We start from the raw sequence: 229,288 nt of genomic DNA, 5'->3' as shown, positions 1-229,288 counted from the left end.
CATACGCGCGGGTCGCCTCGGCGGCTCCCTGGACCGACTCGGCGGTGCGGCGGGCCATGAACGCCAGTTTCTGCTGCCGTTCGGAGAGGTACTGCGCGAGCGCCGCCGCCACCGGTCCGGTCGGGACCCGTGACCGGCCCGGCGCCACCGGTCCGACCAGCGGACCGCTGAACTGCCCGCCCGGGACGACGGTGCCCGCCGAACTCGCCGCGCTCATCAGATCGTTCAGGAGAGTGGTGGCCGCCCGGTCCAGGTCGCCACCCGCCTCACCGGTCGTCGTGAGGGCCGCCTGCACGCCCACAGGACTGATGTCCCACCCCGTCATCCCCGAGCCCCCGCTCCCTGCGCTGATACGTTTCGCCAGGCACCTTTGTATCAACCGAGATGGGTACAATTCCATCCGAAACAGGCCGAGTCACGGCACAGCGGTACAACGGCACGGCGGCGCGCCGGGCGGACGGATCGCCGACCGAAGTCCTCCGGCGCACACAGGAACGCGTGCACGCCGGTACGCGGGGAACACGGGGCCAGGGGAGAGTGGCCCGGCCTCAGAACTTGAGGCTGCCGATCATCCCCGCGATGTTCGTGGTCAGTTCGCTGATCGTGGGAGCGACTGTCGAAGAGGCCAGGTAGAAGCCCAGGAGGACGCACACGACCGCATGGCCTCCCTTCAACCCTGACTTCTTGATCAGCAAGAAGACGACGATCGCCAGCAGCACCACCGCCGAAATCGAGAGTGCCACGGCGGCTCACCTCCAAAGATCCCAGGACGCGGGGGGTGTCGGGGGGTCGGACTATGGGGGCAGATAAATCCACACAACAGGCAGCAGGTTCATACCCACTATGCGCTAACGATCATAACTATCCGCACGCGCGCATCGGTCGGCGCACGGCCGCACAAGGGGGCGCATGGCCAATATGGTCTTTCCATGACGACCGAGCCTGACTCCTTCCCCCGACAGCACGCGCGCACCCAGCGGTTCACGCTCGGCGCGCCGCGTGCCTTCACCGTCGCTCCCGACGCCTCACGTGTGGTTTTCCTGCGCTCCGACTCCGGTACGGACCGCGCCAGTTCGCTGCGGGTCCTGGACCTGGACGGGTCCGGCGAGCGCGTGGCCGCCGACCCCCGCGCCCTCCTCGGCGGCGCCCTGGAGCACCTCTCGCCCGAGGAGCGCGCACGCCGTGAGCGCACCCGCGAGGGCGGCGCCGGCATCGTCGGATATGCCACCGACAAGGCCGTGGAGCTGGCCTCCTTCGCCCTGTCGGGACGGCTGTTCACCGCCGGGCTGCGCACGGGCTCGGTGCGTGAACTGACCGTTCCGGGACCGGTGATCGACCCCCGACCCGCCCCGGACGGACGGCGCGTCGCCTACGTCGCCGGGGGCGCGCTGCGCGTGGTGGGCGCCGGGGGCGAGGACGACCGGGCGCTCGCCGAGCCCGAGTCGGAGACGGTGACCTACGGCCTGGCGGAGTTCGCCGCGGCCGAGGAGATGGGCCGCCACCGGGGCTTCTGGTGGTCCCCGGAGTCGGACCGGCTGCTGGTGGCACGCGCCGACGACGCGCCGGTGCAGCAGTGGTGGATCTCCGACCCGGCCCACCCCGGCCGGGAGCCCGCCCGGGTGCGCTACCCCGCGGCGGGCACCCCCAACGCTGACGTACGGTTGTTCGTGATCACCCTGGACAGGTCCCGCACGGAGATCTCCTGGGACCGCTCCCGCTACCCGTACCTGGCACGTGTGCACTGGTCAGCGGCGGGAGCGCCGCTGCTGCTCGTGCAGGCGCGGGACCAGCGCGGTCAGGTGTATCTGGCCGTCGACCCGGAGTCCGGCTCGACCCGGATGGTGCACGCGGACGAGGACCCAAGTTGGCTTGATCTTTTCCCCGGTGTGCCGTGCTGGAGCCCGTCCGGGCAGCTCGTGCGGATCGCGGACGAAGGGGGCGCGCGGGTGCTCGCGGTCGGCGAACGCCCGCTCACCGGGCCTCAGTTGCACGTACGTGCGGTTCTCGACGTCACCGCGGACGAGGTGCTCGTCTCCGCCTCGGCGGGCGAGGAGGCCGCCGAGCCGGAGATCGGCGAGACCCATGTCTACCGGGTCAACGAGCTGGGCCTGGAGCGTGTCAGCCGGGAGCCCGGCGTGCACACGGCCGTGCGCTCGGGGGACGTGACCGTGCTGGTGTCGGCGGAGCTGCGCCGGCCGGGTTCGCGGGTCCGGGTGCTGCGGGACGGCGAACAGGTCGCCGAGATCGCCTCGTACGCCGAGACGCCCGGTATCTCCCCGCGCGTGACCCTCACCGAGGGGGGCGCACGCCGAATTCCGTGCGCCGTGCTTATGCCTACGGACTACCCCCGTGACACTGCCGCGGCCGCCCCCCTGCCCGTCCTCCTCGACCCCTACGGCGGCCCGCACGGGCAGCGAGTGATGGCGGCGCACAACGCGTACCTCACCTCCCAGTGGTTCGCCGACCAGGGTTTCGCTGTGGTCGTCGCCGACGGCCGCGGCACCCCCGGCCGCTCCCCCGGCTGGGAGAAGGCGATCCACCACGACTTCACCGTCACCCTGGACGACCAGATCGAGGCCCTCCAGGACCTCGCGAAGACCCATCCGCTCGACCTGGACCGGGTGGCCGTCCGCGGCTGGTCCTACGGCGGCTACCTCTCCGCGCTGGCCGTGCTGCGCCGCCCGGACGTCTTCCACGCGGGCATCGCGGGCGCCCCGGTCACCGACTGGCGCCTCTACGACACCCACTACACCGAGCGGTACCTCGGCGACCCGGCCGCGGACCCGGCGCCGTACGCGCACTCGTCCCTCGTCTCCGACGACGGCCTGACCGCGCCCGCCGAGCAGCACCGGCCGCTGATGATCGTGCACGGCCTCGCCGACGACAACGTGGTGGTCGCCCACGCCCTGCGGCTCTCCTCCGCCCTGCTCGCCGCCGGCCGCCCGCACGAGGTGCTGCCGCTGTCCGGGGTCACCCACATGACTCCGCAGGAACAGGTCGCGGAGAACCTGCTGCTGCTCCAGGTCGACTTCCTCAAGCGGTCGCTCGGCCTGGACTGACCGGCAAGGCGGCGGGCCGGGCGCGCCTCCCCCGCAGGGGACGGTGCACCCGGCCCGCCCACGGCACCCGCACGGCCGTACCCCGGCAGCCTCCCGCACCCGTGTGTCGCCCCCGGGTCGGCGGTGTTGCCGCCGCATCAACGCCCCCGCCGCTCACCCCGTCACCCCCTGCCGCTCCGCCGCGAAGTGGCACGCCGAGTCGTGGGCGGCCGGGCCGGGGGTGTGGCGGAACTCGGCGGGGACCGCGAGCAGCGGGACCTCCAGGGCGCAGCGCTCCCGTGCCTTGAAGCAGCGGGTGCGGAAGCGGCAGCCGGAGGGGACGGCCGCCGGGGACGGCACGTCGCCGGTGAGGATGATCCGCTCGCGGCGCTCGCGGGCCTCCGGGTCGGGCACCGGGACCGCCGACAGCAGCGCCTGGGTGTACGGGTGGGTCGCGTGGTCGTAGATCTGCTCGTCCGTGCCGGTCTCCACGATCCGGCCCAGGTACATGACCCCGACCCGGTCGGAGATGTGCCGGACGATGGACAGGTCGTGCGCGATGAAGACGTAGGAGAGGTCGAACTCCGACTGGAGGCGTTCCAGCAGGTTGATCACCTGGGCCTGCACGGAGACGTCCAGCGCGGAGACCGGTTCGTCGGCGACGATGACCTCCGGGCGCAGGGCCAGGCCGCGGGCGATGCCGATGCGCTGGCGCTGACCGCCGGAGAACTGGTGCGGATAGCGGTTGATGTACTCCGGGTTGAGCCCGACGACGTCCAGCAGCTCCTGCACCTTGCGGCGCCGGTCCCCCTTCGGGGCCACCTCGGGGTGGATGTCGTACGGCTCGCCGATGATGTCACCGACCGTCATCCGCGGGTTCAGCGAGGTGTACGGGTCCTGGAACACCATCTGGATGTTCCGGCGCACCGCCTTCAGCGCACGCCCGGACAGCCTGGTGATGTCCTCGCCCCGGTAGCGGATCGCCCCGGCCGTGGGCCGCTCCAGCTGGCACAGCAGCTTGGCCACGGTCGACTTGCCGCAGCCGGACTCCCCCACGATGCCCAGCGTCTCGCCCCGGCCGAGGGCGAAGTCGACGCCGTCGACGGCCTTGACCGCGCCGACCTGCTTCCTGAACAGGATCCCCTGGGTGAGCGGGTAGTGCTTGACCAGCCCGGCGACCTCCAGCAGCGGCTCAGGCATCCAGGCACTCCCTCCAGAAGTGGCAGGCGGACCCGCGCCGGGCGTCGACCTCGTAGAGCGGCGGTACGTCGGTGCGGCACACGTCCCGGGCCATCGGGCAGCGCGGGTGGAAGGCGCAACCGGCGGGGATCCGCGTGAGGTTGGGCGGCAGGCCCTTGATCGCGTACAGCTCGCGGCCCTTCTGGTCCAGGCGCGGGATCGACTCCAGCAGACCCCGCGTGTACGGGTGCGCGGGCCGCTTGTACAGCTCGTGCACGGGCGCCCGCTCCACGATCCGCCCGGCGTACATGACCGCGATCTCGTCCGCGACGTCCGCCACCACCCCGAGGTCGTGGGTGATCAGGATGAGGCCCATGTCGAACTCGCGCCGCAGCTCCGCGAGCAGGTCCATGACCTGGGCCTGGACCGTCACGTCGAGCGCGGTGGTCGGCTCGTCCGCGATGATCAGGTCCGGCTCCAGGGCCAGCGCCATCGCGATCATGATGCGCTGGCGCATACCGCCCGAGAACTGGTGCGGATAGTCGCGTACGCGCTGCGCGGGGGCCGGGATGCGCACCCGGTCCATCAGCTCCACCGCCTTGGCCCGCGCCTGCCTGCGGGACAGGCCCCGGTGCACGGTGAACATCTCGGCGAGCTGGTCGCCCACGGTGAGCACCGGGTTCAGCGAGGACAGCGCGTCCTGGAAGATCATCGCGATCTTGGCGCCGCGGACCGCGCGCCGCTCCTCCTCCGGGAGCTTCAGCAGGTCGCGGCCCTGGAAGAGGATCTCGCCGCCGGTGATGCGGCCGGGCGGCATGTCGAGGATGCCCATGATCGCCTGCGCGGTCACCGACTTGCCGGAGCCGGACTCGCCGAGCACGGCCAGGGTCCGGCCCGCGTCCACCTCGTAGCTGACGCCGTTGACGGCGTGCGCGATCCCGTCCCGGGTGCGGAACTCCACGTGCAGATCGCGGACTTCGAGCAGCATGGCGGCCGTCACCTCAGCTTCGGGTCGAGGGCGTCGCGGACGGCGTCGCCGAGCATGATGAACGCCAGGACGGTCACGGCCAGCGCGCCGGCGGGCCACAGCAGGGCGTGCGGGGCGTTGCGGACGTAGGGGGAGGCGGCGGAGATCTCGATGCCCCAGGACACGCTGGGCGGTTTCAGGCCGACGCCCAGGTAGGACAGGGTGGCCTCCAGGGCGATGTACGTGCCCAGCGCGATGGTGGCGACCACGATCACCGGGGCGACGGCGTTGGGCACGATGTGCCGCAGCAGGATCCGCGTGTCGGAGGCGCCCAGCGCGCGGGCGGCCTGCACGTAGTCGTGCTGTTTGGCGGTGATGACGGAGCCGCGGGCGATGCGGTAGATCTGCGGCCAGCCCAGCAGCACGATGAAGCCGACGACCGGCCAGACGGTGTTGCTGGTGACCACGGACAGCAGGACCAGGCCGCCGAGCACGACCGGGATGGCGAAGAAGATGTCGGTGACGCGGGAGAGCACCGCGTCCCAGGCACCGCCGAAGTAGCCGCCGAGGGCGCCGAGCACCGAGCCGAGCAGGGCGACGCCGAGGGTGGCGCAGACACCGACGGTGACGGAGGCGCGGGCGCCGTGCACGGTGCGCGTGTAGACGTCGCAGCCCTGGCCGTCGAAGCCGAAGGGGTGCCCGGCCGAGGGGCCGTCCTGGGCCTTGGCCAGATCGCAGACGAGGGGGTTGCCGGGGGCGATCAGCGAGGGCCACACCGCGATGAGGGCCAGGAAGCAGATCACCAGCGCGGAGACCAGGAAGACCGGGTTGCGGCGCAGGTCGCGCCAGGCGTCGGACCACAGCGAGCGGGGCCGCTCCGTCGGTCCGGCGCCGTCCGCGCCGCCGTCCGGGCCCGGCGCCAGGGTGGCCGCCTCGCTCGCCGCGAGGTCCATCCCGCCGCCCATGCCGGTCCCCGCGACGGCGCCCTCGGGCTCGAACGGCTGCGGCTGCGGCGGCTGCTCAGGCATAGCGGATCCTCGGGTCGAGTACGGCGTACAGCAGGTCCACGAGCAGGTTGGCGGCCAGGAAGACCAGGACCAGGACGGTGACGAAGCCGACCACGGTCTGGGTGTTCTGCCGCAGGATGCCCTGGTAGAGCTGGTAGCCCACGCCGTGGATGTTGAAGATCCGCTCGGTGACGATGGCGCCGCCCATCAGCGCCCCGATGTCGGTGCCGATGAAGGTGACCACGGGGATCAGGGAGTTGCGCAGCAGGTGCCGTACGACGACGCGGCGGCGGGGCAGGCCCTTGGCGACGGCGGTGCGGACGTAGTCGGCGCGGCGGTTCTCGGCGATGGAGGTGCGGGTCAGCCGGGTGACGTAGGCCAGCGAGACGGAGGCCAGGACCAGGCCGGGCACGATCAGTTCGTCGAAGGACGCCTCGGGCGGCACGGACGGCCGGATCCAGCCCCACTTGACGCCGAGCAGCAGTTGCAGGAGCAGACCGGTGACGAAGGTCGGCACGGAGATCACGACGAGGGTGAGCAGCAGCACGCCGGTGTCGACGGGCCGGCCGCGCCGCAGCCCGGTGACCACGCCCAGGGAGATGCCGATGACGATCTCGAAGACGATGGCGACGATCGTCAGACGGATCGTCACGGGAAAGGCGGCGCCCATCAGTTCGGTGACGGGCTGGCCGTTGAAGGCGGTGCCGAAGTCGCCGGTGAAGACGTTGCCCATGTAGGTCGCGTACTGCTGCCACAGCGGCTTGTCGAGGCCGAACTCCCGCTTGAGCTGGGCGGCCGTGGCGGTGTCGCAGGCGCGTTCGCCGCACAGTCCGGCGACCGGGTCGCCCATCACGTTGACCATGAGGAAGATCAGCAGGGTGGCCCCGATGAAGACGGGGATCATCTGGAGCAGGCGTCTGACGACATAGCGTCCCATGGCGGGTCAGCCGACCTTGATCTCGTTGTAGACGGGCACGCTGAACGGGTTGAGCGCCACGTCGTGCAGCCGCTCCGAGTAGCCGGCGCTGCCGTTCTGGTACCACAGCGGGATGGCGGCCATGTTGTCCCGGACGACGCCCTCGGCCTGCTGGAAGAGCTTGATCGCGGCGCCCTTGCCGCTCTCCGCGTTGGCCCGGTCGACGAGTCGGTCGAACTCCTTGTTCGACCACTTCCCGTCGTTGGAGGAGGCGTCGGTGTAGTACAGCGGCTGGAGGAAGTTCTGGATGAGCGGGTAGTCCATCTGCCAGCCGGCCCGGAAGGGGCCCGGCATCCGGTGCTGGGAGATCTGGTTGCGGAAGTCGGCGAAGGTGCCGACCGGGTTGCCGACGCACGCGCGGTCGTTGCCGAGCGCGTTGTTGATGGAGTTGCACACGGCGTCCACCCATTCCTTGTGCGAGCCCGTGTCCGCGTTGTACGTGATGCGCACCTGGCCGCCGGGCAGTCCGCCGCCCTCCTTGACCAGCCTGCGGGCCGTGGCCGGGTCGTACGCGCACGCCCGGCCGCACAGCCCCGCCTGGAAGCCGCCGTCGGTGCCGAGCACCGGTGAGGTCCAGTCGGTGGCGGGGGTGCGGGTGCCGCGGAAGAGGGTCTTGGTGATCTGCGCGCGGTCGATGGCCATGGACAGGCCGGTGCGGACCTTGCGGGCGCCCTCGGTGTTCCACGCCTTGTCGTAGAAGGGGAAGGCGAGGGTCTGGATGATGCCGGCCGGGGTGTTGATGTAGCGGCCGTCCAGGTCCTTGGTGACGTTCTTGAGCTGGCTGGCGGGGATGTCGTCGACCAGGTCGAGGTTGCCGGCCAGCACATCGGTGTACGCGGTGTTGTTGTCGGTGTAGACGAGCAGCGTCACACCCTCGTTCAGCGCCTTGTCGGGCCCCGGGTAGGCGGCCCACTTCTTCAGGTACATCTGCGCGCCCTTGGTGTAGGACGCGATGGTGTACGGGCCGTTGCCGACGGGCTTGGCGAGCCAGCCCTTGTGGTCGGTGAAGAAGGTGCGGGGCAGCGGGGCGAAGGCGGCGTAGCCGAGGGTGTCGGGGAAGGTGGAGAACTTCTGGTTGAGGCGCACGGTGAAGGTCCGCGGCCCGGTCACCTTCAGCCCGGACAGGGTGTCGGCGCGCTGGCCGCCGCTGTCGGGGTGGACCTGGTCGTAGCCGTCGATGTAGCCGAAGAAGTACGCGTTCTTCTGGTTGTTGCGCAGGCTCGCGCCGTAGTTCCAGGCGTCGACGAAGGAGCGGGCGGTGACCGGCTCGCCGTCGCTGAACGTCCAGCCGGGCCTGACGGTGACCGTGTAGTTCTGCGAGTCGGTGGTCTCGATCCGCTCGGCGAGCATGTTCTCGGCCTTGCCGGTGCGCGGGTTGTACCGCTTCAGCCCGCGGAAGACCATGTCGAGGACCTTGCCGCCCTGCACCTCGTTGGTGTTGGCGGGCTCCAGCGGGTTCTGCGGGTCGCCCCAGGAGGAGCTGAGCACCCCGGCCCCGGCGCCCGTCGTGCTGCCGCACCCGGCGGCCAGCGGCAGGGCGGCCGCCGCCAGCGCCGCACCGGCCCACCGCACACGGGTGCCTGCACGCATGGGCGCCTCCTCGGGTACGGGACACGGCTCGGTCCGGCCGACGACTCGGCACACATATCAGCACATAAGCCGCATATATCCGGGATGCCTCACCGCGAGCGGCCCGACTCCAGCCGGATGCACGCCCGTCGAAGCGCGGAAACGCCGGATCCCGGCACCCTGGAGGGGGTACCGGGATCCGGTGGTGGTGCCGTGGTGGGAGCTACGCCGCGTGGACGATGTCCTTCTCCTCGGCGAAGTGGCAGGCCGACTCGTGGGCCGCCTGGCTGTCCGTGCCCTTGAAACGCTCGGGGATCGCCAGCAGCGGGACCTCCTCGGCGCACTTGTCCTGGGCCTTCCAGCAGCGGGTGCGGAAGCGGCAGCCCGAGGGCGGGTTGGCCGGGGACGGCACGTCGCCGGTGAGGATGATCCGCTCGCGGTGCTCACGGGCGTCCGGGTCCGGGACGGGGACCGCCGACAGCAGCGCCTGCGTGTACGGGTGCGTCGGGTGGTCGTAGATCTGCTCGTCCGAGCCGATCTCGGCCATCTTGCCCAGGTACATCACGCCCACGCGGTCCGAGATGTGCCGGACGATGGACAGGTCGTGCGCGATGAAGATGTAGGACAGGTTGAACTCGTCCTGGAGGCGCTCCATCAGGTTGATGACCTGCGCCTGCACCGACACGTCCAGCGCCGAGACGGGCTCGTCGCAGATGATGACCTCGGGGTTGAGCGCGAGGCCGCGGGCGATGCCGATGCGCTGGCGCTGACCGCCGGAGAACTGGTGCGGGTACCGGTTGATGTACTCCGGGTTGAGACCCACGACGTCCAGCAGCTCCTGCACCTTGCGGCGCCGGTCGCCCTTCGGGGCCACCTCGGGATGGATGTCGAAGGGCTCGCCGATGATGTCACCGACCGTCATCCGCGGGTTCAGCGAGGTGTACGGGTCCTGGAACACCATCTGGATGTTCCGGCGGACCGCCTTCAGCGCGCGCCCGGACAGCTTGGTGATGTCCTGGCCCTTGTAGAAGATCTCGCCCGCGGTCGCCCGCTCCAGGTTCATCAGGAGCTTGGCCACGGTCGACTTGCCGCAGCCGGACTCGCCCACGATGCCCAGGGTCTCGCCCTGGTACAGGTCGAAGGAGATGCCGTCGACGGCCTTGACCGCGCCGACCTGCTTCTTGAACAGGATGCCCTGGGTGAGCGGGAAGTGCTTCACCAGGTTGCGCACCTGGAGGATCGGCTCGCCGTGCTGGACCGGCGCCTCGATGGCGTCGACCGCCTCGTCCTCGCTGCGGGCCGCGACGACGTCCACCTCGGAGACGTTCGGCGTGGCGTCCGGCTGCCCGTCGTTCTTGCTCAGCTCAGCCATGGATCGTCTCCTTCCAGAAGTGGCAGGCCGAGGCACGGCCCGGCAGCTCGCCGCCGTCGCGCTCGGTGACCGCCAGCAGCTCCGGGACATCCGTACGGCAGATGTCCTGGGCCTTGGGGCAGCGCGGGTTGAAGGCGCAGCCGGTCGGTACGCGCAGCAGGTTGGGCGGCAGGCCCTTGATCGCGTACAGCTCCTGGCCCTTCTGGTCCAGGCGCGGGATCGAGTCCAGCAGACCTCGCGTGTACGGGTGCGCGGGCCGCTTGTACAGCTCGCGCACCGGCGCCTGCTCGACGATCCGGCCCGCGTACATCACCGCGATCTTGTCCGCGACGTCGGCGACCACGCCGAGGTCGTGGGTGATCAGGATGAGGCCCATGTTGTACTCGCGCTGGAGTTCCGCGAGCAGGTCCATGACCTGGGCCTGGACCGTCACGTCGAGCGCGGTGGTCGGCTCGTCCGCGATGATCAGGTCCGGCTCCAGGGCCAGCGCCATCGCGATCATGATGCGCTGGCGCATACCGCCCGAGAACTGGTGCGGATAGTCGTTGACGCGCGCCGCGGCGGCCGGGATCTTCACCCGGTCCATCAGCTCGATGGCCTTGGCCTTGGCGTCCTTCTTGGACAGGCCCTGGTGGACGCGGAACATCTCGCCGAGCTGGTAGCCGACGGTCAGCACCGGGTTCAGCGAGGACAGCGCGTCCTGGAAGATCATCGCGATCCGGCGGCCGCGGATCTTGCGGCGCTCCTCGGCGCCCATGGTCAGCATGTCCTGGCCGCGGAAGCGGATCTCGCCCTGCGGGATCTTCGCCGGCGGCATGTCCAGGATGCCCATGATCGCCTGCGCGGTCACCGACTTGCCGGAACCGGACTCGCCGAGCACGGCCAGCGTCTCACCGGCGCTCACGCTGTAGTTGACGCCGTTGACGGCCCGCACGACACCCTCACGGGTGTGGAACTCGACGTGCAGGTCGCGCACGTCGAGCAGTGGCCCGCCGTCCGCCCCGCCGTCGCGTGGCGACGGCACCGGGGTGACTTCTTCGATGGTGGTCACGTACGCCTCCCTCAGCGTGTCTTCGGGTCGAGGGCGTTGCGGACGGCCTCACCGAGCATGATGAACGCCAGCACCGTGATGCTGAGCAGGATCGACGGGTAGAGCATGATCCACTGGGCCACGCGGATCGAGTTGCCGCCGTCGGAGATGTCGTTGCCCCACGAGGCGCCGTTCAGGCCGAGGCCCAGGAACGACAGCGTGGCCTCGGCGCCGATGTAGACACCGAGCGAGATGGTGGCGACGACGATCACCGGAGCCACCGCGTTGGGCAGCACATGGCGGAAGAGGATGCGGTTGGTCCCGGCGCCGAGCGCCTTGGCCGCCTGCACGTAGTCCGTCGACTTGACCGTGATGACCGCACCGCGCATCACACGGGCCGTCTGTGTCCAGCCGAGGAAGGCCAGCGCCAGGATGACGACCGGGATGGTGCGGTCGGTGAAGGCGTTCAGCAGGACGAGCGCGCCGAGCAGGAACGGGATGCCCATGAACATGTCGGTGACCCGGGACAGCACCGCGTCGACCCAGCCGCCGAAGTAACCGGCGATCATGCCGATCAGACCGCCGAGCAGGGTCACCGCGAGGGTGGTGCCGCCGCCGACCAGCAGCGAGGCGCGGGCGCCGTAGATGGCGCGGGCGTAGACGCTGCGGCCCTGGGCGTCGTAGCCCAGCCAGTCGGCCGAGAAGACCTTCCCGTACTGCGGGTGCGCCAGGTAGTGCCCGGCCAGGTCCTTGTTGTTCGGGTCGCCGTCGGTGAACAGCCCCGGCCAGGCGGCCATCAGGAGCAGCAGCAGGATCAGCAGGGCCGAGACGATGAACACCCAGTTGGTGCGCAGGTCCTGCCAGGCGTCGCCCCACAGGCTGCGGGTCTTCTCCCCCTTGGGCTGCGGCAGTTCGCCGCCCGCGGCTGCGGTCGCGGTGGCGCCGGGGGCTTCGTCCGCGGACTTGGTCAGCTCAGGCATAACGGATCCTCGGGTCCAGAACCGCGTAGAGCAGGTCGACGATCAGGCTGCAGAAGAGGTACACGAGGACCAGGATGGTGACCAGTCCGACGAGCGTGGTGCCCTCTCGGCGCACGATCGAGTCGTAGATGGTGCCGCCCACGCCGTGGATGTTGAAAATGCCCTCCGTGACGATCGCGCCGCCCATCAGGGCACCGAGGTCGGTGCCGAGGAAGGTGACGACCGGGATGAGCGAGTTGCGCATCAGGTGCACGCCGATGACCCGGCGCTTGGGCAGGCCCTTGGCGACGGCGGTGCGCATGTAGTCGGCGCGCAGGTTCTCCGCGACCGACGTGCGGCTCAGCCGTGCCACATAGGCGAGCGAGGCGCTGGCCAGCACGATGGCGGGCAGGATGAACTGGTTGAGGTCGGTCTCGTCGGTGACCGATGGTTCCAGCCAGCCCAGGTTGATCGCGAACACCGTCTGGAGGATGTAGCCGAGCACGAAGACCGGCACCGAGATCAGCAGCAGCGTCACGAAGAGGATGACGGTGTCGGCGGCCTTGCCCGCGCGCATGCCGGCGATGACGCCGAGCACGATGCCGACGACGGCCTCGATGGCGAAGGCGAGACCGGCCAGCCGCAGCGTCACCGGGAACGCCTCACCGAGGATGTCGGTGACCGGGCGGCCGCTGGCGATCTGGTCACCGAAGTCGGCGTGCAGGACGATGCCCCGCATGTAGTCCCAGTACTGGACCAGGACCGGCTTGTCGAGGCCGTACTCGTGCCGCAGCGAGTTGATCACCTGCGGCGTGGTGGCCTTGTCCCCGAAGAGCCCGCGCACGGGGTCGCCGGGCAGAGCGTAGACCATCAGGAAGATCAGCAGGGTTGTCCCGATGAAGACCGGGATCATCTGGAGCAGTCGTCGTGCGACATAGCGCCCCATGGTGCCTCCATGTCAGTCACAGCGGCAGGCCCTTTTCGCCCCATACGAGCGGTTCCCCGAGGAATTCCGTACGTACGCGGTGAAAAGGGCCCCCCGGCCGTTCGTCGGCCGCTGCCGTGCCGCACCCGGCTGAAGGGTGCGGCACGGCACACGCTGTTGTCGTCAGCGGTTACTTCTTGACCTCAACGCCAGTCACGATGGGGTCACCCTGCTGGTCGTACTTGACGTTCTCGACCTTCTCGGAGTAGCCCGCGTTGACCTTGTAGTACCAGAGCGGGATGCTCGGCATGTAGTTCGGGAGCTGCTTCTCGACCTGCTGGTAGAGCTTCTCCGACTCGTCCAGCGTCTTGGCGGCGTCGGCCTTGGCGATCAGGTCGTCGACCTCCTTGCTCGCGAAGCCACCCTGGTTGCCGTCGGCCTTGGAGCCGAACAGGTCGCGGATGAAGTTCGAGATGAAGGGGTAGTCGAGCACCCAGCCGGAGCGGTAGAGCGACTTGACCTGCTTGTTGTCACGCGCGTTGGTGTCGGCCTGGAAGTCGGCCTTCGAGTCGCCCGTGCACGCCACGCCGGTGGCCTTGGTGATGGAGCCGCAGACGGCCTCCACCCACTCCTTGTGACCGCCGTCCGCGTTGTACTGGATGGAGATCTTGTTGCCCGGGACGCCGCCACCCTCCTGGATGAGCTGCTTCGCCTTGGCCGGGTCGTACTTGGTGATGTCACCGACGGCGTTCGGCTGGTAGCCCAGGACGCCCTTGGCGACCCAGCCGGTGGCCGGCTCACGGGTGCCCTGCAGGACGGTCTTGGTGATGGTGTCGCGGTCGATCGCCATCGACAGGCCCTGGAGGACCTTCACGTTGACGTTCTTCCACTGCGGCGCGTAGAAGGCCACGGCGATGGTCTGGATCGCCGAGTACGACTGGTCCACCGCGCGGTCGCCGAGGTCCTGCTTGTAGACCGGGAGGTCACGCGGGGCGACCTGGCGCATCACGTCGAGGTTGCCGGACTTGAGGTCCTGGTAGGCGGTCTCGAGCTTGGCGTAGTTCTTGAAGACCACACCGCCGTTCTTCGCGGCGTTCGGACCCTTGTAGTCGTCGTACTTGGCGACCTCGATCGACTGCTTGTGGCGCCAGCTCACGAACTTGTAGGGGCCGTTGCCGATCGGGTGCTCGCCGGCCGCCTTCGGGTCCTTGTAGAAGGACTCCGGCAGCGGGTCGAAGACCTCGTAGCCGAGCTTGTACGTGTAGTACGGGATCGGCTTCGACAGAGTGATCGTGAAGGTGTTGTCGTCGACGACCTTCAGACCGGACATCTGCTCGGCCTTCGGCTTGCCGCTGGCCGGGGCGACGTCGTCGTAACCCTGGATGTCGGCGAACCACGCGCTGTTGGTCTGCTTGTTGGCCGGGTTGGCGGCCCAGTTCCACGCCTTGACGTAGGACGTGGAGGTGACGGGGGTGCCGTCGTGGAACTTCCAGCCCGGCTTCAGCTTGACCGTGAAGGTCTTGTTGTCCGTGGTGTCCACCGACTGGGCGTTCACCATGACGATCTTGCCGCTGGAGTCGTAGTCGACGAGCCCGGAGAAGATGGACTTGATGACGATGCTGCCGTTGGACTCCATGGTGTTCGCGGGCTGCAGCGGGTGCTGCGGCTCGCCCACCTCGACGGAGAACTTCCCGTTGGGGTCGGCCGCGGCCTTGCTGTCGCCGCCCTTGTCACCACCGCCGCCACAGGCCGTCGCGCCCAGCGCCACAACCGCGGCTATCGCAACCCACTTGGCGCTCTTGGCACCACGCATGGGGCTCCTCCTCATGAGTCCATTGGTTCACCGCATGGAGGGGCACTTGACGCATCACCGTTACCGGTGCCTGAAATGCTCAGGTGCCCCCTGGCTCGTGAGTCGGCGCCTCCATCAGCGCGTGACCCGTTGATCCGAGCTCTACGCGCCTAACTATCTGCCATCCGAACCGTACCGAACCACACCTTCCAGGTCTCGGTTCGATCACACCTGCCGTGTACTTCTTCCAAAATCCGGACAAAGGGTTTGGTGAAAGATCCCTGCGAAACGGACTTGTTACACAACTATCGGGCGAGACTGTCCGCATAGCGGACAAGGTGTGGTGGAAAACCGGTTGCACCGGAGGGCGGGGCGAGCACGCCCGCGGCCCGGCCCGACCGGGGGCCGAGGACAGACCGGCGCGATGACTCGGCAAGCCGTAGATTCCGGTCACTCTAACAATGGCGCGAACCGCCGTAGGCGACACCGGAAAGACCGGCCCCGGTTGTAGGGAAAACCCTGTACGGACCTGACACGCCGGCCCCGGTACCGGCCCGTGGAACGGCCCTCGGGAGTGCCCCCGCGCCGAACGCGGCGGGCCCGCCCGGCGTGCTGCCGGGCGGGCCCTGGGTGCCATGGGCGGCCGGCCGCCGGGGGCCGGCCGCGGCTCAGCCGTGCTTGGCCCGGCTGGCGGCGCGGGCGCGGTCGCGCGCGTCCAGGCTCACCTTGCGGATGCGGACCGCCTCCGGGGTCACCTCGACGCACTCGTCGTCGCGGCAGAACTCCAGGGACTGCTCCAGGGAGAGCTTGCGCGGCGGGACGATGGACTCGGTCACATCGGCGGTCGAGGACCGCATGTTGGTGAGCTTCTTCTCCTTGGTGATGTTGACGTCCATGTCGTCGGCGCGGGAGTTCTCACCGACGATCATGCCCTCGTACACCTCGGTGCCCGGCTCCACGAAGAGCACACCGCGCTCCTGGAGGTTGGTCATCGCGAAGGCGGTGACGGCACCGGAGCGGTCGGCGACCAGCGAACCGTTGTTGCGGGTGGTCAGCGTGCCGAACCAGGGCTCGAAGCCCTCGTGGATGGAGTGGCCGATGCCGGTGCCGCGGGTCTGGGTCAGGAACTCGGTACGGAAACCGATCAGACCGCGCGAGGGCACCACGAACTCCATGCGGACCCAGCCAGAGCCGTGGTTGGACATGTTGTCCATCCGGCCCTTGCGCACACCCATGAGCTGCGTGACCGCGCCCATGTGCTCCTCGGGCACGTCGACCGTCATGCGCTCGACCGGCTCGTACGTCTTGCCGTCGACGTCCTTGGTGACGACCTGCGGCTTGCCGACGGTCAGCTCGTAGCCCTCGCGGCGCATGGTCTCCACCAGGATGGCCAGCGCCAGCTCACCGCGGCCCTGCACCTCCCAGGCGTCCGGGCGCTCGGTCTCCAGCACGCGCAGCGAGACGTTGCCGATCAGTTCGCGGTCCAGGCGGTCCTTGACCTGGCGGGCGGTGACCTTGCGGTCCTTGACGGCCGCCTTCGCGTCGGCGCCCTTGCCGGTGCCGCCGCGGCCGACCAGCGGCGAGGTGTTGGTGCCGATGGTCATGGAGATCGCCGGCTCGTCGACCGTGATCAGTGGCAGCGGGACCGGGTTCTCCGGGTCCGCCAGCGTCTCGCCGATCATGATGTCGGGGATACCGGCGACGGCGCAGATGTCACCGGGGCCCGCCTTCTCGGCGGGCTTGCGGGTGAGCGCCTCGGTCATCATCAGCTCGGAGATGCGCACGTTCTGCACGGAGCCGTCGCGCTTGATCCACGCGACCGTCTGGCCCTTGCGCAGCTCGCCCTGCTCCACGCGCAGCAGCGCGATACGGCCGAGGAAGTTGTCCGCGTCCAGGTTGGTGACGTGCGCCTGGAGCGGCAGCTCCTCGTCGTAGGTGGGGGCCGGGATGTGCTCCAGGATGGTGGAGAAGAACGGCTCCAGGCTGTCGGAGTCGCCCGGGACCGTGCCGTCGGCCGGCTTGGTCAGCGAGGCGATGCCGTCACGGCCGCAGGCGTAGACGATCGGGAACTCGATCTGCTCCTCGTCGGCGTCCAGGTCGAGGAAGAGGTCGTACGTCTCGTTGACGACCTCGTCGATCCGGGAGTCCGGGCGGTCCGTCTTGTTGATGCACAGGATGACGGGCAGGCGCTGCTGGAGCGCCTTGCGCAGCACGAAGCGGGTCTGCGGCAGCGGGCCCTCGGAGGCGTCGACGAGCAGCACGACACCGTCGACCATCGACAGACCGCGCTCGACCTCGCCGCCGAAGTCGGCGTGGCCGGGGGTGTCGATGATGTTGATCGTGATGGGGTCCCCGCCGTCCTTGGGGTGATACTTCACCGCCGTGTTCTTGGCGAGGATCGTGATGCCCTTCTCACGCTCCAGGTCGTTCGAGTCCATCATGCGGTCGTCGACGGAGTCGAGCTGATGGGCGGCGAAGGCACCGGCCTGCTTCAGCATGCCGTCGACGATGGTCGTCTTGCCGTGGTCGACGTGGGCGACGATGGCGACGTTTCGAATGTCGTGACGTGTTGCGGACACGGCCATAGTGAGGCGTACTCCCGGAGTGTGCGGACGGCTGCGCGTACGTCCTCGGTACACGCGCCCTGCCGGGCTGAACACGCCACGGCCTCACCCCATCGTACGGGTGCGCCGCCCCGGGGGCCTGCGCGGCCGGGTGCGGGACGCTCCCGGCCCGCACCCGCACGCCGCTACGAGGACGCTCCGGACGGCCCCTTCGCGCCCTTCCTCAGGTAGCCCATGTCCTCGTAGACCGGGGTCTGGAAGCCGAAGGCGCCCACGTTGGCCAGGGTGTCGCGGACCGCGACGAGCTGGGGCCGCTGGTAGAGCGGGATGGACCCGGCGCTCGCCCAGATCCGGGCGTCGGCCTTGCGCACCAGGTCGCGCTCCCGCCCCTCGTCCAGGGTGGCCAGGGCCTGGTCGAAGAGCTGGTCGACCTGGTCGGTGCCGACCCGGGTGTAGTTCTGCTGCACGTTCAGGGAGCCGTCGGCGGCCGGGACGGGTTTGGCGTACACCGGGCGGGCGTCGGTGGCCGGGTAGGCGGAGGCCGGCCAGGAGTACAGGGCCAGGTCGTACTGGCCGGCGGCGATGTGGTCGCGGAAGTAGCTCTCGTCCGGGACCTTCGTCACGTCCGTGGCGATGCCCACCTTCTCCAGCATGGCCGTGATCCGGTCGGCGACCTTGCGCAGCGTCTCCGAGCCCGGCCCGGAGGGCAGGACGAAGCGGAGCGTGAGCGGCTTGCCGTCCTTGGCCAGCGGCCCGGCCACCGTGCCGGCCGGGGCGGCGGTGCCCCGGGGTGCGTACGCGCCGGGGGCGCCGTCCTGGGCGAGCTGGCGCGTCCTGGCACCGTTCTCGGCGCTCTCCTCGTCGCGGGGCCTGCCCTTGCCGTCGCCGTTGTGCTCGATGTCGTCGTTCACCCCGACGATGTACGTACCGTCGCCGTCCCCGCCGCCCGCGTCCTCGTGCCCCTGGGCGCCGGCCGCCTTCTCGCCCTTCTTCTGCTTGTCCTGCTCCTTGCCCGTCCCGGCCACCCAGCCGGCGTCGGCGAGCAGCGCCTTGGCCTGGGCGGTGTCCTGGCCGCCGAGCGCGTCGCTGCTGTCGGCGTAGGCGGCCTGCCCGGACAGGGCGAGGTGGCTGCCGACCGGGGTGGCGGGCAGGCCGAGCGGCTTGAGGACGATCTCGGCGAGCTCCTTGCGGTCCAGGGCGTGCGCCACGGCGTGCCGGACGCGCTCGTCGGCGAGCGGGCCGCCGGCGCCGTTCAGCGCGAGCTGGGTGAAGGCGGGCTCCAGGGACTTGCGCACCTTCACCCCGCGCAGCGCGTCCTGCTGGCGGAGATAGGTGGTGAGCGTGCCGCGGCCCGCGGCCAGGGCGCGGCGCTCGCGCCCGGCGGCCTTCTCGTCGGAGCCGTGCACCAGCGCCCAGGAGCGCAGCGCCTTGGCGGCGGTGCGCCCGCCGGCCGGGCCCTGGAAGGGCGAGCTGCCCCGGGCGCCGTCGGCGAGGGTGATCCGGTCGGCGTCGGCCGGGTCGATGTCGGCCACGTCCACGGTGCCGTCGGCGAGCGCGGCGGCCCGTTTGTCGCGCGCCACCTGGTGCAGCACGATCTCGTTCAGCTTGGCCGGGTGGCCCCACCAGCGCGGGCTGCGGGCGAGGACCACCTCCTTCTCCGCGGTGTCGATCTTCTGCACGGCGAAGGGCCCGGCGCTGACCTTGAGCTTCTTGCGCGCCCCGTCGTTGAAGTCGTTGGCGGTGCCGGTGACGTCCTTGGGGTACAGCGGCGAGAACAGCGACTTCCAGTCCGCGTAGGGCCGGGCGAAGGTGACCCGGATCTCCAGGTCGTTGGCGCCGCGCTCGACCTTCTCGATGCGGTCGTAGCCGGCGTTGCGCGCGGTCCAGTACGCGGAGTCCTTGCCGGACAGGGCGCGCCACTGGGCGGCGAAGTCGGCGGCGCCGATCTCCCGGCCGTCGCTCCAGACGGCCTGCTGGTTCAGCCGGTAGACGACGACCTGCCTGGGCTCGGTCTCGACCACCCGCGCGGAGTCGAGGTAGTCCGCGTCGCGCTGCGGCCGGCCGCCGGCGTCGAGGCGGAACATGGCCGGCAGGACCGCCTGGGCGATCCGGGTGGTGCTCGCGTCGGCGTCCGCCTGGAAGGTGTTCAGCGTCTCCGGCATCGTGTCCACCGCCCAGCGCAGCGTGCCGCCGTCGGTGACCTGGGCGCGGGCCGCGGGGGCGATGTCCTGCCCGGCCAGCGGTCTGCTGCCCTCGTCGTCCGAGCCGCAGCCCGCCAGCAGGGGCACCGCCAGGGCGCCCGCGGTCAGGCAGGCGACCGAGCGCAGGACCGCGCGGGGCCCGACACCGTCGTACGACATCTGTGCTACCTCCGGGGAGCCGCTCCCGCCGGTGGGCACGGGCCGCGTGCTGCTCGTGCCCGGTGAGGCCCTGTCCTGCTGGCCCTGTCCTGCTTGTGCGCATTCGGCGGTATAGGTGGCGTAGGGCATATTTGGAACTGATCAGATCTATGGCCCCACTGAAGAGGAAAGCGTCCGCCCCCGGGCGGCGACACGGCGGAAGGCGGGGGAAGGTCACTCGGGTGGAGCAGTGCGGGCCCAGCCCTCGCGGTAGGCGGTCCAGTCCGCCTCCGTCGCCGCGAAGTCGACGTACAGCGCGACACCGAAGCGGAGGCGGTCCGCGTCCGTACGGGACAGGCCGAGGCGGACGCCCCGGACGGCGGCGGGCACGGTCTCGGCGTGGTCCCAGTGGCCGAACCGGTTCTCGTGGAAGAAGGGCAGGCCCATCAGCAGATCGGTGGTGGGCGGGGTGGCCTCCAGGGCGAGCGAGGTCTGCTGGGCGACATAGCCGCCGTACAGGCTCTGCGACGGCTGCATGGTGTCGTACGACATCACCGCGATCTGGTCGACCCGGCGCGCGACCTCGCCGAAGTACGCCTGCGACCACCACTTGGGGTGGCCGGTGAGGGTGCCCCACACGGAGTGGAAGGCCGGGAGCGGGTCGATCTGGTGCGCGGCCACCGACAGGACGGCGCCGCGCGCGTGGGTGAGGGCGCGCAGGTCGTCGAGGAGGCCGAGGTAGTCGCGGTCGCCGGAGTGCAGCGGCTCCAGATCGAAGTGGGCGCCCTCGAAACCGGCCGCCAGCACCGCCCGGGTCGACTCGACCACCGCCGCGCGCGTCGCCGCCCGCTCCAGCCGCAGCCCGTCCGGGCTCTCGGTGGCCAGCACGTCCCCCAGCCACGCCTGCACCCGCACCCCGGGCAGCGCCCGGTGCACGGCCGGTATCAGGCGGCCCGCGTCCCGGTACGCCGACGCGGGCAGCGTCCCGTCGTGCTCCAGCGGGCCCGCGTGCACGTACAGGTCGCGGATGCCGGTCCCGCGCAGCCGCGCGGCCAGCGCCTCGATGTCGGCGTCCTTCTTCCGCCCGTCCACCCAGGCGTGCCCCAGCCAGATCGCGTCCTGGCCCCGGGTGCGGGTGCCCTCGGCCGGGTCGCCCGTGTAGTTCACCCGCAGGGCGGCCTCGGCGGCGAGGAGCGGGAGGAGGAGGACGAGGACGAGGGCGAGGAAGGTGCGGCGGGCGCGGCGGATGCGGCGGAGGGAGCGGGGGGTGCGGGAGCGGGAGCGGGGGGTTTGCTTGTGGGGGGACTTCTTGTCGGGGGTGGGCTCATGGGGGGTGGGCTCGTCGGGGGCGAGGGCGAGGGCGGGAGTGTCCGTGGCGGTCTCCGTCGTGTTCTCCGGCCGGGCGGCCGTCCTGCTGCCGCTGTCGTCTCTGCCGCCGTCGCTGTCGCCGTCTCTGCCGCCGTCGCTGTCGCCCGTGGTGTGGCCTGTGCTGTTCTCCATGGCGCTGTTCCGACCCCTTCCGCGTTGCCGTGTCCGCCCGCCCGTATCCGTCCCCGCCGGTGCCGCGGCCCCGGTCGCGGGCCCGCGCCGGCGGTCATACGCTCCCGAACGTGACGTCATCCCCGGCCCGCGGGGTCCTGCCCCGCCGCGCGATCCCGCACCGGTGCGTGCGGGCGGCGCGGGCCGTGCTGGGCGGCACGGCGGGGCTGATGTGGCTGGCGCTTCCGGTGATGACGATCAACAACGGCACCGCGGTTGCGGCGGCACCGCGCTCCGGGCCCGGCCCGGCGGCGGCTCCCACCGCCGCCGCACCCGGGCAGGACGAGACGTCGGGCGCCGACCTCGTCCTGCCGCTCGCCGCGGTGGGCGCGGTCGCGGTGGGCGCCGGGTACGGGTACGTACGGCGCACCCGGCGGGCCCGGACCCGTACGACACCGGGCGGCGGCCACGACGAACCCGCCGAGGCCCGCGGACTCGACGAACCCCTCGAAGCCGAGGAGCGGGCGCGGCGGTCACTCGTCGTGGCCGACGACTGCGTACGCACGAGCCGTGAGGAACTCGCCTTCGCCGAGGCGCGGTTCGGCGGCGCGGCCGTGGCGCCGTTCGCCGCGGCCGTGCGGGAGGCCGGGACGGAGCTGGCGGCGGCCTTCGCCGTGCGACTGGTGAGCGGCGACCGGACCGCTCCGGCCGCTCCGGCCGCTCCGACCGCTCCGACCGCTCCGACGGACCCGGACGGGCTGCGGCAGGCGCGGGCCGGGGTGATCGGACGCTGCGAGGAGGCCGGCCGGGTGCTGGACGCGGCGGCGGGCGACTTCGACGCGCTGCGGGGCCTGGACCGGGGGGTCGGCGGGGCGGTGCGGGTCGCCGAGACCCGTTTCCGCGCGCTGACGAGCCGCACGGCGGCGGCGGAGTCGGTACTGGCCGGTCTCGCACGCCGCTACGCCCCCTCCGCGTCGGACCAGGTGACGGGCCACGCCGAACAGGCCAGGGACCGCCTGATGTTCGCCACCGTCCACCTCAACCAGGCACGCCAGTCCGCCGATCGGGACGAACGCGACGCCGCCATCGCCCATCTGCGCGCCGCCGAGGGCGCGGTGGCGCAGGCGGCGGTGTTCCTCGACGGCATCGAACGTCTCGCCGCCGCGCTGGACGAGGCAGCGGCCCTGGTCCCGGCCGCGCTGAGCGGGGCGGAGGCGGAACGGGCGGCGGCGCGGACCGGCCCGGCGGACGTACCGGCGGACGTACCGGCCGGTGAGACGCGCTCCCGCGTGCTGCACCTGGATGGCGTACTGGCCTCGGTGCGGCAGGAGTTGGCGTCCGGGCGGCCGTACGATCCGCTGGACGCCCTGCGCCGGATCGTCGCGGCGGCGACTCCGCTGGGGGCGGGGCGTACAGGCGTCCTGTCGGCCGCCGCGCTGCTCGTGGCCCGCAGCACCGTCGCCGGGGCGGCAGACTTCGTCACGACACACCGGGGCGCGGTGGGCCCGGAGGCCCGTACGACGCTGGCCGAGGCGGAACGCCTGCTCGCCGTCTCCGGAGCCACCGCCGACCTGCTGTCCGCCGACACCCTCGCCCGCGCGGCACGCGAACGCGCCGAACAGGACGTCCGCGTCCACGGAAATCCCTGCGCCGACGCGGACGTTGACGCCATCGGCAGCCCCACAGGCGGTCCCGGCTTCTCCGGTACTCCCGGCGCCGCCGGTGCCGTCCTCGGCGGCATCCTGCTCGGGCCCTCCCCCACGGCCCCGCCCGCGAGTTTCGGCGGGCCACGTACACGGGCGCGTCACGTCGGCGGCCGCAGCTCCTGACACGCCGTGACCCTTATTTGTATGATGATGAGATCTTGACGCGAGTCGGCCTGCTTGGACGGGGCCGACGAACGGGGGGCAGTGCATCGTGATCAAGCCTGAGGAGATTCCGCAGTTCACGGGTGATCTGGAACTGCTGGAGAAGGCGTACGGGAACCTGAAGACGGACGCGGGCCACATCCGCTCGACCGGTCAGGACGTCCATACCAGGTTCCAGGGGTTGTCGGCGTATTACAGGGCTCCGGAGGCGGAGCAGTTGTTCGCGTCGACGAAGCCGGTGAAGGATCGTGCGGACACGTTCGCGACCGGGCTGGAGTCGGTGTCGGGGGCGTTGTCGGGGTATGCGACGGAGATCCGTCCGCTGGTGAAGAAGCTGGAGGATCTGAAGGACGAGGCGACGACGTTCGTCGATTCGGTGAAGGACGATGACGACTGGCAGTACGACGGTGACAAGGTCGGCCGGCACAACCGGATCCGGGACGAGATCACGCGGACGGTGGCGGCGTTCTGGGCGGCGGAGCGTACCTGTCACAACAAGATCACCGCGTTGTTCCACGGTACGCAGATGGTCGCGGGGGACGGTTCGGACCGGAAGGACCAGTACGGGTTCGACGCGGATGATCTGAAGAACGCGAAGCTTCCCTGGGGTGACCCGGTGGAGGAGAAGCATCATGTGTGGGAGGTGGGTCACTGGGTCAAGTCGTTCGTGTGGGACGGCCTGATCGTGGACGGTGTGTGGGGCACGATCAAGGGCCTGGGGACGCTGGTCGGTTTCGGTGGCTGGGAGGCGATGGGCCAGGCGTGGAAGGGCCTCGCGCAGCTGGCGACGGGTCTGGTCCTGACCTCCATGCCGGGTCTGGGCACGCTGTTCTGGGCGCTGCCGGACGACAAGCTGCCGTCCTGGATCCGTGATTCGCGCACGGCGATGAAGGAGACGGGGAAGGCGCTGGTGGCGTGGGACGAGTGGGGCAAGAACCCCGCCCGCGCGGCCGGAGCGGTCACGTTCAACGTGCTGACCACGGTGTTCACGGGTGGTGCGGGGGGTGCGGCGTCGGGTGCGGGCAAGGCCGGCGCGGTCGCGAAGGCACTGTCGGTGGCGGGCAAGGCGGGCAGGGTCATCGACCCGATGACGTATGTGGCCAAGGGTGCGGGTGCGGGCCTGTCGAAGATCGGGGACATCACCAAGGCCCTGAAGGGCATCGGCAAGATCGACATCCCGGCCCTCCCCGAGAACGCGATCACCCTCCCCAAGGACGCCCTCAGACTCCCCGACGGCAGCTTCCACCTCCCCGAGGGCACCCCCATCCCGGAGGGAGCCACGAAACTGCCGAACGGCACCTTCAAGCTCCCCGACGACGTCCCCGTCGTCCACGACGGCGCCCACCCCCTGCCCGCCCCCGAGGACACCGGCCCGCTCTACGGACACCCCGACGGCCACATCGTCGACGGCAACGGCAAGATCCTCATCCACGCCGACGAACTCCACAAACCCCCCGCCACCGGAGCGGGTACGGGCCCGGCGGGCTCCGACCTGCCCCACACCCCCAGCCCCGCCCGGGAACCCGCCCTCGTCGGCGCCGCCCCCCACACCGCAACAGAGACCGCCGCCCACACCGGCGAACACCTCCACCTCGGCAACAGCCTCGACACCGACCTCGGCGACCTCGGCCGCACCGGCGACCACACACCCACCACGCCCGCCATCCACGCCGGCAGCGACCACCTCCCGGTGGTCAGCAACAGCGTCGATCATCTGCCGAGCACTTATCCGGGCGACGGTGTGCACGCTCCGGGTCACGACCTTCCGCGAGGTCACCACCAGGAAACCGTTCATCCGCAGTCGCACGACGGCCCTGTGGGAGGGAAGCAGGAGGCTCCCCCCTTCCGCTCGGAGCGCCCCGGAGAGCCGGCGAGCGGCGACCACTCTCCCGCAGGCGACGATCACACCCCTCCCGGCGAGCACGGCACGCACGAGCCCCGTCACGAGGGGCAGGAGCACCCGAACGGCCACGGGGACGAGCACGGACACGGGCAGGAGGGCGACGATCCCGCCGCCGGTTCCCCGGACGAACCCGTACACGACGCCGACGATCACACTCCCGCGCATGAGTCCGCTCATGAAAAGGACGGGAACCCCTACTCCGGGCACGAGCCGGATTACTCACGACCTGCTCTTCTGTCGGGCGACGGCCCTCTTACGCTGCGCGATGTCCGCAACGAACGCGTGGTACGCAATCGATGGGAAATGGGCGAGGAATACCACCGGCAATTGTGGCACGGCGACCCCGAACGCCATTACCCGGTTCCCACGAACACCGATCCGAAGTATCCCGTGACCGCCACCGGCGGACGCAAGGTGGACGTTCCGGTCGATTTGCCCGACGGGCGCACCGTCGCCGTCGAGGTGAAGACGTACGGGCAGTACCGGACCATCACGTTGAAGGACGGCACACACGAGACGATAAAGAACGAAGTGCCGCTCAGTAAGCACATCAAGGAGCAGATCCACAAGGATGTCGCGCTCCGTCGTATGAATCCTGGATATGATCCCCGGTGGTCCTTCACCCACGCCGGCCCTTCCGACGAACTGAGGAACTACCTCAAAAAGGCGAAGATCATATTCCTGGAATACGGTCCGGCACCCAAAAAGGACCAGTGGGACCTGCCGGCCAAGAAGAAGTAGACTGCTCGCTGGCCGATCGAAGGGTTGAGGACGATGCAGAACCAGACGCCGGATGGGTCGGCTTCCGAAGTGGAAGCCTGGGCCGAAGGCGCCCACCGCAATGCTTCGGGGCTCGCGTCCAGCCTCGGAGTGAGCCCGGACCGCTACGCAGAGGATCCCTTGCTGACCGTGCCCGGCCTCCAGAGCTACGTCGAGCGACTTCCGCTGAACGAATTCGAGCAGTCCGACTGGATCGGGCTGCACACGGACCTGACGTCGTTCCTGGGTGACCTGCTCGTCCGCCGGTACCCCGCGCGCTGGGTGAAGACCGAGGACCCGAACTCACCCATGGGCTACCGGTACATGGTGGAGGCGAAAGGTCTGGACGGCAGGAACTACCGGGTCGAGCCGTACGACGTGGTGATGGAGGAGTTCCACCACCTTCCCATCGAAATCGTGCGGATGATCGCGAACGCCGAAGCGGTGCTGCGTCTGACGCCGACGGTGGACGAACTGGCAGTCTCCGAGATGTCTTTGGAGGAGCTCATGGGAGAGACCAAGGACTCCGACTGAGAGACCGAGCCGAGTACGGAACCCGCGTCTAACTGATCGTTTCGCGGTGGGGTCCGTGAGAGACGGGATGCCGGGACGCCCGGCTTCGTCCGTAGGATCACTCCATGCCTGCTGACAAACGCGTAACCCGGTCCACGTTCTCCGGTCGTATCCAGCCCATAGCGGCTCCTCAGCCGATGCCGGAGCTGCCTCAGCGGATCTGGTCAGATGACGACTGGAAGCGGATCCAGCTCGGCTATGCGTCGCGGGACATGGACGAGAAGTGGGACGTCTTCACGGAAGGCAAGGTCGTCTTCCTGCACCGAAGCTGGACGGGTATCGGAACCTTCGCGGCGACCTTCGCGCCTGTCGATGGCGGTGGATGGCGGATCAGCAGTGCCGTAGTTGAACGGGACGCCGAACGCTACCGAGGAACGGACGATGCCTACGACTGCGTCATGCTTGAGCTGGTGATCAGCGCCATCGTGCTTGGAGAGTCGGCGACAGACCTCCGTACGAAGCTGGTCGAGTTGACGCGTCGGAAGTCGAGTTCCGATGCTCCGGGCTGATTCAGCACAGCGCCCTGGGGCTGCGCTCGGATTCCTGGCCGAGCGTTCTGGGACTGCTGGATAGACGTCGGATGCAGATCAGGCTGCAGGCAGTTCGAGCAAACCCCGGAACAGCCAACGGTCTCTGTGGGGACATCGCGCCACGCGACACCGGTCCGCAGCACATACATGACGCCGGCGAGCGCCACTCGGTCGGGAAAGCGCAGCCGTCCCGGGTGGCGATGGCGCCGTTCGGGGGCGGCCGGCAGCAGCGGGGCCACCCGCTCTCACAGCTGGTCAGGAACAAGATCAGCACGCACCCGGACACCCTGCCGACCAAGATCGTCGGACACAAGACCCGCAGCTCAACTCATTCTGAAACGATCAGTTACTCCTACTGGACAGCCGGAGTTGTCGGTGTGCCCGGCGGGGCTCGCCTGCGATGCACGCGCTTGGCTGGCCAACTACGACAGAGCCGCTCAGGCATTGTTCTTACGGAAGACCAGCAACACGTATGAGTTCATTCCAAGGCCTTGGCCGTAGGCGTTTACGTGATCGAGCCGCCAGCCTTCCCGTTCAACTATCTGGATCGCGTCTGCCACCTCATTTCCATAGGTGACAACGGAGTGGACGGTGTGGCCCGTTACGCGCCGTTCTCGCGCGTCTTCGCCGTAACTCAGCATTCGCCCAGCCGCAGCACGTGGATCGGTCATTTAGCGCTCCTCTCCCTTCGAGCGACTTTAGCCTCGATCTTGCATGACGGTCCGCCGACGGAGTCGGTGGACCGTTTCGCTTTCGATGGCTGATGGCGGGCACTGCGAGGGCCCGTGTGTCGTCTCGGGTGGACGCCGGGTTCCACTGCTCCGGTCTGTGGCGGCTCTCTCGTAGGGACGGGAAGGGTGCTGGTCAGCCGGGGTTCGGCAGGAGTGCAAGCCGTTCGAGGGCGCCTGTGACCTCACCGGTCCAGGGCCAGTGGCGGGCGAGACGGAGGATGCGGCGCCGGCCGGTGGTGATGAGCTGGGCGGCGGTGGGGAGCAGGCGGAACCGCAGGCGGCGGGGCTCCCAGAGACGGGCCTGGCCGGTCAGGGCGAGCATGGGCATCCAGGCCAGCAGGTCGAGCGCGATCTGGACGATCTCCAGCCAGACCTTGTTCTGTGCGGTGTGGTGAAGGGGCAGGTTGCGCAGGCCGGTGGACCGGGCGGCCCGGATCCGGTCCTCGGCGCGGGCCCGCAGCCGGTGCCGGAGCTCGAGTTCGGCGATGGGACGGTCCGGGGTGTTGGTCGCGAAGCACGTGATCCGCATGCCGTCCGCGTCGGTAAATCCGCAACTGGGCCCCGGGATGCGGCCGTTCCTTGCGGACGATCAGTCGCATGCCCTTCGGCCAGCCGTCCAGCAGGCTGCCGGTGAGCTCGGCGACCCAGGCCCCGTCACGGACCGTGCCGTCGGCCTCGACGGCCGGGGTCCAGGTCAGGGCCGAGATCTTCAGCACATGCTGGTGGATGGTCTCGGTGATCACCATGCCGACCGAGTAGGACAGCCATCGGCCTCGCTTCGCGAGCCAGGACACGAAGTCGTGGGTGCCGCCGGCGGAGTCCGTGCGGATCAGCGTCTGCCGTCCCCGCCGGTGGTTCTTCGGCAGCTGTGCCAGGGCGAGCCGTGCGGTGGTGATGTGGTCGGCGGCTGTGTTGGAGCCCGCGTTGCCCGGCCGGAGAAGAGCGGCGACGGGCTCGCCGGTTCCGCCCGGTCCGTGGTCGACGAAGGCCGTCAGTGGGTGATGGCCGTAGGTCTTCTTCCAGGTCGCGGCCGCATCCTGCTTGTCGGAGTGCGCAATCAGCAGGACGCCGTCGAGGTCGACGGTGACCTGGCCATCGGAGTCCGGGGCGTTCTCACCGGCCAACGACCAGGCACGATCACGGACTTCTGACCGCGCGTTTCGGACGGCTCGCAGGGCTTTCTCGCCGGAGGCGGCAAGGGTGTCGATCAGGCGGGAGACGGTCGGATCGGAGGCGACCGGGCCGAAGACGGCCGGCTCGCACCGCAGCATGCGACGTCCGCGAGGCAGTCCCCGCCCAATGCGACCGCCAGAGCGAGATCCAGGAGGATCTTGCCGGGATCATGAACGGCCCGCGGCTTCCGCCACGGCGCCAGAGCTGCGGATACCGCCTGGTCAAGACCCGTCTTGCGGACCGTCTCCAGCAGCAGGACCGCACCGGCCTGCGAGACCACCTGCCGACCGTCTCCCTGGACACGGACACGTGGGTACGACGAGATAGGCTCTCTCACCTGGGAAGTGCTCTTTTCCTTGCAGCCAACAGGACCCTCAGCAAGTCCCATCGTTGCAGGTCAAGGGCACTTTCCGTGTTTCTGATCAATGCTTGGACAGCCCAACTCGTGAAAGCGCGAGGTTAAGCCGCGGTGGAGAGTTCGCACCAGACGACCTTCCCCCGGTTGCCCTCCCTAGCCAGAGGCTGCCAGCCCCACAGGTCGGCGCACGCCTTGACCAGGGCGAGGCCGCGACCGCCCTCCAGGTCTGTCACCCGGTCCGGTGGCAGGGGAGGCTCCGGGGGCGCGGGGTCGGTGTCCCACGCGCTGATCCGCAGTACGCCCACCGCCCAGCGCAGGCGCAGCGCCGCCGGGCCCTTCGTGTGCCGTACGGCGTTCGAGACCAGCTCTGCGGCGAGGAGTTCGGCGGTGTCCACAAGCTGGATCAGGCCGTGCAGGGTGAGGGCCAGGCGCAGGGTGCGGCGGCTGACTGTGACCGCGCGCGGGTCGTTGGGGATGTAGAGGCAGTACTCCCAGGGAGTGGTGGCTGCCGTGATGTCGGTTCCGGTTTCGGGCATGGGGCGACTCCGTGAGGGGATGGGGTTCTGTGCGGTCGGCGGGCGGTGGCCTGTCGCAGCCGTCGCGGCAGGACGGAGCGGTGCGCTTCCGGTAACCCGGGGTTCCGCAGCGTGTGCGTCGCATCACCGACGGTAGAGATTAGTTTTAACCTGAGGCAAGCCGATCGCGTAACCTGACACCCGAAGGAGTCGCGATTCCCGGCAGGTTGGGCGAGGAGCAGGTCGATGGGAACCAGGCGTGAACCGACGGCGCGCCAACTACGTCTGGCGACGGAGTTGCGCCGACTCCGGGACGCGGCCGGCCTCAGCTCGCGCCAGGCCGCGAAGCTGCTAGGCGTCAACTCCGTACAGATCAGCCAGATCGAGGCGGGCACCACCGGCGTGAGCGAGGAGCGCTTGCGGCGCCTCGCCGCCCACTACGCGTGCACGGACCAGGCACTCGTCGACGCGTTGGCCGCCTTCGCGACCGACCGGACGCGCGGCTGGTGGGAGGAGTACCGCGGGCGTCTGCCCACCTCGTTCCTGGACCTGTCCGAGCTGGAGCACCACGCCACCTTCCGGTGGGACGTGGACTTCCTGCACGTACCAGGGCTTCTCCAGACGGAGGACTACGCGCGGGCGCTCTTCGCCTGCCGGGTCCCACAACCGCCTGGCGAGGAGGTGGAGTTGCGTGTGGAACACCGAATGCGGCGCCGCGTCATCATCGAGGAACCATCGCCCGTCCCGTATGACGTACTGGTCCATGAGGCGGCGTTGCGCATCAAGGTCGGCGGCCGGGCAGCCTCGCGCGTCCAACTCGCCCGCATCCTTGAGCTCTCGGAGGCGGACCACGTCAGTGTGCGGGTGATTCCTTTCGAACTGGACGACTTCGCCGACGTCACCGCCGCCATGGTGTACGCGGGCGGTGTGGTGCCACGCTTGGACACTGTCGTACGGGATGGTCCGCACGGCGCGCTCTTCATCGACTCCGAGGCCCAACTTGCCGTCTTCCGAGCGCTTTTCCGTAGGGTGGAGACCGTCTCACTCGGCCCGGAGCGGTCGCGTGACCTCATCCACAGGCTGGCTAAGGAGCTGTGAGGCGATTCTGATGGGACCTGTCGAGAACTGGCGCAAGTCCACCCACTCCGGTAGCGGCGACGGCAACGCCTGCGTGGAGATCTCCCCCCGCCCCGCCCGCACAGCCGTCCGCGACTCCAAAACCCCCGGCGGAGCCGTCCTCAGCTTCCCCTCCACCGCGTTCGCCGCGTTCGTCGGTGGCCTCAGGGCGGCGAGCGGGCGGCCGGGGGAGGCGGAGGTTTGGGGATGACGTCCGGAGCCGTCCGTGTCGACCGCCATGAGTTCCGTACCGACAACGCGGCGGAACTCATCGCACCGATCATCAAGAACACCGCGGACATCCTCGACGGCATCGAGACCTCCGAGGACGACCGCTACGACGCCCTGCCGAGCACCCTCACCCTCGCGAAGTGGCGGTGCCTGACCGATCCGCGGGCCGCCGAGTTCCCGAGCTGGGAGGCGTGGGTCACCGCGATGCAGGTCGGCAGCGCGCTGTTCGCCTCCGGTACGGCGGCGGAGGGGCCCGTGCCGTGCCGGATCGGCAGCAGGGACGAGGTCAAGCAGCTCCCCGCGACCGGGCCGCAGGACCAGCTGCACGCCGGGAACTGGCTGACCGCCTTCTACCTCGCGGTGATCTGCCGGGAGAACGGCCGGGTCGACCGGCTTGCCCGGGTACCGGTCTCCTTCCTGCGCGCGTCGGGCGCGGAGTTCGACGAGTACGTCTATGCCTGGGTGGAGACCCTCCAGCACCTCTGGTTCGGTCGCCCGGCCGTCTGGGACACCCTCGTCACCGCGATCGACGGGACGGACCCGCGACGGGCCCCGATCGCCGGTCCCGAGCTGATGCTGAAGATCCTCCACCCGCCGCTCGACCTGTTCCAGCGCTATCTGCGCCGCGAACCCGGGCAGTTCAACACGGCGCTGGCCGACGCCCTGACCCGGCACAAGGAGTACTGGACGGCCAACGAGGCCCGTTCCCTGAGCGGCGAAGGGCTCGTGGCCCTCGCCCCGCTCGCCGTCGCCTGCATGGCCCACGACGCCGACATGCCCGTCGAGGTCGAGTCCGAGTACCTGCCCCGGGCCCTGCTGAGGCGGTCCTGAGTCGGCGAGTACGACACCTGAGCCGCGAGAGGCCGAGAACCGAGATGCGCACGCGCGCCGCCCACGTCGACCGGCACGAGTACCCGACCGGCGATGTGCCGGACACCCTCGAAGCGCTCGGTGAGACCGCGGACTGGATCGTCGACGAGTTCGCCGGCTCGCCCGTGCTGCGTCCGCAGGCACTGAGCACCACACTCGCCTTGGCGCAGCAGCGCTGTGCGCTCGATCCGCGGGCCGCGGAGTTCGCGACCTGGGAGGCGTGGGTCACCGCCATGCAGACCGGGTCCGCGCTCTTCGCCGCGGCGACCGCGCCCGCGGGCGGCAGCGTCACCTGCCGGATCAAGGACCGGGAACGGGTCGTCCCCGCCACGGGTCCCGAGGCCCATCTGAACGCGGGGACCTGGGTCACCGCGTTCTACCTGGCGATGGTCTGCCGCGCCAACGACCGCCTCCGCCGCCTGGCCGAGGTGCCCGTCTCCCTGCTGCGCGGGTCCGGCGCAGTCTTCGACGAGTACGTCTACGCGTGAGTGGGCGCGTTGCAGAGCTTCTGGCTCGGCCGCCGGGACCTGGGCGACCGGCTCGTCGCCGCGGTCGACGAGACCGCCCCGGAGGTACGGCGGCACACGGACGCGGACGCGGACCTGGTGTCGCAGCTCCTCTATCCGCCGATGATGCTGCTCTACCGCGTCGTCCGCCACGACAGCGCCGCGTTCGGCACGGCGCTCACCGACGCGCTGCGCCGGCACAGGGCCTACTGGACCGCCGACGAGGGCCGCGCCACCAGCGCCGACGGCCTCGTCGCCCTCGGCCCCCTGGCCATGGCCTGCCTCGCCCACGACCAGGGCCTCACCGTGGAGGTCGAGTCCGATTACCTCCCCCGGGCCCTGCTGGACCGGTCCTGGGTCGGGGAGTACGACACCTGAGCCGTCTGTGTCGGTGATTCGGATTCAGCCGCGCCGCCGGGTGCGGGTCGCTCCCGCTGTCCCCGCCGCCAGAGACGCCATGGCCGCCAGAGACGCCGTGCAGCCGCCCAGCAGCATGAGCGTGGAGGCGGAGGTGCGGTCGAGGGTGGCTCCGCCGGTCAGGGCGCCCAGGGAGAGCGTCGCCTGGAAGGAGGCGGTGAAGAGGACCGATGCCGCCTCCGGCGTGTCCGGGGCGGCATCGGCGAAGCAGGTCCGGGAGGCGACGGGGACGGCTCCGTAGGCGATGCCCCAGGTCAGGAGGAGGAGCACGGCGCCCGTTTCGCCGTGGCCCAGGAGCGGCAGCAGGAGGGTCGACGCGGCGATCAGGGCGGCCGCGGCCCCGAGGACGGCACGGGGGTGCCGGGGTGCCCATGCGCCGCCGAGGAAGTTGCCGAGGATGCCGGCGGCCCCGTAGAGCAGCAGGAACGCGGTGACCGTGCCGTCGGCGGCGTGGGTGACCTGGTGCAGGAACGGGGTCACGTAGGTGTAGGCGCCGAAGTGGGCGAGTACGACGAGGAAGGTCAGCAGGAGTGCGCGGCGGGTGCCGGGGGCGCGGAACAGGCCGCCGAGGACGCGCAGCCGGGTGGCCCCGGCCGGGGGGAGCGGCGGCAGGAGCAGGAGCAGCATCAGCAGGACGCCGCCGGACAGGACGCCCAGGGCCGTGAAGGCCGTCCGCCATCCGAAGAGGTCTCCGACGAGGGTGCCCAGGGGCACGCCGAGGACGGATCCCAGCGGGACGGCGGAGAAGATCACGGCGGTCGCCCTGCCCGCCGAGGCGGGCGGCACGAGCCGTTCCGCCAGTCCCGCCCCGATCGACCAGAAGCCGCCGATCGTGATCCCGACCATGATCCGGGAGACCAGCACGAGCCAGTAGTCGGGCGCCGCGGCGGCGAGGAAGTTCGCCAGGGCCAGCAGGAGCATGAGGGCGCAGAGCATCAGCCGCCGGTCGAGGCGTGCCGTGGCCGCGGTGACCAGCGGGGCGGCGAGCGCCGCCAGGAAGCCGGGCATGGTCATCGTCAGCCCGGCCATGCCGTCCGAGACGGTGAAACCGGATCCGATCGAGGTCAGCAGGCCGATCGGCAGGATCTCGGTGGTGACGACGGCGAAGAGGCCGAGCGTCACCGCGATCACGGCCGGCCACCCCGGCAGCGGGGATCCGGGGGCCGCGGGGCGGCTGGCGGCCGGGGTGGTGGTGGTTGCCGGCATGGTGGGTGTCCCGTCCTGTGGAGGCAGCGTGATACGCCATCAGTCCAGCAGTGCTCGGGAAGGGGTGCTGGCAGCTCTGCGACAGCACCGTCCCCCTCACCCCGTCCCCCTCGTCGTCGCTGTCGCGTTCCTGCCCGACGCCGGACACATGGCGTGGGTCAGGGCTGCCAGGAGTCCGCGGGCGGGGCCGACGGGACCGCCGGGGCGGGGGTGTACGTGTCCCGGTCCGCGGGGCGGGCGAAAGGCCCGGCGTGTTCGTGCATGAGCAGCAGCACCACACCGGCGACGAGCAGCGAGAGGACGATCAGTGCCATGCCGACAGGGTTGTCCGGGTTGTACTCGTAGCGGTTCGTGCCGAACTTGCTCCGCCTGAACACGGGTTCGTCGTCGTCGAAAGGCATCGTCGGACCCTACCCCGGCCGTCTCACACCCGGGGCACTCCCGCCGCCCGCCTCGGCGCCGTGTGGGAAAGTGTTCTGCGCCCGTGCCCTGCTGAGAGCCATGGGCGCCGTCGCGGTCACGCCAAGGGGGGTGTCGGCCGGGGCGGGAGACGGCCGGGCGGGGGCCCGGCCGCAGGACGGCCGGAAAGGGCTGCCATGAGCGACGAGATCTACTTCAGCAACAACTACCGCGACCTGTGTGAGGAGCGCGGCACGGGCGCAGGATTCCAGTTCGAGTTCAGCTGCCAGCGCTGCTACGACACCTGGCGCTCGCCCTTCGAGGCCTACGCGGGCGGCAGAGCGGCCAGTTGGGTCGACAAGGGTGTCAGTGCCGCGTGGGGGCTGGTGGGACGTACCGGAAGCAGCGTGTCCAGCGCGGTCGAGGGGCTGGCGGGCGCCGGTTACGGCAAGTCGCGCGACGCCGCGTTCCAGCGGGCGATATCCACCGCCCAGGACCACTTCAACCGGTGTCCGCGCTGTACGCACTACGTCTGCGACCGCTGCTGGAACGCCGGACAGGGCATCTGCCTCCAGTGCGCCCCCGACACGGCCGCCGAGGCGCTCGCCGCGCAGCGGCGCGGGCTCAACGACGCGGTCAGCGACCGTGCGTACGCCGCCGGTCAGCAGGCGGGTCAGCGCTTCGACGTGAACACGCCCCGGCAACTGGTGTGTCCGCAGTGCCGTACCGAGACCCACGGCAGCCCGTTCTGCCCAGGCTGCGGCCTGCGCATGGCGCAGCCTGACACCTGCGGCTCGTGCAGCGGCGAGCTGCCCGCGTCGGCGGCCTTCTGTCCCACCTGCGGCACCCGGCGCTGACCGGCACGTCTCCGGCCGGGCGCGCGGTGCCGCGCCCGGCCACCGGACCGGGCCCGCTCAGAGGAGGACCAGAGGAGAACCAGAAGAGGGTCCGAAGAGGTCCGACGAGGTCCGAAGAGGTCCGAAGAGGTCCGAAGAGGTCCGAAGAGGTCCGAAGAGCATCAGAAGAGGCTCAGCAGCGCTTCCGCCGGATCGGTGAGGGGCGTGTCGCCGTCCGGGAGCGGGAGTTCGAACCAGACGGTCTTGCCGCGGGGGGTGCGGCGGGAGCCCCAGGCCGCGCTGAGCAGGCCGACGAGCTGAAGGCCGCGGCCCCCCTCGTCGGTGTCGCGGGCGCGGCGGCGGCGCGGCTGGACGAGGCCGGAGTCCCAGACCTCGCAGACCAGCGTGCGGTCCAGCAGCAGCCGCAGCCGGATCTCGCCCTCGCCGTACCGGAGCGCGTTGGTGACCAGTTCGCTGACCAGCAGCTCGGTGGTGTCGACCAGCGGCTCCAGGTCCCAGGCGAGAAGCTGGGTGCGGGCGTACTCGCGGGCGCGGCCGACACTGCGCGGCTCGCGGGGCAGCGTCCAGTCGCCCACGGACTCGGCGGGCAGGCCCTGGACGCGGGCCATGAGCAGGGCGATGTCGTCCTCGCCGTGATGGCTGCCGAGCGTGTGGAGGACGTGGTCGCAGACGTCCTCCAGGGGGAGGTTCGGGTCGGTGAGCGCGCCGACGAACGCCTGGAGGCCCTCGTCCAGCGGGTGGTCGCGGGACTCGACCAGGCCGTCCGTGTAGAGGGCCAGCAGGGCGCCCTCGGGCAGTTCGACCTCCACCTCCTCGAAGGGCTCGCCGCCGACGCCGAGCGGCAGGCCGGGCGGTACGTCGAGCATGAGCGCCTGCTCACCCGGTTCGACCAGAACCGGCGGCAGATGGCCCGCGTTGGCGAACGTGCAGCGGCGCGTGACGGAGTCGTAGACCGCGTAGACGCAGGTGGCCAGGTAGACCTCGGAGAGGTCGGCCTCGCGGGGGCGGCGGGCCGCGCGGGTGGCCTGCTGGATCCCGCCGGGTGCGCCGAGGCCGCGGGCGATCTCGTCGAGCTGGGAGAGCACCTCGGCCGGTTCGAGGTCGAGCAGGGCCAGGGTGCGTACGGCGGTGCGCAGTTCGCCCATGGCGACGGCGGCGCGCAGCCCGCGGCCCATCACGTCGCCGACGACGAGCGCGGTGCGGTGGCCGGGCAGTTCGATGACGTCGAACCAGTCGCCGCCGACCTCGCTGGGCCGGCCGGTGGCCGCGTTGCCGGGCAGATAGCGGCAGGCGATGTCCAGGCCGGACGCCTCCGGGTCGCCGGGCGGCAGCAGGGAGCGCTGGAGTATGAGCGCGCGTTCGTGCTCGCGCCGGTAGAGGCGGGCGTTGTCGATACAGACGGCGGCGCGCGCGGCGAGTTCCACGGCGAGGTCGCGGTCGCGGTCCCCGAACGGCTCGCTGCCCTTGGTCCGGGAGAACTGCGCGAGTCCTACGACGGTGTCGTGGGCGACCATCGGGACGGCCAGCGTGGAGTGCACCAGGCCGCCGTCCTCGCCGGGCACCACCTGGGGGCGGGCCGTGCGCAGGGCGTGCGCGCAGCGCGAGTTGAAGGCGTAGTGGTGGACGGCGCCCAGTTCGACGGGGGCGCCGGTGGCGGACAGGGGGGCGCCGGACACCGCGCTGGCGAACGCGACCCGGCGCAGTTCGGCGCTGCCGTCGGCGAGTCCGGACGGGGTCTCGTCACCGGCCAGCAGGCCCTGGTACAGGTCGACGGTGGCGAGGTCGCAGAAGCCGGGGACGACGACGTCGAGGAGTTCGCGGGCGGTGGTCTCCAGGTCGAGGGAGTTGCCGATGCGGGCGCCGGCCTCGTTGAGGAGGGCGAGGTTGCGCCGGGCCGCGGCGGCCTCGCGGGCGGCGGCCCGGCGGGCGGTGATGTCGGTGCCGAGCCAGGCGATGCCGATGGGGCGTCCGCTGCCGCTGTGCACGCGGTAGAGGTTGATGGACCAGTGGCGGCGCTGGTCCGAGCCGGGGACGAAGCCGGTGACGTGCATGTCCGTGATGGACTCGCCGCTCGCCAGGACCCGGCGCAGGGTGGCGGAGACGCGGTCGGCCTCGGCCCGGGGCAGATAGTCGTGGACGCCCTTGCCGCGGTGGTCGTCGGGGCTGCCGCCGAAGGTGGCGGCGAACCGCTGGTTGGCGCGGCGGATCCGCAGATCGGGGTCGAGCAGCAGGAAACCGAACGGGGATTGGCCGAAAATCGCCTGCGAGGCGGCGAGGTCGGTCTCGATGCTGCGCAGGGTGCGGACGTCCACGACGATACAGACGGCGGCCTTGTCGCCCTCGGCGGTGCGGGTCGGCATGACGTACACCTCGGCGAGGCCGCGCGTGACACGCGGCCGGTGCGCGCCGCGTGCGCCGCTCGCACCGCTCGCGCCGGGCGCGGCAGCCGGGGTGCTGCCTGAGCCGGGCGCGGAGCCTGCGCCGTTCGCGGTGCTTGCGCCGGGCGCGATGCCCGCAGCGGTCGCGGTGTTCACGCCGCTCGCGCCGCTCGCGCCGTTCACGCCGTTCGCACCGGGCGCTCCGCCGGTGCCGCGTGCGCCGTCGGCGCCGCCCGTCCCGCGTGCGCCGCGCGCGCCCCCGGTCCCCGTCCCGGCCGCGTCCTCGGTCCCGGTGAGCGCGCCGTGTTCCGTACGGGAGCGGGGCTCGTCGTCGTCCGGTTCGGGCAGGCGGAACGGGACGACCCCGGTCCACTCCCGACCGTCGAGGATCTCGGCCATCTTGCGCTGGCCCTGCTCGCGCAGATCGGAGTCGATGAACGCCTCGATGGGGTCCATTCCCACGGCGCGTTCGGCCGGGATGCCGAACAACTGCTCGGCGCGCAGGCTCCACTGGTCGACGTGCCCGTCGGGGCCGATGGAGAAGGACGCCACCTTGATGTAGTCGTAGATGGAGCCGGGCGGACTGCTCTGCCACATCGCGTCCACGGGCGGCGCGCCCTCGACCCCCGCGGGTCCCGCGACGGCCCCGCCGCCCGCGGTCCCCGTCCTCGCGCCGTCCGACGGGTCCTCGGACTCCGTGGCCTTCGCTGGTATCTCGCTCACGCGAACCGTCCCCTCCAGCTCACCGCGTCCGGCACCGGTCACCGGGGGCGGCTGCCCGCAGTATCCAGCACTACGGCGCCGCACAACACGGTGTTCACGATCACAGGAGCATCCCGATGCGTTTTGGTCCGGCCCGATCCGTCCTGTGACAACACAACCTGTCTTCTAACCAGGCAACACCCCGTCGAACCCCTCTGCGGACAACCGCCGCGGACGAGTGCCGGCGAGGGGCACCCCGGATGACCCGCTCCGCATCCGTCGTCACCCTTCGTCACGGGCGACCGGCACCGGGCCGTTCGGACCGCCGGAGCGACTGGAGCGACTGGTGTGACCCGAGCGGTCCGAGCGGTCCGAGCGGCCGGAGCGGCCGGAGCGGTCCGAGCCGTTCCGCTCCGGCGAGACGCCGTCGCCGGTCGGTGCGGCCGGGTTGTGCGCCTGCACCGCCAGTTCGAACCACACCGTCTTGCCCGACCGGTCCGGCCGGGTGCCCCAGCGGCGGGAGGAGGCCGCGACCAGTTGCAGACCGCGCCCGCCCTCGTCGTCGGGGTGGGCGCGGCGTTCGCGGGGCGGGTCCGGAAGCGGGTCGGAGACCTCGACCAGCAGCACGTGCGGCAGCCCTGCCGGACGCACCAGCCGCAGCCCGATGGGGCCGTGCGCGTGCCGCAGCGAGTTGGTGACCAGTTCGCTCACCAGCAGGGCCGCGGTGTCGCCGACACTGTCCAGCGCCCAGGTGCGCAGCTGGCCGCGGACGGCGGCACGGGCCGTGCGCACCGCGCCGGGCTCCGCGGAGAAGGTCCACTCGGCGCAGTCGCCTTCGGAGTCGGTCACGCCGATCACTTCCCGGGCCAGCGAACTCCCATGTCCGGTTTCATGGGGTTAATGGGCACATACCCGGTATCCAGCGGCCAGTACCGCACTTCCGGGAGCGGTACCGCCCGGCCGCCCGGAATCCCGCCCGGTCTTCCGGCCCGAAGTCCGGCCGGGCGAGGGAAGGCCCGCGCCCCGTCCCGGCCCATCCCGCCCCGCTTCTCCCCGCCTCGCCGGGTGGTACCGGCTCACCTCAATTCGCCACCGGCCCTGAGGTCGTCGAAGAGCAGTTGGTCGACCGGCGGGACCAGCGGCCGGTCCGCGTACGAGAACCAGGCCATCTCCTCGATCTCGCTGCTCACCGCCAACCTCCCCTGATACTCGGCGGTGTAGCAGCTCATCCGCACCACGGCACCGCCCGGCAGTTCGGGCACCTCGGCCTCGTACGTGCCCACGTGCAGCGCACTGTCCGGGTCGAGGAGCACGGTCAGCTCCTCCTCGATCTCACGGAGCAGGGTCTCCAGATCACTCTCCGCGCCCTCCCGCTTGCCGCCGGGGATGTAGAAGACGTCCTTCCCCCGGGGCCTGGCGCACAGAATCCTGCCGTTCTCCACGCGCACCCACGCCACCGTGTCGATCAGGACCGTCATCACTCCGCCTTCGCCGTCCGGAACCCGCGTCAGGCAGGACCTTACGAGACCGGTGCGGGCGACGGGAGCGGCGCCCGTCCGGCGGACCGGCGAGGGGACCGGCGCCCGTCCGGCGGGCCGGCGACGGGAGCGGCGCCCGTCCGGCGGGCCGGCGACGGGAGCGGCGCCTGCCCGGCGGACCGGCCTCAGCCCTCCAGGGCCTCGATCGACTCAGCCCTCCAGCGCCTCGATCGCCTCGGCCAGCCAGCGCTTCTCCTCGGTACCGGTGGCGCGGGCGATGCGCAGCATGCCCTGCCGGAAGAGGTCCGGCGCCTCCTCGGCCCGCACCGGCTCGCCGTCGCGGTAGAAGAAGCTCGCCGGAGTGTCGAGGAAGGCCTGCCGGCGGCGGAGGACGGCGGCCTGCTCCGCCCGGTCGGGGAGGTGCCGCAGGAACGCGAGCAGCGTGAAGAAGCGCTGTCCGTCGGTGATTTCGGCGTCCTTGGGGTGGCGGAGCCGGGCCCGCAGGTCGGCGCGTCCCGCCTCGGTGAGGGAGAGGATCCGCCGGGGCGCCGCACCGCTTCCGGGCCCGGTGCGCTGCTCGACCAGCCCCGCCTTCACCAGCCGGGTGATGGCCGGGTAGAGCGCGCCGTCGCTGACCGGGCGGATGTGGCCGCTGAGGCCCTGGATGCGGCTCTTCAGCTCGTAACCGTGCAGGGGCTCCTCGTGGAGGAATCCCAGAATCGACAGCTCCAGCACGCGCCGTCCCCGTTCTCTCGCCCATGCGAACGCTCGCCCTTGCCCGCCCCGTGCGGTCATGTTATCTCTTTTCGCTGTACCTCGATTCGAGGTACAGCGAAAAGGGGGAGGCATGCCCATGAGGGCGGACGCGGTCGTGACGGCGGCAGAGCACCGGCGCACGCTGGTGTCGCTGGCGTTCCCGGTCTACTTCGAGCTGCTCGCGGGCGTCACCGCCGGGATCATCAACATGGTCTGGGTGGCGAGGCTCGGCGGGGAGGCCGTCGCCGCGGTGGCCGTCGCCACCAATCTGGAGAACCTGCTGCTCGGCGTCATCCTCGTCGCCGGGTCGGGCACGACCGTGCTGGTCGCACGGGCCCGCGGCGCACAGGATCCGGCGGCGCTGCGCTCCGCCGTGCGCGGCGGCTGGGCACTGTGGGCGATCATCACGCCCTGCGTCGCCCTGGGCGGGTTCCTGTGCCGCGAACCGCTCGCCCGGCTCGTGCTCGGGGGCGGCGAGGACGGCTCGCTGCCCCTCACCACCGGCTACTTCTCGATCGCGCTGCCGGGGATCGCGGTGTTCTTCGCGACCAACGTCGTGGACGGCATCCTCAAGGGGGCGGGCGACACCCGCACCCCGATGCGACTCGCCGTGCTCGCCAACGGGCTGATCCTCGTGCTGGACCCCCTGCTCATCCTCGGGTGCGGGCTCGGTGTCCGCGGGGCGGCGACCGCCACGGTGCTGGGCCGGACCGCCGCGCTGGTCTGCGGATTCCTCGCACTGCGCCGCAATGCCGTGCTGCGCCGGGCCGCCGGGGCGTGGTCGGACGGGACGGGGTCACTCGGCTCCGATGCCCGTACGGTCGCCGCGACGGGGCTGCCGATGTCGGCCGACTTCGTCACCCGGATGGCGGGCGCGCTCGCCCTCGTCGCCCTCGTGGCCCGGATCGGTGTCGCCGAGGTCGCCGCCTACGGCATCGCGACCAAGGCGATGTACGTCGCGACCATGGCTTTCTACTCGGTCCGCCAGGCCGCCGCCATCCGCACCGCCCATCTGCTCGGCACCGGGCACGACGCGCGACGGGCCGTCGGGCGGCAGGCGCTGCTCCTCGCCGGGGCACTGGGGCTGACGGCCCTGCTGGCACTGCTCACCGCCGCGCCGTGGATCACGCGGGCGTTCGGCGGTGCGGGCGCGGTGGCCGAGGCCGGCACGCTCTATCTGCGGTGCGTGGGGCCGTACCTGGTGCTGCTCGCCTGTTTCATCGCGCTGGGCGGGGTGTTCGAAGGCAGCGGCGGAAGTCCCGCCCTCGCGCGGATCACGCTGTGCGGGGTGCTGCTTCAACTGGCGCTCGCGTACGGGCTGTCGGGCTCGGGGCTGCCCGGCATCTGCGCGGCCATGGCGGCGTCCATGGCCGCGCAGTGCGCGGCCGTCGTCAGGATGTACCGGCGCGCCGCGCTCCCGGCGGCCACCGGCCGGCCCGAGGACGAGGCGGCGGCGGAGGAAGCGGGAGGCGTCGAGGAAGACGCGGGGGAAGTCAAGGAGGAAAGGAGAGGGTGAGAGAGGCAAGGGGGAAGGAGAGGGCGAGAGAGGTGAGAGAGGAAAGGGAAGGAACGGACGGGAGGGAGGAGAGAAGTGCGATGCGGGCCTGTGCGCCGGGGCACGCCGGGGCGTGCTCTTCACCGCCACCCGCTCCGGAGCCGCCCGCCGCGGCATCCCGGGCCGCCCCCGCTTCGCCTCAGCGCTCTTCGAGGCACTCGACCCAGTAGAGCTGCTTGTGGCCGTGGCTCTGCAGGCTGCCGACGGTCTCCTCGGCCTCGTCGCGAGTGGCGTATCTGCCCACGCGGTAGCGGTTGCCGTTGTCGTCCTGCCGGACGACCAGCCAGGGAAGAGTGACCGTACTGTCGTTCATCCCGCCCCCACTGCTCCTTTCCGCCCGGCGCGTGCTCCGCGCGCGCCCGGCCGCGTCCGGCTTGCGGCCTTCTGCCGTGTCTCCGCCTGCCGCGGAAACCGCAGCTCGCATATGCCCGAGCCTACGCCCAACCTTCACTCAGCGGATACGGGTTTTCACAAAGAGGTATGCAACCGGCCAATCCGCAGGGGGCGCACAGGGATGAACGCGCCGCACGCGGACATGAGGGGCGCACGGTCGCAAGCCCCGCGCCGTCGGCCGGTGCGCGCGGCGGCGACCTGCGAGGACGGCCGGAATCCAGCGCAGTGGGAACGGGGCGCGCGCCCTGCGGACAGGCCGGGACGGAGCCATGCACCGGCCGAACCGCACCAGGAACCGCACCAGGGGGCGCGCACTACCCGGCCCGCGCCGCGCCGCACGCCGGTGACATGAGCGCACCGGTGATACCGCGGAGGCGGCGGGCGGTACCGCCGAGGCCGCGCGGGTCCTGCTGCGGAGGCGGCGGGTGGCTACTTCACGGGCAAGTGGTACGCCACCCGGTAGCGGTCGGCGGGGATCACCACGTCGGCCGTCTCCACGGCGCGGCCGGAGGCATAGAAGGTGCGCTGGACGACCACGACGACATGGCCGGGGACGCCGCCGAGGGTGAGCAGTTCCTCGGCGAGGCCGGGGCGGGCGCCGACCTCCTCGGTGACGTTGTCGACGACGATGTCGATGGCGCGCATGCGCTCGACGACGCCCATGCCGCCGAGCGGGCCCTCCTCCGGGAGCATGACCGGAGTGCGGCCGGTGAGGGCGAGCGGTTCCCAGGAGGTGGAGAGCATCATCGGCTCGCCCGCGTCCCGGAACACGTACCTGGTGCGCATCACGCGGTCGCCGGGCTTGATGCCGAGCCGGTCGGCGATCGCGCCGCCCGCCTCGGTCTGCGCGCTGCGCGACTCCCAGGTGCCGCGCGCGTCGGCGGCCGCCTGCTCCTGCCGGAACGGCGTGGCGCCGCCGACCGGGCGGTAGCCGGAGCGGGCGACCCGGCGCGGCGCGGGCCGCTCGCGCACATACGTCCCCGAGCCGGAGCGGCCCTCGACCAGGCCCTCGGCCATCAGCACCTTGCGGGCTTCCAGGGCGACCGTGTCCGAGACGCCGTACTCCTCGCGGATCCTGGCCTGGGAGGGCAGCCGGGTGTGCGGGGGCAGCGAACCGTCGACGATCTTCTTGCGGAGGTCGCCCGCGACGCGCAGATACGCCGGCTGCTCACCGAAAGTCACTGGCCACTCCCATCAGGTTGCACAGACAGCAACAGGGTGGCAACCGTAGGTTGTGACTTGCAAGTCGAGGCCAAGGAATCACTCGAAGTGATGAGTTGTGGTGTCGGGGGGCTTTACCCAGGCACTTTCTCCCCGGTAAGGGAACCGCCGCACGTGGGCCCCGCCCCGCACGTCACAGCCGTCTCCCGGGCCGTACGCCGGTCTTCGACGGCGTACCCGGCGGCCGCGGCCCAGAGCTTCGCGCCCCGTGACAGCCACCGGGTGCGGAGCGGAGAAGGAGAACACGGCAGCCGGGTCGCCGGGGGCATCGGGTGCATCGGGTGCATTGAGCGGAGTGGAATCCGCGCTCGGGTCGTGCACCCGGCGCACACCGGAGCCGCGCGCGCCGGGCCTCGGGAAGAGGACGACCGGCGGACGGGCCCCGGCAGATCCCGGCGGCTTCCCGCGGCTTCCCGCGGCTTCCCGCGGCTTCCGGCGGATCCCCCGGCCCGCCCGGATCCCGGCCGATCGGCCGCACAGGCCCTAACCTGCCCCCATGAGCCCTCTGCCGGACCGCTACTGCCCCACCGACGGCGTCCGGGTGCCCAGTGACTCGCTCGCCTGGTGCTGCCCGTCCTGCCACGGCCCGCTGGATCTCGACTTCGCGCCCACCCCGGCGCCGCTGAAGTCGCTGAGCGGCCGGGTGAACTCGCTGTGGCGGTACGCGGAGACGCTGCCGCTGGCCCAGCCGACGGTGTCCCTGGGCGAGGGCCGCACACCGCTGGTGACGCTGACGGACGAGGTGTCGGCGAAGCTGGACTACCTGATGCCCACGCTGTCCTTCAAGGACCGGGGCGCGGTGCTGCTGGCCCAGCTGGCGCAGCGCGTCGGACCGACCCGGGTGGTCGCGGACAGCAGCGGCAACGCGGGCACGTCGATCGCCGCGTACTGCGCCCGCGCACGTCTGCCCTGCACGGTGTACGTCCCGCTGGGCACGTCCGCGAAGAAGCTGGAGCAGATCGAGGCGCACGGCGCCCGCCCGGAGGTGGTCGACGGCGACCGGGAGGCGGCGGGCGCGGCGGCCCGGCGGGCGGCGGACGAGCCGGGCACCTTCTACGCCTCGCACGTCTACAACCCGTACTTCCTGCACGGCACCAAGACCTACGTCCACGAGCTGTGGGAGGACCTGGGCGGCCGGCTGCCCGATGTGCTCGTCCTGCCCGTGGGCAACGGCACCCTGCTGCTGGGCGCGGCGCTGGCGATCGCCGAGCTGTACGGGGCGGGCCTGCTGGACCGGCGTCCGGCGCTCTGGGCGGTGCAGGCGGCGGCGGTGGCGCCGCTCGCGCACGCCTGGCAGGAGGGCGCGGACGAACTCGTCGGCGACACCACCCTCTCCCCCACCCACGCCGAGGGCATCGCCATCCCCCGCCCGCCGCGCGCCCGGCAGATCCTGCGCGCGGTACGCGGTTCGGGCGGCACCTTCCTGACCGTCTCGGAGGACCGGATCCGGCACGCGCAGCTCGACCTGGCCTCGCAGGGGCTGTATGTCGAGTCGACGAGCGCGGTGTGCTGGGCGGCCGTACGCGAGGGCGCGCTCGGCGGCAGGTCGGCGGTGGTGCCGCTGTGCGGGGCGGGCCTGAAGTCGGGCCTGGCGCGGGCCTGAAGTCGGGCCTGGAGTCGGGTCTGACGCGGGCCTGAGTTCCGGGCTCCGTCCGGGCGGGATCCGGTGGAGTCCGCGGGTCCGGGCGGGACCCGGCGTGACTCGCCGGTCCGGGCGCTCAGTCGTCGAAGGCGGTGGCGCGGGTGCGAGTGCGCTTCTCCCAGGCCGTGATGTCGTCGCGCACCCGGCCGAGATGGCCGAGGAGGGCGGTGACGGCATCGTCGCCCAGCGGCAGCCTGAGCGGGGCGCCGTCCGACTCCAGCGCGGCGAGGATCGGCGCCGCCGCCTTGGCCGGGTCGCCGGGCTGGGTGCCGTCGCCGGCCGCCACGGCGTCCCGGGTCCCGCGCACACCGGCGTACACGCCGCTGTCCGGGCTGAGTCCGGCATTCCCGGTGCCGAAGAGCGACGTACGGAAGGCGCCCGGCTCGACGATCAGCGCCTTGATCCCGTATCGGCGGCCTCGTCCGCGAGTGCCTCCGACATGCCCTCCAGGGCGAACTTCGTCCCGCTGTAGGCGCGGGTGAGCGCGGCCGGGCCGAAGGCGTGCACGTCGAACAGGTCCCGCAGCTCCTGCTCGGTGGTCTTCTCCAGGGCGCCAGCACGTCCCGTACGGCGGCCTCGGCGGCGGCCGTGTCGGCGACGTCCAGGGCCGGCGCTCGGTGAGCGCCCGTCCGAAGCCGCTGCTCGCGCCGGTGGCCAGCCGCACCTTGTTCATGGTTCCCCCTGGTTCACGGTTCCCTCTGGTACACGGTTCCTCCTGGGCTCTCGTCCTCGGACACCGGACTCGTCCGCCGGACGGCTCTGTGTCTCCCAGCCCGCGCTGAGCAAGCAGATCCGCGCTGGAGGGGCAGTTGGGCACCGAGCTGTTCACGCGCCGGGCGCAGGGCGTGGCCCTCACCCCGGCCGGTGCGGCGCCGCGCCGCGCGCCCGGCGGGTGCTGGAGGAGTGGGCGCGGGGCGCGGACGCCGTGGAGGCGGCGCGGGCGGCGGCCCGCAGCACGCTGGTGCTGGGCATGAGCACCAGTCCGGGGCGCGGCGGTCTGCTGCCCGCGATCCGCTCGCGGTTCACCGCGGCACGGCCCGAGGCGCTGCTGCGGCTGCGCCGGGCGAGCTGGGAAAATCCGACGGCGGGCCTGGCGGACGGGACCGTGGACGTGGCCTTCGTCTGGCTGCCGCTGCCCGCCGCCGAGCGGTACGCGTGGACGGTCGTCGCCGAGAAACCGCGGCTGGTCGCGTTGCCGGAATGGCATCCGCCGGCCGCCCGCGCGGAGATCGACTTCGCGGACCTGGCCGGACTGCCGTTCCTGGCCCTGCCCGCGGCGGCCGGCCGCCGCGGATCGGCGCCGAGGTGGCGAGCACCGAGGAGACGTACGAGGCGCTCGTCGCCGGTCTCGGCGTCTGCCTGGTCGCGGCGGGCAACGCCCCGCTCTCATCACGCTCGGCCAGGTGACCACCCGCCCGGTGCGCGGCGGGCGGCACCGGTCCATGCGTCCGTATGCACTCACGCCACGAGGGCCGTACGTACGCCACGAGGGCCCGGTGCGACCCGGCCGGACGGCGGGAATCGTACCGGGCCCTCGGGCCCGCGGGGTGCCGACGGGCGGCTCAGAACTCGTCGGCGCCGTTGCGCAGTTCTTCGGTCCAGTAGCCGGTCTTGGCGACCGCCTCGTCGACCGCGAGGCCGCCGGACGGGGCGTGCACGACGATGCTGCCCTCGGCGGGGCCGTCGGCGGCGAAGAAGTTCACGTCGAACTCCTTGACGACCTTGTTGTCCTCGTGCGCGCCGCCGTTCGCGACCCGGACGTTGGCGTACGCCGGCTGGCCGGGCGCCAGCACGACCGGCGCCCCCGGCTTGCTCTTCGCGACGGCCGGGACGTCCTTGGCGGTCTGGATGGGACCGAAGGCGAGCAGCGGGTACTTCAGCAGGCGGCAGGAGTGGGAGGACTTGTTGGTCGCGGTCAGCACGATGTGCTCGGTGGGCGTCTCGTCGGCCTTCTCCATCGTGACCTTCATGTCGCTGAAGGTGCAGGCGGGAGCGTTCGCGCCGGACTTGCCAGAACCAGAACCAGAACCGGAACCGGAGTCCGAACCGGCGCCGGCACCGGTGCCCGAGCCGCCCTTGTTCTTCTTGGCGGCGGCATCGGCGGCGGTCCCGGAGTTCGCGGAGCCGGACTTGCCGGAGCCGGCGGCCGAGGCGGACGAGCCGGCGGTCCCGGCGGTGCCGGTCGTCGCGGCGGCGGTGGCGGAGTCCGTGGCCTGCTGCGAGGTCGTGGCCTGTCCCTCGTCCCTGGTGCCGTCGCCGCTGCCGCAGGCGGTCAGGCCCAGGGAGAGGGCGGCGAAGGCGGCGACGGCCAGGACGGTGTGCTTGCGGTGGTTGCGCATGGTGGGTTCTCCCCCGAGGCGGTGTGAAGCTGAGATGGACGGCACCTGTGTCCCCGGACGTCCCGGTGCCCGGTGTCCCGCGCTCGGTGCCATGTACTCAGCTTCGGCGTCCGCGCTGCCGTCCTGCTTACGTCCCGCTAACGCTTCGCTGCCAGCAGGGAGAGCAGCCGTGCGGCGCGCTCCGAACCCTGGGTGAACCCGGCCGCCTCGGACGCCGCCGTCGCCTGCCGGAACTCGTCCGCGGCCTCGGCGGTCCGGCCCAGCCCGGCCAGTGCCTCGCCGCGCAGGATCCGCAGCTGCGCCCGGCCGACGACCGCGTGCGGCGAGACCAGCTCGGTGGCGCGCAGGGTGTGGGCGAGTGCGGCCTCGTGGGCGCCGGTGCGCAGGCAGTACTGGGCCAGGTGCTGGAGGGCCAGCACCTGGGTGGCGGGGTGGCCGGTGCTGTCGGCGAGGGCCACCGCGCGGGTCATCAGCTCCCCGGCCCGCACGCTGTCCCCGGTGGAGTCCAGGACGGCGGCGAGGTTGACGCAGGCGATGGCCTCGCTGATGGCGTCGCCCGCGCGGGCGGCCAGCTCGGGTGCCGCCTCCAGATGGACCAGGGCCTCGGGGTCCCGGCCCTCCTCGTGCAGGATCCAGCCGAGCAGGGCCCGGGTCCGCGACTGCGCGTCCAGGTCGCCCTCGTGCTCGGCGGAGGCGAGTCCGGCCTCCAGCAGCGGGGTCCAGCCGTCGGTGATCCGCCACAGCATCAGCGGCCACTGCACCAGGGCGAGCCGCCAGGCCCGGTCGTGCAGGCCGAGTGCGGCGGCCGCGGCCACGGCGCCCTCCAGCGCGGGGCGCTCGGCCGCGTACCAGGCGAGGGCGGCGGCCCGGTCGTCGAACTCCCGCGTGGCGGCCGGGCGGCGGGCGTCGGCGGGCAGCGCGTAGCAGGGCTGGGAGCCGGGTTCGGCGGCCGCGTCGGCGGCGAGCCCGGTGAACAGGTAGTGGTCCAGCAGGCGGCGCAGGCCCTCGGGGTCGGCCTGCGGGGCGAGGTGGCGGGCGTAGAGGCGGACCAGGTCGTGCGGGGTCCAGCGGCCGGGGACGGACTCGGTGAGCAGATGGGCGGCGGCGAGCCGGTCCAGGTCGGCTCCGGCCTGGGCGGGGGTGGTCCCGGCGAGCGCGCTGGCGGCGAACCGGTCCAGGTCGGAGCCGGTGTGCAGGCCGATGGCGCGGAACATGCGGGCGGCGGGCTCGGGCAGCTGCTGCACGGTCAGGTGCAGGGCGGCGGAGACGCCGGTGTCCTCGACGTCGAGCAGGGCGAGGCGGCCGTGTTCGTCGGCGAGTTCGTGGGCCATCGCGCCCAGCGTCCACTGGGGGCGTTGGGCGAGCCGGGCGGCGGTGACGCGCAGGGCGAGCGGCAGCCCGTCGCAGAGTCCGGCCAGCCGGGCGGCGGCCTCGGGTTCGGCGGCGATCCGGTCCTCGCCGAGCACGCTGGCGAGCAGCGCCTCGGCGTCGGCGGCCGGGAGGTGGGCGAGCGGCAGCGGCCGGGCGGCGTCGGAGGCGATGAGGCCGCCGAGCCGGTCCCTGCTGGTGACCAGCGTGACGCAGTGGTCGCCGCCGGGGAGCAGCGGTCTGACCTGCTCGGAGGAACGGGCGTTGTCGAGGACGACGAGCAGCCGGCGGCCGTCGGTGAGGGTGCGGAACAGCGCGCCGCGCGCGGCCGTGGTCTCGGGGACGCGCTGCGGGGCGACGCCCAGGGCCAGCAGGAACTCCCGCAGCACCGTTCCGGCGTCGGGCGCCGGGGTGTCGCTGAAGCCGCGCAGGTCGGCGAAGAGCCGTCCGTCGGGGAAGGCGGCACCGTGCTGATGGGCCCAGTGCAGGGCGAACGCGGTCTTGCCGACCCCGGCGGCCCCGGTGATCAGGCAGACGGGCGCGTCGGTGGCGGTGACGGCCCGGCCGAGCGCGGCCAGTTCCGGGTCCCGGCCGGTGAAGCCGCGCGGCGGCCGGGGCAGCAACTGCGGTACGGGCGGATCGGCGTGCGGCGGGACGAGGTGGCCTGCGGCCGGGACGGGCTGGGGGACGGACTGGGGGCCGGGCTGGGGGACGTACGGCGGTGCGGACGCGGGGCCGGACAAGGGTCCGGACGGGGGGCCGGGCGGGAATGCGGGCTGCGGAGCGGCATCGGCGGCCGGTGTCGGGGTGGCCGCGGCGGCTGCCGTGCCCGGTCCGGGGGTGTGCCCGTCGACCGGTCCGGCAGCCGACGGGGTGGCGTCCTCAACGGCTCCGGCAGCAGGTCCGGCGGTGGTTCCCACGGCTTCGGCGGTGCCCGCGGCGGCACCTGCGGCGGGACCGGCGGGGGACCCACCGGCGGCACCGGCCGCAGTGCCGGTCGCAGTGCCGGTCGCGGATCCCGCCGCGGGCCCCGCCGCGGGTCCGGTGGCCGGTTCCGCGGCCGTACGGGCGGGCAGCGGCGCGGGGTCGGCGGCGCGCAGCAGGACGGCGTAGGCCTCGGTGAGCGCGTCGCCGGGGTCCACGCCGAGTTCGTCGGCGAGCAGCCGCCGGGTGCGGTGGTACCAGTTGATCGCGTCGGACTGCCGTCCCGAGCGGCCCAGGGCCAGCATCAGGGCTGCGGCCAGCGACTCCCGCAGCGGATGCGCGACGGCCTCGGTGCGCAGTACGGCGGCGGCCCTGCCGTGCTCGCCGAGCTGCCCGTACGCCTCGGCCAGCGCCTCCACCGAGGCGAGCCGCAGGTCTTCGAGGCCGCCGGCCGCCGCCTCCAGCGGACCGCTGCGCACCGTGCCGGTCAGGGCGGGGCCCTGCCAGCAGGCGAGCGCCTCGCGCAGCATGCGGACGGTGTCGGCGGGCCGGCGCTGCACGCGGGAGAGGGCGACCAGTTCCTCGAAGCGGTGGGCGTCCACCAGGGACTCCGGCATCTGGAGCTCGTACGCCGTGCCCTGGGTGGTCAGCTCGACGCCGTACTCGCGGGCGCCGTGGTCGGCGAGCAGGGCGCGCAGCCGCGAGACGTGGCCTTGCAGGACCGTCTTGAAGTGGGTGGGCGGTTCGTCCTCCCACAGCGCGGCCGTGAGCTGGTCGACGCTGACCGCGGTGTTGGGCCGCAGCAGGAGCATGGCCAGCAGACTGCACCGTTTCACGGGACCGGGGGCGAAGTCTCCGTTCTCCGTCACCACGGCGACGGATCCGAGCAGCCGGAACTCCACCCTGTGTACCTCCTGATCCGCGGCCCCGTCCCGTGCCGAGGATACGTGGGAAGCCCACCCGTACCGTGCCCCACCTGCCGATCCCGGGCACGGGACCGGACGGGCGGCGGCGCCCCGCCCCTCGACTTTCCCGGCGGGCGGCCCGGCCGCGGCCATATCACCGCGTTATGGCCGGATGGGAGTACCCGAGCCGCTTCCCCGTCCGGAAGGTTGTGTCATGCCCACGTCGACAACTGCCCTCCGGGCGGCCGTACGGCGCGGGCCGGGCCCACGAGGCCGTCGTCACCTTCCCCACCCGCCCGCACACGTCCACCCGACGTGTCCTCCGGATCGAGGAATCTTGCGCATATCCCGACTCGCGCCCGCACTCGCCGCAGCCGCCGTCTCCGTCCTGGCCCTGCTCGCCCCCACGGCGAGCGCCGCCCCGTCCGCGCCCCCCACCACCAGGGCCCCGCAGCCCATCATCGGCGGCGGCTACGCCTCCAGCGGCCCCTGGGCGGCCCGGCTGTACGCCAACGGCCAGGAGAGCTGTTCGGCCACGATCATCGCGCCGACCTGGATCCTCACGGCCAAGCACTGCGTCTCCAGTGGCTCCCTGTCGTTCCGCATCGGCAGCCTGGACCAGTACAGCGGCGGCACCACGGCCAACGGCGTCCAGATCTACACCCACAGCGCCGACCTGGCCCTGGTCCGCCTGGACCGCTCGGTGTCCACCACGTACGCCACCCTCGGCCAGCCCGGCACGGTACGCGTCGGCCAGAGCGTCCAGGTCTACGGCTGGGGCGCGACCTCCCAGTGCGGCTCCGAGATCAACTGCCAGTCCCGCTATCTGAAGGTCGCCGACGTCACCGTCAGCGGCGGTTGCAGCGACGCCTACGGCGGCTCCGCGATCTGCGCCTCCCGCGGCAACGGCATCACCGCCGGCGGCGACTCCGGCGGCCCCATGATGGCCGGCGGCGTCCAGGTCGGCGTCGCCTCCACCAGCGACCGCCAGTCCAGCACGGCGTACGCCAACGTCACGGCGTACCGGTCGTGGATCCAGTCGGTCGCGGGGGTCTGAGGAGCGACCGGCGACGCGTTCGGCTCGGCGCCGGGCCCCTTCCCGTCGTCCGTACGGGGCCCGGCGCCGGGCGCATGACCGCGGCGCTCCGGCGACTGCCTACGCCCGGCCGCTGCCACCGCTGTCTGTGACCGGCTCCTTCTCCAGCCCCAGACGCTCCTGCTCCTCCTCGACGATCCGCCGGGCCAGTTCCGTGTCGGACACGTCGACGGCGTCCGGCGTGGCCTCGGCCACGGCGCTGCGGCGGGCGTAGGCGTCGAACAGGCGGGACTTGCGCTCCAGCATCCGCACCAGGCGTTCGTCGACGCCGCCGGTGGCCAGGAGCCGGTGCACGCGGACCGGTCTGACCTGGCCCATGCGGTGGGCCCGAGCCACCGCCTGGTGCTCGAGGGTCGGCTTGATCTGGGGTTCGCACAGGACGACGACGGAGGCGGCCTGCAGGTTGAGGCCGACGCCCGCCGCCTGGATCTGCGCGAGGAGCACCGCCGGACCGGTCGCGGCGGCGAAGTCGTCGACGATCCGCTGCCGCCGGCCGGCCGGGACGCTCCCGGTCAGCGGACCGGACAGCGGTGTGCCGCCGGTAGCGGCGAGCGCCTGCTCCACCACGGTCAGCACGTCCTTGAAGTGGGAGAAGACGACGGTCTTCTGCCCGTTCGCCGCGGCCTCCTGCACGATCTCCCGCAGCCGTTCCAGCTTGGCCGACTTCTCGGGGCGCAGATACGCGGCCCGGCGCATCGCCATGAAGTTCCCGGCGCGGACGGCCTCGCGGTACGCCTCCTCGTCCGACGCGCTCAGCTCCTCCCACTCGTCGGTGTGCTGGAGACTGGGCAGTTCCGTGAGCACGTCCTCCTGGTTGCGCCGCAGGTAGACCGGTGCGACGGCCGTGCGGAAGGCGACCGATCCGGCCAGCGCGTCGCCCTCGGCCAGGGAGTCGGCGAGACGGGGATCGAGCATGCCGACCAGGTTGCGGAACTCCGCGACTCGGTTCTCCATCGGCGTCCCGGTCATCAGCAGCGCGCGCTCGCACCGCCCGGCCCACAGGGCGACCGCCTGCGAGCGCTTGGCCTGCGGGTTCTTCACACTGTGCGCCTCGTCCACGACGAGCAGGGAGACCGTGCCCCCGTCGGGGGCGGGAAAGCCGCGCAGGGCGTCGAACGTGGTCACCCCGACCCCGCCCCGCGCCTGCCAGTCGGCGAACGCCTCGTGCCGGTCGGGGCCGTGCAGCACCCGGACGGGGAGGGCGCTGCGGGCTTCGATCTCCCGCGTCCAGTTGACCAGGACGCTCGCCGGGCAGACCACCATGAAGTGGTCCCGCCCCTCGGCGGCCAGATGGGCCAGCACGGCGATCGCCTGCACGGTCTTCCCCAGCCCCATCTCGTCGCCGAGGATCACCTTGCGCTGCGCGAGCACGAACCGGGCGCCGAACGCCTGGTAGCCGCGCAGGGACACCCGGCGGCGGGAATCGTCCAGGCGCTGGTTCCGTACCCGTTCGGCGACCTCCTCCGGCAGGAAGCCCTCGGCGGCGGCCGCGTCGGGCAGCCGCCCGGAGACCTCGGCGAGCAGGCCGTAGTACTCGGCGGAGCGGAGCTCGAAGTCCGCCCAGGCCGCGAGGTCGGCCGAGGGCCGCAGCAGATCCACCGAGGTCTGCGCGAACAGCTCCGCGAGCCCCGCCTGCTCCGCCTCCTCCACCAGCGCCCGCACCTCGGCGACCGCGGCCAGCGCACGAACCCGCTTCTCCCGGCCCGCCAGTGCCATGCGCAGCCGCCCGCCGGCGGGCCGCGCGTCGGCCAGCAGCGGCCCCAGCCGCTCCGCGAGGGCGGCGGCCCGGTCGACGGCGCGCCGCGCGTCCGGTCCGGCCTCCACCAGGACGTGCAGCGCCATGACCAGCGCCGTGGTGCCCGGTTCCGGCCGGTCCACATCGATGCGGACGGCCACGGTCTCGTGCACGGCCTCGGCCAGCCGGTGCGCGGCGGCCAGGATCTGGTCGACCGTACGCTGCCCGACACCCGGGATCTGCCGCAGCCGGTAGGGCCCCGCCGCCAGCACCCGCCCCACCGTGCCGAAGCCGCTCCGCTCGACCCCGCCCAGCCGCAGCCGCCCCTCGGTGACGTCCTGGAGCCGCGCGACGGGGATGGCCCCGAGCTCCCGCTCCACCAGTGCGTCGTGCAGCGGCCGCAACGCCTCCCGCACGGCCTCCACGGCCCGCCCGTACTCCGCGACGACCCCCTGCGCGGCCTCCCCCAGCCGCACCCCCCGCCCCACGACCTCCCGCTCCCGCCGCCCCACCCGCCCCGCCCCTTTCTGCCGTCGTGCCGCATCCTCCCACCGCACGCCGTCGCATCGGCCCGCGGATCCGCTCGCACGGGAAAGCCGGGGCACTCGCTTCACCCGGGCACGGTCCAGGAGCAGCCGGGGGCGACAGAAGACGGAAGAGGCAACAGGCAACCCCGCCGAACCCCGATTCCCGACGCGCGCCTCGTGTCAAACTCACTCTCGGCTGCACAGCGAGACAGCTCCATCACGACGGGTTTCCCCGTCGGGTCTTCGTACGACCAGTGAAAGTCGAACGGAAGTTCCCCGTGAGGGCGCAGGACTCTCACGGCCACTGCTCCAGGGGAGGCTCTTGATGAGTACGGCTTTACCGTTCGGCCCGGAACTTCGCCGTTTACGACTGGAAGCGGACCTCACGCTGACCCAGTTCGCCGTGGCGCTCAACTACGACAAGGGGTACCTCAGCAAGGTCGAGCGGGGGGAGCGAGCCGCCTCTCCCGAACTGGCCCGCCGATGCGACGCGTTCCTCGGTGCGAACGGTGCGCTGCAACGCCTGGGCGCCGGCCCCGAGGCCGCCTCGGACGGCGCCGCCGGCTCCCCCACCGTCCCGGGCGGCCGGCGCGTGGGACGCCGGGCGGTCCTCGCCACGGGTACGGGGTCGCTGATCGACCTCGGCCTGAAACTCGGCGGACAGGCGTCCTCCGCCGCCGCGCCCCTCCTTCCGTCCTTCCGCATACAGTTCGACCAGTTGCGCAAGCTCGGCCAGTCCACCGCACCGAAGGCGCTGCTCCCCCTGCTGGAGACGCAGACGCGCATGGTCGCCGCACTGGCCGGCGACACCCCCTCCGCCACCCGGGCCCCCGCGCTCCGGCTCGCGTCCCGGTTCGCGGAGTTCACCGGCTGGATGGCACAGGAGGCCGGGGACAACGAGGCGGCGCTCGGCTGGACCGGTGAGGCCGCCGAACTGGCGCGCACCGGGGGCGATCCGCACCTCGGTTCCTACGCGCTCGTGCGGCGCGCCCTGGTCACGCTCTACGGCGGGGACGCCGCGGGCACCGTCGCTCTGGCGCGCCGGGCCCAGAGCGGCAGGCTTCCGCCGCGCATCCGTGGGCTGGCGGCTCAGCGGGAGGCCTAGGGACACGCGCTCGTCGGCGACGAACGCGACTGCCTCCGCAGTCTCGACCGGGCACGGGAACTGCTGGGCGACGACGCCCGCGACGGCACCGAACCCGTGATCGGCACCACCCACGTGAGCGACCCCGCGGCGGTGACGACCGGCTGGTGCCTGCACGACCTCGGCCGCCCCAGGGCCGCCGCCGAGATCCTCGACCGGGAGTGCCGCCGTCTCCCGCCGCACGCCCTGCGCACCCGCGCCCGCTACGGCTTCCGCCGGTCCCTGGCGCACGCCGCCTCCGGAGAGGTCGAGCACGCGTGCGCCATCGCCGGGGAACTCCTGGCGGTGATGCCGGCCGTGCCCTCTGCGACGGTCAACAGCGACGTCCGCCGTCTCGCGCGGGAGCTCTCCCGGTTCAGGAACAACCAGACCGTACGCGATCTGCAACCGGCACTGGCACGGGTGCTCGCCCCCGGGCACAGCTGACCCGGGCTCCTCCCCCACCGGCCCCGGCTCGAAGCGGCCCGGTCCGGCCGGTCACCCCCGGGCCCCAGGGGATCGCACGATCGCCTGCGGGACCCTCTGCTCCCCGTCCACCGCGTCGCCGCGCGTCCGGATTCCTCGGGCTGCCCGCGACCGGTGACGCACGGGGCGGCGCGCCTCCACTCGTACGCACTCCCGTGGACGCGTCATGCCGTCACGCGGTCGTTGCTTCTCGGCCCGGACGGACGACCCAGGGCCCAGTGGCCCCTTCAACCCGTGCTGCGCACATGCCTCACGAAAGGGATCTTCATGCCCGACGTCTTCGTCAACTACCGCACAGGCGACGAGGAATCCGCCGCGACCATGATCGCCCGAGAACTCGTCCGGCGCTTCGGCCGCGACCGGGTCTTCTTCGCCAGCAACTCGATCGAGCCCGGCCACCGCTTCCCGGCGGAGCTGGTCAGAGCGGTGGAGGAGTGCGAGGCACTCCTCGCCGTGATCGGTCCGCGCTGGGCCGAGGTGCGCGGGGCCGACGGCCGCCCCGCCCTCGAAGCCGAGCAGGACTGGACCCGCCGTGAGATCCAGACCGCGCTCGACCGCGGGATCCTGGTGATCCCGGTACTCGTCGGGAAGGCCACGCGGATCGACCGCGCCGTCCTCCCCGGTGATCTCCTGGAACTGGCGGACCGCCAGTACAGGCGGTTCGACCACCGCAACGCCGAGTCGGACCTGGCCGCGCTCGGCGACGCCCTCGCCCGGCTGCTGCCCGACCTGGGCGCGGCGGACCACGACGCCCGTGCGGCGCGGGAGCGGACCGAGTCGAAGTCCCGCAAGAAGCAGGACCGCGACGCCGGACACACCAGAATGCGCACACGCGATGTCGAGCAGCGGGTGCGCGGCGGCATCGGGAACCTCAACGGAGACCTGTCCGGCACCTTCGTCAACGAGCCCCGGGGACCGGTGAACACCGGCCGCGGCCACCAGTACAACGCCCCTCACTTCGAGGGCGACAACACCGGGGTCCAGTTCACGGCGGGCGACAACAGCGGGACGGTCCACCAGCGCTTCGAGCGCGACCGCCGGCGCTCGGACGACGAACGATGACCGAAGAGAACCACGTCACCGTCAACGAGCCGCGGGCCCCTGTGAACAACGGCGCGGGACACCAGTACGTCTTCTACGGCGGCGCGGACTGGATGATCCGCCGAGGGGTCGAGCCCCTCCGGATCGTTCGCGAGGACCGGTTGCGCCTGGCCGACCGCTTCGTCCCGCCGGTGCACTACCGCGACGCCGCCGAGCGCCTGGAGAAGCCCGGGTCGGTGGTGCTGCTGGAGGCCCGGCCCGGCACCGGCCGCCACGCCGCGGCGGTCATGCTGCTGCACGGGCTCGGCGAGGACGAGGACGGGGACGCCGAGGAGGAACCGGTCCGGTTCGACGAACTCTCCGTCCTGGGCAACGACGAGGGCGGGGCGCCTGCCCCCTTCGGGGAAGGGGACCGCTTCCTCCTCGACCTCTCCCCGATCGCCGACGAGGAGCTGTACGCCAAGGCCCAGCGCCGCCTGGCCGTGTACCGGTCACAGGTCCAGGAGGCGGGCGCCCACATGGTCGCCGTCCTGCCATGGGACATGGAGCACGCCCGTCTGCCGGACCTCGAACCGCTCACCGTGGAACTGGAGCGCCCCCGGGGCATCAGCGTCCTCACCCGGTACCTCCGCATGGACCGGATGCCCTTCCGGCCCGCCGACCTGCGAGGCGCCGAGCTCCAGCCCCTGTACGACCGCTCCCCCATGCAGGAACTGGCGCGGCTCGCGGGGCTGGTGAGGACCGCGAAGAAAAGCGGGCGGTTCGGCACCGGCTTCGCGGACTGGCTCGACCAGGCGCTGCACGCGGTGACCGACCGGGCCGGTGAGGTGGGCCGGCAGGTGGCCGCGGTCCCCACCGCACCCGAGCGGGGCCTGCTGCTCGCGGCGGCGGTGTTCGAGGGGGCCCGCGCCGACACCGTCCACACCGTGTGGCGCGGCCTGATGAGGACGGTGGGGCACGAGGAAGAGACGACCATCGAGCTGGCGCGGACGGACTTCGGACAGCACCTGACGACACTCGGCATCGAACGGGGCGCGGACGGACGGCTCCGCTTCGGACAACTGGCCTACGCCGAAGCGGTGCGGACGTACTTCTGGGCGAACTTCCCCGGGATGCGCGACGCGCTCAGGGACTGGATCGGCCATGCCGCCGGGCTCCGCGAGCTGACCACCGACGACCGGATGAACGTCGTCGTCCGCTTCGGTGAGCAGTCCCTTGCCGTGGGACGGCCCGACCACCTCTTCGACCTCGTGGTCCGCTGGGCGGACGGCGCGACCGGCACCTCCTGCGACCAGCGCGCCCTGGCGGCCCTCGAACTCGGCCTCAGCCACGCGACGTTCGGCGGCTGGTTCCGCGGCCGGATGTATCAGTGCCTGCGGTCCGGCTTGTCGGAGGGGCTCACCCGGGTCCTGACCGCCGCCTGCGTCCAGAGTCTCGCCGCCACGCATCCGGACCAGGCGATCGTGCGGCTCCACCACCTCGCCGTACGGCAGGGAGAGGCGGCGGGCGAGGCCCGCACGGCACTGCTCGACCTGGCCGGCCGCGAACACCGGCTCTACCGGCTGCTGATCGACCGCCTGCGGGAGCGGGTGCGCCGGGAGCCGCGCGGGGCCGAGCCCCATCTCCGGCTGCTCACCGAGCTGTCGGGAAGCGACCGGGCCCCGGACCCGCCACCGTGGCCGTCCCTGTTCCTGGGCTGGGAGGCGGTCTTCTCCCAGCCGCCGACGGACCTCTGGAATCCGCTGGTGACCAGCTGGCTGAACACCGTGGCGGGTGACAGTACGCGGGAGATGGCGCTGGACGTGATGGTCAGGGCGACGCACGGGGACGCAACCGCCCTGCACCGCCTCTACGCCATCGCCTACGGCTGGGCCGGATCCGCGCGCCACCCGTCCCGGGCGGCCGTCGCCGCCCTCTTTTGGCGGCACATCGACCGCGCGCAGTACGCCCGTACGGAGCCGGACACCGGACAACAGACCACGGAAGAGGAACGATGAGACACCGCTTTTTCAGCCTGCTGTTCGTCGCTCTCTGCGGCCTCGCCCCCGCGGCGCTCGGCAGTCTCCTGCACTGGTCGGCCTGGCTGTGGGGCTTCATGTGCATGGTCACGGCGTCGGGTTCGCTGCTGCTCGTGATGACGGTCCTCAGCAGCGGCCGCACCCCGGCGGTTCCGTACGACCCCGCCCCGCCCGAGCCGCCCGCGGCACCGGTCGAGCAGCCGTACCAGGAGACGCGGGTGATCGACGCCGCACTGCCGAGCGCGGTGGACGGCTATGACTTCCTCTTCTCCGCCACGGTGTGGTGGCGGCCGGTGCCCGACCCCAGCGGCTGGTCCGACGGCGCTTCCCCGGCCCTCGCGGTCTCCGCGGTCATCAGCCGGGCCATGGAGGTCGTCCACCGCGAGGAGCCCGGCAGGGCCAACTTCGCCCGGTACGTCCTGGAGGGGGAGCTGAGCGTCCCGCTCCAGGACCCGAGCGGCCGGGTGGAGACCCGGGCGGGCGGTGTGGCCCTGACCCTCGCCCCCGCCGACCGCGACCGCTTACAGAGGCTGAGTGACCTGCGCAAGGACGAGGAGATCTGGGAGCACGAGCGTCAGCACGAGCGCAACAAGCGGCGCTACCTCGGGGACGACGTGCTCCGGAGCACGGGCAGCGCGGTCGTGTGGTGGCTGGCCCGGCACGAGGACGAGATCGAGAAGGCCGTCGACATGATCGGCCCGCTCGCCCAGATCACGGCGGCGGCCAACGACGAGGAGGTGCCCGAGCTCTTCCGCCACCTGCTCGTCCCGCCCGTGGACGCACGGACCGAGGCGACCGCCGGGGACCCGCTCTGGGGTGATCCCGGCCAGGGAGGAGCAGCATTCGACCGCGAGCGGGAAGTAGGAGTCCCGGAGCGGCTGCTCCTGCTGCTGGAGGCGGTGGGCCTCAAGCCGGACATGGACGAGTACACGGTGCTGGTGCACCGCGTGGTGCGAAGCTTGGAGGCGGCCGGTCTCCACGAGGCCGCCGAGGAGATCAGGCGGACCGTCCTCCCGGCGCCCGACCCGGACGACGAGGAAGGCCCGGACGACACCCCCACGAACGGCCCCTCGAACGGCCCCACGAACGGAGGCGACGACACCCCGGGCCCCTGGTTCCGGCCCTACCCGGGTCCGGCCGGCGCACCCTTCACCGAGGGCGCCGCACCCCCGGCCCCGGACACCGACACCTTCGTGCCGGGGCCGCCGCCGAGCGACACGGACGTACGCCCCGAGAACCGACAGCAGCCGAGCGACACCACCGCAACATCCCCGTACTTCTGGGACACCACCCAAACCCCCCACCGCCCCACCGCACCCCACCCGCGGGACGAGGACGACGAGAACGGCGAACTGATCCGGTAACCGACCGCTTCCCGGGACGCCTCCCGCGAGCGAGGAAACACCAAGGGGCCCGACTCCTCGGAGTCGGGCCCCTTCTGAACGGCTGGACCGGCCATCGCCGCAGATGATGCCCCTGACCGACCACGCCCAGGTGATCCTCTGCTTCAGTTCTGGCGAGTGAACGCCGACCGCACGTGCGGCGTCTCGGCCCCCGGCCTGGACTGCACCGCCACCCACCAGTCAACCGTCGCAAGGAAGAAGCCGGACCAGGAAAATCACACCGCCACGAGCCGGACCCGCTCGCCACACAGCTTGGCCATGTCGTCAATATCGGAAGTCAGCATGACCACGGGGCGGTGCTGTCGCAGCGCGGCCTCGGCGACGGCCGCATCGATCGCGTACTTGTGTCCGTGCAATCCGGCATTCATCAGCAACTTCGAGGCAGCCCTCGCCTCCTCGTCACCGACCGGGACGACCCGCAGCCCGGAAAGCACCCAGTTCAGGCGTGGCTTGTTCGTACGGGCGTGGACGGCCTCGATGATGGTGAGCGCACTGATCACGACCTCCATGCCACGCGAGCGCGCTTCGGCGATCAGAGCCACCACCTGTTCTTCGTCAGCGAGCAGCTTCGAGAGTCCCTCGCTGTCGAGGACGAGCGTCCCCTCGTGACTCAGCCTGCGGCGGGCCACTCGGCCTCCTCGGCGAACACCTCGTCGAAGACCTGCCGCGCCCGCTGACGAGCCGGCTCGGAGACCGGCCCCTTGCGGCTCTCGTAGTCCGCCAGGTACTCGTCCAGGACCTGCCCGCGCAGCTCACGCTCGACCGCCTCGGCGATGAACGCGGAGAACTCCCGCTTGCCCACGCGAGCCCGGATCGCCTCCGCGGTCCCCTCCGGCAGCGACAAGCTCACCCGCGTCGCTGGCCCTTCCCCGATGCTGTACGTCGCCTCAGCCATATCCCCGATTGTGTCAAACGAGTAGGAAAAGCGCCACGTCTGCACTACCTTCACAGCTCGGTCAGCGCCCCGCTCACGCAAATCCCAGCACGGGCACCCCCATCCCATCCCAGCACGGTAGGGATGAGCAGGGGTGATGACAGGTGACGAGGGGTCAGCTATCCCAGCACCATCCCAGCACGGGAAAAAACAAAGGGCCCGACCCCGAAGAGCCGGACCCCTCCTGACCTGCATGTTTGCCAGATCAGCGACGTGGTGATATGTCAGCCGCTACACGTTGAACCGGAACTCCACCACATCCCCGTCCTGCATCACATACTCCTTGCCCTCCATGCGAGCCTTCCCCTTGGCTCGGGCCTCGGCTACCGAGCCGGTTTCGAGGAGGTCGGTGAAGGAGATGACCTCGGCCTTGATGAAGCCCTTCTGGAAGTCGGTGTGGATGACACCGGCGGCCTCGGGGGCGGTGGCGCCCTTCTTGATGGTCCAGGCGCGGGATTCCTTGGGGCCGGCCGTCAGGTAGGTCTGGAGGCCGAGGGTGGTGAAGCCGACGCGGGCGAGGGTGGCGAGGCCCGGCTCGTGCTGGCCGACGGACTCCAGCAGCTCCAGGGCCTCCTCCTCGTCCAGCTCGGCGAGGTCCGCCTCCAGCTTGGCGTTGAGGAAGATCGCCTCGGCGGGGGCGACCAGGGCGCGCTGCTCGTTCTTGAAGTCCTCGTCGGTCAGCTCGTCCTCGTCGACGTTGAAGACGTAGAGGAAGGGCTTGGTGGTGAGCAGGTGGAGGTCGTGCAGCAGCTCCGCGCGCTCGGTGCCCTGGAGGATGCCCTGGGAGAAGAGCGTGTCGCCCTTCTCCAGGATCGCCTGGGCCTCCTCGACGGCCTTCACCTTCGGGGCGACGTCCTTCTTGATCCGCGACTCCTTCTGGAGGCGGGGCAGGACCTTCTCGATGGTCTGGAGGTCGGCGAGGATCAGCTCGGTGTTGATCGTCTCGATGTCGTCCTTGGGCGAGACCTTGCCGTCCACGTGGACGACGTTCTCGTCCTTGAACGCGCGGATGACCTGGCAGATCGCATCCGACTCGCGGATGTTCGCGAGGAACTTGTTGCCCAGGCCCTCGCCCTCGCTGGCACCGCGCACGATGCCCGCGATGTCGACGAAGTCGACGGTGGCCGGGAGGATCCGCTCCGACTTGAAGATCGAGGCGAGCTGGGCGAGGCGACCGTCCGGGACGCCCACGACACCGACGTTGGGCTCGATGGTGGCGAACGGGTAGTTGGCCGCGAGCACGTCGTTCTTGGTCAGGGCGTTGAACAGGGTCGACTTGCCGACGTTCGGCAGACCGACGATTCCGATCGTGAGCGACACGTTGCGACTTCCCGTACGTGAGGAGACTGGGGGCCAGGCGGCCGATCCACCAGTCTACGGCGTGCGGCGCCCCGCCCCTCGCGGCGGTTCGCACGCCGGCCGGCCCCCCGGCCCGCCGGGCCGTGCGGCGTGTCAAACGGCCTATTCAACACATAAACAGACCTAGGTTGGAGCAGTGGAGCAACCCAGGACGCGACCTCAGCAGCACGGACCGCGACGCGGCAGGCCGCCCCTGCCCGGACAAGGAGCCCGGGGCCGCCCCCACGCTCCCCGCCCGGAGCGGACAGGGGGGCGCGGGCCCGGCCGGGCCGCGCGGGCGCCGCGACCGACAGCCGGGCCGGGCCTCCGCGGCCCGGCCGCCCTCGTGCGGCGGCTGCGGCAGTCGCCGAACCCCCGGCTGACCGGCCTCGGGGGCGGCCTCTTCTGCGGTGCGGCCATGCTCGTGCTCGGCTGCCTGGACGCACTGCTGCTGGGCGGTTCGCCCGCCGTCTACGGCGTGCTGTTCCTGCCGGTGTGCGTACTCACCGCGCTCTGGATGCGTCCGGGCGACGTGCTGACCGCGCCCGTGGTGGCGCCCCTCGGCTTCACCGTGGGCCTGCTGCCCGTGGCCGACGGCGACAGCGGTGTCCTCGGCACGCTGGTGGGCCTGGTGACCGGCCTCGCCACCCAGGCGCTGTGGCTGTACGGCGGCACGCTGCTCGCGGGGGTCGTCGCGCTCGTACGGCGCGGTGCCGCACGGGGTGCCGCGCATGGTGCCGAGCGTGCTGCCTCCGCCGCCCCGGCCCGGTCCCGGCAGCGGCCTCGGCCGGTGTCCTCGGCCTCGCCGACGGCACCGTCCGGGTCCGCCCGCATGCGCGGCCGCACCCGCCGGTAGACCGGTGGGCCGGTGGGCCGCCGGGCCGGAGGGGAGCCGCTACGCCGCCCCGCTCTCCCCCGCCCGCATCGCCGCGCCCACGATGCCCGCGTTGTTCTGGAGGCGGGCCGGGACGATCTCCGCGCGGATGCCGTCCAGGTAGGGCAGGAACTTGTGGGACTTGCGGCTGACGCCGCCGCCGATGACGAACAGCTCGGGGGAGAAGAGCATCTCCACATGGGCGAGGTACGCGCGGACGCGGTGGCCCCAGTGCTCCCAGGACAGGTCGTGGTCCTCCTTGGCCTTGCTGGAGGCCCGCTTCTCCGCCTCGTGGCCGTCCAGCTCCAGGTGGCCCAGCTCGGTGTTGGGGACGAGGACGCCGTCGACGAAGACCGCGCTGCCGATGCCGGTGCCGAAGGTCAGCAGGATCACCGTGCCCTTGCGCCCCTGGCCCGCGCCGAAGTGCATCTCGGCGACGCCCGCCGCGTCCGCGTCGTTGACCACCGTCACCGGCAGGCCGCCCAGCCGGTCGCCGAACAACGCGCGCGCGTCGGTGTCGATCCAGCTCTTGTCGACATTGGCCGCCGTACGGACGGTGGTGCCGCCGGTGACCACGCCCGGGAACGTCAGACCGACCGGGCCGGTCCAGCCGAAGTGGGCGACGACCTCCCGGACGCCGTCGGCCACCCCGTCGGGCGTCGCCGGTCGCGGGGTGAGCACCTTGTGACGCTCCTGGGCCAGGTCGCCCTTGTCCAGGTCCACCGGGGCGCCCTTGATCCCCGAACCGCCGATGTCCACACCGAAGATCTGCATGGCACCACGTTACGACGCGCCACCGACAGTCACGTGCCGCCGTGAGGGCGCCCGGCGGCCCTCAGTCCTCCGGCGTGCCCGAGCCGCCGCGCTCGGTGGCCAGGGTCGCCGCCTCCTCGCGCAGGTCCCGGCGCAGCTCCTTGGGCAGCGAGAAGATGATGGACTCCTCGGCCGCCTTGACGATCTCCACGTCCTCGAAACCGCGTGCGCCGAGCCATTCGAGCACCTGCTCGACCAGGATCTCCGGCACCGAGGCGCCCGAGGTCACACCGACCGTGCTGACACCCTCCAGCCAGGACTCGTCGATCTCGTCGGCGAAGTCCACCAGGTACGCCTGGTCCGCGCCCGCGAGCTTGGCGACCTCCACCAGGCGCTTGGAGTTGGAGGAGTTGCGCGAGCCGACCACGATGACGAGGTCCGCCTCGGCGCCCATCTGCTTGACGGCGAGCTGGCGGTTCTGCGTGGCGTAGCAGATGTCGTCGCTGGGCGGCGAGATGAGCTGCGGGAACTTCTCCTTGAGGGCGTCGACCGTCTCCATCGTCTCGTCGACGGAGAGCGTGGTCTGCGAGAGCCACACCACCCGCGACGGGTCGCGCACCTCGACCTTCGCCACGTCCTCGGGGCCGTCGACGAGCGTGATGTGGTCGGGGGCCTCGCCGGAGGTGCCGATGACCTCCTCGTGGCCCTCGTGGCCGATCAGGAGGATGTCGTAGTCCTCCTTGGCGAAGCGGACGGCCTCCTTGTGGACCTTGGTGACCAGGGGGCAGGTGGCGTCGATGGTGGCGAGCCGGCCGCGCGCGGCCTCCTCGTGCACGACGGGTGCCACGCCGTGCGCCGAGAACATCACGATGTTGCCCGGCGGCACCTCCTCCGTCCGCTCGACGAAGATCGCGCCCTTCTTCTCCAGGGTCTGCACGACGTACTTGTTGTGGACGATCTCGTGCCGGACGTACACCGGAGCCCCGTACTGCTCCAGGGCTTTCTCGACGGCGATCACGGCGCGGTCCACACCCGCGCAGTAGCCCCGGGGGGCGGCGAGCAGGACACGGCGGCCAGACGTAGCAGTCATGGCCCCCATCGTAAGGCCGTCCGCGCCGCGCCGAAGATCCCGAGGGTGCGCGGCCCGGGAGCCGAGGCAGCGGCCGGCGGCCCGGAGGCGCGCGGACCGTCCCCGTGGCGTCGGTGATGCCGGCGGTGTCGGTGGTGACCGTTACGCTCGCGGGCATGGCTGTCTCCACGTCCCCCGGCGCTCCGCTGCCCGTCGGCGAGGTCTCCCGGCTCATCGGCGGCTGGATCGACCGGCTCGGCGCGGTGTGGGTCGAGGGGCAGATCACGCAGTTGTCGCGGCGGCCGGGCGCGGGCGTGGTCTTCCTGACGCTGCGCGATCCGTCGTACAACATCTCCGTCGGCGTGACCTGCTTCCGCGAGGTGTTCGACGCGGTCGCCGACGTCGTCGGGGAGGGCGCCCGGGTCGTCGTGCACGCCAAGCCCGAGTGGTACGCCCCGCGCGGGCAGCTGTCGCTGCGGGCCGCCGAGATACGGCCGGTCGGCGTCGGCGAGCTGCTGGCCCGCCTGGAGCAGCTGAAGAAGAGCCTGGCGGCGGAGGGTCTTTTCGCGCCGGACCGCAAGAAGCCGCTGCCCTTCCTGCCGCAGCTGATCGGACTGGTGTGCGGCCGGGCCTCCGCCGCCGAGCGGGACGTGCTGGAGAACGCCCGGCACCGCTGGCCCGCCGTCCGCTTCGAGGTACGCAATGTGCCCGTGCAGGGGGTGCACGCCGTCCCGCAGGTCGTGCAGGCCGTCAAGGAGCTGGACGCGCTCGACGAGGTCGATGTGATCGTCGTGGCGCGCGGCGGCGGCAGCGTGGAGGATCTGCTGCCCTTCTCCGACGAGCAGCTCGTCCGCGCGGTCGCCGCCTGCCGTACGCCGGTCGTCTCCGCGATCGGCCACGAGCCGGACACTCCGCTGCTGGACTACGTCGCCGACCTGCGCGCCTCCACGCCCACCGACGCCGCCAAGAAGGTCGTGCCGGACGTCGGCGAGGAGGCCGAGCGGGTACGGCAGTTGCGCGACCGGGCGCGCAGGTGCGTACAGGCGCATGTCGAGCGCGAGGAGCGCGGGCTCGCGCACGCGCTCGCGCGCCCGTGCATGGAGGATCCGCACCGCATGGTCGACGAGCGGGCGGACCATGTGGCCGCGCTGGTGGACCGGAGCCGGCGCACCCTGCGGCATCTGCTGGACCGCGCCGACTCCGAGCTGGCGCACACCCGCGCGCGCGTGGTGGCCCTCTCCCCCGCCGCCACGCTCCGGCGCGGATACGCCGTGCTCCAGCGCGCCGACGGTCATGTGGTCCGCGATCCCGCCGAGGTGACGGCGGACGAGACGCTGCGCGCGCGGGTCTCCGAGGGAGAGTTCACCGTACGGGTCGGCGCGGGCGACGACGTGAGCCCGGCGGACGCATTCGACACGGCGGGCACGGCGGAAGTGGACCGGCGGCCGGAGGCGGACGCCGACGCCGACACCGGCACCGGCACCGGCACCGGCACCGACGAATGAACGACATACGAACCCGCACGAACAGGGACGAGTCGACAGGGATGAACGCATGACGGGCGAGGCGGCGGCACCGGCGGACGAGGCGCTGGGCTACGAGCAGGCACGGGACGAGCTGATCGACGTCGTCCGGCGGCTGGAGGCGGGCGGGACGAGCCTGGAGGAGTCCCTCGCCCTGTGGGAGCGCGGCGAGGAACTGGCCAAGGTCTGCCGCCGCTGGCTGGAGGGCGCCCGCTCCCGGCTGGACGCGGCCCTCGCGGAGGAGGCCGCCCAGGACGCGGACGCGGCGGACGGCGGCGAGGAGTAGCGCGCGCGGAAGAGCGCCCCGGCCCGCCCCCTCAGGACGTCTTCAGCGCCTCCGCCATCTTCGTGAGCTGTGCGAAGGACGCGGTGCCCGCGACCACCGTGGTGGCGCCCTTGGCGCCCTCGTTGACCAGGGCGTCGTAGCGGCCGCCGGTGTACCGGGTCCAGGTGCGGCCGGCGATCTCCTGGGTGACCTTGGTGGCCCGGGAGCCCTGGCTGGCGTCGTCGATGAAGTCCTTGCGCTTGGCCGTGGACTGCTCGACGGTGACGTACTGGCCGTCGGGGTCCTGAAAACCGAGGTGCCAGCGGTCGCCCTCGTCGGCGCGGTAGCGGACCGAGGTGGCCTTCCAGGTGTCGGGCAGGCCCTCGGGCGCGGCCACCGGGTAGGCGGCGGCGCGGCGTGCCGTGATCAGTTCCACGCGGTAGTCGACCCGCTTGATGTCGGGGGCGTGATCGTCGTGCGGGACGAAGAGGTAGGCGACCGCCGCGGTCGCCACGATCACGATCAGGGTGAGGATCGTGCCCCGGACTGTCTTCTGCTTGCCGTTCGAGCCTGCCACGCCCCCTATCGTCGCAGGTGCCCGGAGCGCTCATCCGTGGGGTCCCCTGCTCATAGTGCCTACCCGGGGATAGAGTCATGGCCATAACCCTCATCCGGCCGTCGTCGTATCAGAAAGGTGCGCTCCGATGACCGAACATCATCACTTGCCGTCCGAGCTCGACGTTCCCTCCGAAGCTCCCGACCGCAACCTCGCCCTCGAACTGGTCCGGGTGACCGAGGCCGCCGCGATGGCCGCGGGCCGCTGGGTCGGGCGCGGTGACAAGAACGGTGCCGACGGCGCGGCCGTCCGCGCCATGCGCACCCTCGTCTCCACCGTCTCGATGAACGGCGTCGTCGTCATCGGCGAGGGGGAGAAGGACGAGGCCCCGATGCTCTTCAACGGGGAGCGCGTGGGCGACGGGACCGGCCCGGAGGTCGACATCGCCGTCGACCCGATCGACGGCACCACGCTGACCGCCAAGGGCATGCACAACGCGATCGCGGTCCTGGCCGCCACCGAGCGCGGAGCCATGTTCGACCCGTCCGCCGTGTTCTACATGGACAAGCTGGTCACCGGCCCGGAGGCGGCCGACTTCGTCGACATCGACGCGCCGGTGTCGGTGAACATCAAGCGGGTCGCCAAGGCCAAGCGGGCGACGCCCGAGGACGTCACCGTGGTCGTCCTGGACCGGCCGCGGCACGAGGGCATCATCCGGGAGATCCGGGAGACCGGGGCCCGGATCAAGCTGATCTCCGACGGTGACGTCGCCGGTTCGATCCTGGCGCTGCGCGACGGCACCGGCATCGACCTGCTGCTCGGCGTCGGCGGCACGCCCGAGGGCATCATCTCGGCGTGCGCCGTGAAGTGCCTGGGCGGCACCATCCAGGGCAAGCTGTGGCCCAAGGACGACGACGAGCGGCAGCGGGCGCTGGACGCCGGGCACGACCTCGACCGGGTGCTGACCACCGAGGACCTGGTCACCGGCGAGAACGTCTTCTTCGTCGCCACCGGCATCACCGACGGCGAGCTGCTGCGCGGGGTGCGCTACCGCTCGGAGACGGCGACGACCGACTCGATCGTGATGCGCTCCAAGTCGGGCACGGTCCGCCGGATCGACTCCGAGCACCGGCTGAGCAAGCTGCGCGCGTACAGCGCGATCGACTTCGACCGCGCGAAGTAGCGGAGGCCGGCAGGCGGCCCGCGCACGGACGCGTGTACGGCCCCGCCCCGGCCATGGGGGCGCTCCCGGTGCGGAGGGAGCGCCCCGCAGTCGTACCGCGCGCGCCAGTCGTGCCGTACGCGCCAGTCGTGCCGTCCGCGCCGGAGACCGGGCAGCGGCCGGAGGCCGGGAGCGCGCCCGGTGGGTCAGCCGGCCGCCGCTATGCGGCCCGTGGCGCGGGCGGCGTTCTTCAGCTCCACGTCGCGCCGGCGGCGGCGGGCCAGGACGACCCGGCGCTCGGCGGCGGTCAGGCCGCCCCAGACGCCGTACGGCTCGGGCTGGAGCAGCGCGTGCTCGCGGCACTCGACCATCACCGGACAGCGTGCGCAGACCCGCTTGGCGGCCTCCTCGCGCGAGAGCCGGGCGGCGGTGGGCTCCTTCGAGGGCGCGAAGAACAGCCCGGCCTCGTCGCGCCTGCACACCGCCTCGGTGTGCCAGGGTGCGTCTTGGTCCCTGTCTCGCGTCGGCACCCGCTGGGCCGGAACGACGGCGATCTGCGGGGACGAAGGCGGCGGTTGCAGCACGGTCTACTCCTGACGACGGCTTCGCGAGCGAGAGACGATGCAGCAAGGCCTACCCGCTGTGCGCGGGCCTATGCACTCAGTTGTGAACCGGCCGTTTGCTCACAGGTGCTTGCGCACATGTCTGTCGAGTTTGCGCTGCACGCGGTCGAGGATGTCCGCGACGAGCTTGCCGCGCTTGGGCCGCGCCTCCACATTGCCGAGAACGGCCCAGCCGTCGACGTAGACGACGGGGGCGTCGGGGTCGGTGGCGTCCAGCGTGTCCACCTCGAAGTTGCCGAGGACGCCGCCGCCGGTGCCGCGCAACGAGACGTTCTCCGGGACCCGGATCTGGACATCGCCGAAGACCGAGACGGCCTTGATGACGACCTGCTGGTACTCGAAGACCGCCTCGCTGAGGTCGATCTCGACGCTGCCGAAGACCGAGTAGGCGTGCACTCTGCGCCCGGCGCGCCAGCGGCCCCGGCGGGTGGCGGAGCTGAACACCGCCACCACGTTCTCGTCGGCCTGCTGGGGTATGTCGTCCTCGGCCGGGCGCCGGGGGGCGTACGCCGGTGCGGGACGGCCCTGGTGGGCGGCGGGCAGGTCCTGGACGAAGACCTCCAGCTCACCCACCGTCTTCGCGTTCAGCACCCCCTCGACGCGCTCGGCGTGCTCGTCCGCGGTCAGTCGGCCCTCGGCGAGGGCGTCGCGCAGCATGTCGGCGATGCGGTCCCGGTCGGCGTCCGAGGCGCGCAGCTCCGTGACGGGGGGAGCGGTCTGCTTCTGAAGGTCCACGGGAGCAGCGTACCCAAACACGATAGATCGCGACACCTCTGGGGACGAGGAACTGAGCCTGACCTCACAAACCGGTCCCGCGCGGCAGGTCCTACGCTGTTCGGTGCCCGTCGGCGTCGACGGGCGGCCGTCCGCAGAGTGAGGAATGGGCTGAGATGCCTGAGTTCGCGTACACCGATCTGCTCCCCCAGGGTGAGGACACGACCCCGTACCGGCTGGTGACGTCCGAGGGCGTCTCCACCGCCGAGGGGCCCGACGGGCGTACGTTCCTCAAGGTCGAGCCGGAGGCGCTGCGCAAGCTGGCCGAGGAGGCGGTCCACGACATCCAGCACTATCTGCGCCCCGCCCACCTCGCCCAGCTGCGGCGCATCGTCGACGACCCCGAGGCCAGCTCCAACGACAAGTTCGTCGCCCTGGACCTGCTGAAGAACGCCAACATCGCCGCCGCCGGTGTCCTGCCCATGTGCCAGGACACCGGAACCGCGATCGTGATGGGCAAGCGCGGCCAGAACGTGCTGACCGAGGGCGGCGACGAGGAGGCCCTCTCCCGCGGCATCTACGACGCCTACACCAGGCTCAACCTGCGCTACTCGCAGATGGCCCCGCTGACCATGTGGGAGGAGAGGAACACCGGCTCCAACCTCCCCGCGCAGATCGAGCTGTACGCCACCGACGGCGGCGCCTACAAGTTCCTGTTCATGGCCAAGGGCGGCGGCAGCGCCAACAAGTCCTTCCTCTACCAGGAGACGAAGGCCGTCCTGAACGAGTCCTCCATGATGAAGTTCCTGGAGGAGAAGATCCGTTCGCTGGGCACGGCCGCCTGCCCGCCGTACCACCTGGCGATCGTGGTCGGCGGCACCAGCGCCGAGTTCGCGCTGAAGACCGCGAAGTACGCCTCCGCGCACTACCTGGACACGATCCCGGCCGAGGGCTCGCCGCTCGGCCACGGCTTCCGGGACAAGGAGCTGGAGGAGAAGGTCTTCGAGCTGACGCAGAGGATCGGCATCGGCGCGCAGTTCGGCGGCAAGTACTTCTGCCACGACGTGCGCGTGGTGCGCCTGCCCCGGCACGGCGCGTCCTGCCCGGTCGCCATCGCCGTCTCCTGCTCGGCCGACCGCCAGGCCGTCGCCAAGATCACCGCCGAGGGCGTGTTCCTGGAGCAGCTGGAGACCGACCCGGCGCGCTTCCTGCCGGACACCACCGACGAGCACCTGGACGAGGCCGGGGACGTCGTGCGCATCGACCTGAACCGGCCGATGGACTCGATCCTCGCCGAGCTGACCAAGTACCCGGTCAAGACCCGGCTGTCGCTCACCGGCCCGCTGGTGGTGGCCCGCGACATCGCGCACGCGAAGATCAAGGAGCGGCTGGACGCGGGCGAGGGCATGCCGCAGTACCTCAAGGACCATCCGGTGTACTACGCCGGTCCGGCCAAGACCCCCGAGGGGTACGCCTCCGGTTCCTTCGGCCCGACCACGGCCGGCCGGATGGACTCCTACGTCGAGCAGTTCCAGGCGGCCGGCGGCTCCAAGGTGATGCTCGCCAAGGGCAACCGCAGCAAGCAGGTCACCGACGCGTGCGACGCGCACGGCGGCTTCTACCTGGGCTCCATCGGCGGCCCGGCGGCCCGGCTCGCCCAGGACTGCATCAAGAAGGTCGAGGTCCTGGAGTACGAGGAGCTGGGCATGGAGGCCGTCTGGAGGATCGAGGTCGAGGACTTCCCGGCGTTCGTCGTCGTGGACGACAAGGGCAACGACTTCTTCCAGGACCCGGCGCCCGCGCCGACGTTCACCAGCATTCCGGTACGGGGTCCGGGCCTGGCCTGACCGTCCGGTGGGCCGGGCGGGGTGCGACACGCCCTCGTTCGGCCCAGTGACGGAACAACCGCACCGCCCGGCACGCTGTACCCGGTATGAGCGAATACCGTATCGAGCACGACTCCATGGGCGAGGTCAGGGTTCCGGCGGACGCCAAGTGGCGGGCGCAGACGCAGCGGGCCGTGGAGAACTTCCCCGTCTCCGGGCAGCGGATCGAGCGCGCGCACATCGAGGCGCTCGCGCGGATCAAGGGCGCCGCCGCCAAGGTCAACGCGGAACTGGGCGTGCTCGACGAGGACGTCGCGCAGGCGATCAGGTCGGCGGCCGACGAGGTCGCCGAGGGCAAGTGGGACGAGCACTTCCCGGTGGACGTGTTCCAGACGGGCTCCGGCACGTCGTCGAACATGAACACCAACGAGGTGCTGGCCACCCTGGCGACCGAGCGGCTCGGCCGCGACGTGCACCCCAACGACCACGTCAACGCCTCCCAGTCCTCCAACGACGTCTTCCCCTCCTCGATCCACATCGCGGCCACCGCCGCCGTCACCCGGGACCTGATCCCGGCCCTCGACCACCTCGCGGACGCGCTCACGCGCAAGGCCGAGGAGTTCGCGGACGTGGTGAAGTCGGGGCGTACGCACCTGATGGACGCCACACCCGTCACCCTGGGCCAGGAGTTCGGCGGGTACGCCGCGCAGGTGCGCTACGGCGTGGAGCGGCTGCGGGCCTCGCTGCCCCGGCTGGCCGAGCTGCCGCTGGGCGGCACCGCCGTCGGCACCGGCATCAACACCCCGCCCGGCTTCTCGGCGGCCGTCATCGAGGAGGTGGCCCGCACCACCGGGCTGCCGCTCACCGAGGCCCGCGACCACTTCGAGGCGCAGGGCGCGCGCGACGGGATCGTGGAGACCAGCGGGCAGCTGCGGACCATCGCCGTGGGTCTGACGAAGATCGCCAACGATCTGCGCTGGATGTCCTCCGGGCCGCGCACCGGGCTCGCCGAGATCTCCCTGCCCGACCTCCAGCCCGGCTCCTCGATCATGCCCGGCAAGGTCAACCCGGTCATCCCCGAGGCCGTCCTGATGGTCGCCGCGCAGGTCGTCGGCAACGACGCGACCGTGGCCACCGCGGGCGCCGCCGGCAACTTCGAGCTGAACGTGATGCTGCCGGTCATCGCGAAGAACGTGCTGGAGTCCGTCCGGCTGCTGGCCAACGTCTCCCGGCTGCTGGCCGACCGCACCGTGGACGGCGTCACCGCCCACCGGGAGCGGGCCCGCGAGTACGCCGAGTCCTCCCCGTCGGTGGTCACCCCACTCAACAAGTACATCGGCTACGAGGAGGCCGCGAAGGTCGCCAAGAAGGCGCTCGCCGAGCAGAAGACGATCCGTCAGGTCGTCCTGGAGAGCGGGTACGTGGAGCGCGGCGACCTCACCGCGGAGCAGCTCGACGAGGCGCTGGACGTGCTGCGCATGACGCGCCCGTGACGGCGCCGCCGCGCGCGTGTGAACCCTGCCGCCCACCGCGGCGCCCGATGCCCGTGCCACCTAATATCTGTCCATGGCAGACGACGACGCGGCGGTGAGCGAAGCGGGAGCGGGCGGCCGGGCGGCCCGCTGGGCGCCCGGGAGCCAGATCCTGTGGCGCTACCGGGAGAACGGCGGCACGGGCTTCCACATCGCGCGGCCCGTGACCGTCGTCCGGGACGACGCCGGGCTGCTCGCGGTGTGGCTGGCGCCGGGCACCGAGTGCGTCAAGCCCGTCCTCGCCGACGGCACGCCCGTCCATCTGGAGCCGCTGGAGTCCCGCTACACCAAGCCGCGCGCGGTGCAGCGGGACCGGTGGTTCGGCACCGGGGTGCTGAAGCTGGCCCGGCCCGGTGAGCCCTGGTCGGTGTGGCTGTTCTGGGAGCCGGGCTGGCAGTTCAAGAACTGGTACGTGAACCTGGAGGAGCCCCTGGCCCGCTGGGCGGGCGGCGTCGACTCCGAGGACCACTTTCTGGACATCTCCGTGCACCCGGACCGCAGTTGGCACTGGCGCGACGAGGACGAGTTCGCCCAGGCCCAGCGGGACGGCCTGATGGACGCCGAGCTGGCCGGAAGGGTACAGGAGGCCGGCCGGGCGGCGGTGGCGGTGATCCGTTCCTGGGGCCCGCCGTTCTGCGAGAACTGGCCGCGGTGGCGACCGGATCCGTCCTGGCCGGTACCGTCACTGCCGCAGGACTGGGATCGTACGCCCGCGCATGTGTCCTCATGAGACCCTTGATGCGCCCCCGGTCGGGAAACGTAGGATCGTCCTCCGCAAGGGCGCAGGGAGGCACATGACCGGCGCAACTTGCGCAGCCGGTGCGGAGTCTGACCGTATGTCACCGAGGGGCGGCAGGACGTGAGCGAGGGGTACGAGGGCACGACCCGAGCGGGCCGCACAGGACCCGCCGGTGGCACAGGAACAGCCTCTGACCACGCCGGAAATCCGTTCCTGGGGCACGTATTCCGGGTATCGGGTCTTCGGCGGGACGAACTGCGCGCCCGGCGCGCAGCCCCGGACGGATGGATTCGACACGCGTGACGGAGCAGCCGACCTCCTTCGAACGCCCTCAGCCGGGCGCCGACCCCACGGAGCCCCGCGGGGCGGTTCTGCGTACCCCCGAACCGCCGCAGGCGGCCTTACCGCTGCAGGCGCGGCCGGAGGACGCGGCACCCTGCCCGGCGGCGCGCGGCGCCGACGGTGAGCCCCCGGCCGCTCCCGTACGCCCCGGCGCGGCGCCCGCCGCGGGCGGGCCGCCCGGACCGGGGCCCGAGCACTCCCAGCCGGTGGCCGCCGAACCGGACCCGCACCGGCCGCGCCCCGTCCCGGAGGGCATCCCCGCCCAGCCGGACGCGGCGGCGCGCACCGCGGAGGACACCGAGGCGGTCTCCGTGACGGCCGACGGCGCCGCCCCCGCGCCGGGCGCCCCCGACCGGCGCACCCAGGGCGACTCCGACCGCCGTACCGGCCAGGGGCTGCCGCCGGGACGGCCGCTGCCGATGCGGCGCGACGGGGACCGGCTGCGGTTCGTGGGCGCGGCGACGCGGCGCATCGCGCGCGGCATGGACCTGGACGAGATCGTCATGGGGCTGTGCCGGGCGACCGTGCCGACCTTCTCCGACGCGATCCTGGTCTATCTGCGCGAGCCGCTGCCGGTGGGCGACGAACGGCCGGTGGGCCCGCTGGTGCTGCGGCTGCGGCGCACCGACCGGATCCCGTCCGAGCGGGACGCCGAGGTGGGTTTCCTGCCGGTGCCCGCGCCCGAGCAGCCGGCCGAGCTGTCCGTGGTCACCAACGAGCTGTGCGAGGTGCGGCCGGGCAGCGCGCTCGGCGAGGTGCTGCGCGGGGTGCGGCCGGTGTTCACCGACACCCCGTCCGCGGGTGCCGCGCTGGCCGAACTCCTCGGCGAGGGCTCGGAGCTGGCCGTGCCGCGCGGACAGCGCACGATCCTCGCCCCGCTGCGCGGGCGGCGCCGGGTCATCGGCGCGGCGCTCTTCCTGCGCCGCCCGGACCGGCCCGCCTTCGAGGGCGACGACCTGCTGGTCGCCGCCCAGCTCGCCACGCACAGCGCGCTCGGCGTGGACAAGGCCGTGCTGTACGGGCGCGAGGCGTACATCGCCGACGAGCTCCAGCGGACCATGCTCCCGGAGACGCTGCCCCGCCCCACCGGCGTACGGCTGGCGTCGCGCTACCTCCCGGCGGCGGAGACCGCGCGGGTCGGCGGCGACTGGTACGACGCGATCCCGCTGCCCGGCAGCCGGGTCGCCCTGGTCGTCGGGGACGTGATGGGGCACTCCATGACGTCGGCGGCCATCATGGGCCAGCTGCGCACGACCGCGCAGACCCTGGCGGGCCTCGACCTGCCCCCGCAGGAGGTGCTGCACCACCTGGACGAGCAGGCGCAGCGGCTGGGCACCGACCGCATGGCGACCTGTCTGTACGCGGTCTACGACCCGGTCTCGCACCGCATCACCATCGCCAACGCCGGGCATCCGCCGCCGGTCCTGCTGCATCTGGGCGGCCGGGCCGAGGTGCTGCGGGTGCCGCCGGGCGCGCCGATCGGCGTCGGCGGGGTGGACTTCGAGGCGGTGGAGCTGGACGCGCCGGCCGGCGGCACGCTGCTGCTGTACACCGACGGTCTGGTGGAGTCCCGGCTGCGGGACGTGTGGACCGGCATAGAGCAGCTGCGCGAGAAGCTGGCCGCGACCGCGCAGCTCACCGGCCCGGACCATCCGCCGCCGCTGGAAGCCCTGTGCGACGAGGTGCTGGACATGCTCGGTCCGGGCGACCGGGACGACGACATCGCGCTGCTCGCCGCCCGCTTCGACGGGATCGCGCCGAGCGACGTGGCGTACTGGTTCCTGGAGCCGGAGGACTCCGCGCCGTCCCGGGCCCGCCGCCTGGCCCGCCGGGCGCTGTCCCGCTGGGGTCTGGAGGAGCTGACCGACTCGGTGGAGCTGCTGGTCAGCGAGGTCGTCACCAACGCCGTGCGGTACGCCTCGCGGCCGGTGACGCTGCGGCTGCTCCGCACCGACGTGCTGCGCTGCGAGGTCGGCGACGACGTGCCGCAACTGCCGCGGCTGCGGCAGGCGCGCGCCACCGACGAGGGCGGCCGGGGCCTGTACCTGGTGAACCGGCTGGCCCGGCGCTGGGGCGCGACCCGGCTGAGCACCGGCAAGGTGGTCTGGTTCGAGCTGCACCGCGGCCAGCCGTAGGGACACGGACGGAGAGCCGGGAGCGGGACATCCCCCGGGGGATGTCCCGCTCCCGGCTCTCCGCCGTCGTGCCGCGGGTCAGCCGGCGGGCTGCCGGTCGTGCAGCTGGTGCTGGTCGTGCAGCTGGTCGTCCGGGTCCGGCGGGTTCCCGGCGGTGCTGCTGTCGGACGGGTCGGGCGCGGTCGGCGACTTCGACGGCGACTGCGACGGGCTGTGGCTCGGCGACTGCGACGGCGAGTGGCTGGGCGACTGCGACGACTGCGTCGGGGCGTGGCTCGGCGACTGCGAGGGCGACTGCGACGGCGAGTGGCTGGGCGACTGGGACGACGTCGGCGGCCGGCTGGGCGACTGCTTGGCCGCGCCCTGCGTGGTGTCCAGGTCGAACTTGCTGGTGTCGCCCATGACGCCGAAGGTGTACTCGGCCCAGATCTGCGCCGGGTAGCCACCGCCGTTGATCCGGCCGCTGCCCGGGATCAGGCCGGTGGCACCGGCCAGGCTCACATGCCGGTACGGCGCCACCGGCTCCTCGCCGAAGAGGCCGACCGAGGTGACCAGGCCGGGCGTGTAGCCGGTGAACCAGGCGGACTTGTTCTCGTCGGAGGTACCCGTCTTGCCCGCGACCTGCTGGTCCTCGCGCAGCGGGTTGTCGGCCACCGAGGTCTTCGCCGTACCGTCGTCGACCACGCCGGTCAGCACCGAGGTGACCGTGTCGGCCGCCTCCCGGGTGATGGCCTGGCCGCCGACCGCGTCGGGCATCTCCACCTTGCGGGTGCCGTTCTCGGCCGAGGCGACGATGGTCGGGGTGACCTTCTTGCCGTGGTTGTCGAGGGTGGCGTAGATCGCCGCCATCTCCAGCGGGCTGGCGCCCATGGAGCCGAGCGTCTGGGCGGGCACGGCCTGCATGCCCTTGGTGTCCATGCCGAGCTTGTCCGCGACGGACATCACGTTCTTCATGCCGACGTCGATGCCCATCTGCGCGAAGACGGAGTTGACCGACTTGTTCATCGCGGACTGGACGGTGATCTGGCCGTAGCTGACGTGGTCCTCGTTGGGCGGCCCGAAGCCGACCTTCGTGCCGTGGTCCACGGCCTGCCGGCCGCTGGTGCCGTCGTAGACGGTGTTGGCGTCGATCGGCAGGCCGTCCTGCGTCTTGGCCTCCTCGTCCAGGGCGGCGGCGAGGATCACCGGCTTGAAGGTGGAGGCCGGCTGGAAGTCGCGCCGGGTGGCGTTGCTGGAGTAGTGCTTGAAGTAGTCCTGGCCGCCGTACAGGGCGACGATCTTGCCCGTCTTGGGGTCGACGGAGACCGCGCCCGCCTGGACGTTCTTGTCGGCCTTGCGCTTCTTCGGGTCCAGCTTGCCGGTGAGCTGCTTCTTGACGGCGCTCTCCAGCGCGGCCTGCTTCTTCTTGTCGATGTTGACCGTGATGGTCCAGCCGCGGTCGACGACGGCCGCCTCGGCCTGGGCCTGGGTGATGCCCTGTTCCTTCATCAGCTGCTGTTCGAGCTGCTTGTTGGCCAGGTCGATCAGATAGCCCTTCTGGCCGCCGAGGCCCGGCGCGCCCCTGGGCTCCTTCGGCACCGGGAACTTCATGGCCTTGCGCTTGGCGGCGTCGAGCCAGTGCTGGCCGACCATGTTGTCCAGGACGTAGTTCCAGCGGGCCTGCACCAGCCGCTTGCCGTTGGGGCCGGCCACCGCCCAGTCGTACTGGCTCGGCGCCTGGAGCAGCGCGGCGAGGTAGGCGCCCTGTTCGACGGTCAGATGCTGCGCGTCCACGCGGTAGTACGCCTGCGCGGCGGCCTGGACGCCGTAGGCGCCGCGGCCGTAGTAGCTGGTGTTGATGTATCCGGCGAGGATCTCGTCCTTGGACTCGCGCCGGTCCACCTTCAGCGAGATGACCAGTTCCTTCAGCTTGCGCGTGACGGTCTGGTCCTGGGTGAGGTAGTAGTTCTTGACGTACTGCTGGGTGATCGTCGAGCCGCCCTGGGTGCCCTTGCCGGTCAGCGTGTTGAGCAGACCGCGGGCGGTGCCCTTCAGGTCGATGCCGGAGTCGTGGTAGAAGGACTTGTTCTCGGCGGCGACGAAGGTGTGCTGGACTTCCTTGGGCACCTTGTCCAGCGACACGCTCTCGCGGTTGACCTCGCCGTCCCGGGCGAGGACGGTGCCGTCGCTGTACTTGTAGACGTTGCTCTGCCGCTCGGCGGCGGCGTTGCCCTGCGGGATGTCCACGAGCATGTAGAGCACGACGAAGGCGCCGATGCCGAGCAGGCAGACGCCGAGGACCGTGCCGAGGATCTTCTTCCAGGTGAACAGCCGGCGTATGAGGCTCTTCTTCGCCTTGGCGGGCCGGGCCGCCGCGCGCCGGGCCGCGGCCCGGCCGCCCGGGGCACCGCCCGCGGGACCGGTCCCGGCACCGGGCTGCGCGCTGCCGCCTCCGACGCCGGCCGCCGGTGTCCCGGACGAGCGCCTGGGCGCCGCGCGGCGGCCACCGCGCTGTCGCGCTCGTCTCTCTTCCGCTCGTCCCATGCGTCCGTCCGCTCCGCTTCCGTCTCGGCTGTCACTTGCGTACGACGTTCAGATCAGCTCAGAAAACTAACACCGCTCTCTGTGACAAAGGGCCCCCGATCCGTGCTTTTACGGACGTGACAATCAGCACCCGCCGTCAAGTGAACCGACGTCCGGGGCCGGTTGAGGGTTGCCGTGAGCGGATAAAGTGATATCACTTAGATAAGCAGATGCTTTCGCGTTCCGTTCCATCCTGGCTGTTCCCATCTGCTCCTGACGTCCACGAGAAACGGGGGATCCACCATGTCCGCACCCACCCCACCCGCGGTGACCACGGCAGACGCGCCCGAGATGCCCGCGCCGCGGGTCCGGGAGTTCACCGCGCACAGCATCAAGGGCGGCCTCGCCCTGCTGCTCGGACTGCTCGGGCTGCTGATCGCCGGTGCGCTGATCCCGGCCGGCGCCGCCGTGACCGGCACCGGCGCCAAGGCCGCGCTGATCACCGTCGGCGTGCTCGTCGGCGTCGCGGCGCTGTTCTCCATGTGCGGGCTGAACACCGTGGCGCCGGGCGAGGCCCGCGTCGTCCAGCTCTTCGGGCGCTACCGGGGCACCATCCGCGAGGACGGCCTGCGCTGGGTGAACCCGCTCACCTCCCGGGAGAAGATCTCCACCCGGGTGCGCAACCACGAGACCGCCGTGCTGAAGGTCAACGACGCCTACGGCAACCCGATCGAGCTGGCCGCGGTCGTGGTGTGGAACGTCCAGGACACCGCGCAGGCGTCCTTCGAGGTGGACAACTACCTGGAGTTCGTCTCCACCCAGACCGAGGCCGCGGTCCGCCACATCGCCATCGAGTACCCCTACGACGCCCACGACGAGGACGAGCTGTCGCTGCGCGGCAACGCCGAGGAGATCACCGAGAAGCTCGCCGTCGAACTGCACGCGCGCGTGGAGGCCGCCGGTGTGCGGATCATCGAGTCCCGCTTCACCCATCTCGCGTACGCTCCCGAGATCGCCTCCGCGATGCTCCAGCGCCAGCAGGCCGGCGCGGTCGTCGCGGCCCGGCGGGAGATCGTGGACGGCGCGGTCGGCATGGTCGAGGCGGCGCTCAGCCGGATCGCCGAGCAGGACATCGTGGAACTCGACGAGGAGCGGAAGGCGGCGATGGTGTCGAACCTGATGGTCGTGCTGTGCGGGGACCGGGCGCCCCAGCCCGTCCTCAACACCGGGACGCTCTACCAGTGACCTCCGCGACGGATCCGTCCGAGGGAGCCGCCCCCCGGCGGCGGCCGCAGCAGCGCAAGCAGGTGCTGCTGCGGCTGGACCCGTCGGTCTACGACGCGCTCGCGCGCTGGGCCTCCGACGAGCTGCGGTCGGCCAACGCCCAGATCGAGTTCCTGCTGCGCCGCGCCCTCGCCGAGGCGGGCCGCCTGCCGGGCGAGACCGGCCCGCTGCCGCGCCGCGGCCGGCCCCCGCGGAGCACCCCGCCGCGCCCGCAGTAGCCCTCCGGTTCCGCTCGGGGCCGTACCCCTTCCCGATAGCGCCCGCCGCCCGTAGCGGAACCGTGACAATAGGCCCTGACCTGGGCTTTCACCCCCTCGACCGCCCTTCGAAGATCCTCTGCACACTGGGCGTATACATGGCGTGTATACGCGGTGTGTAGAGTGCTCCGCATGTCCATCGGTCACACCCTCCTGGGTCTCCTGGAGTCCGGGCCACGCCACGGCTACGACCTGAAGCGGGCCTTCGACGAGACGTTCGGTCACGACCGGCCGCTGCACTACGGCCAGGTCTACTCGACGATGTCGCGGCTGCTGAAGAACGGCCTCGTCGAAGTCGACGGGATCGAGGCCGGCGGCGGCCCCGAACGCAAGCGCTACGCCATCACCGAGGCCGGCATCACCGATGTCGAGCAGTGGCTGGCCACCCCCGAGAAGCCCGAGCCGTACCTCCAGTCGACCCTCTACACCAAGGTCGTCCTGGCGCTGCTCACCGAGCGCGACGCGGCCGACGTCCTCGACACCCAGCGCAGCGAGCACCTGCGCAGCATGCGGATCCTCACCGACCGCAAGCGCAAGGGCGACCTGGCCGACCAGCTGATCTGCGACCATGCCCTGTTCCATCTGGAGGCCGACCTGCGGTGGCTCGAACTCACCGCCGCGCGCCTCGAAAAACTCCGTGAGGCGGTGACCCGGTGACTCCTCCCCCCGGCTCCCTGTTGTCTGCCGAGAACCTGTACAAGGCCTACGGCGCCACCCCCGCGCTGGACGGCGCCGACTTCTCCATCCACCCCGGCGAGGTCGTCGCGGTGATGGGCCCCTCCGGCTCCGGCAAGTCCACGCTGCTGCACTGCCTGGCCGGGATCGTCACCCCGGACTCGGGCTCGATCCTCTACGACGGCCGTGAGCTGTCCACCATGACCGACACCCAGCGCAGCGCGCTCAGGCGCTCGGAGTTCGGCTTCGTCTTCCAGTTCGGCCAGCTCGTGCCCGAGCTGACCTGCGTGGAGAACGTCGCCCTTCCGCTGCGGCTGAACGGCACCCCGCGCAAGGAGGCCGAGCGCGCCGCGCTGAAGTGGATGAGCCGCCTGGAGGTCGACGACCTCGCCAAGAAGCGGCCCGGCGAGGTCTCCGGCGGTCAGGGGCAGCGCGTCGCCGTCGCCCGCTCGCTGGTCACCGGCCCGCGGGTGCTGTTCGCCGACGAGCCGACCGGCGCCCTCGACTCGCTCAACGGCGAGCGCGTGATGGAACTGCTCACCGAGGCCGCCCGGTCCACCAACGCCGCCGTCGTGCTGGTCACGCACGAGGCACGGGTGGCCGCGTACTCCGACCGCGAGATCGTCGTCCGCGACGGCAAGTCCCGTGACATGGAGCGCATCGTATGAACGCCCGCCAGTGGGCCCGCGATCTCAGCATGGGCGCCAAGTTCGCCTTCACCGGCGGGCGCGAGGGCTGGACCCGGGTGCTCCTGACGGCCGTCGGCGTCGGACTCGGTGTGGCGCTGCTGCTGCTGACCACCGCGATCCCCGACGCGCTGTCGGTGCGCCACCAGCGCGACGAGGCCCGCTCCGACTACACGTACAGCCAGAAGGTGCCGGCCAAGGCCGACAACACCTTCGTCATCTCCGACATCGACACCACGTACAAGGACAAGGAGATCCGCGGCCGCCTGGTGGAGCCGGAAGGCCCGCGGGCCGTGCTTCCCCCGGGGGTCGGCGCGTACCCGGCGGTGGGTGACATGGTCGTCTCCCCCGCGCTGAAGAAGCTGCTGGAGTCCGGTGACGGCGAACTGCTGCGCAAGCGGCTGCCGTACCGGATCGCCGGGACGATCGCCGAGGACGGGCTGATCGGCTCGCAGGAACTCGCCTACTACGCGGGGGCCCAGGGCCTCGCGCCGTACATGGACGGCTGGAAGACGGCCCGGATCACCGAGTACGGCTCCCCGAACCGGTTGCCCGAGAAGCAGGACCCGGTGCTGATCCTGCTGGTGCTGGTCGTCTTCGTGGTGCTGCTGATGCCGGTGGCCGTGTTCATCACGGCGGCCGTGCGCTTCGGCGGCGAGCGGCGCGACCGCAGGCTGGCCGCGCTGCGGCTGGTCGGTTCCGACAGCCGGATGACCCGCCGGATCGCGGCGGGCGAGGCGCTGGCGGGCTCGCTGCTCGGACTGGTCTTCGGCACGGTCTTCTTCCTGATCGGCCGTGAGGCGGCGGGTTCGGTGGAGGTCGTCGGGATCAGCGTGTTCCCCAGCTACCTCAACCCGACGCCCGCGCTGGCCGCGCTGGTCGCCGTCGCCGTCCCGGCAGCGGCGGTGCTGGTCACCCTGCTCGCACTGCGCGGTGTGGTCATCGAACCGCTCGGCGTGGTCCGCACGGCCAAGCCCTCGCGGCGCCGCCTGTGGTGGCGGCTGGTGCTGCCGGTGGCCGGTCTGGCGATGCTCGCCCCGATGATCGGCAAGGGCCGCGGCGACGGCGACTTCAACCAGTACCTGGTCTCCGGCGGTGTCGTCCTGCTGCTGGTCGGCGTGACCGCGCTGCTGCCGTGGATCGTGGAGGCGGTCGTCGCCCGGCTGGGCAGCGGCTCGGTCTCCTGGCAGCTCGCCGTGCGGCGGCTCCAGCTCAGCAGCGGCACCGCGGCCCGCACCGTGAACGGCATCTCGGTCGCGGTGGCCGGCGCCATCGCCCTCCAGATGCTCTTCGCGGGCGTCGAGGGCGACTACACCAAGGCGTCGAAGAACGACCTGGACCGGGCCCAGATCCAGGTGCAGCTCTCGCACGGAGTCGCCACCGACCCGGCCGTCGCCGACTTCAAGGCGACCCGGGGCGTGACCCGGGCGGTCGCCCTGTCGGGCGCCAACGTCAGCGCCACGTCCCACACGGCGGCCGACGGACCCCAGCAGAGCTCCGAGGTCACCATCGGCGACTGCGCCTCCCTGGGCGAGGTGGCGAAGCTGCCCACCTGCCGCGACGGCGACGTCTTCGTCGTCCAGGGCGTCGACTACGACACCGACACCCCGGCGCTCGCCAAGCCCGGCAGGAAGCTCTTCATGGACAGCTCCCAGGGCGTGGAACCCGGCAGCGAGGTGCGCTGGACCGTGCCGAAGGGCCTGAAGGCGGTGCACGCCATCAAGGACCCCACGGGGATGGAGCACGGCGGCTTCCTGCTGACCCGCGGCGCGGTGCCGGCGGCGGTCGCGAAGAAGGCCGGCGCGCAGGTCTACGTCTCGCTCGACGAGTCCGTGCGCGACGCCCGCGACCAGGTGCGCAACACCGCCGCGCGCGTGGACCGGCTGGCCGACGTGATGACCTGGTCGCGCAGCGAGGAGTCCAAGAAGTTCGCCTCGATCCGCACCGGGCTGCTGGTCGGCGCGGTCTGTGTGCTGGCGCTGATCGGCGCGAGCCTGCTGGTGTCCCAGCTGGAGCAGTTGCGTGAGCGCCGGAAGCTGCTGTCGGCGCTGGTCGCCTTCGGCACCCGGCGGCGCACGCTGAGCCTGTCCGTGCTGTGGCAGACGGTCGTCCCGATCACGCTGGGACTGCTGCTGTCCCTGGCGGTGGGCCTCACGCTGGGCGTGGTCCTGCTGAAGATGACGGCCACGACCGTCGGCATCGACTGGACGAGCGTGCTGACCATGACCGGCATGGGCGCGGCGATCGCACTCGCGGTCGCGGTCCTCAGCCTGCCGCCGCTGCTGCGCATGATGCGCCCGGAGGGCCTGCGTACGGAGTGACCTCCGTCCGGCTCACCGGCTCACCGGCCCTGGGCCCCTCCCCGCACCCGGGAGGGGCCCAGGGCCGTTCTCCCCGGTCAGGCCCCGGTGTCCAGGACCCGGACCGGCAGGGCGCGCAGGTCGGTGCGCAGGGCGGTGGCGAGCTGGGTGTACTCGGCGGCGCGGGCGGCGCCGGCGCGCATGGCCAGGGCGATCCGGCGGGCCGGGGCGGGATCGGCGAAGTAACCGGTGAGGAGCTGGTTGCTGCGGGAGATCTCCACCTTGAGCGCGGTGCGCGGCAGCAGGGTGCAGCCCAGGCCCCCGGCGACGAGCTGGACCAGGGTGGACAGACCGGCGGCGGTGGTGGTCACCGGGGCGTCCTCGCGCCCGGCCTCGCGGCAGATGTCCAGCGCCTGGTCGCGCAGGCAGTGGCCCTCGTCCAGGAGCAGCAGGTTCAGTTCCTTGAGGGACTCGCGGGGTATGCCCTCGCGGCCGCCGAGCCGGTGGTCGAGCGGGGTGACCAGCACGAAGTCCTCGTCGAACAGCGGGAGTTCGGTGACGCCGGGGACGCCGAGCGGCACGGCGAGCAGCAGCAGGTCGAGGCGTCCGCCGGACAGCCCGTCCAGCAGGCTCGCGGTCTGCTCCTCGTGGACCTGGAGGTCGAGGTCGGGATAGCGGTCGTGGACCAGGCGCAGGACCGTGGGCAGCAGATAGGGCGCGACGGTGGGGATGACGCCGAGCCGCAGGACGCCGGTGAAGGGCGCCCGGACCGCCTCGGCGTCCTCGATCAGCGCGCCGACCTCGTCCAGGACCGCCTTGGCCCGCACGGCGAGGCGTTCACCGGCGGGCGAGAGCAGCACCTTCCGGGTCGTACGCTCCACCAGCGTGACGCCGAGGGTCTCCTCCAGGGCGGAGACGGCACCGGAGAGCGCCGGCTGGCTCATGCCGATCGCGGCGGCGGCGTCCCGGAAGTGCAGATGCTCGGCGACGGCCGCGAAGGCGCGGAGCTGGGAGAGGCTGGGCAGGGGCCTGCGCCGTGCGGCATTACCGACAGTCACTGATAACTACCTCCGATCAACACGACCGAGTGTAGCTATTTCCGTAATCAATCGAGTCTGTGCCAACATCATCAAGGTCCAACCCATGGGAAACACGAGCAATACCCGTGTTTCTTCGCTGCAAGGAGAGCGTGTGCTCACTGTCGGTGACAAGTTCCCCGAGTTCGAACTGACCGCCTGCGTCTCGCTGGAGAAGGGCGCCGAGTTCGAGAAGATCGACCACAAGACCTACGAGGGCAAGTGGAAGGTGATCTTCGCCTGGCCCAAGGACTTCACCTTCGTGTGCCCGACCGAGATCGCCGCCTTCGGCAAGCTGAACGACGAGTTCGCCGACCGCGACGCCCAGATCCTCGGCTTCTCCGGTGACTCGGAGTTCGTCCACCACGCCTGGCGCAAGGACCACGACGACCTGCGCGACCTGCCCTTCCCGATGATGGCCGACTCCAAGCACGAGCTGATGCGCGAGCTGGGCATCGAGGACGAGGACGGCTTCGCCAAGCGCGCGGTCTTCGTCGTGGACCAGAACAACGAGATCCAGTTCTCCATGGTGACGGCGGGCTCGGTCGGCCGTAACCCCAAGGAGGTCCTGCGGGTCCTGGACGCGCTCCAGACGGACGAGCTGTGCCCGTGCAACTGGAGCAAGGGCGACGAGACCCTCGACCCGGTCGCGCTGCTGGCTGGTGAGTGAGGCATGTCCCTCGACTCCCTGAAGGCCGCGGTCCCGGACTACGCCAAGGACCTGAAGCTCAACCTCGGCTCGGTCATCGGCAACAGCGACCTGCCCGCGCAGCAGCTGTGGGGCACGGTGCTGGCCACGGCCATCGCCTCGCGTTCGCCGATCGTGCTGCGCGAGCTGGAGCCGGAGGCGAAGGCCAACCTCACGCCGGAGGCGTACACGGCGGCCAAGTCCGCCGCCGCGGTCATGGCGATGAACAACGTCTTCTACCGCACCCGGCACCTGCTGTCGGACCACGAGTACGGCACCCTGCGCGCCGGGCTGCGGATGAACGTCATCGGCAACCCCGGTGTCGACAAGACCGACTTCGAGCTGTGGTCCTTCGCCGTCTCGGCGATCAACGGCTGCGGCATGTGCCTGGACTCGCACGAGCAGGTGCTGCGCAAGGCGGGCGTCGACCGTGAGGTCGTCCAGGAAGCCTTCAAGATCGCCTCGGTCGTGCAGGCCGTCGGTGTGACGCTGGAGGCGGAGGCCGTCCTCTCCGAGTGAGGTCGCGCATACGTCCGAAGGGCCCCATCCGCCGTGCGGGTGGGGCCCTTCGCCGTGCGGCGGGCGGCCGGCGCTACGGGAGCGGCGGTCCCAGGCGCAGGGTCAGACCGCCGTCGTCGGCGCCGTGTTCCCGGACCGTCCAGGTGCGGGCGGGCAGCCGGGTGCCCGCGCGGGTGGTGTACGCCTCGACGGCGAGGGCCGCCTCGCCCGCCTCGGAGACCAGTACCTCGGCCGCCGTCTCCTCCCCGTCGGCGAAGCGCAGCCGCAGTCCGCAGGGCCGCGGTGCGGTGAGGCCGTCGACGCGCACCCGGGCGCCGGGGAAGAGATGGGTGTGGCCGACATGCGCCTCGGTCATGGGGCCCTGCCCTCCTGTCGGTTCCTGCCCTCCGGCCGCGCGGGGCGCGCGCTCCGGCGCGTCCGGCCCCGGACCGTACGGTCGCGACAGCCGTACGGACGCGGGCCGCGCGGCCTCGGGTCGTACGGCTGCGTCCGTGGTGTCCGCCGTCCGCGGCGGGGCCGCACCGGAGCCATCGTCACCCGGGGCCCGCCGGCGCGCACGCCGTCGCCCTCCGCCCCCCGCCGTGCGCTACGTCTCCTCGATGGCGGGCGGCGGGGTCTGCGCCGGGCCGTCCGGCAGAGTGCCCGTGGAGGGCGGGGTGGTCCCGGGCGGCACGGCCGGTGCGGACGGCTCCGCCGGGGCCGCCGTGACGGGAAGGGCCGCCGGTGCGCCGACTACGGCGGTCGCGGCCGGCGCGCCCGCCGGCCGCTGCTGCGTCTGCCGCAGCGCCGCCTCCCGGGCGTACTGGCGCAGATAGCCGACCACCGTGTTGGTCACCGCCACCAGCGGCACGGCCACCACCGCGCCGCCGATCCCGGCGACCAGACCGCCCGCCGCGACGGAGAGCACCACGGCCAGCGGATGCACCCGCACCGCGCGGCCCAGGATGAACGGCTGGAGGATGTGTCCCTCGATCTGCTGCACGGCGAGCACGACGACGAGCGTCATCACCGCGGTGAACACCCCCTGGGTGACCAGCGCGACCACCACCGCGAGCGCACCGGACACCACCGCGCCGACCAGCGGGATGAAGGCGAACAGGAAGATGAACACGGCCAGCGGCACCGCCATCGGCACGTTCAGGAAGTAGATCCCGAGCCCGATGAAGATCGCGTCGATCATGGCCACGATCACCGTGCCGCGCACATACGCCGTCAGCGTGCGCCAGGCGCGCGGACCGGCCCCGGCCACGCCCGGACGGGCCGCCGCCGGCACCAGCTTCAGCGTCCACTCCCAGATGCGCCGTCCGTCGTAGAGCAGGAACAGCGTCGAGAACATGGTCAGCAGGATCCCGGTCAGGGCCTCCACGATGACCGTGACGCCCTCAAGTCCGGCCGACGTTATCTGGTCGGTGTTGGCGCCGATGGCGTCCCTCAGGCTCTTGGCGATCTGGTTGATCTGCTTGTCGGTGACGTGGAAGGGGCTGTTCAGCAGCCACTTGCGCAGATCGTCGATGCCGGCCTGGATCTGGTTGGAGAGGTTGTCGATGTTCTCCATGACCTGCCAGGTCACGAACCAGCCGATCAGGCCCATGATGACGAAGCCGAGGATCGCGGTGAGCGCGGTGGCCGGTCCGCGCGGCAGCCCGTAGCGGCGCAGCCGGGCCACGGTGGGCTGGAGCAGCGCCGTGATCAGCAGCGCGGCGACGAAGGCCAGCACCACGAGCTGGACGGCGCTGATCACCTTCATCAGCACCCAGACGGTGCCGGCGAGGACGAGGACGCGCCAGCCGGCCTCGGCGGCCACCCGCACGCCCCAGGGCACGGCCTGAGCGGGGTCGGGGCGGACCGGGACGACCGTCACGTGTTCGGGTTCGGCGGCCGGTACCGGTTCGGCGGGGCGCTCGGGACCGGGCCCGGTGTGTTCCTGCTCCACCTCGGCCCGCCGCTCGTCCAACCGCTCACCCATCTCGGTCAGTCCGGCGCCGAGCCGGCCGAGCCATTGTGGAACTCGCGACATGATCCGTCCTCTTCCCCCGTCTCTGACCACCACGCCCCCTGGAGTCGTTGCGACAGACGCTACATGGCAAAAGCCCCTCCCCCTAGGACGGGGAGGGGCTGCGCCAGGTTGAGCTCGACGGGCGGCTCAGTAGCTGTGGTTCGCCATCCAGTACGACCAGGCACCGCACGGGCTGCCGTAGCGGACGTTCATGTAGTTGAGGCCCCACTTGATCTGAGTGGCCGGGTTGGTCCGCCAGTCGGCGCCCGCGGAGGCCATCTTGCCCGCGGGCAGCGCCTGGACGAGGCCGTACGCGCCCGAGGAGGGATTGACCGCCCGGTAGTTCCAGGTGGACTCGTGGTCCACGATGTTGCTGAAGCACTGGAACTGGCCGCTCGGCACGATCTGCCGGGCGATCGCCTGCACCTGGGCCACGGTGTAGGAGCCCTGGACGGGGAAGTCGGAGGCGTCCCGGGTGCTGCGGGTGGTCGCCTTCTCGCGCTCCTCCCGCTCCTTGGCCTCCTGGGCCGCCTTCTCGGCGTCCTTCTTCTTGGCGATCGCGGTCTCGGCGGCTGCCTTGCGGGCCGCCTCCTCGGCGTCCTTCTTGGCGCCGGCGTCCGCGGCGATGGCCTGGACGTCCGCCTGCTGCGTCAGGGACGCGGTCTGCACGGGGGCCTGCTGGCCCACCGGGATGTCCGCGAGGAGTGTGGCGTCGGCTGCCGTCGCCTCGACGTCGTTGTTCTGGGCGGTGCTGCCCGAGGCAACACCGACGACGCTTCCGACAGCGGTGACCGCGGTGGCGGAGGCCACTGCGAATCCCCGGACCGAGATCCGGCTCACACGGTTTCCTTCCAGCATCGCCCGCCTCGGTGACCCTGGCGGACGCGATCGTGCCCCTGGCACTGGCCTCCCAACTGCGGGGTCACGGAGGCACGGGCCCGGTGCGCAACTCCCCCTACGGGAAGCGCCGCGTGCTGCTTCGGGCGGCATACGACGACGTTATGGAGTTGACGGTGGTGCTCAGGGGGCGCGGTGCCGCTGGGGGCACAGCTGTGTCGTATGCGGGGGCCTGACAGGAAGGAGACTCTGCCGCAACCCGACGCCGCGAGGCAATTCTGCGTTGCGTGGGAAAGCTCACACCCCGTTCGGCCCACGGGATTTCGGGAATGACCCACGCACGGCAGCGCCGCCCGGCTAGGCTCTCGGCCTTTGCCGGACGGCGCCGACTCCCGTACAAGCCCCCCGGAACAGGACAGGGGTGCGAAGCCGGGTCAGATGTGCCCGTCCTCCAGCATCTCGGTCACCAGGGCCGCGATCTGCGACCGCTCGGAACGGGTCAGGGTGACATGCGCGAAGAGCGGATGCCCCTTCAGTTTCTCCACCACGGCGACGACTCCGTCGTAGCGGCCGACCCGCAGGTTGTCCCGCTGCGCCACGTCATGGGTGAGCACCACCCGGGAGTCCGCGCCGATCCGGGACAGCACCGTCAGCAGGACGTTGCGCTCCAGGGACTGCGCCTCGTCCACGATGACGAACGCGTCGTGCAGGGACCGGCCGCGGATGTGGGTGAGCGGCAGCACCTCCAGCATGCCGCGCGCGGTGACCTCCTCGATGACCTCGCGCGAGGTGACCGCCGACAGCGTGTCGAAGACGGCCTGCGCCCACGGGCTCATCTTCTCCGCCTCGGTGCCGGGCAGATAGCCCAGCTCCTGCCCGCCGACCGCGTACAGCGGGCGGAAGACCATCACCTTCTGGTGCTGACGGCGCTCCAGCACCGCCTCCAGACCGGCGCACAGGGCGAGCGCCGACTTGCCGGTGCCCGCCCGGCCGCCCATCGACACGATCCCGATGTCCGGGTCGAGCAGCAGATCGAGCGCGATCCGCTGCTCGGCACTGCGGCCCTTGATGCCGAAGACCTCGCGGTCCCCGCGCACCAGCCGGACGTCGCCGTCGGGGGTGACCCGCCCGAGGGCCTTGCCGCGCTCCGAATGGATCGTCAGCCCGGTGTGCACGGGCAGCGCGGCGGCCTCGGGGACATGGACGCGGCCCTCCTCGAAGAGGGCGTCCACCTGCTCGGCGGGGAGCGTGAGTTCGGACATCCCGGTCCAGCCGGAGGCGTCCGTGATGGCGAGTTCCGCCCGGTACTCCTCGGCGAGCAGCCCCACCGAGGACGCCTTGATCCGCAGCGGCAGGTCCTTCGAGACGACGGTGACGTCGTACCCCTCGGCCTGGAGGTTGCGGGCGACCGCGAGGATGCGGGAGTCGTTGTCCCCCAGGCGGTAGCCGGTGGGCAGCACGCTGGGGTCCGAGTGGTTCAGCTCGACCCGGATCGTGCCGCCGAGGTCCCCGATCGGGATGGGGGCGTCGAGGCGACCGTGCCGGACCCGGTAGTCGTCCAGCAGGCGCAGCGCCTGCCGGGCGAAATAGCCGAGTTCGGGATGGTGCCGCTTGGCCTCCAGTTCCGTGACCACGACGATGGGGAGCACGACCTCGTGCTCGTCGAAGCGGGTCAGGGCGTTCGGGTCCGCCAGCAGGACGCTGGTGTCGAGGACGTAGGTGCGCCGGTCTGGCTTGTGGCGCTTTGTGCTGGTCACCACGGAAGGACGTACCCCCTCGGATGAGGTCGGGGAGCGACGAGGTGGATGCCGGGCCGGGAGAGCGGGGGCATCGGGGCCGGACGCCGGCCGCGATGCGCGGGCCGGTGACCGGCCCGCCACGTCTTCGTCCGCGCTGTGACCGCACGGTCGGGCTGGTGCAAGGGGCCTCCCGGGCGGACGGCCCCGAGCCGCCCGCTGAGATCCGACACCCGTGGTTCGGGTGTCGACCTGTCTGGCTTATGCCCTCGAACATGCACCGCCATGCAGGAGCACGGGACGGCGCACGGATGAACTCCTCGTGAAAACGGGTACGCGGCCTCGGGAGCGGCGTGTCGCGTCAGCCCCCGTAGCGGCGGTGGCGGGCCGCGTAGTCGCGCAGCGCGCGCAGGAAGTCGACCTTGCGGAAGGCCGGCCAGAAGACCTCGCAGAAGTAGTACTCCGAGTGCGCGGTCTGCCAGAGCATGAATCCGGACAGCCGCTGCTCGCCGCTGGTGCGGATGACGAGGTCGGGGTCGGGCTGGGCCCGGGTGTAGAGGTGCCGGCCGATCATCTCGACGTCGACGGCCTCGGCGAGGTCCTCCAGGGAGGTGCCCCGGTCGTGGGCCTCGCAGAGCATGGAGCGCACGGCGTCGGCGATCTCCTGCCGGCCGCCGTAGCCGATGGCCACGTTGACCACTATGCCCTCGACGTCGGCGGTGGCCTCCTCGGCCTCCTTGAGCACGGCCTGCATGCCGGACGGGAGCAGGTCCATGGTGCCGACGTGGTGCACGCGCCAGCGGCCGTCGGCGGCCAGGGCGCGCACGACGCCCTCGATGATGCCGAGGAGCGGGACCAGCTCCTCCTGGGGGCGGTCGAAGTTGTCCGTGGACAGCAGCCAGAGGGTGACGACCTCGACGTCCGTCTCGGTGCACCAGCCGAGGAACTCCTCGATCTTCTCGGCACCCGCCCGGTGTCCGTGGACGGTGGTGGAACCCGCGGCCTTGGCCCAGCGTCGGTTGCCGTCCATGATGACGCCGATGTGCTTGGGCACCTGAGCGTGGTCCAGGTGGCCTTCCACCCGGCGCGCGTACAGCCTGACCAGCAGGCTGCGCAGCTTGTCGCGCAGGTTCACGTGTTCGTCAGCCCCTCCGTATGGATCGGACAGGCGCGGCCGGAGGTGTTCCCTGTCCGTGCGGCGGCCTCGTCCGTATGGCGGTCCCCGGGGGCGAAGCCTACCCCCGGCCACCCCCAGGGTCCCCCAACGGGCCGCCCGCCGCCCCCGGATGCCCGGCGGCCGCGGGGCCGGGTTCTGGACAGCGGGACGGCGGGTCCGACGGCGGGTCCGACGACGGATCGCTGACCGGGGGACGGCGCTCCCCGGGCGGGGAGGCGGCAGGGCCCCGGACATAAAACGGGCCGGTCCGTGGGGGGGAGACGGACCGGCCCGAGGGGGGGGTTTCCACCATAACCCTTCGTAAGTGATGCTGCGTGCATCAGCGCGCCACAACTACTCTCCGGATTCGCCCGACGACGTTTCGGCAGCGATGGAATCTGCCATTCCTTACCGGATCATGGCCGGTTCACAGCGACATCACAGGCAAAAGCGATCGAATGAGCCAGAAACCGAAGGGTTTGCGCCATCTGAGGTCCGCGCGGCGAGTTGTCCTGCTTACCCCGCACGGGCGACCCGGGCGTTCACACCCGCTTGACGCCCGGGGCGCCTCACCCCGGGCCGGCCTGACCGGACACGGCCGCCGCCATCAGGGGGCACGGCGCCGCGCAGCCCCCTCCACTGCACGATGCCCCTCGCGCAGCTTTGCTCACGCGAATTTCGTTGGTCTGAACTTACGCCAGACGGAGCAGTGACGGGAGGGACAGACGATAACGATGTGGAAACTGTGACCGGTGGGAACGGCTCCGGACCCGGTCAGACCGGCTTGCGCGCCTCGAAAAGGTGGCGCGCGCTGTACGCCACGAACGGGCCGTCCGCCGCGATCCGCCCGTGCAGCTCGCGCAGCCGGTCCTCGTACGCCTCGACGGTGAAGCCGGGGACCATCCAGACCACCTTGCGCAGGAAGTGGACGACGGCCGCGATGTCGTGGAACTCCATGCGCAGCCGCTCGGCCCGCAGCGCGACCACGTCGAGTCCGGCCGCCTCCGCCTCCGCGCGCTCCCGGCCGGGGTCCCGGGCGGTGCGGGTCGCCTCGGGCTGCGGCCCCAGGAACCACTCGACGAGTTCGAAGACGCTGGCCGGTCCCACGTGCTGGGCGAAGTACGTGCCCCCGGGGCGCAGTACGCGGACGATCTCCGCCCAGTGCGGGCGGACCGGGTGCCTGCTCGCCACCAGGTCGAAGGCGCCCTCGGCGAACGGCAGCGGCGCGGCCTCGCCGGCGGCGACCACCACGGCGCCGCGCGGGCGCAGCAGCGCGGTGGCCTTCGCCACGTTCGGCGGCCAGCCCTCGGTGGCCGCGAGCAGCGCCGGGACCCGCGCGGCCCGCCCGAGCGCGAAGTCGAACACCTCTCCGCCCCCGGTCTGCACGTCGAGCACCGCGTCCGCGCCCGGCCAGCCGGTCCGCCAGCGACACGGCGTACCCCCAGGAGGGCCGCTCCTCGGTGGCCCGCCCCGCGAACCACGAGAAGTCCCACCCCTCGGTGGGGACGGCGGTGCCTTCGGCCACGAGGTCCTCGAACGAGCGGGGGCGGGTGCGCGGAAGGGGGTTCGGGTGGCGGTGGTCGCGGTCTGGTGCCATGGCCGCGATCTTCTCAGCAGGGGGCGCGGTTCGCCGACCGGTTTACGGGGCGCGGGGAGCGGGGGGCGGGCGGGGCGGCGGTCGGTCGTCGCGGTCCGGCGCGGCGGCGGTCAGGGCACCAGCGGGCGCACCTGTTCGGCGGTGAAGCGGAGGAAGCCCTCGGGGTCCGGTTCGTCGGCCGTGGGCTGGAGGACCACCGTGTCCGCACCGGCGTCGCGAGGGCGCGGACGGCCTTCGCCACGGCCTGCGCGTCACCGGCCACCCCCAGGTCGGGCACGGTGTCCACGCCTTCGTTGGCCAGTTCGGTGCGCAGGCGGCGCAGGGCGTCCGGGCCGGTGGTGGTGAGGAGGTTGACGACGACGCGGTGCGGCCCGGTGCGGCCCGCCGCCTCGCGCCCCTCGTCGATGAGCCGGCGGGCCCGGCGGACGCCCTCCGGTGAGGTGGCGACGGTGAGGATCGTGCCGTCGGCGACCTCGCCGGACAGCCGCAGCGTGCGCGGCCCGGTGGCACCGGCGAGGACCGGGACCTCGCTGCCCGGCGGCGGGGGCCAGTCCAGGGCCACGTCGGTCAGCCGGACGTACCGGCCCTGTGTGGTGAGCCGCTCGCCGCCCAGCAGGCCGCGCAGCGCGTCCACGTACTCCCGCAGCAGGGTCATCGGGGACTCGGCCCGCGCCCCGGCCTGCTCCATCCAGTCCTGCACGCCGTGCCCCACCCCGATGAGCGCGCGGCCCGGGAAGAGCCGGTGCAGCGTGGCCGCCTCCATCGCGGCCACGGCCACATTGCGCAGCGGCACGGGGAGCAGGCCGACGCCGACCCGGACCCGCTCGGTCCAGGCGAGCGCGGCGGCGGCCGTGGAGATGCCGCCCTCCAGGAAGCAGTCCTCCCACAGCCACAGCTCCTCGATACCCGCGTCGTCGGCGAGACGGGCCATCGACCGCAGTCGCTCGGGGGGAAGTTGGGGACGGAAGACAGCGCCGAGAACGGTCATGCGGGCTTCCTCCCCAGGGACTTCGCCACTCATGCCGTCCGCGGCGCGATGTGTTCCCGTCAGGCCGCGGCGGCTCCCAGGAGGATGCCTGTGCACGCCCCGGCGAGCATGAACGGACCCAGCGGCATCGTCGCCCCGCGCCCGGCCCGGCGCAGCAGCACGAGGCCGAGACCGTACACGGCGCCGTAGAACAGCCCGGCGAAGCCGCCCGTGATCAGCACCGGCCAGCCGTACCAGCCGAGCGACGCCCCCAGCGACAGCGCCAGTTTGACGTCGCCGAAGCCCATTCCGGAGGGGGTTGACGAGGAAGAGGACGAAGTAGGCGGCGCCCAGGGCGAGCGCGCCCAGCAGGGCGCCCGGCCAGGATCCGGCGGCGGCGGGCAGCAGCGCGGCCAGGCCCAGCAGCGCCGCGCTTCCGGCGGCGAGCGGCAGGGTGAGGACGTCCGGGAGCCGCCGCACCCCGTGGTCGACGAGCGCGAGCAGGACGCCGACCGGCGCGGCCAGCAGCCAGACCGCCGCCTCCGGGCGGGGCCCGGTGGCAGCGGCGAGCGCGGCGCAGACGAGCGCGGTGACGGTGGCGACGGCCGGGGTGCTCGGCCCGTACCCCCCGCAGGGCCCGGTGGCGGCGGCGCAGCGCGCCCGCCCCACCCAGCCGCCCAGCGCCCCGCCGAACGGATGCCCCGCCGGGACACTCCGCCCGCCACGGCGCACCGGCCTCCACCGACAGCCGGTGCGCGGCGCGGGGCACCAGCAGCCCGGCGCCCGCGCCCCACAGGACGGCGACGACGATCAGGAGTACGCGCACGCGGGGACCCTGAGCGGGGCGGGGCCGTCGGGGCTCGGGCGGCGGGTGCCCAGGACGGGTCTGGTGAGTCTGGCGGGCCTGTTCGCCGTGCGGCTACGGTCGGTGGGGAACGTACGCGGCGCAGCGGCGGGGAGGAGGCGGCCGGCGGCATGGGGGCGCGATGGCGGGACGGGCGGGGCAGCCTGCTGGTGCATGGGGACGTGAACAAGGTGGGCGAGGTGGGCAAGGCGGGCGAGGTCGTGGACGGGGTCGTGGTGCCCCTTGAGCTGGCCACGTCCTACCGGGCCCGGACGAAGGGGCTGCTCGGCCGGGACCGGGTGGACGGTGCGCTGCTGCTCTCGCCCGCGGGCAGCGTCCACACCTTCGGCATGCGCGTCCCGATCGACGTCGCCTACCTCGACGGTCGGCTGCGCGTCCTCGCCGTCGTGACGATGCGTCCGGGCCGCCTGGGCCTGCCCCGCCTCCGCTCCCGGCACGTCCTGGAGGCGGCGGCGGGGGCGATGGCGGGGTGGGGGCTGCGGGCGGGGGTCCGGGTGGAGGTGCGGGTGCAAGGACGGGCGTAGGGACGGGCGTACGGGCGGGCGTAGGGGCGGGTGCAGGGGTGTCGGCACGGGCGGGGTCCGTCAGCTCTGGGTGCGGGGGAAGGTGACCTCCACCCGGCGGTTCTTCTTGCGGCCGTCCTCCGTGGAGTTGTCCGCGATGGGGTAGTCCTCCGCGTAGCCGCGTACGTCGAAGGTGACGTTCGGGTCGTTCAGCTCCTGGGAGAGGACGTCCTGGACGGCGTTGGCGCGCTGTTTGGACAGGACGACGCCGTGTTCGTGGGTGCCGAGGTTGTCGGTGAAGCCGAAGACGCGGACCTGGGGGGCGTGCTGCTTCTTGATCTCCTGCGCGATGGCGTCGATACGGGAGCGGGCCTGGTCGCTCAGTTTCGCGCTGTCCTTGGCGAACAGCACCTCCGCCTGGAGCGCGAACGTCACGTCGGTGTTGGTGTCCTCGCGGCGCTCCTCACCGCCCTGGTCCTCGACCACCGACTTGATGTCCAGCACCTTGGGCGCGGCGAGGGTGGCGCCCTCCGGGAGCTTGAGGTCCGGGTCGTTCGGGTCGACCCGGACGGGCGGCGACGCGGACGCCTCGGTGCCCGGCGGGACGCTCGGGTCCGTACCGTCCGCACGGACCGCCGCCGCGCCGTAGAGCTGCGCGGTGAGCAGGAGGGCGGCCGCGGCGGTGAGGACGAGGGGGCCGCGGCGGGGCGGGGTGCGGGTGGGGGTGTGGGTGTGGGTGTGGGTCATGGTGGCCGCCTCACCCGGAGATCTTGATGGTGCCGCTGGAGAAGGTGGGGAGTTGGAGGGTGACGTCGGTGGTGGTGGTCGGGGGGGCGGGGAACTGCATGAAGACGGGGAGTGTCTGCCCCGCGTCCAAGTTGCCGAGCCCCGTAGTGGTCAGCGGCCGTCCGTCGGTGTCGCGCAGGACGTAGTAGCGCTTCTTCCCCTGGGGGTCCACGAGGGTGGCACCGCCGAGGGAGGGGCCGTTCTTGATGATCTCCGTCTCGTTGCCGCTCGTCTGCGGCGGCACGACCACCGACTTGGCTCCGTCGTTCTTGAGCGTTCCGTTCACCGTCACGAACCCGCCCGCGTCCCGAGCGGCGGAGGTGATCTGAAGCAGCAGCCCGTCCTGGCCGCGCAGTTCGGCCAGAGCAGTCTGCGGGGTCTCCTCCTGGGCGGTGGGGCCGGATCCACCACCCCTCGTGGCCGACGCCGACGTCTCCGGCTTCTTGTCGTCCCCGCCACCGCCCCCGCCGCAGCCGGCCGCACCACTGGCGACACCCACCGCCACGGCCAGTGCGACCAGCCCTCTGCACGACCTCGCAGTGAACCGAATGCTCATCGCTCTGCTTCCTTCTTCCTTCGTCGTGCACTCATCGGTCGGCCAGGTGGACGTCGAAGAGGTCCTGGGGCTCGGGGAGATCCGTGGGGTTCCTCGGGTCCAGGTCCCACTGCTTGCCGTGGCACGTGAGCACCGGCAACGGATCGGACCCGGCATCCGCTGCCGCTGGACCGATGTCGCAGCGCGGCTCGATCACGGCCGTGGCGGACGCTTTGGAGTGCTTGGTACTCGTCAGGGGGACGACGGACTCTCCCATGGGATTGTTGGTCTCGACCCTGACTGTGTAGCCCAGGAGACGCTGCCGACAGGCGCCGTCCAAGAGATGCGCGTCGTTCTGAGCGGCGAGTTCGGCGGCCCGCCAGCACGAGGAGCGGACCTCCCTGCCGTGACCGGTGAGGATGTCCTGCCACTCGTTCGGGTCGAGGACCGCCGCCACCCATTCACCCGCGAGTTGGTCCCTGGTGTCCTGGGCCGCCGCGAGCGCAGCGGCGTCCGCCGCCGTCTGGGCGCCGCTGCGGTTCACCGTCGCCTGGCCGACCGCGAAGTACACCAACGCGAGGAAGAGCAGGCCCGCCACCACCGTGATGTAGATGGGGAAGGCCTGTCCCGCGTCGCCGTACCGGCGGCGGTGTGTCAATTGCCGACCTTGCCGATCAGTCCTGTGATCTTTCCCAGGATCGTCTGCCCGATGCTCGTGCCGTTGATGACGAGCACGATCGCCACCACGACGGCGAGGATGCCCAGATACTCCACCGCCGTCTGCCCCCGGTCGCCGGTGCGGCGGCGCATCGCCGCCGCGGTGGTGTTCTTCCAGCCCTGTACGCGGACCTTGGCCGCAACCGCGGTCTTCAGCATCAGGTTGCTCATGGTGATCCCCTCCGGGTTCGGGCTCGGTGCCGGTCGCGGCAGGGGAAGGGTAGGGCGGGGCGAAGGACCGTTCCGAGGGCCCGTGGGCCCAATTCCGGGCCCAGATCCGGGGCGTCGGCATCCCGGGTCACCCCCGTCCCTGCGACGGGGAGTCCGGGGCCGTGCCGAGCCACTTGGCGGCGGCCTCGGCGCGGCTGGTGCTGTGCAGCTTGGCGAAGATCCGGTTGATGTGGTTCTTGACGGTCTTCTCGCTGATGAAGCAGGCGGTGGCGATCTGCTGGTTCGTCATGCCGGATGCGATGAGGTCCATGATCTCCGCCTCCCTCGCGCTGAGTCGGAACCTCGCCCTGTCGACCGAGGACGACTGTCTCACAGGCGGTTGCATCTGCGAAAGCGATTCGACAGAAATATTGGGAGGAACGGGAGTTGAGGTCATCGACTCGTGTGCATTCGCATCTCCGAGGCTTTCCGGCAGGGAACCCGCCGCCGGTGCGGGGAGCTGCCGCAGCCGGCCCAGCAGGGCTCCCGCCGCCGTGGCGGTGAGGTGGGCACGTCCGTGCGTGATGTCCCGTACGGCGTCGACCAGTTGGTCGGCGGTGAACTCGCCGTGGACCAGATAGCCGCCCGCGCCCCGGCGCAGGGCCTCCTGGACGACCTCCGGCTCACGGCTGTAGGTGAGCATCAGGACCGGGGCGACCGGTACGAGGTACGGCAGGGCGGAGATGCCGTCCACCCCGGGCATCCGGACATCGAGCAGGACCACGTCCGGCCGGTGCAGGCGGGTGGCCTCCCACGCCTCGCGGCCGTCCGCGGCCTGGGCCACCACCGTGATGTCCTCGCGCCCGCTGAGCAGCGCCGTCAGCCCGGCGCGGACCACCGGGTTGTCGTCCGCGACCACGACCGTCAGGGGCCGGCGGCGGCCCGGTCCAGGTTCCTGGGACGGCGGCGGGGCGGGGGGCGGGGGCGGCGTCGCGGGCGGCATCGGGGCCTCCTCTCGGGTGCGGGCGGGTCCGGAGGCGGTGCGGGGAGGGAGGGGGGCAGAGGCGGTCGGGTGGGCGGGGGGCGGTCAGCGGCGGTCGGGTGGGTGGGGCGGCAGAGCGTCCAGGGGGAGTTCGACGCGTACTTCCGTACCGGTCCCGGGCCGGTCGGCCGGGCCCACGCGGAGGCGGGCGCCGATCGCGGTGGCGCGTTCGGTCATGCCCAGCAGTCCGAAGTGGCCGCTGCCGCACAGATGTTCGAGAGTGGTGCCCGGGGGCAGGCCCCGGCCGTCGTCGCGGACGGTGAGGCGGAGCAGGCCGCCGTCGACGCCCGCGCCGACCTCGACGCAGGTCGGCGCGGCGTGGCGGTGGGCGTTCTCCATCGCCTCGGCGGCGATGGCGAGGAGATGGCGGGCGACGGCGGGCGGCAGCGGGGGGAGCGGAGGGGGGCAGGTCTCCGGCTCACGGCTGGTGACCGGGACCGTCGTCGTGGTCGGTGTCGTGGTCGAAGTCGTGGCCGTGGGCGTGCTCGTGCTCCTGCTCGTGCGGCAGGTCGTCGGCACGCCCGTGCGGGAACTGAACGCCCTTGCCTCGGCGGCCAGTTCCGCGCGCAGGTCCGTCCTGCGGTCCGGGTCGTGCGCGCGCCGCAGGTCCGTGAGGAGTTCCCGTGACTCGGCGGCGGCGCGGCGGGCCGAGCGGGCGACCAGGTCGGCCTGCCGCCGGATCAGGGCCGGGTCCGGGCGGCCCGCCCCGGCCGAACACGCCAGGCCGTCGGCGGCCAGGGCCACACCGTGCAGGGTCTTCGCCACCGAGTCGTGCATCTCCCGTGCCAGACGCGCGCGTTCGGCGTTCACGGCCTCGGTGACGGCGAGCCGTGCCTGGACCGCGGTCAGCGTGCGGGTGGCCTCGCCGAAGCGGAGGAGCAGCGTGCGCTGGGTGGCGCCGACCGCGCCCACGATCAGGCACAGGCCGGGGAAGAGGGCGGACTGGGCCAGGTCGGCGTGCGGTTGCCTGGCGGCGATGTGCACCAGCAAGAGGATCAGCGACTGGAGCGAGGCGAAGAGCGCCGCGCCGCGCCAGCCGTAGACGAGGCCGGCCAGCAGCGGGGTGCAGACGCTGACGTACGCCAGGACACTGTCCGGTCCGGCCGCGATGAGCGGGAGCGCGCCGAAGAGGGTGTCCAGGACGAGGAGGGTGGGGTGCCGCAGGAGCAGCGGGCCGAAGCGCTCCCAGTCCCGGAAGAGGACGTAGGAGCCCATGAAGGTGACGACCACCGCGGCGCCCACCAGGCGGACGGCGAGGCCGGGGGCGGCGTGCACGAGGGCGACGGGGGCGGCCAGCGCGATCATCGCCAGGCGGAACGCGAAGACATGGCGGCACATCGCCTGTAGGGCGCTGATCTGGAGCTTTTCCGTCGCGAGGGGGTGCGGGGCGGGAGCGGGTCCGAGGGCGGGGACACCCTCAGGCGCCTGTACCTGCACCTGCGCCTGTACCGGGGCAGGGACTGGCGCGGGCGCAGGCGCGGGCGCGGACCCAGGCTCGGGCGCAGGCGCAGGCTCGGCCGCCCCTCCCCCTCCCCCCGCTTCCGCCGCCGTGCGCGGCGCGTGCCGGAGTGAGCCCGTGCGGAGGTGGCGTTCCTCCGTGGTCGGCATGGTCGTACGCATCTGGCCCCTACTCCCCTGTGACGGAGCCGAAGTCCACGCCGGAGCCCAGGAGGAGACCCGCGGCGAGGAGGATGAGGGTGGCCGGGACCATGAAGGTGGTGATCATCATGGTGGCCTTGGGCACCGCGCGGGCGGCCTTGCGGCGGGCGTTCTGCGCGTCGGTGCGGCGCATGTCCTTGGCCAGGGACACGAGCGTGTCGACGATCGGCGCGCCCAGCTCCTCGCCCTGCTGGAGGGCGGTGACGAACATGGCGACCTGCTCGGAGTCGTTGCGGCGGCGCAGTTCCGCGAACGCCTCGCGGCGGCTCATCCCGAGGTCCATCTGGCGCAGGGTGATGCGCAGTTCGTCCGCCCACGGGCCCTCGTACCGGGAGGCCACCCGGTCCAGCGCCTGGCGGAAGCCGAGTCCGGCGCTCACGACGACGGCGAGGACGTCGAGGAAGTCGGGCAGCGTGCGCTCGATGACGTCGCGGCGGATGCGGATGGCCGACCAGATGCCGACCTCGGTCCAGAACGCGCCGAAGGCGAAGAGCAGGAGCGCGACGACGTACTGGCCGCGCAGCAGGGAGATCAGGCCGCCGAAGCCGCCGAGGAAGCCGTAGACCGCGCGCCGGGCCGCGTAGCGGTCGATGGTCAGGCCGCCCGGGTTGCCCGCCAGGTCGATCTTGCGGCGGTAGCGCGCGACCAGCTTGGGGCCCATCAGCCGCAGTACGGCGGGGGCGTAGCGCACGCCCAGGCGGTCGATGACGGAGCCCACCGCGCCGGTGCGGGTGGCGCCGACCTCCAGGGCGAGGGCGAGGTCGCTGGGCAGCCGCGCGTCCGCGCGGTACATGCGGACACCGGCGAAGACGCCCGCGACGCTGAGCGCCGCCACCAGGGCGAGCAGCCATGCCATCGTCGGTTCTCTCCTTTCTGTCGTCCCGTCTGTCTTCCCACGCCTGCGGTTCTCGCGGTTCTCGCGGTTCTCGCGGTTCTCGCGGTTCTCGCGGTTCTCGCGGTGCTACACGTCGATGCGGGACATCCGGCGGATGAGGAAGAAGCCGACGGCGTAGAGCGCGAAGGCGACGATCACGGCGCCCTGGCCGAGCGGGGAGCCCGTCATGCGCTCCAGGGCGCCGGACTTGACGCCGTTCATCAGGAAGAGCGCGCCGACGCCGAGCACGGGTACCGCGTACGAGGTCATGTTGACCTGGGAGAGCTGGGTGCGGACCTCGCGGCGGGTCTCCTTGCGCTCCTCCAGGGTCTCGGTGAGGTTGCGCAGGGCGCCGACGACCTGGCCGCCGGCGCGGTTGGACAGGACGAGGGTGGTGACCAGGACGACGAGTTCGCGGGAGGGCAGCCGGTCGGCGAGTTCGCCGAGGGCGTCGTCCATCGAGGCGCCCAGCGCGAGCTGGTGGGCGACCTTGCCCAGCTCCTCGCCCGCGGGGGCCTCCAGTTCCTCGGCGGCCATGCCGATCGCGGTGCGCAGGGCGAGGCCGGCCTGGGTGGCGTTGGCCAGGATGCGGGCGAGTTCGGGGAGCTGGTTGATGAACTTCTCGATGCGTTTGGCGCGCTGCCAGTTGAGGAACTGCACGGCGGCCCAGACACCGAGGAGCCCGGCGAGCGGTCCGAAGAACGGAGCCAGGGCGGCCTGGCCGATCAGCCAGAGGGCGGCCACCACGGCGAGCATGCAGGCGAAGAACTCGCCGGGGGTGACGTCGAGGCCGGTGGCGGCGAGCCGCAGTTCCAGCCGACGGCCGAGGGCGGTGCGGCGCAGCCTGCGGTCCAGGGAGCGGAAGCGGCGTCTGCGGCCCGTCTCGGTGCCGCCGGTCAGGGCGAGCCGGTCGACGAGTTCGGCGCGCTGGGCCCGGCCGGAGGTGTAGGCGTGCAGGCCGACGACGGCCAGGACGCAGGCCAGCAGGGCGACACCGGTGGTGAGGGTGACGAGGGTGCTCAGTTCCATGGGGTGGCTCCTGACCGCGGGACGGCTCCCGACCGCCTGGTCCAGGCTCGTCGTGGCCGGGTGGTGGTCGTGCTCGTCGTGCTCGTCGTGCTCGTCGTACGGCTCATACCGCTCATACAGCTCATACGGCCTCCCGGGTGGCCAGTTGGTCCGTGGACCGGGCGACGCCGAAGGCCGCAGGGACGGGCTGGCTCGCCATGTGGAGGCGGTCGGCGGCGCGGCGGGGCAACGGGTGGTGCTCGAAGGCGCCGTGGACGCGGCCGTCCGCGGTCATGGGCCGGGCGGCGAAGCGGGCCACGGTCGCCAGCCGGTACGGCTCGCCGCCGTGGCTGTCGAGCAGGGCGATCTCGGTGACGCGGCGAGCGCCGTCCGCGAAGCGGGTGAGCTGGACGAGGACGTCCACGGCGCTGTTGATCTGGTCGTGCAGGGCCGGGAAGGGGATCTCCACCTCGGACATGGAGGCCAGGGTCTGCAGGCGCATCAGGGCGTCCTCGGCGCTGTTGGCGTGCACGGTGGCCAGCGAGCCGTCGTGGCCGGTCGACATGGCCTGGAGCATGTCCAGCGACTCGCCGCCGCGGACCTCGCCGACCACGATGCGGTCGGGGCGCATGCGCAGGGAGTTGCGGACGAGGTCGCGGATGCTGATCCGGCCGCGGCCCTCGACGTTGGGCGGGCGGGCCTCCAGGCGTACGACGTGGTGCTGCTGGAGCTGGAGTTCGGCGGAGTCCTCGATGGTGATGATGCGCTCGCCGTCCGGGATCAGCCCGGACAGGGCGTTGAGCAGCGTGGTCTTGCCGGTGCCGGTGGCGCCGGACACGATGATGTTGAACCTGGCCTGCACCAGTCCGGCGAGCAGATAGAGCATGTGCTCGTCGAGCGAGCCGAACCCGATCAGCTCCTGGAGGGTGAAGGAGCGCGGGAAGCGGCGGATGGTGAGGACGGGGCCGGTCAGCGACAGCGGCGGGATGATCACGTTGACGCGTTCGCCGGACGGAAGCCGGGCGTCGACCATGGGGTTCGTCTCGTCCACGCGCCGGTTGACGGTGGAGACGATCCGTTCGATGGTCTGCATCAGCTGCTCGTGGGAGGCGAAGCAGAGCGGGAGCTGTTCGACCCGGCCGCCGCGCTCCACGAAGATCGCGTCGGGGCCGTTGACCATGATCTCGGTGATGGACGCGTCTTCGAGCAGGGGTTCGAGGATGCCGAGGCCGAGGGCCTCATCGACCACCCGGCGGATCAGCTGGGAGCGCTCGGCCGTCGACAGGACCGGGCCCTCGCGGCTGATGATGTGCCCGAGCACCCGTTCCAGCCGTACCCGGCGCTCGGCGGGCGCGAGCGCGCTCATCTCCGCGAGGTCGATCTCCTCCAGGAGTTTCGCCCGGTAGGAGGCGACCAGGTGGGCGTCCTCGCCCCGGCTGCCTTGCTCCTGCGGGGAGTTGATGCGTGCGCGCAGACTCATGGGGGCGGGGCTCCTCGTCCTCGGTCACTGGTCGAGCGGGGGTCGTCTAGCGGCATGGTGGCGGTCTTGCGGACGGTGCCCACCGGGTTCCACAGCGGGATGACGGAGGGGATGCGCACGGTGGCCGTGACGGTGACCGTGTCGCCTCCGGGCGCGGGGACGCAGGTGGTACGTCCGGAGAGCCCGCCGCTGACCGCCGCCGCGCACGCCCCCTGCGCGTCGTGACCGAGCGAGGCCGCGCGCGCCCCCGCCCGTGCCGCCGTACCGGCCTGGAGGGCGCAGAAGGCGACGAGTCCGATCTGGATGGCCGCGAGGCCGACCAGCAGCAGGACCGGGACGAAGCCCAGGTACTCGATGGCGACCTGACCGCGGTCGGCGCGCGCCCCGTGCCGGGACCGCCGGATCCACCGGTCCCACCGGTCCCACCGGTCCGGTCGACCGGATCCGAGCCACCAGCCGTACGGTCCCGAGCGCCCCGAACTCATCGGCCTCCCCGGTCTCACCAGCCGCCCCGGCCTCACCGGTCTCACCAGCCGCCCCGGCCCCCTCGACGGTCCCGGCCGCCCCAGACCTTCGCGCACCCGCATCCACGGCATCTCAGCGCTTCACCTCCTCCACGGCGGCGGCATGGCCGCTCACCGGGACGGGGAACCCGACCAGACCCGGCAGCAGGACGGGGACGCGCAGGTGCACGGTCGCCGTCACATAGCCGCTCCCCCGCCCTCCGCAGTCGATCGCGGCGTCGCCGCGCCACGCGCCCGGCAGCGCGCCCAGGGCGGCCCGCTCGCACGCGCCCTGGTAGTCGCCGGTGGCCGCGGTGCCCGCCCGCGCTCCCTCGTCGGCGGCGTTCCCGGCGAGCGTGAACGTGTATCCCAGCAGCACGCACTGCCACATCAGGACGAGCGTGACGATGATGGTCGGCGCCATGCCCAGGAACTCGACGGAGACCTGCCCGCTGTCCGACCGCAGCCGCGCCCGCGCCCCGCCGTACGGGACCGGAGACCACGCGCCCGCGCCCCGCGCGCGACCGCCCCGCACGCCACCGCGCAACCGGCCCCGCACGTCACCCCGTAACCGCCCTCGCCCCCTCGTCGCCCCACTCGTCCCCCCGCTCATCCCCCCGCCTCCCTGCGCCGCCGGAAGCTGACCGAGCCCCGGTCGCCGCGCATCCGGCCGTGTCCCTTGGCGGCGGTCACCGGCCGCTTGACCAGGCCGAGTTCGGCGGCCAGGCCCCACAGGGCCTGCTTGACCGTGCTCCGGGCGTCCAGTTCGTGGATACGGCCGGCGTCGACCAGGCCCTGGAGCTCCTTGAAGTTGGCGGGGACGGCGGTCGCGGCCACCGGCGTGCCGGTGATCCGGCCGATGAGCGCGGGCTGGATCTCCGTGGCCCGGTTGTGGCGGTTGACCACCACGATGGTCTCCTCCGCCTTGCGGACCTGCAGCCGGTCCCACATCCGCACGGTCCGCTTCGCGGCGCGCACCGCGATCACGTCCGGGGTGGTGAGCAGCAGCGCGGTATCGGCGGTCTCCACGGCCGCCGCGCCCGCGCCGCCCAGCTGGGACCCGCAGTCCAGCACGACGATCTCGTAGCGGGAGCGCAGCGCGCCGACGAGCTGGCGGGCGGCCCGGTCGGTGACCTCCTCGCCGCGTTCGCCCTCGCCGGGGGCGAGCAGCAGGGCGAGGCCGGTGTCGTGCCGGAAGACGGCGTCGGCGAGGACGCGCGGGGAGAGGTCGGTGATGGCGGCCAGGTCGACGACCGAGCGGCGGAACTGGACGTCCAAATAGGAGGCGATGTCGCCGGTCTGGAGATCCATGTCGACCAGGGCGGTGCTGTGGCCGGACGCCTGGGCGGCCAGGGCGAGCTGGACGGCGGTCAGGGTGGTGCCGACCCCGCCCTTGGCCCCGCTCACCGTGACCACGCGTCCGCCGGCCCCGCCGGACAGGTCGGCGCCGTGTCCGAGGTGGCGCCGTACGCCCACCGACCACTGGGCCACCGCCTGGACCCGGCTGGCCAGTTCCTCGTAGCCCAGCGGCAGCGGGACCAGGCCGCGGGCACCGGCGTCCATGGCGGCGGAGAACAGGCCGGGGCTCGCGTCGGAGGTGACGAGGATGACGCCGACGGCCGGGAAGCGCAGCGCGACCTCGCGGATGAGCTCCAGCGCGGGGACGGGGCCGACGCGTTCGTGCACGACCACGACCTCGGGCAGTTCGTCGATGGATTCGGCGGCCAGCCGGGCGAGGGTGTCGACGAGCTGGGTGGAGTCACCGGCGGCGGCCAGCGGTTCCGCGTCGGGGAGCTGGCTGAGCAGGGTCGTGAGGGACCGGACCGCGTCCGCGTCGCCGGCTGCCGGGAGGATCCTGGTGGGCATGGCTGCGGGCCTCTCACTTGTCGTTCGCGAGTTCGTAGGTCCGGTCCTTGGCCGGCACGTCGGTGTCGCCGCCGGGCGCCACCAGCGCGAGCCGGACCCGCTGGGCGAAGGACTCGGCGTAGGTGATGCGCTGGGCGTCGATGGTGGAGAGCGCGAAGGTGATGGGCACGGCCTCGGTGGGCTGCCGGTCGCGGCTGTCGGCGCCGGGGTCGAGGGCGGTGATCCGGCCGACGTCCAGGACCCGGGCGTTGGTCACGATGATCTTGGACTGGGCAGGGTCGCCCTGCCGCGCCCCGGGGAAGGTGGCGTAGACGTTGACGGTGGCGCCGGGGGTGATCTTGCCCGCCACGCCGGTGGCCGCGTCGATCATGATGGCGACCTCCTGCTGCCCGGGGCGCAGCGCGGGCTGGTTCACGATCATGTCGCTCTGGAGCAGGGAGCCCTGGCGCAGCGTGGTGACCGCGATCTTGCCGCGGATCTGGCCGAGGTCGGTGACGGCGTTGGGCGACAGCCAGCGCTCGGGCATCCGGATCTTCTCGAACTGGCCCGCGCTCAGCGGTGTGTACGGCTGTACGTCGGCCTTCAGCTGGTACGCCGTGACCTCCGGGCCGACCTTCGACCTGACGTCGCTGATGAGGGAGAGCACGCCGGCGAAGGCGCCGAGGGCGCACAGCACGGACAGGAGCAGGAGTATCACGCCGCGGCGCTGACGGGAGTTCATGAGCCGTACGACCTCGTTGGGGGTTCGTTCGAGCGGATTCGGCGGATTCGGCGGATTCGACGGGGTGCGGGCGGTGCCTGACGGTGCGGCCCGGCCGGAGGGCGGGGGCTCAGCCGGCGGGGGCGCGGTTCTCCTGGGTCCGGTACGGCTCGTGGGCCTCGTGCGCCTCGTGAGCACCTGGCGCACCACGGGCACCGGACGTACCGGAAGCGCCGTACGCGCCGTACTCCCCCTGGCCGTGCGGCCGTTCCCCGGGGTCGGGCGGTGCGGCGGAGCAGAAGACGCAGCGGTCGCCGATGACGTCGATGCCGCACCAGTGGCACACGCTCTGCCGTACGGAGGCGACGAGTTGGTAGAGGACCGACAGGTCGGGCAGATAGCCGCAGAACTCGATCAGCTTCCCGGTGCCCCACCAGGCGGCGGACTCACCCGGCAGGGCGGCCTCGCGCAGGCCGAGCGCCCGCCAGGCCGGGGCGAGGTGGGCGCCGATCCAGTCGGACTGGAGCTGGCCCTTGGCGACCAGCATCCAGGTCGCGAAGTCCGGTCCGGCGAGGGTGGCTTCGGGGCCGATGCGCACCAGTTGGGGCTGGGGATGGGCGAGGACGCCGAACTGGCTGCCGGGCACCCAGGACCTGGCGTGCGCCTTGAGGTCGACGGGGACGCGGTCCAGGCGGGTGACGGAGTTGAGCACGGCACCGCAGTGGACGTAGTGGGTGAGCAGGCGGGCGGCCGAGGCCAGCACCCCGGGGCCGAGGTCGCAGGAGGCCAGCTGGCGTAACTGGCGGGCCAGGACGGCGACTCCGAGCGGCGGCAGGTCGGAGCGGTAGAGGGCGATGCGGTCGCTCTCCAGCAGCGAACGCACCGTGTGCAGCCGGCGCTCGGCCCCGGCGGGCAGGGCGCGCGAGTACACGACGATCAGGTGCGGGTGCTGGTCGAGCAGGGTCCGTATGCCGTCGAGCGTGCGCTCCAGGGGCTCCCGGGCCAGGTCCCCCAGGACCGCTGCGGGCACGGTCCGTTCGTCCTGGGCGGGCAGTGCCATGTCCGCGCCGGTCACCGCGATCGCAGTTGACACGCCAGCTCCCCGTCTGCCGCCGGTCGGCCCGCCGGTGTTGGTCCGGCGCACCGAGTTGACTTCACTGCGTGACTACGTGAGCACTGTAACCACGCGCCTGTGACCGGAGAACAGCGATTCGCCGACCCGATGGCATGCGTTGCCGCACAAGTCATTTCAAACCCGGGCAGGTTGTGCGCCCGGAGCCGACCCGAAAGCGTGGCGGCGCGACGGTCGGTTGACTCCCGCCGCGCCGGGCGGAGGGCACGGAGCGGACGGTTCCGGACGCCTCGCAGGGCACGGATTTGGTCTGGACCTCTTGACAATGCAATTGGTCTGGACCAACTTGTACGACCAGCAGCGGCACCGCAGTTCATGACGTCCCCTCCCGCTCTCCCCCTCTTCCTTCTCTTCCTTCCCGTACTTCCTTCCCGTTCTTCCCGCCCTTTGCTCTCTTCCCTCCCTTCCTTCTCCTCTCCCCCGGAGGCCCCAGTGGACCGCGCCCCAGGCACACCCTCAAGCAGACGGCTCCGGCCGCTGAGCATCTGGTCCGGAGCCGTCACCGCGGCCATGGCCCTCTCCCTGGCGGGCACCGGCCAGGCCTCGGCCGCCGACGTCAACAACGCCAAGAACGCCGGTTTCGAGGCGGGTCTGAGCAACTGGACCTGTTCGGCAGGCAGCGGTTCGACCGTCTCCACGCCGGTGCACGCCGGTTCGTCCGCGCTGAAGGCCGCCCCGGCCGGGCAGGACACCGCGCAGTGCACCCAGAAGGTGGCCGTCAAGCCCAACTCGACGTACACGCTGAGCGCCTGGGTGCAGGGCGGCTACACCTACCTCGGCGCCACCGGCACCGGCACCACGGACGTCTCCACCTGGACCCCGGACTCGGCCGCGTGGAAGCAGCTCTCCACGACCTTCACCACCGGCTCCTCGACCACCTCGGTCACGGTCTACCTGCACGGCTGGTACGGCCAGGCGGCCTACTACGCCGACGACGTGTCCGTCTCCGGCCCGGACGGGGGCGGCGGGGGCGACCCCGACCCGACGGTCCCGTCGGCCCCGGCGGGACTGGCGGCGGGCAACGCCACCTCCTCCTCGGTCGACCTGTCCTGGAGCGCGGTCTCGGGCGCCACCGGCTACAACGTCTACCGCGACGGCACCAAGGTCTCGGCGGTCACCGGCACCTCCACGACGGTGAGCGGACTGTCCGCCTCCACCGCCTACTCCTTCCAGGTCTCGGCGACCAACGCGGCGGGCGAGTCGGCCAGGTCGGCGGCGGTGAGCGCCACCACGGCGCCCGGCGGCGGCGACGGCAACCACGGCGGCAACCTGCCCAAGCACGCGGTGACGGGCTACTGGCAGAACTTCAACAACGGCGCCACCGTCCAGAAGATCTCCGACGTCCCCTCGGCGTACGACATCATCGCGGTCGCCTTCGCCGACGCCACGACCACGCCCGGCGCGGTCACCTTCAACCTCGACTCGGCGGGCCTGAAGGGCTACACGGTCGACCAGTTCAAGGCGGACATCAAGGCCAAGCAGGCGGCCGGCAAGAAGGTCATCGTCTCGGTCGGCGGCGAGAAGGGCACCGTCTCGGTCAGCGACCCGGCCTCCGCGACGAACTTCGCCAACTCGGTCTACTCCCTGATGCAGACCTACGGCTTCGACGGCGTCGACATCGACCTGGAGAACGGCCTCAACCCCACGTACATGACGCAGGCCCTGCGCGCCCTGTCCGCGAAGGCCGGCTCGGGTCTGATCATCACCATGGCACCGCAGACCATCGACATGCAGTCGACGGGCGCGGGCTACTTCAAGACGGCCCTGAACATCAAGGACATCCTCACGGTCGTCAACACCCAGTACTACAACAGCGGCGCCATGCTGGGCTGCGACGGCAAGGTCTACTCGCAGGGCACGGTCGACTTCCTCACCGCGCTCGCCTGCATCCAGCTCGAAGGCGGCCTCGCCCCCTCGCAGGTCGGCCTGGGCCTGCCGGCCTCCCCGAGCGGCGCGGGCGGCGGCTACGTCTCCCCGACCGTGGTCAACAACGCCCTGGACTGCCTGGCGAAGCTGACCAACTGCGGCACCTTCAAGCCCTCGAAGGCCTACCCCGACGTGCGCGGCGCGATGACCTGGTCCACCAACTGGGACGCCGCCGCGGGCAACGCCTGGTCCAACTCGGTCGGCGCGCACGTCCACGCGATGCCGTGATCCCCGCCTGACCCGAACCCCCCGCAGTGCGGCGCCGTCACCGACGGCGCCGCACTTCTCGTTTCCGGTGAAACATTTGCGGGGGTCCACCGCATCAATGGGGTGAGGGCGCGCGAACGGGCGCGCGGACCACAGGGGGGCGTATGCGGTGGGGCGGCGGCGAGGCGGGGTACGACGGGTATCCCGAGTTCGCGGCGGCGCGTGCCGGGCACCTGTACCGGTCGGCCTGCCTGCTGACCGGGGGCGACACCCATCTCGCCGAGGACCTGGTGCAGGAGGCGCTCGGCCGGGCGTTCCTGCACTGGCGGCGGGTGTCCCGCGTGGGCAATCCGGCCGGGTACGTGCAGACGGTGCTGACCCGCGCCTTCCTCGCCCACCAACGCCGGCACAGCAGCCGCAGGGAACGCGCCACCGAGGTGCTTCCCGAGGTGGCCGACCCCGACCCGGGCGGTGACGCGCCGCTGCGGCTGACGCTGCTGGACGCGCTGGGGCGGCTGTCCGCGAAGGACCGGGCGGTGGTGGTCCTGCGCTACTGGGAGGACCGCAGCGTGGAGGAGACGGCCACAGTGATGGAGACCAGCCCGGCCGCCGTCCGCACCCGCTGCGTCCGCGCGCTCGCCCGGCTGCGCGTCCTGCTCGGCGACTCCCTCGGCGAGCCCGCCGGACGCTGACCCGCGGCCCCGGCCCCGGCGCCTGCGTCTGCGCCTGCGCCTGCGCCGCCCCGACGCCCGTACGCCCCACCTCACGACCGATCCCGGACCCACTCACAGAAACGGCGGTTCGCCATGCCTGTCGCAGACCACGACCCCCTCGGGGACGAGCACTTCGGGGAGCGGCTCACCGACGCCCTGCGGGACACCGGCAGCACGTTCCGGACCGATCAGGCCCTGCTCGCCGCCCGGGGCGAGCTGCGCGGGCGGCGGCTGCGCACGCGCCGGTGGGCCGCCGTCGCGGGCGGTGTCGCCGGGGTCGCGCTCATCGGTGCGGCCGGGGCGGTGGTCCTGCCGGGCGGGACCGGCGGCCGGCAGCAGGAGGCGGCGGCCGCCACGAGCCCCGCACCCCGCTCCACCCCGGCCACGCCCGCCGGGGCGGTGACCGCCGACGCCCTCGTGGCCACCCTCAAGAAGCTGCTCCCCCGGGGCAGCTTCAGCAGCCAGGAGGGCCGCGGCACGGACACCCCGGTCGCCGGGAGGACGGCGTCCCCGTACGCCCGGGTCGTCTACGACGACGGGCGGGGCGAGGCCGCCGTCGCCGTCTCCGTGAACCGCCTGCTGCCCGGCAGCGAGGAGGCCCGCCGGACCGCGCAGTGCCCCGACGGGGCGTTCATCGCCTTCGACGACTGCTCCGCCGCGAAGCTGGCCGACGGCTCCGCGCTCATGGTCCTCCACGGCTACGAGTACCCGAACCGGCGCAGCGGTACGAAGCTGTGGAGCGCCGAGCTGGTGACCCCGCGCGGCGAGCACGTCTCGGTGCGTGAGTGGAACGCCGCCGCCGAGAAGGGCTCCCCCGTCACCCGGGAGCAACCGCCGCTGGACTCCGCCGGGTTGAAGGCGCTCGCCACCGCGCGCGAGTGGCGGGACTTCGCCGCCGCCGTCCCCGTCGACCCGCGGGCGAGCGCCGCGCCGCCCGCCCGGGACGGCTCGGTGTCCGCGACCCTCGCCGGTCTGGTGCCGCGCGGGCTGAAGGTGGTCTCGAAGGGGACGCCGGATCCGGGCTTCGGGTACGTCGTCGTGGACGACGGCCGGGGCCGCAGCCTGGTCCAGGTGAACGACCAGCCGGACATGCGCGACGTCGAGGGCCAGTTGTTCGGCTCGGGCGCCGAGACGCTGCCGGACGGCACCAAGGTCGTCACGCACCGGGGGCCCGGCGAGAAGGGCATCGACGGGATCGTCATGTGGACCGTGGACACGATCCGGCCGGACGGGCGCCGCGTGGTGGTCAGCGCCTTCAACTCCGGCGGGCAGAACTCACCGGCGACCCGGAAGGAACCGGCGCTCACGATGAAGCAGCTGGAGCGGATCGCCACCGACCCGAAGTGGCTGTCGCTCGGCTGACGACCGCTCCGAGGGCGGCCCCGGCGAGGTGCCCGGGGCCGTCCTCGGGCGTCGTCAGTCCTCGCTCTGCGCCTCGGACTTCGCCCCGCTCTTCTCGGTCTTCGCCTCGGTCCCGGCCGTGGGACCGGCCGCCTCGTCCGTGCCCCTCTCCTTCGGCTCCTCCGGCTCCTCCGGTTCCGCCGCCTCGCCGTCCTCGAAGTACGCGTCGAGGACCGCGTCCAGCTCCGTCTCCCAGGCGGCGAACCGGGACCGGGCCGGGGCCTCGATCTCGATGGGGTACCAGCGGCGGTCGGGGGTGTGCACGGTGACGGTGAACCGCTTGCCGAAGCGGGGCGTCTCCGTCTCCACGGCGCCGATCTCGTCCCAGCGGAACTCGCACTCCTGGTCGTCCAGGGCGAGGCGTACGCCCCGGTGGTCGGCGACGATCCGGGCCCGGCGGTCGGCGGCCTCGAAGACCGGGCCGTCCACGGTCTCCTCCTCGGCGCCCTCGTCGGCTTCCGCGGTCCCGTCCGCGGCGTCCGGGACCGGCGGCTGCGCCTCCGCGTCCGGGGTCCCGGTGTCCGCCGCAGGCGTACGCTCCGGCTCCTCGGGGGCCGTGTCCCGGGCCGCGGCGGGTGAGGTGAGGCCGGGGACGAACGCCGGGTCGAAACCGGCGCCCGTCACGGGCTCGCTCTTCAGGGGCTGGCTGCTCGAACCTATGCGCTGCTCCACGCGGGCAGTATGGTCGACGTTCCTGTGTCACGAACAGTCAGCCCCTGGCTTCGTTATCAGACCCCTACAACCGCGCGCCGCGGCAGGCCCCCGGAGACGCACCGGGGACCCGGCCGTCCGGTCAGACGAACAGGCTCAGCACCGCCGCCACCGCGAAGCCCGCGAGCGACAGCACGCTCTCCAGGACCGTCCACGTCTTCAGCGTGTCCCGTTCGCTGATGCCGAAGTACTTCGCCACCATCCAGAAGCCGCCGTCGTTGACGTGCGAGGCGAAGATCGAGCCGGCCGAGATCGCCATGATGACCAGCGCCACGAACGCCTGCGAGTGGTGCCCCTCGGCCAGCAGCGGGGCGACGATGCCCGCCGTGGTCACGATCGCCACCGTCGCCGAGCCCTGCGCCACCCGCAGCACCAGCGAGATCAGGTACGACAGCACGATGACCGGCAGTCCGACGCCGTTGAAGGTGTCCGAGAGGGCCTGGGCGACCCCGCTGGCCTTGAGGACGGCGCCGAAGACACCGCCCGCGCCGACCACCAGCAGGATGTTGCCGACCGGCTTCAGCGAGGCCGTGGAGACGGTCTCCAGGGACTTGCGCGACCAGCCGCGGCGGATGCCCAGCAGGTAGTAGGCGAGCACCAGGGCGATGGTCAGGGCCACGAAGGGGTGGCCGAAGAACTCGATCACCGAGCGGCCGGTGGACGGGTCCAGGGCCACGGAGGAGAAGGTGGCGGCGAGGATCAGCACCAGCGGGGTGCCGATGATGCCGAGGACCGCGCCGAGCGGCACCGGGGACTCCTTCGGCCGCACTCCGGAGGCCCGCTGCTCGGTGAGGACCGCCCGCCTGGCCTCCTCGGCCGCCTCGACCATGTCCTGCGGCACCTCGACGAAGACCCGCTTGCCGATCCACGCGGAGTACGCCCAGGCGGCCAGCACCGCCGGGACGCCGCAGACGACGCCCATGAGGATGATCCAGCCGAGCTGCACGTGCAGCAGTCCGGCGGCGGCCACCGGGCCGGGGTGCGGCGGCAGGAAGGCGTGGGTCATGGACAGGCCCGCCAGCAGCGGCATGCAGTACAGGACGATCGACTTGCCGCCCCGCTTGGCGGCGGCGTAGACGAGGGGCGCCAGGACGAAGATGCCCACGTCGAAGAAGACGGGGATGCCGAAGATCAGTCCGGTCAGGCCCATGGCGAGCGGGGCGCGCTTCTCGCCGAACAGCCCCAGCAGGCGGGAGGCGAGCACCTCCGCTCCGCCGCTGACCTCCAGGATGGCGCCGAGCATGGTGCCCAGGCCGATGATGACGGCGACATGGCCGAGGATGCCGCCCATTCCGGACTCGATGGTGGAGACGGCGTCCGAGCGCTGGACGGTGCCGAACAGTTCGGTGACCGACAGGCCGGCCAGCAGGCCGACGGCTATGGAGACGGCGAGCAGCGCGACGAACGGCTGGAGCCGCGCCTTGATGATCAGGAACAGCAGCAGGGCGATGCCGATCCCGGCCACCAGGAGCAGCCCGGTCGTGCCGTCGACCAGGAGGAGGAGTCCGCCGGTGTGCGAGGGTGTCTGCGGCGCTGCCGCGGCGAGCGGATGGGACATGGGGGTCCTCTGCGTGAGTACATGCAGCTTTCGGGCAGGGAGGATCGCGGCGCGGCGCCCGGAGGGGTGGGGGGCGCCGCGCCGTGAGGGGGACGTGCGGTGGTACGAGCGGGGTGGGTCGCGAGGAAGGCGTCAGCCGAGGACGGCGAGCGCGTCGATCTCGATGAGGAGTCCCGCGGGCAGTCCGACGTAGACGGTGGTGCGCGCGGCGGGCGGCTGGGTGAGGCCCTGCTCCTCGAAGTAGGCGTTGTAGATCGCGTTCATCTCGGCGAAGTGGTCCACGTCGGTGAGGTAGACGCGGAGCATCATCACGTCGTCCCAGCCCGCGCCGCCCTCTTCGAGGATCGCCTTGACGTTGGCGAGGGTCTGGAGGGTCTGCTCGCGCAGGGTGGGCCCGGCGGGGGTGGGGGCCTTGCCCTCCTCGGCGGGCAGGAAGCCGACCTGCCCGGCGACCTGGAGGATGTTGCCCTTCTTCACGCCGTGGGAGAACTTGGCGGGCGGCACGGTGTGGGTCGACGGGGTGAGTGCGGTCTTCTCGGTCATGCGGTGTCCCTGTGCGGTGTGGTGGTGGGGGCGGGTACGGGGGTTCTCCCGGAGTACTCGCCGCTGATGGCGGCCGCGGTGCGGCGCACCAGCGGGAGCAGGGTGAGGAGTTCGTCGGCGGTGACGACGACGTTGGGCGCGGAGACCGACATCGCGGCGACCACGCGGCCGTCGGCGCCCCGGATGGGGGCGGCGACGCAGTTGATGGACTCCTCGTGGCCGCCGAGGTCGGTGGCCCAGCCCTGTTCGCGCACCGTCGCCAGCTCGGTGAGGAAGGCGGCGGCGTGGGGGGTCGAACGGGCCGTGTAGAGGGGGTAGTCGAGCCTCTCGGCGATCGCGCGCCGTTCGCTCTCGGGCAGGTCGGCCAGGAGCAGCTTGGCCACGGCGGCGACGGTGATCGCGACCGGCTTGCCGATCCGCGAGTACATGCGCACCGGGTAGCGGCTGTCGACCTTGTCGATGTACAGCACCTCGTTCTCCTCGTAGACCGCGAGGTGCACGGTGTGACCGCAGGTCTCGTTGAGGGCGAGGAGGTGGGGGTGGGCGATCTCGCGGATGTCGAGGTTCTCCATCGCCTCCTGGGCGAGCGCGAAGAGCCGGGCGCCGAGCCGGTAGCGCTGGTCGGACTGGCGGTAGACCAGGCCGTGTTCGTGCAGGGTGCGCAGCAGGCGCAGCGCCGTGGACTTGTGGACGCCGAGATGGTCGGCGACCCGTCCGAGGTCGGCGGGTCCCTCGGCGAGCAGCGGCAGGATGCTCAGCGCGCGGTCGACGGTCTGGCTCATGGCGTACGTACCTCCTCCTCGGCCCCTTCAGCGGTGCTCGTCCAGCCGGGGCCGAGTCGCAGTCTCCCCCACGCGGCCTCGTCCAGGGCGGCCAGCCGGTCGGCGCGCCCGCGGGCGGGGGGTGCGGCGAGGTCGCCGGGGACGGTGAGCGCGGCGGCGGCCGTCAGGTGGCCGTGGCGCAGCCGGGCGGTGGCGGGCAGGCCGCGCAGGGTGGCGGAGAGGAACCCGGCGGCGAAGGCGTCGCCCGCGCCGACGTGGGCGACGACGTCGACCCGGGGGGCCGGGACGAAGGTGGCGGCGGCCCGTGCCGTGGCGCCGGTCCGCTCGTACACCGTGGCGCCGTCCGCGCCGTGCTTGACGACGACGGTGCGCGGTCCGTCCAGCGCGTCGAGGATGTCCGTTCCGCCGTGCAGTCCCCATGCCTCGCGGGCCTCGTCGTCGCCGACGAAGACGAGGTCGGCGCCGCGGGCCAGGTCCAGCAGCACCCTGGCCCCGGCGGGGTCGGGCCACAGTCCGGGCCGGAAGTTGACGTCGAAGGAGACCAGCGGGCGGCCGGTGCGGGGCGCCGTCAGGGCGCGCAGCAGGCCGAGGCAGCCGGCGGACAGGGCCGCGGTGATGCCGGTCAGGTGCAGCACGCGGCAGGCGTCCAGGGCGGCGGTGGCGACGGTGTCCGCGGTCATCGCGGAGGCCGCCGACCCGGCCCGGTAGTAGGCGACCTCGTGGGCGTCGGTGGCCCGGTCGCCCGCGGTGCGGAAGTAGACGCCGGTGGGGCGTGCGGTGTCGCGGCCCACGTGGGCGACGTCGACGCCGTGGGCGCCGATGGCCTCCACCAGGTGGTCGCCGAAACCGTCGGCGCCGACCCGGCTGACCCAGCGGGCGGAGTGCCCGGCGGCGGCGAGCGCGCACAGGACGTTGGACTCGGCGCCGCCGATGGCGCGGTCGAAGGACGGCACGTCGGCGAGGCGGCCGGGCCGGGAGGGCAGGAACGTGACCATGGACTCGCCGAGCGCCGCGACGTCCACGACGTCGGGGCCGTTGCAGGGTCCGGTGGCGGTCACGATGCTCGTAGCTCCTCGGTACGGGGGGCGGGATGCGGGGCTTTTCGTTGACCTCGCGTGGCCGAGATGTTAGACAGCATTAAGCGTTACGTGCAACGGTTGTTGCGCATATTGCAATTCACCTGATCAGGGAGGCTCCATGAACACCGAGGCGCTGGCACGCCTGGCCGAGGAACGGGTCGACCACCGGTTCAAGGGCCTTCCGCCGGACGCGGACGGGCTGACCGTGGGCGAGCTGGCGGCCCAGCGCCGCGACCTGTTCACCGGCGGCTTCACCACGCCGGTGCTGGCGCTGTCCGCCGAGCGCCTGGAGCACAACCTGCGCCTGATGGAGACCTACGCGGCCCGCCACGGCCTCGCCTTCGCCCCGCACGGCAAGACCTCCATGGCCCCCCAGCTCTTCCACCGCCAGCTCGCGCACGGCGCCTGGGGCATCACCCTCGCGCTGCCGCACCAGGTGCGGGTGGCGCGGGCGTTCGGCGTCGAGCGGATCTTCCTCGCCAACGAACTGGTCGATCCGGCCGCCCTGCGCTGGGCCGCCGCCGAACTCGCCGCCGACCCGGCCTTCCGCCTCGTCTGCTACGTGGACTCGGTGCGCGGTGCGGAACTGATGGACGCGGCGCTGCGCGAGGCCGGTGCCACCCGTCCGCTCGACGTGGTCGTGGAGCTGGGCGCGGGCGAGGGCGCGCGCACCGGGGCGCGCACCGAGGCGGAGTGCGCGGCGGTCGCGGACGCGGTCGCCGCCGCGGCCACCCTGCGGCTGACCGGGGTCGCCGGGTACGAGGGCGAGGTCCCGCGGGCGGACCCGGAGCGGGTGCGGGCCTGGCTGGACCGGCTGGTCGCCCTCGCCGCCGCCCTCGACCGGGCGGGCCGGTTCGCGGACGCGGAGGAGATCGTGGTGAGCGCGGGCGGCAGCGCCTGGTTCGACGCGGTCGCCGACGCGTTCGCCGGCGTCCCGGAGTTGTCCCGGCCGGTGCTCAAGCTGCTGCGCTCGGGCGCGTACGTCTCGCACGACGACGGTCACTACCGCGAGATCACCCCGTTCAACCGGGTCCCGCAGGAAGGCGCCCTGGAGCCCGCCTTCCGGCTGTGGGCGCAGGTGGTCTCCCGGCCCGCCGAGGGGCAGGCGTTCGCCAACGCGGGCAAGCGGGACGCGGCCTACGACCTCGATCTGCCCGTCGCCCAGGTGGTGCGCCGCGACGGCGCCGAGCGCCCGGCGGACGGCATCGCCGTGACCGGCCTGTCCGACCAGCACACCTGGCTGGCCACCGGCCCGGAGGCCGACCTCGCGGTCGGCGACTGGATCGGCCTCGGCCTGTCCCACCCGTGCACGTCCTTCGACAAGTGGCAGCTGATCCCGGTCGCCGAGGCGGACGGCACGGTCGTCGACTACGTCCGCACGTTCTTCTAGACCCCGTCCTTCCGGACCACTCCCTCGCGGACACCCGTCCGCACCCGTATACCCGTACGTTCTTCCGGGAGCCACCGAAGGCGGCGGCACCGGTGGAAGGAGCCACCCATGGATCCGGTCGAGCCGGCCGATCTCACCGACCTCGTCATCCGGGACGCGGATGTCGTGGACGGCACCGGCGCCCCCTCCTACCGCGCCGACGTGGCGGTCAGGGGCGGCCGGATCGTGTCGATCGTCAAGGAGGCGGCCGCGGCGGGCTGTCAGCGCCCGCGGGCCCGGCGCGAGCTGGACGCGGAGGGCCTGGTCCTCTCCCCCGGCTTCGTCGACATGCACGCGCACAGCGATCTGGCCCTGCTGCGCGACCCCGACCACAGCGCGAAGGCCGCCCAGGGCGTCACCCTGGAGGTGATCGGGCAGGACGGCCTGTCGTACGCGCCGGTCGACGACCGCACCCTGGCCGAGGTGCGCCGGGCGATCTCCGGCTGGAACGGCCACGGCGACGACATCGACTTCGACTGGCGCTCGGTGGGCGAGTACCTGGACCGGCTGGACCGCGGCTTCGGCGGCGAGGGCATCGCCGTCAACGCGGCCTATCTGATCCCGCAGGGCACCGTGCGCGCCCTCGCGGTCGGCTGGGAGGACCGCCCGGCCGCCCCGGACGAACTGGAGCGGATGCGGCGCCTGGTCGCCGAGGGCCTGGAGCAGGGCGCGGTGGGCCTGTCCTCCGGGCTCACCTACACGCCCGGGATGTACGCCGAGGACGCCGAACTGACCGAGCTGTGCCGGGTGGTGGCCCGCCACGGCGGCTACTACTGCCCGCACCACCGCAGTTACGGCGCCGGGGCGCTGGAGGCGTACGCGGAGATGGTGGAGCTGACCCGGGCCGCGGGCTGCCCGCTGCACCTGGCGCACGCCACCATGAACTTCGGCCCCAACAAGGGCCGGGCGCCCGAGCTGCTGGCGCTGCTGGACGACGCGCTCGCGGCGGGCGCCGACATCACCCTCGACACCTATCCCTACACACCGGGCTGCACCACGCTGGTCGCGCTGCTGCCGGGCTGGGCGAGCGAGGGCGGCCCGGAGCGGATCCTGGAGCGGCTCGCCGACGACGACACCGCCGAGCGGATCCGCCACCACCTGGAGGTCACCGGCTCGGACGGCTGCCACGGTGTGCCGGTGGAGTGGGAGACCATCGAGATCTCCGGCGTCACCGATCCCGCGCTCGCCGGACATGTCGGCCGCACCGTCGCCGAGACGGCGGCAGCTCGCGGCGAGAGCCGCTGGGCCGTCGCCCGCCGGCTGCTCCTCGCCGACCGGCTCGGCACGACGATCCTCCAGCACGTCGGCCACGAGGAGAACGTGCGGGCCATCATGCGCCACCGGGTGCACACCGGCGGCTCCGACGGCATCCTCCAGGGCACCAAGCCGCATCCGCGCGCCTACGGCACCTTCCCGCACTACCTCGGGCACTACGTACGGGAGTTGGGGGTGCTGTCGCTGGAGGAGTGCGTGGCGCACCTGACCTCGCGGCCCGCGGCCCGGCTCAGACTGCCGGACCGCGGTGTGGTCCGCGAGGGGCACCGTGCCGACCTGGTGCTGTTCGACCCGGCCACGGTGGCGGCCGGGTCGACCTTCGCCGAGCCGCGCGCGCTGCCCACGGGGATCCCGTACGTCCTGATCGACGGCCGGTTCGTGATCGAGGACGGGCGGCGCACGGACGTCCTGGCGGGGCGGGCGGTCCGCCGCACTCCGGTGTGACCGGCCGCCCCGCCGCGGCCGCTACGGCTTGGGCAGGACGCAGCCGGACCTGTTCAGGTCCAGCTGGTTGCCGGCCTTGAAGCAGGCCGGTATCTGGTAGGTCTCCTCGGCGTAGTTGATGCCCTCGCGGACGGTGACGTTGCCGTTCTCGTCGACCTCGCAGGGGTTGTTCTCGGTGCAGCGCTCGCCGTCCTCGTTGCCGGTGTTGTTGACGGCGACGACCTTGCCGGTGGCGGTGTCGATGACGGGCGAGCCGGAGGTGCCGCCGATCGTGTTGCAGGAGGAGGTGTAGCGGACCGAGTCCTTCCAGGTCCAGCCGCCCTCCTTGAGGCGGTACACGAACCCGTCGATGTTGCAGCTGTAGGTGCGCTTCCAGTAGCCGGAGACCACCTTGATCGCGGTGCCGGCCACCGGGTGGGTGTCGCTGACGGTCAGCGCGCTGATCCCGTAGGAGCTCCTGATCTGCGCGTAGGTGCGGGTGAGCTGGTAGATCGTGACGTCGGTGTCGGTCATCGTGGAGTAGACGACCTTGTTGGCGCGCAGCGTGGCGACCTGGGAGCCGGCCGAGTTGAGCAGCCCGAAGGAGCGGCTGGAGCTCTGGTTGACGATGACCTGGCCGGGCGACGGGAACCCGGTCTCCAGGCAGTGGCCGTTGCTGAGCACGAGCGCCGGGTCACTGTCCGCGGAGGCGGGGAAGCGGATGACGGAGCCGGAGCAGTTGCTCAGCGCCACGGTCCCGGCGAAGTCGACGGCCTTGGCGGCGGGTGCCGTGCTCCCGGCCTGGGCCGAGGCCGCGGCGGGTGCCACGCCGGCCCCGGTGATCACCAGGGTCGCGAGCGCGGCCAGGAGAGGCTTGTTCATGTGGGGGTCCCCTCTTCGGACGTGAGCGACCGGAGATCTTCCGGCCGCCCTCTTGTCATGCGCATTGTGATGGCCTGCGCGGGCGTGGACAAGAAGCCGTCACGGCATCGCGGGTTCTCCCCCGGTGCGCGGGGCCACCGAGGGGTCCCGGGCGGCGGGCCCCGGGGCGCGTCAGCCGCGCCGGTCGCCTCACCCGCGCGAGGGAAGCGGGCCGCCGGGTGTCTCAAGTGGCGGAAAACACGAGCCACCGGGCGTTACCCGGCCGTAAGCTCCCAGACATGCAGGTGATCCAGTCGACCAAGCTCGCCAACGTCTGTTACGAGATCCGGGGACCGGTGCTCGAGGAGGCGATGCGGCTGGAGGCGGCCGGTCACCGCATCCTGAAGCTGAACACCGGCAATCCGGCCGCGTTCGGCTTCGAGTGCCCCCCGGAGATCCTGGAGGACATCCTCCGCAACGTCTCCACGGCCCACGGCTACGGCGACGCCAAGGGCCTGCTCGCCGCCCGCCGCGCCGTGGTCATGCACAACCAGACCCTCGGCATCGAGACCGACGTCGAGCACGTCTTCATCGGCAACGGCGTCTCCGAGCTGATCGTGATGGCGATGCAGGCGCTGCTCGACGACGGCGACGAGGTCCTCGTCCCGGCGCCGGACTACCCGCTGTGGACCGCCGCCGTCTCGCTCTCCGGCGGCACCGCCGTGCACTACCGCTGCGACGAGCAGTCCGACTGGATGCCCGATCTCGCCGACGTGGAGCGCAAGGTCACCGACCGCACCAAGGCGATCGTGATCATCAACCCGAACAACCCGACCGGCGCGGTCTACGACCCGGCCGTGCTCAAGGGCCTCACCGACATCGCCCGCCGGCACAACCTGCTGGTCTGCTCCGACGAGATCTACGACAAGATCCTCTACGACGGCGCCGTGCACACCCCGACCGCGTCCGTCGCGCCCGACCTGCTGACCCTCACCTTCAACGGGATGTCCAAGGCGTACCGGGTGGCGGGCTACCGGGTCGGCTGGATGGCGGTCTCCGGCCCCCGCGCGCACGCCGACTCCTACATCGAGGGCCTGACCATCCTGGCCAACATGCGCCTGTGCGCGAACATGCCGGGCCAGCACGGCGTGGTCGCCGCGCTCAGCGGGCGGCAGACCATCGAGGACCTGGTGCTGCCCGGCGGGCGGCTGAAGGAGCAGATGGACACCGCCCACCAGCTGCTCACCCAGATCCCGGGCGTCAGCTGCGTACGCCCCAAGGGCGCGCTGTACCTGTTCCCGCGCCTGGACCCCAAGGTCTTCAAGATCAAGGACGACCGGCGGATGGTGCTCGACCTGCTGCGCCGCGAGAAGATCATGGTCGTCCACGGCACCGGCTTCAACTGGCCCGAGCCCGACCACTTCCGCGTCGTCACCCTGCCCTCGGTCGGCGATCTGCGCGACGCGGTGAGCCGGATCGGCACCTTCCTGGACGGCTACGGCCAGCCCTGACGCTCACCGTGCGTGGTCCCGCGGACCGCTTCCGCGAACCGACTCAACCTTAGACAGGTTCTAATGTAGGATGTCTTCTGTCAGAGCACAGGAGGCCGTCCCATGTACGAACCGATCCGCAGCAAGTCGGTCCACAGCACGATGGCCGGCACCGCCTCGGACTTCCCCCACCGCTCCCGCGAGGAGGAGCTGGACATCCAGCTCGCCGGGCATCTCGCAGCGCTGCTCGCCGTCACCGACGAGCTGCGCACCCTCGCCCCGGCGGCCGACCTGGACACGGCGGCCGACCGGCTCGCCGAGCAGGTGACCCGGCTGCGGGCGGGCCGCCCCCCGGTCCGCACCCCGGTGGCCGCGGTCACCGAGCTGCCGCTCCTGCACCGGCGGGCGCACGCGCTCGCCGGACGGGCGCTCGTCGTCGCCGCCTCCCGGGCGGACACGGCGGCGGCCATCCTGGCGGCCGAGCGCATGGACGCGCACGCCGCCGCGCAGGGAGAGTCCCCGGAACTGAGCGGTGCCGCCCAGTAGCGCCCGCCGTCATTCCTGACGGCACACCCGGCCCTCCCGGGCCTGTCGTCAAATTCCCGTCGTCCGCCCGGAGGGCGGGCCTCACGGCGTCAGGTGCGTGCTCTCGGCGTGCCGGGTCCTGACCCGCGTACTGGACGTACTCGGGTCGGGTCCCGGTGCGGCGAGAGTGCGTGCATGGCGTCGCGAGGCAGGCGGGAATTTGACGACAGGCCCGAGGGCCCCGCACACGGCCCCGGTCCGCGCGCACCCGCAGCGACGCGCGGACCGGGCGCCACACACCCCGCGCGGCCGCACCCGGTGGACCCGGTGGAGGAGAAACGTGACCGTCCCCCGCGCCACCGTCCGGCCCGCCTACCGCACCGACCTCCCCGAGGTGGCCGCCGTCTACGGTCACCACGCCCTGCACGGCGTCGCCACCTTCGACGAGGCGCCCCGCCCCCTGGCGGAGTGGGAACGCAAGTACGACGACCTCCTCGCGCGCGGTCTGCCGTTCCTCGTCACCGAGGAGGCGGGCCGCGTCACGGGCTTCGCCCACGCGGGTCCGTACCGGCCCAAGCCCGCGTACCGGTACACCGTGGAGGACTCCCTCTACCTCGCCCCGGACGCCACCGGCCGCGGCCTGGGCGCCGCGCTGCTGGGCGCGCTGCTCGACGCCTGCGGGCACGCCGGGGCGCGGCGCGTGGTCGCGGTGATCACCGATCCCGGCGGCGAGGCGTCGGTCGCGCTGCACCGCCGCTTCGGCTTCACCGAGGCGGGCAGACTCACCGCGGTCGGGTACAAGCACGGCCGCTGGCTGGACACGCTGCTGTTCCAGCGGGAGCTGTGAGACCCCCCGGCCGGACGGACGGACGGGGGCCGGCACGTGGCCCCGCCGCCCTGCCCCGCCCGCTCCCGGTCCCGGTCCCGGTCCCGGCCTCAGCCGAAGATCACCACGAAGAGCACGAACAGCACCAGGATCGCCAGGATCACCGCCCAGACCGGCCAGTTCCCGCGGCCCTGCGGCTCTTCCGGGCCGCCGCCGCGCGGGCGGTCCTCGTCCAGGTCGGGGTTGTCCGGACGGTCGTGCTTGTAGAAGTCGCCGTCTCCAGCCATGCCTGATCACGCTCCTTCGACGGGGGACTCCCGGGTACCCCGCAGCCCGCCCGGCCATACGGCGGGCTGAGCCGAACGGGTGAGCGCACACGCACGGGAGGCCGGACCCGTACGCCGTTGTACGGGTCCGGCCTCCCGCCGGTCCGGCCGCGGCCGGCCGGAGCGACGGTGCAGGTCAGGGCAGGTCGCGACCGGCCGCGGAACTCACGGGGGCGGTCCCCTCGCGGGCCTCTTGCCGACGAGGGGCCCGCCCGGTCAGCCCAGGCGCTCGACCAGCGCGCGGTACTGCTCCCACAGCTCCTCGGGCGTGTGGTCACCGAAGGTTTTCAGGTGCTCCGGGACCAGCGCGGCCTCCTCGCGCCACACGTCCTTGTCGACGGTGAGCAGGAACTTCAGGTCGGAGGCGGACAGGTCCAGGCCGTCGGTGTCCAGGGCGGCCTCGGTCGGCAGGATCCCGATCGGCGTCTCCACGCCCTCCGCCTTGCCCTCCAGGCGCTCGACGATCCACTTCAGCACCCGGCTGTTCTCGCCGAAGCCCGGCCAGACGAACCTGCCCTCGTCGTCCTTGCGGAACCAGTTGACGTAGTAGATCTTCGGCAGCAGGGACTGGTCCCTGCCCTTGGCGACGTCCACCCAGTGGCCCATGTAGTCGCCCATGTTGTAGCCGCAGAACGGCAGCATGGCGAACGGGTCGCGGCGCAGCTCACCGACCTTGCCCTCGGCCGCCGCGGTCTTCTCGGAGGCGACGTTGGCGCCGAGGAAGACCCCGTGGTTCCAGTCGAAGGACTCGGTCACCAGCGGTACGGCGCTGGCGCGGCGCCCGCCGAAGAGGATCGCCGAGATCGGCACACCGCGCGGGTCCTCCCACTCCGGCGCGATGATCGGGCACTGGGCGGCGGGCGTGGTGAAGCGGGCGTTGGGGTGCGCGGCCGGGGTGCTGGAGGCGGGCGTCCAGTCGTTGCCCTTCCAGTCGACCAGGTGGGCCGGGGTCTCCTCCGTCATGCCCTCCCACCACACGTCGTTGTCGTCGGTGAGGGCGACGTTGGTGAAGACCGAGTTGCCCCACAGCGTCTTCATCGCGTTGGCGTTGGTGTGCTCGCCGGTGCCGGGGGCGACACCGAAGAAGCCGGCCTCCGGGTTGATCGCGTACAGGCGGCCGTCCTCGCCGAACCGCATCCACGCGATGTCGTCGCCGATGGTCTCCACGCTCCAGCCGGAGACCGTGGGCTCCAGCATGGCGAGGTTGGTCTTGCCGCAGGCGCTGGGGAAGGCGGCGGCGACGTACTTGGCCTCGCCGGTGGGCGGGGTGAGCTTGAGGATCAGCATGTGCTCGGCGAGCCAGCCCTCGTCGCGGGCCATCACGGAGGCGATGCGCAGGGCGTAGCACTTCTTGCCGAGCAGCGCGTTGCCGCCGTAGCCGGAGCCGTAGGACCAGATCTCGCGGTCCTCGGGGAAGTGCGAGATGTACTTGGTGGAGTTGCACGGCCAGGGGACGTCCGCCCGGCCGGGCTCCAGCGGGGCGCCGAGGGTGTGCACGGCCTTGACGAAGAAGCCGTTGTCGCCGAGTTCGTCGAGGACCGGCTGTCCCATGCGGGTCATGGTGCGCATGGACACGGCGACGTAGGCGGAGTCGGTGATCTCGACGCCGATCGCGGACAGCGGCGAGCCCAGCGGGCCCATGCAGAACGGGACGACGTACATCGTCCGGCCCTTCATCGAGCCGCGGAAGATGCCGCCCTCGCCGCCCTCGCCCCGGAAGATCTCCCGCATCTCGGCGGGGGCCTTCCAGTGGTTGGTGGGGCCGGCGTCCTCCTCCTTCTCGGAGCAGATGAACGTCCGGTCCTCGACGCGGGCCACGTCGGACGGATCGGAGGCCGCGTAGTAGGAGTTGGGGCGCTTGATCGGGTCGAGCCTGCGGAACGTGCCCTTCTCGACGAGCTCCCCGCACAGGCGCTCGTACTCGGACTCGGATCCGTCACACCAGACGACCCGGTCCGGCTGCGTGAGTTCCGCGATCTCGTCGACCCACGAGATCAGGTCCTTGTGGTTGGTCGGGATGACGGGGGGAGCCGCGATGTCGCGCGCCACGATCGCTCCTAAATGAGGGGTTTTCTGACTTGTCGCCCCGTGGGGGCTGCGACCCGGATGCTTCGTAGCCGCTCATCCGGTGCCGACCGCACTCATTTGATCATCCGCCGCGGGTGCCCATCTGTCCAGAGGGCCGCACAAGTGAGCAGGGTGAGGAATCCCACGGTCACAGCGGTTTTTTGCGTTTGCGTGGCGGTCGGCTGAAAGAATTTTTGCGTTCACCCGGATTTCCGGTGATCACGTCACTCACCCTGTGCACTGACAGCCGACTTACGGTGACCTGGGTACCATGCCGCCCATGACTGCGTCCGCGTCCGACGCGCCCCTGGACCCGCCGGCCGGTGGCCGCGGCCCGGCGGCGCTCTCTCTGCCGCACCCGATCAAGCCGAAGCTGCGCGGCTGGCTGCACCTCGGGATGTTCCCCGCCGTGCTCATAGCGGGCCTGGTGCTCACCGCGCTCGCCGACTCACCCCGGGGCCGTGTCGCCTGCGGGATCTATGTCCTCACCGCCTGCCTGCTGTTCGGGGTGAGCGCCCTCTACCACCGGGGCAACTGGGGCCCGCGGATGGGCGGGCTGCTGCGCCGCCTCGACCACGCGAACATCTTCCTGATCATCGCGGGCACCTACACCCCGCTGACCCTGCTGCTCCTGCCCGGCGGCAAGGGGCAGTGGCTGCTGTGGGGGATCTGGGCCGCGGCGGCGGCCGGCATCGTCTTCCGCGTCTTCTGGGTCGGCGCCCCGCGCTGGCTCTACACCCCCTGCTACATCGCCATGGGCTGGGCCGCGGTCTTCTTCCTGCCCGACTTCATGCGCACCGGCGGCATCGCGGTCCTCGTCCTGGTGGTCGTCGGCGGCCTCCTCTACAGCGCGGGCGGCCTCGTCTACGGCATCAAGCGGCCGAACCCGTCCCCGCGCTGGTTCGGCTTCCACGAGGTCTTCCACTCCTTCACCCTGGCCGCGTTCGCGGTCCACTACGTGGGGATCTCCCTGGTGGCGTACCAGCACGCCTGATCCCCCGGCCCCGCCCCCTCCGGATCCCTCTCCAGGCCACGGCTCGCACGAGCCGTGGCCTTTTCGCGCGCCCTCGCCCGGCTTCGGCTTCCCGGCGGCCCCGGCCGTGGCCGCCCAAGGGAGCCGATGCCGGACAATGACCCCATGACGGCCGCACGTTCCCCCGAGTTCTCCCCGCCTCCCCCGCCGCCGGGGCGCCGGGGCGCCGCCGCCGAGGGGCCCCGGCTCGGCCTGCGGGAGCGGAAGAAGATCAAGACCCGGGAGGCGATCCGCGCGGCGACGTACGCGCTGGTCGGGGAGCAGGGGTACGACACCACGACGATCGAGCGGATCGCGGAGCGCGCCGAGGTGTCGCCGTCGACCGTCCTCCGGTACTTCCCCACCAAGGAGGACATCGTCCTCACCGACGAGCACGACCCGTTCCTGGCGGCGGAGCTGCGCGCCCGGCCCGCCGACGAGCCGTGGCCGGAGTCGGTGCGGGCCGTGCTGCGCCGGGCCATAGCGGTGGGGGTGGACGGCGACCCGGAGGTGTCGCGGCTGCGCACCCGCCTGATGGCGGAGGTGCCCGCGGTGCGCTCGCGGATGACGGAGAGCATGTCGGCCACGAGCCGCCTGCTGTGCGACGCCCTGGCCGAGCGCACCGGCTGGGACCCCGAGGACCTGGAGGTACGGGTCTGGTCGATGTCCTTCATCGGCGCGCTGCTGGAGACCCTCCTGTACTGGGCCGAGAACGGCCACCGCGACGACCTCGCGGACCTCGTCGACCGCACCCTGGACGTGCTGGAGCACGGCCTGGGCACGGCGAGGCTCTGAGGCGCGCCGCCCCGGAAAACGGCTGCGGCGCGGCGTGCCGCCCGTGCCATCCTGACGCGATGAACGGTCCCGAGATCCACGTCGAGTTCGCCCCCGGCCTGCACCTGTTCGTCCCCCGGGCCAGGCGCCGCGGCGCCACCCCGGTCGTCACCGACGGCGTCTCCACGCTCGGACATGTCGTGGAGTCCCTGGGCGTCCCGCTGACCGAGGTCGGCGCGCTGGTCGTGGACGGCCGCGAGGTGCCGGTCTCCCACGTCCCGGGGGCGGCCGAGACGGTACGGGTGGGGGCCGTCGACCGCCCCCAGCGGGTGCCCGGCGCCCCGCTGCGCTTCCTCCTCGACGTGCATCTGGGCACCCTCGCCCGCCGGCTGCGCCTGCTCGGCGTCGACACGGCGTACGAGTCGACGGACATCGGCGATCCGGCGCTCGCCGCCCGGTCCGCGGCCGAGAAGCGGGTGCTGCTCAGCCGCGACCGCGGTCTGCTGCGCCGCCGCGAGCTGTGGGCGGGCGCCTTCGTCTACAGCACCCGCCCCGACGACCAGCTCCACGACGTCCTGGACCGCTTCCGCCCCGCCCTGCGCCCCTGGACCCGCTGCACCGCCTGCAACGGCCTGCTGCGCGAGGCCACCAAGGACGAGGTCGCCGACCGGCTGGAACACGGCACCCAGCGCACCTACGACGTCTTCGCCCAGTGCCCCGACTGCGGACGCGCCTACTGGAAGGGCGCCCACCACGAGCAGTTGGAGGCGATCGTGGAGAGGGCTCTGGCCCTGCGCCCGCAGGACAGCTGAACCGGCCGGATCCCGACGGGCCGGGCCGAGGTCCCGCGCGCGCCGGTCGGCCGGCAGGCTCGGGCACCGGGGCACGCACGGGCCACCGGGCTCCGGCGGCCGGACGCGGCACACCGCCGCCGCCAAGCGCCCTCAGCGGCCGGCGCCCGGACGCCGACCGCCGCATCTCTCCCCCAAGGCCCCGAACGGCCCGCCCCGCGGGTTCTCGCCCGTCGGCGGCTGCCGTCGACCGTCGACGGCACCCGCTCCCGCCCTCCCGGGACACCGGGCACGACACGTGTCCCGCCCGGCCTCCCGGCCGCCGGACGGCGCGCGCACCGGACCGTCGTTCAGCCGTCGAGCGCGGCGCGCAGGCGCTCCGGGTCGGTGGTCGGGGCGTCGCAGGTGAAGTCGCGGCAGACGTAGGCGGTCGCCTCGCCGCCCACCAGCGGGCGGTCGGCGAGCAGCGGGAACTCCTCGGCGCCGGGTGTGCCGCAGGCGACGACGGCTCCGGGCGCGGTGGCCAGGAGAGCCGTGCGGTGCAGGGTGCGGGTCCTCTCGTCGGTGAGGGACGGTCCGACGACGGCGACCTCGCGCGGTCCGTCGAGCAGCGCCTCGGCGACGGCCAGCCCCCAGCCGATGAAGCGCGGCACCCGCGGGCCGAGCGCCGTGACCACGCCCAACGCCCGTTCGGCGGCGGTGCGGTGGGGTGCGGAGCCGGTGTGCGCGGCGTAGCCGAGCAGGGCGCCCGCCGCTGCGGTCCAGCCGGAGGGGGCGGCGTTGTCGGTGGGGTCCTGCGGGCGGCGGATCAGCTGTTCGGCGTCGGCGGCGGTGTCGTGGAGGGCGCCGGTGCCCGGGTCGGTGAACCGGCTCAGCACATGGTCGAGGAGCAGCCCGGCGAAGTCGAGCCAGACGCCCTCGCAGGTGACCGAGGCGAGCGCGAGGAAGCCCTCGGCGACATCGGCGTAGTCCTCCAGCACCCCGGCGTTCGCCCCGGCCCGTCCGTTCCTGCTGGTGCGCGTCAGGCCCGCGTGCTCGTCCATGTGCAGCCGTACGAGCAGGTCGGCGGCGCCTAGTGCGGCCTCGACCAGGTCGGGACGGTCGAAGTAGGCGCCGGTCTCGGCGAGGGCGGCGACGGCCAGGCCGTTCCAGGCGGCGACGACCTTGTCGTCCCGGCCGGGCGCGGGCCGCTCGGCGCGCGCCTGGAGCAGCCGGCGGCGGATGCCGTCGACCCGGGCCGCGTCGTGGACGCCCTCGCTCAGCGGGAGCTGGAGGACGGAGGCGCCCTCCTCGAAGGTGCCCTCCTCGGTGACGCCGAAGTACTGCGCGGCCAGTTCGGCGTCCTCGGCGCCGAGCACCTCGCGCAACTGCTCGGGCGTCCACACGTAGTAGGCGCCCTCGACGTGCCGCCCCGTGCCGTCGTCGCTGTCGGCGTCCAGCGCGGAGGCGAACCCGCCCTGCTCGGTACGGAGTTCGCGGACCATGAAGTCGGCGGTCTCCAGGGCGATCCGGCGGGCCTGCTCGGAGCCGGTGGCACGCCACAGATGGGCGTAGACGCGGCACAGCAGGGCGTTGTCGTACAGCATCTTCTCGAAGTGCGGCACCACCCAGTCGCGGTCCACCGAGTAGCGGGCGAAGCCGCCGCCGAGCTGGTCGTAGAGGCCGCCGCGGGCCATCCGCTCGCAGGTGTCCCGGGCCATCTGGAGCGCGCCCTCGGAGCCGGTGCGGGCGTGGTGGCGCAGCAGGAACTCGATCACCATGGACGGCGGGAACTTGGGCGCCCCGCCGAAGCCGCCGCGCTGCGGGTCGTACTCCCGGGTCAGCGCGAGCAGCGCCCGCCCCAGCTCCTCACCGCCCGGCGCCCCCGCACCACCGTGCTCGAACTCCCGCTGCGCCAGATCCCGCACGATCTTCCCGGCCACCTCGGTGACCTCGTCCCGCCGCGTCTCCCACGCCTGCCGCACCCCTTGCAGCACCTGCCGGAACGACGGCATCCCGTGCCGGGGCTCGGGCGGGAAGTACGTACCGAAGTAGAACGGCTCGGCCTCCGGCGTCAGAAACACCGTCATCGGCCACCCACCCTGCCCGGTGGCCGCCTGCACCGCCTCCATGTACACGGCATCGACGTCGGGCCGCTCCTCCCGGTCCACCTTGACACTGACGAAGTGCTCGTTGAGGTAGTCGGCGGTGTCCTGGTCCTCGAAGGACTCGTGAGCCATGACGTGGCACCAGTGACACGCCGAGTACCCGACACTGAGCAACACAGGCACACCCCGCCGCCGCGCCTCCTCGAACGCCTCCGGCGTCCAGGGCCACCAGTCGACGGGATTGTCCGCGTGCTGAAGCAGATAAGGCGAGGTCACGTCAGCCAGCCGGTTCATGCACTCCAGCCTCTCACGCCGCCCGGCCGTGACGGCTCAGCCCGCGATCCCTTCCTTGCGGCCCTTGCGGCCCTTGCGACCGGTGGGCTTCCGCTCCGGTACGGCGCCGGCGTCCCGCTGGGGGACGCAGGACGCTGAGGCGAGCGGCACGGGATCTGACGAGCATCCTCGAAGGAGGTGCGCCACGACCACCGAGATGGTCGCACCCGCGTGGATGCACGCGCGGAGCGCCGCGAAGCGGTACGACTCTGGTCCGAGGAGCGAGGAGCGAGGAGCGAGGAGCAGCGTGCCGGGTGCCGGGTGCCGGCGTCGAGGTCGTGGACGGGGTGGTCGTCGTCCGTCCAAGCGCGTCCGAGCGCCACCACCGGCCGACCCGGATCCTGGCCAACGCCCTGGGCACCGCCGCAGGCCCGGACTGGAACACCGACACCGACATTGACACCGACTTCGACGTCCGCCTGCGGGACGCTCCTCTCACCATCCGGCGCCCCGACGTGATCGTGTACCGAGCAGAGACCATCGATCTCACGCTCACTTGCCCGAGCACGAGTTGCTGGTGGCCGAGGTCGTGCCGCCGGTCTCGGAGACGACCGGTCCGAAGACGCTGCACAGCACCACGAGGAACGAGCCCGCGAGGAACATGGGGAGCCAGCACGCACGCCGGACACCTTCATATTGATCATCGTCTGGCCGATAGCGGCACAACCGCCCATGTCGACGACGAGCCCGGTGACGATGTTGGCGATGCCCCGACCGATGGACTCCCGGCCCTTGACGAAGCCAATGCCGGCGCTGCCGCCGAGGCGCTGCGCTCCCGCAACGGGTCAAGCACCCTGTTCGGCACCCGACCACGCAGAACGATCGGTCAACGTGCACTGACGGGACGAGCCGACCAGCCACTCCTATGCGCTGAAAGCGAGCGCCGTCTACAGTGCATGCCATGCCTGCCATCCACCTGCCACGGAGCACCACCCTCGGTAAAGTAACAGCAAAGCCCCTCTGACACTGCAGGTCAGGAAGTGTGTTCTCCGCGCGAGCGGAGGTGGTCCGTCCGTGAACGACCGACACGTACCGGGGTACCGGTGTTCTCCGCGCGAGCGGAGGTGGTCCGCGCGACCAGGCGGGACAGGCGTTCAACCGGCTGTGTTCTCCGCGCGAGCGGAGGTGGTCCGTCGCCGCGCCCCACACTGAGGATGACCTCCTGGTGTTCTCCGCGCGAGCGGAGGTGGTCCGATTCTGTGATGGTTGCGCGTTGAAATTGGGCAGTGTTCTCCGCGCGAGCGGAGGTGGTCCGTCAGCGGCGATGCGGGCGCGTACGCGGTCGGGGTGTTCTCCGCGCGAGCGGAGGTGGTCCGCAAAGCCCCGGTGAAAGACCCGGCGGCGTCAAGTGTTCTCCGCGCGAGCGGAGGTGGTCCGCCGGGGCCGGTCACATATGGCCGCTACTCGGCGTGTTCTCCGCGCGAGCGGAGGTGGTCCGCGAATCCAGACGGCCGTGGCCGCCGCCCTGGAGTGTTCTCCGCGCGAGCGGAGGTGGTCCGCTGCCCATGCCGTCCCCGCTCGCCAGCACGCCGTGTTCTCCGCGCGAGCGGAGGTGGTCCGAACACGATGTCGCCGGTCGTGAGTCCGGAGGCGTGTTCTCCGCGCGAGCGGAGGTGGTCCGTCGTGGGCGCCGGCCCACTACGGCGAGGAGCGTGTTCTCCGCGCGAGCGGAGGTGGTCCTGCCCGGCGGCGGCCCGGCCCTGCGGCACGGCCGTGTTCTCCGCGCGAGCGGAGGTGGTCCGGACCCCGCGCATGTCCTCGCCGAGGAGGCCCTGTGTTCTCCGCGCGAGCGGAGGTGGTCCGGCAGGACTCGCCAACTGGTACGCGCAGAAGTTGTGTTCTCCGCGCGAGCGGAGGTGGTCCGGCCCGCCCGTGACCGCCACCCTCGCCGCCGCGGTGTTCTCCGCGCGAGCGGAGGTGGTCCGTGCCAGAGGTGCGCGACCGCCGACTCATCAGAAGTGTTCTCCGCGCGAGCGGAGGTGGTCCGCCGATGGTGGCCGTGATCATCTGCACCGGCTTGTGTTCTCCGCGCGAGCGGAGGTGGTCCGCCGGTGTTCGGCTGGATCGGCGCTCAGGCCGTGTGTTCTCCGCGCGAGCGGAGGTGGTCCGCTCGGGCCCAGGGCCGACGACATCGCCGACACGTGTTCTCCGCGCGAGCGGAGGTGGTCCGGCCGAGGAGGCACTCGCCGAGGCGCGCAAGCAGTGTTCTCCGCGCGAGCGGAGGTGGTCCGTCCGGCCGCTCGGACTGCTCGTCCTTCGTGGGGTGTTCTCCGCGCGAGCGGAGGTGGTCCGCCGCGAGTATGACCGCGCCGCTCCCGCATGCGGTGTTCTCCGCGCGAGCGGAGGTGGTCCGCCAGTCGAGGAATTCACGCACCTCCGTGCTGTGTGTTCTCCGCGCGAGCGGAGGTGGTCCGTCCGGCCTTGGCGAGTCCGATGACCGGCCCGAGTGTTCTCCGCGCGAGCGGAGGTGGTCCGGAGTAGACGGCAGTAGATCGTCTGATCTACAGGTGTTCTCCGCGCGAGCGGAGGTGGTCCGTCGTTGGTCAGGCCCTCGGGGTTCACGTCCTTGTGTTCTCCGCGCGAGCGGAGGTGGTCCGTTGACCCAGGCTCCCGCGCTGGGGTACTCCGAGTGTTCTCCGCGCGAGCGGAGGTGGTCCGTTGACCCAGGCTCCCGCGCTGGGGTACTCCGAGTGTTCTCCGCGCGAGCGGAGGTGGTCCGCACTCGCCATTCCGCATCGAACCCGAGTTTGGGTGTTCTCCGCGCGAGCGGAGGTGGTCCGACGCCGTAGCCGTACGGGCCCGGCCGGTTGGCGTGTTCTCCGCGCGAGCGGAGGTGGTCCGTGCCGCCCGCGGTCCTGTGGCAGGAGTACGTCGTGTTCTCCGCGCGAGCGGAGGTGGTCCGACCTGGTGGGAGTGCAGGTACTCCAGGATCTCGTGTTCTCCGCGCGAGCGGAGGTGGTCCGGTCCGTGAGTCCGTCCGGTCTGGTACCTACCTCGATCCGAAGCAGGGCGAGAGCACCCTCGCCGCCTGGTGGACGGAGTGGTGGCCCGGCCACGAACCGGCCCGCCCAACCACCCGAAACCGCAAGCTGTCCCTGTGGACCGCGCACATCGAACCGAAGTGGGGCCGGCGCAAGCTCGCCTCAAGGCCGGCCGGGCGAACCCGGCCCTGCGGACCTTGTTGCGCATCGCGCGGGCCATCGGGGTCCCTCTGCACGAGCTGGTGGGGTAAGCGGCCCGCCCCCGACGTGGGTGGCAGGGGCGGGCCGCGGTCTCACTTGCCGGTCATGGCCGGTGGGGAATCACGAAGCCCCGCACGGGCTTTGGCTCTTGCGAGTCGCGGGAGTCCGGTTGCTGCGCGCGCTTCCACGCCGCGACCAGGTCCGCGTACCGTGGGTCAATCCACTCGGACGACATGGCCACCTCCTGAGTCCAGTTCAGGCTAGGGCCACTCGGGCTTGGGCATCGGCCGGATGGTGCACTCGGGGGCATGCTGGCACTTCGCTGCCACCGAGACGAGGGTCTCGTTGGACGGCGGTCCCCACAGCTCCGGGTCCGGTTCCCACCCGAACTCCGTGATCTTCTCGCGGGTGCGGTCGAGGATCGGGGGGTCGTAGTTCGTCGGGTCGTAGCCCGGGTAGTGGTGGACCAACTGGCCGCCGAGCGCGTCGCACAGCTCGGCGTACATCGCGGTGTGCAGGATCAGGGCATGCCAGCCCTCGTCCACGGTCCGAGACGGGGCCAGGCCCGTGCCGGGGTTCTTCGCGCAGGCCGCCACGAACTTCAGGGCCTTGTCGACGATGCGGCCGGCCATCTCCTCGGACATGTCCGGGTTGGCGTCCATGACGGTGCCGCGGCAGCTGGCGAACTGGGTGTCGGTGATGAGCATGCGGGGCAGCGCCGGTACGGTCTCGGGCGGGTCCATCGGCCCGGGAGGTATCGTCACAGTGATCTCGTCCACGCTTGATGCGGATGGGGATGGCGCCCCGCCCGTGCCGGGGTTCTTCGCGGGATTCACCGGCCGGACGGGAGTCTTCAGAGCTGCTGCCAGCGGCCATCTCGGGACAGGCGATAGAGGTCGCGGCCCGTCGGGCAGATGTCCGCGGCGACGCGGCAGGCGGTATTGCAGAGCGAGGCGTGAGCGAAGAGCGCGAGGTATGCCTTCTCTCTCGCGCAGGGGCGGCAGCCGCGGGGGAACCAGCGCGTGACCCCGCCGCCGCGGAGCTTGCGCGGGCCGAGGCCGACGGCCGTCCGCGGGGACAGCCCGACGCCGCGCCACACGCAGGTGATGCCGCGGGTCTGGTAGTTGGACAGCTCGGTGAGCGGCGGGAGCGGCGGGAGCGGCGGGATGCTGACGGCTGTTCTGGGGGGGGCGGGAGAGCGGTACCTTGCTGCACGTCACGTCGACTCCTTCGCAGTCGGCCGCGCCTCGGGAGGCTCGCCGCCTCGCCGGGGCTTTGTCGTGCCACTCGAAGCTAGGAGTGCGCCCCTCGTCACGGCCAGCGATGTGCATGCATGTGCACGCGTCTTATCAAGGGGCTTGACCAGCTACTGGCTCGGGACGGTGATGTACATCTCTGAACACCGAGAGCAGTGGAGGCGGCAGTGCACCTACAGTTCATCGGGATCGATCCGAACACGGGGGACGGCGAGAGCCCAACCGTGTGGGTCGATCAGGACGCGAAAGAACTCGTTCTCCAAGGGTGGAAGCCGAGCCCGGAGCTTCGTGCCCAGTGCGCGGCGTTCGAAGTGCCGGGCCACGCGGTGGGGATCCCGGACCACGAGGCAGTGATCCGTATTCCTGCCCGGATGGTGCCGATGATCAGGGAGGCGTGCAATGCCGTCGAACGTGCCGACGTGGGCTGATCTCCTCGGCTCGGCCACACGGACCGCCGTCCATCTGGAGATGCGCGACTCCTACGCCGTCGACTATGAGAAGGGCCCGTTCGCCGACTGGCGAGCCGGATTCCGCCACGACCCGGCGGACCGCGCCTCTTGGTGGCGGCCGTGGCTCGACCTCATCCAGGAGACCGTGGGCCGGGGCGTCGTCGTGCGCCGGGCCCGGATCGTGTCCGAGCCGGTCAGTGAGTACACCCGCTTCCTGTACGACGGCACCTTCACCAACATCGCTGCGGGCGAACAGGTGCGTTGGCTTCCCCGCCGCTACGCCTCCGGCATCCCGTTGCCGGGCAACGACTTCTGGCTGATCGACGGCCGCCTCATCCGCTGGAACCACTTCACTGGCGAGGGCGCCTCGGCAGGAGGGGAGATCAGTGAGGACCCGGCCGCCGTGAAGTTGTGCGCCGACGCCTTCGAAGGGGTGTGGACGCGCGCCATCCCGCACCACCAGTACACGATCAGCCAGTAAGGCCAGGCCGGCTCATGCCCATGTCCTCGTCCCCATCCTCGTCGGCGCAGGCCGCCCGCGAAGCCGTCGCGCAGCGCCTGAAGGAGCTTCGCGCTGACGCCGGGATCACAGGGGCTGAGCTGGCCTCTCGCTGCGGCTGGTCCCACCCCAAGACATACCGGATCGAGGGCGCCCGCACCCCGCCCTCGGCCGACGACATCCGCCGCTGGTGTGAAGCGTGCGGCGCCGGAGAACAAGCCGACGACATCATCGCTCGATCCCGCACGGCCGAGTCGATGTACACCGAGTGGCGGCGGAAGTCTCGCACCGGGCTGAAGCACCTGCAGAACAGCTACGTCCCGCTGTTCAAGGCGACCAAGCTGTTCCGGATCTATTCGCCCACCATGGTTCCTGGATTGTTCCAGACCGAGGGCTACGCGCGCGGGCTCATGTCCACGATCACCCGCTTCTGCCACATCCCTGACGACGTCGCCGACGCAGTCGCCGCCCGCCTGGAACGGTCACGGATCATCCACGAACCCGGCCACCGGTTCTCCATGGTCATCGAAGAACCGGTGCTGCGCTACCAACTCGGCAACCAGGACGCGATGGCCGCTCAGCTCGGGTATCTGCTCACCGCGGGCGCCCTGCCGCAGGTATCGCTGGGCATCATCCCGAGCTCAACTCCTACACGTTCCATGTGGCCCCAGGAACTGTTCCACATGTACGACGACACGCTCGTCTCCGTCGAGCTGCTCGCCGCCCGAGTCCAGATCACTCAGCCCTCGGAGATCGCCCTGTACGCCAAGGCGTTCGAGGAACTGCGCGGCCTGGCCGTGTACGGAGCGGCGGCGCGGGGCCTGATCGTGAAGGCCATCGAAGCCCTGCACTGACTTCCCAGGAACGACGAAGCGCCCCCGCCCTCCCGAAGGAGAGAAGGGCGGCGGGGCACAACTGCCAGGGCGTCAGGTCCAAGTCGAGGCGCTCGGTGATCGCCATGAAGTCGCTACGCCGGTTGGTAGCCCGGCTCTGGGTGTGCTCTCCGCACGAGCGGAGGTGGTCCGTGGAACGCGAGGACGTAGGAGCCGCGGAAACCGACCCGTGGTCTCCGCGCGAGCGGAGGTGGTCCGGCGTCGTCGCTGCGTGCTGCGGCGCCGGGCAGATCATCACCCCGACCGGCGACAACCACGGTCTCGTCCTGCTGCTGACGGTGACGCCGCTGCACGACTGGGGGCGGGTGTGGATCGGCGCGGGCGTCACCTCCCTGGCCTGCGCAGCCGCCCCGGGAACGGCAGTGACCGGTGCAGGTAACGGTCGTTGGACGCGTTGTCACCCGAGTGGTGCTACCCAGGAGGTCTTGCACGTCATGGCCGCTATCTGCCCCAACTGCCACAAGCCAGAAGTCGTCACGTACATCGTCAACGACGAGGGCATCCACCCGTCACCGTGCCTGGAGTGCAGGGCCAGCACCATCACCTCTGGTCCGTACGCGTCCCTGACCGGGGCGACGTCCTGCGGCACCGGCGGGTGCGCCGGATCTGTACGTGATGAGTACTCGTACGACCAGCAGGGGCGTCTGCGCTCCTTGGTCAGGACGCAGTGCCCGCGCTGCGGGACGCTCAAGACGAATGCGAGTAGCGATGCCACAGGTCCGAGAGAACATTTCATGCCCGACCCCCGGATGCGGCGGGTCCCGAGCCACCATCTGGGAGACTGACGAGAACGGCAACAAGCTGTATGTGAGCGCCAACGAGCCGTGCGGCTCGTGCGGCCAATGACCTGCACCTACTGCGACCGGCCGCCCCGGCCCGGCCAGCTGTACGGCACGCTCCACTCCGAGATCGGGTCCGGTACGGCCGGCCCCGCCGACCGGAACATCGGAGCGTGCCAGCCGGCCGCACCGGAGCAGACCGCCCCGGAGCCGACGCCATGGCGGCAGCGGCAACAGCGCCGCACTCAGACCCCGCGCCCCGCTGCGCCGCCGACCGCGCCGACGCGGGAGGGCGGTCGTCCCCGTCACGTGGTCCGCCGTCGATAGTCAGTGACTAACTCATGCCCCCGTGGTCTCCCCGCGAGCGGAGGTGGTCCGGACAGACCCTGGCCGAGCGCGCCGGTGCTCATGTGTTCTCGGCGCGAGCGGAGGAAAGCCCAGGCGGGCAGGTTCGTTGAGGACGACGGTCCAAACGGGGCCCGCTCCGGCGTACGAACCCGGCACCGCCCCCGCGGACGAGGTCGACAGCGACGCTGAACACGCATGAGAGCCGAGCCCGGCGTACAGCGATCGGTATCCCACTGCGGCGAAGCCTTCAGTTGCTCCCTGCCTGGCCTCTTCCATCTCCTCGCCTCCTCTCTCCCCACGCAGCCGGGAGGGAGAGCCGCATGGTGGTGCCCCGAGCGGGCACGAACGCCCCGCGTCACCTTGCGCGCAAGATCGCCAACCGCTCCCGCCCGCACGGAGACCACTTCCTCACCTGCGGATACGCAGCTCCTCCGCCGTATCGTCGGGCAGTCCGGCGTCGCGCACCGGACCCTGTTGTCAGTGGCTCGTGGTGGAGTGGAGGAGTGGACGTCTGCGACAGGGCGGGAGGGCCGTGGTGGTTGACAGCCGGTTGTGGGGCAAGGCCAAGGGCCTTGAGCGGCCCTACCCGTTGATGGGGCATCTGGTGGATACGGCCCTGATTGCCGGGGTGCTGTGGGACGAGGTGCTGGAGGCGGGACAGCGCGAGCGGATCGCGGCGGCGCTGGGTCTGGGGAGGAGAGATACCCGGCAGGTGGTGATGCTCTGGGCCGGTCTCCATGACATCGGAAAGATCATGCCTGTCTTCCAGGACGCAGCGCGTGACGAGCACCCGGGACACTGCGGGTTTCTGGACGAGCTGCGCTACGCGCACGACCGGGGCAGGGACGGTCAGGTCGGTCGGGTCGGCCACGAACACGCCACGGCCAAGGCGATTCCGGGCCTGCTCGGCGCACTCGGCTATCCCCAGGACGGCATGGCCGAGTACCAGCTGCGTTGCCAGGTGGGGCAGATCCTCGGCGGGCACCACGGACGCTACCCCCTCGGGATCGAGGAGGACGAGCTAGAGGTGGCCGAAGGCGGCATGGTGGAGCTGGGCAGTGGCGCCTGGGCGCGAGAAAGGCACGAACACGTCGCGCTGCTGCGGGATCTGCTGGGGGAGCCGCCTGTCCCCCAGGTCGAGGCGGTTCCGGTGGCGAGTGCCGTGGTGATCGCGGGGCTCGTGATCGTCGCCGACTGGCTGGCCAGCCAGGAGCACGTGGTGGAGGAGCGGCTGGCCGCTTGGTTCAACCGTCCGGAGCCGGGCACGCCCGGAGCCGTACGGGCCCTTGCCACCGAGATGAGCGCGCTCGCGCCCGGGATCGTCGCGGACGCCGGGCTGGGCCGCGCCGTCTTCCGGACCCATGACTTCGCTGAGCAGTTCCCGGAGATCACGGATCCGCATCCATTGCAGCGCAGTGTCGAGCAGGGTCTGCGGGACAAGGTCTCAGGGCCGGGGATCCTGCTGGTGACGGCACCCACGGGGGAAGGGAAGACCGAGGTCGCGCTGCACGCCGCGACGGTGATGGGGGACGCGGTCGGGGGCAGCGGCGTGTTCTTCGCCCTGCCGACCCAGGCCACGGCGAACCAGATGTACGAGCGTGTACGAGATTTCGCGCTGCGGAATCTCACGGACAGCGCACAGGTCACGCTCACTCACAGGGACGCGGACTTCCACGAGCGCTATCAACCGGCCGACGGGAGCAGCGGGACGAAGGGATCGGACGCCCCGGAGTCGCGTGTCCTGTCGCACGACGCCGACCACTCGGCCGCCTCCGGAGGTGACGGCGTATCGGTGGAGGCGAGCCGCTGGCTGCGGCAGCGGTGGCGTGGCCTGCTTGCGCCGATCTCCGTCGGCACGATCGATCAGGCCCTCATGGGCGTACTTCCCTTGCGGTACAACGCGCTGCGTCACGTGGGGCTGGCCGGCAAGACGGTCGTGGTCGACGAGGCGCACTCCTACGACGCGTTCACCCACGCGTTGCTGCTGCGCCTGCTGAACTGGCTCGGTGCGATGGGCGTGCCGGTCGTCCTGCTGTCCGCGACCCTGACCGGTGAGACGGCGCGTGGTCTCGTCCGCGCGTATCTGACGGGCGCCGGCGTCGGCAGTCCGGCCGGGCTGCCGACGCCGGGTTACCCGGGATGGCTCTACGCGGACGGGCGTACCGGCGCGGTCGTCACGCCGTCGACGCCGGTCGGCACAGTGCGCTCCCGCGCGCTCGACATCACCGTCCGGCGGGTCACACACACCTATGACCCGTCCGTTTCCGACGGCCGACTGAGCGTGATGTTCGAGGAGTTGGAGCAGGGCGCCCGAGCAGGCGGATGTGCCGCCGTCATCTGTACGACGGTCGGCGAGGCCCAGGACACGTACGCAGCCCTGCGCGCACACCTCACAGGAATTCACGGTCCGGGGTACACCGGCTGGGACGACCGGGCGAGCGGTACGGGCGAAACGCCGGGCGAGGGCACACTGCTGCGCCTGCTGCACTCCCGCTTCCCGGCCTACCGCCGTGCGGAGCTGACCGCCGAGGCGGAATCCTGGTTCGGCCGCGGCGACAAGAAGGAGACCCGGAGGCCACCGCTCCCGCGCGGCGCGATCCTCGTCGCCACACAGGTGATCGAACAGTCACTCGATCTCGACTTCGACCTCGTCCTCTCCGATCTGGCGCCCATGGCCCAACTGCTCCAGCGCGCAGGCCGCGTCTGGCGGCACGCCGCGACCCCGCGACCCGCGTGGACCGCCGGCCCCCGCCTCGTCGTCCTGGCTCCTCCGGCGCAGGGGACGGCGAAGGCACCGAGGAGCTGGGGCGATGTCTACTCGGAATCCCTCTTGCAGCGCACCGAGGAGCTGCTGACCGCGCGGCAGGGGGCGACGGTCGCGATTCCCGGAGATGTCCAAGCTCTCGTGGACGGCGTCTACGCCGAGGAGTTCCGTTCACAAGACCCGGACGAACTCTTCAGGCGTGACATCGACCGGCTGGGCGACGACATGGCGCGCCAGGGGCTCGCGCACCTGGTCATGGTCCCTCCGCCCGCTGTGGCCGACCTGCACGGCCTGACCAACAGCGAGGCGGACGCCGACCTCATCGCCACGCGCCTCGGTGCGGAAACCGTTCAACTCCTGCCGGTCTACCAGGACGCGGACGGTGACCGCTGGCTGGACGAAACCTGCACGATTCCACTGCCCCCACGCGGCAGCAGCCGAGACGGCCGCTTCACCCGTGCCGAGGTCCGCACCCTCCTCCACCTCGTCGTGCCCTACCGCCACGGTGCATGGCGCGCGGCATGCACAGCCGAACACCGTCCCCCGGCAGCCTGGCGGAAGGAACCACGGCTGGCCCGCCTCGTACTCCTCCCCCACCGCGTGACACCCCAGGGCGTCCGCGGATCCAGCTTCGGGGACCTCAACCTCAGGGTGGACCACGCCCTCGGTCTCCGGGCAGAGAAAGGGTGACGGGATCCTCAGTTTTCTGCACGCCACGTAGCGTCTTCACGTACTCTGCTGATGGCTGGTCAGGAGACCCGGCTCCTGACCAGCCGCCCCCGCTTGCCGGGGACCACCCCCGCCTGCGCGGGGAGAAGGCCGACTCCTCGACGGAACGCCACGGAGCGTCGGTCCACCTCCGCCTTCGCGGAGCGCCTTCACCGTACGTCACACCAAGTGTTTCGGCTCCCGTCACCTCTCTCCGAGGAGGCCACGTCACCTTGTCCGATCCGCCCGACCCCCGTTTCGACATCTGTACCCGCCCCTGGATTCCCGTTCGCGCCGATGACCGCATCAGCGTGGTGGGCCTGCGTGAACTGCTCCTCCGTTCACATGACTTCACCGCACTGGCTCTGCCCCTACCTCCGGCGGCCGCCGGGCTGATGCGGATGCTCTACGCCCTCGCGGCCCGGATCGCCGGGCTCGACACCTGTGACGACGCGAAGGCGTGGAACAAGAAGCGCTACGCCCTGTTGTCCCGTCCGGTCGGATTCCCCGCCGAGGCGGTCGACAGCTACCTCGACTCCCACCGCTCACGTCTGTTTCTCTTCGATCCGCAACGCCCGTTTCTGCAAGATCCACGCCTGGCGGGACAGTCGCCGTCGCGTTCGGGCGTGAACAAGCTGGTCATGGCGCGGCCTTCCGGGAACAACCCCGTCTTCCTCGGCCATTTCACGGACGACGCCCCTGTCCCGCTGCCGCCGGAGGAGGCGCTGCACCACCTGATCGCACAGCTGTACTACGGTCCGTCCGGCCAGTGCACGCCTCGTACGGTCGACGGTAAGCGGTACGGCAATGTCATGGGCGGCCCGCTGCGGCGAACGATCTCGTTCCACCCGCAGGGCCGAACGCTCTACGAGTCGTTGTTGCTGGGCATCCCGAAACCCGCGCACTGGCCCCAGGCCGAGAGCGGAGCCGGTACAGACGGCTGTCCGTGGGAGCGGGATGAACTCCTCGACCCACTCGCCCCTCCGCGACCCGCGGCCGGACCGCTGTCCATGCTGACGGAACGGCACCAGCACGCGATCCTGTTGACCCCGAACGAGCAGGGCACAGCGGTCACCGATGCCACCATCACCTGGGCACTGCGCGAGAAGCGCCCGGACACAGGGAAAGAGCCGTACCTGATCTGGGACGAGACCAAGGACGGCACCGTCCGTCCCCGGGACGCGAGCGCGGAACGCGCGCTCTGGCGCGACCTCGACGCGCTCATCCTCCTGCACCGTACCGAGCCGCCCGGCCGCAGGCCACCGGTGATCGACGGGCTCACCGGCAGTCTGCCGGCCGCGGTCCGCAGGGCACTGCACATCACCGCCTACGGCTTCGACCAGGACGGGCAGACCCGCGACCGCAGCTACTTCTCCGCCACCACCCCTCCCGTCCTCCACAAACTCCTCTCGCCACCACCCCCGCCCCGGGACGCCGTCGATCCGGCGAACGGGGCCTCCGGTCCGGTGAACGACGTCACTGCCCTGGCGAACGAGGTCAAGGACGCGCGCGTCGCGGCCGAGAAGGCCGCTTCCCGGCTGCGCTACGCGCTGCACGTGGCCTGGCGGGCCTACACCAGCCCCTTCACGGCCGACCGGGCAGGCGGCGGCAGGGCCCCGGAGAAGGGGGAGGGCCCCTGGCCCGGCGAGGCACTCGCCCGCTACTGGCCCGCAGCCGAGCAGCACTTCTGGGGGGCGCTGCACACCGACACCTTCCTCCACCCTCAGCAGGAGTTCGGCCGCCTGGCTCTCGACGCGTACGACCAGGTGACGCGGACAGTCGCTGCCAGCCCACGTGGTGCCAAGGCCCGCGAGGAGGCCCGGGGGCTCGTGCGCAGCCTGCTCAAGCCGCCCCCGCCCCCGCCCGCGACCCCTTCGGCATGACCCATCCGCCCGACCGACGACCCTGAGGACGCAGTGCTCCCATGACCGCCCTTGATGACACCCCCGTCACCGGCGAACCCGCGGCCATCCCGCCAAAGCGCGCCGAATTCCTCCGGTCCCACGACCTCTTCGTGACGCGTGTGATCGCCGCGTGCCGTCATGCCGGCGAACAGCAGGCTCTCCGCCGCGCCCTGGGCAAACCCGTGAACGAGGTCCCCGCACGCACTCACGCCGTCCTGCTCAAGCCGCGGCAGACCGAGGACGACGGACCCGACCTCCCGCTCGTCCCGTACGAGGCGGGAGACAAGCGCCCGTTCTACGCGGTCGCCGCCCTGATCGCGGCTCGGCCGCGCGCCCAGCGAATGGACACCGGCACACCGCGCGACGACGAGGAGAAGGACCACTCCGCTCCGGCCGCCGACAAGGGGCCCGGTGCAAGCAGCTTCCGTCCGGGCGGCACCACTCTCGGCGAGAGCCTCGCCTTGGCCGTCACGCGTCGCGATGACGCCATCAAGGAGAAGGGCGCGGAGAACAGACTGCACTTGATGGTCCGTCAGGACGTCGAGGGTCTGCATCGTATGCTGCCGTCCGTCGTCCGCCTCGTGAGCGGCGCGGGCGTGCACGTCGACTACGCCCGCCTCCTCAGAGACCTGCGCGCCTGGCCCACGTACCGCGACGATGTCGCCACCCGCTGGCTGGAGAGCTACTACCGCACTCTGGGTGCCGAACGCGAGAAGGCGAAGGCCGTCACGGACCGCTGAACCGTCACCCGCACCGCCGAACCGCCGGACCGTCATACCGCCCAGCCGACACGACCGCCGCCCCGGCACACCGACCGCTCCATCGCGCACGAAGGAACTCCGCTCATGAACACCTCGATCACCCGCGCCCGCTTCCTGGACGTTCACATCCTCCAGACCCTGCCCTACAGCAACGTGAATCGTGACGATCTTGGTTCGCCGAAAACCGTCACCTTCGGAGGGACGACTCGAACGCGCGTCTCCAGCCAGGCGTGGAAGCGTCCGACCCGCAAGGCAGTGGAGGAGTTGATCGGCGAGAAGGCCCTGCGTACGCGCCGGCTGCCGATGCAGGTGTCCACGCTCTTGAACGAGGAGCGCGGATGGCCCGCGGAACTCGCGCAGTTCGCCGGGGCGCAGGTGGTGATCTCCACCGCCGGCAAGCTCGCGCTCGACAAGGAACGGGACAAGGCCGACCAGGCCACCGCTTCACTCCTCTTTCTCCCTGAGGACGCCGTCGGCCGGCTCGCCGACATCGCCGAGCAGCACCGCGCCGCACTGGAGAAGGCCATCGGCACGAAGGCCACCGCCAACAAGCCGGTCCTGCCCAAGGACGAGGTGCACGAGGTGCTGCGCTCGCGCAACGGGTCGATCGCCCTGTTCGGCCGGATGCTCGCCGAGATCCCCGGCGCCGGGGTCGACGGCGCCGTGCAGGTCGCTCACGCCTTCACCACCCACAGCACCTCGGTCCAAGGCGACTTCTTCACCGCGGTCGACGACGTGGACCAGTGGGCCCAGGACGCCGGTAGCGCGCACATGAACACCGCCGAATTCAGCAGCGGCGTCTTCTACCGCTACGCCACCATCGACCTGCGCGACCTCGCCTCCACCGTGACCGACGCGGCCACCGCCCGCGAGCTGACCACGGCGTTCGTCTCCTCGTTCATCAGCTCCATGCCGAGTGCGAAGAAGACCTCGACGGCCCCCCACACCATCCCCGACCTCGTCCACGTGAGCGTGCGCGCCGACCGGCCCGTCTCCTACGCCGCCGCGTTCGAGAAGCCCGTCTCTCCCGGCGAGGGCGGGTGGGCGGCCCCTTCGCGCGCCGCACTCTCGGCGTACGCGCAGAAGGTCACCGTCCTCCTGGGCAGCGACGCCCTGATCCATCGCGCCTACGCCGGCATCGACCCCAGCGCCCTCGACGGACTCGGGGACCGTGCGGAATCCTTCCCGGGCCTCGTGGCCGGCGCGGTCGACGCGGCATGGAAGACCGAGGCCGTCGCCGCATGACCGGCCTCCTGCTCCAGCTCGGCGGGCCGCTGCAGTCCTGGGGTGAGCACAGCGAATTCACTGACCGTGACACCGCCGCGCACCCCACCCGCTCCGGTCTCATCGGTCTCATCGCCTCCGCCCTGGGCATCACCCGTGACCAGGCCCACGACGGGGCGGACCCTGGCGCCGCCGGAGTCCCCTTCGCCGATCTCGCCCGCCTCCGCTTCACCCTTCGCGTGGACCGGCCGGGAACCCGACTGCGCGACTTCCACACGGTCGGTGGCGGATTCCCGCGCCACCGCACCGTCCCCACGGCCTCGGGTGCGCGTCGCCAGGTGGAGTCGGCCACCGTCGTGACCAATCGCCACTACCTGGCCGACGCCGTCTTCACCGTCGCCGTCACAGCCGAGGGCCCTGGCCATGCGGAGCTGCTCGCCGACTGCGGCTCGGCCCTGCGCCGCCCGCACTGGCCACCCCACATGGGCCGGCGCTCCTGTCCGCCCGGTGCCGTGTTCGTGCTGCGGACCGACGTCGACGACCCGCTGACGGAACTCTTCGCCCGCGTGCCCCTGGCCCGTCCCGCGTCGGACGCGCCCCCGCACGTGCACTACACCTCCGACACGCCCTTTCCGCCCCAAAGGGCCGAGGCCACAGGCCCGCAGGCGGTCGTCACCGTTCTCAACGACGACCCCGTACGCCTCACCGCGCACGACCGCCGGTACCGGCAGCGCCCCGCCTACGCGACGGTCCGCCCCTTCACAGGACCCTGCGGCGGATACGGCACCGACTACCTGGCCGCCCTCGACACCTATCTCAACGGCCCGACCACCGGGGGGACTCCATGACAGCCACGCCCATTCCCGCGCCCCGAACCGCGTACGCCGAGGAAGCGGTGCCCCAGGCGTGGCTCACCCGCCTGGTCCTCAACCCCGCCCATCGCCAGGTCCACAGGGATCTCGGCAACACCGCCCTCCTCCACCGGCGTGTGATGTCGCTGCTCCCGGACGGCCTCGGCGACAGCCCCCGTGCCACCGCCGGCGTCCTCTTCCGCCTCGACACCGCCCATGTGGGGCCGCCCGTCCTGCTCGTCCAGACCCGCGTCGCCGTCGACACCGTCCGTCTGCCGAACGGCTACGCCGAGACGCAGACCCGCGACATGACGCCCATGCTCACCGCACTGCGTCCTGGACTGCCCGTCCGCTACCGCTTCCTCGGCAACGCCGTCCGTCGATGCGGTCGCACCAGCACAGCCGGCTCCTGGAAACAGGCCATCCCGCTGAGCGGCGAGGACGCCGCCCGATGGTGGGCCGATCGCGCGTCGGCCTCGGGCCTGGCCTTGCGCAGCCTCCTGCCGAGCACCAGCGACCCCATGACCGCCTACCACGCGCCGGCCTCTCGGCGGGGCGGAAGGGGAGCGGGGACCTCACCCAGGCAGGACAAGGACATCCGGGTTCCCTACGCGGCCACCCTCTACGAAGGTGTGGCCGTGGTCCGCGACCCCGTCAAGCTCCGCGTCGCCCTGCTGGCCGGGATCGGCCGGGGAAAGTCCTACGGCTGCGGGCTGCTCAGCCTCGCCCCCGCACCCCTCGACGGCTGAACCGGCTTGCGGGAACCTACGACACACCACGGCAGCCCCGGACCGTACGCGACCGGTTGCCGTCCCTCTCAGGAGTAACCGCGCCATGCCCTCCCCGCACGACAAGAAGTCCGCCCGCCGCCGGATCGCCGCGCCCACGCTCGCCATGCTGCCGAGGGTGGGTGATTCCCTCTCATTCCTCTACGCCGACGTCGTGCGCATCGTCCAGGACGACACCGGCGTCTGTGCCGAGACCACCACCGCCGACAACGAGACCACGCGCGTCTACATCCCCACCTCCGCGCTCTCCTGCGTCCTGCTCGGGCCCGGCACCTCCATCACCCAGCCGGCCCTGGCCACGTTCGCCCGCCACGGCACCACCGTCGTGTGCGTCGGGTCCGGTGGCGTGCGCTGCTATTCCTCCACGGTCCCGCCCGCTCTCACCACCCGGTGGCTGGAACAGCAGGTTCAGCACTGGAGTGACCCGGTCCTGCGTCTCGATGTCGCCCGTCGCATGTACACCATGCGCTTCAAGGTCCCGGTCCCCGCGGGCACCACGCTCCAGCAACTCCGCGGACTGGAGGGGCAGCGGATGAAGGCCCTCTACAAACTCCTCGCGCAGCAACATCGCATCGGCCGCTTCCGCCGCAGCTACGACCCCGACTCCTGGGACTCCCAGGACCCCGTGAACCTGGCGCTCTCCTCCGCCAATACCTGTCTCTACGGCATCGTGCACGCCGCCCTCACCGCCCTCGGCTGCTCCCCCGCCCTCGGCTACGTCCACCAAGGAACACAACTCGCCTTCGTCTACGACATCGCCGACCTGTACAAGGCCGAGCTGACCGTCCCTCTCGCCTTCTCCCTGCACGACCGTCACGACCCCGAGGCCGCCGCCCGCCGGGGCTTCCGTGAACAGCTCCGCCTGTACAAGCTCCTGCCCCGCATAGTCGCCGACGTCCAGAGCCTCCTCGCCCCGGACGAGGCCGAGCCACTCCCCGACGGGCACAGCGTCCGCATGGTCAACCTCTGGGACCCACGTGCCGGTTCGGTCGCGGCCGGCGTCAACTACGCGCGCGACGCCGACGGATCGCCGACTGAGGACGACAAGCCCCTGCCGGACTTCTCCGACCCGGCGGTCCCTCCCGGTGAACAGGACCCCAATCCGCTCTGACCGGACTCCTCCCCTCAACGAACCCCGGCTCCGTCCAGTCCACCAGGGAGAGACCTTGCCGATCATGACCGTCCTCGCCACCACCGCCGTTCCTGATCACGTCCGCGGAGCACTCACACGCTGGATGATCGAACCGACTCCCGGCCTCTACGTCGGAACCCTCTCCGCCCGTGTTCGCGAGGAACTCTGGTCCGTCGTCACGGCATCCATCGGCACCGGCGCCGCTGTCCTCCTTCACCCTTCCCCGACCGAACAAGGGTTCACTCTTCACACCGCAGGTGAACGCCGCCGGATTCCCCAGGACTTCGACGGCCTCACCCTCGTCGCCTTCCGTCCTGACGACGACGGAGACGAGGCGGTGGCGGATCCCTTCTGAATCCGACGCCGACGGCCGTCCACCGCGTCGAGCCGCGCGGGGAATCCTGTTGCTGGCGGTGTTGTAACGCGCTCTTCCGAGCCATTGCGGCGGCAGGATCGAACCGAACCCATGCCCCTTGCCCTGCCCGCCTCATGCCGCACCACGACACCGAGAACACCCTCGCGATCCGGCGCACCTCCGCCCCCGCGCACATCACGAAGCACAACTCGCCCGGTTCGTGCGCCTCGCCTCACCACAGGCCCACCCGGCAGCGCAGCGGAAATGAACCGTCCGGCACCGGGTCACACGGTGCGATCGGTCAGCTTGCTCCTGCTCTTGACGAGGACAAGCTGACCAGCCACTCCTGTCCCCCTGAAAGCCAGCGCCGTCTACAGTGCATGCCATGCCTGCCACTCACTTGCCACCGAGCACCGCCCCCGGCAAAGAAACAGCAAAGCCCTTCTGACAGTGCAGGTCAGGAAGGGTGCTCTCCGCGCGAGCGGAGGTGGTCCGAGCACCTGACCGACCGGGCCAACCTGATCAAGGTGCTCTCCGCGCGAGCGGAGGTGGTCCGGCGTCCAGCAGCCACGTCACCGTCTCGACGGGGTGCTCTCCGCGCGAGCGGAGGTGGTCCGCCCCCAGAGCCGCACAGGACCGCTCAGAGACGGTGCTCTCCGCGCGAGCGGAGGTGGTCCCTCCTGCCTGTGACCCCTCAGCAGCCGATGATCGTGCTCTCCGCGCGAGCGGAGGTGGTCCGGCGCCCCCCGCGTCGTGCGGGGGGCGCCTTCGGTGCTCTCCGCGCGAGCGGAGGTGGTCCTCCGATCGGAGCCCTCCGGGCCCGGGTGCTGGTGTGCTCTCCGCGCGAGCGGAGGTGGTCCGTTCGTCACTCACTGGCGGCCCCTCCCTTCGTCGTGCTCTCCGCGCGAGCGGAGGTGGTCCGTCACCTGGGTCTCCGTCATGACCGGAGACCCTGTGCTCTCCGCGCGAGCGGAGGTGGTCCGTACCGCAGGGTGGTCTCCGGCCGGTAGACGGGGTGCTCTCCGCGCGAGCGGAGGTGGTCCGGCGGAGGCCGAGGGGTTCAAGGTGTGGGGAGCGTGCTCTCCGCGCGAGCGGAGGTGGTCCGCACAAGGTGGTCGTCTGCCACGGCCTCGACGAGTGCTCTCCGCGCGAGCGGAGGTGGTCCCTGGCGGGGCGCCCCACACCTGCGTCCGTTGTGGTGCTCTCCGCGCGAGCGGAGGTGGTCCAAGCGGTCGGGTGCTCTCGCAGTGCCGTCGCCAGTGCTCTCCGCGCGAGCGGAGGTGGTCCGGCATGATCATCTCCGTGTCATAGGTTGTCATCGTGCTCTCCGCGCGAGCGGAGGTGGTCCGCTCCTGTGGGCCGGTCAGCTCATCCAGAACCGGTGCTCTCCGCGCGAGCGGAGGTGGTCCGGAGCCGTCGACTACATCGCCGACGTGCTCGCCGTGCTCTCCGCGCGAGCGGAGGTGGTCCGCATGCCGACAGGCACCTCCAGGCCGGCCGCCAGTGCTCTCCGCGCGAGCGGAGGTGGTCCGGCGAACCCGTACGCGTCGATCCCCTCGACGCGGTGCTCTCCGCGCGAGCGGAGGTGGTCCGCCCCTGCGCCCGTACGAGTTCCAGGTGGACGGGTGCTCTCCGCGCGAGCGGAGGTGGTCCGCCCGGTCGGTTTGGCCAGCACCGCCGCCGCGGGTGCTCTCCGCGCGAGCGGAGGTGGTCCAGGACCACCGAGAGATCACGACCTCGATCAACGCGTGCTCTCCGCGCGAGCGGAGGTGGTCCAGTTCGGGGCGCCTGACCTCGCCCTCCTCGCCGCGTGCTCTCCGCGCGAGCGGAGGTGGTCCGGCGGAGGCGGAGAGGGCCGCCGGGAGCTAGATGTGCTCTCCGCGCGAGCGGAGGTGGTCCGACCGGGCGCACGCTGGCCAAGCACGGGCACAAGTGCTCTCCGCGCGAGCGGAGGTGGTCCGCGATGGAGACTGCTCACCTAACCCACGGGCACGTGCTCTCCGCGCGAGCGGAGGTGGTCCGGCGTGGGCGGACGCGTGGCAGGACACGCACGGGTGCTCTCCGCGCGAGCGGAGGTGGTCCGCTCTACGGCGTCCGCGGCCGTGACGACCTCGAGTGCTCTCCGCGCGAGCGGAGGTGGTCCGTGGACGAGCATTCTGTCCCGGGCGAAGTCCGCGTGCTCTCCGCGCGAGCGGAGGTGGTCCCCGACCGGACCGTCCGCACCCACCTGGCCGCCCGTGCTCTCCGCGCGAGCGGAGGTGGTCCGCACCCCTAGGGGGCTTCGTTATGCCGTGAGGCGTGCTCTCCGCGCGAGCGGAGGTGGTCCGCCGATCCGGCCCGACGACCCCCGCCTGAAGGGGTGCTCTCCGCGCGAGCGGAGGTGGTCCGTTCGCGACCAGCAGACAGGAAAAAGCGAACGAGTGCTCTCCGCGCGAGCGGAGGTGGTCCGTACTGAACCAGCCAACCAACCAGATCCGGTCCGTGCTCTCCGCGCGAGCGGAGGTGGTCCGTCGGACAGCCGCACCTGGTGCGGGGCGCTGCCGTGCTCTCCGCGCGAGCGGAGGTGGTCCGCCGCCGCCCGCCCAGTAGCCGTCCGACGTGTGCTCTCCGCGCGAGCGGAGGTGGTCCGCGTCCTCGGCGGCCTGGCCGTGGCCGCCCTCGGTGCTCTCCGCGCGAGCGGAGGTGGTCCGATCGATCGGTGTGACACTCATCGCCAGGGAAGGTGCTCTCCGCGCGAGCGGAGGTGGTCCGGTCTCCCCCCCGGTAGGCCCGGTCCAGGATCGCGTGCTCTCCGCGCGAGCAGAGGTGGTCCGCCGCTCTTGCTGATGGCGGAGGCTGTGGGCGTGTGCTCTCCGCGCGAGCGGAGGTGGTCCGACTCCGCCTGTTCCAGATCCTCAGATTGCGGCGTGCTCTCCGCGCGAGCGGAGGTGGTCCGACTCCGCCTGTTCCAGATCCTCAGATTGCGGCGTGCTCTCCGCGCGAGCGGAGGTGGTCCGTAGTTGGTGTCGAAGCCGAAGTGCACGCGGCCGTGCTCTCCGCGCGAGCGGAGGTGGTCCGTGCCTGGCCTGGAAGCCGGTCCTGGCGTAGGTGTGCTCTCCGCGCGAGCGGAGGTGGTCCGACGACTGGCTGAACAGCGAGGGGCAGCGCATCGGCAGACGCATCCGCGACGTCCGTGAGTCCCGCAACCTGACCCAGGAGCGGGTGATCCTCGCGGTGCCGATGAACAGGGCCCACTACCAGGACATTGAGGCCGGCCGGGCGAACCCGACTTTGCGACCGCTGCTGCGTATCGCGCGGGCCATCGGGGTCCCTGTGCACGAGCTGGTCAGCTGAGCGGCTGCCCTGGCGGGGGATTACGGGGGCGGCCGCTCTCCCGCGCCCGGCGCTGTCGGCAGCGAGCCAGGAGCGGGGGGCTCGGCCGACCTACCGCCGCAGCCACCGTGGCATCGACTCCGGCGCGGTCTGCTGCGGCGCGGGAGGGGTGCACGGCCAGCGGTGACGGTGTACCGGGGCGGCCACCCCCGATCCGGTCTCGATGTCCGTGGTGTCGAACTGCTCACCGGGCTGGATTGGCGTGGCGCAGTGGTCGCAGATCATCAGGCGCTGGCCCTTCTGAGCTTGGGCTGCGGGCACGCCACGATGTGCGCGAACCCGCGGAGCGGCCGGGAGAATCCGATCGCGTTGACCGGCCTGCACCGCTCCGCCCAGGTCATCTCCTGGCCGCACGAGAGGCACGTCATCGGCTGCCTGCCGGCCGTCCGCCGGACCTCCGCATAGTGGAGGCGCAGCACGTCGGCGTAGACGCACCGGGCGTCCGCCCGGCAGATCTCGCATGACTCGCAATGCTCGTACCACTGGGCCCGGATGGTGTGCATGTCGGTGAGCGCCTGGTGGCAGCGGGCGCAACTGTGCGGGCGGAACGTGCCACGGCCTCCGAGGTCGACGCGGGCGTCATCGGTCAGGGGGGCGACGCACCAGACGCATACGGTTCCGGTGACCTGCTCCGCGGTGAGGGCCAGGCCGGGCGGGACTTCGAGAAGGAGAACTGAGGTGATCTCTGCTTCGGTCACTGGCTGCCCTCCAGGAGCAGGAGGTGCAGGGTCCTGTTGATCTGGCAGATGTGCGGGTCGTCGGTGCACTGCTCGCACAGCGGAGTGTGACGGGCGAGGGCGCGGCGGGCGCGGTCGCTCACGCAGCTGCGGCAGGAGCGCGGGAACCAGGCGCGGTCTGGGGTGGCGTGCTGCTCGCCGAGGTTGACGGCGGCGGCCACGCTCAGGGGGCCGTCCGCGCACCAGACGCAGTCCGCGCCGCGGGACTGGTCGTCGGTGAGGCCGTCGAGCGTGGGCAGATCCAGCAGCCCGCGCGCGTCCGCCGGCAGCTCCAGGACGCTCACCGCAGTGCCTGGTCAGATGTGGGAGTGGTGGTCATGAGGCGATGGTGGCCGCCCGGTCCGGACGCGCGGCAGTGTGTGCAGAGGGTGGGCCGCATTGCGTGATTCACACACTGTGTGAACCAGGGGTGGTTAGGCTCCGCACACTGAGTGAAACAAGGGGCACGCTATGGAACCGAACACCCTCCTGGACGCCGCACTGGACGAGGCCGGGATGTCCCGCAAGGGACTGGCCGCCCGCGTGAACGCGGCGGGCCGGGCCCGGGGCCGGACGATGCGCTACGACCACAGCTCGGTGATCCGGTGGCTCAAGGGCCAGCGGCCCCGCAGCATCGTGCCCGAGCTGATCTGCGAGGTCCTCGGGGAGCGTCTCGCCCGCCCAGTCACGCTCGACGACATCGGCATGGGCACCGCCACCGGGCAGCCGGCCACGGCCACCCCGCTGGGCGAGTTCATCGAGCGCTCTACCGCCCTGTGGCGCGGAGACATGCAGCGGCGCGCCGACCTCCAGGCCGCCCCAGTCATCACCGGGCTGCCCGCCGTCGGCCCCGTTTGGGAGTGGGAGAACCCGCCGGACGACGCGGACGTCTCCCGGGGCGGCATGCCCCGCGTCGGCCTGTCCGACGTCGACCTGCTGCGTAGTGCCCGCGGGCACTACGAGCAGATGTACCGGAAGGCCGGCGGCGTAGCGACGCGCGCCCGCGTCCTGCGGTTCCTGACCGCGGAGGCCGCCCCGCTGGTGCGCGGCGCCTACACCGACCAGGTCGGGCGCGAACTCCACCGCGCCACCGGCGGCCTGGTCGCCATCGCCGGGATCTGCTCATACGACTCCGACGCCCAGGGCCTGGCCCAGCGCTACTTTCACCAGGCCCTGCGTCTGGCCAAGGCCAGCGGTGACCGGGCGTTCGGCGGGTACGTCATCGCGCTGCTGGTCAACCAGTCGCTGTTCATGCGCGAGTACCGCCAGGCCGTCGCCTTCGCCGAGGCCGCTGTGCGCGCTGCGGGCCACGCCATCTCCCCGGCCCTCGCCTGCGACCTGCATGCCATGCAGGCCAAGGCGTTCTCCCGGATGGGCGACCAGAGCGGCGCGCACCGGGCGATGACGCTGGCCGAGACCGCGGCCGGACAGATCCGCCCGGCCGAGGAGCCCGACGAGACCGGCTACGTCGGGCCCGGCCTACTCGAAGCGAACCTGGCCGACGCCCTCATGCGGCTCGGCGACACCCGGCCCGCCGAGGCATACGCCGCCGAGGCCGTCGCCACGCAGACCCACGCCCGCGGCCGCGTGCACCGGCTCGCCACACTCTCCGACGTCCAGCTGCGCGCTGGCGCCGTCGACCGCGCGGCCGAGACCGCCGCCACCATGCTCGACACGATGCAGGGCATGGAGTCCCGGCGGCTACAAGGCCGGCTGACCACGCTGCGCCGCAGCATGGCCCGGCTCGGGAGCCGGGCGACGGCCGATGTCGTCGACCGGATCGACGACATGCTGCGCATCCCGCTGTAGCCGGTGTGCTGGGATGGGCCCGTACCCGACGAGAGGTCCTGACGTGTCTGTGTGGCGCAACGTGGGTGAGCGCACCGTGTACGAGAACCGCTGGCTCAAGGTGGCGATGGCCGACGTCGAGCTGCCCGACGGCCGGCACCTCGACCACACCGTCATCAGGCTGCGCCCCGTCGCGGTCGCCGCGGTGGTGAACGAGGCCGACGAGGTCCTGCTGCTGTGGCGCCACCGCTTCATCACCGACGCCTGGGGCTGGGAGCTGCCCTCGGGCGGCACGGGCGAGGGCGAGGACCCGGCGGCCGCGGCGGCGCGCGAGTTCGAGGAGGAGACCGGCTGGCGGCCGGGCCCGATGCAGCTGCTGCTCGCCGTCGATCCGATGCCGGGGATCTCGACCAGCCATCACCGGGTCTACTGGTCCGACCGCGCCGAGCGCATCGGCGAGCCCCGCGACGCCTTCGAGTCCGCGCGCCGGGAGTGGGTGCCGCTGAAGCGGGTTCCCGAGCTGGTGGCCCGCGGCGAGATCCGGTCAGCGTCCGCGGTGGCGGCGCTGTTGATGCTCCACCAGCAGCGCATCAGGTAGCCGCCGCTCACGCCCAGGTACGACGAAAGGGCTCCCGCCCTCCCGAAGGAGGACGAGGGCGTGCTCTCCGCGCGAGCGGAGGTGGTCCGCAGAAGTCGGCCCAGGGCACCGGGGTGCGCAGGTTCTCTCCGCGCGAGCGGAGGTGGTTCGCCCTTGAACTCGCCCAGCTCGGGGCGCCAAAGCCGCAGTTTGTCCGGGCGGGCGCGCGGGCCGGGCCTCGCTCGCCAGGTGCCGGAGCCCGAAGCTCAGCCTCCCCGGCCTCGCCGCTCCCGCCGCCCCGCCATCCTCAGCCTCATCCGCAGCCGCAGCCACAGCCACAGCCACAGCCACAGCCACAGCCACAGCCACAGCCACAGCCACAAGATAGCGATCCGCACACCAGCCGTCACTCTCCACACCCCCCAACTCACCCCTTGGTGCCCGTTGATCGCCGCCCCCTCGCGCTCGCGCCCCGCTCGAAGGACACTTGCAGGCGAAGGAGTTGCCGCCGGAGGGGGACGGGACATGCGGGATGCTCATCGGGCGGAGGCTGAACGGCTGCTGGTGCGGGCGGTGGAGGAGGAGGTGCGCCGGTCGGGCGGGCGGGCGGACGGTGCCGTGCTGCTGTCGCGGGCGCGGGCCGGGCTCGACGCGCTGGCGCGGCCGGCGCAGGAGGAGTACGAGGCGTACACGCGGGCGCTGGACGAGGCGGCGGCCGGGCAGCTCACGTTCGGGCAGCGCTACGCGCGCGAGGGTGCCGGAACTCCCCTGCTGGTGGCGGCCGTCGCCGCCGTCGCCGCCGCGGTGGCCGACCTGGCGCTGGGCACCGGTACGGGCACCGCGCTGGGCGCGGGCGCCGTCGCGGGGGTGGCCGGGGCCGCCGCCACCGTCGTCAAGGCGGGTGCCGCGCATCTGCCCGCCGCCCACCACCGGGCGGGTGCGGCCGGTCAGCCCGGCGGGTCCGAGCAGTTGCGGCTGCAGTGGCTGACCGCGCTGGAGGTGCGCGGTATCCGGCCCTTCCTGGACCAGCAGCGCGTCCTGACCGCGTCCACCGCGCCGCAGAAGAAGGCCGCGCCCCGGCTGCGCGGCACTGACAAGAGCGCGGCGGCGCGCAGGCGCAGTGTGCTGGAGCAGTCGTTCGGGCAACTGCCCGAGCCGGTCGGTGTGTTCGCCGGGCGCAGGGCGGAGCTGGCCCGGATCAGGCAGTGGGTGCAGGCGGCCCGCGCGCACACCGAGACCCGGCCCACGGTCGTCGTCCTGCACGGCACGCCCGGCTCCGGCCGCTCCACGCTCGCCGTGCGGGCCGCGCACGAACTGCGCGACCAGTTCCGCGGCGCGGTCGTCGTCGACCTGCGCGGCGGCAGCGCGGACGAGCCGCCGCTGCCCACCCGGGACGCGCTGCTGCACCTGCTGAACCGGCTCGGCGCGCCCCGCGAGCAACTGCTGTTCCGCGACCGGTCCTCGGCCGAGCAGCAGGTCAAGCGGCTGGGCGAGCTGTACGACCAGCATCTGACCGGGCTGCCGGTGACGATCGTGCTGGACGACGCCTCGGACGCCGGGCAGGTCCGGGCCCTGGTGCCCGAGCGGTCCGACAGCCTGGTCCTGGTCACCGCCCCCGCCCCGCTGGAGCTGCCCGCCGAGCTGTCGGCCTGGGTGCACCAGCTGCCGGTGGACGCCCTGGACGAGGCGGGTTCCGAGGAGCTGCTGGGCGCCGCGGCGCAGGACGGGTCCGGCCCGTACGACGCGGAGTCCGCCGAGCGGATCCGCGAGCTGTGCGGCGGGCTGCCGCTGGCGCTGCGCGTGGCGGGCTCCTCGCTCGGTCCGCGCTCGCCCCGTCGGCTGGCCGCCGACCTCGGGGCGTACGGCCCGGTGGAACCGGTCGAGCGGGCGCTGTGGCTGCGCTACACCGACCAGTCGGAGGCGGGCCGGCGGCTGCTGCGCCGGCTGGCCCTGGCGGGCCGGGCCTCGCTGGGCGGCGCCGCGGCGGCCGCGCTGCTGGCCACCGACGAGGCGGAGGCGGGCCGGCAGCTTGAGGCCCTGGCCGGCGCCGGTCTCCTCGACCATGTGCGTGGCAGCCGCTATCGGCTGCACGACCTGGTGCGGGCCTTCGCGCACGCCCGGCTGCTGGACGAGGAGGAGCCCGCCGAGCGGACGGCCGCGCAGGAGCGGCTGATCGGGAACTACGCCGAGCTGGCCGACTCGGTGCTGCGCCTGGTCGACGGCAACAACTCGACCCGCTCGGACCGCTTCAGCCCGCACGGCTTCACCTCCCTCGACGAGGCGCTGCGCTGGCTGGACGACGAGTCGAGCTTCATCACGGCGGCCCTGCGGCACGCGGAGGGCGTGAACCAGGCGGCCGTGCTGAATCTGCTGGGCGCGCTGTGCGACTACTGCCTGCTGCGCGGCGACCTGTACCGGCTGGGCGAGATCAGCGAGCTGACGCAGGCCGTCGACCAGGGGCTGCTGGTGCGCTCGGTGCAGTGGCGCACCGGCATCGCCGCCCGGCAGCTGGGCGAGCTGGACAAGGCGCGCACCACGCTGGCCTCGGTGGTCGACCTGTACCGGGAGGCGCACCACGACGCGGGCGCGGCCCGTGCGCTGAACTCGCTCGGCATCACCCTGCACCACCAGGGCAACCTGACCGAGGCGGCGGCCCGGCTGCGCGAGGCCATGACGCTCCAGGACGTACCGGAGCTGGCCGGTGACCGGGCGTGGACGATGCACGCGCTGGCGGCCGTGGAACGCGACCGGGGCCGTCTCGCCGAGGCGCTGGACCTGCTGACGCGGTCCCTGGTGCTGCACCGGGAGGGCGGTTCGGTGCACGGCGAGGCGTGGGCGCACTTCCAGCTCGGGCAGCTCGCGCTGCGCCAGGGCGAGGTGGAGCGGGCCGAGGCGGATCTGCGCGAGGCCCTGGAGCGCTACGGCCGCACCCGGGACGCGCGCGGCGAGGCGTGGGCGCTGACCCAGCTCGCGCGGGCCCGGCTGCTGGCCGGGGAGACGGCGGAGGCGGTGGAGGCGCTGCGCGGCGCCGCGGGGCGGCACCGGGACAACGAGGACGCGCGCGGCGAGGCGTGGTCGCTGTACTACCTGGGGCAGGCGCTGGAGGAGGCCGGCGACCTGGACCGGGCGGTGCGCGAGCTGGAGCGGGCCCGCACGATGTTCTCCCGGATGCGGGACGTCTACGGGCTGGCCTGCGCCCGGCACCACTCGGCGCGGGTGACGCGCGACCAGCGGGCGGCGCAGACCGGTTCGCTGCGCAACTCCGGTTTCGCCCGTCAGCTCCTGGTCGACGCCCGTGCCGACTTCCGGCGCATCGGGGTGGCACACGGCGAGGCGTGGACGTGCCTGGAGCTGGCCGTGGTGGACGCGGGCAACGCCCGTACGCCGCAGGCGCTGGCCCTGTGCGACGAGGCGCTGGCCCTGTTCACGTCGTACGGGGACCGGCGCGGCGAGGACTGGGCCCGGTTCCTGCGCTGCACGCTGCTGCCGTACGCGGCGCCGGGCGGGGTGGAGGTGGGCACGGCGGTCGCCCAGGAGGACCTGTCCGCGCTGGCCCGCGCCGGGCACCGGCTGCGGGACCGCAAGCTGGAGGGGTACATCGACGCGTATCTGCTGGTGCTGGAGCGCGGGGTGAGCCTGGAGGCGGGCTGGCAGGCGTGGCCCCTGGGGATGGTGCCGGACCGGCACGCCCGCGAGGTGATGGGCGTGGAGGCGGTCCCGGCCGGCGGGTCCGGGCATGCCTGAGGGCGGTTCCGCCCGTCCTGGATCAGCCGGACCGGCGTGACCGGCCGGACCAGCGTGACCGGCCGGACCGGCGTGACCGGCCGGACCGGCGTGACCGGCGTGACCGGCGGGCTGAACCACCCTCGGGGCCGGACGCGCCGCCCGGCCTGTCCCCTCGGCCGGGTCAGCTCTTGGAGGGGTGCGCCCGGCCGGTGCCCGGGGCGCCCGGACCACCGGCGGTGCTCCCGTCCGTCTCCGGGGTCTCCTTGAAGTCGACCTTGCCCATGTGGCGGTTCATGGACTTCATCAGGAACCACACCGCCAGGGCCATCACCGCGAAGACGATGAAACCGAGGACGCCGGGGGTGACCTTGTTCTTGTCGAACTCGGCCAGGGTGACCAGATGCGTCGTTGCCAGGCTCGCGCTTGCGCTCATGTCAGGCATTCTCCCTCAGGGCTACCGGACACCCGCAAAGAGGTCGTCCTCGGGGAGGGAGGTGTCCACGAGCGACTTCGCCAGCTCGTACTCCTCGGTCGGCCAGACCTCCTTCTGGACGTCCATCGGCACCCGGAACCAGCCGCCGTCCGGATCGATCTGCGTGGCGTGCGCGATCAGCGCCTTGTCGCGGATCTCGAAGAAGTCCGCGCAGGGCACGTGCGTGGTCAGGGTGCGGTCCTTGTGGCCGGACTTCTCCCAGCGCTCCAGCCACTCGCCGTAGGGCGACTCCAGGCCCCGGTCGAGCAGCGCCTTGTGCAGGGCCTCGGTGCGGGCGCGGTTGAAGCCCTGGTTGTAGTACAGCTTGACCGGCCGGTACGCCGGGCCGTACTCCTCCTCCGGGTACTTGCCCGTGTCCGCCGCGCCCTCGAACGCCACCATCGTGATCTTGTGGGTCATGATGTGGTCGGGGTGCGGGTAGCCGCCGTTCTCGTCGTAGGTGGTGATCACCTGCGGGCGGAAGGAGCGGATGCGGCGCACCAGCTCACCGGCCGCCCTGTCGACGTCCTCCAGGGCGAAGCAGCCCTCGGGCAGCGGCGGCAGCGGGTCGCCCTCGGGCAGGCCCGAGTCGACGAAGCCGAGCCAGTCCTGCGCGACGCCGAGGATCTCCCGGGCCTCGTCCATCTCCTTCTTGCGCACTTCGTGGATGTTCTCCTCGATGTACGCGTCGCCCTGGAGCTTCGGGTTGAGGATGGAGCCGCGCTCTCCGCCCGTGCAGGTCACCACCAGCACGTCCACCCCCTCGGACACGTACTTCGCCATGGTGGCCGCGCCCTTGCTCGACTCGTCGTCGGGGTGCGCGTGCACGGCCATCAGTCGCAGCTGGTCAGTCAAGGCTCAATCCTCAAGGTCAAGTCGGTGCCCGGTGCACCGGGCGTTCCACAGGTGCCGCCCCGGGTGGGTCGTCGTGCCGGGGTGGCGGGTCGAGCGGCGGGCCGGGGCTTCTATAGTGACCGAATCGGAGGACGAATAATTCCGGGGTGCGGCTCCGGAGTCCCCGCGCGGGACGGCCGTCCCGCCCCTGCCGAGAGGACGATCATGAGTACGGCGAGCACCCGGCTCCCCGAGGGCCGCTACGGCCGCTCCGCGGACGAGCGCGCCGACCACAAGCTCAAGATCGCCGGTGCCGTGCTGGGCGCCCTGCTGCTCGCCCTGGTCGTCTACTTCGCCTACCACTACGTCGGCGAGAACAAGATCAGCGCGCAGGTCGTCTCCTTCCAGGCGTCCAACGACGCGGTGCGCATCCATCTGGAGGTCCACAAGGACGCCGGGGCGCGCGGCTACTGCACGCTGCGCTCGCAGGCGGCCGACGGCACCGAGGTGGGCCGGGCCGACTTCCACTTCGACCAGGACGCCAAGCAGATCGACCAGGTGCTGACGCTGCGTACCACGTCCCGGGGCACGACCGGCGAGCTGCTGGGCTGCCACGCCGGCTGACACCGGGGCGTCATCCGGAATACGTAGGCCCTGACCTGCATTGACGTGATTTAGATGCCTTATGTCCTCCCCCTTTCGCCGCTGAATTGTTAGGCTCGTGGTTTCGCCCATCCATGAGGGACCATTCTTCTGGGTAGGGCGATGCTTTGTATTCCCAGTACCGACGAGGAGCACCTGTGACCCAGACCAGCGAGAACGTCACCTGGCTGACCCAGGAGGCGTACAACAAGCTCAAGGACGAGCTTGAGTACCTTACTGGTCCTGCGCGCACCGAGATCGCCGCCAAGATCGCGGCCGCGCGCGAGGAGGGGGACCTGCGCGAGAACGGTGGGTACCACGCGGCCAAGGAGGAGCAGGGCAAGCAGGAGCTCCGCGTGCGCCAGCTGACCCAGCTCCTGGAGAACGCCCAGGTCGGCGAGGCTCCGGCCTCCGCGGACGGTGCGGTCGCGCCCGGCATGGTCGTCACGATCGCCTTCGACGGCGACGAGGACGACACGCTCACCTTCCTGCTGGCCTCCCGTGAGTACGCGAGCGCCGACATCGAGACCTACTCCCCCCAGTCACCGCTGGGCTCCGGAGTGCTCGGCCACAAGGTCGGCGAGGAAGCGGAGTACGAGCTGCCGAACGGCAAGAAGGCCTCGGTGACGATCCTCAAGGCGGAGCCGTACAACGGCTGAGTCCGCGGACCGGCGGGCCGACCCGCCGCACGGACGGCCGGCCGAAGCCCCTCGGGCTCCTTCCTGGAGCACGGGGGGCTTCGCCGTGGCGCGGCGGGGCGCCGCCTGAGCGCCGGCGTGCGCCGGTGCTCGGGCGATGACCGTGTGCCTGCCCGGCGCTCAGATCAGGCGATGACCGTGTGCCCGGCGCTCAGGTCAGGCGATGACCGTGTATCCGGCCTCGCGCAGCGCCTCGCGGACCTCGGCGCAGTGCGCGGGCCCCTTCGTCTCCAGGTGCAGTTCCACCTCGGCCTCCGTGAGCCCCAGCCGCGGATCGGTCCGTACGTGGCTCACGTCGAGGACGTTGGCGTCCGTCGCCGACAGCACGCCCAGCAGGGTGGCCAGCGCCCCCGGCCGGTCCGTCAGCCGCAGCCGTACGGCCAGGTAGCGGCCCTGCGCCGCCATCCCGTGCCGCAGGACCCGCTGGAGCAGCACCGGATCGACGTTCCCTCCGGAGAGCACGGCCACCACCGGGCCCTCCAGGGCCGCCCCGGCGCCCCGCTCCCCGCCCAGCAGCGCCGCGACCGGGCTGGCACCGGCCGGTTCCACCACCAGCTTGGCCCGCTCCAGGCAGAGCAGCAGCGCGGCGGACAGCTGGTCCTCGCCGACCGTGCGCACCTCGTCCACCAGTTCGGACACGATCTCGAACGGCACGTCGCCGGGGCGGCCGACCCGGATGCCGTCGGCCATCGTCGTCGGGTTCCCGATCGCCACCGGTCGCCCGGCCGCCAGCGAGGGCGGGTACGCCGCCGAGCCCGCCGCCTGCACCCCGATGATCCGCACCTCGGGGTGGAGCGTCTTGACCGCCACCGCGATCCCGGCCGCGAGCCCGCCGCCGCCGATGCCCACGACGATCGTGCGCACCCGCGGGCACTGCTCCAGGATCTCCAGTCCGACCGTGCCCTGGCCCGCGATCACGTCCGGGTGGTCGAAGGGGTGGATGAAGACCGCGCCGGTCTCGGCGGCGTACTCCTGCGCGGCGGCCAGCGTCTCGTCGACCACCTGGCCGTGCAGCCGCACCTCTGCGCCGTACCCGCGGGTCGCGCTGACCTTCGGCAGCGGGGCCCCGACCGGCATGAACACCGTGGCGTGCACCCCGAGCAGCGCCGACGCCAGCGCGACACCCTGCGCGTGGTTGCCCGCGCTCGCGGCGACCACGCCCGCGGCGCGCTCCTCCGGCAGCAGCCCGGCGATCTGGACGTAGGCGCCGCGCAGCTTGAAGGAGCCCGTGCGCTGGAGGTTCTCGCACTTGAGGAGCACCGGCGCGCCCGCCAGCTCCGACAGGTGCCGGTTGCTCTCCAGGGCGGTCACCCGCGCCACGCCCGAGAGCATCTTCTGCGCGCCCCGCACGTCGTCCAGCGTGACGGACGGGAAGGACGGGAAGGACGCAGCCGTGCCGTAACTCATGTTTCGAGTCTCGCAGCTCACGGTCGCGGCGCGCTGGTGCGACCGAACCGCGAGACCGGTTTGCGCAGCGCCGGTACGGGCCGCCTCCCGGCCGCGTACCCTGTCCCCCAACCCAGCAGCCCGTCAGAAGTGAGCCTCCGGCCATGCCCACTACACCTGAAATGTCGATGGACATGACGACCGTCGGTGACACCGGTCTCCTCGAAACCCTCCAGCACGAGGTCGCGCTGTTCGCCCGCCGCGCGGAACAGACCCGGCTCGGCGGGGTCGGCCAGGTGCGCAACTCCATGGACCGAGCCGCGTACCTGCTGCTCAACCGGCTCGACAAGGAGGGCCCGATGGGTGTCAAGGCGCTCGCCGGGAGCATGGGCATCGACTCCTCCACCGTCACCCGGCAGGTGGCGCCGCTCGTGGACACCGGGCTCGTCAAGCGCACCTCCCACCCCGAGGACGGGCGGGCCGTGGTGCTCCAGCTCTCCCCGCGCGGCCTGGCCCGGCTGGAGGAGGTCCGCACCTCGCGGCGCCGGCTGATGGCCGAGCTGACCGAGGACTGGACCCCGCAGGAGCGGGCCGCCTTCTGCTCGCTGCTGACCCGCTTCAACGGCGCGCTGTCCGCCCGCCAGGCGCCGCAGGGCGGTGCGGCGGGGCGCGAGCCGGGCGCTCCGGACTCCCCGGACTCCCCGGGCTCCCCGGGCTCCCCGGGCTGTCCGGCCTCCTGACCCCCTGGCCCCTGGCCGTTCGCCCGCCTTCCCGGCCGTTCCGCCGCCGCGCCGCCCGGCCGGGGCTGCCTCCCCCTTCTCTCTCCCCCCGGGCCGCCTCCTGCGCGGCTCTTGACCGGCGGCCCGCCGCTGGCCTGGTATGAGACCCGGGGCTCCGGCCGCACCGCTTCTCGTGGCGCGTGCCCGGCCGGATCCCCGTCTTCCGGATCGCCTGGCAGGAGGCGTGGTGCGAGAGCGGCAGGTGTCGAACGGCGTACGCCGGGCGCGGGACTTCGAGGCGTTCGTCGCGGGCGCGGCCGGACGGCTGCTGCACACCGCCACCCTGCTCACCGCGGAGGCCCCGGACGACAACCCGCGCGCGCGGCGTCTGCTGACCCTGGCCCTCGCGCACACGTACGCGTGCTGGGACCGGCTGCGCGGCGAGGACCCCTACGAGCGGGCCCGGCAGGCGCTGGCCGCGCGGTTCGCCCGCGAGGCGTGGCACCAGCACGGGGTGCGGGGCCGCGGCCGCCCGGAGCCGCCCGGCACCCTGGCCGTGCTCACCCCGCAGGAGCGTCTGGTCGTCGTCCTCCGGCTGTACGAGGGCGTCGCCGAGGAGCAGGCCGCCGCGCTGCTCGGTCTGCCCTCCGAACGTGTCCGCGTCATCGGCGACCGGGCCATCGCCGCCCTCACTCGCGCGCCCGCCCGTCCCGTCCCGGCCGCGAGCGGTCGCAGGGCGGCACCCTCGTAGCCGCTGGGCACGCACGGCCGGACGCGGGGACGGGGAGCGCAGGCGCAGAGGGAACGACGGGGGCGGATGTGAACAGAGCGGAACGTGAGGCGGCCGTACGGCGGCTCCTGGAGCAGACACCGCCGCAGGTGCCCGCCGGGCTGTACGAGGACGCCGTGCGCCGCGGCGGGCGCATGCTGCGCCGCCGGACGGTGGCCCGGCGCGCCCTGTGGCTGCTGCTGTGCGCCGCGGTGGTGGCGTTCACCGTGTGGGCGCTGACGGTACGCCCCTGGGCTCAGCCGCCCTCGCAGACGACCCCGCCCGTGACCGGCTGGTGAGGCACCGGCCACCGGCCGGTGGGGGCGCCGGCCACCGGCCGGTGGGGCGCCGAGGGCCCGCCGGTGGGGCACCGGGCGGGCGCCCCACCAGCGGCTCGTACCGGCTAGCCGAGGGCCTGCTGGAGGTCCTCCAGCAGGTCGTCGACGTTCTCGATGCCCACGGAGAGCCGGACCAGGTCGGCCGGGACCTCCAGGGCGGAGCCCGCCGCGGAGGCGTGGGTCATGCGCCCCGGGTGCTCGATCAGGGACTCGACACCGCCCAGCGACTCGCCGAGCGTGAACACCTTCGCCCGGTCGCAGACCGCCACGGCCGCCTCCTCGCCGCCCTCGACGCGGAAGGAGACCATGCCGCCGAACGCCTTCATCTGCTTGGCGGCGACCTCGTGGCCCGGGTGGTCGGGCAGCCCCGGGTACAGGACCCGCGTCACCCGCGGGTGCCGGGACAGCATGTCGGCGACCTTCCCGGCGTTCTCGCTGTGCCGGTCCATGCGCACCGCGAGCGTCTTGGTGCCGCGCAGCACCAGCCAGGAGTCGAAGGGCCCGGCGACCGCGCCCATGGCGTTCTGGTGGTACGCCAGCTCGTCCCCGAGCGCGGTGTCGCTCACGATCAGCGCGCCGCCGACGACGTCCGAGTGGCCGCCCATGTACTTGGTCAGCGAGTGCACGACCACGTCGGCGCCGAGCGCCAGCGGCTGCTGGAGGTAGGGGGTGGCGAAGGTGTTGTCCACGACCAGCTTCGCTCCGGCGTCCCGGGCGACCTGGGCGACGGCAGCGATGTCGGTGATGCCGAGCAGCGGGTTGGAGGGCGTCTCCACCCACACGGCCTTGGTCCGCGGGGTGAGGGCGGCCCGTACGGCGGCCGGGTCGCTGGTGTCGGCGACCGACCACTCCACGCCCCAGCGGGAGACGACCTTGGCGAACAGGCGGAACGTGCCGCCGTAGGCGTCGTTCGGGATCACGACGTGATCGCCCGGGGCGAGCAGCGTGCGCAGCAGGCAGTCCTCGGCCGCCAGCCCGGACGCGAACGCGAGGCCCCGGCGGCCGCCCTCCAGGGCGGCGAGGTTCTCCTCCAGGGCGGTCCTGGTGGGGTTGGCGCTGCGGCTGTACTCGTAGCCGCCGCGCAGACCGCCCACGCCGTCCTGCTTGTAGGTCGAGACCTGGTAGATCGGCGGGACGACCGCGCCGGTGAGGGGATCGGCGGTGTTGCCCGCGTGGATCGCGAGGGTCTCGAAGTGCTGACTGATGTGCTCGTCGCTCATGGGCCCGAGCGTAGTGCTCCCGGGGCACCGGCGCGGGACACCGGGCGCGGCGGCGGTGCGGCCGGGGTTTTCCACAGGCCGGGGCGCAGGTTGGCCAATTGTCGGCGCGGTCTGGTTCGCTTGAGGCATGGAGATTCTCTGGGTCCTGACAGCAGTGGTCCTGCTGAGCTTCGTGCTGCTCCCCTTCCTCAGGCGCAGGCGCGGCGGCATCGAGCAGGTCCCGCCGGGACACCCGGACGCCGCGGACCCGGCGGACTACGGGTTCGTGCGCCAGGAGGAGCTGGACGTCCGCATGCCCGGCCCCGACCAGGACCTGCTGGACGTGCTGGACCTGGTGCAGCGCACCCAGGACTACCGCGCCGCGGCCCAGCTGCTGGCGGGCACCGAGGCGGCGGGCGAGCTGCGCTGGCAGCGCGTGCAGGCGTTCGCCGGTGCCGCCTCGCTGGAGCTGCAGCAGCGTCCGGGCGGGGTCAGCGAGACGCCCGGCGGCCAGTGGCTGCGGGTGTGGCGGGCCGAGGCGCCCAAGGACGCGGGCGGCGCCGCGGTGCACGCCGAGTTCCTGGTGCAGCAGGCGTGGCGGACGTCGACGCCGGGGACGGACGAGTTCCGGATCATCATGGAGGAGGCCAGGGAGTCCTGCGGCCGGGCCGCGCTGCTGGCCCCCGGCGACCCCGTGCCGTACGTCACCGAGCTGTCGGTGGCGCGCGGCCTGGCCTACTCCCGGTCGGAGTTCGAGCAGCTCTGGCTGAAGATCCTGGACCGCGCCCCCACCCACATGGGCGCCCATCTGGCGGCGTTGCACTACTGGTGCGAGAAGTGGCAGGGCTCGCGGGAGCTGGCCATGGAGTTCGCCGAGGCCGCCGCGGCGCGCGCCCCGCGGGGCTCGCTGCTGGCCGCCATGCCGCTCTTCGCGGTCTTCGAGCACCTGCCGGAGGTGAACCTGGTCCGCGGGTTCTACCAGAGCGAGGTCGTCACCAAGGCGGTCCACGGCGCCCTGCACGCCCTCCACTCCGCCCGCCCCGGCGACCCGATGGCCGCGCACGTGCGCCATCTGCTCGTCTTCTTCCTGGTCCGCTCCGAGCGCTGGGCCGAGGCCATGAACCAGCTCATACACATCGACGGCCATGTCGGCGCCCTCCCCTGGATCCTCTCCGAGGACCCCGCCGCCGAGTTCGCCGTCTACCGCGCGCTCGCGGTGGCCGGCTACGAGGCGAACGGCGGAAGCCCGGCGACCCTGCCCCAGTGACCGGGCCGGGGGCACTCGACGACCGGTCGGGGTCGGAGTCGGGGCCGCGCGCAGACGGCCCGCTCCGCCCGAAGGCGACGCGCCACCGCCACCGCCCCCGCCCGCGCGGTGCGGGCGGAGGCGGTGGGGCCGGGACCGGGGTGCCGGGACCAGGGCCGGGGCCGGTCGGGGTCAGATCGTCGAGGTGTCGATCACGAAGCGGTAGCGGACGTCGCTGGACTGGACGCGTTCGTACGCCTCGTTGACGCGGGACGCGTCGATCAGTTCGATCTCGGCGCCGATGCCGTGGGCGGCGCAGAAGTCGAGCATCTCCTGGGTCTCGGCGATACCGCCGATGTTGGAGCTGGTGAGGTTGCGGCGGTTGCCGAAGAGGGCGCCGTAGGGGATCTGCACCGGCTCCTCGGGCAGGCCGACGTTCACCATGGCGCCGTCCAGGCGCAGCAGGGACAGGAAGGCCGGGAAGTCGAGCGGCGCCGAGACCGTGTTGAGGATCAGGTCGAAGCTGCCCTTGAGCCGCTCGAACGTCTCCGGGTCGCTGGTGGCGTGGTAGTGGTCGGCGCCCAGGCGCAGCCCGTCGTCCTGCTTGCGCAGGGACTGCGAGAGGACGGTCACCTCCGCGCCGAGCGCGTGGGCCAGCTTGACGCCGACATGGCCCAGGCCGCCGAAGCCCACCACGGCGACCTTCTTGCCGGGGCCGGTGTTCCAGTGCTTCAGCGGGGAGTACGTGGTGATGCCGGCGCACAGCAGCGGGGCGGCCACGTCCAGGGCCAGGCCGTCGGGGATGCGGACGACGTAGTTCTCGTCGACCACGATCTTCTGGGAGTAGCCGCCGTAGGTGGGCTTCCCGTCCTTGCCGACGGCGTTGTACGTCCAGGTGGGGCGGCTGGTGCAGTACTGCTCCAGGCCCGCGGCGCAGTTCTCGCAGGTGCGGCAGGAGTCGACCATGCAGCCGACGCCCACCCGGTCGCCGACGGCGTGGCGGGTGACGCCGGGGCCGACCTCGGAGACGACCCCCGCGATCTCGTGGCCGGGGACCATCGGGAAGACGGCCTCGCCCCAGCCCTCGCGGGCCTGGTGGATGTCCGAGTGGCAGATGCCCGCGAACTTGATGTCGATCAGCACATCGAACTCGCCGACTGCCCGGCGTTCGATGGTGGTGCGCTCCAGCGGTGCCTTCGCTGCGGGCGCGGCGTATGCGGCGACGGTGGTCATGCGGAGGGTTCTCCTCGGTGGTTGCCTGCCGTGCCCGGCTGCCTTCTGTGCTGCCTCGCGGCTGCCTCGTGCTGCCATTGCCTTCGTGCCGGGCACGCCCTCCACAGTGCCCGCTCGGGCGCCGTTCACCCAGGCCACGCCTCTGCCTACGACCAGCGTGCCTACCACTGGCGGGGGCAGAATGCGGTGCGTAGGAGCGGTGATACTGGACGTATGGACGACAAGCCGGACAGCGCCGCCCCCGGAGTCGGCCCGAGCGCCGGCGCGGACGCCGGGGCCGGTCTGGAGCGCCGGGCCGAGCTGAGCGAGTTCCTGCGGACCCGCCGCGCCCGGCTGCGGCCGGAGGACGTCGGGCTGCCGCACTACGGGCGCCACCGCCGGGTCCCCGGGCTGCGCCGCGAGGAGCTGGCCCAGCTCGCCGGGGTCTCGGTGGCGTACTACACGCGCCTGGAGCAGGGAAACGGCCGCAATGTCTCCGCCGAGGTGCTGGACTCCATCGCCCGCGCGCTGCGCCTGACCGACGCCGAGCAGGCCCATCTGACCCATCTGGCCAAGCCCAAGCACAAGAAGCGGCAGAGCGCGCCGGCCCAGCAGGTGCGGCCCTCGCTGCGGCAGCTCCTGGACACGATGGACGGCGTCCCGGCGTACATCGTCGGACGGCGCTCGGAGCTGCTGGCCTGGAACCGCATGGCGGCGGCCGTCTTCGGCGACTGGTCCCAACTGCCCGCGCCGGAGCGGAACTGGGCCCGGCTGGTCTTCCTGCACCCGGAGACCCGCGACCTGTACGTCGACTGGGAGCAGAAGGCGATCGACGTCGTGCTCTCGCTGCACATGGAGGCCGGCTGCTATCCGGACGACCCGCGGCTGTCGGCGCTGGTCGGCGAGCTGTCCGTGAAGAGCGAGGACTTCCGCCGCCTGTGGGCCACGCACGACGTCAAGGAGAAGAGCCACGGCGTCAAGCTGCTGCGCCATCCGCTCGTCGGTGAACTGGCCCTGCGCTACGAGTCGTTCAAGGTCGCCGACAGCAGCGAGCTGACCATGACCGTCTACCACCCCGAGCCGGACTCCCCGTCGGTCGAGTCGCTGCGCCTGCTGGCCAGCTGGGGCGCGGACGCGACACGGACGGGGAGCGGCAGCCCGACGCCGTAGCGGCGTCGGGGGGCGTGTGCGGGTCAGGCCGTGACCGGGCCCGCGGTGTTCTCCTTGACGGTGATGCGGCCCTTGCGCAGGGTCGCCAGGCGCGGGGCCTTCTTCGCGATCGTGGAGTCGTGGGTGACCATGACGAACGTCAGCCCGTGCTCCTTCCACAGACCTTCGAGCACGCCCATGATCTCGTCGCGGGTCGACTCGTCCAGGTTGCCGGTGGGTTCGTCGGCGAGCAGCACCTTGGGCCGCTTGACCAGCGCGCGGGCGATGGCGACGCGCTGCTGCTGGCCGCCGGACATCTCGCCGGGCAGATGGCCGAGCCGTTCGCCGAGGCCGACCGACGTCAGCGCCTCGGCGGCGCGTTCGCGGCGTTCGCGGGCCTTGACGCCGAGCGGGACGAGGGCGGTCTCCACGTTCTCCTGCGCGGTCAGCGTGGGGATCAGGTTGAAGGACTGGAAGACGAAGCCGATGTTCTCGCTGCGCACCCGGGTGAGCCGGGCCTCGGAGAGTCCGGCCAGGTCGGTGCCGTCGAGCACGACCTCGCCCGAGGTCGGCCGGTCCAGTCCGCCGAGCATCTGGAGCAGGGTCGACTTGCCGCCGCCGGTGGGCCCCTGGATGACCAGCCGGTCACCGTCGCCGATGGTCAGGTCGACACCGTCGAGGGCGTGGACGGTCTGCTTGCCCCGGGTGTAGTGCTTGGTGACGCCGCTGAGTTCGTACATGTGGATGGCTCCTGGGCTCCTGGAGAGGACGGGTGGCGGGGGGCGGACGCCGGTGGCGTACGGAGACCACGGGCGCCTCCGTACGCGGGCGCGGGACCCCTGCGTAGGCGGGCGCGGGTCTCCGTCGTACGCGGGCGCGGCCCTTCGTACGCGGGCGTGCGGGCGTTACTCGACGCGGCGCAGGGCGTCCGCCGGGCGCAGCCGTGAGGCGCGCCAGCCGCCGAACGCGCCCGCGATGAGCCCGCCGGCCACCGCGAGGCCGACCGCGACGGCGATGGTGGTGAGGCCGACCGGCGCGGTGAGCGCGACGTCGAGGGACTTCGCCGTCTGCCGGCCGGGACCGCCGAAGCCGCCCCCGCCCCCGCCGAAGCCACCGCGCCCGAAGCCGCCGGAGCCCGCGCCGGAGGAGCCGAGCTGCGCCTGGAGCGTCGGGCTGATCGCGGTCACGGCGTACGCGCCCGCCAGGCCGAGCGCGATGCCGAGGACACCGCCGACCAGGCCGTTGACGACGGCCTCGCCGACCACCTGCCGGGTCACCCGGCCGGACCGCCAGCCCAGCGCCTTGAGCGTGCCGAACTCGCGCACCCGGCGGGAGACCGCCGAGGAGGTCAGCAGCCCGGCGACCAGGAACGCGGCGATCAGCACCGCGACGGACAGCCATGTGCCGACGTTGGAGGCCAGGTCGGAGGCGGTGGACAGGGACCCGGAGACGGTCTTCGCGAGGTCGGCGGAGGTGGTGACCGTGGTCCCCGGGACGTTCTTCTGGATGGCGCTCTTGACGGAGTCGATCTGCTGGGAGCCGGCCGCCTTGACGTAGACGGTGGTGACCTTGTCCTTGTCGCCGCTGAGCGTCTGCGCCTGCTTCAGCGGCAGGTAGAGGTTGGCCGCCGCGTCGCCGCTGGTGGCGGTGGCGATGCCGATCACCTGGTACTTCACGTTCTTGACGGTGACCGTGGAGCCGACCGCGAGCTTCTTCTCCTTGGCGTAGGCCGCGTCGGCGACGGCGACCGCGGCGTCGGTCTCGGTGGTCTTGAAGGTACGGCCGTCGGTGATCTTCGAGGAGGTCAGCGGGCCGAGCGCGGGCTGGGTGACGTCGGTGCCGTAGACCGTGTACTGGTTGACGTCGAAGTCGGCGCCGCCGCCCTCGACCTCGCCCTGCGGGGTGGGCTGGGCGCCGCGCCGGCCGCCCTCGCCGCTCCCGCCGCTCGCACCGTCGCGCATCCGGAACTGGCCGCGGGTGAACTGGCCGTCGACCTTGACGACAGTGAGGCTGAGCCCGCCGACGGCGGCGGAGACGCCCTTCTGCCCGGCGACCTGGGTCACCGTGGCGGCGGGCAGGGTGGTGAAGCCCTGCGCCCGGACCATGTCGCTGCTCTGGCTGGTGCTGTCGCCGTCGCCCTTCGCGTCGAACTTGAAGCGCGGGCGCTGGGACTCGCCGGAGGCGGGCGTGGCCGCCTTGGTCACGGTCATGTCCGTGCCCAGCCCGTAGAGCGACTGGAGGACCTTGTCCTGGGCCTTGCTCATGCCGTCGGACACGGAGGTGACCACGATGACCAGGGCGATCCCCAGCGCGAGACCGGAGGCGACGACGAGGGCCGCCTTTCTGCGGCGGCGCAGCTCGCGCCTCAGGTAGGTGAAGAACATGCGCCGCAAGCTAGGGACGTCCCGTGATGAAGGGATAAGCCCGTCATAAAAGAAGGATGAGAAGCCCGGCGGACGGCCGCGGCACAGCGAACGGCGCCGCCCCTTCAAAGGAACGGCGCCGGTGCGCGGTACGGGGCGGGTCAGGCGGCGGAGCCGGCCTTCCACTTGGACCAGGTCATGTTCCAGCCGTTGAGGCCGTTGTCCGGGGAGACGGTCCTGTCGCCGGTGTGCTGGACCACGACGACGTCACCGATCAGGGAGTGGTTGTAGAACCACGCGGCGGGCGTCTTGGTGTCCTTGGCGCCCTTCGTGTCCTGGAGGCCGACGCAGCCGTGGCTGGTGTTGGCGCTGCCGAAGACGGACGGCGCGTTCCAGTAGGCGCCGTGGATGAAGGTGCCGGAGGTGGTCAGGCGCATGGCGTGCGGGACGTCCTTGATGTCGTACTCGCCCTTGCCGTCGGAGTCCGTGAAGCCGACCGACGCGCCGTTCATCCGGGTCTGGGTGAACTTCTCCGAGATCACCATCGCGCCCTCGTAGGTGGTGTGCTCGGGCGAACCGGCGGAGATCGGGATGGTCTTGACGGTCTTTCCGTTCCGCGTGACCTTCATCTGCTTGGTCTTCGCGTCGACGTAGGAGACCTGGTTGCGGCCGATGTGGAAGGTGACCGTCTTCTGCTGGACGCCGTAGACGCCCTGCGCGCCCTGGACGCCGTCGAGGTCGAGCTTGAGCGTGACGGTGGAGCCTTCCTTCCAGTACTGCTCGGGGCGGAAGTCGAGGCGGTTGGCGCCGAACCAGTGGCCGACGACCTGCTGGCCGCTGGAGGAGCTGACGGTGATGTGCTTCTGCACGGCCGCCTTGTCGGTGATCGACTTGTCGAAGTTGATCGAGACCGGCATGCCCACGCCGACGGTGCTGCCGTTGTCCGGCGTGAAGGTGCCGATGAAGCTGTGCGCCGGGGCGACCGTGGTGAACGAGGCGTTCTCGTGGGCGGCGCGGCCCTTGGCGTCCGTGGCGGTGGCGGCGACCTTGTAGGTGGTGGAGCGGGCCAGCGGGGCGCTGGGCTTCCAGCTCGCCTTGTCGGCGGATATCTCGCCCTTGACGGCCTTGCCGTCGGCGGTCGTCATGGTGACGTCCGTCAGCGTGCCCTTGGCCACGGTGACCGCGGCCGAGTTGTTGATGGAGGCGTCGGCGGAACCGTCCGCCGGAGTGATCTTGATCTGGGCCTCCGACGTCTGCTGGGCCGCGGCCTTGTCGGCCTTGGCCTGCGAGGGGTCGCCGTCGCCTCCGCCGGCCGCGTTGCTGCTGCCGGAACAGGCCGTGAGCACCAGTACACCGCCGAGCAGTGCGGACGAGCCCATCAGGGCCCTACGCCGCCTACTGTTCGTCATCACACGCTTCTCCATCGTTGCCGTAATCCCCAGGACCCCCGATTCCCCCCGTCGCGAATCATCAACGCTACGACCGTTTCGTCCCGTTCCCCAGGGCGCCCGAGTGTGGGCCTCGCCACGTCTACACGGCACCGGGCGCCGCCCGCCCCGCCAAGTCCCTGCCCCGGCGGGACGGCGTCATGCCGGACGGCCGCCCCCGCCGGTACGGGCCGTTCCGGTGTCTCGCGTCACACCGGCCGCTCCGGCACACCCGGAGCGGATGAAACGGCACAAAGAGTGACAGTCCGCGACGCCCGTCACGACCGGCCGGATCTCAAACCTCCCGTGACTTTCCCGTGACCCGTGACGTTCACTACGATCGCCCCACACGGCCAATTCGCCAGTGCCACAAGGGGATCGATATTCCGTGTCAACCGCTCGCCGTACGCTGCTGACCGCCACCGCCGCGGGCACCCTGCTGGGCGCCCTGTGGTTCGTCCCCTCCGCGAGCGCGAGCGGGGACGCGCCGACGAGAACGGTGGCCGACGCGGTACCGACCGCGCAGGCCACCCGGCAGGGCCGGGCCGCGGGTACGCCGACGGACGGCACCGGGATGCGGACCACGGCGGTGCGCACCTCGGCGGCGGACACGGCGGCGGACCCGAGGGCCGTCAGCACGGGCCGGGGACGCCGCGGCCTCCGCCGGATCCCTCCCGGCCGACGGCACGGAGCTCGCCGACACCGGAAGCATCGACACCACCCCCCTACGTCATCGGCGGATCCCTCTTCCTCGCCGCGGGCGCCGGCTTCGTGGTGTATTCGGTACGCCGGGAACGCCTCGGCTTCTGACGGCCCCTGGCGGGGCGGCTCCGGCGCCCCCACCCGTCCTGAGCGGGTCGGCCGCGCCGGTCCTGCCCCACGGGTGGGACGGACGGCGCGGATGACTTCCCCGGCGGGGCGGGCGTGACGCCGCCTCTTCCCGGCGGACCGGGCGGCCTACGGGCCTCTCCCGGCCGGCGGGCGACGCAAGTCCCCTTCCCGGCAGACCGCGCCGCGCGGACCACTTTCCCGCAGTCCGGGCCAGGCGGACCGGCAGCCCCTTTCCCGGCAGGCAGGACGGCAGAGACCCTCCCGCCACGACGGGGCCGGGCGAGCGCGGACTTCTTCCCACCGATCACACGCCGAGGCCCCGACCGGCGGGCCGGGCGACCCGTGGACGCCCCCCGGGGGCGACCGGGCGGGCTCGGACGCCCCCAGCCGGGCTGCCGCAGACGCCTCCCCGGCCAGGCAGGCGCGCACGGACACCTGCCCCACGCCGGGCGGGCATGCCCCCTGCCGGTGGCCCGGCGGCCCGGCCGCCCGTCCCGCCGTCCCGTCCGGCGCAGGCAGGGCTCAGTTCAGCGGGCCGGTGACCGTCTCCGCCGCCGCGACCAGCGCGCCCTGGGCCACGAAGGCGTCGGCGGCGGCCAGGTCGGGCGCCAGGAAGCGGTCCGGGCCGGGACCGCCCACCCCGGCGGCGCGCGCGGCCTCGATGACCGCCCGGCTGGCCGGGGCCGGCTCCAGGCCCGCCCGCAGCTCGACGGCGCGCGCGGCGGCGTACAGCTCGATCGCGATGATGCGGGTCAGGTTGCCCACCGCCGTGCGCAGCTTGCGCGCCGCCGACCAGCCCATGGAGACGTGGTCCTCCTGCATGGCGGAGGACGGGATGGAGTCGGCGGAGGCGGGCACGGCCAGCCGCTTCATCTCGCTGACCAGCGCGGCCTGGGTGTACTGGGCGATCATGAGCCCGGAGTCGACGCCGGGGTCGTCGGCGAGGAACGGCGGCAGGCCGTGGCTGCGGTTCTTGTCCAGCAGCCGGTCCGTGCGGCGCTCGGCGATGGAGCCGAGGTCGGCGGCGGCGATGGCGAGGAAGTCCAGTACATAGGCGACCGGGGCGCCGTGGAAGTTGCCGTTGGACTCCACCCGGCCGTCCGCCAGGACGACGGGGTTGTCGACGGCCGCGGCGAGTTCGCGTTCGGCGACGAGCCGGGCGTGCGCCAGGGTGTCCCGGCCGGCGCCGGCGACCTGCGGGGCGCAGCGCACGGAGTAGGCGTCCTGGACGCGCGGCGCGTCGTCCTGGTGGTGCCCGGTGAGCTGGGAGCCCTTGAGCACGGCGAGCATGTTGGCGGCGGAGGCGCCCTGGCCCGGGTGCGGGCGGATGGCGTGCAGCTCGGGGGCGAGCACCTTGTCGGTGCCGAGCAGCGCCTCCAGCGAGAGGGCGGCGGTGATGTCGGCGGACTTGTAGAGGGTGTCGAGGTCGGCGAGGGCCATGACCAGCATGCCGAGCATGCCGTCGGTGCCGTTGAGGAGGGCGAGGCCCTCCTTCTCGCGCAGTACGACGGGCGCGATGCCGTGCTCGGCGAGCAGCTCGGCGGCGGGCCGCACAGTACCGTCCGGGCCCTCCGCGTCGCCCTCGCCCATCAGCGTGAGCGCGCAGTGCGAGAGCGGGGCCAGGTCGCCGGAGCAGCCGAGGGAGCCGTACTCGTGCACGACCGGGGTGATGCCCGCGTTGAGGACGTCGGCCATGGTCTGCGCGACCTCGGGGCGCACCCCGGTGCGGCCCGAGCAGACGGTCTTCAGCCGCAGGAACACCAGGGCGCGTACGACCTCGCGCTCGACCCGCGGGCCCATGCCCGCGGCGTGCGAGCGGACGATGTTGCGCTGGAGCCGGGCACGCAGCTCGGGGCTGATGTGCCGGGTCGCCAGGGCGCCGAAACCGGTGCTGACGCCGTAGACGGGCTCGGGCTTGGCGGCCAGCGCGTCCACGACCTCGCGGGCCGCCGCGAGGGCCGCCACCGCCTGCTCGGAGAGTTCGACCCGCGCGCCGGCGCGCGCCACGGCGAGGACGTCGGACGCGGTGACACCGGACGTCCCCACCACCACAGTGTGCATATCCATATTCAGGAGCGTACGCAGTGAATGCGACGGTGTCACTAGTGGGTGCCGGGAGTGCCCCTTACCCAGCGGATGGCCCGGCGGCTCGCCCGGCTCACCCGGCTCACCCGGGGACAGGGCCTCACGGACGGCGGCCCCGGAAGCTGCGCCGTTCGACCGGTGCCTCGGGCGCGGGCGAGGGCTCGTCGGCCAGCCGGACCACCGGGTCCCCGGGGCCCTCCCGCCCGGCGACCACCGGATGGTCCGTGCGCAGCGCCTTCGCCCGGTACTGCGCGGCGTCCGCGAGCCGGAACAGCCGACGGGCCGAGCGCACCGGCCCGACCGCGTCCTCGGTCGACGCCACCCCGCAGGCGACGCCCTCCCCCAGCTCCAGCCCGGCCGCGCGGCGGCACAGCTCGTCGGCCGCCTTGACCACCTCGTCGACGGAGGGGCCGACCGCCAGCAGGCAGAACTCGTCCCCGCCCAGCCGGGCCGCGAGCGCCCCCGGCACCATCGCCCCGCACAGCGACAGCACCGAGCCGAACCGTTCCAGCAGCCGGTCGCCGACGGCGTGGCCGAGGGTGTCGTTGACCCGCTTGAGGCCGTTGAGGTCGCAGACGGCCAGGCTCACCACGACCCCGTCCTCCCGGTGCCGCTCGATCGCCTCCTCCAGCCGTACGTCCACCGCGCGGCGGTTGGCGAGCCCGGTGAGCGCGTCCGTGAAGGCCAGCCTGCGGGCCTCCTCCAGCCGCTCCGTCTGCGCGAGGCCCGCCGCGACCACCGCGGCCAGGACCGTGGCGAAGTCGGCGTCGGGCCGCCCGAAGAAGGGGGCACCGGCCGAGCGGGCGACGTACAGCTCGCCCCAGGCCCGCCCGTGCAGCACGATCGGCGCGACCACGCAGCTGCCGCGCCCGCGCCTCCGCAGCGCGGCGACCCGCTGGTGGCAGTAGCCGGGCTGCCCCTCGGCCGGCCCCTCGGCGGTCTCCACCCAGGCGTCCGGCTCCCCGCCGGACGCCCACCGCTCGTGCAGGAACTCGGCGATCTCCGGGAACTGGTGCACCGGGTACGCCTCGCCCTCCGGGAACTCCTCCTCCCCGGGAGAGCGCTCCCCCACGTTCACCAGCACCCGCAGCCGCCCGCGCTCGCGCTCCCACACCGAGAGCGCGGCGAAGCTCCCCTCCAGCGCCCCGCACGCCCCGAGCGCCGCCGCCCGCCACGACTCGCGCGGACTGTGCGCCGCGGCCATCCCCTGCGCCAACGCCACGACGGCGGCCAGCCGCCTGTTCTCGCCCATCACCCCAGGCTAGGGATGTTTCGCGCCGACCGGGACATCGGTGGGGGCGCCCGGGGGACCCGCCGGGGACCGGCCGCGCGTCAGGCCGGGCCGCCGGACGCCCTCACTCGCCCGGCCAGCGCGGGGCGCGCTTCTCGTTGAAGGCCGCGACGCCCTCGGCACGGTCCGCCGAGAAGGCCGCCGTGCGCCAGGCCGCGTCCTCGACCTCCAGGCCCGCGCGCAGGTCGAGCCCCTGGCCGAGCCGCAGCGCGCGCTTGGCGGCGCGCAGGCCGACCGGGGAGTTGGCCGCCATCCGGGCGGCCAGCTCCAGCGCCTCGGCACGGTCCCGGCCCTCGTCCGCCAGCACGTCCACCAGCCCCAGACCGTGCGCCTCGGCCGCCTCCAGCCGCCGGGCGGTGAAGATCAGCTCCGCGGCCCGCGCCGCGCCGACCCGCCGGGGCAGCAGCTGCGTACCGCCGCCGCCGGGGATCACCCCCACGGACACCTCGGGCAGCCCGACCACGGCCGTGCGGTCGGCGACGATCACATCGCAGGAGAGCGCCAGCTCGAACCCGCCGCCGAGCGCGAAGCCGTGCACCGCGGCGACGGTCGGCATCGGCAGCTCCAGTACGCCGGTGTACGCCCCGCGCGCGACCGGCCGCTGCCGCCGGAGGTCGGCGTCGCTGAAGGAGTTGCGCTCCTTCAGATCGGCGCCGACGCAGAACGCCCGTTCGTGCGTGGAGGTCACGACGACCACGTGCGCCTGAGGGTCGGCGGCGAGCGCCGCGCACGCCCCGGCGATCGACCGGGCCATGTCCGTGGACACGGCGTTCATGGCCTGGGGCCGGTCCAGGACGAGCTCCGCCACCTGGTCGTGCCGCCGCACCAGCACGAACTCCCCGAACCGCTCCTCGCTCATGACACCCTCCGGTTAACGCGGGTTAACAGCATCCGGTCCCGATCATCTCAGCCGCCCCGCGCGCGACGGAAGGGGCGGCCCGGTGGCCCGTACGGACTCGGGCGGACTCGTACGGACTCGGGGCGGCCCGGCCACCCGTTCGGGTGACAGCCCACCCAACCCCCGCGAAACCGCCTGCGCCAGCGCATAACGTGCGTCGCGCCAGGCGCGACGGGGGCGCGGGGCGTTCGGGGAGGGTGCGGCGATGACGACGGACACGGCCGGTACGGGTCGGCAGGGTGCCCGGGACGACGTGGGCGCCATAGGCGCCACGGTCGGCGGCCCCGGGGCGCCGTTCCGCCTCCCGCGCGTCCGGGGCCGGCACCGCAGGCCCCGGCCCCGCCGGGTGCTGCTCACCGCCGGGGGCCTCGCCCTCGCCGCCGGTGTGCTGAGCCTCGTACGCCTGACACCGCAGAGCGCGCAGACCTCGCCGCAGGCGGGCGGTCCCGGGGCGGCGGAGGCGGCGCCGCGCGCGGAGACCGGACCGGGCGGCGGACCGGGGGGCGGGTCGACCGGCGCCGCCACCGCGGCGTCCCCGGGGGCCGCCGCCCCGGGCCGGACGGGGCCGTCGGTGTTGCCCACCGCGCCGCTCCCCATGGGCGGGATCGGTACCGTGGCCGCCCCGGGAGCGGGAGCGGCGCCGTCCGCTTCCCCTGCCGGTACGACCGGGGCCGGGGCCGCCGCCCCGGCTCCCCCACCCGGAACCACGCACGCGTCCGGGGGCGCTCCGGGCCGCCCGGCCGCCTCCGCCGGTACGCCTCAGGCGCCCGCGCGGCCGACCGCCCACCCGACCGCCCCCGCGCAGCAGACCCGCCCACCGTCCCCCAGGACCACACCGACATCCGCGCCCCCGGCCCCGCCCTCCGGCGGCGGTGGTGGCGGGCGCCTGTGCCTGCCGCTCATCAAGCTCTGCGTCGGGCTCCGCTGAAACACACACCTGCTGAGACGCGCACCCAGCTGAGACGCACACCCAGCCGAAACGCACGACCAACCGAACGCACCCGCACGCGCCCGTCCGGCACGCCCAGCCGCAGCCCCGTCACCGCCACCGTCACTGCGGCGCGTCGGCCCGCCGGGTGAGCAGCCACGGTTCCACCACGCCGAGGCCGCGCACCGGACGCTGCCAGGTCGGCTGGAGGGCGAAGCGGTACACCGGGGGCTCCGCGCCCTCCTTCTCCGCCGCTGCCGCGGCCTCGGCCGCCGCCGCCTCGGACGCCGGGGAGTCGCCCGTGCGGATCAGCTCCTCGGCGAAGGCGCTGTCGACGAGCACGGCGTCGCGCGGGGCTATGGAGGTCAGCCGGGAGGCGAGGTTGACGGTCGTGCCGAAGACATCGCCCATCCGGGTGGTCACCGTGCCGAAGGCCATCCCGACCCGCAGCTCCGGCATGGTCTCGTCGTTCTCCATGGTCTCGACCAGGCGCAGCGCGATGTCGGCGGCGGTGCCCGCGTCGTCGGCGGCGTACAGCACCTCGTCCCCGAGGGTCTTGATCAGCCGCCCGCCGCGCGCGGCCACCAGGTCGGCGGCGGTCGTCTCGAAGGCCTCGACCAGCTCGCCCAGCTCCTCCTCCTCCATCCGGCGGGTCAGCCGGGTGAAGCCGACGAGGTCGGCGAAGCCGACGGCCAGACGGCGGTCCACCATCTCCTCGTCGTCGGCGACCTGCACGACCCGCCCGGCGGAGGCGGCGAGCTGCCGCCGCCAGACGTAGACCAGGAACTCCTCCAGCTCGGGCAGGAGCAGCTCGACGATCGGATAGGTGACCTCGGTGCGGGTCATGCCCGGCTCGGGCGGCTCGGTCAGGCCCTCCAGGAAGGAGTCGATCTGCCACTCGGCCAGCCGGGCGGTGGTCTGCCCGGTGGAGCGGGCGACCTGCACGGCCATGGCCTCGCTGAGCAGCCCGGCCTCCACCAGACCGGCCAGCCGCCGCAGCGCCAGGACGTCGGCCTCGGTGAGCGCCTTGGCCTGGCCGATGTCGGCGAAGCCCATGGCCCGCCAGAAGCGGGAGGCCAGCTCCATGGAGACGCCCGCGCTGCGGGCCGCCTGGAAGGGGGTGTAGCGGCGCTCCGCGCCCAGGATGAGCTGTTCGAGACGGAGCGCGAGCGGGTCCTCGCCGGAATCGGCGGGGTCGGCGGCGTGGGGGTCCCCCCGGCCGTCCGCGTCCTGCGCGCCCGAGCCCGTGTCGTCGACGGTCACGCCTGCTGCCCTTCCGATCTGCCACGGTCAGGTACCGACCGGCCTCAACTCTACGGCAGATGTGCCCCAGCTCACTCCGCCAGCCCGCCCCGAAGGGTGACCTGAACTGGGCCGTCACCGTCCGCGCACCCGCGCGGACCCCGGCGCGCGCACCCGCCGCGCCCGGCCCGGGAAGCACCCCTGAGGGCGTCTCCGGGAGCACCCCGGCGCACGGGACGCATGCCCACTGCGCGAGGCGCACGCTCCGCGCACGGCCCCCTGGGGCTCTTCCGCCGCCCCTGCCCTACGCCGGGCGCGGACGCACGGTCACGCGGGCCGCAGATGCACGATGTCCCCCGCCCCCACCGGCTGCTGCACCCCGTCCCGGGTGGCGAGGACGAGACGGCCGTCGCCGTCGACCGCGACCGCCTCGCCGACGAGGGAGCGGTCCCCGGGGAGTTCGGCGCGCACGGTGCGGCCCAGAGTGGCGCAGCCGGCGGCGTAGGTCTCCTGGAGGCCCGCGGCCGCCGGGTCGCCGTCGGCGGCGCGCCACCGGCCGTACCACTCCTCCAGGGAGCGCAGCACGGCACGCAGCAGCGGATCGCGGTCGGTGCTCACGGCCCCGGCCAGGGCCAGGGAGCCGGCCTGCGGCACGGGCAGTTCGTCCTGGCGCAGGGTGACGTTGATGCCGACGCCGATGACGACACCGCCGTCGCCGGCGCCCTCCGCCAGGATGCCGCCGGCCTTGCGCTCCTCGCCGTCCACGGTGACCAGCAGGTCGTTGGGCCACTTCAGGGCGGTGTCGACCCCGGCGGCCCTGGAGAGGCCGGTGGCGACGGCCACGCCGGTGAGCAGCGGCAGCCAGCCCCAGCGGGCCACCGGCACGCCGTCGCCGGGCCGCAGCAGCACCGAGAAGAAGAGTCCGGAGCGGGCGGGCGCCGTCCAGCGGCGGTCCAGCCGGCCCCGCGCCGCGGTCTGCTCCTCGGCGACCAGGACGGTGCCCTCGGCCGCCTCGCCCGCCGCGGCGCGGGCCACCAGATCGGCGTTGGTGGAGCCGGTGCGCTGCACGACCTCCACGCGGGTCCACAGGCCGCCGTCGCGCACCAGACCGCGCCGCAGCGCGGCCGCGTTGAGGGGCGGGCGGTCCAGGTCGGACCAGCGGCCGGACCGCCCGGAGTCGCCCGGCGTGCCGTGGCTGTCGTCTGCTGCATCTCGCGGCGTCATGCAACCCACCCTAGGTGTGGGAAACGCCGCACTGCCGGACGGAGGGGCCCCCATTACTCTACGGATGAGTAACCGTCCCCCCGTTTTTGAGCAGGCAGGGAGCCGCGATCCCGATGTCCGAGCCGGAAGAGCGCCAAGAGATCGACATCCACACGACCGCGGGCAAACTCGCGGATCTCCAGCGGCGTATCGAGGAAGCGACGCACGCCGGTTCGGAACGCGCGGTCGAGAAGCAGCACGCCAAGGGCAAGCTGACCGCCCGCGAGCGCATCGAACTCCTCCTGGACGAGGACTCGTTCGTCGAGCTGGACGAGTTCGCCCGGCACCGCTCCAGCAACTTCGGCCTGGACGCCAACCGCCCCTACGGGGACGGCGTGGTCACCGGCTACGGCACGGTCGACGGCCGTCCCGTCGCCGTGTTCTCGCAGGACTTCACGGTCTTCGGCGGCGCGCTGGGCGAGGTGTACGGCCAGAAGATCGTCAAGGTCATGGACTTCGCGCTCAAGACCGGCTGCCCGGTCATCGGCATCAACGACTCCGGGGGCGCCCGCATCCAGGAGGGCGTGGCCTCGCTGGGCGCGTACGGCGAGATCTTCCGCCGCAACACGCACGCCTCCGGTGTCATCCCGCAGATCAGCCTGGTCGTCGGCCCGTGCGCGGGCGGGGCGGTCTACTCGCCCGCGATCACCGACTTCACGGTCATGGTCGACCAGACCTCGCACATGTTCATCACCGGCCCGGACGTCATCAAGACCGTCACCGGCGAGGACGTCGGCTTCGAGGAGCTGGGCGGTGCCCGCACCCACAACACCGCCTCCGGTGTCGCCCACCACATGGCGGGCGACGAGAAGGACGCGGTCGAGTACGTCAAGCAGCTCCTGTCGTACCTGCCGTCCAACAACCTCTCCGAGCCGCCGGTCTTCCCCGAGCAGGCCGATCTCGCGCTGACCGACGAGGACCGGGAGCTGGACACCCTGGTCCCGGACAGCGCCAACCAGCCGTACGACATGCACACCGTGATCGAGCACGTGCTGGACGACGGGGAGTTCTTCGAGACGCAGCCGCTGTTCGCGCCCAACATCCTCACCGGCTACGGCCGGGTGGAGGGCCACCCGGTGGGCATCGTCGCCAACCAGCCGATGCAGTTCGCCGGCTGCCTGGACATCGACGCCAGCGAGAAGGCCGCCCGCTTCGTCCGCACCTGCGACGCGTTCAACATCCCGGTGCTGACCTTCGTCGACGTCCCCGGCTTCCTGCCCGGCGTCGGCCAGGAGCACGACGGCATCATCCGCCGCGGCGCCAAGCTGATCTTCGCCTACGCCGAGGCCACCGTCCCGCTGATCACCGTCATCACCCGCAAGGCGTTCGGCGGTGCCTACGACGTGATGGGCTCCAAGCACCTGGGCGCCGACCTCAACCTGGCCTGGCCCACCGCGCAGATCGCCGTCATGGGCGCCCAGGGCGCCGTCAACATCCTGCACCGGCGCACCATCGCGGCGGCCGACGACGCCGACGCCACCCGGGCCCGGCTGATCCAGGAGTACGAGGACACCCTGCTCAACCCCTACACCGCCGCCGAACGCGGCTACGTCGACGCGGTGATCAGGCCCTCCGACACCCGCGCCCACCTGGTGCGCGGCCTGCGCCAGCTGCGCACCAAGCGGGAGTCCCTGCCGCCCAAGAAGCACGGCAACATCCCCCTCTGAGCCCGCCGGGAGACCACATGACGATCAAGGTCCTACGAGGCAACCCGACCCCCGAGGAGCTGGCCGCCGCACTGGCGGTGGTCAGGGCGCGCGCCGCGGCGGCCACCGCCGAGCCGTCCGGCGCGCCCGGCCCCCGCGACTCCTGGTCCGACCCGTCCCGGATCGCCGCGCACCGCACCCCGCGGCCGGGCCCGGCCGCCTGGGCCCGCACGTACTGGCCCGGCTGAGCACCCCTGGGGGGCGCCCGGCGGGCCCGGCCGCCAACTTGAGTACGCGTACTCAGGCGCCGGACCCGCCCGCCGCCGGACCATCGAGGGATGCTGTGGTCCGACCCCGACAACGAGCCGCCCGAGGAACTGCGCGACATGCAGGCGATGTTGCGGCGGCTCGGTGTCCTCATGGCGCTGGCCATGGTGCTCGCGATGTTCGCGATCGGGCTGAGATGAGCGGACTGAGCGGACCGAGCTGAGCGGACCGAGCTGAGCGGGCGGGGCTGAGCGGGCGGGCGGCCCGCGCCGATACGCTGACCGCATGACTGACCAGCCGCGCCGCCGACTCGTACTCGCCTCCCAGTCCCCCGCCCGGCTCGGTCTGCTGCGGCAGGCCGGACTGGACCCCGAGGTGATCGTGAGCGGGGTCGACGAGCACGCGGTCACCGCGCCCACGCCCGCCGAACTGGCGCTCGCCCTGGCCCAGGCGAAGGCGTCCGTCGTGGCGGCCCGGCCGGAGGCCGCCGGTGCCCTGGTGATCGGCTGCGACTCGGTGCTCGACCTGGACGGCCGGGCGCTCGGCAAGCCCGCCGACGCCGAGGAGGCCGTCGCCCGCTGGAAGGCGATGCGCGGCCGGGCCGGCACCCTCCAGACCGGCCACTGCGTCTGGGACACGGCCACCGGCCGGCACGCCGCGGCCACCGCCTCCACCGTGGTCCGCTTCGGCGAGCCGACCGACGAGGAGGTCGCCGCCTACGTCGCCTCGGGCGAGCCGCTGCACGTCGCGGGCGCCTTCACGCTGGACGGCCGCTCGGCCCCGTTCATCGACGGCATCGACGGCGACCACGGCAACGTGATCGGCATCAGCCTGCCCCTGGTGCGCCGGCTGCTGGCCGAACTGGGCGTGGGCATCACCGAGTTGTGGTCGGAGCGGGACTGAGATCCGCGGATCCGGCTCAGGGCGCCTCGGGGGACACCGGGGCGTCCGCCGGAGCGGGGTCCGCCGCCCGCCCCTCCTGGTCGTACGTCATCAGGAGCAGCACGATCAGCGCCAGTACGACGATCATGAACACGAAGGCCGCGGGACCCACCGGACCCCACACGAAGGCGGCCAGCAGCCCGTGCACCACGGCCGCGCTGATCAGCAGGCCGCGCCCGAGCCCGGCCGGACCGCGGTCGCGCACGGCGACGAGCAGGGCGGCCAGCGCGCACAGGACGAAGTACAGGCCGAAGACCAGCCCGGCCGCCTTCGAGGACGTCGACATCACGTCCGGGTCCAGGCCGGCCAGGGACATCCGCTGCCGGTGCACGACCTCGCCCAGGATCCAGTTCAGCGCGACGAGTCCGAGCGCCTCGACGAGGAGCACGACCGCCACGACCCATGCCACCGGTCTGCGCACCACCGGATCCACCCACTTCCGACCGCCGCTCCACCCGGAGCCCTGTTGCCGCCAGTACCGTCCAGACATCGCGAACGCTACTAACGGGTAAACCAAGGGACAAGAGTTCCGCCGAGGGCAAAGATTCATTGGGCCATTCGTAGGGACTCCACAAAGAAACGAAGTGGGCCGCAGCACGCTCTCACAGAGACCTTGACCACACCGTGGGGCTAGGGTTTTCCGGAGGAGTCCTGCGTACCGAGGTACGACAAGGGCTTTCGCGGGTCGAGCGAGCCTCGAATCACGCTCCGTGTGGGCAAGCTCACCATTGGGGACGGGTCGAAGTGCCGTGTCGGCAGTCCCTAAACTCGGCTTGTTTCAAGGAGGGAGCCTCAATCGTGCGCAAGGTGCTCATCGCCAACCGTGGCGAAATCGCTGTCCGTGTGGCCCGCGCTTGCCGGGACGCCGGAATCGCGAGCGTGGCCGTCTACGCGGACCCCGACCGGGACGCTCTGCATGTCCGCGCCGCTGACGAGGCGTTCGCCCTGGGCGGTGACACCCCGGCCACCAGCTATCTGGACATCGGCAAAGTCCTGAAGGCGGCCGAGGAGTCGGGTGCGGACGCCGTCCACCCCGGCTACGGCTTCCTCTCGGAGAACGCCGAGTTCGCCCAGGCCGTCCTGGACGCCGACCTGATCTGGATCGGCCCGCCGCCGCAGGCCATCCGCGACCTCGGCGACAAGGTCGCCGCCCGGCACATCGCCCAGCGCGCCGGAGCGCCCCTGGTGGCCGGCACGCCCGACCCCGTCTCCGGCGCCGAGGAGGTCGTGGCCTTCGCGAAGGAGCACGGCCTGCCCATCGCGATCAAGGCCGCCTTCGGCGGCGGCGGACGCGGCCTCAAGGTCGCCCGCACCCTCGACGAGGTCCCCGAGCTGTACGACTCGGCGGTCCGCGAGGCCGTGGCCGCCTTCGGCCGCGGCGAGTGCTTCGTCGAGCGCTACCTCGACCGGCCCCGCCACGTCGAGACCCAGTGCCTGGCCGACAAGCACGGCAACGTCGTGGTGGTCTCCACCCGCGACTGCTCGCTCCAGCGCCGCCACCAGAAGCTCGTCGAGGAGGCCCCCGCGCCGTTCCTCTCCGACGCCCAGGTCGCCGAGCTGTACCGCGCCTCCAAGGCCATCCTCAAGGAGGCCCGCTACGAGGGCGCGGGCACCTGCGAGTTCCTCGTCGGGCAGGACGGCACGACCTCGTTCCTGGAGGTCAACACCCGCCTCCAGGTCGAGCACCCGGTCACCGAGGAGGTCGCGGGCGTCGACCTGGTCCGCGAGATGTTCCGCATCGCCGACGGCGAGGAACTCGGCTACGGCGACCCGGAGCTGCGCGGCCACTCCTTCGAGTTCCGCATCAACGGCGAGGACCCGGGCCGGGGCTTCCTCCCCGCCCCCGGCACCGTCACCCGCTTCGACGCCCCCACCGGCCCCGGCGTCCGCCTGGACGCGGGCGTGGAGGCCGGCAGCGTGATCGGCCCGGCCTGGGACTCCCTGCTGGCCAAGCTGATCGTCACCGGCCGCACCCGCGCCGAGGCCCTCCAGCGCGCCTCCCGCGCCCTGGAGGAGTTCCAGGTCGAGGGCATGGCCACCGCCATCCCCTTCCACCGCAAGGTGGTCACCGACCCGGCCTTCGCCCCGGAACTGACCGGCTCCACCGACCCGTTCACGGTCCACACCCGCTGGATCGAGACCGAGTTCACCAACGACATCAAGCCCTTCACCGCCCCCGCCGACGGCGAGGCGGACGAGGAGACCGGCCGCGAGACCGTGGTCGTCGAGGTCGGCGGCAAGCGCCTGGAGGTCTCCCTGCCCTCCTCGCTGGGCATGTCCCTGGCCCGCACCGGCCTGGCCGCCGGCGCCAAGCCCAAGCGCCGCGCCGCCCGCAAGTCCGGCCCGGTCGCCTCCGGCGACACCCTCGCCTCGCCCATGCAGGGCACGATCGTCAAGATCGCGGTCGAGGAGGGCCAGGAGGTCAAGGAGGGCGACCTCATCGTCGTCCTGGAGGCCATGAAGATGGAACAGCCCCTCAACGCCCACAAGGACGGCACCGTCAAGGGCCTGTCCGCCGAGGTCGGCGCGTCCATCACCTCGGGCGCCGCGATCTGCGAGATCAAGGACTGACCCCGCAGCACCCGTAGCACGGGAGGCGCCCGGCGGACCGCGACAACGGCCGCCGGACGCCTCCCGTCGTCACGAACGAACACCCCGCCGGCCCGCACCACGCCCGAGCAGCGCGACGGAGGACCGGCGGCCGCCCCGTACGGACCGGACAGGACCGCCGCACTCCCCGCGGACCGGCTCAGCGCCGCCGCGGACCGGCTCAGCGCCGCCGCAGATCGGCCACCCGGGCCGCCCGCTCGGCGCCCGCCGAGGGGTCCTGCCCCAGCCCCGCCGAGCGCAGCGCGGCGGCGGCCTGGCCCGTGACCTGACCGCGGCGCGGAGCGGGCAGCGGAACGTCCCTGCGGCGCTCGCCGCGGCCCGGCACCTGCTCACCGCCCACCGGGTGACCGCTCGGACCGGCCACCGCGATCTGCACGCCCTGGTCGGCGAGCGCCTGGAGCTCGGTGCCCGCGCGGTCGTCGTGGGCCGGGGGCTCGTCCGTCACCAGCCGGGTGATGAACTCGGTCGGCACGGTCTGGAACATGGTGTCCGCGCCCAGCTTGGTGTGGTCGGCGAGGACGACGACCTCGGCGGCGGCCTGGACGAGGGCGCGGTCGACGGAGGCCGACAGCATGTTGGAGGTGGACAGCCCCCGCTCGGCGGTCAGACCGCTGCCCGAGAGGAACGCGCGGGAGACCCGCAGCCCTTGGAGCGACTGCTCGGCCCCCGACCCCACCAGGGCGTAGTTGGAGCCGCGCAGGGTACCGCCGGTCATCACGACCTCGACCCGGTTGGCATGGGCCAGCGCCTGGGCGACGAGCAGCGAGTTGGTGACCACGGTCAGCCCCGGGATCCGGGCGAGCCGGCGGGCCAGCTCCTGGGTGGTCGTACCGGCCCCGACGACGATGGCCTCGCCCTCTTCGACGAGGCCCGCGGCGAGGTCGGCGATGGCCGTCTTCTCCGCGGTCGCGAGGTGCGACTTCTGCGGGAAGCCCGACTCCCGGGTGAAGCCGCCCGGCAGTACGGCACCGCCGTGCCGGCGGTCGAGGAGTCCTTCCGCCTCCAGCGCCCGCACGTCCCGCCGTACGGTCACTTCGGAGGTCTGGACGACGCGGGCGAGTTCACGGAGCGACACGGCACCGTTCGCTCGCACCATTTCGAGGATCAATTGGCGACGTTCAGCAGCGAACACGAAACTGACAGTAACCCCAGCGACCGTCTGCTTTCAGCAGTTTGCGCCGGATAACAGAAATTGTTCGCATGGCAGGTCACGGAGTGGTATAAGCACTACTCCGGCCTATGCCACGCGCAAGAGCCGCGCCCCGCCCCGCCCTCCGGGCTACGCCCCTCCGGTCTCCTTGCGGCCGTGCAACTGCCGGGCCACCTCGGCGATCGAGCCCGACAGCGAGGGGTACACGGTGAAGGCCTTCGCGATCTGCTCGACCGTCAGGTTGTTGTCGACGGCGATCGAGATGGGGTGGATCAGCTCGGAGGCGCGCGGCGCCACGACCACACCGCCGACCACGATCCCGGTGCCCGGCCGGCAGAAGATCTTGACGAAGCCGTCCCGGATGCCCTGCATCTTGGCGCGCGGGTTGCGCAGCAGCGGCAGCTTCACGCAGCGGGCGTCGATCTTCCCGGCGTCCACGTCGGCCTGGGTGTAGCCGACGGTGGCGATCTCGGGGTCGGTGAAGACGTTGGAGGAGACCGTCTTCAGGTTCAGCGGGGCCACCGCGTCGCCGAGGAAGTGGTACATGGCGATACGTCCCTGCATCGCGGCCACGGAGGCCAGCGCGAAGACGCCGGTCACGTCACCGGCCGCGTAGACGCCCGGAGCCGTCGTGCGCGAGACCTTGTCGGTCCAGATGTGCCCGGAGTCGCGCAGCCGGACACCGGCCTCCTCCAGACCGAGCCCGGCGCTGTTGGGGACGGCGCCGACGGCCATCAGGCAGTGCGAGCCGGTGATGACGCGCCCGTCGGCCAGCGTCACCTCCACCCGGTCCCCGACCCGCTTGGCCGCGGCGGCGCGCGAGCGCGCCATGACGTTCATGCCGCGGCGCCGGAAGACGTCCTCCAGGACGGCCGCGGCGTCCGGGTCCTCGCCCGGCAGCACCCGGTCGCGGGAGGACACCAGGGTGACCCGGGAACCCAGCGCCTGGTAGGCACCGGCGAACTCGGCGCCGGTCACACCGGAGCCGACCACGATGAGTTCCTCGGGCAGCTCGGTGAGGTCGTAGACCTGGGTCCAGTTCAGGATGCGCTCGCCGTCGGGCTGGGCGTCCGCCAGCTCGCGCGGATGACCGCCGGTGGCGATCAGCACGGCGTCCGCGGTGAGCGTCTCCTCGGTCCCGTCGGCGGCGGTGACGACGACCTTGCGCGAGCCGTCCAGGGCCTGCATGCCCTCCAGGCGCCCGCGCCCGCGCAGCACCCGGGCACCGGCCCGCGTCACGGAGGCGGTGATGTCGTGCGACTGGGCGAGCGCCAGCCGCTTCACCCGGCGGTTCACCTTGCCCAGGTCGACGCCGACCACCCGGGCGGCCTGCTCCATCGGCGGGGTGTCGTCGGCGACGATGATCCCCAGCTCCTCGTACGAGGAGTCGAAGGTCGTCATCACCTCGGCCGTGGCGATGAGGGTCTTGGACGGCACGCAGTCGGTCAGCACCGACGCCCCGCCCAGTCCGTCGCAGTCGACGACGGTCACCTCCGCGCCGAGCTGAGCGCCCACCAGGGCCGCTTCGTATCCGCCGGGTCCGCCACCGATGATCACGATCCGAGTCACGTACTCCATTGTCCCGCACTCCTCAAGATGCTCACCCCCGGGGGCACCGCCCGGGGCAGGAGACGCCTTCTGTGCCGGATGAGCCGCCCGCGTCCCTGCCGTACCCTTCGACCCATGTCGCTCTACGCCGCGTACGCCGGCAATCTCGACGCGCGGCTGATGTCCCGCCGCGCCCCGCACTCGCCGCTGCGCGCGACGGGCTGGCTGAACGGCTGGCGGCTGACCTTCGGCGGCGAGCACATGGGCTGGGAGGGCGCCCTGGCGACCCTGGTCGAGGACCCGCTCGCCCAGGTCTTCGTCGCGCTCTACGACCTCGCGCCGATGGACGAGGAGTCGCTGGACCGCTGGGAGGGCGTCGGCCTGGACATCTACCGCAGGATGCGGGTGCGGGTGCACACCCTGGACGGCGAGGAGCCGTCCTGGGTCTACGTCCTGAACGCCTACGAGGGCGGCCTGCCCTCCGCCCGCTACCTGGGCGAACTGGCGGACGCGGCCGAGTCCGCGGGCGCCCCGCACGACTACGTGATGGAACTGCGCAAGCGCCCCTGCTGAAACCCCTGCCGAAAGACGGCCCCGCCGCTCGTCGGAAACGACAAGACAACGATCCCGTTCCCGTCGACTCCGTCATCTACGCGCGTAGGCGAATTACGGCTACCCTCGTCCGCGTGAACGCATCTCTTCTTCCGGACGACATCCAGGGCGACCCCTACGCCGCCGCCGACGCCGCCGCCGCGCGCCTGCGGGAACTCACCGGCGCCGAGACCCACGACGTCGCCCTCGTGATGGGCTCCGGCTGGGCTCCGGCCGTCGACGCCCTGGGCGCCCCCGACGCCGAGTTCCAGGTCACCGAGCTGCCCGGATTCCCGCCCCCGGCGGTGGAGGGCCACGGCGGCAGGATCCGCTCGTACAGCACGGGGAGCAGGCGCGCCCTGGTCTTCCTGGGCCGCACCCACTACTACGAGGGCCACGGCGTGGCCTCCGTGGCCCACGGCGTGCGCACCGCCGTGGCGGCCGGGGTCAAGACGATCATCCTGACCAACGGCTGCGGCGGCCTGCGCGAGGGGATGCGCCCCGGTCAGCCGGTCCTGATCAGCGACCACATCAACCTGACCGCCACCTCCCCGATCGCCGGCGCGAACTTCGTCGACCTGACCGACCTCTACTCCCCGCGCCTGCGCACCCTGTGCAAGGAGGTCGACCCCAGCCTGGAGGAGGGCGTCTACGCCCAGTTCCCCGGCCCGCACTACGAGACGCCGGCCGAGATCCGCATGGCCCGCGTGATCGGCGCGGACCTGGTCGGCATGTCCACCGTCCTGGAGGCCATCGCCGCCCGCGAGGCCGGCGCCGAGGTGCTCGGCATCTCCCTGGTGACCAACCTCGCCGCGGGCATGACCGGCGAACCCCTCAACCACGAGGAGGTCCTCCAGGCCGGCCGCGACAGCGCCACCCGCATGGGCTCCCTCCTGGCCCAGGTCCTGGAGCGCCTCTAGCCTCTGGCGGGACCGCCGCACAGGCGGTCCCGCACGCCGCGCCCCCGTACGACCCGCACCCGCGCACGGCAGCACCCGTAGTACCACCGGGAAGGGGCCCGCACCCGCGTACGGCGGGAAGGGGACGTGACGGGGGGTGTCCGCCCGCAGCGGTTGGCGCGTCCACGAGGCCCACCCGGCAACCGACCGATTCCGCGCCGTTCCGAGGACGGACACCCCCCGGCGCGGCCCCGCCCCACCCCGCCCCGGAAGGCGCGAGGCGCACCCCCACACACCGCGACGGGCCGCCGCAGGCACCCACCGCACACGGCCCGGAAGCGCACCACGGACCGGAACCCCGCACCACGAACCGCACCGGGCCGCCGCAGGCACAGGCCACCGACCGCACGCGCGGCCCGCAAGCACAGCACAGCACGGACCGCACCGACCGCACCGACCGCACCGACCGCACCGACCGCACCGACCACGAGAGGCTGACCCGACGTGCACGACGACCTCATCGCACGGGCCAAGGCATGGCTGGCCGAGGACCCCGACCCGGACACCCGTGACGAACTCGCCGCGCTGCTCGACGCCGGGGACCACGCGGAACTGACCGCCCGGTTCAGCGGCACCCTCCAGTTCGGCACCGCCGGCCTGCGCGGCGAACTCGGCGCCGGCCCCCAGCGCATGAACCGCTCGGTCGTCATCCGCGCCGCCGCCGGCCTCGCCGCGTACCTGAAGAAGCAGGGCCACACCGACGGCCTCGTGGTGATCGGCTACGACGCCCGCCACAAGTCGGCGGACTTCGCCCGCGACACCGCCGCCGTCATGACCGGCGCCGGCCTGCGCGCGGCCGTGCTCCCCCGCCCCCTGCCCACCCCGGTCCTCGCCTTCGCCATCCGGCACCTGGGCGCGGTCGCCGGCGTGGAGGTCACCGCCAGCCACAACCCGCCCCGCGACAACGGCTACAAGGTGTACCTGGGCGACGGCTCCCAGATCGTCCCGCCCGCCGACGCGGAGATCGCGGCGGAGATCGACGCGACCACCACCCTCAGCGCGGTCCCCCGCCCGGACTCCGGCTGGGACACGCTCGGCGACGACGTCCTGGACGCCTACCTGGCCCGTACGGACGCGGTCCTCGCCCCAGGGTCCCCCCGCACGGCCCGCACGGTCTACACCGCGATGCACGGCGTCGGCAAGGAGACCCTGCTCGCCGCGTTCGCCCGCGCCGGCTTCCCGGAGCCCGTCCTGGTCACCGAGCAGGCCGACCCGGACCCGGACTTCCCGACCGTCGCCTTCCCCAACCCGGAAGAGCCCGGCGCGATGGACCTGGCCTTCGCCACGGCCCGCACCACCGAACCCGGCCCCGACCTGATCATCGCCAACGACCCGGACGCGGACCGCTGCGCCGCCGCCGTCAAGGACGGCAACGACTGGCGCATGCTCCGCGGCGACGAGGTCGGCGCGCTGCTCGCCGCCCACCTGGTGGCACGCGGCGCGCACGGCACGTTCGCCGAGTCGATCGTCTCCTCCTCCCTCCTCGGCCGGATCGCGCGGAAGGCGGGCCAGCCGTACGAGGAGACCCTCACCGGCTTCAAGTGGATCGCCCGCGTCGAGAGCCTGCGCTACGGCTACGAGGAGGCCCTCGGCTACTGCGTCGACCCGGACGGCGTCCGCGACAAGGACGGCATCACCGCGGCCCTGCTGATCACCGAACTGGCCTCACAGCTCAAGGAGCAGGGCCGTACGCTGCTCGACCTGCTGGACGACCTGGCCGTCGAGCACGGCCTGCACGCCACCGACCAGCTCTCGGTCCGCGTCGAGGACCTCTCCCTCATCGCCGACGCGATGCGCCGCCTGCGCGAGCAGCCCCCGACCGCCCTGGCCGGCCTGCCCGTGACCCGCGCCGAGGACCTGACGCAGGGCACGGAGACGCTGCCCCCGACGGACGGCCTGCGCTACACGCTCGACGGCGCCCGGGTGATCGTCCGCCCGTCCGGTACGGAGCCGAAGCTGAAGTGCTACCTGGAAGTGGTGGTCCCGGTACCGGACCGCACGCACCTCACGGCGGCCCGCGCGAAGGCGGCGGACCTGCTGGCGGCGGTCAAGCGCGACCTGTCGGAGGCGGCGGGCATCTGACACACGAGGCGCCCCCCGGAACGGATCCGGGGGGCGCCTCGTACACAGGCCCGGTACGTACGCAGCACAGACCCTGCACACAGCACAGACCGCGTACACAGCACAGACCCCGTACGCACCCGCAGGACCCCCGCCCTCACCCCACCGCGAACAGGATCGCCAGCACCACCGCACCGGCGACCGCGGGCCCCGCGATCTCGTAGGCCCACCGGACGGTCACCTCGCCCTGGGCGCCCTCGGCGTGCGCCCGGTTCTCCTGGAGTTCGCGCAGGTCGTTCATGAACTGGTCGCCCTCCGCACGGATGGGCGCGCCGGGCGCACCGGACGCGCCGCCGCGCCCCGCACCACCACCGGCGATGCCGCCGAGCCCGCCGACACCGGCGCCGCTCCGGCCGAAGAGACCGCTGCGCCTCTCGGCCCCGGGCTCCCCCGCGGCGGCGGCCCGCGCCTCCTGCCGGGCGGCACGCTTGCGCGCCCGCAGCGACACGGGCACGGCCCACAGCTGGTACCGCTTCCCGGCCACGGTGACGACCTCGTTGGAGTAGCCGGAGCGCAGACCGGCGACCTGGCTCCAGGGGAGCACGATCACCCGGAAGGGATTGCGGATGCGCAGCCGGTCGTCGTTGACGTACACGGCGGGCCGGAAGGTGAAGGCGGTCACGAGCGGCACGGCGAGGATCATCCCGGCCAGCGCCAGCCACGGAACGCGCCCGCTGCCGGTGAACATCGCGTCGAAGCCCAGCCACAGGATGATGGCGAGCAGCAGGACACCGCCCGCGATGGCGCCGGACGACCGGCGGACCCGGTCCGGGAACTCGGGGGCCGGCGGCTGCGGCGCGGAGGGCTCGTGCTCGGGCGTCGTCATGCCCCCGATTCTGCCCGACCCACGTTTTCCCCCCGCACCACCACCCACCGCGACCACCCCACAAGCACCACCCACCCACCAGCCGGCCCCGTCCCACCCCGACCGCGCAAGCACCACTCACCCACCGGCCCCGCCCCGACCGCGCAAGCACCACCCGCCCACCGGCCCACCCCGCAAGCCCCCTTCCTCCCCCCCTCCCGCGGCCCGCCCCCAGGGCTGTACAGCCGCTACGCGCGTAGATATGCTCCTCTGGTGACCATGCCCACCACTGCACCCTCCGCGCAGCCGCTCTCCGACGTCACGGCGTCCGACAGCTCCCTGCGCCGCTTCCTGCACGGGCTGCCCGGCGTCGACGCGGTCGGCCTGGAGGCGCGCGCCGCCTCGCTCGGCACCCGTTCCATCAAGACCACCGCGAAGGCGTACGCCATCGACCTCGCCATCTCGATGGTCGACCTGACGACGCTGGAAGGCGCGGACACCCCGGGCAAGGTCCGGGCGCTCGGCGCCAAGGCGGTCCGTCCCGACCCCACGGACCGCACCACGCCCGCCACCGCCGCGGTCTGCGTCTACCCCGACATGGTGGCCGCCGCCAAGGAGGCCGTCGCCGGCTCGCCCGTCAAGGTCGCCTCGGTCGCCACCGCCTTCCCGGCCGGCCGCGCCGCCCTGGACGTGAAGCTGGCCGACGTGCGCGAGGCCGTCGCCGCGGGTGCCGACGAGATCGACATGGTCATCGACCGCGGGGCGTTCCTCGCCGGCCGGTACCTGAAGGTGTTCGACGAGATCACCGCGGTGAAGGAGGCGTGCGGGACCGCCGCCCGGCTGAAGGTCATCTTCGAGACCGGCGAGCTGTCGACGTACGACAACATCCGGCGCGCGAGCTGGCTCGGCATGCTCGCCGGCGCGGACTTCATCAAGACCTCCACCGGCAAGGTCGCCGTCAACGCGACCCCGGCCAACACCCTGCTCATGCTGGAGGCCGTCCGCGACTTCCGGGCGCAGACCGGCGTGCAGGTCGGTGTGAAGCCGGCCGGCGGCATCCGCACCAGCAAGGACGCGATCAAGTTCCTCGTCCTGGTCAACGAGACCGCGGGCGCGGACTGGCTGGACAACCACTGGTTCCGCTTCGGCGCCTCCTCGCTGCTGAACGACCTGCTGATGCAGCGCCAGAAGCTGGCCACCGGCCGCTACTCCGGCCCCGACTACGTGACGGTGGACTGATCCCCATGGCTTCCGCATTCGAGTACGCACCCGCGCCCGAGTCCCGCTCGGTCGTCGACATCGCCCCCTCCTACGGCCTGTTCGTGGACGGCGAGTTCACCGACGCGGCCGACGGCAAGGTCTTCAAGACGGTCAGCCCGTCGACCGAGGAGGTCCTCTCCGAGGTCGCCCAGGCCGGTGCGGCGGACGTCGACCGCGCGGTGAAGGCCGCCCGCAAGGCGTTCGAGAAGTGGTCGGCGCTGCCGGGCGCCGAGCGCGCCAAGTACCTGTTCCGCATCGCCCGGATCATCCAGGAGCGCAGCCGCGAGCTGGCCGTCCTGGAGACCCTGGACAACGGCAAGCCGATCCGGGAGACCCGTGACGCGGACCTCCCGCTGGTCGCGGCGCACTTCTTCTACTACGCGGGCTGGGCCGACAAGCTCGACCACGCCGGCTTCGGCGCCGCCCCGCGCCCGCTGGGCGTGGCCGGCCAGGTCATCCCGTGGAACTTCCCGCTGCTGATGCTGGCGTGGAAGATCGCCCCGGCGCTGGCGACGGGCAACACCGTCGTCCTGAAGCCCGCCGAGACCACCCCCCTGTCCGCCCTGTTCTTCGCGGACATCTGCCGCCAGGCGGGCCTGCCCAGGGGCGTCGTCAACATCCTGCCGGGCTACGGCGACGCGGGCGCCGCGCTCGTCGCGCACCCGGACGTGAACAAGGTGGCGTTCACCGGCTCCACGGCCGTCGGCAAGGAGATCGCGCGCACGGTCACGGGCACGGGCAAGAAGCTCACCCTGGAACTGGGCGGCAAGGGCGCCAACATCGTCTTCGACGACGCCCCGCTCGACCAGGCCGTCGAGGGCATCGTCACCGGCATCTTCTTCAACCAGGGCCAGGTCTGCTGCGCGGGCTCGCGCCTGCTCGTGCAGGAGTCGGTGCACGACGAGGTGCTGGACGCCCTCAAGCGCCGCCTGAGCACCCTGCGCCTGGGCGACCCGCTGGACAAGAACACCGACATCGGCGCGATCAACTCCGCCGAGCAGCTGGCCCGGATCACCGCGCTGGCCGACCGGGGCGAGGCGGAGGGCGCCGAGCGCTGGTCCCCGGCCTGCGAACTGCCCGGCTCCGGCTACTGGTTCGCCCCGACGCTGTTCACCGGCGTGACCCAGGCGCACACCATCGCCCGCGACGAGATCTTCGGCCCGGTGCTGTCCGTGCTGACCTTCCGCACCCCGGACGAGGCGGTCGCCAAGGCGAACAACACGCAGTACGGCCTGTCGGCGGGCATCTGGACGGAGAAGGGCTCCCGCATCCTGGCGGTGGCGAGCAAGCTCCGCGCGGGCGTGATCTGGTCCAACACGTTCAACAAGTTCGACCCGACCTCGCCCTTCGGCGGGTACAAGGAGTCGGGCTTCGGCCGCGAGGGCGGTCGCCACGGCCTGGAGGCGTACCTCGATGTCTGACCGATCTGACCGACTGTCTGTCTTCAAGACCTACAAGCTGTACGTCGGCGGGAAGTTCCCGCGTTCGGAGAGCGGCCGGGTGTACGAGGTGACGACGCGCACATCAGCCGCCGGCGCGGCGGGCAAGGGCAACTGGCTGGCGAACGCGCCGCAGGCATCCCGCAAGGACGCCCGCGACGCGGTGGTGGCCGCGCGCAAGGCGTTCGGCGGCTGGTCGGGCGCGACGGCGTACAACCGCGGCCAGGTCCTGTACCGGGTCGCCGAGATGCTGGAGGGCCGCCGCGAGCAGTTCGTGCGCGAGGTGGCCGACGCGGAGGGCCTGTCGAAGTCGAAGGCGGCGGCGATCGTGGACGCCACCGTCGACCGCTGGGTCTGGTACGCCGGCTGGACCGACAAGATCGCCCAGGTGACCGGCGGCGCCAACCCGGTGGCGGGCCCGTTCTTCAACCTGTCCTCCCCGGAGCCGACCGGCGTGGTGGCCGTCCTCGCCCCGCAGGAGTCGTCCTTCCTGGGCCTGGTCTCGGTGCTGGCCCCGGTGATCGCGACCGGCAACACGGCGGTGGTGATCGCGAGCGAGCGGTCCCCGCTGCCCGCGCTCTCCCTGGCCGAGGTGCTGGCCACCTCGGACGTGCCCGGCGGCGTGGTCAACGTCCTGTCCGGCCGCACGGCGGAGATCGCGGCGCCCCTCGCCGCCCACCAGGACGTCAACGCGATCGACCTCGCGGGCGCCGACGAGGCGCTGGCGAAGGAACTGGAGATCGCCGCGGCGGACAACCTCAAGCGCGTACTGCGTCCACAGCCTGTGGACGACACCGACTGGACGGCCACCCCGGGCACCGAACGCCTGACGGCCTTCCTGGAGACGAAGACGGTCTGGCACCCCACGGGCTCCCTGGGCGCCTCGGGCTCGTCGTACTGACACACCCGCCCGGAGGCGGCACGACCGCCCCGGCCGAAGCCGAGAGCCGCGCCTCCCCTCCGTCCGGGGGAGCCGCGGCTCTCCGCGCGCGACCGGGTCGGCGCGACCGGGTCAGCGCACCGCGCCGAGCACCTGCCCGACCACCGGCACGCTCCCGACCGACGGCGCCTGCGCCACCGGACCGGTGAGCATCTGCGAGGTCAGCGGCTTGAAGTCGGCGAGCTGGGTACCGACGCCGTTGTCCAGCGGGTCGACGCCGGTCCCCGCCAGCGGGTTGGGCTTGAGCCCGGCCACCGGCCCGGTGATGTACCCGACCGTCCCGGCCAGCGCCTGGACCCCCGCCTGCGGGTCGACCTTGCCGAGCGACCCCGTCTCGTAGTCACCGCCCACGACCGGCAGGCTCGCCGCCTCGGCGGACACCACACCCGCCCCCAGAGCGACACCGATGGTCGTCACGGCGGTCAGTACACGCCGGACGGCGGAACGGGAAGCGGACGCGTGTCGGGCCATTTCTGATGCCACCTTCTGCTGCACAGAGTAACGAGAACAACGCACAGGGTAGTTGAGACCCATCCCACGCACCAAAGCCGACCCGCGCTCTCGGCACCCGGGCAACCATGCGTCAAACTGGTGTTCCGTGAGCGTCTCTGATCAGCCATGTGTTCTCCCCCTGGACGTCATGTCCGGCGAGGGGTCCGCCCATAGCGGAGGAGTGGCGTGGGCGTGGAGGTGAAATCCAGCGCCCAGAACCGCCCCTCGTGGCCGGTGCCGCCGTGCGGGGGCCGTGCTGATCGTGATCGCGCCCTGGTGCCGGTCCGCCGCGCGAGGCAGCCGTCTCCGGTCCGTGTGAGCGTGTCCCTCCGGACGCTGGTCCACCTGCCCCGGGGAGCCGGTGGAGGAGGGTGCCCCGCGTCGCCTGGGCGCGGAGCGTGTGGAACCGGGCCGGGTCGGTCCTGTCTTGGTACGGTCCCGGCTGTCTGGGGTGGTGACGACCACGGCCCGGCGTTCGAGCCTGTCCGCCACGGCGCGGACGGCCAGGGCGCCGTCGCTCCGGTTCGTCACCGTCTTCGCCTGATGCGTCACGCCACGTGCTGCGATGCGTCTGCACGCTCCGGCGTCACGGTCGCCCTGCCAACCGCAGCCGGGACCGGGGCAGATCGCCCATTTCCAGCCCGGCGCGGTCGGCCGGTCCGGCGCCTTGCTGTGCCGCAGCGGGGTCAGGCAGCAGGGGCAGCGCCTGGAGGTGTCACGGGCGGGCACGGTCACGACCGCGATTCCCGCTTCGGCGGCGAGATGTCGCATCCGGGCGACGATTCGCCCGCGCACCAGGTGGGAGAGCCGGGTGTTGACCGTGCGTCCCATGCCTCTGGCCTCCAGCGATCGCAGGTCTTCGACATAGATGACCGTGGCGCCGATGGCGACGGCCTGGTCGACGGTCCAGCGTGCGGCGGCGCGCGCGAGGGCGCCGTTCAGGTGCGAACGGCGAGCGCGGACACGTCCGAGTTCAGCCGTGAGGAGCCGGTACCGGGCGGCCAGGGGATGATCCGGGTCGTCACCGGTCAGCCGCCGGTAGTGGTCGGTCTTGGTCCGCAGTTGTTCGTTCTGGCGGCGCAAGCGGTGCTGTTTCGCCAGAACGCCCGCCGCACGGAACATCGCTCCCGCTCCGAGAGCGGTGATGCGTCCGTCGTCACCGAGGCGGACAGCACCCGCGCTGAGGAGCGTATGGAGACCCCAGTCCACTCCCAGTGCGACTGTGTGTCCGGTCCGTGCCGCCGCGGGCACGGCATGAGTGAAGGCCAACTCGACCTGCACCCGGCCCTGCCGGACGCGCAGCGTGGGCAGATGCAGTACGGCGGACGTCGGGACCGTCTCGGGCAGCAGGAGCGGGCAGGACACCCAGGCCCAGTCGGCGTAGGAACACGGATCGGGCCGTACGGGCAACTGCAGGCGGAGCTGGACGCGGCGGGGATCCTCCTCGCGCACGAGTGCGGCCTGCTGTCTGTCGCACGCGGACAGCACCAGCATCGCGGTGGCGCACGGCGCGGACTCCAGCTCGAACACGTCAGCGGGCGGGCGGCCGTGCAGACGCGTGAAGGCGGCAGCCTGCCGAGTGCGCGCGGTGATGACGGTGGAGGGCAGATGACTGCCACCGGGAACGGCCGCCCGAACGGCCTCCCACTCGTCCCGTGTACGCCCGTCCGGATTCCGGGGCCATGTGGCAAGCACACCGGCGGTGACCCCGGCCCGCCATGCCGCTGCCCGCAGGGTGCGCCCGGCCTGCTCCTGGGCCATGCGCACGATCCGGTCGTTGACGGTCACGCCTGCGGGCGGCGCCACGGTCCAGCCCAGACGTCTCAGAGCCGTCCACGCGTGCGACGGCAGGGCCCGGCCGTCGACGTCCACCCCTGCGGCCAGTCGGCCCACATCAGTGGCGTTCCAGTGCGTGACCAGCAGCGAGGAGGCCATGGCGGAGACGAGATCCGCGGCCCAGCCCACCCTTTGGGCCAGCACTGCGGCCGACAGCGTCTCGCCCGTCTTCTCCACGGAACCCGTGCGCAACCGGCCCCGGGCACAGGCCGTGCGGGCCACCCGCCCCTCGCCGGGCCGCGATGCCCGCCCCATGACCACCCCCGCCCCACCCGATGACACGCTCATCCGGTCAACGACCCGCTCGCGAAAAGGTCACGCATTCGATCAGCGAACCGGCGTGCGGCACCAGGGCCAGGCGCTACGCAGGACATCGGACGCGACCCACCACTACGGACCCCGAAGGAAACACGTGAGTCTTCATCCCCCGTCACCCGCCCGCGTCGTGCTGCTCTGCGGCCCCTCCGGTTCGGGCAAGTCCCTGGTCGCCGCCCGTTCCGGGCTGCCTGTGCTGCGTCTCGACGACTTCTACAAGGAGGGGGACGACCCCACGCTGCCGCTGGTGGCGGGGAGTTCGGACATCGACTGGGACCATCCCGGCTCGTGGGACGCGGAGGTCGCCGTGGAGGCGATCGTGCGGCTGTGCGCGACGGGCAGCACCGGGGTGCCGGTGTACGACCTCGCGTCCAGTTCGCGGACCGGCGAGGAGACGCTGCACATCGGGCGGACGCCGCTGTTCGTCGCGGAGGGGATCTTCGCCGCGGAGATCGTGGAGCGCTGCCGCGAGCGGGGCGTGCTGGCCGACGCGCTCTGTCTGGCCCGGGGGCCGGTGACCACCTTCCGGCGGCGTTTCCTGCGGGATCTGAAGGAGGGGCGCAAGTCGGTGCCGTTCCTGCTGCGCCGGGGCTGGCGGCTGCTGCGGACCGAGCGGGCGATCGTCGCCCGCCAGGTCTCCCTGGGTGCCCACGCCTGCGGCCGGGACGAGGCCCTGAGCCGGCTCGCGGCCGCCGCGGCGGGCCGGCGGGTGCGGACGCGTACGGCGGCGTAGCCGCACCCCGCGGCGCCGCGCCCCGCACGGCCGCACCCCGGGCGCGCACACGGAAACGGAAAGCGGGGCCGGAAGGACCCCCCGGCCCTCCAGCCCCGCTCGTTTCCCCCGTGTTCCCTGCTTCCCCTGTTCCCCCGTATCCCCTATCCCTTTTCTTTCTTTCCCCTGCTTCCCCGTCCCCCGTGCTTCCCCCGTTCCTCCCCCAGACCTCCGGTTGACCGGCTCAGGCGACCAGTTCGCCGAAGGACTCCTCGTGGTCACGGCCGAAGCTGAGGACCTCGTCCTCGCGCAGCCGGCGCAGCGAGCGCCAGATGCTGGACTTCACCGTGCCGACGCTGATGCCGAGGATGTCCGCGATCTCCGGATCGGTGCGGCCCTCGTAGTAGCGCAGGACCAGCATCGTGCGCTGGAGTTCGGGCAGCCGGGCGAGCGCCTGCCACAGGACGGCGCGCAGTTCGGTGCCGCGCATCGCGTCCGTGTCGCCGGGCGTCTCCGGCAGTTCCTCGGTCGGGTACTCGTTGAGCTTGCGGCGCCGCCAGGCGCTGATGTGCAGGTTGGTCATGGTGCGGCGCAGGTATCCGCCGACCGCCGCCTTGTCACTGATCCGGTCCCACGCCCGGTAGGTCGAGAACAGCGCGCTCTGGAGCAGGTCCTCGGCTTCGTAGCGGTCGCCGGTGAGGTGGTAGGCGGTGGCGTACAGGGAGGCGCGGCGCTCCTGGACGTAGGCGGTGAACTCCACCTCCGACAGGGTGCGGCGCTCCCCCGAGCCCTCCCCGTACGCGCTTCCCCCGTGTGTTTCCCCCGTGGGTGCGTCCACGACCGTCATATAGGCGGCGTGCTGACGCCCGGTGCCGCGAGCACACCCCCGCAGGCTCTGGGCACCGGACTTCTCCGATCCGCGGGTCACGTCGTGCAGACGCGTGACCACTGCGCTGGTGCTGGTGCTGTGCAGCGTGTTCATCTCGCGCCTCCCGTCGGTGGACCTCTGGTGTTCGGATCGCTCTCGTGCTGTGTCGAAAAGCCTGCCGGGGGCACTTCATGGCCGTGTCCGCCGACTGTCACAGACCTGTCACAGGGGTCCGGGCCGGTCGCGGAGGGGAGCGAAGCCGTACGGGTGTCGAAACCCCGGGCCCGCATGGGCCAGAATGAGGCCCGTGCCTTCCCTGTTGCTGATCGAGGACGACGACGCCATCCGGACGGCCCTGGAGCTCTCACTGACGCGCCAGGGTCACCGGGTGGCCACCGCTGCCAGTGGTGAGGACGGTCTGAAGCTGTTGCGCGAGCAGCGGCCGGACCTGATCGTGCTGGACGTGATGCTGCCCGGCATCGACGGGTTCGAGGTGTGCCGGCGCATCCGGCGCACCGACCAGTTGCCGATCATCCTGCTCACGGCGCGCAGCGATGACATCGATGTGGTGGTCGGCCTGGAGTCCGGTGCCGACGACTACGTCGTCAAACCCGTGCAGGGGCGGGTGCTCGACGCCCGGATCCGGGCGGTGCTGCGGCGCGGCGAGCGGGAGGCGAACGACGCGGCGGCCTTCGGCAGCCTGGTCATCGACCGGGCCGCGATGACGGTGACGAAGAACGGCGAGGACCTCCAGCTGACCCCGACCGAGCTGCGGCTGCTGCTGGAGCTGAGCCGGCGGCCCGGTCAGGCGCTGTCGCGGCAGCAGTTGCTGCGGCTGGTGTGGGAGCACGACTATCTGGGCGACTCGCGGCTGGTGGACGCCTGTGTGCAGCGGCTGCGGGCCAAGGTGGAGGACGTGCCGTCCTCGCCGACGCTGATCCGGACCGTGCGTGGCGTCGGCTACCGCCTGGACGCGCCTCAGTGACGAAGGAGCAAGGGGGGTCCGGCGGCTGGGCCGCGGGACGCAAGGGTGTGCTGTCGCGGTGGCGCTTCACGAGCCTGCGGCTGCGGCTGGTCGTGGTGTTCGCGCTGGTGGCGCTGACGGCGGCGGTGTCGGCGTCGGGGATCGCGTACTGGCTCAACCGCGAGGCGGTGCTGACGCGCGCGCAGGACGCGGTGCTGCGGGACTTCCGGCAGGAGATGCAGAACCGCGCGGGCACGCTGCCGGTGCACACCACCCAGGACCGGTTGCAGCACACCGCCGGTCAGATGGCGGGCAGCAGCCAGCGGTTCAGTGTGCTGCTGGTGGGCCAGGACACGGACGGGCGCACGGTGTACGCCAGTTCGGGCGGGCTGAGCGGCTTCTCGCTGGAGGACGTGCCCGTCTCGCTGCGCACGGCGGTGGACAAGGCGCAGTCGCTCTCCTCCTCCAACAAGTCCCCCTACCACCTGTACTGGCAGCGCATCACGGTGCACGGCACGCCGTATCTGGTGGCCGGTACGAAGGTGATCGGGGGCGGTCCGACCGGCTACATGCTCAAGTCGCTGGAGCCGGAGGCGAAGGACCTCAACTCGCTGGCCTGGTCGCTGGGGATCGCCACCGCGCTGGCGCTGGTCGGCGCGGCGCTGCTGGCGCAGGCCGCGGCGACGACCGTGCTGAAGCCGGTGCACCGGCTCGGGGTGGCCGCGCGGCGGCTGGGCGAGGGCCGGCTCGACACCCGGCTGCGGGTGTCCGGCACGGACGAACTCGCCGATCTGTCCCGTACGTTCAACAACGCGGCGGCCGCGCTGGAGAAGCGCGTCGCGGACATGGCCGCCCGGGACGAGGCGTCGCGGCGTTTCGTCGCGGACATGAGCCATGAGCTGCGGACGCCGCTGACCGCCATCACCGCCGTGACGGAGGTGCTGGAGGAGGAGCTGGAGTTCGAGGGCGGCGGTATCGACCCGATGATCGAACCGGCGGTCCGGCTGGTGGTGAGCGAGACCCGGCGGCTGAACGACCTGGTCGAGAACCTGATGGAGGTGACCCGCTTCGACGCGGGCACGGCCCGGCTGGTCCTGGACGACGTCGACATCGCCGACCAGATCACCGCGTGCATCGACGCGCGGGCCTGGCTGGACGCGGTGGAGCTGGACGCCGAGCGCGGCATCCACGCGCAGCTCGACCCGCGGCGGCTGGACGTCATCCTCGCCAATCTGATCGGCAACGCGCTCAAGCACGGCGGCTCGCCGGTACGGGTGTCGGTGCGGGTGTCGGACGGCGGGGAGCCGTCCGGGGCGCCGGAGTCCGCCGGGGAGCGGGAGCCGGGCGCCGCGCCGGGCGCCACGGCGGAACAGGGCGCGCAGATCGTCATCCAGGTGCGCGACCACGGGCCGGGCATCCCGGAGGACGTACTGCCGCATGTCTTCGACCGGTTCTACAAGGCCAGCGCGTCCCGGCCGCGTTCGGAGGGCAGCGGTCTCGGTCTGTCCATCGCGCTGAACAACGCGCACATCCACGGCGGCGACATCACCGCGGCCAACTCGCCCGACGGCGGTGCGGTGTTCACGCTGCGGCTGCCGCGCGACGCCTCCGCGCTCACCGGGGACGGCGCGGAGGGCGACGGACGGCACGGCGCGGGCGCGGCGGGCAACGCGAAGGGGGGTGCCCGGTGAGGGCGCGCGGGACCCGAGGGCGCTGGGCGTCCGCACACCGAAGCGACCGGAACGACCGGAACGACCGGAACGACTGGAACGACTGGAACGATCGTGGCCGGCGGAGCCGCCGGCCGCGCGGGGCGCTGCTGGCGCTGTCCGCGCTGGCCCTGCTGCTGGCCGGCTGCGGGATCCGGCCGACCGGGGTGCCCACGGACTTCGGCGGCGCGCCGTCGCGGGTGCCGTGCTCGCTGTCCCAGCCGGACGTGGTGACGCAGACCTCGCGCGGGGTGCCGGTGCAGGCGTTCCTGCTCTGCGGCGCCTCGCTGGTGACGGTGGACCGCTCGGTGCCGGTGCCGGAGGGCGCGGCGGACGCGCAGCGGCGGCTGAGCGTGGCCCGCGGGCTGCTGGGCCAGCTCGCGGCGCCGCCCTCGGCCGCCGAGCAGGCCGCCGGGTACACCACGCACGTCCCGGCAGGTCTGACCGTCTCCGGGCCGCGTCCCAAGGACCCCGAGGACAGTCTGCGGCTGAGCACCGCGCCGGGCGGCCTCGATCCGTACGCGCTCGCCCAGATCGTCTGCACGCTCTCCGACTCGGCGGCGGCCGAGGGCGACGGCTCGGTGGTCCTCGGCGGTCCCGGCGACGACCGCCTGAGCCGCTACGCGTGCACCGACGAGCTGCGCTCCCGCCCCGGCACGACGAAGCCCCCGTCCTCGGAGGTCACGGGCTCCTGAGAGCCGTACGGCCGGGGGGCAGGGGCGGGACGGTTCCGTACGCGCCGGGCCGTACGCGTTGCGGCCTCGCCCGCCGCCGTACGCGCCGTACGCGCCGGACGGGTCCGGGTGTGGCGCGGGACTCACCGGGGTAGGGGCCGGGGGCGGAACCGATCGTGGGGAGCGCCGCGTCTTGGGGGGCGTGCAGCTTGAAGGGTCCGCCTGCGGCAGTGCCGCGTTCCGCGTCCGTGTGGCAGGGAGTGTCCTCCTTGCCGCCCATCTCGCGCTCGTCGCCTGGCTGATGCTGCGCCCGCTGGACGTCCCCTGGGTGATGCCGGCGAATCTGCGCCCGCTCACCACCATCCGCGCCGATCTCGCCCTCGGGGGCGCCCAGGCGGTCCGGCGGATCGGCGAGGGGCTGGTGCTGCTGGCACCGCTGGGGGTGCTGCTGCCGATGGCGCACGGCCGGATCGACTCCCGTCCGCTGCCGTCCGGGCTGCGGACGACCGCGGCGGGCGCGCTGGTGTCCGTGGGGATCGCACTGTTGCAGTCGGGGGTGCCCGGCCGGGTGGTGGACGTGGACACGATGCTGCTGAACACCGCGGGGGTGGCCCTCGTGTACGGGGCGGTCGTCCCGGCGGTCCGTGCCCAGCTGCGTCGCAGGACCGTTCGGCCGCTGCGGCGGACCGTACCCGCGGAGGAGACGGCTCAGGGTCGGACCCCGACGATTCCCAGGGTCGGGATCGCCCCGTAGAGCGACGCTTCATCCCCTTCGTCTCCGTAGCGTGGAGGTCATGAAGGGGTCCCGCCGGGGCCCGCACCGACAGCCCACGGAGGCATCGAGATGAGCGCCCTTGCCCGTCCCACCCACGGCCGTGTGATCGGCGGAGTGTGTGCCGCGCTGGCCCGGCGCTTCGGCACCTCCGCGACGACGATGCGAGTGATCTTCCTGCTGTCCTGCCTGCTGCCCGGACCGCAGTGCGTGCTCTACCTCGCGCTGTGGATCCTGCTGCCCGCCGAGGGCAGGGCGGGCCGTACCGCGTGGTAGCCGACGCGGCCGTACGCCGCCGGGGCGCACCCTGAAGCAGGGGGTGCGCCCCGGCGGCGTACTGGCCGATCCGGCGTACGGCCGGACCGACGTGCGGCCGGACCGACGTGCGGCCGGACCGGCGGGGGAGCAACCGGGGCGACCGAGTCGGCCGGGTGAGCCGGGTCAGCCCAGCGGGAGGCCGTTGACCGGGAGGCCGTGCGTGGGCAGGCCCTTGACCGGGAGGCCGCCGAGCAGACCGGCGACCGGGGCGGTCGGGCCGTGTTCGAGCATGCTCTGGGCCACCGGCTGGGCGGCGGCGAGGCCCGTCGCGACGGTCGGCTTGGCCTGGTCGAGCGCCTGACCGGCCCCCGGCAGCACCTTGGTGACGTTCTCGGTGGGGAGCGCCTTGCTGACGGTGCCCAGCGCCTGGCCGGCGTCCGGGGCGGCCGGGGCGGCGTTCGCGGCGCCGGCGCCCGCCGCGGCGAACGCGGCACCGAGGGCGGCGACACCGAGGGTCTTGACGGCAGACTGCTTCATGTAAACGCGTCCTTGACTGGAAGACGGGGGACTGAGCGGTTCTCGACCGTAAACACGGCGAGTGCCGTACCGCAAACATCGAATTGCGGACGGATGGTGAAAACACCTCTCCCCGCCGTCACCCCGGATATCGCGTCATCATCCTTCCGTGGCGGAATAACCGCTGGTGGAGGCGGTCTGCCGGAACAGCCATTCGGATTTCAGCGCCGCATATCCGGGCTTGATCACATCGTTGATCATGGCCAGACGTTCATCGAAAGGAATGAACGCTGATTTCATCGCATTGACGGAGAACCACTGCATGTCGTCGAGCGTGTAGCCGAACGCGTCGGCAAGGTGCTCGAATTCGCGGCTCAGGGTGGTGTGGGACATCAGGCGGTTGTCGGTGTTGACGGTGGCGCGGAAGTGCAGCCGCCGCAGCAGGCCGATCGGATGCTCCGCGTAGGAGGCGGCGGCGCCGGTCTGGAGGTTGGAGCTGGGGCACAGCTCCAGCGGGATGCGCTTGTCGCGGACGTACGCGGCCAGCCGGCCGAGCACGACCGTGCCGTCCGCGCGGACCTCGATGTCGTCGATGATCCGCACCCCGTGCCCGAGCCGGTCGGCGCCGCACCACTGGAGCGCCTGCCAGATGGACGGCAGCCCGAAGGCTTCGCCGGCGTGGATGGTGAAGTGGTTGTTGGCCCGCTTGAGGAACTCGAAGGCGTCCAGGTGCCGGGTGGGCGGATGACCGGCCTCGGCGCCCGCGATGTCGAAGCCGACGACCCCCGCGTCCCGGTACCGGTCGGCGAGTTCGGCGATCTCCAGCGAGCGCGCCGCGTGCCGCATCGCCGTGAGCAGCGCGCCGATCCTGACCCGCCGCCCGGCGGCGAGCGCGGCCCGCTCCCCTTCCCGGAAGCCCTCGTTGACCGCCTCGACGACCTCCTCGAGGCCCAGGCCGCCCTCCAGGTGCTGCTCGGGGGCGTAACGCACCTCGGCGTAGACGACACCGTCGGCGGCGAGGTCCTCGGCGCACTCGCGGGCCACGCGCACCAGCGCGTCGCGGGTCTGCATCACGCCGACCGTGTGGGAGAAGGTCTCCAGATACCGTTCCAGCGACCCGGAGTCGGCGGCCTCGCGGAACCACAGGCCGAGTTTCTCCGGATCGGTGGTGGGGAGGCGGTCGTAGCCGGTGGCGCGGGCCAGCTCGACGACGGTCGCGGGCCGCAGCCCGCCGTCGAGGTGGTCGTGCAGCAGCACCTTGGGCGCCCGGCGGATCTGGTCACGGCCCGGCGCGTTCCCCGGGCGGGCAGGCTGGCTCGTCATTTTCGCACTCTATGCCCTACGCGCGTAGAAAGCGCCGTGCGCGCGCCGCGTCCCCGGCCGCCGCGCGCCTCCGCACAACCCGCCGATACGTAACGGTGACCGCACGGACGGGTCGCGTACACGGAGCCTTCTGACACTGTTCTGCCATGGCACAGCAAGCGACGCCGGTTCGCACGGCCCGGCTGGGAAGGACGCTCGGCCCGGAGCCGGCCACGGTGAGCGCGGTGGTGCTGCTGCTCCCGGCCGGCCGGGAGACGTCCGCGCGCAGACCCTCCGCGGTGCTGGCCGCCGCCTCGGTACGGCCCCTGGGGCGCGGGCTGGCCCGCGCGGGCCGCGCCGAGGGGCTGGCCGCGCATGTGGTCCACTACCGCTACAGCGGCTGGAACGGCAGCGAGGCGCATCTCGCGCAGGACGCCACCTGGGCCGTCGAGGAGACCGTACGGCGCTACGGCGACGTGCCGGTGTGCCTGGCCGGGCTCGACATGGGCGGCCGGGCGGCGCTGCGCTCGGCCGGTCACGAGGCGGTCAACTCCGTGGTGGCCCTGGCCCCTTGGCTGCCCGAGGACGACGTCGCCGCCTCGCCCGAACCGGTCCGGCAGCTGGCCGGGCGCCAGGTGCTGATCGTGCACGGCACCAACGACGAACGCACCGATCCCGAGCTGTCCTTCCGCTTCGCGGAGCGCGCGAAGAAGGCGAACCGGGACGTGTGCCGTTTCGAGGTCCACTCCGACCGGCACGGGTTACGCCAGTACCGCAGCGAAGTCGCCGCGCTCACCGCCGACTTCGTGCTGGGCGCGCTGTTCGACCGGGGTTTCTCCCGGCCGGTCCAGGACGCGCTGGCCGCGCCGCCGCCGCTGGGGCTGCGGATGCCGCTGGCAGCGGGGTTCGGCACGACGCTGCGGCGGCGGTAGACCGTCGCGCCGCCGCCCGGCCGGGCGCGGGGGCCGGTCCGGCGACCGGGCGCGGCGCCCCCGCCCAGGTCGCCGGTCGCGGAGGCCCCGCACGGACGGCCGGTTCCGGCGGTCCGGAGGGCGGTCCACCCCGGGGAGCCGGCCCCCGGGGTCCCGGTTGCGGTGCGCCGTCGGGGTTCGGGGGCGGGCGGGGGCGGCCGGTCGTGCTCGTCCGGCCCGTGTGGCCGGGCTTGGTCCGGCCCTTGTGTCGGGCCGCACCGGGCCGTCCCCCGTCACGGCAGCAGTCTGCCGCGCCGGGAGAGCAGGAACTTCTTGAACGCGGCCACCGGCGGGGTGTCCGGATGGCCCTCCAGCCAGGCCACGCCGATCTCGCGGACCGCGCGCGGAGCGGTGACCGTCAGCTCGGCCACGCCGGGCCTGGGGACGGCGGGCGGGGGCAGCAGGGCGACGCCGAGCCCGGCGGCGACCAGGCCCCGCAGGGTCTCCGTCTCCTCCCCCTCGAAGGCGATGCGCGGGGTGAACCCGGCCTCCCGGCACAGCGCGTCGGCGATCCGGCGCATGCCGTAGCCCGGCTCCAGGGTCACGAAGGTCTCCTCGGCGGCCTCGGCCAGCCGGATCCGGCGCCGGGCGGCGAGCCGGTGCCCGGCCGGGACGACCAGGCGCAGCTTCTGCTCGTCGAGGCGGCGGGCGACCAGGTCGGGGGCCTCGGGCACCGGAGAGGTGAGGCAGAGGTCCAGCTCACCGGCGCGCAGCCGCTCCAGCATGGCCTCGCCGTAGTTCTGGACCAGGCTGAAGCGGACCCGGGGGTGGTCGGCGCGGAAGGCCTGGAGGAGGCCGGGCACGGTCTCGGCGCCCATGGTGTGCAGAAAGCCGAAGGCGACCTTGCCGGTGGCCGGGTCGGCGTCGGCGCGCACTTCGTCGGCGGCACGGGTGATCTCGGCGAGGGCGCGTTCCACGGAGCCGAGGAAGGTGCGTCCGGCGGGGGTGAGGGAGACGGTGCGGCCGCGCCGGGCGAACAGGTCGACGCCGAGGTCCTGTTCCAGCCGGACCATGGCCCGCGACAGCGTGGACTGCGGGACCCGCATCTCCTGCGCGGCGCGGGTGACGTGTTCGGTGCGGGCGACCCCGGCGAAGTGGGCGAGCCGGGGCGCGAGCAGCCGCGTGATCTCCTCGCTGGTCCGCTCTGTCATGACTTCTGTGGCACCGGACGGTGACAGACGCCCCTGTGACCTCTGCTGATGCACCATGGGAACGATTATGGCGAGTCCGTGCATTGGACGGATGAAGGCGCCCTTCCTACCGTCGAAGCATGTCTCCCGCCGATACCGGGGCGTCCACCGCCGTGGACGCCTCCCCCGCCGTCTCCTCCGACTCCCCGGCCTCGTCCGTCTCCTCAGCCCCAGCCGTCTCCTCCGCCGATTCCCGGATGGCGCCCGGCGGTCCCGGCTACCGCCGGATGAGCCTCGCCCTCTTCCTCGCCGGGGTCGCCACCTTCGCCCTGCTGTACTCCACGCAGGCGCTGCTGCCGCTGATCTCCGGCGAGTTCGGGGTCGCGGCGAGCGAGGCGAGCTGGACGGTGGCGGCGGCGACCGGCGGCCTGGCCCTGTTCGTCCTGCCGATGAGCGCGCTCTCGGAGCGTTTCGGACGGCGTACGGTGATGACGGCGTCGCTGGTGGTCGCGGTGGCCGTCGGCCTGCTGGTGCCCTTCGCCCCGTCGCTGGGCGCGCTGGTGGTGCTGCGGGCCCTCCAGGGCGCCGCGCTGGCCGGGGTGCCCGCCTCCGCGCAGGCGTATCTCGCCGAGGAGGTCCGGCCCAAGGCGCTGGTCACGGCGATCGGTCTGTTCGTGGCGGGCAACAGCGTCGGCGGGATGAGCGGCCGGGTCATCACCGGCTGGGTCGCCCAGGAGTGGGGCTGGCGGGTCGCGGTCGGGCTGGTCGGCCTGATCGCGGTGGCGTGCGCGGTGGCCTTCCGCCTGCTGCTGCCGGCGCCGCGCCACTTCACACCGGGCTCGCTGCGCCCGCGGGTGCTGGCCGGCACGGTCCGCGACCACCTCTCCGACCCACTGCTGCGCCGCCTGTACGCGATCGGCGCGCTGTTCATGACGGTGTTCGGCGGCGTCTACACGGTGATCGGCTACCGCCTGACCGAGGCGCCCTTCTCGCTCCCGCAGGGCATCGTCGGCTCGATCTTCCTGGTGTACCTGGTGGGCACGGTGTCGGCGTCGACGGCCGGCCGTCTGGTGGGGCGGCTGGGCCGCCGGGGCGCCCTGTACCTGGCGGGCGCCACGACGGCGGCGGGCCTGCTGCTGTCCGTGCCGGACTCGCTGGTGTCCGTGCTGCTGGGCCTGGTCCTGATCACCGCGGGCTTCTTCGCCGGGCACGCGGTGGCCTCCTCGGCGGTCAGCAGGACCGCGTCGCACGGCCGCGCCCAGGCGTCCGCCCTGTACCAGTCCGCGTACTACATCGGCTCCAGCGTGGGCAGCACGGTCGGTGCGACGGCCTTCCACGGCCAGGGCTGGGACGGCACGGTCGGCGTCGGCCTGCTGGCCGTGGCGGGGGTCGTGGCGATCACGGCACTCGGCTCGCGCGCGGCCCGGCGCACGGCACGGCGCGAGGCGGCGGTGGCCTGAGCCGGACCGGCACCGGCTCCCTCACCCTGCCCTCCTGACCCTCCTGACCCTCCTTACCTGCCGGTTTACCGGCTCCGGGGGCCGTTGTCAGTGGGCTGCGGTAGCTTCCGGGGTGTCGGGTGCGACGACGCACTCGGACGGTACGGCCACAGGGGTGGGTGGACGACGATGGGCGACGGCACGGCTGCGACGGCGGACCTCGCGACACAGCTGGAGAAGCACCGCGTCGAGCTGACCGGTTACTGCTACCGCATGCTCGGCTCGTCCTTCGAGGCGGAGGACGCGGTCCAGGACACCCTGGTACGCGCCTGGCGCAGCCACGACCGGTTCGAGGGCCGCTCCAGCCTGCGCTCCTGGCTGTACCGGATCGCGACGAACGTGTGCCTGGACATGCTGACGGCGGGCGGCAAGCGGGCCAGACCGATGGACCTGACCGAGTCGACACCGCTGGCGCAGGCGGCCCTGGCCCCCCGCCCGGACCATGTGTGGCTGGAGCCGGTGCCGGACGGCCGGGTGCTGCCCGCGGCCGGGGACCCGGCGGAGGCGGCCGTCGCCAAGGAGTCCGTGCGGCTCGCCTTCATGGCCGCGCTCCAGCGGCTGCCGCCCAAGCAGCGGGCCGTGCTGATCCTGCGCGAGGTGCTGGCCTGGCGGGCGAGCGAGGTCGCCGAGCTGCTCGGCACCACGGTCGCCTCGGTCAACAGCGCCCTCCAGCGGGCCCGCGCCACCCTCGCCGAGCGGGAGGAGAGCGGCGCGGGCGCCGAGGTGTCCGACCCGCTGGACGAGGAACAGCAGAAGCTCCTGGAGCGCTATGTGAAGGCGTTCGAGGGGTACGACATGACGGCGCTGACCGCGCTGCTGCACGAGGACGCGGTCATGACGATGCCGCCGTTCGACCTGTGGCTGACCGGCCCGTCCGACATCACCGGCTTCATGTCGACGATGGGCGCGGCCTGCGCGAACTCCCGGCTGGTGCCGGTGCGGGCCAACGGCCTGCCCGCCTTCGCCCAGTACAAGCCGGACCCGGAGAAGGGCGGCTACGCGCCGTGGGCGGTGCAGGTGCTGGAGGTCTCAGCGGGCCGGATCACCGGGTTCCACTGCTTCCTGGACACCCAGCGGTGGTTCCCGCTGTTCGGGCTGCCCCTCCGTCTCGAAGGCGAGGCCGACCAGGTCGAGCAGCAGGGGTAGCGCGGGGTCGGGATCGCGCAGCCGGATCCGCCCGCCGGACCGGCGGGCGGCCAGCTGGAGCCGCGCCAGCAGGTCCACGGCCCACAGGCCCGGCGGTCCCAGCCCGCCGACGTCACAGACGACGACCCCGGGCGGCCCTCCCGCTTCCAGCAGCGAACGTACGGCGGCGCAGAGCCCGGCCACCTCGTCACGCGTGACGGGGCCGGTCAGCACGAGCACGGCGGGTGTCCTGGCATCCACGTGCGGTAGACAGCCGCGACGGCCTGAACTCATCGGAACGGCTCGGCCCGAACCTCTCGGCGCGGCCCGGCGTGTTCCGGTCCCGCGCCCGCCCGGGGAGCACCCCGCGCCTCCTTGAGTACGCCCTTTGAGTACGCCCTTTGAGTACGCGGTGTGAGTACGCGCGCCCATGTCCGGCCCGCCGTCGCCCGGCAGCATGCTGCCCATGACACGAGGTCCGCTTGCCCCGCCCGCCCAGCCCGTGCCGCCCGTACCGCCCGTACCGCCCGGCGCGGCCACCTCCGGTCCGCGTGCGGCCGGTCCGCGTCCGGCCGGCCCGCGCCGTGCCCGGGTGACGGTGGCCGTGGGGCTGACGGCGCTCGCCACCGTGCTCAGCCTCGGCGCGGGGCTGACGGCGCGGCAGTGGTGGGACGGCGACGCCTATCCGGTCGCCGACCCGGCCGTCACCGCCGACCGGCTGGACGCCCGCGCCCAGGAGGTCTACGCGGCCCTCGCCCTGCCGGACGCCGAGCTGGACGACCAGCCCACGAGCAGCCCGCGCCACCAGGCCGAGACCGACTGCCCCTACACCGGTCTGAGCCACCTGGCGGACCAGTTCAACGACGCGCCGCCGAACATGCCCGGCGTGGTCACCGTGAGCAGCCGGTGGACGCTGAAGAACGTCCCCGACTCCGCGGGGCAGTCGGCGCTGCGGCGGGCAGCCGCCGAACTGCGGCGGCAGGGCTGGGACATCACCGAGAACGCGACCGCCGACCAGAGGACCACCCTGCGGGCGGTACCGCCCGGCGGCGGCGCGACCCTGTACGCCAGGGCCCTCCCCGGCGACCGGCTCGCCGTGTCCGCCGCCGCAAAGTGCGCCCGCTACCCGGAGAACACCCCGATCGGCGCGGACGGGAACCCCGAACTCCCGCCGCAGCGGCTGCCGGACGGCCTGCGCCGCTGACCCGCCGGCGACCGGGCGGAGATCACATTGACCGCCCGCCCTCCCCCGCCGGAGGGTGGGCGGCATGCGCCACGGACCCCCGCCGCCCCCGACACCCGCAGGACCGCCGACCGCCGAGGGGGCCGTGTGCAAGGGGTGCTGACCGGTTTCGCGGTCATCGCCGTGGTCATCGGTGTGGGGTACGTCCTGGGCCGGCGCGGCTCGCTCGGTGAGCAGGGCCGCGAGGTGCTGACCCGGCTTGCCTTCCAGGTGGCGACCCCGGCCCTGCTGTTCACCACGCTGGCCCGCGCCGATCTGTCCGTGGTGTTCTCCAGCCGGCTGCTGGTGACGGCGCTGAGCACGGCGGCGGCAGCGGGGGTGTTCGTCGCGGCCGGTGCCGTGCGCCGCTGGGGCGTGGGCCGCACCACCATCGGCGCGCTCTGCTCCAGTTACGTCAACTCCGGGAACCTCGGCATCCCGATCGCCGCGTACGTCCTCGGTGACGCCTCCCTGGTGGCGCCGGTGCTGCTGTTCCAGCAGATCGTCGTCACCCCGGTCGCGCTGACGGTGCTCGACCTGACCGGCGCGGGCGACAAGGGGCCGCTGTGGCGGCGGCTGCTCACTCCGCTGCGCAATCCGATCGCGGTGGGCGCGCTCGGCGGCGTCCTGGTCTCGGGGACGGGGCTGTCGCTTCCCGGCCCGGTGCTGGAGCCGCTGACCCTGATCGCCAACATGTCCGTCCCGGCCGTCCTGCTCGCGTACGGCATCGCGCTGCGCGGCAGCGCCGCGCCCGGCCGGGGGCTCGACCGCCGGCCGGTGCTGCTGTCGGTGGCGTTGAAGGCCGTGGGCCAGCCGGTGGCCGCCTGGGCGCTGGCGGCGGGCGTCTTCGGACTGCACGGCGCCGCGCTGCTGGACGTGGTGGTGACCTCGGCGCTGCCCGCCGCGCAGAACCTCTTCACCTACGCGAGCCGGTACGGCGTCGGCGAGGACCTGGCCCGCGAGTCGATCCTGCTCTCGACGGTGCTGTCGGTACCGGTCCTGGTGGCGGTGGCGGCACTGCTGGGCTGACGGCACCTCAGTCCCGTACCGGACACCGGGATCCAGGCCCCGTACGCCGGACGGGACCGGTGACGCTGCACCGGTCCCGTCCGTCCGCGTACGCGGGCTGCACACCGCAGTCCGCGGGCCGCGGGTCAGGCGATGCGCTCCAGGACCACCGGCGAGGCGCTGAAGTCCGTGCCCGCCGGGGCGACGTCGTAGGAGCCGGCCACGGCCTCCAAGGCGTACGCGAAGCGGTCCGGGGTGTCGGTGTGCAGGGTCAGCAGGGGCTGGCCCGCGGTGACCGGGTCACCGGGCTTGGCGTGCAGTTCGACGCCCGCCGCCGCCTGCACCGGGTCCTCCTTGCGGGCGCGGCCGGCGCCGAGGCGCCAGGCGGCGACACCGACGGCGTAGGCGTCCAGGCGGGTGAGGACACCGGAGGAGGGGGCCGTGACGACGTGCTGCTCCCGGGAGGTGGGCAGCGCGGCGTCCGGGTCGCCGCCCTGCGCGGCGATCATGCGGCGCCACACGTCCATGGCGGAGCCGTCGGCCAGCGCCTTGGCCGGGTCGGCGTCCTTCAGGCCGGCCGCGTCCAGCATCTCCCGGGCCAGGGCCAGGGTCAGTTCGACGACGTCGGCGGGGCCGCCGCCGGCCAGCACCTCGACGGACTCGCGGACCTCCAGGGCGTTGCCCGCGGTCAGGCCGAGCGGGGTGGACATGTCGGTGAGCAGCGCGACCGTCTTCACCCCGTGGTCGGTGCCCAGGCCGACCATGGTGGAGGCCAGTTCGCGGGCGTCCTCGACGGTCTTCATGAAGGCGCCGGAGCCGACCTTGACGTCCAGGACCAGCGAGCCGGTGCCCTCGGCGATCTTCTTGGACATGATCGAGGAGGCGATCAGAGGGATCGCCTCGACCGTGCCGGTGACGTCCCGCAGGGCGTAGAGCTTCTTGTCGGCGGGGGCGAGGCCGTCGCCCGCCGCGCAGATCACCGCGCCGACGCCGTCCAGCACGGACAGCATCTCCTCGTTGGACAGCAGGGCGCGCCAGCCGGGGATGGACTCCAGCTTGTCCAGGGTGCCGCCGGTGTGGCCGAGGCCGCGCCCGGACAGCTGCGGGACGGCCGCGCCGCAGGCGGCCACGAGCGGGGCCAGCGGCAGGGTGATCTTGTCGCCGACGCCGCCGGTGGAGTGCTTGTCGGCGGTGGGCCGCGACAGCGAGGAGAAGTCCATGCGCTCGCCGGAGGCGATCATCGCGGCGGTCCAGCGGGCGATCTCCCGCCGGTCCATGCCGTTGAGCAGGATGGCCATGGCGAGCGCGGACATCTGCTCGTCGGCGACCTCCCCGCGGGTGTACGCGTCGATGACCCAGTCGATCTGCTCGTCGCTGAGTCCGCCGCGGTCCCGCTTGGTGCGGATGACGGAGATGGCGTCCATGGCCATGGTTGTTTCGCTTCCTTCCGGGGTGCGAAGGTCTTGTTCGAACGGGTGCGGCCCCTCCGCGCCGCGCCGGGCGCCGAGGGGCCGCACCCGGGTCACTTGGCGAGGTGCTCCGGCCCGAAGGCCTGCGGCAGCATCCGCTCCAGCGGCAGGATTCCGGCCGGGGTCTCCAGCAGCAGGTCCGGCCCGCCGAACTCGTACAGCAGCTGGCGGCAGCGCCCGCACGGCACGAGGATGTCGCCCTTGCCGTCCACGCAGGTGAAGTGGGTCAGCCGGCCGCCGCCGCTGTTCTGGAGCTGCGAGACCAGACCGCACTCGGCGCACAGTCCGATGCCGTAGGAGGCGTTCTCGACGTTGCAGCCGGTGACGGTGCGGCCGTCGTCGACCAGGGCGGCCACGCCGACCGGGTAGCCCGAGTAGGGGGCGTAGGCCCGGCTCATCGCCGCCCGCGCCGCCTCGCGCAGGGCCACCCAGTCGACGGTCGGCGCGCTCTGTGTCACTTGCCCTGCCCCTTCCGGTACGGCAGTCCGTCCGCCTTCGGCATCCTCAGGTGCTGCGCGGACAGCGACAGCACCAGCAGGGTGACGATGTACGGGGTGGCGGTCACGACCTGCTTGGGCACGTCGCTGGTGCCGGCGTACCAGACGAACATCAGCGCCGAGATCACGGCGGTGACGACGGCCGGGACGAGCTTCCTGCGCCACACCAGGTACGCCACCCCGCACACCAGCAGGATCGCCAGCAGCAGGATCAGCGCGTGGACGTTGGTGGTGCCGCCGCGCAGGTTCAGGCTGTCGGTGTAGCCGAAGAGCCCGGCACCGAGGGCGAGCCCGCCCGGCATCCAGTTGCCGAAGATCATGGCCGCGAGACCGATGTAGCCGCGGCCCGCGGTCTGGCCGTCGAGGTAGACGTTCGAGGCGACGATGGACAGGAAGGCACCGCCGAGGCCGGCGAAGCCGCCGGAGATGATCACGGCCAGGTACTTGTACTTGTAGACGTTGACGCCGAGGGACTCGGCGGCCACCGGGTTCTCGCCGCAGGAACGCAGCCGCAGCCCGAAGGCGGTGCGCCACAGCACCCACCAGGACAGGGGGACGAGGGCCACGGCGACGACGGTGAGCGGCGACAGGTCGGTGATCAGACCGCCGACCAGGCCGGCCACGTCGGAGACCAGGAACCAGTGCTTCTCGTTGAGGGTGTCCAGCCAGCCCGACAGACCGGGGATGTCGAAGGTGCCCAGCGAGTCGATCGGCGGGGACTGCTTGGAGGAGCCCTGCGGGACGCCCTCGAAGGTGAACTTCGACAGGTAGCGGGTGGTGCCGAGGGCCAGGATGTTGATGGCCACACCGGAGACGATGTGGTTGACGTTGAACGTCACCGTGGCGACGGCGTGCAGGATCGCGCCGAGGCAGCCGCCGATGATGCCGAACAGGACACCGGTCCACGGGCCCCACTGGTAGCCGGCCCAGGCGCCGAACCAGGTGCCGAGGATCATCATGCCTTCGAGGCCGATGTTGACGACGCCCGCGCGCTCGGCCCACAGACCGCCGAGTCCGGCGAGGCCGATCGGCACGGCCAGGCGCAGCGCGGTGGACATCTGCCCGGTGGAGGTGATGCCGTCGGCGCCGGTGATCAGGCGGACGACGGAGGTCAGGACCAGGACGCCCGCGATGATCAGCAGGAGCACCGGCAGGGAGAACCGGCGGCTGCCCCGGCCGGGCTGCTTCGCCTGCGGCTTGGCGATGGTCGCGGTGGTCATCGGGCCGCCACCTCCTTCTTCTCGGAGTTGTTCTGGGCGGCGGCCACGGCGAGTTCCAGGCCGACCTGCTTCTGCTGGCGGCGCAGACCCCACTGGCGCACGGCCTCGTAGGAGATGACGACCGCGAAGACGATCAGGCCCTGCATGATCGTGGCGATCTCCTTCTCGTACGCCACCGGGGTGGCGTAGTCGAGGGCGGGGGACGCTTTGTCGAGGAAGGCGATCAGCAGCGCGGCGACGGCGATGCCGACCGGGTTGTTGCGGCCGAGCAGGGCGATGGTGATGCCGGTGAAGCCGAGACCGGTGGGGAAGCTCAGGCTGTAGGTGTGGGCGTCGCCGAGCAGCAGCGGCAGGCCGGAGAGGCCCGCGACCGCGCCGGAGATCAGCATGGCGGTGAGAACCATCTTCTTGGCGTCGACGCCGGAGGCCGCGGCGGCGGACTCGGACTCGCCGGTGGCCCGCAGGTCGAAGCCGAAGCGGGTGCGGTTGAGGACGACCCAGTAGACGACGCCCATGGCGATGGCGAGGAAGACCAGGCCGTAGATCTCGCCGACGTCCGAGCCGAGGTCGATGCCGGGGACCCAGCCGGAGTCCTTCATGATGCCGGTGGTCGAGTTGTTGCCGACCTGCACGCCCCACACGCTGTTCAGGGTGAGGTAGCCGATGAGGCTGGTGGCGATGGAGTTGAGCATGATCGTCGCGACGACCTCGCTCACGCCCCGGGTGACCTTCAGGACGCCCGCGATGCCGGCCCAGAAGGCGCCGGTGAGCATGCCCACGAGGAGCAGCACGGGGATCTGGAGGAAGGACGGCAGGGCGAGGTGGGCGCCGACCACGGCGGTCACCATCGCGGCGAGCCGGTACTGGCCGTCGACGCCGATGTTGAACAGGTTCATGCGGAAGCCGACGGCGACCGCGAGCGCGGCCAGGTAGTACATGGACGCCTGGTTCAGGATCAGCACCTGGACGTCGGAGTACCCGGCCTGCTGGAGCATCAGCGTGTACGGCTCGATCGGGTTCTTGCCCGAGGCGATCAGCACGACCGAGGTCAGTACGATCGCCGCGACGAGCGCGATGACCGGGCCGGCCACCGCGAGGAGCACCCGCTCCTTGTCGAACTTCTTCATCGGGCCTCGTCCTCCGGACCGGCGTCGTCGGTGGTCTCTGCGGATTCCAGGTGGCCTGCGGCGGCACCCGTCATGGCCGAGCCCAGTTCCTCCGGGGTGATGGTGGCCGGGTCGGCGTCGGCGACGAACCTGCCGTTGTAGATCACCCGCAGGGTGTCGGACAGGCCGATCAGCTCGTCCAGGTCGGCGGAGATCAGCAGCACGGCCAGGCCCTCGCGGCGGGCCTCGCGGATCTGGTCCCAGATCTGCGCCTGGGCACCGACGTCCACGCCCCGGGTGGGGTGGGCGGCGATGAGGAACTTCGGGGCGTGGCTCATCTCGCGGCCGACGATCAGCTTCTGCTGGTTGCCGCCGGACAGGGAGGCGGCGGTGACGTCGATGCCGGGGGTGCGGACGTCGTACTCCTCGACGATCCGGCGGGTGTCGGCCTGGGCGCCCTTGGGGTCGAGCCAGAAGCCCTTGGCGTTGGGGCGCTCGGTGACGTGCCCGAGGATGCGGTTCTCCCACAGCGGGGCTTCCAGGAGGAGGCCGTGGCGGTGGCGGTCCTCGGGGATGTAGCCGACACCGGACTCGCGGCGCCTGCGGGTGGGCCAGGGGGTGATGTCCTCGCCGAGCAGGCTGATCGAGCCGGAGTCGGCGTGCTTGAGACCGATGAGGGCCTCGATCAGCTCGGTCTGGCCGTTGCCCTCGACGCCCGCGAGGCCGAGGACCTCGCCGGCGTGGATGGTGAAGGTGATGTCGTCCAGGACGGGACGGCCGCCGTCGGCCTCCAGGCGGAGCCGGTCGACGGTGAGCACGGGACGGTCGGTGACCGTGGACTCGGCGGTCTCCGGCGTCGGCAGTTCGCTGCCGACCATCATCTCGGCGAGCTGGCGCGGGGTGGTCTCGGCGGGGACGGCGGTGCCGACCGTGGTGCCGCGCCGGATGACGGTGATGTCGTCGGCGACCGAGAGGACCTCGCCCAGCTTGTGGGAGATGAAGATGACGGAGAGGCCCTCGGACTTCAGCTCGCGCAGGTTGTCGAAGAGCGCGTCGACCTCCTGCGGGACCAGCACGGCGGTCGGCTCGTCGAGGATGAGGGTCTTGGCGCCGCGGTAGAGGACCTTGAGGATCTCCACCCGCTGGCGGTCGGCGACGCCGAGGTCCTCGACGAGGGCGTCGGGACGCACGCCGAGGCCGTACCGGTCGGAGATCTCCTTGATCTTCCTGCGGGCGGCGCCGCCGATGCCGTGCAGCTTCTCGCTGCCGAGGACCACGTTCTCCAGGACGGTCAGGTTGTCGGCCAGCATGAAGTGCTGGTGGACCATGCCGATGCCGCGGGCGATGGCGTCGGCGGGGCTGCCGAAGGCCACCTGTTCGCCGTCGACGGTGATGGTGCCCTCGTCCGGCTTCTGCATGCCGTAGAGGATCTTCATCAGCGTCGACTTGCCGGCGCCGTTCTCGCCGACGAGGGCGTGGACGGTGCCGCGGCGGACCGTGAGGCGGATGTCGTGGTTGGCGACGACTCCGGGGAACCGCTTGGTGATGCCCGCAAGCTCGACCGCGGCTGTCGGCTGAGCGGTGAGCGGAGGGCTGCTGGACGCGTCGATGGCGCACTCTCCTCAGGAAAGGGGCCGCTCTACGCGCGTAGCGCCCCTGCTTTACGTAGTGCCCTGAATCGATCGGATTTTTTCCGTCCCGATCTTTTCCGAGCATTCTGCCGCGCGAACGGGGTGCGGAGACCTGTCATGCCTCCCGCACCCCGTTCCCTGGCTGTGACGCTGCCACGCTGCCATTGCAGCGTCGCCCTGACCATGCCCGGGAAGGTTCCAGGCCGGTCACGACCGGGTCAGGAGGTCTTGACCTTGATGGCGCCGCTCTTGATGCCGTCCTCGGCCTTCTTCAGCGCGGCCTGGAGGTCGGCGTTGTTCTTGAAGACGGGGTTGGAGTCGGCCAGGCTCACACCGCCGGTGGCCAGGCTGGCGCGCACCTCACCGCTCTGCGGCTTGCCGTCCTTGACGGACTTGGCAAGGTTGTACACCGCGCCCTGGACGTCCTTCATGGCCGAGGTGAGGATCGAGTCCTTGTACTTGGCCAGCGCGTCCTGCTTGTACTGGTCGGAGTCGACGCCGATCGCCCAGATCTTGTGCGCGGCGGCGGCCTTGATCACGCCCTGACCGGACAGGCCCGCGGCGGCGTAGACGACGTCGGCACCGGCGTCGATCTGGCCGTTGGCGGCGTTCTCGCCCTTGTCGGGGCTGGCGAAGCCGCCCTCGGCGGCCGTCTCGGTCAGGTACTGCGACTTGACCTTGACGCCCTTCTTGGTGTCCTCGACGCCCTGCTTGAAGCCCGCCTCGAACTTGTGGATGAGCGGGACGTCCACGCCGCCGACGAAGCCGACGGTGTTCGACTTGGTGGTCTTGGCGGCGGCGACACCGGCGAGGTAGGACGCCTGCTCCTCGTGGAAGACCATGTCCACCACGTTGGACGCCTTGATCTGCTCGTCGTCGACGATGCCGAAGGTGACCTTCGGGTACTTCGCGGCGACCTCCTTGACGGCCGGCGCGTAGGCGAAGCCGACCCCGATCACCGGGTTGTAGCCCTGCTTGGCCAGGGTCTCCAGGCGCTGGACCTTGTCCGCGTCGGACTCGCCGTCCTGCGGCTCGACGGCCGTGCTCTTGTAGCCGAACTCCTTGTCGGCGCGCTCAAGGCCCGCCGTCGCGGCGTCGTTGAAGGACTGGTCGCCCTTGCCGCCGACGTCGTAGGCCAGGGCGAGGCCGAGGTTCTTGCCCTCGCCGCCCGAGGACTTGCTGGACGAACTGCCACAGGCGGAGACGGTGACAGCGAGAGCTGCGGTTGCAACGCCCGCAACCGCGATACGGGACACCCGGCGCATGGAAGGAGACTCCTTTGTGCAAGCGCCCAAACCAGGCGCTGGTTCCGCCGCAGCGTAACGCGCGTAGACCAGACGGAAAACCCCTTCTGTCCCCTCCGTTACCGACCTGTGGCCGCACGGAGGCCGCCGCCGCGGCCGCCCTCACGGACAGCGCCGCGCCCCTCGCGCAAGGCGAGGGACGCGGGCGCGGAAGCGGCCGGACAGGGACCGCGGAGCGGCCCGGCAGGTCCCGCGTCCCCCCGCCCGTCCGGACCACTCCACGTCCTGCTCCACCTCCACCTCCACCTCCGCCTGCTACTCCACGCGGACGGTGACCTTGCCGTCGACGATGTCCTGCTTCGCCTTGTCGACGGCGGCGACGACGTCCTTCATGGCCTGGTACTTCGGGTTGGAGTCGGCGAAGCCCACGGCGCCCGACTTCAGGTCGCCGCGCACCTCGCCGGTGTGCGGTTTGCCCTCGACGACGGACTTGGTCAGGTCGTACACCGCGCCGCCGACGTTCTTCAGCGCCGAGCCGAGGATCCAGTCCTTGTACTGCGCGAGCGCCGACTGCTTGTACTGGTCGGAGTCGACCCCGATCGCCCACACCCTGTGCGCGGCGGCGGACTGGATGACGCCCTGTCCGGACAGGCCCGCGGCGGCGTACACGACGTCGGCGCCGGCCTCGATCTGGCCGTTGGCCGCGTCCTTGCCCTTGTCCGGGCTGGCGAAGCCGCCCTCCTGCGCGGTCTGCGTCAGATACTGCGACTCGATCTTGATCTTCGGGTTCACGGACCGGGCGCCCTGCTCGAAGCCTGCCTCGAACTTGTGGATCAGGGGGATGTCGACGCCGCCGATGAAGCCGATGTGGTTCTTCTTGGTCGCCTTCGCCGCGGCCACCCCGGCGAGATAGGAGCCCTGCTCCTCGTGGAAGAGCAGGTCGGCGACGTTGGACGCCTTGACGGTGTCGTCGTCGACGATGCCGAAGGTGATCTTCGGGTACTTGGCGGCGACCTCCTTGACGGCCGGCGCGTAGACGAAGCCGACACCGACGATCGGGTTGTAGCCGGCCTTGGCGAGCTGCTCCAGGCGCTGCACCTTGTCGGCGGTGGACTCGCCGTCCTGCGGCTCGATGTCCCGGCCGCCGATCCTGAACTCCTTCTCCGCCTTCTCGAAGCCCGCGAAGGCGGCGTCGTTGAAGGACTGGTCGCCCTTGCCGCCGATGTCGTACGCCAGGCCGATGCCCTTGCCCGAGTACGCGCCGGACGCGGCGGAGCCGCCCCCCGGGTCGGTGCTGGACTTGCCGCAGCCCGCGGCCAAGACCGCGACGGCCGCGACAGCCACCGCGGCCTGGGAGAAACCGGTCCTCCGGGAGTTCGTACGCACAGCAAGCACCCCTTCTTGCCACGGCGCCGTCACCGGCGCGCGCCCCATGTGCCGCCCCTGGTGGCGAGTCCGGCGCACAGTAACGCGCGTAGAAGGAGGGGGGAACGGTGTTTTTCCGCGCCGTTACCGAACCGTGCCGCCGCGGGAGGGGGCCGTGGGAGGGGTGCCCGGGGGCGCCCCTCCCGCGGCGGTGCGCCGGACCCGGCTCAGTGCGTCGGGTGCAGCAGCGCCGCCGCCGTGAAGAGCTCCACGCCCACGCGGATCGCGGACTCGTCGGCGTCGAAGTCGCCCTGGTGCAGGTCGCGCAGGGTGCGCTCGCCGGGGGTGCGGACGCCGAGGCGGGCCATGGCGCCGGGCACGTGTTCGAGGTACCAGGAGAAGTCCTCGCCGCCCAGGCTCTGCTCGGTGTCCTCCACGGAGGACGGGCCGCGCCGGGCGGTCATGGCCTCGCGCAGCAGTTCGGTCGCTTCCGGCTCGTTGACCACCGGGGGCACACCGCGCACGTAGTTGATCTCCGACTTGGCCTTGTGCAGGTTGGCGACCTCGTCGATGGCGGCGACCACGATGTCCGGGGCGTGCCGCCAGGCCTTGATGTCCAGGCAGCGCACGGTGCCGGCCAGCTCGGCGTGCTGCGGGATGACGTTGGGCGCGTGCCCGGACTCGATACGTCCCCAGGTCACGGCGAGGCCGGCGCGGGTGTCGATGCGGCGGCCGACGAGGGCGGGCACGTCGGTGACGACACGGGCGGCGGCGGTGACCAGGTCGGTCGTCAGGTGCGGCCGGGCGCTGTGCCCGCCGGGACCGTCGAGGGAGACCTCCAGGCGGTCGCAGGCGGAGGTGATGGCGCCCTGGCGCAGGCCGATCATCCCGGCGTCCACCCGCGGGTCGCAGTGCACGGCGAGGATCCGGCTGACGCCGCCGAGCACCCCGGCCTTGATCGCCTCGGTGGCGCCGCCGGGCAGCACCTCCTCGGCGGGCTGGAAGACCAGCCGTACGGGGCGGGCGAGCAGCCCCTCGCGGTGCAGCTCGGCGAGGACGAGTCCGGTGCCGAGCACCACGGTGGTGTGCACGTCGTGGCCGCAGGCGTGGGCGCGGTCGGGCACGGTCGAGCGGTAGGGGCTCTCGCTCTTGGTGTCCGGGATCGGCAGCGCGTCGATGTCGGCGCGCAGCGCCAGCATGCCGTGGGCGGCGTCCGGCTCGGTGGCGTTCTCGTCGATGCCCGTGTCGTCCTCGGCGTCCTTGCCGATGTCGCAGACGAGGCCGGTCCCGGAGGGGAGCACCCGGGGCCTGAGGCCCGCCTTCTCCAGCCGCGCCTTGATCGCGGCGGTGGTGCGGAACTCCTGGTTGCCTAGCTCCGGGTGCATGTGCAGGTCGCGGCGGAACGCGACGAGTTCGGCGAACAGCGCCTCCGGCAGCGTGCCGGGCAGGGCGTTCTCCGCGGGATGATCGGCCTCGGACTCTGGGGACATCAGTTGGTTCACCCTCTGAAGGGTATGACGCCGGGACGGTCAACTGCCCCTCGTTCAACAAAAGTTCAGCCCGTCAGGGGAAGAAGAGCCGGCCGTCGGCGCATAGGCGTCGAATGGGATGGGTACACTCGCCCGTCCTGCTCGGCCGAGTGGACCGCTTTTGTTCTTTTCTCCAGGCATACCACGTGCCGTCCGGATCACGCCCGAAATGTTCACCTGCTGGACGCCATGTTCCGCACACTGTGATCACCGGCGGGACTTGCCACCGTGTTCCCTTGCCGGCCCGCCGGGGAGTCGCCGCCCGGCGGGCCAGCGGTGATCACCCCTGGCCGATCACTCGCAGGGCGGCTGCATATGGTCACAGAGCGTAGTGATTCGGTCCCGTCACCACCCGGTGCACGCCGCGCGCGGTGCCGGTCACCCCGGAGAGGAAGCCCTCGGCGCGCGGGGAGGCCGTCGGCGTCAGCCAGCTCGGATCGATGTCGCACACGGCGACCCGCACTCCGGTGCCCGCCAGGGCCAGCGGCAGCGTGTGCACGACCGTGGAGGGGAAGCTGAGGACCGTACGGCCGATGGGGCCGCGGCGGGCCGTCAGCTCCAGGGGCAGTTCGGGGCGGACCACCTCGAGGCCGGTCTCCACCGCGAGCCGGTGCAGTTTCTCGGTGCTCTCGCGGCGGTGCGCGAAGTAGCGGCCGGCGCCGTGCGCCTGGGCCAGCGCGCGGACGGCGGCCAGGTAGCGGTCGCAGTCCACCACGCCGGTCTCCACCAGGGAGGTGCCCACCAGATCCGTGCCGGTGGTGACGCGGGGCGGTCCGAAGCGGGCACGGGTCCACACGAAGCGGTTCGCGGTGACGCTCACCCCGTCCGGGACCGTGCCGAGCGGCATGGAGGAGAAGACCTCCACCCGCCGCCCGTCCCGCCCGGTGGCGGGTGCGAGGCGGCGGCGGGCGGCGGCGGACACCGGGGCGAACAGCAGGTCGCGGGGGCCGGGCCGGCCGCCCTTGCGGTGCCAGCGCACCAGCCGCTCGCCGCGGCAGAGCTGGGCGGTGAACTCCATGGTCGCGGTGCCGTCGTCCACGACCACCAGATCGGGCGCCCCGGTGATCGTCAGCAGCAGCTGCACGTACCGCGAGTACGGGTCGCCCAGCACCACCCGGCCCGCCCGGCGCAGCCGCCCCGCCAGCGCGCCGATGGTCCGGAACGGCGCCGAGGCCCCGCCCCGCGCCTCCTCCCACCGCACCTCGTACCCCTCGTCCCGGGCCAGTTCGGCCATGCGGCGCAGCTGGCCCCGTGTCATCGGGTCGGTCGGGGCCAGCACGACCAGCGTGAGCGGGTCGCGGACAGGTCCGCCGGGCGGGCGCGGCGGGGGGTGCCCGCCGTCCGTGGCCGGGCGCCGGACGCGGGCCGCGAGGCCGCGGGCGTGGGCCCACTCCAGGACGTTCAGGAGCTGGACGGGACTCTCGACGAAGGCGAGCGTGGGCGTGGGCGCGGGGGCGCGAACGGCGGCGGGGGCGGGGCCCGCGGTGCCGGGGTGGGGGGTTCCGGGGCGGGGGGTTCCGGGGCGGGGGGCGCCGGGGTGGGGGGTCATCGGCGTACGACCGTTCCGTCGCGTGCGGGTGGGAGGGGGGACGGTCTCGGCCTCACACCGAGACCGGCTCGCCCGCCGCCGCGGCGATCTCCGCCTCGGCCACCACACCAGCGACGCGGCGCAGCTTCTTCATCGGGGCCCGCTCGGAGTCGTAGACCTTCTTCACGCCGTCACCGAGCGAGACCTCGATGGTGCGGATGTCGCGGACGAGGCGGGTCAGGCCCTGCGGCTCGACGGAGGCGGCCTGGTCGGAGCCCCACATGGCGCGGTCGAGGGTGATGTGCCGCTCGACGAAGGCGGCGCCGAGCGCGACCGCGGCGAGGGTGGTCTGCAGGCCGGTCTCGTGGCCGGAGTAGCCGATCGGGACGTTCGGGTACTCCTTCTCCAGCGTGTTGATCACGCGGAGGTTCAGCTCCTCGGCCCTGGCCGGGTAGGTGGAGGTGGCGTGGCACATGAGGATGTTGTCGGAGCCGAGGACCTCGACCGCGTGCCGGATCTGCCTCGGGGTGGACATGCCGGTGGAGAGGACGACCGCGCGGCCGGTGTCCCGCAGCGCGCGCAGCAGTTCGTCGTCGGTCAGCGAGGCGGAGGCCACCTTGTGGGCGGGCACGTCGAACTCCTCCAGGAAGGCGACGGACTCGGTGTCCCACGGGGAGGCGAACCAGTCGATGCCCTTCTCCCTGCAGTACGCGTCGATCCGGCGGTACTCGTCCCGGCCGAACTCGACGCGGTGGCGGTAGTCGATGTAGGTCATCCGGCCCCAGGGGGTGTCGCGCTCGATGTCCCACTGGTCGCGCGGGGTGCAGATCTCGGGGGTGCGCTTCTGGAACTTGACGGCGTCGCAGCCGGCGTCGGCGGCCACGTCGATCAGCTTGAAGGCGTTCTCCAGCTCGCCGTTGTGGTTGATGCCGATCTCGCCGCAGATGTAGACGGGGCGGCCGGGGCCGACCTCGCGGGAACCGAACGTGCGCAGGCGGGAGTTGGTGCTCATCGGGATTCCTTACTCGGGGAGGGGGCGAGGGAGGGACCGAGGATCCAGTCGGCG

192 protein-coding genes, 13 pseudogenes and 2 CRISPR repeat arrays (2 of these 207 cut by a window edge) are annotated in these 229,288 nt (G+C 72.3%); of the genes and pseudogenes, 93 read left to right on the top strand and 112 right to left on the bottom strand.

From position 1 onward, the window contains the following. Both R4Z62_RS21930 and R4Z62_RS21925 read right to left on the bottom strand, forming a co-directional pair. Positions 1–325 carry the 5' portion of a DUF6507 family protein gene (locus R4Z62_RS21930; protein WP_491520680.1) on the bottom strand. It extends 104 nt beyond the left edge of the window, so the window shows 325 of its 429 coding nt (coding positions 1–325); its start codon is at positions 323–325; its stop codon lies beyond the left edge, outside the window. A 223-nt stretch (positions 326–548) separates the two neighbouring features. Beyond that, a complete protein-coding gene (locus R4Z62_RS21925) occupies positions 549–743 on the bottom strand; it encodes a hypothetical protein (RefSeq protein ID WP_018571223.1) in 195 nt (64 codons plus the stop codon). A gap of 186 nt (positions 744–929) precedes the next feature. Between R4Z62_RS21925 and R4Z62_RS21920 the strand changes: the two genes are divergently transcribed. Continuing rightward, positions 930–3,059: a S9 family peptidase gene (locus tag R4Z62_RS21920; protein WP_491520679.1), complete on the top strand. Its 2,130-nt coding sequence runs from the start codon at positions 930–932 to the stop codon at positions 3,057–3,059. 153 nt (positions 3,060–3,212) lie between these two features. Here R4Z62_RS21920 and R4Z62_RS21915 read toward each other — a convergent pair whose 3' ends face one another. From R4Z62_RS21915 to R4Z62_RS21855, 13 genes are all read right to left on the bottom strand, one after another. Continuing rightward, positions 3,213–4,238: an ABC transporter ATP-binding protein gene (locus R4Z62_RS21915; RefSeq protein WP_491520678.1), complete on the bottom strand. Its 1,026-nt coding sequence runs from the start codon at positions 4,236–4,238 to the stop codon at positions 3,213–3,215. Further along, a complete protein-coding gene (locus R4Z62_RS21910; protein WP_491520677.1) occupies positions 4,231–5,205 on the bottom strand; it encodes an ABC transporter ATP-binding protein in 975 nt (324 codons plus the stop codon). Before R4Z62_RS21910 ends, R4Z62_RS21915 begins: the two co-directional genes overlap by 8 nt. 8 nt (positions 5,206–5,213) lie before the next feature. Next, on the bottom strand, positions 5,214–6,212 hold the full coding sequence (locus R4Z62_RS21905) for an ABC transporter permease (protein WP_491520676.1): 999 nt from the start codon (positions 6,210–6,212) through the stop codon (positions 5,214–5,216). Further along, positions 6,205–7,128, bottom strand: coding sequence for an ABC transporter permease (locus tag R4Z62_RS21900; RefSeq protein WP_064535045.1), 924 nt, complete (start codon positions 7,126–7,128; stop codon positions 6,205–6,207). The genes R4Z62_RS21905 and R4Z62_RS21900 overlap by 8 nt, the downstream gene beginning before the upstream one ends. A 6-nt stretch (positions 7,129–7,134) precedes the next feature. Further along, entirely contained in the window at positions 7,135–8,757 is a 1,623-nt protein-coding gene (locus R4Z62_RS21895; RefSeq protein WP_491520675.1) for a peptide ABC transporter substrate-binding protein, read from the bottom strand. 202 nt (positions 8,758–8,959) lie between these two features. Then, on the bottom strand, positions 8,960–10,108 hold the full coding sequence (locus R4Z62_RS21890; protein ID WP_491520674.1) for an ABC transporter ATP-binding protein: 1,149 nt from the start codon (positions 10,106–10,108) through the stop codon (positions 8,960–8,962). Continuing rightward, a complete protein-coding gene (locus R4Z62_RS21885; RefSeq protein WP_491520673.1) occupies positions 10,101–11,159 on the bottom strand; it encodes an ABC transporter ATP-binding protein in 1,059 nt (352 codons plus the stop codon). The genes R4Z62_RS21890 and R4Z62_RS21885 overlap by 8 nt, the downstream gene beginning before the upstream one ends. Before the next feature lie 11 nt (positions 11,160–11,170). Next, on the bottom strand, positions 11,171–12,118 hold the full coding sequence (locus tag R4Z62_RS21880) for an ABC transporter permease (protein ID WP_064535037.1): 948 nt from the start codon (positions 12,116–12,118) through the stop codon (positions 11,171–11,173). Further along, positions 12,111–13,043, bottom strand: a complete 933-nt coding sequence (locus R4Z62_RS21875) for an ABC transporter permease (protein ID WP_064535035.1) — start codon at positions 13,041–13,043, stop codon at positions 12,111–12,113. The genes R4Z62_RS21880 and R4Z62_RS21875 overlap by 8 nt, the downstream gene beginning before the upstream one ends. A gap of 169 nt (positions 13,044–13,212) precedes the next feature. Further along, on the bottom strand, positions 13,213–14,835 hold the full coding sequence (locus R4Z62_RS21870) for a peptide ABC transporter substrate-binding protein (protein ID WP_064535033.1): 1,623 nt from the start codon (positions 14,833–14,835) through the stop codon (positions 13,213–13,215). A gap of 647 nt (positions 14,836–15,482) precedes the next feature. Continuing rightward, positions 15,483–17,399 carry a translational GTPase TypA gene (gene typA / locus R4Z62_RS21865; protein ID WP_064535031.1) on the bottom strand — a complete coding sequence of 639 codons (1,917 nt, stop codon included), beginning with the start codon at positions 17,397–17,399 and terminating at the stop codon, positions 15,483–15,485. A 164-nt stretch (positions 17,400–17,563) separates the two neighbouring features. Then, positions 17,564–19,738 carry an ABC transporter family substrate-binding protein gene (locus R4Z62_RS21860; RefSeq protein ID WP_491520672.1) on the bottom strand — a complete coding sequence of 725 codons (2,175 nt, stop codon included), beginning with the start codon at positions 19,736–19,738 and terminating at the stop codon, positions 17,564–17,566. 213 nt (positions 19,739–19,951) lie between these two features. Continuing rightward, entirely contained in the window at positions 19,952–21,217 is a 1,266-nt protein-coding gene (locus R4Z62_RS21855; RefSeq protein ID WP_491520671.1) for a hypothetical protein, read from the bottom strand. A 230-nt stretch (positions 21,218–21,447) separates the two neighbouring features. Here R4Z62_RS21855 and R4Z62_RS21850 point away from each other — a divergent pair, with 230 nt between their 5' ends. The 4 genes from R4Z62_RS21850 (at position 21,448) to R4Z62_RS21835 (ending at position 26,808) form a co-directional block, all read left to right on the top strand. After that, positions 21,448–23,025, top strand: coding sequence for a hypothetical protein (locus tag R4Z62_RS21850; RefSeq protein ID WP_491521910.1), 1,578 nt, complete (start codon positions 21,448–21,450; stop codon positions 23,023–23,025). An 88-nt stretch (positions 23,026–23,113) separates the two neighbouring features. Further along, on the top strand, positions 23,114–25,708 hold the full coding sequence (locus tag R4Z62_RS21845) for a hypothetical protein (RefSeq protein ID WP_491520670.1): 2,595 nt from the start codon (positions 23,114–23,116) through the stop codon (positions 25,706–25,708). A 33-nt stretch (positions 25,709–25,741) separates the two neighbouring features. Beyond that, positions 25,742–26,260, top strand: coding sequence for a hypothetical protein (locus R4Z62_RS21840; protein WP_216826778.1), 519 nt, complete (start codon positions 25,742–25,744; stop codon positions 26,258–26,260). Positions 26,261–26,364: 104 nt separating this feature from the next. Beyond that, positions 26,365–26,808: a hypothetical protein gene (locus R4Z62_RS21835; RefSeq protein WP_491521969.1), complete on the top strand. Its 444-nt coding sequence runs from the start codon at positions 26,365–26,367 to the stop codon at positions 26,806–26,808. A gap of 167 nt (positions 26,809–26,975) precedes the next feature. Here the strand turns inward: R4Z62_RS21835 and R4Z62_RS21830 are convergent. From R4Z62_RS21830 to R4Z62_RS21815, 4 genes and pseudogenes are all read right to left on the bottom strand, one after another. Continuing rightward, positions 26,976–27,068: pseudogene (locus tag R4Z62_RS21830) on the bottom strand (IS5/IS1182 family transposase); the annotation flags it as partial. 198 nt (positions 27,069–27,266) lie between these two features. After that, on the bottom strand, positions 27,267–27,500 hold the full coding sequence (locus tag R4Z62_RS21825; RefSeq protein ID WP_491520669.1) for a hypothetical protein: 234 nt from the start codon (positions 27,498–27,500) through the stop codon (positions 27,267–27,269). A 193-nt stretch (positions 27,501–27,693) separates the two neighbouring features. Further along, a pseudogene (locus R4Z62_RS21820) lies at positions 27,694–29,070 on the bottom strand (IS1380 family transposase). 122 nt (positions 29,071–29,192) lie between these two features. Further along, positions 29,193–29,627: an ATP-binding protein gene (locus R4Z62_RS21815; protein ID WP_491520668.1), complete on the bottom strand. Its 435-nt coding sequence runs from the start codon at positions 29,625–29,627 to the stop codon at positions 29,193–29,195. A gap of 225 nt (positions 29,628–29,852) precedes the next feature. Here R4Z62_RS21815 and R4Z62_RS21810 point away from each other — a divergent pair, with 225 nt between their 5' ends. The 4 genes and pseudogenes from R4Z62_RS21810 (at position 29,853) to R4Z62_RS21795 (ending at position 32,707) form a co-directional block, all read left to right on the top strand. Beyond that, the gene (locus R4Z62_RS21810; protein WP_491520667.1) at positions 29,853–30,704 is read left to right on the top strand and encodes a helix-turn-helix domain-containing protein; all 852 of its coding nucleotides are present in this window, start codon (positions 29,853–29,855) and stop codon (positions 30,702–30,704) included. A 10-nt stretch (positions 30,705–30,714) separates the two neighbouring features. Then, entirely contained in the window at positions 30,715–30,933 is a 219-nt protein-coding gene (locus R4Z62_RS21805; protein ID WP_064535020.1) for a DUF397 domain-containing protein, read from the top strand. Then, positions 30,930–31,784 carry an immunity 49 family protein gene (locus R4Z62_RS21800; protein ID WP_491520666.1) on the top strand — a complete coding sequence of 285 codons (855 nt, stop codon included), beginning with the start codon at positions 30,930–30,932 and terminating at the stop codon, positions 31,782–31,784. Before R4Z62_RS21805 ends, R4Z62_RS21800 begins: the two co-directional genes overlap by 4 nt. Before the next feature lie 44 nt (positions 31,785–31,828). Next, positions 31,829–32,707 (top strand): annotated as a pseudogene (locus R4Z62_RS21795) (immunity 49 family protein). Positions 32,708–32,731: 24 nt separating this feature from the next. On the opposite strand, the gene R4Z62_RS21790 reads toward R4Z62_RS21795, so the two are convergent. Together R4Z62_RS21790 and R4Z62_RS21785 are read right to left on the bottom strand one after the other, a co-directional pair. Beyond that, entirely contained in the window at positions 32,732–33,952 is a 1,221-nt protein-coding gene (locus R4Z62_RS21790; protein ID WP_491520665.1) for an MFS transporter, read from the bottom strand. 158 nt (positions 33,953–34,110) lie between these two features. Continuing rightward, complete coding sequence (locus R4Z62_RS21785) at positions 34,111–34,353, bottom strand: hypothetical protein (protein WP_064535011.1); 243 nt, start codon at positions 34,351–34,353, stop codon at positions 34,111–34,113. Positions 34,354–34,548: 195 nt separating this feature from the next. Between R4Z62_RS21785 and R4Z62_RS21780 the strand changes: the two genes are divergently transcribed. After that, positions 34,549–35,208: a zinc ribbon domain-containing protein gene (locus R4Z62_RS21780; protein ID WP_064535010.1), complete on the top strand. Its 660-nt coding sequence runs from the start codon at positions 34,549–34,551 to the stop codon at positions 35,206–35,208. 161 nt (positions 35,209–35,369) lie between these two features. On the opposite strand, the gene R4Z62_RS21775 is transcribed toward R4Z62_RS21780, so the two are convergent. The 4 genes and pseudogenes from R4Z62_RS21775 to R4Z62_RS21760 all read right to left on the bottom strand — a co-directional run bounded on the left by R4Z62_RS21775 (position 35,370) and on the right by R4Z62_RS21760 (position 40,501). Continuing rightward, positions 35,370–38,309: a SpoIIE family protein phosphatase gene (locus R4Z62_RS21775; RefSeq protein WP_385496448.1), complete on the bottom strand. Its 2,940-nt coding sequence runs from the start codon at positions 38,307–38,309 to the stop codon at positions 35,370–35,372. Positions 38,310–38,747: 438 nt separating this feature from the next. Further along, a pseudogene (locus R4Z62_RS21770) lies at positions 38,748–39,181 on the bottom strand (ATP-binding protein); the annotation flags it as partial. 183 nt (positions 39,182–39,364) lie between these two features. Beyond that, positions 39,365–39,766, bottom strand: a complete 402-nt coding sequence (locus R4Z62_RS21765) for an NUDIX hydrolase (RefSeq protein ID WP_064535008.1) — start codon at positions 39,764–39,766, stop codon at positions 39,365–39,367. A 210-nt stretch (positions 39,767–39,976) separates the two neighbouring features. Beyond that, positions 39,977–40,501, bottom strand: coding sequence for a PadR family transcriptional regulator (locus tag R4Z62_RS21760; RefSeq protein WP_064535007.1), 525 nt, complete (start codon positions 40,499–40,501; stop codon positions 39,977–39,979). 112 nt (positions 40,502–40,613) lie between these two features. On the opposite strand from R4Z62_RS21760, the gene R4Z62_RS21755 reads away from it, so the two are divergent. After that, the gene (locus R4Z62_RS21755) at positions 40,614–42,038 is read left to right on the top strand and encodes an MATE family efflux transporter (protein ID WP_385496449.1); all 1,425 of its coding nucleotides are present in this window, start codon (positions 40,614–40,616) and stop codon (positions 42,036–42,038) included. Positions 42,039–42,216: 178 nt separating this feature from the next. Here the strand turns inward: R4Z62_RS21755 and R4Z62_RS21750 are convergent, their stop codons facing one another. Together R4Z62_RS21750 and R4Z62_RS21745 are read right to left on the bottom strand one after the other, a co-directional pair. Then, positions 42,217–42,390, bottom strand: a complete 174-nt coding sequence (locus tag R4Z62_RS21750) for an SPOR domain-containing protein (RefSeq protein ID WP_159393110.1) — start codon at positions 42,388–42,390, stop codon at positions 42,217–42,219. A 509-nt stretch (positions 42,391–42,899) separates the two neighbouring features. Continuing rightward, the gene (locus R4Z62_RS21745) at positions 42,900–43,652 is read right to left on the bottom strand and encodes a GntR family transcriptional regulator (protein ID WP_385496451.1); all 753 of its coding nucleotides are present in this window, start codon (positions 43,650–43,652) and stop codon (positions 42,900–42,902) included. A gap of 535 nt (positions 43,653–44,187) precedes the next feature. Here R4Z62_RS21745 and R4Z62_RS21740 point away from each other — a divergent pair. Next, positions 44,188–45,294: a pyridoxal-phosphate dependent enzyme gene (locus R4Z62_RS21740; RefSeq protein WP_355483316.1), complete on the top strand. Its 1,107-nt coding sequence runs from the start codon at positions 44,188–44,190 to the stop codon at positions 45,292–45,294. Positions 45,295–45,409: 115 nt separating this feature from the next. Here R4Z62_RS21740 and R4Z62_RS21735 read toward each other — a convergent pair. Continuing rightward, positions 45,410–46,006 (bottom strand): annotated as a pseudogene (locus R4Z62_RS21735) (SDR family NAD(P)-dependent oxidoreductase). Positions 46,007–46,303: 297 nt separating this feature from the next. Here R4Z62_RS21735 and R4Z62_RS21730 point away from each other — a divergent pair. Further along, positions 46,304–46,615: pseudogene (locus R4Z62_RS21730) on the top strand (LysR substrate-binding domain-containing protein); the annotation flags it as partial. A gap of 280 nt (positions 46,616–46,895) precedes the next feature. Here the strand turns inward: R4Z62_RS21730 and R4Z62_RS21725 are convergent. Both R4Z62_RS21725 and R4Z62_RS21720 read right to left on the bottom strand, forming a co-directional pair. Next, positions 46,896–47,672 carry a DUF4232 domain-containing protein gene (locus R4Z62_RS21725; RefSeq protein ID WP_385496452.1) on the bottom strand — a complete coding sequence of 259 codons (777 nt, stop codon included), beginning with the start codon at positions 47,670–47,672 and terminating at the stop codon, positions 46,896–46,898. Positions 47,673–47,809: 137 nt separating this feature from the next. Next, a complete protein-coding gene (locus R4Z62_RS21720; RefSeq protein WP_385496453.1) occupies positions 47,810–50,866 on the bottom strand; it encodes an AfsR/SARP family transcriptional regulator in 3,057 nt (1,018 codons plus the stop codon). 340 nt (positions 50,867–51,206) lie between these two features. On the opposite strand from R4Z62_RS21720, the gene R4Z62_RS21715 reads away from it, so the two are divergent. Beyond that, positions 51,207–51,926 carry a S1 family peptidase gene (locus tag R4Z62_RS21715; protein WP_385496455.1) on the top strand — a complete coding sequence of 240 codons (720 nt, stop codon included), beginning with the start codon at positions 51,207–51,209 and terminating at the stop codon, positions 51,924–51,926. A 99-nt stretch (positions 51,927–52,025) separates the two neighbouring features. On the opposite strand, the gene R4Z62_RS21710 is transcribed toward R4Z62_RS21715, so the two are convergent. Further along, positions 52,026–54,212 carry a DEAD/DEAH box helicase gene (locus R4Z62_RS21710; RefSeq protein WP_385496456.1) on the bottom strand — a complete coding sequence of 729 codons (2,187 nt, stop codon included), beginning with the start codon at positions 54,210–54,212 and terminating at the stop codon, positions 52,026–52,028. 340 nt (positions 54,213–54,552) lie between these two features. Between R4Z62_RS21710 and R4Z62_RS21705 the strand changes: the two genes are divergently transcribed. From R4Z62_RS21705 to R4Z62_RS21685, 5 genes and pseudogenes are all read left to right on the top strand, one after another. Next, complete coding sequence (locus tag R4Z62_RS21705) at positions 54,553–55,332, top strand: helix-turn-helix domain-containing protein (protein WP_491520664.1); 780 nt, start codon at positions 54,553–54,555, stop codon at positions 55,330–55,332. Between the two features lie 12 nt (positions 55,333–55,344). Further along, a pseudogene (locus R4Z62_RS21700) lies at positions 55,345–55,797 on the top strand (NsdA family TPR-like regulatory protein); the annotation flags it as partial. Positions 55,798–56,103: 306 nt separating this feature from the next. Next, positions 56,104–56,898 carry a toll/interleukin-1 receptor domain-containing protein gene (locus tag R4Z62_RS21695; RefSeq protein WP_385496458.1) on the top strand — a complete coding sequence of 265 codons (795 nt, stop codon included), beginning with the start codon at positions 56,104–56,106 and terminating at the stop codon, positions 56,896–56,898. Continuing rightward, positions 56,895–58,874, top strand: coding sequence for a hypothetical protein (locus R4Z62_RS21690; RefSeq protein WP_491520663.1), 1,980 nt, complete (start codon positions 56,895–56,897; stop codon positions 58,872–58,874). Before R4Z62_RS21695 ends, R4Z62_RS21690 begins: the two co-directional genes overlap by 4 nt. Continuing rightward, positions 58,871–60,259 carry a hypothetical protein gene (locus tag R4Z62_RS21685; RefSeq protein WP_491520662.1) on the top strand — a complete coding sequence of 463 codons (1,389 nt, stop codon included), beginning with the start codon at positions 58,871–58,873 and terminating at the stop codon, positions 60,257–60,259. Before R4Z62_RS21690 ends, R4Z62_RS21685 begins: the two co-directional genes overlap by 4 nt. Positions 60,260–60,513: 254 nt before the next feature. Here R4Z62_RS21685 and R4Z62_RS21680 read toward each other — a convergent pair whose 3' ends face one another. The 3 genes from R4Z62_RS21680 to ychF form a co-directional block, all read right to left on the bottom strand. Next, positions 60,514–60,927, bottom strand: a complete 414-nt coding sequence (locus R4Z62_RS21680) for a DNA-binding protein (RefSeq protein ID WP_491520661.1) — start codon at positions 60,925–60,927, stop codon at positions 60,514–60,516. Next, positions 60,909–61,193, bottom strand: a complete 285-nt coding sequence (locus R4Z62_RS21675) for a hypothetical protein (protein WP_028438980.1) — start codon at positions 61,191–61,193, stop codon at positions 60,909–60,911. Before R4Z62_RS21675 ends, R4Z62_RS21680 begins: the two co-directional genes overlap by 19 nt. Positions 61,194–61,463: 270 nt before the next feature. Continuing rightward, a complete protein-coding gene (gene ychF / locus R4Z62_RS21670) occupies positions 61,464–62,552 on the bottom strand; it encodes a redox-regulated ATPase YchF (RefSeq protein ID WP_018565182.1) in 1,089 nt (362 codons plus the stop codon). A gap of 436 nt (positions 62,553–62,988) precedes the next feature. Here ychF and R4Z62_RS21665 point away from each other — a divergent pair, with 436 nt between their 5' ends. Beyond that, positions 62,989–63,426, top strand: a complete 438-nt coding sequence (locus R4Z62_RS21665; RefSeq protein WP_355483335.1) for a DUF6542 domain-containing protein — start codon at positions 62,989–62,991, stop codon at positions 63,424–63,426. 39 nt (positions 63,427–63,465) lie between these two features. Here the strand turns inward: R4Z62_RS21665 and ppgK are convergent, their stop codons facing one another. Next, positions 63,466–64,218 (bottom strand): polyphosphate--glucose phosphotransferase, encoded by a 753-nt coding sequence (gene ppgK, locus R4Z62_RS21660; RefSeq protein ID WP_491520660.1) that lies wholly within the window; start codon positions 64,216–64,218, stop codon positions 63,466–63,468. 61 nt (positions 64,219–64,279) lie between these two features. Continuing rightward, complete coding sequence (locus R4Z62_RS21655) at positions 64,280–65,296, bottom strand: 4-hydroxy-3-methylbut-2-enyl diphosphate reductase (protein WP_107440678.1); 1,017 nt, start codon at positions 65,294–65,296, stop codon at positions 64,280–64,282. A 146-nt stretch (positions 65,297–65,442) separates the two neighbouring features. Here R4Z62_RS21655 and xseA point away from each other — a divergent pair, with 146 nt between their 5' ends. Both xseA and R4Z62_RS21645 read left to right on the top strand, forming a co-directional pair. Next, entirely contained in the window at positions 65,443–66,771 is a 1,329-nt protein-coding gene (gene xseA, locus R4Z62_RS21650; protein ID WP_491520659.1) for an exodeoxyribonuclease VII large subunit, read from the top strand. 49 nt (positions 66,772–66,820) lie between these two features. After that, positions 66,821–67,075 (top strand): exodeoxyribonuclease VII small subunit, encoded by a 255-nt coding sequence (locus tag R4Z62_RS21645; protein WP_491520658.1) that lies wholly within the window; start codon positions 66,821–66,823, stop codon positions 67,073–67,075. Between the two features lie 31 nt (positions 67,076–67,106). On the opposite strand, the gene R4Z62_RS21640 is transcribed toward R4Z62_RS21645, so the two are convergent. Continuing rightward, positions 67,107–67,631: a DUF4245 domain-containing protein gene (locus R4Z62_RS21640; protein WP_064534993.1), complete on the bottom strand. Its 525-nt coding sequence runs from the start codon at positions 67,629–67,631 to the stop codon at positions 67,107–67,109. A 127-nt stretch (positions 67,632–67,758) separates the two neighbouring features. Here R4Z62_RS21640 and glpX point away from each other — a divergent pair, with 127 nt between their 5' ends. Continuing rightward, the gene (gene glpX / locus R4Z62_RS21635; RefSeq protein WP_018565175.1) at positions 67,759–68,793 is read left to right on the top strand and encodes a class II fructose-bisphosphatase; all 1,035 of its coding nucleotides are present in this window, start codon (positions 67,759–67,761) and stop codon (positions 68,791–68,793) included. 185 nt (positions 68,794–68,978) lie between these two features. On the opposite strand, the gene R4Z62_RS21630 is transcribed toward glpX, so the two are convergent. Next, the gene (locus tag R4Z62_RS21630; protein ID WP_037888025.1) at positions 68,979–69,356 is read right to left on the bottom strand and encodes a WhiB family transcriptional regulator; all 378 of its coding nucleotides are present in this window, start codon (positions 69,354–69,356) and stop codon (positions 68,979–68,981) included. A gap of 99 nt (positions 69,357–69,455) precedes the next feature. Next, entirely contained in the window at positions 69,456–70,130 is a 675-nt protein-coding gene (locus tag R4Z62_RS21625; RefSeq protein WP_355483343.1) for a DUF1707 SHOCT-like domain-containing protein, read from the bottom strand. A 155-nt stretch (positions 70,131–70,285) separates the two neighbouring features. Here R4Z62_RS21625 and R4Z62_RS21620 point away from each other — a divergent pair, with 155 nt between their 5' ends. The 4 genes from R4Z62_RS21620 (at position 70,286) to R4Z62_RS21605 (ending at position 76,683) form a co-directional block, all read left to right on the top strand. Beyond that, the gene (locus R4Z62_RS21620; protein WP_355483345.1) at positions 70,286–71,956 is read left to right on the top strand and encodes a fumarate hydratase; all 1,671 of its coding nucleotides are present in this window, start codon (positions 70,286–70,288) and stop codon (positions 71,954–71,956) included. Positions 71,957–72,042: 86 nt separating this feature from the next. Further along, a complete protein-coding gene (locus R4Z62_RS21615) occupies positions 72,043–73,428 on the top strand; it encodes a class II fumarate hydratase (RefSeq protein ID WP_355483347.1) in 1,386 nt (461 codons plus the stop codon). 73 nt (positions 73,429–73,501) lie between these two features. Continuing rightward, the gene (fomD, locus tag R4Z62_RS21610; protein ID WP_064534989.1) at positions 73,502–74,197 is read left to right on the top strand and encodes a cytidylyl-2-hydroxypropylphosphonate hydrolase; all 696 of its coding nucleotides are present in this window, start codon (positions 73,502–73,504) and stop codon (positions 74,195–74,197) included. A 308-nt stretch (positions 74,198–74,505) separates the two neighbouring features. Next, complete coding sequence (locus R4Z62_RS21605; protein WP_491520657.1) at positions 74,506–76,683, top strand: SpoIIE family protein phosphatase; 2,178 nt, start codon at positions 74,506–74,508, stop codon at positions 76,681–76,683. Between the two features lie 78 nt (positions 76,684–76,761). Here the strand turns inward: R4Z62_RS21605 and R4Z62_RS21600 are convergent, their stop codons facing one another. Next, the gene (locus R4Z62_RS21600; RefSeq protein WP_491520656.1) at positions 76,762–79,206 is read right to left on the bottom strand and encodes a transglycosylase domain-containing protein; all 2,445 of its coding nucleotides are present in this window, start codon (positions 79,204–79,206) and stop codon (positions 76,762–76,764) included. Between the two features lie 282 nt (positions 79,207–79,488). Here R4Z62_RS21600 and R4Z62_RS21595 point away from each other — a divergent pair, with 282 nt between their 5' ends. The 5 genes from R4Z62_RS21595 to R4Z62_RS21575 all read left to right on the top strand — a co-directional run bounded on the left by R4Z62_RS21595 (position 79,489) and on the right by R4Z62_RS21575 (position 84,408). Beyond that, positions 79,489–80,430: an SPFH domain-containing protein gene (locus R4Z62_RS21595; protein ID WP_389473580.1), complete on the top strand. Its 942-nt coding sequence runs from the start codon at positions 79,489–79,491 to the stop codon at positions 80,428–80,430. Beyond that, entirely contained in the window at positions 80,427–80,687 is a 261-nt protein-coding gene (locus R4Z62_RS21590; RefSeq protein ID WP_355484489.1) for a type II toxin-antitoxin system antitoxin, read from the top strand. Before R4Z62_RS21595 ends, R4Z62_RS21590 begins: the two co-directional genes overlap by 4 nt. Before the next feature lie 171 nt (positions 80,688–80,858). Next, on the top strand, positions 80,859–81,383 hold the full coding sequence (locus R4Z62_RS21585) for a PadR family transcriptional regulator (protein WP_026252091.1): 525 nt from the start codon (positions 80,859–80,861) through the stop codon (positions 81,381–81,383). Further along, on the top strand, positions 81,380–82,069 hold the full coding sequence (locus R4Z62_RS21580) for an ABC transporter ATP-binding protein (protein WP_064534984.1): 690 nt from the start codon (positions 81,380–81,382) through the stop codon (positions 82,067–82,069). The genes R4Z62_RS21585 and R4Z62_RS21580 overlap by 4 nt, the downstream gene beginning before the upstream one ends. Further along, positions 82,066–84,408, top strand: a complete 2,343-nt coding sequence (locus R4Z62_RS21575) for an ABC transporter permease (protein WP_491520655.1) — start codon at positions 82,066–82,068, stop codon at positions 84,406–84,408. The genes R4Z62_RS21580 and R4Z62_RS21575 overlap by 4 nt, the downstream gene beginning before the upstream one ends. A 77-nt stretch (positions 84,409–84,485) precedes the next feature. On the opposite strand, the gene R4Z62_RS21570 is transcribed toward R4Z62_RS21575, so the two are convergent. Beyond that, complete coding sequence (locus tag R4Z62_RS21570; RefSeq protein WP_491520654.1) at positions 84,486–85,445, bottom strand: LysR substrate-binding domain-containing protein; 960 nt, start codon at positions 85,443–85,445, stop codon at positions 84,486–84,488. Between the two features lie 133 nt (positions 85,446–85,578). Between R4Z62_RS21570 and R4Z62_RS21565 the strand changes: the two genes are divergently transcribed. Together R4Z62_RS21565 and R4Z62_RS21560 are read left to right on the top strand one after the other, a co-directional pair. Beyond that, positions 85,579–86,133 carry a peroxiredoxin gene (locus R4Z62_RS21565; RefSeq protein ID WP_064534981.1) on the top strand — a complete coding sequence of 185 codons (555 nt, stop codon included), beginning with the start codon at positions 85,579–85,581 and terminating at the stop codon, positions 86,131–86,133. 3 nt (positions 86,134–86,136) lie between these two features. Then, entirely contained in the window at positions 86,137–86,670 is a 534-nt protein-coding gene (locus R4Z62_RS21560) for an alkyl hydroperoxide reductase (RefSeq protein WP_491520653.1), read from the top strand. A gap of 73 nt (positions 86,671–86,743) precedes the next feature. Here R4Z62_RS21560 and R4Z62_RS21555 read toward each other — a convergent pair whose 3' ends face one another. From R4Z62_RS21555 to R4Z62_RS21520, 8 genes and pseudogenes are all read right to left on the bottom strand, one after another. Then, complete coding sequence (locus R4Z62_RS21555) at positions 86,744–87,025, bottom strand: hypothetical protein (RefSeq protein ID WP_064534979.1); 282 nt, start codon at positions 87,023–87,025, stop codon at positions 86,744–86,746. 231 nt (positions 87,026–87,256) lie between these two features. After that, positions 87,257–88,687, bottom strand: a complete 1,431-nt coding sequence (locus tag R4Z62_RS21550) for an AI-2E family transporter (RefSeq protein ID WP_491520652.1) — start codon at positions 88,685–88,687, stop codon at positions 87,257–87,259. Between the two features lie 126 nt (positions 88,688–88,813). Further along, positions 88,814–89,506 (bottom strand): aggregation-promoting factor C-terminal-like domain-containing protein, encoded by a 693-nt coding sequence (locus tag R4Z62_RS21545; RefSeq protein ID WP_491520651.1) that lies wholly within the window; start codon positions 89,504–89,506, stop codon positions 88,814–88,816. 431 nt (positions 89,507–89,937) lie between these two features. Further along, entirely contained in the window at positions 89,938–91,263 is a 1,326-nt protein-coding gene (gene phoH2, locus R4Z62_RS21540) for an RNA 5'-3' helicase PhoH2 (RefSeq protein WP_064534976.1), read from the bottom strand. 337 nt (positions 91,264–91,600) lie between these two features. Continuing rightward, the gene (locus R4Z62_RS21535) at positions 91,601–92,374 is read right to left on the bottom strand and encodes an isoprenyl transferase (protein WP_018565154.1); all 774 of its coding nucleotides are present in this window, start codon (positions 92,372–92,374) and stop codon (positions 91,601–91,603) included. A 795-nt stretch (positions 92,375–93,169) separates the two neighbouring features. Next, positions 93,170–93,992, bottom strand: a pseudogene (locus tag R4Z62_RS21530) (methyltransferase domain-containing protein). A gap of 110 nt (positions 93,993–94,102) precedes the next feature. Beyond that, positions 94,103–94,980: pseudogene (locus R4Z62_RS21525) on the bottom strand (LLM class flavin-dependent oxidoreductase). A 59-nt stretch (positions 94,981–95,039) separates the two neighbouring features. Further along, a pseudogene (locus R4Z62_RS21520) lies at positions 95,040–95,785 on the bottom strand (prepilin peptidase). 149 nt (positions 95,786–95,934) lie between these two features. Between R4Z62_RS21520 and R4Z62_RS21515 the strand changes: the two are divergent. Continuing rightward, the gene (locus R4Z62_RS21515; RefSeq protein WP_382847914.1) at positions 95,935–96,348 is read left to right on the top strand and encodes a DUF192 domain-containing protein; all 414 of its coding nucleotides are present in this window, start codon (positions 95,935–95,937) and stop codon (positions 96,346–96,348) included. Positions 96,349–96,408: 60 nt separating this feature from the next. On the opposite strand, the gene R4Z62_RS21510 is transcribed toward R4Z62_RS21515, so the two are convergent. From R4Z62_RS21510 to R4Z62_RS21445, 14 genes are all read right to left on the bottom strand, one after another. Further along, positions 96,409–97,074, bottom strand: a complete 666-nt coding sequence (locus R4Z62_RS21510) for an OmpA family protein (protein ID WP_355484468.1) — start codon at positions 97,072–97,074, stop codon at positions 96,409–96,411. Between the two features lie 10 nt (positions 97,075–97,084). Next, positions 97,085–97,669 (bottom strand): hypothetical protein, encoded by a 585-nt coding sequence (locus R4Z62_RS21505; protein ID WP_491520650.1) that lies wholly within the window; start codon positions 97,667–97,669, stop codon positions 97,085–97,087. 31 nt (positions 97,670–97,700) lie between these two features. Continuing rightward, positions 97,701–98,306, bottom strand: a complete 606-nt coding sequence (locus tag R4Z62_RS21500; RefSeq protein WP_491520649.1) for a pilus assembly protein TadG-related protein — start codon at positions 98,304–98,306, stop codon at positions 97,701–97,703. Further along, positions 98,303–98,536 (bottom strand): hypothetical protein, encoded by a 234-nt coding sequence (locus tag R4Z62_RS21495; RefSeq protein WP_491520648.1) that lies wholly within the window; start codon positions 98,534–98,536, stop codon positions 98,303–98,305. Before R4Z62_RS21495 ends, R4Z62_RS21500 begins: the two co-directional genes overlap by 4 nt. A 127-nt stretch (positions 98,537–98,663) precedes the next feature. Then, on the bottom strand, positions 98,664–99,518 hold the full coding sequence (locus R4Z62_RS21490; protein ID WP_491520647.1) for a response regulator transcription factor: 855 nt from the start codon (positions 99,516–99,518) through the stop codon (positions 98,664–98,666). An 84-nt stretch (positions 99,519–99,602) separates the two neighbouring features. Further along, positions 99,603–100,895, bottom strand: coding sequence for a sensor histidine kinase (locus R4Z62_RS21485; protein WP_491520646.1), 1,293 nt, complete (start codon positions 100,893–100,895; stop codon positions 99,603–99,605). Positions 100,896–101,184: 289 nt separating this feature from the next. Further along, positions 101,185–102,072 carry a DUF5936 domain-containing protein gene (locus tag R4Z62_RS21480; RefSeq protein WP_491520645.1) on the bottom strand — a complete coding sequence of 296 codons (888 nt, stop codon included), beginning with the start codon at positions 102,070–102,072 and terminating at the stop codon, positions 101,185–101,187. Between the two features lie 105 nt (positions 102,073–102,177). Next, a complete protein-coding gene (locus tag R4Z62_RS21475; RefSeq protein WP_064534965.1) occupies positions 102,178–103,119 on the bottom strand; it encodes a type II secretion system F family protein in 942 nt (313 codons plus the stop codon). 121 nt (positions 103,120–103,240) lie between these two features. Next, a complete protein-coding gene (locus R4Z62_RS21470) occupies positions 103,241–104,578 on the bottom strand; it encodes a TadA family conjugal transfer-associated ATPase (RefSeq protein WP_491520644.1) in 1,338 nt (445 codons plus the stop codon). Further along, a complete protein-coding gene (locus R4Z62_RS21465; RefSeq protein WP_491521909.1) occupies positions 104,575–104,982 on the bottom strand; it encodes a TadE/TadG family type IV pilus assembly protein in 408 nt (135 codons plus the stop codon). Before R4Z62_RS21465 ends, R4Z62_RS21470 begins: the two co-directional genes overlap by 4 nt. A gap of 193 nt (positions 104,983–105,175) precedes the next feature. Further along, positions 105,176–105,505: a hypothetical protein gene (locus tag R4Z62_RS21460; protein ID WP_064537605.1), complete on the bottom strand. Its 330-nt coding sequence runs from the start codon at positions 105,503–105,505 to the stop codon at positions 105,176–105,178. Between the two features lie 185 nt (positions 105,506–105,690). After that, positions 105,691–106,947, bottom strand: a complete 1,257-nt coding sequence (locus tag R4Z62_RS21455) for a CpaE/TadZ family protein (RefSeq protein ID WP_491520643.1) — start codon at positions 106,945–106,947, stop codon at positions 105,691–105,693. A 13-nt stretch (positions 106,948–106,960) separates the two neighbouring features. Further along, a complete protein-coding gene (cpaB, locus tag R4Z62_RS21450; RefSeq protein WP_064534962.1) occupies positions 106,961–107,668 on the bottom strand; it encodes a Flp pilus assembly protein CpaB in 708 nt (235 codons plus the stop codon). Between the two features lie 109 nt (positions 107,669–107,777). Next, positions 107,778–108,707 carry a hypothetical protein gene (locus R4Z62_RS21445; protein WP_491521908.1) on the bottom strand — a complete coding sequence of 310 codons (930 nt, stop codon included), beginning with the start codon at positions 108,705–108,707 and terminating at the stop codon, positions 107,778–107,780. A gap of 504 nt (positions 108,708–109,211) precedes the next feature. Between R4Z62_RS21445 and R4Z62_RS21440 the strand changes: the two genes are divergently transcribed. The 3 genes from R4Z62_RS21440 (at position 109,212) to R4Z62_RS21430 (ending at position 112,987) form a co-directional block, all read left to right on the top strand. Further along, entirely contained in the window at positions 109,212–110,933 is a 1,722-nt protein-coding gene (locus R4Z62_RS21440) for a chitinase (RefSeq protein ID WP_491520642.1), read from the top strand. A 143-nt stretch (positions 110,934–111,076) separates the two neighbouring features. Continuing rightward, the gene (locus R4Z62_RS21435; RefSeq protein ID WP_491520641.1) at positions 111,077–111,604 is read left to right on the top strand and encodes a SigE family RNA polymerase sigma factor; all 528 of its coding nucleotides are present in this window, start codon (positions 111,077–111,079) and stop codon (positions 111,602–111,604) included. Between the two features lie 114 nt (positions 111,605–111,718). Further along, positions 111,719–112,987: a hypothetical protein gene (locus R4Z62_RS21430; RefSeq protein WP_491520640.1), complete on the top strand. Its 1,269-nt coding sequence runs from the start codon at positions 111,719–111,721 to the stop codon at positions 112,985–112,987. Positions 112,988–113,041: 54 nt separating this feature from the next. Here R4Z62_RS21430 and R4Z62_RS21425 read toward each other — a convergent pair whose 3' ends face one another. From R4Z62_RS21425 to R4Z62_RS21405, 5 genes are all read right to left on the bottom strand, one after another. Continuing rightward, positions 113,042–113,698 (bottom strand): hypothetical protein, encoded by a 657-nt coding sequence (locus R4Z62_RS21425; RefSeq protein WP_491520639.1) that lies wholly within the window; start codon positions 113,696–113,698, stop codon positions 113,042–113,044. 121 nt (positions 113,699–113,819) lie between these two features. Further along, positions 113,820–115,295, bottom strand: coding sequence for a GntP family permease (locus tag R4Z62_RS21420; protein WP_491520638.1), 1,476 nt, complete (start codon positions 115,293–115,295; stop codon positions 113,820–113,822). Between the two features lie 132 nt (positions 115,296–115,427). Further along, entirely contained in the window at positions 115,428–115,838 is a 411-nt protein-coding gene (locus tag R4Z62_RS21415) for a RidA family protein (RefSeq protein ID WP_064534955.1), read from the bottom strand. Further along, positions 115,835–116,620, bottom strand: coding sequence for an IclR family transcriptional regulator (locus tag R4Z62_RS21410; RefSeq protein WP_064534954.1), 786 nt, complete (start codon positions 116,618–116,620; stop codon positions 115,835–115,837). Before R4Z62_RS21410 ends, R4Z62_RS21415 begins: the two co-directional genes overlap by 4 nt. Beyond that, positions 116,617–117,678 carry a sugar kinase gene (locus tag R4Z62_RS21405; protein WP_491520637.1) on the bottom strand — a complete coding sequence of 354 codons (1,062 nt, stop codon included), beginning with the start codon at positions 117,676–117,678 and terminating at the stop codon, positions 116,617–116,619. Before R4Z62_RS21405 ends, R4Z62_RS21410 begins: the two co-directional genes overlap by 4 nt. 139 nt (positions 117,679–117,817) lie before the next feature. Here R4Z62_RS21405 and R4Z62_RS21400 point away from each other — a divergent pair, with 139 nt between their 5' ends. Then, entirely contained in the window at positions 117,818–119,089 is a 1,272-nt protein-coding gene (locus tag R4Z62_RS21400; RefSeq protein WP_382847900.1) for an alanine racemase, read from the top strand. Between the two features lie 108 nt (positions 119,090–119,197). Then, complete coding sequence (locus R4Z62_RS21395) at positions 119,198–120,847, top strand: N-acyl-D-amino-acid deacylase family protein (RefSeq protein WP_064534951.1); 1,650 nt, start codon at positions 119,198–119,200, stop codon at positions 120,845–120,847. A gap of 21 nt (positions 120,848–120,868) precedes the next feature. Here R4Z62_RS21395 and R4Z62_RS21390 read toward each other — a convergent pair whose 3' ends face one another. Beyond that, positions 120,869–121,708: a S1 family peptidase gene (locus R4Z62_RS21390; RefSeq protein WP_018565124.1), complete on the bottom strand. Its 840-nt coding sequence runs from the start codon at positions 121,706–121,708 to the stop codon at positions 120,869–120,871. A 278-nt stretch (positions 121,709–121,986) separates the two neighbouring features. Here R4Z62_RS21390 and R4Z62_RS21385 point away from each other — a divergent pair, with 278 nt between their 5' ends. The 3 genes from R4Z62_RS21385 (at position 121,987) to R4Z62_RS21375 (ending at position 124,549) form a co-directional block, all read left to right on the top strand. Further along, the gene (locus R4Z62_RS21385) at positions 121,987–123,198 is read left to right on the top strand and encodes a pyridoxal phosphate-dependent aminotransferase (protein ID WP_064534950.1); all 1,212 of its coding nucleotides are present in this window, start codon (positions 121,987–121,989) and stop codon (positions 123,196–123,198) included. A gap of 102 nt (positions 123,199–123,300) precedes the next feature. Further along, complete coding sequence (locus R4Z62_RS21380) at positions 123,301–123,723, top strand: SCO4983 family protein (RefSeq protein ID WP_389601075.1); 423 nt, start codon at positions 123,301–123,303, stop codon at positions 123,721–123,723. A 319-nt stretch (positions 123,724–124,042) separates the two neighbouring features. Beyond that, positions 124,043–124,549 (top strand): GNAT family N-acetyltransferase, encoded by a 507-nt coding sequence (locus tag R4Z62_RS21375; protein WP_491520636.1) that lies wholly within the window; start codon positions 124,043–124,045, stop codon positions 124,547–124,549. 89 nt (positions 124,550–124,638) lie between these two features. Here R4Z62_RS21375 and R4Z62_RS21370 read toward each other — a convergent pair whose 3' ends face one another. Together R4Z62_RS21370 and R4Z62_RS21365 are read right to left on the bottom strand one after the other, a co-directional pair. Continuing rightward, entirely contained in the window at positions 124,639–124,815 is a 177-nt protein-coding gene (locus R4Z62_RS21370) for a hypothetical protein (protein ID WP_107440674.1), read from the bottom strand. Positions 124,816–125,070: 255 nt separating this feature from the next. Continuing rightward, the gene (locus tag R4Z62_RS21365; RefSeq protein WP_491520635.1) at positions 125,071–126,903 is read right to left on the bottom strand and encodes a phosphoenolpyruvate carboxykinase (GTP); all 1,833 of its coding nucleotides are present in this window, start codon (positions 126,901–126,903) and stop codon (positions 125,071–125,073) included. Between the two features lie 298 nt (positions 126,904–127,201). On the opposite strand from R4Z62_RS21365, the gene trhA reads away from it, so the two are divergent. The 3 genes from trhA (at position 127,202) to R4Z62_RS21350 (ending at position 129,519) form a co-directional block, all read left to right on the top strand. Further along, entirely contained in the window at positions 127,202–127,915 is a 714-nt protein-coding gene (trhA, locus tag R4Z62_RS21360; RefSeq protein WP_064537604.1) for a PAQR family membrane homeostasis protein TrhA, read from the top strand. Between the two features lie 144 nt (positions 127,916–128,059). Further along, positions 128,060–128,728 (top strand): TetR/AcrR family transcriptional regulator, encoded by a 669-nt coding sequence (locus R4Z62_RS21355; protein ID WP_491520634.1) that lies wholly within the window; start codon positions 128,060–128,062, stop codon positions 128,726–128,728. 59 nt (positions 128,729–128,787) lie between these two features. Next, on the top strand, positions 128,788–129,519 hold the full coding sequence (locus R4Z62_RS21350) for a Mut7-C RNAse domain-containing protein (protein ID WP_064534947.1): 732 nt from the start codon (positions 128,788–128,790) through the stop codon (positions 129,517–129,519). Between the two features lie 329 nt (positions 129,520–129,848). Here the strand turns inward: R4Z62_RS21350 and R4Z62_RS21345 are convergent, their stop codons facing one another. After that, a complete protein-coding gene (locus R4Z62_RS21345; RefSeq protein ID WP_491520633.1) occupies positions 129,849–131,879 on the bottom strand; it encodes a thioredoxin domain-containing protein in 2,031 nt (676 codons plus the stop codon). A gap of 196 nt (positions 131,880–132,075) precedes the next feature. Between R4Z62_RS21345 and R4Z62_RS21340 the strand changes: the two are divergent. Beyond that, positions 132,076–132,471 (top strand): annotated as a pseudogene (locus R4Z62_RS21340) (hypothetical protein); the annotation flags it as partial. On the opposite strand, the pseudogene R4Z62_RS21335 reads toward R4Z62_RS21340, so the two are convergent. Together R4Z62_RS21335 and R4Z62_RS21330 are read right to left on the bottom strand one after the other, a co-directional pair. Beyond that, positions 132,459–132,652: pseudogene (locus tag R4Z62_RS21335) on the bottom strand (SulP family inorganic anion transporter); the annotation flags it as partial. The pseudogenes R4Z62_RS21340 and R4Z62_RS21335 sit on opposite strands and share 13 nt — an antisense overlap. Positions 132,653–132,900: 248 nt before the next feature. Next, positions 132,901–134,881: a CRISPR direct-repeat array (repeat unit 29 nt; unit sequence GTGTTCTCCGCGCGAGCGGAGGTGGTCCG). Between the two features lie 479 nt (positions 134,882–135,360). Next, complete coding sequence (locus R4Z62_RS21330) at positions 135,361–135,843, bottom strand: glycine-rich domain-containing protein (RefSeq protein ID WP_491521907.1); 483 nt, start codon at positions 135,841–135,843, stop codon at positions 135,361–135,363. 680 nt (positions 135,844–136,523) lie between these two features. On the opposite strand from R4Z62_RS21330, the gene R4Z62_RS21325 reads away from it, so the two are divergent. From R4Z62_RS21325 to R4Z62_RS21270, 12 genes are all read left to right on the top strand, one after another. Then, a complete protein-coding gene (locus R4Z62_RS21325) occupies positions 136,524–136,784 on the top strand; it encodes a hypothetical protein (RefSeq protein ID WP_491520632.1) in 261 nt (86 codons plus the stop codon). After that, positions 136,756–137,286, top strand: a complete 531-nt coding sequence (locus R4Z62_RS21320; RefSeq protein ID WP_469500429.1) for a DUF6879 family protein — start codon at positions 136,756–136,758, stop codon at positions 137,284–137,286. The genes R4Z62_RS21325 and R4Z62_RS21320 overlap by 29 nt, the downstream gene beginning before the upstream one ends. 20 nt (positions 137,287–137,306) lie before the next feature. Further along, a complete protein-coding gene (locus R4Z62_RS21315; RefSeq protein ID WP_491520631.1) occupies positions 137,307–138,158 on the top strand; it encodes a helix-turn-helix domain-containing protein in 852 nt (283 codons plus the stop codon). A gap of 1,698 nt (positions 138,159–139,856) precedes the next feature. Then, positions 139,857–142,778 (top strand): CRISPR-associated helicase Cas3', encoded by a 2,922-nt coding sequence (gene cas3, locus R4Z62_RS21310; RefSeq protein WP_491520630.1) that lies wholly within the window; start codon positions 139,857–139,859, stop codon positions 142,776–142,778. After that, positions 142,775–144,679, top strand: coding sequence for a type I-E CRISPR-associated protein Cse1/CasA (gene casA, locus R4Z62_RS21305; RefSeq protein WP_491520629.1), 1,905 nt, complete (start codon positions 142,775–142,777; stop codon positions 144,677–144,679). The genes cas3 and casA overlap by 4 nt, the downstream gene beginning before the upstream one ends. A 41-nt stretch (positions 144,680–144,720) precedes the next feature. Next, the gene (gene casB / locus R4Z62_RS21300; RefSeq protein WP_491520628.1) at positions 144,721–145,440 is read left to right on the top strand and encodes a type I-E CRISPR-associated protein Cse2/CasB; all 720 of its coding nucleotides are present in this window, start codon (positions 144,721–144,723) and stop codon (positions 145,438–145,440) included. 105 nt (positions 145,441–145,545) lie between these two features. Continuing rightward, positions 145,546–146,706 carry a type I-E CRISPR-associated protein Cas7/Cse4/CasC gene (cas7e, locus tag R4Z62_RS21295; RefSeq protein ID WP_355483058.1) on the top strand — a complete coding sequence of 387 codons (1,161 nt, stop codon included), beginning with the start codon at positions 145,546–145,548 and terminating at the stop codon, positions 146,704–146,706. Continuing rightward, positions 146,703–147,533, top strand: coding sequence for a type I-E CRISPR-associated protein Cas5/CasD (cas5e, locus tag R4Z62_RS21290; RefSeq protein ID WP_491520627.1), 831 nt, complete (start codon positions 146,703–146,705; stop codon positions 147,531–147,533). The genes cas7e and cas5e overlap by 4 nt, the downstream gene beginning before the upstream one ends. After that, the gene (locus R4Z62_RS21285; RefSeq protein WP_389601095.1) at positions 147,530–148,285 is read left to right on the top strand and encodes a type I-E CRISPR-associated protein Cas6/Cse3/CasE; all 756 of its coding nucleotides are present in this window, start codon (positions 147,530–147,532) and stop codon (positions 148,283–148,285) included. Before cas5e ends, R4Z62_RS21285 begins: the two co-directional genes overlap by 4 nt. A gap of 85 nt (positions 148,286–148,370) precedes the next feature. After that, positions 148,371–149,435: a type I-E CRISPR-associated endonuclease Cas1e gene (gene cas1e, locus R4Z62_RS21280; RefSeq protein WP_491520626.1), complete on the top strand. Its 1,065-nt coding sequence runs from the start codon at positions 148,371–148,373 to the stop codon at positions 149,433–149,435. A 55-nt stretch (positions 149,436–149,490) separates the two neighbouring features. Further along, positions 149,491–149,811 carry a type I-E CRISPR-associated endoribonuclease Cas2e gene (gene cas2e, locus R4Z62_RS21275; RefSeq protein WP_026252078.1) on the top strand — a complete coding sequence of 107 codons (321 nt, stop codon included), beginning with the start codon at positions 149,491–149,493 and terminating at the stop codon, positions 149,809–149,811. Between the two features lie 466 nt (positions 149,812–150,277). Then, positions 150,278–152,929: direct repeats of the CRISPR family, unit length 29 nt; unit sequence GTGCTCTCCGCGCGAGCGGAGGTGGTCCG. A gap of 8 nt (positions 152,930–152,937) precedes the next feature. Beyond that, on the top strand, positions 152,938–153,144 hold the full coding sequence (locus tag R4Z62_RS21270) for a helix-turn-helix domain-containing protein (protein WP_026252077.1): 207 nt from the start codon (positions 152,938–152,940) through the stop codon (positions 153,142–153,144). A gap of 263 nt (positions 153,145–153,407) precedes the next feature. Here R4Z62_RS21270 and R4Z62_RS21265 read toward each other — a convergent pair whose 3' ends face one another. After that, positions 153,408–153,881, bottom strand: a complete 474-nt coding sequence (locus R4Z62_RS21265) for a hypothetical protein (RefSeq protein WP_491520625.1) — start codon at positions 153,879–153,881, stop codon at positions 153,408–153,410. Continuing rightward, entirely contained in the window at positions 153,878–154,204 is a 327-nt protein-coding gene (locus R4Z62_RS21260) for a hypothetical protein (RefSeq protein ID WP_355483048.1), read from the bottom strand. Before R4Z62_RS21260 ends, R4Z62_RS21265 begins: the two co-directional genes overlap by 4 nt. A gap of 166 nt (positions 154,205–154,370) precedes the next feature. Here R4Z62_RS21260 and R4Z62_RS21255 point away from each other — a divergent pair, with 166 nt between their 5' ends. Both R4Z62_RS21255 and R4Z62_RS21250 read left to right on the top strand, forming a co-directional pair. After that, positions 154,371–155,708 (top strand): NsdA family TPR-like regulatory protein, encoded by a 1,338-nt coding sequence (locus tag R4Z62_RS21255; protein ID WP_491520624.1) that lies wholly within the window; start codon positions 154,371–154,373, stop codon positions 155,706–155,708. Between the two features lie 13 nt (positions 155,709–155,721). Beyond that, positions 155,722–156,285, top strand: coding sequence for an NUDIX domain-containing protein (locus tag R4Z62_RS21250; RefSeq protein ID WP_491520623.1), 564 nt, complete (start codon positions 155,722–155,724; stop codon positions 156,283–156,285). A 245-nt stretch (positions 156,286–156,530) separates the two neighbouring features. On the opposite strand, the gene R4Z62_RS21245 is transcribed toward R4Z62_RS21250, so the two are convergent. Next, positions 156,531–156,662: a hypothetical protein gene (locus tag R4Z62_RS21245; RefSeq protein WP_491520622.1), complete on the bottom strand. Its 132-nt coding sequence runs from the start codon at positions 156,660–156,662 to the stop codon at positions 156,531–156,533. 127 nt (positions 156,663–156,789) lie between these two features. Here R4Z62_RS21245 and R4Z62_RS21240 point away from each other — a divergent pair, with 127 nt between their 5' ends. After that, entirely contained in the window at positions 156,790–160,008 is a 3,219-nt protein-coding gene (locus tag R4Z62_RS21240; RefSeq protein ID WP_491520621.1) for a tetratricopeptide repeat protein, read from the top strand. Positions 160,009–160,171: 163 nt separating this feature from the next. Here the strand turns inward: R4Z62_RS21240 and R4Z62_RS21235 are convergent, their stop codons facing one another. Beyond that, positions 160,172–160,432: a hypothetical protein gene (locus tag R4Z62_RS21235; protein ID WP_079159050.1), complete on the bottom strand. Its 261-nt coding sequence runs from the start codon at positions 160,430–160,432 to the stop codon at positions 160,172–160,174. 12 nt (positions 160,433–160,444) lie between these two features. Then, positions 160,445–161,317 (bottom strand): mycothiol conjugate amidase Mca, encoded by an 873-nt coding sequence (gene mca, locus R4Z62_RS21230; protein ID WP_079159049.1) that lies wholly within the window; start codon positions 161,315–161,317, stop codon positions 160,445–160,447. 204 nt (positions 161,318–161,521) lie between these two features. Between mca and R4Z62_RS21225 the strand changes: the two genes are divergently transcribed. After that, positions 161,522–161,920, top strand: coding sequence for a DUF4307 domain-containing protein (locus R4Z62_RS21225; protein ID WP_491520620.1), 399 nt, complete (start codon positions 161,522–161,524; stop codon positions 161,918–161,920). Between the two features lie 176 nt (positions 161,921–162,096). Next, the gene (gene greA, locus R4Z62_RS21220) at positions 162,097–162,597 is read left to right on the top strand and encodes a transcription elongation factor GreA (RefSeq protein WP_018565089.1); all 501 of its coding nucleotides are present in this window, start codon (positions 162,097–162,099) and stop codon (positions 162,595–162,597) included. A 195-nt stretch (positions 162,598–162,792) separates the two neighbouring features. Here greA and ilvA read toward each other — a convergent pair whose 3' ends face one another. Continuing rightward, positions 162,793–164,043, bottom strand: a complete 1,251-nt coding sequence (gene ilvA, locus R4Z62_RS21215; protein WP_491520619.1) for a threonine ammonia-lyase — start codon at positions 164,041–164,043, stop codon at positions 162,793–162,795. Between the two features lie 143 nt (positions 164,044–164,186). Between ilvA and R4Z62_RS21210 the strand changes: the two genes are divergently transcribed. The 3 genes from R4Z62_RS21210 (at position 164,187) to R4Z62_RS21200 (ending at position 165,809) form a co-directional block, all read left to right on the top strand. Beyond that, positions 164,187–164,762, top strand: coding sequence for a MarR family winged helix-turn-helix transcriptional regulator (locus R4Z62_RS21210; RefSeq protein WP_491520618.1), 576 nt, complete (start codon positions 164,187–164,189; stop codon positions 164,760–164,762). 226 nt (positions 164,763–164,988) lie between these two features. Beyond that, the gene (locus R4Z62_RS21205) at positions 164,989–165,492 is read left to right on the top strand and encodes a sigma factor-like helix-turn-helix DNA-binding protein (protein ID WP_382846970.1); all 504 of its coding nucleotides are present in this window, start codon (positions 164,989–164,991) and stop codon (positions 165,490–165,492) included. A 68-nt stretch (positions 165,493–165,560) separates the two neighbouring features. Further along, positions 165,561–165,809: a hypothetical protein gene (locus R4Z62_RS21200; RefSeq protein WP_064534926.1), complete on the top strand. Its 249-nt coding sequence runs from the start codon at positions 165,561–165,563 to the stop codon at positions 165,807–165,809. Positions 165,810–165,913: 104 nt separating this feature from the next. On the opposite strand, the gene R4Z62_RS21195 is transcribed toward R4Z62_RS21200, so the two are convergent. Further along, positions 165,914–167,068: a cystathionine gamma-synthase gene (locus R4Z62_RS21195; protein ID WP_064534925.1), complete on the bottom strand. Its 1,155-nt coding sequence runs from the start codon at positions 167,066–167,068 to the stop codon at positions 165,914–165,916. Between the two features lie 127 nt (positions 167,069–167,195). Here R4Z62_RS21195 and R4Z62_RS21190 point away from each other — a divergent pair, with 127 nt between their 5' ends. Continuing rightward, a complete protein-coding gene (locus R4Z62_RS21190) occupies positions 167,196–168,314 on the top strand; it encodes a hypothetical protein (RefSeq protein WP_355483029.1) in 1,119 nt (372 codons plus the stop codon). 171 nt (positions 168,315–168,485) lie between these two features. Here the strand turns inward: R4Z62_RS21190 and R4Z62_RS21185 are convergent, their stop codons facing one another. Next, positions 168,486–169,526 (bottom strand): NAD(P)-dependent alcohol dehydrogenase, encoded by a 1,041-nt coding sequence (locus tag R4Z62_RS21185; RefSeq protein WP_064534923.1) that lies wholly within the window; start codon positions 169,524–169,526, stop codon positions 168,486–168,488. A 213-nt stretch (positions 169,527–169,739) separates the two neighbouring features. Here R4Z62_RS21185 and R4Z62_RS21180 point away from each other — a divergent pair, with 213 nt between their 5' ends. Further along, on the top strand, positions 169,740–170,675 hold the full coding sequence (locus R4Z62_RS21180; protein ID WP_491520617.1) for a helix-turn-helix domain-containing protein: 936 nt from the start codon (positions 169,740–169,742) through the stop codon (positions 170,673–170,675). Positions 170,676–170,698: 23 nt separating this feature from the next. Here the strand turns inward: R4Z62_RS21180 and R4Z62_RS21175 are convergent, their stop codons facing one another. From R4Z62_RS21175 to R4Z62_RS21165, 3 genes are all read right to left on the bottom strand, one after another. Further along, entirely contained in the window at positions 170,699–171,394 is a 696-nt protein-coding gene (locus R4Z62_RS21175; RefSeq protein ID WP_064534921.1) for an ABC transporter ATP-binding protein, read from the bottom strand. A 165-nt stretch (positions 171,395–171,559) separates the two neighbouring features. Beyond that, positions 171,560–173,038, bottom strand: coding sequence for an ABC transporter permease (locus R4Z62_RS21170; RefSeq protein WP_382846975.1), 1,479 nt, complete (start codon positions 173,036–173,038; stop codon positions 171,560–171,562). A gap of 140 nt (positions 173,039–173,178) precedes the next feature. Next, complete coding sequence (locus R4Z62_RS21165; protein ID WP_355483022.1) at positions 173,179–174,441, bottom strand: L,D-transpeptidase; 1,263 nt, start codon at positions 174,439–174,441, stop codon at positions 173,179–173,181. 391 nt (positions 174,442–174,832) lie between these two features. On the opposite strand from R4Z62_RS21165, the pseudogene R4Z62_RS21160 reads away from it, so the two are divergent. Then, positions 174,833–175,254 (top strand): annotated as a pseudogene (locus R4Z62_RS21160) (cell wall protein). Positions 175,255–175,797: 543 nt separating this feature from the next. Here the strand turns inward: R4Z62_RS21160 and hutH are convergent. The 3 genes from hutH to R4Z62_RS21145 all read right to left on the bottom strand — a co-directional run bounded on the left by hutH (position 175,798) and on the right by R4Z62_RS21145 (position 179,510). Next, the gene (gene hutH / locus R4Z62_RS21155; protein WP_385497600.1) at positions 175,798–177,336 is read right to left on the bottom strand and encodes a histidine ammonia-lyase; all 1,539 of its coding nucleotides are present in this window, start codon (positions 177,334–177,336) and stop codon (positions 175,798–175,800) included. 124 nt (positions 177,337–177,460) lie between these two features. Further along, complete coding sequence (locus R4Z62_RS21150) at positions 177,461–178,612, bottom strand: GGDEF domain-containing protein (protein WP_064534917.1); 1,152 nt, start codon at positions 178,610–178,612, stop codon at positions 177,461–177,463. A 103-nt stretch (positions 178,613–178,715) separates the two neighbouring features. After that, positions 178,716–179,510 carry an enoyl-CoA hydratase/isomerase family protein gene (locus tag R4Z62_RS21145; protein WP_385496787.1) on the bottom strand — a complete coding sequence of 265 codons (795 nt, stop codon included), beginning with the start codon at positions 179,508–179,510 and terminating at the stop codon, positions 178,716–178,718. Positions 179,511–179,754: 244 nt separating this feature from the next. Here R4Z62_RS21145 and R4Z62_RS21140 point away from each other — a divergent pair, with 244 nt between their 5' ends. Next, positions 179,755–180,477 carry a hypothetical protein gene (locus R4Z62_RS21140; protein ID WP_491520616.1) on the top strand — a complete coding sequence of 241 codons (723 nt, stop codon included), beginning with the start codon at positions 179,755–179,757 and terminating at the stop codon, positions 180,475–180,477. Between the two features lie 123 nt (positions 180,478–180,600). Here R4Z62_RS21140 and R4Z62_RS21135 read toward each other — a convergent pair whose 3' ends face one another. Beyond that, complete coding sequence (locus tag R4Z62_RS21135; protein WP_018565073.1) at positions 180,601–181,740, bottom strand: adenylate/guanylate cyclase domain-containing protein; 1,140 nt, start codon at positions 181,738–181,740, stop codon at positions 180,601–180,603. 306 nt (positions 181,741–182,046) lie between these two features. Beyond that, positions 182,047–182,943, bottom strand: coding sequence for a biotin--[acetyl-CoA-carboxylase] ligase (locus R4Z62_RS21130; protein WP_385496792.1), 897 nt, complete (start codon positions 182,941–182,943; stop codon positions 182,047–182,049). 113 nt (positions 182,944–183,056) lie between these two features. Between R4Z62_RS21130 and R4Z62_RS21125 the strand changes: the two genes are divergently transcribed. The 4 genes from R4Z62_RS21125 (at position 183,057) to R4Z62_RS21110 (ending at position 185,798) form a co-directional block, all read left to right on the top strand. Next, positions 183,057–184,649, top strand: a complete 1,593-nt coding sequence (locus R4Z62_RS21125) for an acyl-CoA carboxylase subunit beta (RefSeq protein WP_064534914.1) — start codon at positions 183,057–183,059, stop codon at positions 184,647–184,649. 17 nt (positions 184,650–184,666) lie between these two features. Further along, positions 184,667–184,876, top strand: coding sequence for an acyl-CoA carboxylase epsilon subunit (locus tag R4Z62_RS21120; RefSeq protein WP_018565070.1), 210 nt, complete (start codon positions 184,667–184,669; stop codon positions 184,874–184,876). Between the two features lie 90 nt (positions 184,877–184,966). Further along, a complete protein-coding gene (gene mmpB / locus R4Z62_RS21115; protein ID WP_257784415.1) occupies positions 184,967–185,095 on the top strand; it encodes a morphogenic membrane protein MmpB in 129 nt (42 codons plus the stop codon). A gap of 85 nt (positions 185,096–185,180) precedes the next feature. Further along, entirely contained in the window at positions 185,181–185,798 is a 618-nt protein-coding gene (locus R4Z62_RS21110) for a Maf family protein (RefSeq protein WP_385496803.1), read from the top strand. A gap of 16 nt (positions 185,799–185,814) precedes the next feature. On the opposite strand, the gene R4Z62_RS21105 is transcribed toward R4Z62_RS21110, so the two are convergent. Continuing rightward, complete coding sequence (locus tag R4Z62_RS21105; RefSeq protein ID WP_064534912.1) at positions 185,815–186,270, bottom strand: hypothetical protein; 456 nt, start codon at positions 186,268–186,270, stop codon at positions 185,815–185,817. 365 nt (positions 186,271–186,635) lie between these two features. Between R4Z62_RS21105 and R4Z62_RS21100 the strand changes: the two genes are divergently transcribed. Beyond that, a complete protein-coding gene (locus tag R4Z62_RS21100) occupies positions 186,636–188,408 on the top strand; it encodes an acetyl/propionyl/methylcrotonyl-CoA carboxylase subunit alpha (RefSeq protein WP_491520615.1) in 1,773 nt (590 codons plus the stop codon). A gap of 199 nt (positions 188,409–188,607) precedes the next feature. Here R4Z62_RS21100 and R4Z62_RS21095 read toward each other — a convergent pair whose 3' ends face one another. Together R4Z62_RS21095 and R4Z62_RS21090 are read right to left on the bottom strand one after the other, a co-directional pair. Next, positions 188,608–189,579 carry a DeoR/GlpR family DNA-binding transcription regulator gene (locus tag R4Z62_RS21095; protein ID WP_078509672.1) on the bottom strand — a complete coding sequence of 324 codons (972 nt, stop codon included), beginning with the start codon at positions 189,577–189,579 and terminating at the stop codon, positions 188,608–188,610. 147 nt (positions 189,580–189,726) lie between these two features. Continuing rightward, on the bottom strand, positions 189,727–191,175 hold the full coding sequence (locus tag R4Z62_RS21090; RefSeq protein ID WP_491520614.1) for an NAD(P)H-quinone dehydrogenase: 1,449 nt from the start codon (positions 191,173–191,175) through the stop codon (positions 189,727–189,729). Positions 191,176–191,280: 105 nt separating this feature from the next. Here R4Z62_RS21090 and R4Z62_RS21085 point away from each other — a divergent pair, with 105 nt between their 5' ends. The 3 genes from R4Z62_RS21085 (at position 191,281) to R4Z62_RS21075 (ending at position 194,777) form a co-directional block, all read left to right on the top strand. Continuing rightward, positions 191,281–191,718, top strand: coding sequence for a gamma-glutamylcyclotransferase family protein (locus R4Z62_RS21085; RefSeq protein WP_491520613.1), 438 nt, complete (start codon positions 191,281–191,283; stop codon positions 191,716–191,718). A gap of 113 nt (positions 191,719–191,831) precedes the next feature. Then, the gene (locus tag R4Z62_RS21080) at positions 191,832–192,656 is read left to right on the top strand and encodes a purine-nucleoside phosphorylase (protein WP_491520612.1); all 825 of its coding nucleotides are present in this window, start codon (positions 191,832–191,834) and stop codon (positions 192,654–192,656) included. Between the two features lie 483 nt (positions 192,657–193,139). Then, complete coding sequence (locus R4Z62_RS21075) at positions 193,140–194,777, top strand: phospho-sugar mutase (protein ID WP_491520611.1); 1,638 nt, start codon at positions 193,140–193,142, stop codon at positions 194,775–194,777. Positions 194,778–194,913: 136 nt separating this feature from the next. On the opposite strand, the gene R4Z62_RS21070 is transcribed toward R4Z62_RS21075, so the two are convergent. After that, positions 194,914–195,642, bottom strand: coding sequence for a PH domain-containing protein (locus tag R4Z62_RS21070; protein WP_064534906.1), 729 nt, complete (start codon positions 195,640–195,642; stop codon positions 194,914–194,916). A gap of 258 nt (positions 195,643–195,900) precedes the next feature. Between R4Z62_RS21070 and deoC the strand changes: the two genes are divergently transcribed. The 3 genes from deoC to R4Z62_RS21055 are packed head-to-tail and all read left to right on the top strand — an operon-like array spanning position 195,901 to position 199,221. Further along, the gene (gene deoC, locus R4Z62_RS21065; protein WP_491520610.1) at positions 195,901–196,860 is read left to right on the top strand and encodes a deoxyribose-phosphate aldolase; all 960 of its coding nucleotides are present in this window, start codon (positions 195,901–195,903) and stop codon (positions 196,858–196,860) included. A 5-nt stretch (positions 196,861–196,865) separates the two neighbouring features. Continuing rightward, positions 196,866–198,302, top strand: a complete 1,437-nt coding sequence (locus R4Z62_RS21060; protein ID WP_491520609.1) for an aldehyde dehydrogenase family protein — start codon at positions 196,866–196,868, stop codon at positions 198,300–198,302. Then, complete coding sequence (locus R4Z62_RS21055) at positions 198,295–199,221, top strand: aldehyde dehydrogenase family protein (RefSeq protein ID WP_491520608.1); 927 nt, start codon at positions 198,295–198,297, stop codon at positions 199,219–199,221. The genes R4Z62_RS21060 and R4Z62_RS21055 overlap by 8 nt, the downstream gene beginning before the upstream one ends. A gap of 111 nt (positions 199,222–199,332) precedes the next feature. On the opposite strand, the gene R4Z62_RS21050 is transcribed toward R4Z62_RS21055, so the two are convergent. Further along, entirely contained in the window at positions 199,333–199,731 is a 399-nt protein-coding gene (locus tag R4Z62_RS21050; protein WP_037887919.1) for a hypothetical protein, read from the bottom strand. Positions 199,732–199,872: 141 nt separating this feature from the next. After that, the gene (locus R4Z62_RS21045; protein WP_491520607.1) at positions 199,873–201,843 is read right to left on the bottom strand and encodes a zinc ribbon domain-containing protein; all 1,971 of its coding nucleotides are present in this window, start codon (positions 201,841–201,843) and stop codon (positions 199,873–199,875) included. 157 nt (positions 201,844–202,000) lie between these two features. On the opposite strand from R4Z62_RS21045, the gene R4Z62_RS21040 reads away from it, so the two are divergent. Next, positions 202,001–202,636: a uridine kinase family protein gene (locus R4Z62_RS21040; RefSeq protein WP_381736612.1), complete on the top strand. Its 636-nt coding sequence runs from the start codon at positions 202,001–202,003 to the stop codon at positions 202,634–202,636. A 223-nt stretch (positions 202,637–202,859) separates the two neighbouring features. On the opposite strand, the gene R4Z62_RS21035 is transcribed toward R4Z62_RS21040, so the two are convergent. Continuing rightward, positions 202,860–203,597 carry a SigE family RNA polymerase sigma factor gene (locus R4Z62_RS21035; protein WP_064534901.1) on the bottom strand — a complete coding sequence of 246 codons (738 nt, stop codon included), beginning with the start codon at positions 203,595–203,597 and terminating at the stop codon, positions 202,860–202,862. Positions 203,598–203,790: 193 nt separating this feature from the next. Between R4Z62_RS21035 and afsQ1 the strand changes: the two genes are divergently transcribed. From afsQ1 to R4Z62_RS21010, 5 genes are all read left to right on the top strand, one after another. After that, positions 203,791–204,468: a two-component system response regulator AfsQ1 gene (gene afsQ1 / locus R4Z62_RS21030; protein WP_158679181.1), complete on the top strand. Its 678-nt coding sequence runs from the start codon at positions 203,791–203,793 to the stop codon at positions 204,466–204,468. After that, complete coding sequence (locus R4Z62_RS21025) at positions 204,465–206,138, top strand: ATP-binding protein (protein ID WP_491520606.1); 1,674 nt, start codon at positions 204,465–204,467, stop codon at positions 206,136–206,138. The genes afsQ1 and R4Z62_RS21025 overlap by 4 nt, the downstream gene beginning before the upstream one ends. A 125-nt stretch (positions 206,139–206,263) precedes the next feature. After that, the gene (locus R4Z62_RS21020) at positions 206,264–206,851 is read left to right on the top strand and encodes a hypothetical protein (protein WP_491521906.1); all 588 of its coding nucleotides are present in this window, start codon (positions 206,264–206,266) and stop codon (positions 206,849–206,851) included. A 181-nt stretch (positions 206,852–207,032) separates the two neighbouring features. Continuing rightward, positions 207,033–207,584, top strand: coding sequence for a VanZ family protein (locus R4Z62_RS21015; protein ID WP_491520605.1), 552 nt, complete (start codon positions 207,033–207,035; stop codon positions 207,582–207,584). Positions 207,585–207,674: 90 nt separating this feature from the next. After that, entirely contained in the window at positions 207,675–207,878 is a 204-nt protein-coding gene (locus R4Z62_RS21010) for a PspC domain-containing protein (protein WP_064534896.1), read from the top strand. 165 nt (positions 207,879–208,043) lie between these two features. On the opposite strand, the gene R4Z62_RS21005 is transcribed toward R4Z62_RS21010, so the two are convergent. Further along, entirely contained in the window at positions 208,044–208,397 is a 354-nt protein-coding gene (locus tag R4Z62_RS21005; RefSeq protein ID WP_382850024.1) for an ATP-binding protein, read from the bottom strand. Positions 208,398–208,535: 138 nt separating this feature from the next. Then, positions 208,536–209,699, bottom strand: a complete 1,164-nt coding sequence (locus R4Z62_RS21000; RefSeq protein ID WP_491520604.1) for an adenosine deaminase — start codon at positions 209,697–209,699, stop codon at positions 208,536–208,538. 146 nt (positions 209,700–209,845) lie between these two features. Here R4Z62_RS21000 and R4Z62_RS20995 point away from each other — a divergent pair, with 146 nt between their 5' ends. Then, positions 209,846–210,610, top strand: coding sequence for an alpha/beta fold hydrolase (locus tag R4Z62_RS20995; RefSeq protein ID WP_491520603.1), 765 nt, complete (start codon positions 209,846–209,848; stop codon positions 210,608–210,610). 272 nt (positions 210,611–210,882) lie between these two features. On the opposite strand, the gene R4Z62_RS20990 is transcribed toward R4Z62_RS20995, so the two are convergent. Then, positions 210,883–211,857, bottom strand: coding sequence for a LysR family transcriptional regulator (locus R4Z62_RS20990; RefSeq protein WP_491520602.1), 975 nt, complete (start codon positions 211,855–211,857; stop codon positions 210,883–210,885). A gap of 62 nt (positions 211,858–211,919) precedes the next feature. Between R4Z62_RS20990 and R4Z62_RS20985 the strand changes: the two genes are divergently transcribed. Both R4Z62_RS20985 and R4Z62_RS20980 read left to right on the top strand, forming a co-directional pair. Beyond that, entirely contained in the window at positions 211,920–213,239 is a 1,320-nt protein-coding gene (locus R4Z62_RS20985) for an MFS transporter (RefSeq protein WP_491520601.1), read from the top strand. A gap of 168 nt (positions 213,240–213,407) precedes the next feature. Further along, positions 213,408–214,424 carry a sigma-70 family RNA polymerase sigma factor gene (locus tag R4Z62_RS20980; protein ID WP_491520600.1) on the top strand — a complete coding sequence of 339 codons (1,017 nt, stop codon included), beginning with the start codon at positions 213,408–213,410 and terminating at the stop codon, positions 214,422–214,424. Here R4Z62_RS20980 and R4Z62_RS20975 read toward each other — a convergent pair. Beyond that, positions 214,308–214,697, bottom strand: coding sequence for an STAS domain-containing protein (locus R4Z62_RS20975; RefSeq protein ID WP_159393145.1), 390 nt, complete (start codon positions 214,695–214,697; stop codon positions 214,308–214,310). The genes R4Z62_RS20980 and R4Z62_RS20975 overlap by 117 nt on opposite strands. Before the next feature lie 172 nt (positions 214,698–214,869). Between R4Z62_RS20975 and R4Z62_RS20970 the strand changes: the two genes are divergently transcribed. Beyond that, entirely contained in the window at positions 214,870–215,607 is a 738-nt protein-coding gene (locus R4Z62_RS20970; RefSeq protein ID WP_491520599.1) for a hypothetical protein, read from the top strand. A gap of 126 nt (positions 215,608–215,733) precedes the next feature. Beyond that, positions 215,734–216,654, top strand: a complete 921-nt coding sequence (locus tag R4Z62_RS20965; RefSeq protein WP_382850041.1) for an AEC family transporter — start codon at positions 215,734–215,736, stop codon at positions 216,652–216,654. A 125-nt stretch (positions 216,655–216,779) separates the two neighbouring features. Here the strand turns inward: R4Z62_RS20965 and R4Z62_RS20960 are convergent, their stop codons facing one another. The 11 genes from R4Z62_RS20960 to R4Z62_RS20910 all read right to left on the bottom strand — a co-directional run. After that, on the bottom strand, positions 216,780–218,063 hold the full coding sequence (locus R4Z62_RS20960) for a thymidine phosphorylase (protein WP_064534882.1): 1,284 nt from the start codon (positions 218,061–218,063) through the stop codon (positions 216,780–216,782). A gap of 92 nt (positions 218,064–218,155) precedes the next feature. Further along, complete coding sequence (locus R4Z62_RS20955) at positions 218,156–218,560, bottom strand: cytidine deaminase (RefSeq protein WP_491520598.1); 405 nt, start codon at positions 218,558–218,560, stop codon at positions 218,156–218,158. Further along, positions 218,557–219,819 (bottom strand): ABC transporter permease, encoded by a 1,263-nt coding sequence (locus tag R4Z62_RS20950; protein WP_491520597.1) that lies wholly within the window; start codon positions 219,817–219,819, stop codon positions 218,557–218,559. Before R4Z62_RS20950 ends, R4Z62_RS20955 begins: the two co-directional genes overlap by 4 nt. After that, on the bottom strand, positions 219,816–220,946 hold the full coding sequence (locus tag R4Z62_RS20945; protein WP_355476097.1) for an ABC transporter permease: 1,131 nt from the start codon (positions 220,944–220,946) through the stop codon (positions 219,816–219,818). The genes R4Z62_RS20950 and R4Z62_RS20945 overlap by 4 nt, the downstream gene beginning before the upstream one ends. Then, entirely contained in the window at positions 220,943–222,535 is a 1,593-nt protein-coding gene (locus R4Z62_RS20940; RefSeq protein WP_355476358.1) for an ABC transporter ATP-binding protein, read from the bottom strand. The genes R4Z62_RS20945 and R4Z62_RS20940 overlap by 4 nt, the downstream gene beginning before the upstream one ends. 239 nt (positions 222,536–222,774) lie before the next feature. Continuing rightward, complete coding sequence (locus R4Z62_RS20935; protein ID WP_064534874.1) at positions 222,775–223,821, bottom strand: BMP family lipoprotein; 1,047 nt, start codon at positions 223,819–223,821, stop codon at positions 222,775–222,777. Between the two features lie 294 nt (positions 223,822–224,115). Continuing rightward, positions 224,116–225,186, bottom strand: a complete 1,071-nt coding sequence (locus R4Z62_RS20930; protein WP_491520596.1) for a BMP family lipoprotein — start codon at positions 225,184–225,186, stop codon at positions 224,116–224,118. A gap of 206 nt (positions 225,187–225,392) precedes the next feature. Continuing rightward, complete coding sequence (locus tag R4Z62_RS20925; RefSeq protein ID WP_064534870.1) at positions 225,393–226,655, bottom strand: amidohydrolase; 1,263 nt, start codon at positions 226,653–226,655, stop codon at positions 225,393–225,395. A gap of 358 nt (positions 226,656–227,013) precedes the next feature. Then, on the bottom strand, positions 227,014–228,243 hold the full coding sequence (locus R4Z62_RS20920) for a hypothetical protein (protein WP_385496867.1): 1,230 nt from the start codon (positions 228,241–228,243) through the stop codon (positions 227,014–227,016). 52 nt (positions 228,244–228,295) lie between these two features. Then, positions 228,296–229,234, bottom strand: coding sequence for an N-acetylneuraminate synthase family protein (locus R4Z62_RS20915; RefSeq protein WP_064534868.1), 939 nt, complete (start codon positions 229,232–229,234; stop codon positions 228,296–228,298). Further along, positions 229,231–229,288 carry the final stretch of a cytidylyltransferase domain-containing protein gene (locus R4Z62_RS20910; RefSeq protein WP_385496874.1) on the bottom strand. 1,295 nt of this gene lie beyond the right edge of the window, so 58 of the gene's 1,353 nt are visible here — the last part of the coding sequence; its start codon lies beyond the right edge, outside the window; it ends in the stop codon at positions 229,231–229,233. Before R4Z62_RS20910 ends, R4Z62_RS20915 begins: the two co-directional genes overlap by 4 nt.

This window comes from Streptomyces sp. PL-25 (assembly GCF_058344915.1).
The sequence above is the reverse complement of the archived record's forward strand: the minus strand, read 5'-3'. Positions and strand labels throughout refer to the sequence as shown.

Bases quoted from the DNA above. Each gene is read 5' to 3' on its own strand.
- R4Z62_RS21285 (WP_389601095.1), top strand. From the start codon at position 147,530: ATGACAGCCACGCCCATTCCCGCGCCCCGAACCGCGTACGCCGAGGAA.
- R4Z62_RS21810 (WP_491520667.1), top strand. From the start codon at position 29,853: ATGGGAACCAGGCGTGAACCGACGGCGCGCCAACTACGTCTGGCGACG.
- R4Z62_RS21855 (WP_491520671.1), bottom strand. From the start codon at position 21,217: ATGGAGAACAGCACAGGCCACACCACGGGCGACAGCGACGGCGGCAGA.
- R4Z62_RS20980 (WP_491520600.1), top strand. From the start codon at position 213,408: ATGGGCGACGGCACGGCTGCGACGGCGGACCTCGCGACACAGCTGGAG.
- R4Z62_RS21880 (WP_064535037.1), bottom strand. From the start codon at position 12,118: ATGCCTGAGCTGACCAAGTCCGCGGACGAAGCCCCCGGCGCCACCGCG.
- R4Z62_RS21805 (WP_064535020.1), top strand. From the start codon at position 30,715: ATGGGACCTGTCGAGAACTGGCGCAAGTCCACCCACTCCGGTAGCGGC.
- mmpB (WP_257784415.1), top strand. From the start codon at position 184,967: ATGCTGTGGTCCGACCCCGACAACGAGCCGCCCGAGGAACTGCGCGAC.
- R4Z62_RS21490 (WP_491520647.1), bottom strand. From the start codon at position 99,518: ATGCCGCCCGCGACGCCGCCCCCGCCCCCCGCCCCGCCGCCGTCCCAG.
- R4Z62_RS20945 (WP_355476097.1), bottom strand. From the start codon at position 220,946: ATGAAGAAGTTCGACAAGGAGCGGGTGCTCCTCGCGGTGGCCGGCCCG.
- cas7e (WP_355483058.1), top strand. From the start codon at position 145,546: ATGAACACCTCGATCACCCGCGCCCGCTTCCTGGACGTTCACATCCTC.
- R4Z62_RS21445 (WP_491521908.1), bottom strand. From the start codon at position 108,707: ATGGCACTGCCCGCCCAGGACGAACGGACCGTGCCCGCAGCGGTCCTG.
- R4Z62_RS20925 (WP_064534870.1), bottom strand. From the start codon at position 226,655: ATGTCCCCAGAGTCCGAGGCCGATCATCCCGCGGAGAACGCCCTGCCC.
- ilvA (WP_491520619.1), bottom strand. From the start codon at position 164,043: ATGAGTTACGGCACGGCTGCGTCCTTCCCGTCCTTCCCGTCCGTCACG.
- R4Z62_RS21165 (WP_355483022.1), bottom strand. From the start codon at position 174,441: ATGGAGAAGCGTGTGATGACGAACAGTAGGCGGCGTAGGGCCCTGATG.
- R4Z62_RS21370 (WP_107440674.1), bottom strand. From the start codon at position 124,815: ATGGCTGGAGACGGCGACTTCTACAAGCACGACCGTCCGGACAACCCC.
- R4Z62_RS21190 (WP_355483029.1), top strand. From the start codon at position 167,196: ATGGAGATTCTCTGGGTCCTGACAGCAGTGGTCCTGCTGAGCTTCGTG.
- R4Z62_RS21900 (WP_064535045.1), bottom strand. From the start codon at position 7,128: ATGGGACGCTATGTCGTCAGACGCCTGCTCCAGATGATCCCCGTCTTC.
- R4Z62_RS21330 (WP_491521907.1), bottom strand. From the start codon at position 135,843: ATGGACCCGCCCGAGACCGTACCGGCGCTGCCCCGCATGCTCATCACC.
- R4Z62_RS21415 (WP_064534955.1), bottom strand. From the start codon at position 115,838: ATGACCGAGAAGACCGCACTCACCCCGTCGACCCACACCGTGCCGCCC.
- R4Z62_RS21620 (WP_355483345.1), top strand. From the start codon at position 70,286: ATGCCTGAGTTCGCGTACACCGATCTGCTCCCCCAGGGTGAGGACACG.
- R4Z62_RS21645 (WP_491520658.1), top strand. From the start codon at position 66,821: ATGACGGGCGAGGCGGCGGCACCGGCGGACGAGGCGCTGGGCTACGAG.
- R4Z62_RS21235 (WP_079159050.1), bottom strand. From the start codon at position 160,432: ATGCCTGACATGAGCGCAAGCGCGAGCCTGGCAACGACGCATCTGGTC.
- R4Z62_RS21130 (WP_385496792.1), bottom strand. From the start codon at position 182,943: ATGACGCCGCGAGATGCAGCAGACGACAGCCACGGCACGCCGGGCGAC.
- R4Z62_RS21050 (WP_037887919.1), bottom strand. From the start codon at position 199,731: ATGGCCCGACACGCGTCCGCTTCCCGTTCCGCCGTCCGGCGTGTACTG.
- R4Z62_RS21685 (WP_491520662.1), top strand. From the start codon at position 58,871: ATGAGACACCGCTTTTTCAGCCTGCTGTTCGTCGCTCTCTGCGGCCTC.
- R4Z62_RS21915 (WP_491520678.1), bottom strand. From the start codon at position 4,238: ATGCCTGAGCCGCTGCTGGAGGTCGCCGGGCTGGTCAAGCACTACCCG.
- R4Z62_RS21800 (WP_491520666.1), top strand. From the start codon at position 30,930: ATGACGTCCGGAGCCGTCCGTGTCGACCGCCATGAGTTCCGTACCGAC.
- R4Z62_RS21665 (WP_355483335.1), top strand. From the start codon at position 62,989: ATGCTCGTGCTCGGCTGCCTGGACGCACTGCTGCTGGGCGGTTCGCCC.
- R4Z62_RS20960 (WP_064534882.1), bottom strand. From the start codon at position 218,063: ATGGCCATGGACGCCATCTCCGTCATCCGCACCAAGCGGGACCGCGGC.
- R4Z62_RS21615 (WP_355483347.1), top strand. From the start codon at position 72,043: ATGAGCGAATACCGTATCGAGCACGACTCCATGGGCGAGGTCAGGGTT.
- R4Z62_RS21905 (WP_491520676.1), bottom strand. From the start codon at position 6,212: ATGCCTGAGCAGCCGCCGCAGCCGCAGCCGTTCGAGCCCGAGGGCGCC.
- R4Z62_RS21690 (WP_491520663.1), top strand. From the start codon at position 56,895: ATGACCGAAGAGAACCACGTCACCGTCAACGAGCCGCGGGCCCCTGTG.
- cas5e (WP_491520627.1), top strand. From the start codon at position 146,703: ATGACCGGCCTCCTGCTCCAGCTCGGCGGGCCGCTGCAGTCCTGGGGT.
- R4Z62_RS21505 (WP_491520650.1), bottom strand. From the start codon at position 97,669: ATGAGCATTCGGTTCACTGCGAGGTCGTGCAGAGGGCTGGTCGCACTG.
- R4Z62_RS21255 (WP_491520624.1), top strand. From the start codon at position 154,371: ATGGAACCGAACACCCTCCTGGACGCCGCACTGGACGAGGCCGGGATG.
- R4Z62_RS21395 (WP_064534951.1), top strand. From the start codon at position 119,198: ATGGATCCGGTCGAGCCGGCCGATCTCACCGACCTCGTCATCCGGGAC.
- R4Z62_RS21455 (WP_491520643.1), bottom strand. From the start codon at position 106,947: ATGCCCACCAGGATCCTCCCGGCAGCCGGCGACGCGGACGCGGTCCGG.
- R4Z62_RS21475 (WP_064534965.1), bottom strand. From the start codon at position 103,119: ATGGAACTGAGCACCCTCGTCACCCTCACCACCGGTGTCGCCCTGCTG.
- hutH (WP_385497600.1), bottom strand. From the start codon at position 177,336: ATGCACACTGTGGTGGTGGGGACGTCCGGTGTCACCGCGTCCGACGTC.
- R4Z62_RS21875 (WP_064535035.1), bottom strand. From the start codon at position 13,043: ATGGGGCGCTATGTCGCACGACGACTGCTCCAGATGATCCCGGTCTTC.
- R4Z62_RS21150 (WP_064534917.1), bottom strand. From the start codon at position 178,612: ATGGGCGAGAACAGGCGGCTGGCCGCCGTCGTGGCGTTGGCGCAGGGG.
- R4Z62_RS21765 (WP_064535008.1), bottom strand. From the start codon at position 39,766: ATGACGGTCCTGATCGACACGGTGGCGTGGGTGCGCGTGGAGAACGGC.
- R4Z62_RS21675 (WP_028438980.1), bottom strand. From the start codon at position 61,193: ATGGCTGAGGCGACGTACAGCATCGGGGAAGGGCCAGCGACGCGGGTG.
- R4Z62_RS21850 (WP_491521910.1), top strand. From the start codon at position 21,448: ATGACGATCAACAACGGCACCGCGGTTGCGGCGGCACCGCGCTCCGGG.
- R4Z62_RS21410 (WP_064534954.1), bottom strand. From the start codon at position 116,620: ATGAGCCAGACCGTCGACCGCGCGCTGAGCATCCTGCCGCTGCTCGCC.
- R4Z62_RS21840 (WP_216826778.1), top strand. From the start codon at position 25,742: ATGCAGAACCAGACGCCGGATGGGTCGGCTTCCGAAGTGGAAGCCTGG.
- R4Z62_RS21170 (WP_382846975.1), bottom strand. From the start codon at position 173,038: ATGTTCTTCACCTACCTGAGGCGCGAGCTGCGCCGCCGCAGAAAGGCG.
- R4Z62_RS21655 (WP_107440678.1), bottom strand. From the start codon at position 65,296: ATGGGGGCCATGACTGCTACGTCTGGCCGCCGTGTCCTGCTCGCCGCC.
- R4Z62_RS20935 (WP_064534874.1), bottom strand. From the start codon at position 223,821: ATGCGCCGGGTGTCCCGTATCGCGGTTGCGGGCGTTGCAACCGCAGCT.
- R4Z62_RS21350 (WP_064534947.1), top strand. From the start codon at position 128,788: ATGAACGGTCCCGAGATCCACGTCGAGTTCGCCCCCGGCCTGCACCTG.
- R4Z62_RS21090 (WP_491520614.1), bottom strand. From the start codon at position 191,175: ATGGAGTACGTGACTCGGATCGTGATCATCGGTGGCGGACCCGGCGGA.
- fomD (WP_064534989.1), top strand. From the start codon at position 73,502: ATGGCAGACGACGACGCGGCGGTGAGCGAAGCGGGAGCGGGCGGCCGG.
- R4Z62_RS21430 (WP_491520640.1), top strand. From the start codon at position 111,719: ATGCCTGTCGCAGACCACGACCCCCTCGGGGACGAGCACTTCGGGGAG.
- R4Z62_RS21180 (WP_491520617.1), top strand. From the start codon at position 169,740: ATGGACGACAAGCCGGACAGCGCCGCCCCCGGAGTCGGCCCGAGCGCC.
- R4Z62_RS21195 (WP_064534925.1), bottom strand. From the start codon at position 167,068: ATGAGCGACGAGCACATCAGTCAGCACTTCGAGACCCTCGCGATCCAC.
- R4Z62_RS21005 (WP_382850024.1), bottom strand. From the start codon at position 208,397: ATGAAGCAGTCTGCCGTCAAGACCCTCGGTGTCGCCGCCCTCGGTGCC.
- casB (WP_491520628.1), top strand. From the start codon at position 144,721: ATGACCGCCCTTGATGACACCCCCGTCACCGGCGAACCCGCGGCCATC.
- R4Z62_RS21835 (WP_491521969.1), top strand. From the start codon at position 26,365: ATGCCTGCTGACAAACGCGTAACCCGGTCCACGTTCTCCGGTCGTATC.
- R4Z62_RS21510 (WP_355484468.1), bottom strand. From the start codon at position 97,074: ATGACCCACACCCACACCCACACCCCCACCCGCACCCCGCCCCGCCGC.
- R4Z62_RS21480 (WP_491520645.1), bottom strand. From the start codon at position 102,072: ATGGCATGGCTGCTCGCCCTGGTGGCGGCGCTCAGCGTCGCGGGCGTC.
- R4Z62_RS20995 (WP_491520603.1), top strand. From the start codon at position 209,846: ATGGCACAGCAAGCGACGCCGGTTCGCACGGCCCGGCTGGGAAGGACG.
- R4Z62_RS21785 (WP_064535011.1), bottom strand. From the start codon at position 34,353: ATGCCTTTCGACGACGACGAACCCGTGTTCAGGCGGAGCAAGTTCGGC.
- R4Z62_RS21555 (WP_064534979.1), bottom strand. From the start codon at position 87,025: ATGACCGAGGCGCATGTCGGCCACACCCATCTCTTCCCCGGCGCCCGG.
- cpaB (WP_064534962.1), bottom strand. From the start codon at position 107,668: ATGAACTCCCGTCAGCGCCGCGGCGTGATACTCCTGCTCCTGTCCGTG.
- R4Z62_RS21895 (WP_491520675.1), bottom strand. From the start codon at position 8,757: ATGCGTGCAGGCACCCGTGTGCGGTGGGCCGGTGCGGCGCTGGCGGCG.
- R4Z62_RS21010 (WP_064534896.1), top strand. From the start codon at position 207,675: ATGAGCGCCCTTGCCCGTCCCACCCACGGCCGTGTGATCGGCGGAGTG.
- glpX (WP_018565175.1), top strand. From the start codon at position 67,759: ATGACCGAACATCATCACTTGCCGTCCGAGCTCGACGTTCCCTCCGAA.
- R4Z62_RS21345 (WP_491520633.1), bottom strand. From the start codon at position 131,879: ATGAACCGGCTGGCTGACGTGACCTCGCCTTATCTGCTTCAGCACGCG.
- R4Z62_RS21060 (WP_491520609.1), top strand. From the start codon at position 196,866: ATGGCTTCCGCATTCGAGTACGCACCCGCGCCCGAGTCCCGCTCGGTC.
- R4Z62_RS21790 (WP_491520665.1), bottom strand. From the start codon at position 33,952: ATGCCGGCAACCACCACCACCCCGGCCGCCAGCCGCCCCGCGGCCCCC.
- R4Z62_RS21595 (WP_389473580.1), top strand. From the start codon at position 79,489: ATGTCCGCACCCACCCCACCCGCGGTGACCACGGCAGACGCGCCCGAG.
- R4Z62_RS21780 (WP_064535010.1), top strand. From the start codon at position 34,549: ATGAGCGACGAGATCTACTTCAGCAACAACTACCGCGACCTGTGTGAG.
- xseA (WP_491520659.1), top strand. From the start codon at position 65,443: ATGGCTGTCTCCACGTCCCCCGGCGCTCCGCTGCCCGTCGGCGAGGTC.
- trhA (WP_064537604.1), top strand. From the start codon at position 127,202: ATGACTGCGTCCGCGTCCGACGCGCCCCTGGACCCGCCGGCCGGTGGC.
- R4Z62_RS21390 (WP_018565124.1), bottom strand. From the start codon at position 121,708: ATGAACAAGCCTCTCCTGGCCGCGCTCGCGACCCTGGTGATCACCGGG.
- R4Z62_RS20920 (WP_385496867.1), bottom strand. From the start codon at position 228,243: ATGACCCCCCACCCCGGCGCCCCCCGCCCCGGAACCCCCCGCCCCGGA.
- R4Z62_RS21125 (WP_064534914.1), top strand. From the start codon at position 183,057: ATGTCCGAGCCGGAAGAGCGCCAAGAGATCGACATCCACACGACCGCG.
- R4Z62_RS21470 (WP_491520644.1), bottom strand. From the start codon at position 104,578: ATGAGTCTGCGCGCACGCATCAACTCCCCGCAGGAGCAAGGCAGCCGG.
- R4Z62_RS21140 (WP_491520616.1), top strand. From the start codon at position 179,755: ATGACGACGGACACGGCCGGTACGGGTCGGCAGGGTGCCCGGGACGAC.
- R4Z62_RS21870 (WP_064535033.1), bottom strand. From the start codon at position 14,835: ATGCGTGGTGCCAAGAGCGCCAAGTGGGTTGCGATAGCCGCGGTTGTG.
- R4Z62_RS21575 (WP_491520655.1), top strand. From the start codon at position 82,066: ATGAACGCCCGCCAGTGGGCCCGCGATCTCAGCATGGGCGCCAAGTTC.
- deoC (WP_491520610.1), top strand. From the start codon at position 195,901: ATGCCCACCACTGCACCCTCCGCGCAGCCGCTCTCCGACGTCACGGCG.
- R4Z62_RS21825 (WP_491520669.1), bottom strand. From the start codon at position 27,500: ATGACCGATCCACGTGCTGCGGCTGGGCGAATGCTGAGTTACGGCGAA.
- R4Z62_RS21380 (WP_389601075.1), top strand. From the start codon at position 123,301: ATGTACGAACCGATCCGCAGCAAGTCGGTCCACAGCACGATGGCCGGC.
- R4Z62_RS21515 (WP_382847914.1), top strand. From the start codon at position 95,935: ATGGGGGCGCGATGGCGGGACGGGCGGGGCAGCCTGCTGGTGCATGGG.
- R4Z62_RS21815 (WP_491520668.1), bottom strand. From the start codon at position 29,627: ATGCCCGAAACCGGAACCGACATCACGGCAGCCACCACTCCCTGGGAG.
- R4Z62_RS20950 (WP_491520597.1), bottom strand. From the start codon at position 219,819: ATGACCACCGCGACCATCGCCAAGCCGCAGGCGAAGCAGCCCGGCCGG.
- R4Z62_RS21400 (WP_382847900.1), top strand. From the start codon at position 117,818: ATGAACACCGAGGCGCTGGCACGCCTGGCCGAGGAACGGGTCGACCAC.
- R4Z62_RS21055 (WP_491520608.1), top strand. From the start codon at position 198,295: ATGTCTGACCGATCTGACCGACTGTCTGTCTTCAAGACCTACAAGCTG.
- R4Z62_RS21750 (WP_159393110.1), bottom strand. From the start codon at position 42,390: ATGAACGACAGTACGGTCACTCTTCCCTGGCTGGTCGTCCGGCAGGAC.
- R4Z62_RS21890 (WP_491520674.1), bottom strand. From the start codon at position 10,108: ATGGCTGAGCTGAGCAAGAACGACGGGCAGCCGGACGCCACGCCGAAC.
- R4Z62_RS21560 (WP_491520653.1), top strand. From the start codon at position 86,137: ATGTCCCTCGACTCCCTGAAGGCCGCGGTCCCGGACTACGCCAAGGAC.
- R4Z62_RS21045 (WP_491520607.1), bottom strand. From the start codon at position 201,843: ATGGGGCGGGCATCGCGGCCCGGCGAGGGGCGGGTGGCCCGCACGGCC.
- R4Z62_RS21145 (WP_385496787.1), bottom strand. From the start codon at position 179,510: ATGAGCGAGGAGCGGTTCGGGGAGTTCGTGCTGGTGCGGCGGCACGAC.
- R4Z62_RS21225 (WP_491520620.1), top strand. From the start codon at position 161,522: ATGAGTACGGCGAGCACCCGGCTCCCCGAGGGCCGCTACGGCCGCTCC.
- R4Z62_RS20915 (WP_064534868.1), bottom strand. From the start codon at position 229,234: ATGAGCACCAACTCCCGCCTGCGCACGTTCGGTTCCCGCGAGGTCGGC.
- R4Z62_RS20970 (WP_491520599.1), top strand. From the start codon at position 214,870: ATGACACGAGGTCCGCTTGCCCCGCCCGCCCAGCCCGTGCCGCCCGTA.
- R4Z62_RS21120 (WP_018565070.1), top strand. From the start codon at position 184,667: ATGACGATCAAGGTCCTACGAGGCAACCCGACCCCCGAGGAGCTGGCC.
- R4Z62_RS21035 (WP_064534901.1), bottom strand. From the start codon at position 203,597: ATGAACACGCTGCACAGCACCAGCACCAGCGCAGTGGTCACGCGTCTG.
- R4Z62_RS20985 (WP_491520601.1), top strand. From the start codon at position 211,920: ATGTCTCCCGCCGATACCGGGGCGTCCACCGCCGTGGACGCCTCCCCC.
- R4Z62_RS21600 (WP_491520656.1), bottom strand. From the start codon at position 79,206: ATGGGACGAGCGGAAGAGAGACGAGCGCGACAGCGCGGTGGCCGCCGC.
- R4Z62_RS21495 (WP_491520648.1), bottom strand. From the start codon at position 98,536: ATGAGCAACCTGATGCTGAAGACCGCGGTTGCGGCCAAGGTCCGCGTA.
- R4Z62_RS21385 (WP_064534950.1), top strand. From the start codon at position 121,987: ATGCAGGTGATCCAGTCGACCAAGCTCGCCAACGTCTGTTACGAGATC.
- cas1e (WP_491520626.1), top strand. From the start codon at position 148,371: ATGCCCTCCCCGCACGACAAGAAGTCCGCCCGCCGCCGGATCGCCGCG.
- R4Z62_RS21705 (WP_491520664.1), top strand. From the start codon at position 54,553: ATGAGTACGGCTTTACCGTTCGGCCCGGAACTTCGCCGTTTACGACTG.
- R4Z62_RS21920 (WP_491520679.1), top strand. From the start codon at position 930: ATGACGACCGAGCCTGACTCCTTCCCCCGACAGCACGCGCGCACCCAG.
- R4Z62_RS21085 (WP_491520613.1), top strand. From the start codon at position 191,281: ATGTCGCTCTACGCCGCGTACGCCGGCAATCTCGACGCGCGGCTGATG.
- R4Z62_RS21185 (WP_064534923.1), bottom strand. From the start codon at position 169,526: ATGACCACCGTCGCCGCATACGCCGCGCCCGCAGCGAAGGCACCGCTG.
- R4Z62_RS21110 (WP_385496803.1), top strand. From the start codon at position 185,181: ATGACTGACCAGCCGCGCCGCCGACTCGTACTCGCCTCCCAGTCCCCC.
- R4Z62_RS21240 (WP_491520621.1), top strand. From the start codon at position 156,790: ATGCGGGATGCTCATCGGGCGGAGGCTGAACGGCTGCTGGTGCGGGCG.
- R4Z62_RS21070 (WP_064534906.1), bottom strand. From the start codon at position 195,642: ATGACGACGCCCGAGCACGAGCCCTCCGCGCCGCAGCCGCCGGCCCCC.
- R4Z62_RS21355 (WP_491520634.1), top strand. From the start codon at position 128,060: ATGACGGCCGCACGTTCCCCCGAGTTCTCCCCGCCTCCCCCGCCGCCG.
- ppgK (WP_491520660.1), bottom strand. From the start codon at position 64,218: ATGCAGATCTTCGGTGTGGACATCGGCGGTTCGGGGATCAAGGGCGCC.
- R4Z62_RS21550 (WP_491520652.1), bottom strand. From the start codon at position 88,687: ATGTCGCGAGTTCCACAATGGCTCGGCCGGCTCGGCGCCGGACTGACC.
- R4Z62_RS21485 (WP_491520646.1), bottom strand. From the start codon at position 100,895: ATGTGCCGCCATGTCTTCGCGTTCCGCCTGGCGATGATCGCGCTGGCC.
- R4Z62_RS21320 (WP_469500429.1), top strand. From the start codon at position 136,756: ATGCCGTCGAACGTGCCGACGTGGGCTGATCTCCTCGGCTCGGCCACA.
- R4Z62_RS21315 (WP_491520631.1), top strand. From the start codon at position 137,307: ATGTCCTCGTCCCCATCCTCGTCGGCGCAGGCCGCCCGCGAAGCCGTC.
- R4Z62_RS21910 (WP_491520677.1), bottom strand. From the start codon at position 5,205: ATGCTGCTCGAAGTCCGCGATCTGCACGTGGAGTTCCGCACCCGGGAC.
- R4Z62_RS21695 (WP_385496458.1), top strand. From the start codon at position 56,104: ATGCCCGACGTCTTCGTCAACTACCGCACAGGCGACGAGGAATCCGCC.
- R4Z62_RS20990 (WP_491520602.1), bottom strand. From the start codon at position 211,857: ATGGTGCATCAGCAGAGGTCACAGGGGCGTCTGTCACCGTCCGGTGCC.
- R4Z62_RS20975 (WP_159393145.1), bottom strand. From the start codon at position 214,697: ATGAGTTCAGGCCGTCGCGGCTGTCTACCGCACGTGGATGCCAGGACA.
- R4Z62_RS21860 (WP_491520672.1), bottom strand. From the start codon at position 19,738: ATGTCGTACGACGGTGTCGGGCCCCGCGCGGTCCTGCGCTCGGTCGCC.
- R4Z62_RS21725 (WP_385496452.1), bottom strand. From the start codon at position 47,672: ATGCGCAACCACCGCAAGCACACCGTCCTGGCCGTCGCCGCCTTCGCC.
- R4Z62_RS21175 (WP_064534921.1), bottom strand. From the start codon at position 171,394: ATGTACGAACTCAGCGGCGTCACCAAGCACTACACCCGGGGCAAGCAG.
- R4Z62_RS21460 (WP_064537605.1), bottom strand. From the start codon at position 105,505: ATGGCGCCGACCATCATCGTCACGCTCGTCCTGATGTGGCAGTGCGTG.
- R4Z62_RS21585 (WP_026252091.1), top strand. From the start codon at position 80,859: ATGTCCATCGGTCACACCCTCCTGGGTCTCCTGGAGTCCGGGCCACGC.
- R4Z62_RS21435 (WP_491520641.1), top strand. From the start codon at position 111,077: ATGCGGTGGGGCGGCGGCGAGGCGGGGTACGACGGGTATCCCGAGTTC.
- typA (WP_064535031.1), bottom strand. From the start codon at position 17,399: ATGGCCGTGTCCGCAACACGTCACGACATTCGAAACGTCGCCATCGTC.
- R4Z62_RS21755 (WP_385496449.1), top strand. From the start codon at position 40,614: ATGCCCATGAGGGCGGACGCGGTCGTGACGGCGGCAGAGCACCGGCGC.
- R4Z62_RS21210 (WP_491520618.1), top strand. From the start codon at position 164,187: ATGCCCACTACACCTGAAATGTCGATGGACATGACGACCGTCGGTGAC.
- R4Z62_RS21250 (WP_491520623.1), top strand. From the start codon at position 155,722: ATGGGCCCGTACCCGACGAGAGGTCCTGACGTGTCTGTGTGGCGCAAC.
- R4Z62_RS21000 (WP_491520604.1), bottom strand. From the start codon at position 209,699: ATGACGAGCCAGCCTGCCCGCCCGGGGAACGCGCCGGGCCGTGACCAG.
- R4Z62_RS21420 (WP_491520638.1), bottom strand. From the start codon at position 115,295: ATGTCCCATCCGCTCGCCGCGGCAGCGCCGCAGACACCCTCGCACACC.
- R4Z62_RS21740 (WP_355483316.1), top strand. From the start codon at position 44,188: ATGAGCCCTCTGCCGGACCGCTACTGCCCCACCGACGGCGTCCGGGTG.